General features: G+C 62.6%; 212 protein-coding genes, 5 tRNA genes and 3 pseudogenes (2 of these 220 cut by a window edge). 63 read left to right on the top strand and 157 right to left on the bottom strand.

The annotated features are described in order from the left end of the window. Window positions 1-1,965: the 3' portion of a nitrate reductase gene (locus CXQ81_RS11750; RefSeq protein WP_101337267.1), read on the top strand. 750 nt of this gene lie to the left of the window's left edge; the window shows 1,965 of its 2,715 coding nt (coding positions 751-2,715); its start codon lies off the left edge, out of view; the stop codon is at window positions 1,963-1,965. 10 nt (window positions 1,966-1,975) lie between these two features. Next, a complete protein-coding gene (gene cobA, locus CXQ81_RS11745) occupies window positions 1,976-2,737 on the top strand; it encodes a uroporphyrinogen-III C-methyltransferase (protein WP_101337266.1) in 762 nt (253 codons plus the stop codon). A gap of 77 nt (window positions 2,738-2,814) precedes the next feature. On the opposite strand, the gene CXQ81_RS11740 is transcribed toward cobA, so the two are convergent. From CXQ81_RS11740 to ppsA, 8 genes are all read right to left on the bottom strand, one after another. Next, window positions 2,815-3,801 (bottom strand): OmpA family protein, encoded by a 987-nt coding sequence (locus tag CXQ81_RS11740; RefSeq protein ID WP_007927525.1) that lies wholly within the window; start codon window positions 3,799-3,801, stop codon window positions 2,815-2,817. A gap of 107 nt (window positions 3,802-3,908) precedes the next feature. Further along, a complete protein-coding gene (sigX, locus tag CXQ81_RS11735; protein ID WP_009042922.1) occupies window positions 3,909-4,499 on the bottom strand; it encodes an RNA polymerase sigma factor SigX in 591 nt (196 codons plus the stop codon). An 88-nt stretch (window positions 4,500-4,587) separates the two neighbouring features. Then, window positions 4,588-5,412, bottom strand: coding sequence for a mechanosensitive ion channel domain-containing protein (locus CXQ81_RS11730; RefSeq protein ID WP_007927520.1), 825 nt, complete (start codon window positions 5,410-5,412; stop codon window positions 4,588-4,590). A 2-nt stretch (window positions 5,413-5,414) separates the two neighbouring features. Then, complete coding sequence (locus CXQ81_RS11725; protein WP_007927518.1) at window positions 5,415-5,660, bottom strand: hypothetical protein; 246 nt, start codon at window positions 5,658-5,660, stop codon at window positions 5,415-5,417. A gap of 63 nt (window positions 5,661-5,723) precedes the next feature. After that, complete coding sequence (locus tag CXQ81_RS11720) at window positions 5,724-6,719, bottom strand: zinc transporter ZntB (protein WP_009042920.1); 996 nt, start codon at window positions 6,717-6,719, stop codon at window positions 5,724-5,726. 25 nt (window positions 6,720-6,744) lie between these two features. Further along, on the bottom strand, window positions 6,745-7,236 hold the full coding sequence (gene rraA / locus CXQ81_RS11715) for a ribonuclease E activity regulator RraA (protein ID WP_101337265.1): 492 nt from the start codon (window positions 7,234-7,236) through the stop codon (window positions 6,745-6,747). Between the two features lie 248 nt (window positions 7,237-7,484). After that, window positions 7,485-8,474 carry an alpha/beta fold hydrolase gene (locus CXQ81_RS11710; RefSeq protein WP_101337264.1) on the bottom strand — a complete coding sequence of 330 codons (990 nt, stop codon included), beginning with the start codon at window positions 8,472-8,474 and terminating at the stop codon, window positions 7,485-7,487. A 100-nt stretch (window positions 8,475-8,574) separates the two neighbouring features. Beyond that, entirely contained in the window at window positions 8,575-10,950 is a 2,376-nt protein-coding gene (gene ppsA, locus CXQ81_RS11705; RefSeq protein ID WP_101337263.1) for a phosphoenolpyruvate synthase, read from the bottom strand. Window positions 10,951-11,124: 174 nt separating this feature from the next. Here ppsA and CXQ81_RS11700 point away from each other — a divergent pair, with 174 nt between their 5' ends. After that, on the top strand, window positions 11,125-11,943 hold the full coding sequence (locus tag CXQ81_RS11700) for a pyruvate, water dikinase regulatory protein (protein WP_007927505.1): 819 nt from the start codon (window positions 11,125-11,127) through the stop codon (window positions 11,941-11,943). A gap of 122 nt (window positions 11,944-12,065) precedes the next feature. Here CXQ81_RS11700 and prpD read toward each other — a convergent pair whose 3' ends face one another. The 6 genes from prpD to CXQ81_RS11670 all read right to left on the bottom strand — a co-directional run bounded on the left by prpD (window position 12,066) and on the right by CXQ81_RS11670 (window position 20,706). Next, window positions 12,066-13,550, bottom strand: a complete 1,485-nt coding sequence (gene prpD, locus CXQ81_RS11695) for a 2-methylcitrate dehydratase (RefSeq protein ID WP_101337262.1) — start codon at window positions 13,548-13,550, stop codon at window positions 12,066-12,068. A gap of 181 nt (window positions 13,551-13,731) precedes the next feature. Then, window positions 13,732-14,922 (bottom strand): 2-methylaconitate cis-trans isomerase PrpF, encoded by a 1,191-nt coding sequence (gene prpF, locus CXQ81_RS11690; protein WP_101337261.1) that lies wholly within the window; start codon window positions 14,920-14,922, stop codon window positions 13,732-13,734. 61 nt (window positions 14,923-14,983) lie between these two features. Further along, window positions 14,984-17,578 carry a Fe/S-dependent 2-methylisocitrate dehydratase AcnD gene (gene acnD / locus CXQ81_RS11685; protein ID WP_101337260.1) on the bottom strand — a complete coding sequence of 865 codons (2,595 nt, stop codon included), beginning with the start codon at window positions 17,576-17,578 and terminating at the stop codon, window positions 14,984-14,986. A gap of 188 nt (window positions 17,579-17,766) precedes the next feature. Continuing rightward, window positions 17,767-18,894, bottom strand: coding sequence for a 2-methylcitrate synthase (prpC, locus tag CXQ81_RS11680; protein ID WP_087088669.1), 1,128 nt, complete (start codon window positions 18,892-18,894; stop codon window positions 17,767-17,769). Window positions 18,895-19,090: 196 nt separating this feature from the next. Next, window positions 19,091-19,987, bottom strand: coding sequence for a methylisocitrate lyase (gene prpB / locus CXQ81_RS11675; RefSeq protein ID WP_007930643.1), 897 nt, complete (start codon window positions 19,985-19,987; stop codon window positions 19,091-19,093). Then, the gene (locus CXQ81_RS11670) at window positions 19,984-20,706 is read right to left on the bottom strand and encodes a GntR family transcriptional regulator (RefSeq protein WP_101337259.1); all 723 of its coding nucleotides are present in this window, start codon (window positions 20,704-20,706) and stop codon (window positions 19,984-19,986) included. The genes prpB and CXQ81_RS11670 overlap by 4 nt, the downstream gene beginning before the upstream one ends. A gap of 269 nt (window positions 20,707-20,975) precedes the next feature. Here CXQ81_RS11670 and CXQ81_RS11665 point away from each other — a divergent pair, with 269 nt between their 5' ends. The 4 genes from CXQ81_RS11665 to pabB all read left to right on the top strand — a co-directional run bounded on the left by CXQ81_RS11665 (window position 20,976) and on the right by pabB (window position 25,629). After that, on the top strand, window positions 20,976-21,518 hold the full coding sequence (locus CXQ81_RS11665) for an ATP-dependent zinc protease (protein WP_101337258.1): 543 nt from the start codon (window positions 20,976-20,978) through the stop codon (window positions 21,516-21,518). 5 nt (window positions 21,519-21,523) lie between these two features. Continuing rightward, window positions 21,524-23,056, top strand: coding sequence for an inactive transglutaminase family protein (locus CXQ81_RS11660; protein WP_101337257.1), 1,533 nt, complete (start codon window positions 21,524-21,526; stop codon window positions 23,054-23,056). Beyond that, window positions 23,056-24,042 carry an alpha-L-glutamate ligase-like protein gene (locus tag CXQ81_RS11655; RefSeq protein WP_101337256.1) on the top strand — a complete coding sequence of 329 codons (987 nt, stop codon included), beginning with the start codon at window positions 23,056-23,058 and terminating at the stop codon, window positions 24,040-24,042. The genes CXQ81_RS11660 and CXQ81_RS11655 overlap by 1 nt, the downstream gene beginning before the upstream one ends. A gap of 243 nt (window positions 24,043-24,285) precedes the next feature. Then, window positions 24,286-25,629: an aminodeoxychorismate synthase component I gene (pabB, locus tag CXQ81_RS11650; RefSeq protein WP_101337255.1), complete on the top strand. Its 1,344-nt coding sequence runs from the start codon at window positions 24,286-24,288 to the stop codon at window positions 25,627-25,629. A gap of 125 nt (window positions 25,630-25,754) precedes the next feature. Here the strand turns inward: pabB and thrH are convergent, their stop codons facing one another. Next, window positions 25,755-26,372 carry a bifunctional phosphoserine phosphatase/homoserine phosphotransferase ThrH gene (gene thrH, locus CXQ81_RS11645; RefSeq protein ID WP_101337254.1) on the bottom strand — a complete coding sequence of 206 codons (618 nt, stop codon included), beginning with the start codon at window positions 26,370-26,372 and terminating at the stop codon, window positions 25,755-25,757. 169 nt (window positions 26,373-26,541) lie between these two features. Here thrH and CXQ81_RS11640 point away from each other — a divergent pair, with 169 nt between their 5' ends. The 3 genes from CXQ81_RS11640 to CXQ81_RS11630 all read left to right on the top strand — a co-directional run bounded on the left by CXQ81_RS11640 (window position 26,542) and on the right by CXQ81_RS11630 (window position 30,139). Continuing rightward, complete coding sequence (locus tag CXQ81_RS11640) at window positions 26,542-27,276, top strand: phosphoadenylyl-sulfate reductase (protein WP_007930635.1); 735 nt, start codon at window positions 26,542-26,544, stop codon at window positions 27,274-27,276. A 531-nt stretch (window positions 27,277-27,807) separates the two neighbouring features. Beyond that, entirely contained in the window at window positions 27,808-29,355 is a 1,548-nt protein-coding gene (locus CXQ81_RS11635) for an NCS1 family nucleobase:cation symporter-1 (RefSeq protein WP_101337253.1), read from the top strand. A 55-nt stretch (window positions 29,356-29,410) separates the two neighbouring features. Next, window positions 29,411-30,139, top strand: coding sequence for an aspartate/glutamate racemase family protein (locus tag CXQ81_RS11630; RefSeq protein ID WP_009042904.1), 729 nt, complete (start codon window positions 29,411-29,413; stop codon window positions 30,137-30,139). A 58-nt stretch (window positions 30,140-30,197) separates the two neighbouring features. Here CXQ81_RS11630 and CXQ81_RS11625 read toward each other — a convergent pair whose 3' ends face one another. Next, entirely contained in the window at window positions 30,198-31,121 is a 924-nt protein-coding gene (locus CXQ81_RS11625) for a LysR family transcriptional regulator (protein ID WP_007930632.1), read from the bottom strand. 127 nt (window positions 31,122-31,248) lie between these two features. Here CXQ81_RS11625 and CXQ81_RS11620 point away from each other — a divergent pair, with 127 nt between their 5' ends. Beyond that, entirely contained in the window at window positions 31,249-31,995 is a 747-nt protein-coding gene (locus CXQ81_RS11620; protein WP_101337252.1) for a 3-oxoacyl-ACP reductase family protein, read from the top strand. Between the two features lie 158 nt (window positions 31,996-32,153). On the opposite strand, the gene CXQ81_RS11615 is transcribed toward CXQ81_RS11620, so the two are convergent. The 9 genes from CXQ81_RS11615 to CXQ81_RS11580 form a co-directional block, all read right to left on the bottom strand. Next, window positions 32,154-32,849, bottom strand: coding sequence for an HAD-IA family hydrolase (locus CXQ81_RS11615; protein WP_101337251.1), 696 nt, complete (start codon window positions 32,847-32,849; stop codon window positions 32,154-32,156). A 190-nt stretch (window positions 32,850-33,039) separates the two neighbouring features. Continuing rightward, entirely contained in the window at window positions 33,040-33,402 is a 363-nt protein-coding gene (locus tag CXQ81_RS11610) for a hypothetical protein (protein WP_101337250.1), read from the bottom strand. Beyond that, window positions 33,399-33,587 (bottom strand): hypothetical protein, encoded by a 189-nt coding sequence (locus CXQ81_RS11605; RefSeq protein WP_007923002.1) that lies wholly within the window; start codon window positions 33,585-33,587, stop codon window positions 33,399-33,401. The genes CXQ81_RS11610 and CXQ81_RS11605 overlap by 4 nt, the downstream gene beginning before the upstream one ends. A gap of 42 nt (window positions 33,588-33,629) precedes the next feature. Beyond that, on the bottom strand, window positions 33,630-33,788 hold the full coding sequence (locus tag CXQ81_RS31200) for a hypothetical protein (RefSeq protein ID WP_007923000.1): 159 nt from the start codon (window positions 33,786-33,788) through the stop codon (window positions 33,630-33,632). Between the two features lie 114 nt (window positions 33,789-33,902). After that, window positions 33,903-34,319 carry a hypothetical protein gene (locus tag CXQ81_RS11600; RefSeq protein ID WP_075118753.1) on the bottom strand — a complete coding sequence of 139 codons (417 nt, stop codon included), beginning with the start codon at window positions 34,317-34,319 and terminating at the stop codon, window positions 33,903-33,905. 351 nt (window positions 34,320-34,670) lie between these two features. Continuing rightward, on the bottom strand, window positions 34,671-34,859 hold the full coding sequence (locus CXQ81_RS11595; RefSeq protein ID WP_007922997.1) for a hypothetical protein: 189 nt from the start codon (window positions 34,857-34,859) through the stop codon (window positions 34,671-34,673). Window positions 34,860-35,083: 224 nt separating this feature from the next. Further along, window positions 35,084-35,551: a cupin domain-containing protein gene (locus tag CXQ81_RS11590; protein WP_223815873.1), complete on the bottom strand. Its 468-nt coding sequence runs from the start codon at window positions 35,549-35,551 to the stop codon at window positions 35,084-35,086. A gap of 42 nt (window positions 35,552-35,593) precedes the next feature. Next, window positions 35,594-35,878: a hypothetical protein gene (locus tag CXQ81_RS11585; RefSeq protein WP_053260242.1), complete on the bottom strand. Its 285-nt coding sequence runs from the start codon at window positions 35,876-35,878 to the stop codon at window positions 35,594-35,596. Between the two features lie 323 nt (window positions 35,879-36,201). Further along, window positions 36,202-36,291, bottom strand: a tRNA-Ser gene (locus CXQ81_RS11580). Between the two features lie 318 nt (window positions 36,292-36,609). Here CXQ81_RS11580 and CXQ81_RS11575 point away from each other — a divergent pair. From CXQ81_RS11575 to CXQ81_RS11565, 3 genes are all read left to right on the top strand, one after another. Beyond that, window positions 36,610-37,299 carry a crotonase/enoyl-CoA hydratase family protein gene (locus CXQ81_RS11575; protein ID WP_101337249.1) on the top strand — a complete coding sequence of 230 codons (690 nt, stop codon included), beginning with the start codon at window positions 36,610-36,612 and terminating at the stop codon, window positions 37,297-37,299. Between the two features lie 228 nt (window positions 37,300-37,527). Then, window positions 37,528-38,250: a 1-acyl-sn-glycerol-3-phosphate acyltransferase gene (locus tag CXQ81_RS11570; RefSeq protein WP_007928160.1), complete on the top strand. Its 723-nt coding sequence runs from the start codon at window positions 37,528-37,530 to the stop codon at window positions 38,248-38,250. A 131-nt stretch (window positions 38,251-38,381) separates the two neighbouring features. Continuing rightward, a complete protein-coding gene (locus CXQ81_RS11565) occupies window positions 38,382-39,353 on the top strand; it encodes a magnesium and cobalt transport protein CorA (RefSeq protein ID WP_101337248.1) in 972 nt (323 codons plus the stop codon). 80 nt (window positions 39,354-39,433) lie between these two features. Here CXQ81_RS11565 and CXQ81_RS11560 read toward each other — a convergent pair whose 3' ends face one another. The 3 genes from CXQ81_RS11560 to CXQ81_RS11550 form a co-directional block, all read right to left on the bottom strand. Continuing rightward, a complete protein-coding gene (locus tag CXQ81_RS11560; RefSeq protein ID WP_101337247.1) occupies window positions 39,434-40,162 on the bottom strand; it encodes an amidotransferase in 729 nt (242 codons plus the stop codon). 104 nt (window positions 40,163-40,266) lie between these two features. Beyond that, window positions 40,267-42,411, bottom strand: a complete 2,145-nt coding sequence (locus CXQ81_RS11555) for a 3-hydroxyacyl-CoA dehydrogenase NAD-binding domain-containing protein (RefSeq protein WP_101337246.1) — start codon at window positions 42,409-42,411, stop codon at window positions 40,267-40,269. 25 nt (window positions 42,412-42,436) lie between these two features. Next, window positions 42,437-43,642, bottom strand: coding sequence for an acetyl-CoA C-acetyltransferase (locus CXQ81_RS11550; RefSeq protein ID WP_101337245.1), 1,206 nt, complete (start codon window positions 43,640-43,642; stop codon window positions 42,437-42,439). A gap of 686 nt (window positions 43,643-44,328) precedes the next feature. On the opposite strand from CXQ81_RS11550, the gene CXQ81_RS11545 reads away from it, so the two are divergent. Continuing rightward, window positions 44,329-45,141 carry a cytochrome c gene (locus CXQ81_RS11545; protein ID WP_101337244.1) on the top strand — a complete coding sequence of 271 codons (813 nt, stop codon included), beginning with the start codon at window positions 44,329-44,331 and terminating at the stop codon, window positions 45,139-45,141. A gap of 404 nt (window positions 45,142-45,545) precedes the next feature. Here CXQ81_RS11545 and CXQ81_RS11540 read toward each other — a convergent pair whose 3' ends face one another. The 11 genes from CXQ81_RS11540 to CXQ81_RS11490 form a co-directional block, all read right to left on the bottom strand. Next, window positions 45,546-45,887 carry a ribonuclease E inhibitor RraB gene (locus CXQ81_RS11540; RefSeq protein WP_009042886.1) on the bottom strand — a complete coding sequence of 114 codons (342 nt, stop codon included), beginning with the start codon at window positions 45,885-45,887 and terminating at the stop codon, window positions 45,546-45,548. Window positions 45,888-46,109: 222 nt separating this feature from the next. Further along, entirely contained in the window at window positions 46,110-46,367 is a 258-nt protein-coding gene (locus tag CXQ81_RS11535; protein WP_007928144.1) for a hypothetical protein, read from the bottom strand. A gap of 113 nt (window positions 46,368-46,480) precedes the next feature. Beyond that, a complete protein-coding gene (locus tag CXQ81_RS11530; RefSeq protein ID WP_007928143.1) occupies window positions 46,481-47,089 on the bottom strand; it encodes an START domain-containing protein in 609 nt (202 codons plus the stop codon). A gap of 43 nt (window positions 47,090-47,132) precedes the next feature. After that, a complete protein-coding gene (locus tag CXQ81_RS11525) occupies window positions 47,133-47,387 on the bottom strand; it encodes a YkgJ family cysteine cluster protein (protein ID WP_009042884.1) in 255 nt (84 codons plus the stop codon). Between the two features lie 168 nt (window positions 47,388-47,555). After that, the gene (locus CXQ81_RS11520) at window positions 47,556-48,068 is read right to left on the bottom strand and encodes a translation initiation factor 2 (RefSeq protein WP_101337243.1); all 513 of its coding nucleotides are present in this window, start codon (window positions 48,066-48,068) and stop codon (window positions 47,556-47,558) included. Window positions 48,069-48,147: 79 nt separating this feature from the next. Beyond that, window positions 48,148-49,587: a PLP-dependent aminotransferase family protein gene (locus tag CXQ81_RS11515; RefSeq protein WP_007928140.1), complete on the bottom strand. Its 1,440-nt coding sequence runs from the start codon at window positions 49,585-49,587 to the stop codon at window positions 48,148-48,150. A gap of 202 nt (window positions 49,588-49,789) precedes the next feature. Next, the gene (locus CXQ81_RS11510; protein WP_101337242.1) at window positions 49,790-50,602 is read right to left on the bottom strand and encodes an OmpA family protein; all 813 of its coding nucleotides are present in this window, start codon (window positions 50,600-50,602) and stop codon (window positions 49,790-49,792) included. After that, window positions 50,599-50,955 (bottom strand): DUF4398 domain-containing protein, encoded by a 357-nt coding sequence (locus CXQ81_RS11505; protein WP_009042881.1) that lies wholly within the window; start codon window positions 50,953-50,955, stop codon window positions 50,599-50,601. The genes CXQ81_RS11510 and CXQ81_RS11505 overlap by 4 nt, the downstream gene beginning before the upstream one ends. Before the next feature lie 9 nt (window positions 50,956-50,964). After that, a complete protein-coding gene (locus tag CXQ81_RS11500; protein ID WP_101337241.1) occupies window positions 50,965-51,789 on the bottom strand; it encodes an ABC transporter substrate-binding protein in 825 nt (274 codons plus the stop codon). 82 nt (window positions 51,790-51,871) lie between these two features. Continuing rightward, window positions 51,872-52,801 (bottom strand): electron transfer flavoprotein subunit alpha/FixB family protein, encoded by a 930-nt coding sequence (locus CXQ81_RS11495; RefSeq protein WP_009042879.1) that lies wholly within the window; start codon window positions 52,799-52,801, stop codon window positions 51,872-51,874. Between the two features lie 2 nt (window positions 52,802-52,803). Next, window positions 52,804-53,553 carry an electron transfer flavoprotein subunit beta/FixA family protein gene (locus tag CXQ81_RS11490; protein ID WP_007928126.1) on the bottom strand — a complete coding sequence of 250 codons (750 nt, stop codon included), beginning with the start codon at window positions 53,551-53,553 and terminating at the stop codon, window positions 52,804-52,806. Between the two features lie 546 nt (window positions 53,554-54,099). Between CXQ81_RS11490 and CXQ81_RS11485 the strand changes: the two genes are divergently transcribed. After that, window positions 54,100-55,764 carry an electron transfer flavoprotein-ubiquinone oxidoreductase gene (locus CXQ81_RS11485; protein ID WP_062823162.1) on the top strand — a complete coding sequence of 555 codons (1,665 nt, stop codon included), beginning with the start codon at window positions 54,100-54,102 and terminating at the stop codon, window positions 55,762-55,764. Between the two features lie 174 nt (window positions 55,765-55,938). Here CXQ81_RS11485 and CXQ81_RS11480 read toward each other — a convergent pair whose 3' ends face one another. Then, complete coding sequence (locus CXQ81_RS11480; protein WP_101337240.1) at window positions 55,939-56,829, bottom strand: AraC family transcriptional regulator; 891 nt, start codon at window positions 56,827-56,829, stop codon at window positions 55,939-55,941. Window positions 56,830-57,009: 180 nt separating this feature from the next. Here CXQ81_RS11480 and CXQ81_RS11475 point away from each other — a divergent pair, with 180 nt between their 5' ends. Both CXQ81_RS11475 and CXQ81_RS11470 read left to right on the top strand, forming a co-directional pair. Further along, window positions 57,010-58,062 carry an NAD(P)-dependent alcohol dehydrogenase gene (locus tag CXQ81_RS11475; RefSeq protein ID WP_101337239.1) on the top strand — a complete coding sequence of 351 codons (1,053 nt, stop codon included), beginning with the start codon at window positions 57,010-57,012 and terminating at the stop codon, window positions 58,060-58,062. A gap of 123 nt (window positions 58,063-58,185) precedes the next feature. Beyond that, a pseudogene (locus CXQ81_RS11470) lies at window positions 58,186-58,391 on the top strand (short-chain dehydrogenase). Window positions 58,392-58,506: 115 nt separating this feature from the next. Here the strand turns inward: CXQ81_RS11470 and CXQ81_RS11465 are convergent. Next, complete coding sequence (locus tag CXQ81_RS11465) at window positions 58,507-58,986, bottom strand: GNAT family N-acetyltransferase (protein ID WP_007928100.1); 480 nt, start codon at window positions 58,984-58,986, stop codon at window positions 58,507-58,509. A 264-nt stretch (window positions 58,987-59,250) separates the two neighbouring features. Between CXQ81_RS11465 and CXQ81_RS11460 the strand changes: the two genes are divergently transcribed. After that, window positions 59,251-59,901 (top strand): HD domain-containing protein, encoded by a 651-nt coding sequence (locus tag CXQ81_RS11460; protein ID WP_101337238.1) that lies wholly within the window; start codon window positions 59,251-59,253, stop codon window positions 59,899-59,901. A gap of 47 nt (window positions 59,902-59,948) precedes the next feature. Here CXQ81_RS11460 and CXQ81_RS11455 read toward each other — a convergent pair whose 3' ends face one another. Then, the gene (locus CXQ81_RS11455; RefSeq protein ID WP_101337237.1) at window positions 59,949-60,929 is read right to left on the bottom strand and encodes a DUF3829 domain-containing protein; all 981 of its coding nucleotides are present in this window, start codon (window positions 60,927-60,929) and stop codon (window positions 59,949-59,951) included. 397 nt (window positions 60,930-61,326) lie between these two features. Here CXQ81_RS11455 and CXQ81_RS11450 point away from each other — a divergent pair, with 397 nt between their 5' ends. Then, complete coding sequence (locus tag CXQ81_RS11450; protein ID WP_053260217.1) at window positions 61,327-61,707, top strand: Rho termination factor N-terminal domain-containing protein; 381 nt, start codon at window positions 61,327-61,329, stop codon at window positions 61,705-61,707. A gap of 76 nt (window positions 61,708-61,783) precedes the next feature. Here the strand turns inward: CXQ81_RS11450 and CXQ81_RS11445 are convergent, their stop codons facing one another. The 8 genes from CXQ81_RS11445 to CXQ81_RS11410 all read right to left on the bottom strand — a co-directional run bounded on the left by CXQ81_RS11445 (window position 61,784) and on the right by CXQ81_RS11410 (window position 69,278). Then, complete coding sequence (locus CXQ81_RS11445) at window positions 61,784-62,716, bottom strand: PfkB family carbohydrate kinase (protein ID WP_101337236.1); 933 nt, start codon at window positions 62,714-62,716, stop codon at window positions 61,784-61,786. Further along, entirely contained in the window at window positions 62,709-64,175 is a 1,467-nt protein-coding gene (locus tag CXQ81_RS11440) for a cytosine permease (protein WP_101337235.1), read from the bottom strand. Before CXQ81_RS11440 ends, CXQ81_RS11445 begins: the two co-directional genes overlap by 8 nt. 155 nt (window positions 64,176-64,330) lie before the next feature. Further along, a complete protein-coding gene (locus CXQ81_RS11435; RefSeq protein WP_101337234.1) occupies window positions 64,331-65,329 on the bottom strand; it encodes an ADP-ribosylglycohydrolase family protein in 999 nt (332 codons plus the stop codon). Then, entirely contained in the window at window positions 65,326-66,039 is a 714-nt protein-coding gene (locus CXQ81_RS11430; RefSeq protein WP_007928081.1) for a GntR family transcriptional regulator, read from the bottom strand. Before CXQ81_RS11430 ends, CXQ81_RS11435 begins: the two co-directional genes overlap by 4 nt. Window positions 66,040-66,109: 70 nt before the next feature. Then, a complete protein-coding gene (locus CXQ81_RS11425; protein ID WP_085530238.1) occupies window positions 66,110-66,673 on the bottom strand; it encodes a DUF1285 domain-containing protein in 564 nt (187 codons plus the stop codon). A 21-nt stretch (window positions 66,674-66,694) separates the two neighbouring features. Continuing rightward, a complete protein-coding gene (locus CXQ81_RS11420; protein WP_007928079.1) occupies window positions 66,695-67,297 on the bottom strand; it encodes a DUF4823 domain-containing protein in 603 nt (200 codons plus the stop codon). 234 nt (window positions 67,298-67,531) lie between these two features. Next, on the bottom strand, window positions 67,532-68,500 hold the full coding sequence (locus tag CXQ81_RS11415; RefSeq protein WP_025804332.1) for a GTP 3',8-cyclase MoaA: 969 nt from the start codon (window positions 68,498-68,500) through the stop codon (window positions 67,532-67,534). 139 nt (window positions 68,501-68,639) lie between these two features. Beyond that, window positions 68,640-69,278 carry a TetR/AcrR family transcriptional regulator gene (locus CXQ81_RS11410; RefSeq protein ID WP_007928069.1) on the bottom strand — a complete coding sequence of 213 codons (639 nt, stop codon included), beginning with the start codon at window positions 69,276-69,278 and terminating at the stop codon, window positions 68,640-68,642. Window positions 69,279-69,356: 78 nt separating this feature from the next. Here CXQ81_RS11410 and CXQ81_RS11405 point away from each other — a divergent pair, with 78 nt between their 5' ends. Further along, a complete protein-coding gene (locus CXQ81_RS11405) occupies window positions 69,357-70,490 on the top strand; it encodes an aminotransferase class V-fold PLP-dependent enzyme (protein ID WP_007928066.1) in 1,134 nt (377 codons plus the stop codon). A 217-nt stretch (window positions 70,491-70,707) separates the two neighbouring features. Here CXQ81_RS11405 and CXQ81_RS11400 read toward each other — a convergent pair whose 3' ends face one another. From CXQ81_RS11400 to CXQ81_RS11345, 12 genes are all read right to left on the bottom strand, one after another. Further along, complete coding sequence (locus CXQ81_RS11400) at window positions 70,708-71,493, bottom strand: TatD family hydrolase (RefSeq protein WP_101337233.1); 786 nt, start codon at window positions 71,491-71,493, stop codon at window positions 70,708-70,710. A gap of 82 nt (window positions 71,494-71,575) precedes the next feature. Continuing rightward, window positions 71,576-72,562, bottom strand: a complete 987-nt coding sequence (locus CXQ81_RS11395; RefSeq protein ID WP_087088741.1) for a DNA polymerase III subunit delta' — start codon at window positions 72,560-72,562, stop codon at window positions 71,576-71,578. Beyond that, window positions 72,555-73,187, bottom strand: coding sequence for a dTMP kinase (tmk, locus tag CXQ81_RS11390; protein WP_101337232.1), 633 nt, complete (start codon window positions 73,185-73,187; stop codon window positions 72,555-72,557). The genes CXQ81_RS11395 and tmk overlap by 8 nt, the downstream gene beginning before the upstream one ends. Before the next feature lie 19 nt (window positions 73,188-73,206). Then, window positions 73,207-74,427 (bottom strand): endolytic transglycosylase MltG, encoded by a 1,221-nt coding sequence (gene mltG, locus CXQ81_RS11385; RefSeq protein ID WP_101337231.1) that lies wholly within the window; start codon window positions 74,425-74,427, stop codon window positions 73,207-73,209. 3 nt (window positions 74,428-74,430) lie between these two features. After that, the gene (pabC, locus tag CXQ81_RS11380; protein WP_101337230.1) at window positions 74,431-75,246 is read right to left on the bottom strand and encodes an aminodeoxychorismate lyase; all 816 of its coding nucleotides are present in this window, start codon (window positions 75,244-75,246) and stop codon (window positions 74,431-74,433) included. After that, complete coding sequence (gene fabF / locus CXQ81_RS11375) at window positions 75,246-76,490, bottom strand: beta-ketoacyl-ACP synthase II (RefSeq protein WP_092418124.1); 1,245 nt, start codon at window positions 76,488-76,490, stop codon at window positions 75,246-75,248. The genes pabC and fabF overlap by 1 nt, the downstream gene beginning before the upstream one ends. Before the next feature lie 110 nt (window positions 76,491-76,600). After that, complete coding sequence (acpP, locus tag CXQ81_RS11370; protein ID WP_003175607.1) at window positions 76,601-76,837, bottom strand: acyl carrier protein; 237 nt, start codon at window positions 76,835-76,837, stop codon at window positions 76,601-76,603. A 196-nt stretch (window positions 76,838-77,033) separates the two neighbouring features. Continuing rightward, window positions 77,034-77,774 (bottom strand): 3-oxoacyl-ACP reductase FabG, encoded by a 741-nt coding sequence (gene fabG, locus CXQ81_RS11365; RefSeq protein ID WP_007928054.1) that lies wholly within the window; start codon window positions 77,772-77,774, stop codon window positions 77,034-77,036. Between the two features lie 16 nt (window positions 77,775-77,790). Beyond that, complete coding sequence (fabD, locus tag CXQ81_RS11360; protein WP_009047834.1) at window positions 77,791-78,729, bottom strand: ACP S-malonyltransferase; 939 nt, start codon at window positions 78,727-78,729, stop codon at window positions 77,791-77,793. A 126-nt stretch (window positions 78,730-78,855) separates the two neighbouring features. Then, the gene (gene plsX, locus CXQ81_RS11355; protein ID WP_009042849.1) at window positions 78,856-79,866 is read right to left on the bottom strand and encodes a phosphate acyltransferase PlsX; all 1,011 of its coding nucleotides are present in this window, start codon (window positions 79,864-79,866) and stop codon (window positions 78,856-78,858) included. Between the two features lie 3 nt (window positions 79,867-79,869). Next, on the bottom strand, window positions 79,870-80,052 hold the full coding sequence (gene rpmF / locus CXQ81_RS11350) for a 50S ribosomal protein L32 (protein WP_003179396.1): 183 nt from the start codon (window positions 80,050-80,052) through the stop codon (window positions 79,870-79,872). A gap of 13 nt (window positions 80,053-80,065) precedes the next feature. After that, window positions 80,066-80,593: a YceD family protein gene (locus CXQ81_RS11345; protein ID WP_007928051.1), complete on the bottom strand. Its 528-nt coding sequence runs from the start codon at window positions 80,591-80,593 to the stop codon at window positions 80,066-80,068. Window positions 80,594-80,698: 105 nt separating this feature from the next. Here CXQ81_RS11345 and CXQ81_RS11340 point away from each other — a divergent pair, with 105 nt between their 5' ends. After that, on the top strand, window positions 80,699-81,277 hold the full coding sequence (locus CXQ81_RS11340) for a nucleoside triphosphate pyrophosphatase (RefSeq protein ID WP_101337229.1): 579 nt from the start codon (window positions 80,699-80,701) through the stop codon (window positions 81,275-81,277). A gap of 54 nt (window positions 81,278-81,331) precedes the next feature. Here the strand turns inward: CXQ81_RS11340 and sppA are convergent, their stop codons facing one another. The 3 genes from sppA to rluC are packed head-to-tail and all read right to left on the bottom strand — an operon-like array spanning window position 81,332 to window position 83,948. Further along, entirely contained in the window at window positions 81,332-82,321 is a 990-nt protein-coding gene (sppA, locus tag CXQ81_RS11335) for a signal peptide peptidase SppA (RefSeq protein WP_101337228.1), read from the bottom strand. A gap of 18 nt (window positions 82,322-82,339) precedes the next feature. Further along, on the bottom strand, window positions 82,340-83,002 hold the full coding sequence (locus CXQ81_RS11330; protein ID WP_101337227.1) for an HAD-IA family hydrolase: 663 nt from the start codon (window positions 83,000-83,002) through the stop codon (window positions 82,340-82,342). Beyond that, window positions 82,992-83,948: a 23S rRNA pseudouridine(955/2504/2580) synthase RluC gene (gene rluC / locus CXQ81_RS11325; RefSeq protein WP_101337226.1), complete on the bottom strand. Its 957-nt coding sequence runs from the start codon at window positions 83,946-83,948 to the stop codon at window positions 82,992-82,994. The genes CXQ81_RS11330 and rluC overlap by 11 nt, the downstream gene beginning before the upstream one ends. Window positions 83,949-84,664: 716 nt before the next feature. Here rluC and rne point away from each other — a divergent pair. Continuing rightward, window positions 84,665-87,871, top strand: coding sequence for a ribonuclease E (rne, locus tag CXQ81_RS11320; RefSeq protein ID WP_101337225.1), 3,207 nt, complete (start codon window positions 84,665-84,667; stop codon window positions 87,869-87,871). A 103-nt stretch (window positions 87,872-87,974) separates the two neighbouring features. Here rne and CXQ81_RS11315 read toward each other — a convergent pair whose 3' ends face one another. The 12 genes from CXQ81_RS11315 to CXQ81_RS11260 all read right to left on the bottom strand — a co-directional run bounded on the left by CXQ81_RS11315 (window position 87,975) and on the right by CXQ81_RS11260 (window position 99,447). Beyond that, window positions 87,975-88,568 (bottom strand): NTP transferase domain-containing protein, encoded by a 594-nt coding sequence (locus tag CXQ81_RS11315; RefSeq protein ID WP_101337224.1) that lies wholly within the window; start codon window positions 88,566-88,568, stop codon window positions 87,975-87,977. Beyond that, the gene (locus CXQ81_RS11310; RefSeq protein ID WP_101337223.1) at window positions 88,565-89,560 is read right to left on the bottom strand and encodes an XdhC family protein; all 996 of its coding nucleotides are present in this window, start codon (window positions 89,558-89,560) and stop codon (window positions 88,565-88,567) included. The genes CXQ81_RS11315 and CXQ81_RS11310 overlap by 4 nt, the downstream gene beginning before the upstream one ends. After that, complete coding sequence (locus tag CXQ81_RS11305; protein WP_101337222.1) at window positions 89,560-91,878, bottom strand: xanthine dehydrogenase family protein molybdopterin-binding subunit; 2,319 nt, start codon at window positions 91,876-91,878, stop codon at window positions 89,560-89,562. Before CXQ81_RS11305 ends, CXQ81_RS11310 begins: the two co-directional genes overlap by 1 nt. Then, on the bottom strand, window positions 91,875-92,345 hold the full coding sequence (locus tag CXQ81_RS11300; RefSeq protein WP_007931672.1) for a (2Fe-2S)-binding protein: 471 nt from the start codon (window positions 92,343-92,345) through the stop codon (window positions 91,875-91,877). Before CXQ81_RS11300 ends, CXQ81_RS11305 begins: the two co-directional genes overlap by 4 nt. Window positions 92,346-92,593: 248 nt before the next feature. Next, on the bottom strand, window positions 92,594-93,613 hold the full coding sequence (gene murB, locus CXQ81_RS11295; RefSeq protein ID WP_007931669.1) for a UDP-N-acetylmuramate dehydrogenase: 1,020 nt from the start codon (window positions 93,611-93,613) through the stop codon (window positions 92,594-92,596). Further along, on the bottom strand, window positions 93,610-94,074 hold the full coding sequence (locus tag CXQ81_RS11290; protein WP_007931667.1) for a low molecular weight protein-tyrosine-phosphatase: 465 nt from the start codon (window positions 94,072-94,074) through the stop codon (window positions 93,610-93,612). Before CXQ81_RS11290 ends, murB begins: the two co-directional genes overlap by 4 nt. After that, the gene (gene kdsB, locus CXQ81_RS11285; protein ID WP_007931665.1) at window positions 94,074-94,838 is read right to left on the bottom strand and encodes a 3-deoxy-manno-octulosonate cytidylyltransferase; all 765 of its coding nucleotides are present in this window, start codon (window positions 94,836-94,838) and stop codon (window positions 94,074-94,076) included. Before kdsB ends, CXQ81_RS11290 begins: the two co-directional genes overlap by 1 nt. Next, on the bottom strand, window positions 94,835-95,020 hold the full coding sequence (locus CXQ81_RS11280) for a Trm112 family protein (protein WP_007931663.1): 186 nt from the start codon (window positions 95,018-95,020) through the stop codon (window positions 94,835-94,837). The genes kdsB and CXQ81_RS11280 overlap by 4 nt, the downstream gene beginning before the upstream one ends. A gap of 22 nt (window positions 95,021-95,042) precedes the next feature. Continuing rightward, window positions 95,043-96,053, bottom strand: a complete 1,011-nt coding sequence (gene lpxK / locus CXQ81_RS11275; RefSeq protein ID WP_101337221.1) for a tetraacyldisaccharide 4'-kinase — start codon at window positions 96,051-96,053, stop codon at window positions 95,043-95,045. Next, window positions 96,053-96,481 (bottom strand): biopolymer transporter ExbD, encoded by a 429-nt coding sequence (locus CXQ81_RS11270; protein ID WP_007931660.1) that lies wholly within the window; start codon window positions 96,479-96,481, stop codon window positions 96,053-96,055. The genes lpxK and CXQ81_RS11270 overlap by 1 nt, the downstream gene beginning before the upstream one ends. Next, window positions 96,478-97,113, bottom strand: a complete 636-nt coding sequence (locus CXQ81_RS11265) for a MotA/TolQ/ExbB proton channel family protein (RefSeq protein WP_173679740.1) — start codon at window positions 97,111-97,113, stop codon at window positions 96,478-96,480. Before CXQ81_RS11265 ends, CXQ81_RS11270 begins: the two co-directional genes overlap by 4 nt. Window positions 97,114-97,215: 102 nt before the next feature. Beyond that, on the bottom strand, window positions 97,216-99,447 hold the full coding sequence (locus CXQ81_RS11260; RefSeq protein WP_101337219.1) for a DNA internalization-related competence protein ComEC/Rec2: 2,232 nt from the start codon (window positions 99,445-99,447) through the stop codon (window positions 97,216-97,218). 148 nt (window positions 99,448-99,595) lie between these two features. Here CXQ81_RS11260 and CXQ81_RS11255 point away from each other — a divergent pair, with 148 nt between their 5' ends. After that, on the top strand, window positions 99,596-100,111 hold the full coding sequence (locus tag CXQ81_RS11255; RefSeq protein ID WP_007931653.1) for a DUF2062 domain-containing protein: 516 nt from the start codon (window positions 99,596-99,598) through the stop codon (window positions 100,109-100,111). A gap of 48 nt (window positions 100,112-100,159) precedes the next feature. Here CXQ81_RS11255 and CXQ81_RS11250 read toward each other — a convergent pair whose 3' ends face one another. The 4 genes from CXQ81_RS11250 to CXQ81_RS11235 form a co-directional block, all read right to left on the bottom strand. After that, the gene (locus CXQ81_RS11250) at window positions 100,160-100,939 is read right to left on the bottom strand and encodes an ABC transporter permease (protein WP_007931651.1); all 780 of its coding nucleotides are present in this window, start codon (window positions 100,937-100,939) and stop codon (window positions 100,160-100,162) included. Beyond that, entirely contained in the window at window positions 100,936-101,868 is a 933-nt protein-coding gene (locus tag CXQ81_RS11245) for an ABC transporter ATP-binding protein (RefSeq protein WP_007931649.1), read from the bottom strand. Before CXQ81_RS11245 ends, CXQ81_RS11250 begins: the two co-directional genes overlap by 4 nt. A 132-nt stretch (window positions 101,869-102,000) precedes the next feature. After that, on the bottom strand, window positions 102,001-102,624 hold the full coding sequence (locus CXQ81_RS11240; protein WP_009042835.1) for a glutathione S-transferase family protein: 624 nt from the start codon (window positions 102,622-102,624) through the stop codon (window positions 102,001-102,003). A 42-nt stretch (window positions 102,625-102,666) separates the two neighbouring features. Next, a complete protein-coding gene (locus tag CXQ81_RS11235) occupies window positions 102,667-103,326 on the bottom strand; it encodes a transglutaminase family protein (RefSeq protein WP_007931646.1) in 660 nt (219 codons plus the stop codon). Window positions 103,327-103,571: 245 nt separating this feature from the next. Between CXQ81_RS11235 and CXQ81_RS11230 the strand changes: the two genes are divergently transcribed. Beyond that, a complete protein-coding gene (locus CXQ81_RS11230) occupies window positions 103,572-106,019 on the top strand; it encodes an acyl-CoA dehydrogenase (protein ID WP_101337218.1) in 2,448 nt (815 codons plus the stop codon). A gap of 84 nt (window positions 106,020-106,103) precedes the next feature. Then, entirely contained in the window at window positions 106,104-106,511 is a 408-nt protein-coding gene (locus tag CXQ81_RS11225; RefSeq protein WP_007931642.1) for a PA2817 family protein, read from the top strand. 72 nt (window positions 106,512-106,583) lie between these two features. Here the strand turns inward: CXQ81_RS11225 and CXQ81_RS11220 are convergent, their stop codons facing one another. Then, window positions 106,584-107,567 carry a LysR family transcriptional regulator gene (locus CXQ81_RS11220; RefSeq protein WP_101337217.1) on the bottom strand — a complete coding sequence of 328 codons (984 nt, stop codon included), beginning with the start codon at window positions 107,565-107,567 and terminating at the stop codon, window positions 106,584-106,586. Between the two features lie 91 nt (window positions 107,568-107,658). On the opposite strand from CXQ81_RS11220, the gene CXQ81_RS11215 reads away from it, so the two are divergent. The 3 genes from CXQ81_RS11215 (at window position 107,659) to CXQ81_RS11205 (ending at window position 109,797) form a co-directional block, all read left to right on the top strand. After that, a complete protein-coding gene (locus CXQ81_RS11215; RefSeq protein WP_007931638.1) occupies window positions 107,659-108,285 on the top strand; it encodes a hypothetical protein in 627 nt (208 codons plus the stop codon). A gap of 101 nt (window positions 108,286-108,386) precedes the next feature. Further along, a complete protein-coding gene (locus CXQ81_RS11210; protein WP_007931636.1) occupies window positions 108,387-109,157 on the top strand; it encodes a 2OG-Fe(II) oxygenase in 771 nt (256 codons plus the stop codon). Between the two features lies 1 nt (window position 109,158). After that, window positions 109,159-109,797, top strand: coding sequence for a LysE family translocator (locus tag CXQ81_RS11205; RefSeq protein ID WP_009042830.1), 639 nt, complete (start codon window positions 109,159-109,161; stop codon window positions 109,795-109,797). A 79-nt stretch (window positions 109,798-109,876) separates the two neighbouring features. Here CXQ81_RS11205 and CXQ81_RS11200 read toward each other — a convergent pair whose 3' ends face one another. The 4 genes from CXQ81_RS11200 to CXQ81_RS11185 form a co-directional block, all read right to left on the bottom strand. Further along, window positions 109,877-110,698, bottom strand: a complete 822-nt coding sequence (locus CXQ81_RS11200) for an alpha/beta hydrolase (protein WP_101337216.1) — start codon at window positions 110,696-110,698, stop codon at window positions 109,877-109,879. Window positions 110,699-111,149: 451 nt separating this feature from the next. Further along, window positions 111,150-114,026: an ATP-binding protein gene (locus CXQ81_RS11195; protein WP_101337215.1), complete on the bottom strand. Its 2,877-nt coding sequence runs from the start codon at window positions 114,024-114,026 to the stop codon at window positions 111,150-111,152. Between the two features lie 316 nt (window positions 114,027-114,342). Next, window positions 114,343-115,314 (bottom strand): fimbrial protein, encoded by a 972-nt coding sequence (locus tag CXQ81_RS11190; protein WP_101337214.1) that lies wholly within the window; start codon window positions 115,312-115,314, stop codon window positions 114,343-114,345. Between the two features lie 108 nt (window positions 115,315-115,422). Then, a complete protein-coding gene (locus CXQ81_RS11185) occupies window positions 115,423-116,139 on the bottom strand; it encodes a molecular chaperone (protein WP_101337213.1) in 717 nt (238 codons plus the stop codon). A gap of 1,077 nt (window positions 116,140-117,216) precedes the next feature. Between CXQ81_RS11185 and CXQ81_RS11180 the strand changes: the two genes are divergently transcribed. Further along, window positions 117,217-120,669 carry a GLUG motif-containing protein gene (locus CXQ81_RS11180; RefSeq protein ID WP_101337212.1) on the top strand — a complete coding sequence of 1,151 codons (3,453 nt, stop codon included), beginning with the start codon at window positions 117,217-117,219 and terminating at the stop codon, window positions 120,667-120,669. A gap of 131 nt (window positions 120,670-120,800) precedes the next feature. On the opposite strand, the gene CXQ81_RS11175 is transcribed toward CXQ81_RS11180, so the two are convergent. From CXQ81_RS11175 to CXQ81_RS11155, 5 genes are all read right to left on the bottom strand, one after another. Then, window positions 120,801-122,015, bottom strand: coding sequence for a sugar transporter (locus CXQ81_RS11175; RefSeq protein WP_101337211.1), 1,215 nt, complete (start codon window positions 122,013-122,015; stop codon window positions 120,801-120,803). 279 nt (window positions 122,016-122,294) lie between these two features. Further along, window positions 122,295-122,370: transfer RNA gene (locus tag CXQ81_RS11170), tRNA-Gly, on the bottom strand. A gap of 3 nt (window positions 122,371-122,373) precedes the next feature. Further along, window positions 122,374-122,449 (bottom strand) — tRNA-Glu (locus CXQ81_RS11165). Window positions 122,450-122,553: 104 nt separating this feature from the next. Continuing rightward, window positions 122,554-122,629: transfer RNA gene (locus CXQ81_RS11160), tRNA-Gly, on the bottom strand. A gap of 3 nt (window positions 122,630-122,632) precedes the next feature. After that, window positions 122,633-122,708, bottom strand: a tRNA-Glu gene (locus CXQ81_RS11155). A 365-nt stretch (window positions 122,709-123,073) separates the two neighbouring features. Between CXQ81_RS11155 and CXQ81_RS11150 the strand changes: the two genes are divergently transcribed. Then, a complete protein-coding gene (locus tag CXQ81_RS11150) occupies window positions 123,074-123,844 on the top strand; it encodes a hypothetical protein (RefSeq protein ID WP_007931618.1) in 771 nt (256 codons plus the stop codon). An 86-nt stretch (window positions 123,845-123,930) separates the two neighbouring features. On the opposite strand, the gene CXQ81_RS31735 is transcribed toward CXQ81_RS11150, so the two are convergent. From CXQ81_RS31735 to CXQ81_RS11140, 3 genes and pseudogenes are all read right to left on the bottom strand, one after another. Next, window positions 123,931-124,794: a methyl-accepting chemotaxis protein gene (locus tag CXQ81_RS31735; RefSeq protein WP_371860901.1), complete on the bottom strand. Its 864-nt coding sequence runs from the start codon at window positions 124,792-124,794 to the stop codon at window positions 123,931-123,933. Then, window positions 124,795-125,856, bottom strand: a pseudogene (locus CXQ81_RS31730) (HAMP domain-containing protein); the annotation flags it as partial. A gap of 246 nt (window positions 125,857-126,102) precedes the next feature. Continuing rightward, a complete protein-coding gene (locus CXQ81_RS11140) occupies window positions 126,103-126,864 on the bottom strand; it encodes an SDR family oxidoreductase (RefSeq protein ID WP_007931614.1) in 762 nt (253 codons plus the stop codon). A 233-nt stretch (window positions 126,865-127,097) separates the two neighbouring features. On the opposite strand from CXQ81_RS11140, the gene CXQ81_RS11135 reads away from it, so the two are divergent. Further along, window positions 127,098-128,102 carry an NADP-dependent oxidoreductase gene (locus tag CXQ81_RS11135; protein WP_101337209.1) on the top strand — a complete coding sequence of 335 codons (1,005 nt, stop codon included), beginning with the start codon at window positions 127,098-127,100 and terminating at the stop codon, window positions 128,100-128,102. Window positions 128,103-128,255: 153 nt separating this feature from the next. Here the strand turns inward: CXQ81_RS11135 and pyrF are convergent, their stop codons facing one another. After that, window positions 128,256-128,954 (bottom strand): orotidine-5'-phosphate decarboxylase, encoded by a 699-nt coding sequence (pyrF, locus tag CXQ81_RS11130; protein ID WP_007931610.1) that lies wholly within the window; start codon window positions 128,952-128,954, stop codon window positions 128,256-128,258. A 315-nt stretch (window positions 128,955-129,269) separates the two neighbouring features. Between pyrF and CXQ81_RS11125 the strand changes: the two genes are divergently transcribed. Further along, window positions 129,270-130,034, top strand: coding sequence for a response regulator (locus tag CXQ81_RS11125; RefSeq protein WP_007931608.1), 765 nt, complete (start codon window positions 129,270-129,272; stop codon window positions 130,032-130,034). Further along, window positions 130,034-131,071 carry an ATP-binding protein gene (locus tag CXQ81_RS11120; RefSeq protein WP_007931605.1) on the top strand — a complete coding sequence of 346 codons (1,038 nt, stop codon included), beginning with the start codon at window positions 130,034-130,036 and terminating at the stop codon, window positions 131,069-131,071. The genes CXQ81_RS11125 and CXQ81_RS11120 overlap by 1 nt, the downstream gene beginning before the upstream one ends. A 119-nt stretch (window positions 131,072-131,190) precedes the next feature. Here CXQ81_RS11120 and CXQ81_RS11115 read toward each other — a convergent pair whose 3' ends face one another. The 10 genes from CXQ81_RS11115 to CXQ81_RS11070 form a co-directional block, all read right to left on the bottom strand. Further along, on the bottom strand, window positions 131,191-132,246 hold the full coding sequence (locus tag CXQ81_RS11115) for an AI-2E family transporter (protein ID WP_053260176.1): 1,056 nt from the start codon (window positions 132,244-132,246) through the stop codon (window positions 131,191-131,193). An 82-nt stretch (window positions 132,247-132,328) separates the two neighbouring features. Then, complete coding sequence (locus tag CXQ81_RS11110) at window positions 132,329-133,135, bottom strand: DUF4892 domain-containing protein (RefSeq protein ID WP_173679741.1); 807 nt, start codon at window positions 133,133-133,135, stop codon at window positions 132,329-132,331. 8 nt (window positions 133,136-133,143) lie between these two features. Continuing rightward, window positions 133,144-133,803, bottom strand: coding sequence for a glutathione S-transferase family protein (locus CXQ81_RS11105; protein ID WP_007931599.1), 660 nt, complete (start codon window positions 133,801-133,803; stop codon window positions 133,144-133,146). A 50-nt stretch (window positions 133,804-133,853) separates the two neighbouring features. Then, entirely contained in the window at window positions 133,854-134,708 is an 855-nt protein-coding gene (locus tag CXQ81_RS11100; protein WP_101337207.1) for an alpha/beta hydrolase, read from the bottom strand. Beyond that, a complete protein-coding gene (locus CXQ81_RS11095) occupies window positions 134,705-135,511 on the bottom strand; it encodes an alpha/beta fold hydrolase (protein ID WP_053260173.1) in 807 nt (268 codons plus the stop codon). The genes CXQ81_RS11100 and CXQ81_RS11095 overlap by 4 nt, the downstream gene beginning before the upstream one ends. 114 nt (window positions 135,512-135,625) lie before the next feature. Further along, window positions 135,626-136,069, bottom strand: a complete 444-nt coding sequence (locus tag CXQ81_RS11090; protein ID WP_007931583.1) for a hotdog fold thioesterase — start codon at window positions 136,067-136,069, stop codon at window positions 135,626-135,628. A 30-nt stretch (window positions 136,070-136,099) separates the two neighbouring features. After that, the gene (locus tag CXQ81_RS11085; RefSeq protein ID WP_101337206.1) at window positions 136,100-137,767 is read right to left on the bottom strand and encodes an AMP-binding protein; all 1,668 of its coding nucleotides are present in this window, start codon (window positions 137,765-137,767) and stop codon (window positions 136,100-136,102) included. Between the two features lie 229 nt (window positions 137,768-137,996). After that, a complete protein-coding gene (gene sixA / locus CXQ81_RS11080) occupies window positions 137,997-138,446 on the bottom strand; it encodes a phosphohistidine phosphatase SixA (protein WP_101337205.1) in 450 nt (149 codons plus the stop codon). Continuing rightward, entirely contained in the window at window positions 138,443-138,790 is a 348-nt protein-coding gene (locus CXQ81_RS11075) for a DUF4389 domain-containing protein (protein ID WP_101337204.1), read from the bottom strand. The genes sixA and CXQ81_RS11075 overlap by 4 nt, the downstream gene beginning before the upstream one ends. An 18-nt stretch (window positions 138,791-138,808) precedes the next feature. Continuing rightward, the gene (locus tag CXQ81_RS11070) at window positions 138,809-139,834 is read right to left on the bottom strand and encodes an NAD(P)H-dependent glycerol-3-phosphate dehydrogenase (RefSeq protein WP_007931569.1); all 1,026 of its coding nucleotides are present in this window, start codon (window positions 139,832-139,834) and stop codon (window positions 138,809-138,811) included. Between the two features lie 193 nt (window positions 139,835-140,027). Here CXQ81_RS11070 and CXQ81_RS11065 point away from each other — a divergent pair, with 193 nt between their 5' ends. The 5 genes from CXQ81_RS11065 to fabB all read left to right on the top strand — a co-directional run bounded on the left by CXQ81_RS11065 (window position 140,028) and on the right by fabB (window position 146,976). Further along, complete coding sequence (locus CXQ81_RS11065; RefSeq protein ID WP_101337203.1) at window positions 140,028-142,151, top strand: TonB-dependent siderophore receptor; 2,124 nt, start codon at window positions 140,028-140,030, stop codon at window positions 142,149-142,151. Window position 142,152: 1 nt separating this feature from the next. Continuing rightward, complete coding sequence (locus tag CXQ81_RS11060) at window positions 142,153-143,082, top strand: ABC transporter substrate-binding protein (RefSeq protein WP_178081053.1); 930 nt, start codon at window positions 142,153-142,155, stop codon at window positions 143,080-143,082. Beyond that, window positions 143,079-144,980 carry an ATP-binding protein gene (locus CXQ81_RS11055; RefSeq protein WP_101337202.1) on the top strand — a complete coding sequence of 634 codons (1,902 nt, stop codon included), beginning with the start codon at window positions 143,079-143,081 and terminating at the stop codon, window positions 144,978-144,980. The genes CXQ81_RS11060 and CXQ81_RS11055 overlap by 4 nt, the downstream gene beginning before the upstream one ends. 248 nt (window positions 144,981-145,228) lie before the next feature. Next, window positions 145,229-145,744 carry a 3-hydroxyacyl-[acyl-carrier-protein] dehydratase FabA gene (fabA, locus tag CXQ81_RS11050; protein ID WP_007931558.1) on the top strand — a complete coding sequence of 172 codons (516 nt, stop codon included), beginning with the start codon at window positions 145,229-145,231 and terminating at the stop codon, window positions 145,742-145,744. Between the two features lie 11 nt (window positions 145,745-145,755). Further along, the gene (gene fabB, locus CXQ81_RS11045) at window positions 145,756-146,976 is read left to right on the top strand and encodes a beta-ketoacyl-ACP synthase I (RefSeq protein WP_101337201.1); all 1,221 of its coding nucleotides are present in this window, start codon (window positions 145,756-145,758) and stop codon (window positions 146,974-146,976) included. Window positions 146,977-147,060: 84 nt separating this feature from the next. On the opposite strand, the gene CXQ81_RS31725 is transcribed toward fabB, so the two are convergent. From CXQ81_RS31725 to CXQ81_RS11030, 4 genes and pseudogenes are all read right to left on the bottom strand, one after another. Then, complete coding sequence (locus CXQ81_RS31725) at window positions 147,061-147,924, bottom strand: methyl-accepting chemotaxis protein (RefSeq protein ID WP_371860900.1); 864 nt, start codon at window positions 147,922-147,924, stop codon at window positions 147,061-147,063. Further along, a pseudogene (locus tag CXQ81_RS31720) lies at window positions 147,916-148,686 on the bottom strand (MCP four helix bundle domain-containing protein); the annotation flags it as partial. The gene CXQ81_RS31725 and the pseudogene CXQ81_RS31720, both read right to left, overlap by 9 nt. Before the next feature lie 137 nt (window positions 148,687-148,823). Next, window positions 148,824-149,288, bottom strand: coding sequence for a DUF3859 domain-containing protein (locus tag CXQ81_RS11035; protein ID WP_007931553.1), 465 nt, complete (start codon window positions 149,286-149,288; stop codon window positions 148,824-148,826). Window positions 149,289-149,400: 112 nt separating this feature from the next. Further along, window positions 149,401-150,402: an amidohydrolase family protein gene (locus CXQ81_RS11030; RefSeq protein ID WP_007931552.1), complete on the bottom strand. Its 1,002-nt coding sequence runs from the start codon at window positions 150,400-150,402 to the stop codon at window positions 149,401-149,403. Between the two features lie 148 nt (window positions 150,403-150,550). Between CXQ81_RS11030 and CXQ81_RS11025 the strand changes: the two genes are divergently transcribed. From CXQ81_RS11025 to CXQ81_RS11010, 4 genes are all read left to right on the top strand, one after another. Further along, window positions 150,551-150,967 (top strand): OsmC family protein, encoded by a 417-nt coding sequence (locus tag CXQ81_RS11025; protein ID WP_007931549.1) that lies wholly within the window; start codon window positions 150,551-150,553, stop codon window positions 150,965-150,967. A gap of 62 nt (window positions 150,968-151,029) precedes the next feature. After that, complete coding sequence (locus CXQ81_RS11020; RefSeq protein WP_101337199.1) at window positions 151,030-151,917, top strand: pirin family protein; 888 nt, start codon at window positions 151,030-151,032, stop codon at window positions 151,915-151,917. 208 nt (window positions 151,918-152,125) lie between these two features. Further along, the gene (locus CXQ81_RS11015; RefSeq protein WP_101337198.1) at window positions 152,126-153,502 is read left to right on the top strand and encodes a pyridoxal-phosphate dependent enzyme; all 1,377 of its coding nucleotides are present in this window, start codon (window positions 152,126-152,128) and stop codon (window positions 153,500-153,502) included. Beyond that, window positions 153,499-154,677 (top strand): PLP-dependent aspartate aminotransferase family protein, encoded by a 1,179-nt coding sequence (locus CXQ81_RS11010; RefSeq protein WP_007931537.1) that lies wholly within the window; start codon window positions 153,499-153,501, stop codon window positions 154,675-154,677. The genes CXQ81_RS11015 and CXQ81_RS11010 overlap by 4 nt, the downstream gene beginning before the upstream one ends. A 93-nt stretch (window positions 154,678-154,770) precedes the next feature. Here the strand turns inward: CXQ81_RS11010 and CXQ81_RS11005 are convergent, their stop codons facing one another. The 4 genes from CXQ81_RS11005 to CXQ81_RS10990 all read right to left on the bottom strand — a co-directional run bounded on the left by CXQ81_RS11005 (window position 154,771) and on the right by CXQ81_RS10990 (window position 158,476). Further along, window positions 154,771-155,499 (bottom strand): dienelactone hydrolase family protein, encoded by a 729-nt coding sequence (locus tag CXQ81_RS11005; RefSeq protein ID WP_101337197.1) that lies wholly within the window; start codon window positions 155,497-155,499, stop codon window positions 154,771-154,773. A gap of 67 nt (window positions 155,500-155,566) precedes the next feature. After that, complete coding sequence (gene htpG / locus CXQ81_RS11000) at window positions 155,567-157,471, bottom strand: molecular chaperone HtpG (RefSeq protein ID WP_101339400.1); 1,905 nt, start codon at window positions 157,469-157,471, stop codon at window positions 155,567-155,569. A gap of 88 nt (window positions 157,472-157,559) precedes the next feature. Further along, window positions 157,560-158,012, bottom strand: a complete 453-nt coding sequence (locus CXQ81_RS10995; protein ID WP_101337196.1) for a PaaI family thioesterase — start codon at window positions 158,010-158,012, stop codon at window positions 157,560-157,562. Next, on the bottom strand, window positions 158,009-158,476 hold the full coding sequence (locus tag CXQ81_RS10990; RefSeq protein ID WP_101337195.1) for a PaaI family thioesterase: 468 nt from the start codon (window positions 158,474-158,476) through the stop codon (window positions 158,009-158,011). The genes CXQ81_RS10995 and CXQ81_RS10990 overlap by 4 nt, the downstream gene beginning before the upstream one ends. A gap of 158 nt (window positions 158,477-158,634) precedes the next feature. Between CXQ81_RS10990 and CXQ81_RS10985 the strand changes: the two genes are divergently transcribed. Next, the gene (locus CXQ81_RS10985) at window positions 158,635-158,886 is read left to right on the top strand and encodes a hypothetical protein (protein WP_007931529.1); all 252 of its coding nucleotides are present in this window, start codon (window positions 158,635-158,637) and stop codon (window positions 158,884-158,886) included. Between the two features lie 64 nt (window positions 158,887-158,950). Here CXQ81_RS10985 and CXQ81_RS10980 read toward each other — a convergent pair whose 3' ends face one another. The 12 genes from CXQ81_RS10980 to sdhC all read right to left on the bottom strand — a co-directional run bounded on the left by CXQ81_RS10980 (window position 158,951) and on the right by sdhC (window position 173,370). Continuing rightward, on the bottom strand, window positions 158,951-159,352 hold the full coding sequence (locus CXQ81_RS10980) for an MAPEG family protein (RefSeq protein WP_009042792.1): 402 nt from the start codon (window positions 159,350-159,352) through the stop codon (window positions 158,951-158,953). After that, the gene (locus CXQ81_RS10975; protein ID WP_007931525.1) at window positions 159,352-160,089 is read right to left on the bottom strand and encodes a DUF599 domain-containing protein; all 738 of its coding nucleotides are present in this window, start codon (window positions 160,087-160,089) and stop codon (window positions 159,352-159,354) included. Before CXQ81_RS10975 ends, CXQ81_RS10980 begins: the two co-directional genes overlap by 1 nt. Before the next feature lie 174 nt (window positions 160,090-160,263). After that, a complete protein-coding gene (brnQ, locus tag CXQ81_RS10970; RefSeq protein WP_007931515.1) occupies window positions 160,264-161,577 on the bottom strand; it encodes a branched-chain amino acid transport system II carrier protein in 1,314 nt (437 codons plus the stop codon). Window positions 161,578-161,936: 359 nt separating this feature from the next. Continuing rightward, window positions 161,937-162,818: a succinate--CoA ligase subunit alpha gene (gene sucD, locus CXQ81_RS10965; RefSeq protein WP_007931513.1), complete on the bottom strand. Its 882-nt coding sequence runs from the start codon at window positions 162,816-162,818 to the stop codon at window positions 161,937-161,939. Next, the gene (sucC, locus tag CXQ81_RS10960) at window positions 162,818-163,984 is read right to left on the bottom strand and encodes an ADP-forming succinate--CoA ligase subunit beta (RefSeq protein WP_007931510.1); all 1,167 of its coding nucleotides are present in this window, start codon (window positions 163,982-163,984) and stop codon (window positions 162,818-162,820) included. Before sucC ends, sucD begins: the two co-directional genes overlap by 1 nt. A 224-nt stretch (window positions 163,985-164,208) precedes the next feature. After that, complete coding sequence (lpdA, locus tag CXQ81_RS10955) at window positions 164,209-165,645, bottom strand: dihydrolipoyl dehydrogenase (RefSeq protein ID WP_007931507.1); 1,437 nt, start codon at window positions 165,643-165,645, stop codon at window positions 164,209-164,211. 112 nt (window positions 165,646-165,757) lie between these two features. After that, window positions 165,758-166,978, bottom strand: a complete 1,221-nt coding sequence (odhB, locus tag CXQ81_RS10950; RefSeq protein WP_009042789.1) for a 2-oxoglutarate dehydrogenase complex dihydrolipoyllysine-residue succinyltransferase — start codon at window positions 166,976-166,978, stop codon at window positions 165,758-165,760. A gap of 42 nt (window positions 166,979-167,020) precedes the next feature. Continuing rightward, entirely contained in the window at window positions 167,021-169,852 is a 2,832-nt protein-coding gene (locus CXQ81_RS10945; RefSeq protein WP_007931503.1) for a 2-oxoglutarate dehydrogenase E1 component, read from the bottom strand. Between the two features lie 276 nt (window positions 169,853-170,128). Beyond that, window positions 170,129-170,833, bottom strand: a complete 705-nt coding sequence (locus tag CXQ81_RS10940) for a succinate dehydrogenase iron-sulfur subunit (protein ID WP_101337194.1) — start codon at window positions 170,831-170,833, stop codon at window positions 170,129-170,131. Between the two features lie 12 nt (window positions 170,834-170,845). Then, complete coding sequence (gene sdhA, locus CXQ81_RS10935; RefSeq protein ID WP_007931499.1) at window positions 170,846-172,618, bottom strand: succinate dehydrogenase flavoprotein subunit; 1,773 nt, start codon at window positions 172,616-172,618, stop codon at window positions 170,846-170,848. A 3-nt stretch (window positions 172,619-172,621) separates the two neighbouring features. Then, window positions 172,622-172,990 carry a succinate dehydrogenase, hydrophobic membrane anchor protein gene (gene sdhD, locus CXQ81_RS10930; protein WP_007931497.1) on the bottom strand — a complete coding sequence of 123 codons (369 nt, stop codon included), beginning with the start codon at window positions 172,988-172,990 and terminating at the stop codon, window positions 172,622-172,624. Beyond that, window positions 172,984-173,370, bottom strand: a complete 387-nt coding sequence (gene sdhC, locus CXQ81_RS10925; RefSeq protein ID WP_169915034.1) for a succinate dehydrogenase, cytochrome b556 subunit — start codon at window positions 173,368-173,370, stop codon at window positions 172,984-172,986. Before sdhC ends, sdhD begins: the two co-directional genes overlap by 7 nt. Before the next feature lie 351 nt (window positions 173,371-173,721). On the opposite strand from sdhC, the gene gltA reads away from it, so the two are divergent. Beyond that, window positions 173,722-175,011, top strand: a complete 1,290-nt coding sequence (gene gltA, locus CXQ81_RS10920; RefSeq protein WP_007931493.1) for a citrate synthase — start codon at window positions 173,722-173,724, stop codon at window positions 175,009-175,011. A gap of 302 nt (window positions 175,012-175,313) precedes the next feature. Here gltA and CXQ81_RS10915 read toward each other — a convergent pair whose 3' ends face one another. From CXQ81_RS10915 to CXQ81_RS10900, 3 genes are all read right to left on the bottom strand, one after another. Beyond that, window positions 175,314-176,972, bottom strand: a complete 1,659-nt coding sequence (locus tag CXQ81_RS10915; protein WP_007931491.1) for a cation acetate symporter — start codon at window positions 176,970-176,972, stop codon at window positions 175,314-175,316. Continuing rightward, window positions 176,969-177,280: a DUF485 domain-containing protein gene (locus CXQ81_RS10910; RefSeq protein ID WP_009042787.1), complete on the bottom strand. Its 312-nt coding sequence runs from the start codon at window positions 177,278-177,280 to the stop codon at window positions 176,969-176,971. Before CXQ81_RS10910 ends, CXQ81_RS10915 begins: the two co-directional genes overlap by 4 nt. Window positions 177,281-177,737: 457 nt before the next feature. Next, on the bottom strand, window positions 177,738-178,589 hold the full coding sequence (locus CXQ81_RS10900; RefSeq protein ID WP_007931479.1) for a glycine betaine ABC transporter substrate-binding protein: 852 nt from the start codon (window positions 178,587-178,589) through the stop codon (window positions 177,738-177,740). A gap of 341 nt (window positions 178,590-178,930) precedes the next feature. On the opposite strand from CXQ81_RS10900, the gene CXQ81_RS10895 reads away from it, so the two are divergent. After that, complete coding sequence (locus tag CXQ81_RS10895) at window positions 178,931-180,484, top strand: beta (1-6) glucans synthase (RefSeq protein ID WP_101339399.1); 1,554 nt, start codon at window positions 178,931-178,933, stop codon at window positions 180,482-180,484. 89 nt (window positions 180,485-180,573) lie between these two features. Here the strand turns inward: CXQ81_RS10895 and CXQ81_RS10890 are convergent, their stop codons facing one another. Next, window positions 180,574-180,945 (bottom strand): hypothetical protein, encoded by a 372-nt coding sequence (locus CXQ81_RS10890; protein ID WP_009042785.1) that lies wholly within the window; start codon window positions 180,943-180,945, stop codon window positions 180,574-180,576. A gap of 241 nt (window positions 180,946-181,186) precedes the next feature. Between CXQ81_RS10890 and CXQ81_RS10885 the strand changes: the two genes are divergently transcribed. The 3 genes from CXQ81_RS10885 to CXQ81_RS10875 all read left to right on the top strand — a co-directional run bounded on the left by CXQ81_RS10885 (window position 181,187) and on the right by CXQ81_RS10875 (window position 185,450). Continuing rightward, the gene (locus CXQ81_RS10885; RefSeq protein WP_007931472.1) at window positions 181,187-182,485 is read left to right on the top strand and encodes a hypothetical protein; all 1,299 of its coding nucleotides are present in this window, start codon (window positions 181,187-181,189) and stop codon (window positions 182,483-182,485) included. Next, complete coding sequence (locus tag CXQ81_RS10880; RefSeq protein ID WP_101337192.1) at window positions 182,478-183,266, top strand: VacJ family lipoprotein; 789 nt, start codon at window positions 182,478-182,480, stop codon at window positions 183,264-183,266. Before CXQ81_RS10885 ends, CXQ81_RS10880 begins: the two co-directional genes overlap by 8 nt. Before the next feature lie 153 nt (window positions 183,267-183,419). After that, the gene (locus CXQ81_RS10875) at window positions 183,420-185,450 is read left to right on the top strand and encodes an FUSC family protein (RefSeq protein WP_101337191.1); all 2,031 of its coding nucleotides are present in this window, start codon (window positions 183,420-183,422) and stop codon (window positions 185,448-185,450) included. A 69-nt stretch (window positions 185,451-185,519) separates the two neighbouring features. On the opposite strand, the gene CXQ81_RS10870 is transcribed toward CXQ81_RS10875, so the two are convergent. The 10 genes from CXQ81_RS10870 to CXQ81_RS10830 all read right to left on the bottom strand — a co-directional run bounded on the left by CXQ81_RS10870 (window position 185,520) and on the right by CXQ81_RS10830 (window position 196,091). Then, window positions 185,520-186,125 (bottom strand): LysE family translocator, encoded by a 606-nt coding sequence (locus tag CXQ81_RS10870; RefSeq protein ID WP_007931467.1) that lies wholly within the window; start codon window positions 186,123-186,125, stop codon window positions 185,520-185,522. Between the two features lie 89 nt (window positions 186,126-186,214). Further along, window positions 186,215-186,844, bottom strand: coding sequence for a LysE family translocator (locus CXQ81_RS10865; protein WP_007931466.1), 630 nt, complete (start codon window positions 186,842-186,844; stop codon window positions 186,215-186,217). 81 nt (window positions 186,845-186,925) lie between these two features. Next, window positions 186,926-187,528 (bottom strand): formyltransferase family protein, encoded by a 603-nt coding sequence (locus CXQ81_RS10860; protein ID WP_007931465.1) that lies wholly within the window; start codon window positions 187,526-187,528, stop codon window positions 186,926-186,928. Between the two features lie 59 nt (window positions 187,529-187,587). Further along, the gene (locus CXQ81_RS10855; RefSeq protein WP_101337190.1) at window positions 187,588-188,910 is read right to left on the bottom strand and encodes an aspartate aminotransferase family protein; all 1,323 of its coding nucleotides are present in this window, start codon (window positions 188,908-188,910) and stop codon (window positions 187,588-187,590) included. Window positions 188,911-188,937: 27 nt separating this feature from the next. Continuing rightward, window positions 188,938-189,081 carry a hypothetical protein gene (locus CXQ81_RS31195; RefSeq protein WP_007931463.1) on the bottom strand — a complete coding sequence of 48 codons (144 nt, stop codon included), beginning with the start codon at window positions 189,079-189,081 and terminating at the stop codon, window positions 188,938-188,940. 34 nt (window positions 189,082-189,115) lie between these two features. Continuing rightward, on the bottom strand, window positions 189,116-190,957 hold the full coding sequence (locus CXQ81_RS10850; RefSeq protein ID WP_007931462.1) for a carbamoyltransferase: 1,842 nt from the start codon (window positions 190,955-190,957) through the stop codon (window positions 189,116-189,118). 65 nt (window positions 190,958-191,022) lie between these two features. After that, entirely contained in the window at window positions 191,023-191,649 is a 627-nt protein-coding gene (locus CXQ81_RS10845; protein ID WP_007931461.1) for a LysE family translocator, read from the bottom strand. Between the two features lie 14 nt (window positions 191,650-191,663). Further along, window positions 191,664-192,707, bottom strand: a complete 1,044-nt coding sequence (locus tag CXQ81_RS10840) for an inosamine-phosphate amidinotransferase (protein ID WP_007931460.1) — start codon at window positions 192,705-192,707, stop codon at window positions 191,664-191,666. A 16-nt stretch (window positions 192,708-192,723) separates the two neighbouring features. Continuing rightward, window positions 192,724-194,901: an iron-containing redox enzyme family protein gene (locus CXQ81_RS10835; protein WP_101337189.1), complete on the bottom strand. Its 2,178-nt coding sequence runs from the start codon at window positions 194,899-194,901 to the stop codon at window positions 192,724-192,726. Window positions 194,902-195,086: 185 nt separating this feature from the next. After that, window positions 195,087-196,091 (bottom strand): hypothetical protein, encoded by a 1,005-nt coding sequence (locus CXQ81_RS10830; protein ID WP_007931458.1) that lies wholly within the window; start codon window positions 196,089-196,091, stop codon window positions 195,087-195,089. Between the two features lie 265 nt (window positions 196,092-196,356). On the opposite strand from CXQ81_RS10830, the gene CXQ81_RS10825 reads away from it, so the two are divergent. Next, the gene (locus CXQ81_RS10825) at window positions 196,357-197,772 is read left to right on the top strand and encodes a PLP-dependent aminotransferase family protein (protein ID WP_007931457.1); all 1,416 of its coding nucleotides are present in this window, start codon (window positions 196,357-196,359) and stop codon (window positions 197,770-197,772) included. A 48-nt stretch (window positions 197,773-197,820) separates the two neighbouring features. Here CXQ81_RS10825 and CXQ81_RS10820 read toward each other — a convergent pair whose 3' ends face one another. Then, window positions 197,821-198,747, bottom strand: coding sequence for a DUF808 domain-containing protein (locus CXQ81_RS10820; RefSeq protein WP_101337188.1), 927 nt, complete (start codon window positions 198,745-198,747; stop codon window positions 197,821-197,823). A 135-nt stretch (window positions 198,748-198,882) separates the two neighbouring features. Between CXQ81_RS10820 and CXQ81_RS10815 the strand changes: the two genes are divergently transcribed. Continuing rightward, window positions 198,883-199,491 carry a TetR/AcrR family transcriptional regulator gene (locus tag CXQ81_RS10815; protein ID WP_007931453.1) on the top strand — a complete coding sequence of 203 codons (609 nt, stop codon included), beginning with the start codon at window positions 198,883-198,885 and terminating at the stop codon, window positions 199,489-199,491. Between the two features lie 128 nt (window positions 199,492-199,619). On the opposite strand, the gene CXQ81_RS10810 is transcribed toward CXQ81_RS10815, so the two are convergent. Next, window positions 199,620-200,060 (bottom strand): heme-binding protein, encoded by a 441-nt coding sequence (locus CXQ81_RS10810; RefSeq protein WP_101337187.1) that lies wholly within the window; start codon window positions 200,058-200,060, stop codon window positions 199,620-199,622. A gap of 264 nt (window positions 200,061-200,324) precedes the next feature. On the opposite strand from CXQ81_RS10810, the gene gcl reads away from it, so the two are divergent. The 8 genes from gcl (at window position 200,325) to CXQ81_RS10770 (ending at window position 209,905) form a co-directional block, all read left to right on the top strand. After that, complete coding sequence (gene gcl / locus CXQ81_RS10805) at window positions 200,325-202,100, top strand: glyoxylate carboligase (RefSeq protein WP_101337186.1); 1,776 nt, start codon at window positions 200,325-200,327, stop codon at window positions 202,098-202,100. A 136-nt stretch (window positions 202,101-202,236) separates the two neighbouring features. Further along, window positions 202,237-203,019, top strand: coding sequence for a hydroxypyruvate isomerase (gene hyi, locus CXQ81_RS10800; protein WP_007922097.1), 783 nt, complete (start codon window positions 202,237-202,239; stop codon window positions 203,017-203,019). Between the two features lie 89 nt (window positions 203,020-203,108). Continuing rightward, window positions 203,109-203,999, top strand: coding sequence for a 2-hydroxy-3-oxopropionate reductase (locus CXQ81_RS10795; RefSeq protein ID WP_007922096.1), 891 nt, complete (start codon window positions 203,109-203,111; stop codon window positions 203,997-203,999). Between the two features lie 172 nt (window positions 204,000-204,171). Further along, complete coding sequence (locus tag CXQ81_RS10790) at window positions 204,172-205,452, top strand: glycerate kinase (RefSeq protein ID WP_007922094.1); 1,281 nt, start codon at window positions 204,172-204,174, stop codon at window positions 205,450-205,452. Further along, window positions 205,442-206,857, top strand: a complete 1,416-nt coding sequence (gene pyk / locus CXQ81_RS10785; protein WP_101337185.1) for a pyruvate kinase — start codon at window positions 205,442-205,444, stop codon at window positions 206,855-206,857. Before CXQ81_RS10790 ends, pyk begins: the two co-directional genes overlap by 11 nt. Before the next feature lie 164 nt (window positions 206,858-207,021). After that, the gene (locus CXQ81_RS10780) at window positions 207,022-207,945 is read left to right on the top strand and encodes an urea transporter (protein WP_101337184.1); all 924 of its coding nucleotides are present in this window, start codon (window positions 207,022-207,024) and stop codon (window positions 207,943-207,945) included. A gap of 21 nt (window positions 207,946-207,966) precedes the next feature. Next, window positions 207,967-208,812 (top strand): ion transporter, encoded by an 846-nt coding sequence (locus tag CXQ81_RS10775; RefSeq protein WP_101337183.1) that lies wholly within the window; start codon window positions 207,967-207,969, stop codon window positions 208,810-208,812. Window positions 208,813-208,906: 94 nt separating this feature from the next. Then, window positions 208,907-209,905, top strand: coding sequence for a sulfate ABC transporter substrate-binding protein (locus CXQ81_RS10770; RefSeq protein ID WP_101337182.1), 999 nt, complete (start codon window positions 208,907-208,909; stop codon window positions 209,903-209,905). 54 nt (window positions 209,906-209,959) lie between these two features. Here the strand turns inward: CXQ81_RS10770 and CXQ81_RS10765 are convergent, their stop codons facing one another. Together CXQ81_RS10765 and CXQ81_RS10760 are read right to left on the bottom strand one after the other, a co-directional pair. Then, the gene (locus CXQ81_RS10765) at window positions 209,960-210,409 is read right to left on the bottom strand and encodes a RidA family protein (protein WP_007922073.1); all 450 of its coding nucleotides are present in this window, start codon (window positions 210,407-210,409) and stop codon (window positions 209,960-209,962) included. Between the two features lie 105 nt (window positions 210,410-210,514). Further along, window positions 210,515-211,144, bottom strand: a complete 630-nt coding sequence (locus CXQ81_RS10760; RefSeq protein ID WP_007922071.1) for a DUF5666 domain-containing protein — start codon at window positions 211,142-211,144, stop codon at window positions 210,515-210,517. A gap of 265 nt (window positions 211,145-211,409) precedes the next feature. Here CXQ81_RS10760 and CXQ81_RS10755 point away from each other — a divergent pair, with 265 nt between their 5' ends. Continuing rightward, on the top strand, window positions 211,410-212,618 hold the full coding sequence (locus tag CXQ81_RS10755) for an MFS transporter (protein WP_087088839.1): 1,209 nt from the start codon (window positions 211,410-211,412) through the stop codon (window positions 212,616-212,618). Window positions 212,619-212,626: 8 nt separating this feature from the next. Here the strand turns inward: CXQ81_RS10755 and CXQ81_RS10750 are convergent, their stop codons facing one another. From CXQ81_RS10750 to CXQ81_RS10740, 3 genes are all read right to left on the bottom strand, one after another. After that, a complete protein-coding gene (locus tag CXQ81_RS10750) occupies window positions 212,627-213,970 on the bottom strand; it encodes an MFS transporter (RefSeq protein ID WP_101337181.1) in 1,344 nt (447 codons plus the stop codon). 87 nt (window positions 213,971-214,057) lie between these two features. Further along, window positions 214,058-215,245 carry a M20 aminoacylase family protein gene (locus tag CXQ81_RS10745; protein ID WP_007922066.1) on the bottom strand — a complete coding sequence of 396 codons (1,188 nt, stop codon included), beginning with the start codon at window positions 215,243-215,245 and terminating at the stop codon, window positions 214,058-214,060. Window positions 215,246-215,323: 78 nt separating this feature from the next. Next, complete coding sequence (locus CXQ81_RS10740; RefSeq protein WP_087088845.1) at window positions 215,324-216,136, bottom strand: phytanoyl-CoA dioxygenase family protein; 813 nt, start codon at window positions 216,134-216,136, stop codon at window positions 215,324-215,326. Window positions 216,137-216,248: 112 nt separating this feature from the next. On the opposite strand from CXQ81_RS10740, the gene CXQ81_RS10735 reads away from it, so the two are divergent. Together CXQ81_RS10735 and CXQ81_RS10730 are read left to right on the top strand one after the other, a co-directional pair. Next, the gene (locus tag CXQ81_RS10735; RefSeq protein ID WP_007922060.1) at window positions 216,249-217,166 is read left to right on the top strand and encodes a LysR family transcriptional regulator; all 918 of its coding nucleotides are present in this window, start codon (window positions 216,249-216,251) and stop codon (window positions 217,164-217,166) included. Between the two features lie 62 nt (window positions 217,167-217,228). Then, window positions 217,229-218,128: a LysR family transcriptional regulator gene (locus CXQ81_RS10730; protein ID WP_101337180.1), complete on the top strand. Its 900-nt coding sequence runs from the start codon at window positions 217,229-217,231 to the stop codon at window positions 218,126-218,128. A gap of 6 nt (window positions 218,129-218,134) precedes the next feature. Here the strand turns inward: CXQ81_RS10730 and CXQ81_RS10725 are convergent, their stop codons facing one another. From CXQ81_RS10725 to ccmA, 11 genes are all read right to left on the bottom strand, one after another. After that, window positions 218,135-219,277: a hypothetical protein gene (locus tag CXQ81_RS10725; RefSeq protein ID WP_101337179.1), complete on the bottom strand. Its 1,143-nt coding sequence runs from the start codon at window positions 219,275-219,277 to the stop codon at window positions 218,135-218,137. A 128-nt stretch (window positions 219,278-219,405) separates the two neighbouring features. Then, window positions 219,406-219,807 carry a hypothetical protein gene (locus CXQ81_RS10720; RefSeq protein WP_007922056.1) on the bottom strand — a complete coding sequence of 134 codons (402 nt, stop codon included), beginning with the start codon at window positions 219,805-219,807 and terminating at the stop codon, window positions 219,406-219,408. 11 nt (window positions 219,808-219,818) lie between these two features. Further along, window positions 219,819-221,021, bottom strand: a complete 1,203-nt coding sequence (ccmI, locus tag CXQ81_RS10715) for a c-type cytochrome biogenesis protein CcmI (RefSeq protein WP_101337178.1) — start codon at window positions 221,019-221,021, stop codon at window positions 219,819-219,821. Beyond that, window positions 221,018-221,488 (bottom strand): cytochrome c-type biogenesis protein, encoded by a 471-nt coding sequence (locus CXQ81_RS10710; protein WP_053260137.1) that lies wholly within the window; start codon window positions 221,486-221,488, stop codon window positions 221,018-221,020. The genes ccmI and CXQ81_RS10710 overlap by 4 nt, the downstream gene beginning before the upstream one ends. Then, window positions 221,485-222,021 (bottom strand): DsbE family thiol:disulfide interchange protein, encoded by a 537-nt coding sequence (locus CXQ81_RS10705; protein WP_007922047.1) that lies wholly within the window; start codon window positions 222,019-222,021, stop codon window positions 221,485-221,487. Before CXQ81_RS10705 ends, CXQ81_RS10710 begins: the two co-directional genes overlap by 4 nt. Further along, window positions 222,018-224,006, bottom strand: a complete 1,989-nt coding sequence (locus tag CXQ81_RS10700) for a heme lyase CcmF/NrfE family subunit (RefSeq protein ID WP_101337177.1) — start codon at window positions 224,004-224,006, stop codon at window positions 222,018-222,020. Before CXQ81_RS10700 ends, CXQ81_RS10705 begins: the two co-directional genes overlap by 4 nt. Window positions 224,007-224,009: 3 nt before the next feature. After that, window positions 224,010-224,465, bottom strand: a complete 456-nt coding sequence (ccmE, locus tag CXQ81_RS10695) for a cytochrome c maturation protein CcmE (RefSeq protein WP_009047728.1) — start codon at window positions 224,463-224,465, stop codon at window positions 224,010-224,012. Next, entirely contained in the window at window positions 224,462-224,638 is a 177-nt protein-coding gene (gene ccmD / locus CXQ81_RS10690) for a heme exporter protein CcmD (RefSeq protein ID WP_007922041.1), read from the bottom strand. The genes ccmE and ccmD overlap by 4 nt, the downstream gene beginning before the upstream one ends. Further along, a complete protein-coding gene (locus CXQ81_RS10685) occupies window positions 224,635-225,390 on the bottom strand; it encodes a heme ABC transporter permease (RefSeq protein ID WP_007922035.1) in 756 nt (251 codons plus the stop codon). Before CXQ81_RS10685 ends, ccmD begins: the two co-directional genes overlap by 4 nt. Window positions 225,391-225,466: 76 nt before the next feature. Further along, entirely contained in the window at window positions 225,467-226,135 is a 669-nt protein-coding gene (gene ccmB, locus CXQ81_RS10680; protein WP_007922033.1) for a heme exporter protein CcmB, read from the bottom strand. Next, on the bottom strand, window positions 226,132-226,767 hold the full coding sequence (gene ccmA, locus CXQ81_RS10675) for a cytochrome c biogenesis heme-transporting ATPase CcmA (protein ID WP_007922031.1): 636 nt from the start codon (window positions 226,765-226,767) through the stop codon (window positions 226,132-226,134). Before ccmA ends, ccmB begins: the two co-directional genes overlap by 4 nt. 198 nt (window positions 226,768-226,965) lie before the next feature. Between ccmA and CXQ81_RS10670 the strand changes: the two genes are divergently transcribed. Beyond that, window positions 226,966-226,994, top strand: the start of a protein-coding gene (locus CXQ81_RS10670; RefSeq protein WP_101337176.1) for a flagellar hook-length control protein FliK. Its footprint extends 1,543 nt past the window's final position; the window shows 29 of its 1,572 coding nt (coding positions 1-29); its start codon is at window positions 226,966-226,968; the stop codon falls past the right edge of the window.

The raw sequence follows: 226,994 nt of genomic DNA, 5'->3' as shown, positions 1-226,994 counted from the left end.
GGCCTGGCCGAGCTGAAGAACCTGGTCCACGACTACACCCCGCATATGGTCGCGCAGCTGTGCGGCATCAGCGTCGAGCAACTGCGCCAGTGCGCCGAATGGGTCGGCACCTCGCCGAGCTTCCTGTCGCTGTGGTGCATGGGGCTGAACCAGTCCAGTGCCGGCAGCGCGAAAAACAGCGCACTGATCAACCTGCACCTGGCCACCGGGCAGATCGGCCGCCCCGGGGCCGGCCCTTTCTCGCTCACCGGCCAACCGAATGCCATGGGCGGCCGGGAAACCGGCAGCCTGTCGAACCTGCTGCCGGGGCACCGGGACGCCGCCAACCCGGAGCACCGGGCTGAAGTCGCGGCCTACTGGGGTGTCGAGCAATTGCCGGCCAACCCCGGCCTGAGCGCGATCGAGCTGTTCGAACAGCTGCGCGGCGGCAAGATCAAGGCGCTGTGGATCGCCTGCACCAACCCGGCGCAATCGCTGCCCGACCAGAACACGGTGCGAGAGGCTTTGCTGGCCTGCCCGTTCGTGGTCCTGCAGGAAGCCTTTCGCACCACCGAGACCGCGGCCTTTGCCGACCTGCTGCTGCCCGCCGCCAGCTGGGGCGAGAAGGAAGGCAGCGTGACCAACTCGGAACGGCGCATCTCCCATGTGCGCCGCGCCGTGGCCGCACCGGGCGAAGCACGTCCGGATTGGGCCATCACCCTGGACTTCGCCCGGCGCCTGGAACAGCGCCTGCGCCCGCAACAGCCCAGCCTGTTCGCCCTGGATACGCCTGCCCAGTTGTTCGATGAGTACAAACTGCTGACCCGCGGCCGTGACCTGGACCTTTCCGGCATCAGCCACGCGCTGATCGACCGTATCGGCCCGCAGCAATGGCCCTTCCCCGCCGGCGCCGAACAAGGGACGCCGCGGCTGTACGTCGACGGCCGCTTCCCGACCGCCAGCGGGCGGGCGCACTTCGTCAGCGACCCGTATCGCGCGGCCAAGGAACAGCGGGATGCGCGCTTCCCCCTGACCCTGATCACCGGCCGCCTGCGGGATCAATGGCACGGCATGAGCCGCACCGGCACCGCGGCCCAGCTGTTCGGGCACGTCAACGAGGCCGTCCTCAGCCTGCACCCGGACGAACTGCGCCGGCAGAACCTGCAAGCGGGTGACCTGGTCTCGCTGAAAAGCCGTCGCGGCAGCGTGATAGTCGCGGTAGCGGATGACGACAGCGTGCGCCCGGGCCAGGCTTTCCTGCCGATGCACTGGGGCGATCGGTTTCTCAAGGGCGGCGTCAATGCCGTGACTCAGCCGGCGTTCGATCCACTGTCCAAACAGCCGGAACTCAAGCACAGCGGTGTACGCCTGGAACCGGTCCAGTTGCCGTGGCAATTGTTCGCCCTGATCGAAGGCGACGTGCAGCGGCATTTCGAAGCCCTGCGCCTGCTCTGCGAAAGTTTCGCCTACGTCAGCCTGAGCCTGGCCGGCCGCGAACGCCCGGCCCTGCTGCTGCGGGTGGCCAACGCCGAGGCGCCGGCGGCGCAACTGCTCAAGGACATCGACCAGTTGCTGGGGCTCAACGCAGGCCCGGTGCTGGCCTATGACGATCCTCGGCGCTCCATCGGCAAGCGGGTACGCATCGAACAGGGGCGGATCACCGCCATTCGCCTGGCCGGTGAAACCCTCGCCCGGCACTGGCTGCAGAACCTGTGGCTGGAAGGCAAGGCCGATGAGCAACTGCGCCGCTGGCTGCTGGCGCCGATGAGCGCGCCGCCGGGGGCGGCCGGGCTCGTCTCGAGCGGCAAGACCTTGTGCAACTGCAAGAACGTCAGCCAGAGCGCGGTCTGTGCCGGGATCTCCCGCGGCCTGGACCTCGATGGCCTGAAACAGGAGCTGGGCTGCGGCACTCAATGCGGCTCCTGCGTCCCCGAAATCAAACGTCTGCTGGCCAGCTCGGCACAGCCCGTCGCAATCCCCCTGTGAGGAAACAAACATGAGCGCAAAAGTCTGGCTGGTGGGTGCGGGCCCTGGCGATCCTGAACTACTGACCCTCAAGGCCGTGCGTGCCCTGGGCGAGGCGGATGTGGTGCTGATCGACGATCTGGTGAATCCGACGGTGCTGGAGCACTGCCCCCGGGCACGGGTTATTGCCGTGGGTAAACGCGGAGGCTGTCGTTCGACACCCCAGGCGTTCATTCATCGGCTGATGCTGCGCTACGCCCGCCATGGTAAGTGTGTGGTACGCCTCAAGGGCGGCGATCCGTGCATCTTCGGCCGTGGCGGTGAAGAAGCGCAGTGGCTGCAGGAACGTGGCGTCGAGGTGGAACTGGTGAACGGCATCACGGCCGGCCTGGCGGGAGCTACCCAGTGCGGTATCCCGCTGACCCTGCGCGGTGTCGCCCGTGGCGTCACCCTGCTGACGGCCCATACCCAGGACGACAGCAGCCTGAACTGGCAAGCCCTGGCACAAAGCGGTACGACGCTGGTGATCTATATGGGGGTGGCAAAACTGGGCGAGATCCGTGAACAGCTGATCGCTGGCGGCCTGGCACCGCATACCCCGGTGGCCATGATTGAAAACGCGTCCCTGCCCGAGCAACGACTGTGTCGGAGCGATCTGTACGCCATGCAGGACGATGCCCATGCCTTCCAGCTGAAAAGCCCGGCCATCCTGGTCGTCGGCGAAGTGGCCGCTTGCGGTGCACAACTGCCCGCCCTTTCCGAAGCGGCCCTGGCGGCGGCATTCTCGGCCTGACTCCAGGCGCGTTCATCAAATCGCGGACAAAGAAAAACCCGGCCTAGGCCGGGTTTTTCAAAGCTGCAAGCTACAGATTACTGAGCTTGTTGAGCTTGTGCTTCAACCTGCGCTTCTACGCGACGGTTTACAGCGCGGCCAGCTTCAGTTGCGTTGTCAGCAACTGGGCGGGACTCACCGTAACCAACGGATTGAACGCGGCTCGACTCAACACCGTACTGGCTGGTCAGAACTTGCTTAACGGCGTTTGCACGACGCTCAGACAGTTTCTGGTTGTAAGCGTCAGGACCGACGGAGTCAGTGTGACCTTCAACAACGGTGGTGGTTTGTGGGTACTGCTTCATGAAGTCAGCGAGGTTCTTGATGTCAGCGTAGCTGTTAGGCTTAACGACCGACTTGTCGAAGTCGAACTTCACGTCCAGCTCAACACGAACAACTTCAGCAACCGGAGCTTCTGGTTCTGGAGTTGGCTCTGGAACTGGAGCAGGAGCTGGAGCAACCTTGCCAGCGTTGCCGCCGAAGTTCACACCCAGACCAACCAGAGCGGAGTAGTCCCACTTGCCGTTGTCCATTGCGTAGTCGGCTTCAACGCCGGCACGAGCGAACAGGTTGTCGGTGAAGTAGTACTTAACACCGGTACCGATGATAGCCAGGGTCGACTGGTCGCGACCGCTGTGGCCGTCAGCCAGGACGTTGGTACGGCTCTGGTGACCGAAACCACCGGAAACGTATGGACGCAGGGAGTCCACGCCAGCTTGACCGAAGTGGTAGGTAGCCAGCAGGCTGCCGGTGTCACCTTTGATCTTCTGGTTGCCAGTGCCGTCGTTCGAACGGGTGTGGTTGGTTTTGTCGTAGTTCAGGTCCAACGACAGGTCATCGGTCAGGAAGTAGCCGATACGAGCGCCTGGGTTGAAGCCGTCTTCGATGTGCTTAACGCTGTCGTTGTACTGTTTTTTGTAAAACAGTTCACCCTCGACCGCGCCTTGGCCTTGCGCCAGAACGCCGAACGAAGTCACGGCAACAATAGAACCAATGGCAATGCCCAAGGTGTTTTTCAGTTTCATCCGTTAAATCCCCATCTGGTGATTGTAAAGCAGTCCCACATACCGGGGGACAACTCGGCGGTAAGTCTATCAGAACTTACCTAGACGTAAGAGATATTTGCGCCGAACTAAGTTTCAGCAATGCCTGCAAATTTCTCACGCAATTTATCAAGCGCACGCTTGTACCGCATTTTCGTAGCACTCAACCCCATGTGCATGATGTCTGCAATCTCCTGGAACTCCAGTTCTGCGACGAATCGTAGCACCAGAATCTCCCGATCGATCGGGTTCACATGCACCAACCAGCGGTCAAGTCCGCCCTTTTCCTCAGGTTTCGGCGCCTTATCTTCAGACGCTTCCTCGAGGGGATCAAGACTTAACGCATCCATCAAGCGGCGTTTCCGCCGTTCTTTCCGATACTGCGTGATGCATTCGTTGTACGTGATGCTATAGAGCCATGTCTTGAACTTCGATTTCCCCTCGAAGTTCTTGAGGCCATACAGCACCTTCAACATCACCTCCTGACAGACATCGTCAGCATCACGATCGTTCCCTAAATAACGTGCACAAACGTTGAAGAGGGTTCGCTGATAGCGTCGCATCAACTCTTCATACGCACGCGTTACGTGAAACAGCTCCGTGTGCGAGCGCGCAACCAACTCCTCGTCAGAGAGCTCACGGGGGTCATAGCGCGTGGATAGCGATTGGGCTTTATTCAAAACGAGTCGGGCCGACAGTCAGGTCAATGTCCACCGCAGCCCAGACACGGGCATTTTGCGGCGGCATACATTAGCAGGGTTTGCCGGGTTAGCGGCTACTTACATGCTGCTCCAGCATGATCCGATTGGAGAGCGAGACCAGCTCGCCCTCATCGGTCAGCAGTGTAGTCTTAACCGTGCCGATCTCCTCGATCTGCCCTTCGACCTCGCCAACTCGCACTTGTTGCCCAACCTGATACAACTCACGCACATAGATTCCCGCAAGAATCTGACCGGCAATATCCCGGCTTCCCAACCCCATGGCCAAGGCAACAGCCAGACCAACGGTAATCAAAACGATCACGATCACATGGTTGAGCAGGTCGGTTTTGACCTCCAACTGACTGATCGCAACGGAAATACTGATGATGATCACCAGGCCCTGGGCGATTCGCCCCAGGCCACTGGCGTAATCCAGACCGACCCCTTCGGCCGCTCCGCGCACCAGCCCATTGGCCAATTGCGCCAGCAATACCCCCACCAACAGCACCAGCGCGGCCCCGAAAACCTTCGGTAAATACAACGCCAGCATGTCGAGCGTAGCCGAAACCCGCTCCAGGCCAAGGGATTCTGCAGCAGAAACCAGAAAAATCAGTAATACGAACCAATACACGATTTTACCGATCAAGGTAGAAATCGGCACTTGCAGACCCGCCCGGGACAGCAGTTTGGTCAAACCGGTACCGCCCATCAAACGGTCCAGGCCCAGTTTGGCGAGCAATTTGGAAAGCAGGGTATCAAGCAGTTTGGCAACCACAAAACCCAGCAGCAGCACGACCAGCGCGCCAAACAGATTGGGAATGAAGTTCGCTACCTTGGTCCACAACGCAGTCATCGCAGTGACGAGGCTCTGAGTCCAGAGATCAAGTTCCATATTCAATCAGCCTTATCAGCAGTGCGAGCAGTAGGTTTACGACGGGAAACCGGCGAGATATGGGCCGATCCGTTATTCAGAGCAATCATCAGCGCCGGCAACCAGCGGCCGAGCAGACTGAACAGATCGCCCGCCCCCACCTGCCGGTTGGCGGTTTTCAGGACGCGGCCCAGGCACGCATCGTCGTCCCGGGTGGACGGTGTGGCCTTGAGCATGTCACGCAACGACTGTTCAAACGGATCGTGCATACGCACCTCTCGATATGTCAGTGAAAGACGCGATCAAAATTCCCTGGGTCACATAGTTCATGATCAGACCCAGCGCAAACGTCGGAATAACCACCACTGTCCCAGCGCGACCAGCGCCATCAGCAGGCAGGCCACCAGAAACCCGTAGGGGCTGTTGGAAAGCGGAATGCCTCCCACATTGATCCCCAACAAACCGGCCAGAAAACTCATCGGCAGAAAGATTCCGGTGATGATCCCGAAGCGAAACATGATGCGGTTCATGCGCACGCTCAGGCGCCGGTCTTCGGCCTCCAGCACAAGCCCCACGCGCTCTCGGGTCAATTCGAGCTCTTCCAGGTAGCGGGTCAGGCTGTTGTTCAATTCGTTCCAGTAATCGCCATCGTCATCGGCGAACCAAGGCAGCCTGATGCGGCTGAGCTGACCGAAAATATCCCGCTGCGGAGCGAGGAAACGCTTGAGTCCGGCAGCCCGTCGACGAATCTGCAGAATGTTGCTGTGCTCGGGGGTATACCGTTCGTCGGCATCCAGTTTTTCTTCCTCGGCATCGACCACTTCCGACAGGTCGCTGACCAGGTCCTGCACTTTATGGGTCAGGTACTCAGCCATATAAAGGATGAGCTCGGAGGCGGTTTTCGGTCCCTTGCCTTCGCCCAGTTGCACCAGCAGCTCATCGGTCGCGCGCAATGGCCGCAGGCGCAGGGAGATCACTCGCTGGGCCGAACCGAAGATGCGTACCGAAACCATGTCCTCCGGCTCGGCGCCCGGGTTGAGGTTGATGCCGCGTAAAAACAGCAGGAACTCGGAGTCCGGCAGCGCCAACAGGCGCGGCCGGGTATTTTCTTCGAGTAAAAGGTCACAGCTGAACTCGCTCAGACCGCTGGATTTACGCAGCCAGGTCTGGGTTTGCGGATGGCTGCGATCCCAATGCAGCCAGAGGCTCTCATGGGCTTGCAGCTGCAAGTCGTCCAGTTCAGTTCGGGCAATCGCACGCGCACCACCTTTACCATCCAGCACCAGGGCATGTACCAGCCCCCATTGCGCGTTGTCTTCCTCGAACATCCTCATCCCTTGCTTGGTCGACTGCTTATTCGGGCATTTTCAGCGGGCTTGGCGAAACGATCACGCCATTGTTGTCGGCATAGACATATTCGCCCGGACGGAACGTCACCCCGGCAAACGTCACCACCACGTTGAGATCGCCAATGCCGCGCTTGTCGGTTTTCATCGGGTGACTGGCCAGCGCCTGAACGCCCAGGTCGGTTTGCGCGATGACATCGACATCACGGATGCAACCGTAGATCACCAGCCCTTCCCAACCGTTCTTCGCCGCCTTCTCGGCCAGCATATCGCCCAGCAGCGCACAGCGCAGGGACCCGCCACCGTCGACCACCAGCACCTTGCCGTGGCCCTTGAGCTCGACCTGTTCCTTGACCAGCGAGTTGTCTTCGAAGCATTTGATGGTCACGATTTCGCCGCCGAAGGAGTCGCGGCCACCGAAATTGCTGAACATCGGTTCAACCACCTGTACCAGATCCGGGTAGGTGTCGCACAGGTCGGGAGTGAGGTAATGATTCATCGAGAAACTCCTGTAATGGAAAGAACACGTCGCGGTGTCGGAATTCGCAGGGTTCATGCTGAGTGATACGAGGGCAGACGGAGAATGTTTAACATTTCAGCTAGCCCTCACCATACGCCAATTTCAGCAGGCTCGGCGGCACGAACAAGATGCTTGATCGGCGACCGAATATGACCAGAACCGCTCAACGCGTCATATCTTAGCCGCAAGCGCATCGGAACGAAATGCTCTTGTCAGAGCCTGACAACTCAACTCGCGGCAGCCAGTTCGGTGCCCGACGCCAACAACGGGCTCTGCTGATCCTTCAACCATCGCGCGACCAAAGGCCAGACTTCGGCCTGGGCCGCTTTGCTCACCAGCATCTCCACATGGCCGAAATTGCCGCTGAACCCTTGTTTGCGTCCCAGGCAGACAAACTGCTTATGCTCGGAACTCAACTGGTCAAACAGTTTGCGACAAGCCCAGGTCGGATCCTGATGATCCCCCGCCGCACTCACTGCCAATACCGGCAGCGAAACATCGGACAAGCCGGCCCACCAGTCCTTCTGCCCATCGCCGAAACGCCCGAACAGCCCGTACCAGCGCATGCCTTCCAGGGCCAGGCCAATGGGCTCGTCCTCGGGACCGCGCTTGAGTCGCGAGCCGGACAACTGGGCAAAACGCTTGAGAATGAAACGACCGCCCCACTCCACCGCCGGGATTTTCAATGGCCAATAGGTGCGGCTGACCTGACAGCCGAACAGCGCCGCCGACGCCACTGCCGGCTCTCCCAGGTACTGGCCGCCCAAGGCCGCCGCCAGGGTAATGCCACCCAGGGAATGACCAATCCAGTGCGGAACCTGGCCGCTTTGTTCCCGCACGAAGGCGCCAATGGCAGGCAGATCGTATTGCGCATAGTCGGCGACGCGATTCTTGCGGTAGTCGGCATTGCGTCGCGACAGGCCATGACCACGCATCTCGGGGATCCATACATCGAAGCCCATGCGCGCCAGATACGCGCCCAGGCCGATGCCCTTGGGCGAATACCAGAAACGCCGATTGGAGAAGCTGCCGTGCAGCAGGATCACTGGGACACCACGGGATTCGGGCTCATCCGCCATCCCCAGGCGGGTAACGGCCAGCTCGACCGTGGCGTCCGGGCTATTGCCGGGCTTCAGGCGGTAGACGTCTTCACTCAGGTCGCCTCGACGTTCGGCACTGATCAAGGCGACGGGAAACAGGTTGCTGCTGCTTTGCATAATGCTCTTGCACAAAAAAGGGCGGCTTCCAGATGGAGCCCGCCCTACTTGAATCTCAAAGCACTGGCCAGCCCGAAGGCTGGCCAGTGCTTCATTCCGCTTAGACCGCACCCTGCCCCTCGGCCAGGAAGAACCAGGTTTCCAGTACGGAATCCGGGTTCAGCGAGACGCTTTCGATGCCCTGCTCCATCAGCCACTTGGCCAGGTCCGGATGGTCGGACGGGCCCTGGCCGCAAATACCGATGTATTTGCCGGCCTTGTTGCAGGCGGCGATGGCGTTGGCCAGCAGCTTCTTGACCGCCGGATTACGCTCGTCGAACAGGTGCGCGATGATGCCCGAATCGCGGTCCAGGCCCAGGGTCAGCTGGGTCAGGTCGTTGGAGCCGATGGAGAAGCCGTCGAAGAACTCGAGGAACTCTTCGGCCAGGATCGCGTTGGAAGGCAGCTCGCACATCATGATCACGCGCAGGCCGTTCTCACCGCGCTTGAGGCCGTTTTCAGCCAGCAGATCCACCACCTGGCTGGCTTCGCCCAGGGTGCGGACGAACGGCACCATGATCTCGACGTTGGTCAGGCCCATGTCGTTACGCACGCGCTTGAGGGCGCGGCATTCGAGCTCGAAGCAGTCACGGAAGGCTTCGCTGATGTAACGCGAAGCACCGCGGAAGCCCAGCATCGGGTTTTCTTCTTCCGGCTCGTAGAGCTTGCCGCCGATCAGGTTGGCGTATTCGTTGGACTTGAAGTCCGACAGGCGCACGATGACCTTTTTCGGCCAGAAGGCCGCAGCCAGGGTGCTGATGCCTTCAACCAGCTTGTCGACGTAGAAACCGACCGGCTCGTTGTAACCGGCGATGCGCTTGTCGACGCTGTCCTTGATTTCATGGGGCAGGCCGGCGTAGTTCAGCAGTGCCTTGGGGTGCACGCCGATCATGCGGTTGATGATGAACTCCAGGCGGGCCAGGCCGACACCGGCGTTCGGCAGCTGGGCGAAGTCGAAGGCGCGGTCCGGGTTGCCGACATTCATCATGATCTTGAACGGCAGCTCCGGCATGGCGTCGACGGAGTTTTTCTTCACGTCGAAGCCCAGCTCGCCTTCGAAGATGAAACCGGTGTCGCCTTCAGCACAGGACACGGTCACGCCCTGGCCGTCTTTCAACAGTTCGGTGGCATTGCCGCAACCGACAACGGCCGGAATCCCCAGCTCGCGCGCAATGATCGCGGCGTGGCAGGTACGGCCGCCACGGTTGGTGACGATGGCGCTGGCGCGCTTCATCACCGGCTCCCAGTCCGGGTCGGTCATGTCGGATACCAGCACGTCGCCGGCCTGGACCTTGTCCATCTCCGACACGTCCTTGATGATCCGCACCTTGCCGGCGCCGATGCGCTGGCCGATGGCGCGACCTTCCACCAGCACGGTGCCGGTTTCCTTCAACAGGTAACGTTCCATGACGTTGGCCTGGGTGCGGCTCTTCACGGTTTCCGGACGGGCCTGGACGATGTACAGCTTGCCGTCGTCGCCGTCTTTGGCCCATTCGATGTCCATCGGGCACTTGTAGTGCTTTTCGATGATCATCGCCTGCTTGGCCAGCTCGCTGACTTCGGCGTCGGTCAGGCAGAAACGCGCGCGATCGGCCTTGTCGACGTCGACGGTCTTGACCGAGCGACCGGCCTTGGCTTCGTCGCCGTAGATCATCTTGATCGCCTTGCTGCCCAGGTTGCGGCGCAGGATGGCCGGGCGACCGGCTTGCAGGGTGCCTTTGTGGACGTAGAACTCGTCCGGGTTCACCGCACCTTGAACGACGGTTTCACCCAGGCCGTAGGCGCCGGTGATGAACACCACGTCACGGAAGCCCGACTCGGTATCGAGGGTGAACATCACGCCGGCGGTACCGGTTTCCGAACGCACCATGCGCTGCACGCCGGCAGACAGGGCGACCAGCTTGTGGTCGAAGCCCTGGTGCACGCGGTAGGAAATGGCACGGTCGTTGAACAGGGAAGCGAAGACTTCCTTGGCAGCGCGAATGACGTTCTCGACGCCACGGATATTGAGGAAGGTTTCCTGCTGGCCGGCGAAGGAAGCGTCCGGCAGGTCTTCGGCGGTGGCCGAGGAGCGCACGGCCACGGCCATGTCAGGGTTGCCCGCGGACAGCTTGGCGAACGCGGTGCGGATTTCGCTATTCAGTTGCTCGGGGAACTCGGCTTCCATGATCCATTGACGGATCTGCGCGCCGGTCTTGGCCAGGGCATTCACGTCATCGACGTCCAGGGCGTCGAGCGCGGCGTGGATCTGGTCGTTAAGACCGCTCAATTCGAGAAAATCACGATAGGCCTGGGCCGTCGTGGCAAAGCCTCCAGGGACGGATACACCGGCGCCTGCAAGGTTACTGATCATCTCGCCCAGGGATGCGTTCTTGCCCCCCACATGCTCTACATCATGGACGCCGAGCTTATCGAGGGAAACTACGTACTCTACCAAGGTGATCTCTCCACTAACTGTGTTGGAAAAGCTCAGAAGCCGGCTGCTCGGGGGAGCGCTTGCCAGCTGTATGGCCTGGACCTGGAAAATAAGTGAGAATGCGGGCCATTGGAGGCCGGCAAATCGCGCCTATCATATCCAAGATTCGTCACTAGCTTAAGGCCCAAGGTGCAAATGAAACGATCTGCTTTCTTTATCTCCGACGGTACCGGCATCACCGCTGAAACCCTCGGCCAGAGCCTCCTGGCGCAGTTCGAAAACATTACCTTCAGCAAAATCACGCGACCGTATATCGACAGCGTAGATAAAGCGCGGGCCATGGTACAACAAATCAACATCGCCGCCGAAAAGGACGGATTTCGCCCGATTATCTTCGACACCATCGTCAATCAGGACATCCGTGAGATCCTCGCGACGTCCAATGGTTTCATGATCGACATCTTCTCGACCTTCCTCGCCCCCCTGGAGCTGGAGTTGAGCGAGCACTCGTCGTACTCGGTCGGCAAGTCCCACTCCATTGGCGGCAACTCCAACTATATGGAGCGGATCGAGGCGGTGAACTTCGCCCTCGATAACGACGACGGCGCCCGCACCCACTACTACGACAAGGCCGACCTGATCCTGGTCGGCGTGTCGCGCTGCGGCAAGACCCCGACCTGCCTGTACATGGCCATGCAGTTCGGGATCCGCGCCGCCAACTACCCGCTGACCGAAGACGACATGGAACGCCTGCAACTGCCGACGGCCCTGCGCGCGCACCAGCACAAGCTGTTCGGCCTGACCATCGACCCCGACCGGCTCACCGCCATCCGCAACGAGCGCAAGCCCAACAGCCGTTATTCGAGCTACGCCCAGTGCGAGTTCGAAGTGCGCGAGGTGGAAAACCTGTTCCGCCGCGAGAACATTCCGCACATCAATTCCACCCATTTCTCGGTGGAAGAGATCTCGGCGAAGATCCTCGTGGAAAAAGGCGTCGAGCGGCGCTTCAAGTAGCGTTATCTGACCAATAGAAGGCTATCGCGAGCAATCGAGCGTCGACCGGCTGCTCCTGCATGGTTTACAAGATCTTGTAGGAGCGAGCTTGCTCGCGATCGGACCAACGGTCCGCCCTGCTCTCAAATCACCAACAGGTCCACGAACCGGTGCACCGCCGTGGCTTCCAGCTGCGCCTGGTCCTTGCACAGGGCAAAGATCTGCGCTGAACGCTGGGCCGTGAAGCGGGTGGCCAGGTTGGCCTTGAACTTGTCTTCCAGCAGCGCAATGCCTTCGGCGCGACGCCGGCGATGGCCAATCGGGTATTCCACCACCACCTGCTCGGTGCTCGAGCCATCCTTGAAAAACACCTGTAGCGCATTGGCGATGGAGCGCTTGTCGGCCTCCAGGTACTCGCGGGTGTAGCGCGGCTCTTCGACTATCTGCATCTTCTCGCGCAACTGATCGATGATCGGGTGGGCGGCATGGAAGCCGTCTTCATAGTGCTCGGCCACCAGGTTGCCGAACGCCAGCGGCACGGCGGTCATGTACTGGATGCAGTGGTCGCGGTCGGCGGCATTGGCCAGCGGGCCGACCTTGGAAATGATGCGGATCGCCGATTCGTGGGTGGTGATGACGATCCTGTCGATCTCGTGCAGGCGATTGCGCACCAGCGGGTGCAGGGTCACCGCCGCCTCGCAGGCGGTCTGCGCATGGAACTCGGCCGGGAAGCTGATCTTGAACAGCACGTTTTCCATCACATAGCTGCCGTACTGCTGCGACAGGCTGAAACGGCGCTGGTCTTCGGGCTTGAGCGCCAGGTCCTTGTTGGTGTGGCTGAACAGCACGTCGTAGAAGCCCCACTGCGGCGCACTCAGCACTCCCGGGATACCCATCTCGCCACGCAGGGCGATATCCGCCAGGCGCACGCCACGGCTGGTGGCATCGCCCGCCGCCCAGGATTTGCGCGAACCGGCGTTCGGCGCATGGCGATAGGTACGCAGCGCCTGGCCATCGACAAAGGCATGGGACAGCGCCGCCAGCAACTGCTCGCGGTTGGCCCCCATCAACTTGGCGGTGACCGCGGTCGAGGCGACTTTCACCAGCAAGACATGGTCGAGGCCGACCCGGTTGAAGGAGTTTTCCAGGGCAATCACCCCCTGGATCTCATGGGCCATGATCATGGCCTCGAGCACCGCGCGCATGGTCAGCGGCGCCTCGCCATTGGCCACGCGTTTTTGCGACAGGTGATCGGCCACGGCGAGGATGCCACCGAGGTTGTCGGAAGGATGGCCCCACTCGGCGGCGAGCCAGGTGTCGTTGTAATCCAGCCAACGGACAATGCAGCCGATATCCCAGGCCGCCTTGACCGGGTCCAGGCGCAAGCGGGTGCCCGGCACCCGCGCGCCAAACGGCACGACCGTGCCCTCCACTATCGGCCCCAGGTGCTTGGCGCACTCGGGAAAGCGCAGGGCCAGCAAGCCACAGCCGAGGGTGTCCATCAGGCAGTTGCGGGCGGTATCCAGAGCCTCGCGGGACTCGATCCGATAGTTCAGAACGTAGTCGGCGATGTCCTGCAGGACCTGGTCGTAATCGGGGCGTTCGTTCAGATCAACGTTGGCGCTCATGGGCAGTTCACTCCATCAAGGGTTGGGTTGCATCCTCAAGGTCAGGCTGATCGGGTTATTTTTTTATTCACCCCATTGTAGAAGCGAGCTTGCTCGCGATGACGGATGGACTGTCGAAATCGATGTCGACCGTGGTATCGCTATCGCGAGCAAGCTCGCTCCTACAGGGGCCGTTTATGATTTAGAACGCGTCGCCAGGCACACGTACCCAGCCTTCCATCAAGACCCGTGCGCTACGACTCATGATGGCCTTGGTCACGCTCCATTCGCCGTTGTCCTGCACGGCTTCGGCGCCGACGCGCAGAGTCCCCGACGGGTGGCCGAAACGCACCGCGCTGCGCTCTCCGCCGCCGGCCGCCAGGTTGACCAGGGTCCCGGGGATCGCCGCCGCCGTGCCAATGGCCACCGCGGCGGTGCCCATCATCGCGTGGTGCAGCTTGCCCATGGACAGCGCGCGTACCAGCAGATCGACATCCGCGGCCTGCACCGCCTTGCCGCTGGAAGCCTGGTAGCCCGCGGGCGGCGCGACAAAGGCGACCTTGGGCGTGTGCTGACGCTTGGCCGCTTCATCCAGATTCTGGATCAGCCCCATGCGCAGCGCGCCGTGGGCGCGGATGGTCTCGAACATCGCCAGCGCCTTGGGGTCGCCGTTGATATCGCCCTGCAGCTCGGTACCGCTGTAGCCGATGTCGCGGGCGTTGATGAAAATCGTCGGGATCCCGGCATTGATCATGGTGGCCTGGAAAGTCCCGACACCCGGCACCTCCAGGTCGTCCACCAGGTTGCCGGTGGGGAACATCGAACCGCCGGCGCCCTCTTCCTCGGCCGCTGGGTCAAGGAACTCCAACTGCACTTCGGCCGCCGGGAAAGTCACCCCGTCCAGCTCGAAATCGCCGGTTTCCTGGACCGCGCCGTTGGCCATCGGCACATGGGCGATGATGGTCTTGCCGATATTGGCCTGCCAGATGCGCACCACCGCCACGCCGTTCTGCGCAATGCGCTCGGCATCCACCAGGCCGCTGCTGATGGCGAAGGAACCGACCGCCGCCGACAGGTTGCCGCAGTTGCCGCTCCAGTCGACGAAAGGCTTGTCGATGGACACCTGGCCAAACAGGTAATCCACGTCGTGGCCGGGCTTGATGCTTTTCGACAGGATCACCGTCTTGCTGGTGCTGGACGTGGCGCCGCCCATGCCGTCGATCTGCTTGTCGTACGGGTCGGGGCTGCCGATCACCCGCAACAGCAAGGCATCGCGGGCCGCGCCCGGCAGCTGCGCCGCCTCGGGCAGGTCCTGCAGGCTGAAGAACACACCCTTGCTGGTGCCGCCCCGCATGTAGGTGGCGGGAATCTTGATTTGCGCTACGAAAGCCATGAGTTCTCGGTCCTGATAAAGACCGAGGGCGGCGCCTTGCGGCCCGCCCCCGGTACGTCACTTAACTGGCCACAGCCGATTCGAGGAAGTCCTGGGCAAAGCGCTGCAACACGCCGCCCGCTTCGTAGATCGACACCTCTTCGGCGGTGTCGAGCCGGCAGGTCACCGGCACCTCGACCCGCTCGCCGTTCTTGCGCTGGATCACCAGGGTCAGCGTGGCGCGCGGCTTGCGCTCGCCCACCACGTCGAAGGTTTCGGTGCCGTCGATGCCCAGGGTCTTGCGGTCGGTACCCGGTTTGAACTCCAGCGGCAGCACGCCCATGCCCACCAGGTTGGTGCGGTGGATGCGCTCGAAGCCTTCGGCGGCGATGGCTTCCACCCCGGCCAGGCGCACGCCCTTGGCCGCCCAGTCACGGGACGAACCCTGGCCGTAGTCGGCGCCGGCGATGATGATCAGCGGCTGCTTGCGCTGCATATAGGTCTCGATGGCTTCCCACATCCGGGTGACCTGGCCTTCCGGCTCGATCCGCGCCAGCGAACCCTGCTTGACCTTGCCGCCTTCCTGGACCATTTCGTTGAACAGTTTCGGGTTGGCGAAGGTCGCGCGTTGCGCGGTCAGGTGGTCGCCCCGGTGGGTCGCGTAAGAGTTGAAGTCCTCTTCCGGCAGGCCCATTTTCGCCAGGTACTCGCCGGCCGCGCTGTCGAGCATGATGGCGTTGGACGGCGACAGGTGATCGGTGGTGATGTTGTCCGGCAGCACCGCCAGCGGGCGCATGCCGGTCAGGCTGCGCGCCCCGGCCAGGGCGCCTTCCCAGTACGGCGGACGGCGGATGTAGGTGCTCATCTCACGCCAGTCGTACAACGGCTCGACCTTGGGCCCGGTGTCTTCGTGAATGGCGAACATCGGGATGTACACCTTGCGGAACTGCTCGGGTTTCACCGAAGCCTTGACCACCGCATCGATCTCTTCGTCGCTCGGCCAGATGTCCTTGAGGCGGATTTCCTTGCCGTTGGCGTCCAGGCCCAGCACGTCCTTCTCGATGTCGAAACGGATGGTCCCGGCAATCGCATAAGCCACCACCAGCGGCGGCGATGCGAGAAACGCCTGCTTGGCGTATGGATGGATACGCCCGTCGAAGTTGCGGTTGCCCGAAAGCACCGCGGTGGCATACAGGTCGCGGTCGATGATCTCTTTCTGGATCACCGGGTCCAGCGCGCCGGACATGCCGTTGCAGGTGGTGCAGGCAAAGGCCACGACGCCAAAGCCCAATTGCTCCAGTTCCTTGGTCAGGCCCGCTTCGTCCAGGTACATGGCGACGGTCTTGGAGCCCGGGGCCAGCGACGACTTGACCCAGGGTTTGCGGGTCAGGCCGAGCTTGTTGGCATTGCGCGCCAGCAGGCCGGCGGCGATCACGTTGCGCGGGTTGCTGGTGTTGGTGCAGCTGGTGATGGCCGCGATGATCACCGCGCCATCGGGCATTTGCCCCGGCACCTCTTCCCACTGGCCGGCGATGCCCTTGGCCGCCAGGTCGCTGGTCGCCACCCGGGCGTGGGGGTTGCTCGGGCCCGCCATGTTGCGCACCACCGAGGACAGGTCGAACTGCAAGCCACGCTCGTACTGCGCGTTCTTCAGGCTGTCGGCCCACAGGCCGGCCTGTTTGGCATAGTTCTCGACCAGTTGTACTTGCTCGTCTTCACGACCAGTGAGCTTGAGGTAGTCGATGGTCTGCTGGTCGATGTAGAACATCGCCGCGGTGGCGCCGTATTCCGGGGCCATGTTGGAGATGGTCGCGCGGTCGCCCAGGGTCAGCGCCGCGGCGCCCTCGCCGAAGAACTCCAGGTAGGCACCCACCACCTTCTGCTTGCGCAGGAACTCGGTCAGCGCCAGCACCATATCGGTGGCGGTGATGCCCGGTTGCAGCTTGCCGGTCAGCTCGACGCCAACGATTTCCGGCAGGCGCATCCAGGACGCCCGGCCGAGCATCACGCTTTCGGCTTCCAGGCCGCCGACGCCGATGGCGATCACGCCCAGGGCATCCACGTGCGGGGTGTGGCTGTCGGTGCCGACGCAGGTATCGGGGAAGGCTACGCCATCGCGCGCCTGGATCACCGGGGACATTTTCTCCAGGTTGATCTGGTGCATGATGCCGTTGCCCGGCGGGATCACGTCGACGTTCTTGAAGGCCTTCTTGGTCCAGTTGATGAAGTGGAAACGGTCTTCGTTGCGCCGGTCTTCCACGGCGCGGTTCTTGGCGAACGCATCCGGGTCGAAGCCGCCGCACTCCACCGCCAGCGAGTGGTCGACAATCAACTGGGTCGGCACCACCGGGTTGACCTGGGCCGGGTCGCCACCCTGGTCGGCGATGGCATCGCGCAGGCCGGCCAGGTCCACCAGGGCAGTCTGGCCAAGAATGTCGTGGCACACCACGCGGGCCGGAAACCACGGGAAGTCGAGGTCGCGCTTGCGCTCGATCAGTTGCTTCAGGGAAGCGGTCAGGGTCGCCGGATCGCAACGCCGCAGCAGGTTTTCCGCGAGCACGCGCGAGGTGTACGGCAGGCTGTCGTAGGCGCCGGGCTGGATGGCCTCGACAGCCGCGCGGGTGTCGAAGTAGTCCAGTCGGGTACCGGGTAACGGTTTACGAAATTCAGTGTTCATCGTCAGGACTCGGTCACGGTGATTGCAAAAGGTGGGGCTGGCACCGGCACTGAACCGCCCTCTGTAGGAGTGAAGCTTGCTCGCGAAGACGGAATGACATTCAACATCTATGTCGACCGTTACACCGCTATCGCGAGCAAGCTCGCTCCTACAGGGCTTTGGGTTCAGCCGGTGACGGCAGCCACCATTCAGCGACGTTCGATTGGCACGAACTTGCGCTGTTCAACGCCGACGTACTCGGCGCTTGGACGGATGATGCGGTTGTTGGCGCGCTGTTCGAACACATGGGCGGCCCAGCCGGTCAGGCGCGAGCAGACGAAAATCGGGGTGAACAGCTTGGTCGGGATGCCCATGAAGTGGTACGCCGAGGCATGGTAGAAGTCGGCGTTGGGGAACAGCTTCTTCTGCTCCCACATGGTCTTGTCGATGGCTTCGGAAACCGGGAACAACACCTTGTCGCCCACCTCGATGGCGAGCTTTTTCGACCAGCCCTTGATCACCTCGTTGCGCGGGTCGTTGTCTTTGTAGATCGCGTGGCCGAAGCCCATGATCTTGTCCTTGCGCTCGAGCATGCCGAGGGTGCCCTTGATCGCCTCTTCCGGCGAAGCAAAGCGCTCGATCATCTCCATCGCCGCCTCGTTGGCGCCGCCGTGCAGCGGGCCGCGCAGGGAACCGATGGCCGCGGTGACACAGGAGTACAAGTCCGACAGGGTCGAGGCACAGACCCGGGCAGTGAAGGTCGAGGCGTTGAATTCGTGTTCGGCGTAGAGGATCAGCGACACGTTCATCACCTTGGTGTGCAGCTCGCTCGGTTTCTTGCCGTGCAGCAGGTGCAGGAAGTGGCTGCCGATGCATGGCTCGTCGGTCACGCAATCGATGCGTTTGCCGTCGTGGCTGAAGCGGTACCAGTAGCACATGATCGCCGGGAAGGCGGCCAGCAGACGGTCGGTTTTGTCGCGCTGCTCGGAGAAATCCTGTTCCGGCTCGATATTGCCGAGGAACGAGCAACCGGTGCGCATCACATCCATCGGATGGGCGTCCGCCGGAATGCGTTCCAGCACTTCCTTGAGCGCCTGCGGCAGGTCGCGCAGCTTGCTCAGCTTCCGGGTGTAGGCGTCCAGTTGCGCCTGGGTCGGCAGCTCGCCGTACAGCAGCAGGTAGGCCACTTCCTCGAACTGCGCGTCAGCCGCCAGTTCGCGGACGTCGTAACCCCGGTAGGTCAGCCCGGCACCGGCCTGGCCCACGGTCGACAAGGCAGTCTGTCCGGCCACCTGGCCACGCAGGCCAGCGCCACTCAATACTTTTGCTTCGGCCATTGCTCTCTCCAATCTTGAATTTGTTAGGGAATCGGCAAATCGTCAAAACCAATACTGCTTTCTGTAGCCGCTGCCGCAGGCTGCGACAGGACCGAAGGTCCTCCTGCGTCGAGAGGCGCGCCGCGGCCGTGCCTGCCGATCGCAGCCTGCGGCAGCGGCTACAGGTTTTGCATCAGTAGTCGAACCGCGTTCGGGTTCAGCTTTTCTTCTGGGCGAACAGCGCATCGAGCTTCTGCTCGAAGGTGTGGTAGTCGATGCGGTCGTACAGCTCCATGCGGGTCTGCATGGTGTCGATCACGTTCTGCTGGGTACCGTCGCGACGGATCGCGGTGTAGACGTTTTCCGCCGCCTTGTTCATGGCGCGGAACGCCGACAGCGGGTACAGCACCAGGGAAACATCCACGGATTTCAGTTGCTCGGTGGTGTACAGCGGCGTGGCGCCGAACTCGGTGATGTTGGCCAGGATCGGCGCTTTCACCCGGCTGGCGAAGATCTTGTACATCTCCAGCTCAGTGATGGCTTCCGGGAACACCATGTCGGCGCCGGCTTCAATGCAGGCGGCGGCGCGATCCAGGGCCGACTCCAGCCCCTCCACCGCCAGGGCGTCGGTGCGGGCCATGATCACGAAGCTGTCGTCGGTGCGGGCATCCACCGCGGCCTTGATGCGGTCGACCATTTCCTGCTGGGAAACGATCTCCTTGTTCGGCCGGTGGCCGCAGCGCTTGGCGCCGACCTGGTCCTCGATATGAATCGCCGCCGCGCCGAACTTGATCATCGACTTGACGGTGCGCGCCACGTTGAACGCCGACGAACCGAAACCGGTGTCCACGTCCACCAGCAGCGGCAGGTCGCAGACGTCGGTGATGCGGCGCACGTCGGTCAATACGTCGTCCAGCCCGGTGATGCCCAGGTCCGGCACGCCGAGGGAGCCAGCCGCCACCCCGCCACCGGACAGGTAGATCGCCTTGAACCCGGCGCGCTTGGCCAGCAGCGCATGGTTGGCATTGATGGCGCCGACCACCTGCAACGGTCGTTCGCTGGCGACCGCATCGCGAAAGCGCTGGCCTGGAGTGCTCTTGTTGTTGGAACTCATGACTCACCTCGTGGAGTGGCTGTCTGCGGGGCGCCGTCCTGGTAATGACGGGCAATGTTGCGTTTGGAAGCGCCGATGTGACGGCGCATCAACAACTCGGCCAGTTCGCCGTCGCGATCGGCAATGGCATCGAGAATCCGGTGGTGCTCGGCGAACGCCTGGTGCGGGCGGTTGGGCGTGGCGGAAAACTGGATGCGGTACATGCGCACCAGTTGGTACAGCTCGCCACAGAGCATCTGCGTGAGGGTGCGGTTGCCCGCGCCCTGGATGATCCGGTAATGGAAGTCGAAATCGCCTTCCTGCTGGTAGTAGCCGAGCCCGGCCTGGAACGCCGCGTCGCGCTCGTGGGTATCGAGGACCCGGCGCAGCTCGTCGATTTCCTCGTTGGTCATGCGCTCGGCGGCCAGGCGGCAGGCCATGCCTTCCAGGGATTCGCGGATTTCATAGAGCTCGATCAGCTCGGCATGGCTCAGGGACACCACCCGCGCCCCGACATGGGGCACCCGCACCAGCAGGCGCTGGCCTTCCAGGCGGTGGATCGCCTCGCGCAAGGGGCCACGGCTGATGCCGTAGGTGCGCGCCAGTTCCGGCTCGGAAATCTTGCTGCCCGGGGCGATCTCGCCCTTGACGATGGCCGCCTGAATGCGTCTGAAGACGTTTTCGGACAAGGTTTCCGAATCGTCCTGCGTCACGGCGGGGGGATCGAGCTGATCCAGCATATTGTCGACACCTTGAAAATCAATGCGACAAAAACTAGCCAATACAACCGATGCAGTCAAAGGAAAAATCGATATTGTCGACAATCGTCTAATAACCCTTTGCACCAAACCGGCACAAAAGCCCCCGCCCCGCCGCTGGCGCCATAAAACCAGCATGCTAGAATGCCGCCCGCATTTGCCTGTCACATTAATAAGGCAGCACACGAGGGAGCTTGCGCAGCAATGCCAGTCGCCTTGAACTGAAGAACCCATGCAACGCACCAGGATCTATGAGACTCAAGGCCTTCTCCATACTGTTCTGCCTGCTCGGCGTGCCGGGCCTGAGTGCCGCCGCCGGCAAGACCGTTTACGGTCTGAATGAATACGCCAGACTGTCCGGGATCGACCTGGAAGTCGCCGCCAAGCTCGACACCGGCGCCAAGACCGCCTCTCTCAGCGCCCGCGATATCAAGCGCTTCAAGCGCAATGGCGAGTCCTGGGTACGCTTTTACCTGGCCATCGACGCCGCCCATTCCCACCCCATCGAACGTCCGCTGGCCCGCGTCAGCAAGATCAAGCGCCGCGCCGGCGACTACGACCCCGATGAGGAAAACAACAAGAAGTACACCGCGCGCCCGGTCATCGAGCTGGATATCTGCATGGGCGGTGCCCTGCGCAGCATAGAAGTGAACTTGACCGACCGCAGTGCATTCCAATACCCGCTCTTGATCGGTTCCGAAGCGCTCAAACGCTTCGATGCACTGGTCGACCCCAGTCTTAAATACGCTGCTGGCAAACCTGCCTGCGCCACCGACGCTCATACCGCAGAGTAATTCCAATGCGCTCTCTTACCCTCCATCTGAAAATCCTGATCGCCATCCTGGTGGTGCTGGGCATTTCGATCACGGCCTATCAGATTTTCGTGCTCGGCATCCCGGTGACCGAAGACGCCACCGACGACCTGTGGAACATCGACGCCAAGGTCGAGTTCGTCGCCAACGCCAAGGACCCGATCAAGATCCAGATGTTCGTGCCGCCCCTGAGCCGCGACTACGTCAGCCTGAACGAGAGCTTCATCTCCAATAACTACGGGGTGGCGGTGAACCGCGTCGACGGCAACCGCAAGGTGACCTGGTCGGCCCGCCGCGCCAAGGGCAACCAGACCCTCTATTACCGCCTGGTGCTGACCAAGCGCTACACCGCGGAAAAAGCCAAGATCAAGGGCCCGACCTTCCGCGACAGCATCGCCGTCGAAGGCCCGGAAAAGATCGCCGCCGAAGCCCTGCTCGCGCCGATCCGCCAGCATTCGGCCGACGTCGAGACCTTCATCAGCGAAGCCATCAAGCGGGTCAACAACACCAACGACGATAACGCCAAGATGCTCCTGGCGGGCGATCCGTCGCCGGCGAACAAAGCCAAGATCGTCGACCTGCTGCTGTCCATCGCCCACGTGCCGATGGAAAAGGTCCACACCATTCGCCTGGTGGCCGACCAGCCGCAGGCCCCGGAACTGTGGCTGCGCAGCTTCAACGGTACCGACTGGCTGTACTTCAACCCGGAAACCGGCGAACAGGGCCTGCCCAGCGACCGCCTGCTGTGGTGGATCGGTGACGACAACCTGATCACCGTCGATGGCGGCAAGAAAGCCACCGTCACCTTCAGCCTGAACAACAGCGAAATGAACGCCATTCGCCTGGCCAAGCTGACCGACGAGAACACCGACGCCAACTTCCTCGAATACTCGCTGTACGGCCTGCCGCTGCAGACCCAGCAGACCTTCATGATCATGGTGATGATCCCGATCGGCGTGCTGGTGATCCTGGTGCTGCGCAACCTGATCGGCCTGCAGACCCTGGGTACCTTCACCCCGGTGCTGATCGCCCTGGCCTTCCGCGAAACCCAGCTGGGCTTCGGTATCGTGCTGTTCACGGTGATCACCGCGCTCGGGCTGTCGCTCAGGTCCTACCTGGAACACCTGAAGCTGCAGATGCTGCCGCGGCTGTCGGTGGTGCTGACCTTCGTCGTGGTGCTGATCGCCGCCATCAGCCTGTTCAGCCACAAGCTCGGCCTGGAACGCGGCCTGTCGGTGGCCCTGTTCCCGATGGTGATCCTGACCATGACCATCGAACGCCTGTCGATCACCTGGGAAGAACGGGGCGCCGGCCATGCGATGAAAGTCGCCATCGGCACGCTGTTCGCCGCCTCCCTGGCGCACCTGATCATGAGCGTGCCGGAGCTGGTCTACTTCGTCTTCACCTTCCCGGCGATGCTGCTGATCCTGGTGGGCTTCATGCTGGCGATGGGTCGCTACCGCGGCTACCGCCTGACCGAGCTGATCCGTTTCAAAGCCTTCGTCAAGGCTGATTCATAATGTTCGGCCTGTGGAAGACCTGGAAGGCCCTGGAAGCCCGGGGCATCATGGGGATCAATCGGCGTAATGCGGACTACGTGCTCAAGTACAACAAGCGCAGCCTGTACCCGATCGTCGACGACAAGATCATCACCAAGGAACGCGCGATCGAGGCCGGCATCCATGTGCCGGAACTGTACGGCGTGATCTCCACCGAGAAGGAAATCGACAAGCTCGACGAGATCATCGGCGGGCGCAACGACTTCGTGATCAAGCCGGCGCAAGGCGCCGGCGGCGACGGCATCATCGTGATCGCCGACCGTTTCGAGGGTCGCTACCGCACGGTATCGGGCAAGATCATCAGTCATGAAGAAATCGAGCACCACATCTCCAGCATCCTCACCGGCCTCTATTCCCTGGGCGGCCACCGTGACCGGGCGCTGATCGAGTACCGGGTGACCCCGGACCAGATCTTCAAGAGCATCAGCTACGAAGGCGTACCGGACATCCGCATCATCGTGCTCATGGGCTACCCGGTGATGGCCATGCTGCGCCTGCCGACCCGCCAGTCCGGCGGCAAGGCCAACCTGCACCAGGGCGCCATCGGCGTCGGCGTCGACCTGGCCACCGGACTGACCCTGCGCGGCACCTGGCTGAACAACATCATCGCCAAGCACCCGGACACCACCAATGCGGTGGACGGCGTGCAACTGCCCTACTGGGACGGTTTCATGAAGCTGGCGGCCGGCTGCTACGAGCTGTGCGGCCTGGGCTACATCGGGGTGGACATGGTGCTGGACCAGGAAAAGGGCCCGTTGATCCTCGAGCTCAACGCCCGCCCCGGCCTGAACATCCAGATCGCCAACGACTGCGGCCTGACCCAGCGCACCCACGCGGTCGAAGCGCACCTGGCAGAGCTGAAAGCCCGCGGCATCAGCGAAACCGTCGAACAGCGCGTGCAGTTTGCCCAGGACCTGTTCGGCCATATCCCGGCGGTGGAAGGCTGATCCACAGCAACGGAAAACCCTGTAACCGCTGCCGCAGGCTGCGCCCGACCGCGAAGCGGGCGCCGCTTTCGACATCACCGAGGACCTTCGGTCCTTTCGCAGCCTTCGGCAGCGGCTACAGGGTATGCGGCGAGGCGGGCAATGCGTCGTAAACCGGGCAATCCCCGCCATCCCCACTAGGAGCAAATCCCTGAGGGGACTACAATCGCCAGCCGCGCTCCTCCGATGGCTGATCCGCCCCGCATGTCGACCTGCTCCGTACACCCGCTGCCCTATCGCACCAACCCCGCCGAGTATTTCGCGGCGATCCGCCATGCCCCTGGCGCCGTCCTGCTCGACAGCGGCCGGCCCAGTGCCGAACGCGGCCGCTATGACCTGCTCAGCGCCTGGCCACGGACGCAGTTGGCCGTCCTCAAGGACGAAAGCGGCGAAGATTTCCTGCAACGCCTGCGGCTCAACCTGGACCAATTGGGTCAGGCGGCGATCCCGGCGCCTTACCAGTTGCCTTTCGCCGGCGGGCTGATCGGCTACCTGAGCTACGACTTCGGACGCCATCTGGAACGCCTGCCCAGCCAGGCCCTGGATGACCTGCAACTGCCCGATGCGCGCTTCGGCCTCTACGACTGGGCGCTGATCAGCGACCATCAGCAGCGCACCAGCCAACTGGTGCTCCACCCCGCCCTCGCCGCCAGCGAACGCCAGCGCCTGATCGACCTGTTCGGCCAGGCGCCGGCCGGCGCCTACGACAGCTTCAAGCTCAGCGGGCCGATGCTGCCTGACCTCAGCGCCGCGCAGTACCAACAGGCGTTCGAGCGCATCCAGGGGTACATCCAGGCCGGTGACTGCTACCAGGTCAACTTCGCCCAGCGCTTTCGTGCGCCCTGCGCTGGCGATCCGTGGGTTGCCTACTGCGCGTTGCGCGCGGCCTGCCCGACGCCTTTTTCCGGGTTCCAGAGCCTGCCGGAAGGTGGCGCGGTGTTGAGCCTGTCGCCGGAGCGCTTCGTGCGGATCAGTGAGCGCCAGGTGGAAACCCGGCCGATCAAGGGCACCCGCCCACGCAGCCAGGATGCCGCCGAAGACGCGGCGAACGCCGCCGAACTGCTGGCCAGCCCCAAGGACCGCGCGGAAAACCTGATGATCGTCGACCTGCTGCGCAACGACCTGGGCCGCACCTGCCGCATCGGCTCGGTGCGGGTACCGGAGCTGTTCAGCCTGGAGAGTTACCCCAACGTGCATCACCTGGTGAGCAGCGTCACCGGCGAGCTGGCGGACGACAAGGACGCCCTGGACCTGATCGCCGGCAGCTTCCCCGGCGGCTCGATCACCGGCGCGCCGAAGATCCGCGCGATGCAGATCATTGACGAGCTGGAACCGACCCGGCGCGGGCTGTATTGCGGTTCGCTGCTGTACCTGGACGTGCGTGGCGAGATGGACAGCTCGATCGCCATCCGCAGCCTGCTGGTCAAGGATGGGCAAGTCTGCTGCTGGGGCGGTGGCGGGATTGTCGCGGACTCGGACTGGCAGGCCGAGTATCAGGAGTCCATCACCAAGGTGAAGGTCCTGCTGGAGACCTTGCAGGGCCTCTGATCTGTAGCCGCTGCCGCAGGCTGCGAACGGGCCGGGCCGCACTCGGAGTACGGCCGCGACGTACTCACTGGCGCCGAGGACCTGCGGTCCTATCGCAGCCTGCGGCAGCGGCTACAGCGATGCCTTTAGAGGTTCAACTCACGCTTCGACGCCTTGAGGAACTCCTGCTTCAGCTCGGCAAAGCTGTGCACCGCCGGGAACTGCGGAAACTCGCGAATCACGTTGTCCGGGGCATGGAACAGAATGCCGGCATCGGCCTCGCCGAGCATGCTGGTGTCGTTGTACGAATCCCCCGCCGCAATCACCCGGTAATACAGGCTCTTGAAGGCCAGCACCGACTGGCGCTTGGGGTCTTTCTGGCGCAGCTGGTAACCGGTCACTCGGCCGCTGTCGTCGGTGACCAGGCGGTGGCACAGCAGCGTGGGAAAGCCCAGCTGGCGCATCAGCGGCTGGGAAAACTCATAGAAGGTGTCGGACAGAATCACCACCTGGAAACGCTCGCGCAGCCAGTCGACGAACTCGATGGCGCCGTCCAGCGGCTTGAGGGTGGCGATCACTTCCTGAATGTCCGACAGCTTCAGGCCGTGCTCGTCGAGAATCCGCAGGCGCTGCTTCATCAGCACGTCGTAATCGGGGATATCCCGGGTGGTCGCCTTGAGGGATTCAATCCCGGTTTTTTCGGCAAAGGCGATCCAGATTTCCGGGACCAGTACACCTTCCAGGTCGAGACAGGCAATTTCCACAAGACACTCCCATTTGTATTGGTTATTCGAGCGAGCAAAAGGACTGCCGAACTCTAGCGATTCACCCTGGCCCACGCAACGCGAGGAGCGCGCCAGCCGGGGGCGGATTTTGTTACCATCGCCAGTATCTAGAGCGCTCAGCGCCACCGACCTGTAGGAAACCGCCCTGATGAGCCCATCGTTCAATGTCGCTGAACTCGCCGCGACCTATGCCCAAAAATCCGCCCAGGACATTCTCAAACTGGCGTTCGCCGAGTTCGGCGATGACCTGTGGATCTCTTTCAGTGGTGCCGAGGATGTGGTGCTGGTGGACATGGCCTGGAAGCTGAACAAGAACGTCAAGGTGTTCAGCCTCGACACCGGGCGCCTGCACCCGGAAACCTACCGCTTCATCGAGCAGGTACGCGAGCACTACAAGATCGACATCGAAGTGGTTTCGCCGGACCACGCCAAGCTCGAGCCCTTCGTCAAGGAGAAAGGCCTGTTCAGCTTCTACAAGGATGGCCACGGCGAGTGCTGCGGCATCCGCAAGATCGAGCCGCTGCGCCGCAAGCTGTCCACCGTCAGCGCCTGGGCCACCGGCCAGCGCCGCGACCAGAGCCCGGGTACCCGCAGCCAGGTGGCGGTACTGGAGATCGACAGCGCCTTCTCCACCCCGGAACGCACCCTGTACAAGTTCAACCCGCTGGCGCAGATGACCAGCGAAGAGATCTGGGGGTACATCCGCATGCTCGAGCTGCCGTACAACAGCCTGCACGAACGCGGCTTCATCAGCATCGGCTGCGAGCCTTGCACCCGCCCTGTGCTGCCGAACCAGCATGAGCGCGAAGGCCGCTGGTGGTGGGAAGAAGCCACGCAGAAGGAATGTGGCCTGCACGCCGGCAATATCATCAGCAAGGGCTAAAGCCCCAATTCCTCTTTCTTCTGTAGGAGCGAAGCTTGCTCGCGAGACGGTGTATCTGACACACCGCTTCGCTCCTACAGAAACCCCTCCTCCCGGTAAAAATCTTGTACACACAAGTGTCACCACAGGTGCCATTTTTGTGTGCACTTTATGCCTCTACGCCCCAAAAAGTTACACCCTCCTCCCTGGGCCATTCTCCACCGCGCTCCCCCCCTACCCCCTCGAAAAATAAATACCTGTTCGAACGGTCAATTTATAACTTCGTAATTTCAGTCATTTAGAAATTATTAAGAACAAAGCGAAATTATCGGTCGCTTGTTTAGATTGGGATCTGGCACGGAAGTGGCTTAAGTCGTTTCGCATCTTGTATACAACTTAAATAAAAAATACATACACTTTATATCCGCAAGCCGGGTTCCCGAATCCGCCTGCAGATGCCCAGAACCCAGTGATTCCCGGACTGCGCCGAAGACTGCCGAGCCTTGCGCTCAAGCACAGTCAGCGCGGGTCCGCGATCAGGAGCCTGCCGGAATGCGTACCAGTCCTTCCAATAACATCGCACTGGATTTGCCCTCCTCCCATACCCACGCCAACCTCGACCCCAGCATCGCCCACGGCACCGCTTCGCCGGTCGACCTCAGCCCGCGCCTGCACAATCGCGACCTGGCGCCGACCAAGGTCGAAGGCCGGCGCTGGGGTGGCTACAGCATCTTTGCCCTGTGGACCAATGACGTGCACAACATCGCCAATTACTCCTTCGCCATCGGCCTGTACGCCCTGGGCCTGGGCGGCTGGCAGATCCTCCTGTCCCTGGGGATCGGCGCGGCGCTGGTGTACTTCTTCATGAACCTGTCCGGCTACATGGGCCAGAAGACCGGCGTGCCCTTCCCGGTGATCAGCCGTATCAGCTTCGGCATCCATGGCGCGCAGATTCCGGCGCTGATCCGCGCGGTGATCGCCATCGCCTGGTTCGGTATCCAGACCTACCTGGCCTCGGTGGTGTTCCGGGTATTGCTCACGGCCATCCACCCCGGCTTCGCCGACTACGACCACAACTCGATCCTCGGCCTGTCGAGCCTGGGCTGGGTGTGTTTCGTGGCGATCTGGCTGGTGCAGTTGGCGATCCTCGCCTACGGCATGGAAATGGTCCGGCGCTATGAGGCCTTTGCCGGCCCGGTGATCCTGGTGACCGTTGCCGCCCTCGCCGCCTGGATGTACACCCAGGCCAACGCCAGCATCGCCTGGTCGATCCATGAGCCGCTGAGCGGTGGCGAGATGTGGCGCCAGATCTTCGCCGGCGGTGCGCTGTGGCTGGCGATCTACGGCACACTGGTGCTCAACTTCTGCGACTTCGCCCGCTCCTCGCCCTGCCGCCGGACCATCAAGATTGGCAATTTCTGGGGGCTGCCGGTGAACATCCTGGTGTTCGCAGCCATCACCGTATTGCTCTGCGGCGCGCAGTTCCAGATCAACGGCAAGATCATCGAAAGCCCGACCGAAATCATCGCCTCGATCCCCAACACCTTCTTTCTGGTGCTCGGTTGCCTGGCATTCCTGATCGTCACCGTGGCGGTGAACATCATGGCCAACTTCGTCGCCCCGGCCTTCGTGCTCAGCAACCTGGCGCCGAAATACCTGACCTTCCGCCGCGCCGGGCTGATCAGCGCGACCCTCGCGGTGCTGATCCTGCCGTGGAACCTCTACAACAGCCCGCTGGTGATCGTGTACTTCCTGTCCGGGCTCGGTGCCCTGCTGGGGCCGCTGTACGGGGTGATCATGGTCGACTACTGGCTGCTGCGCAAAGGCCGGATCAACGTGCCCGAACTGTACAGCGAGCACCCGCAAGGCGCGTATTTCTACAGCCATGGGGTCAACCTGCGGGCGGTGGCGGCATTCGTTCCCTCGGCGCTGATCGCCATCGTCCTGGCCCTGGTGCCGGGGTTTGCCAGCGTCTCGCCCTTCTCCTGGCTGATCGGCGCCGGCATTGCCGGTCTGCTGTACCTGATCGTCGCCAAACGCCAGCCCTACTATGCGGATGTCAGCGGCGAATCGATCGCCGTCGATAACGTCAGCCACTAACCTTGAACGGCCCGCCTGCGGCGGGCCCCGAATGCCTCAACGATAAGGACAGCCCATGCGAATTCTCGTGGTCAACGTCAACACCACCGACTCCATCACCCAGGCCATCGCCCGCCAGGCCCAGGCCGTGGCCGCGCCCGGCACCGAAATCATCGGCCTGACCCCACACTTCGGCGCCGACTCCATCGAAGGCAACTTCGAAAGCTACCTGGCCGCCATCGCCGTCATGGACCGCGTGTTGTCCTACGACCAGCCCTACGACGCGGTGATCCAGGCCGGTTATGGCGAGCACGGCCGCGAAGGCTTGCAGGAGCTGCTCAACGTGCCGGTGGTGGACATCACCGACGCCGGCGCCAGCACCGCGATGTTCCTCGGCCACGCCTATTCGGTGGTGACGACCCTGGATCGCACCGTGCCGCTGATCGAGGACCGCCTGAAACTCTCCGGCCTGTATGACCGCTGCGCCTCGGTTCGGGCCAGCGGGCTGGCGGTGCTGGAGCTGGAAGAAGACCCGGCGCGTGCCCTGGAAGCCATCGTGCGCCAGGCCGAACTGGCGGTCAGTGAAGACAAGGCCGAGGTGATCTGCCTGGGCTGTGGCGGCATGGCCGGCCTGGACGAACAGATCCGCCAGCGCACCGGCGTGCCGGTGGTGGACGGCGTGACCGCAGCGGTGACCATCGCCGAATCCCTGGTACGGCTGGGGCTGTCCACCTCCAAGGTGCGCACCTACGCCACGCCACGGCCAAAAACCATCATCGGCTGGCCAGGGCGCTTCGGGCGCTGAGCCTTCGCTTGTCGCGAGCAAGCCCGCCTCTATTAGGGAAGCGGGTTTGCGCGCCTCTTCAAACCGCGCTGAAGCGTTGCTCCAGGCCCTGCTCGGCGAACTGCTCGATCACGAAGTCGACGAAGGCCCGGGTCTTGCCCGGCAACAGTTTGTGCTCGGCGTAGTAGATCGAGATGTTGCCGTCGTCGACGTACCAGTCCGGCAATACCCGCACCAGGGTGCCGGCGCTCAAGTAACCGACGGCGAACGGCATGCTCACCAGGGCCACCCCCAGGCCCTGGGCGGCAGCGGCGCAGGCCGCTTCCGAATCGCTCATGGTCATCCGCGCCTTCAGGTTCAGCGGGCTTTGCTGCCGGGTGCGGCTGGTCAGGGCCCAGGAGCGCACCCGCCCGGTCTGTGGCGAGCGGATCAGGATGCCTTCGCAATATTGCAAGTCCTCGGGCTGCTCGACCGCCGCACAGCGCGCCAGATAGTCCGGCGAGGCCACCAGGATGCGGTGAGCCGGGGTCAGCCGTCGCGCCACCACCCCCTGGGGCAGCTCAAAGCCGCCGCCGATCGCCGCGTCGAAACCCTGGCCGATCAGGTCCACCTGACGGTTATCGAAATGCCAGTCCGGGCTGATCTCTGGGAAACGCCGCAGGAATTCGCCGAGCATGGGCACGATGTACAGCCGTCCGAACACCGTGCCCATGCTGACTTTCAGGGTGCCCGCCGGGCGCCCTTCGGCGCTGGCCAGGTTGGCCACAGCGTTCTGGATGGTGTACAGGCTGGCGCTGACCTCGCCAAGAAACAGTTTGCCGGCCTCGGTCAGGGTCAGGCTGCGGGTGCTGCGCTGAAACAGCCGGACCCCGAGCCGGGCCTCGAGCTTGGCCACGCTTTTACCCACCGCGGCGGGGGTCAGGCTCAAGCGTCGCGCGGCTTCGGCAAAGCTGCCGACTTCGGCGCTGCGCACAAAGCATTCGATGCTGCTGAAGGTTTCCATGGCGCCTCACTACAAACTTCTGGTTTACACAGACTAGAGCGATTCCTATCTACACAGCACCTAATTCGAGGTCGATACTCGACTCCAACCACAAGGCAGCCCGCCTTGGACTTTTTTGGAGAACGACATGACCACTCAATCTCTCAGCGGCAAAGTAGCCCTGGTTCAAGGCGGTTCCCGCGGCATTGGCGCGGCCATCGTGCAACGCCTGGCGGCCGAAGGCGCCGCTGTCGCCTTCACCTATGTCAGCTCCACCGCCAAGGCCGAAGCCTTGCAGGACAGCATCACCGCCGCTGGCGGCAAGGCCCTGGCGATCCTCGCCGACAGCGCCGATGCCGCAGCCATCAGCCAGGCGGTCGAGAGCACGGTCGAAACCTTTGGTCGCCTGGACATCCTGGTCAACAATGCCGGCGTCCTGGCTATCGGCCCGCTGGAAGACTTCAAGCTGGAAGACTTCGACCGGACCCTGGCCATCAACATCCGCAGCGTGTTCGTCGCCACCCAGGAAGCGGCCCGGCATATGGGCGAAGGCTCGCGCATCATCAACATCGGCAGCACCAACGCCGAACGCATGCCCTTTGCCGGCGGCGGCACCTATGCCATGAGCAAGTCGGCCCTGGTCGGCCTGACCAAAGGCCTGTCCCGCGACCTCGGCCCACGGGGCATCACCATCAACAATGTGCAACCCGGCCCGGTCGACACCGACATGAACCCGGCCCACGGCGATTTCGCCGAAAGCCTGATCCCGCTGATGGCCATCGGGCGCTATGGCCACGCGGAAGAAATCGCCAGCTTCGTGGCTTACCTGGCAGGCCCGGAAGCGGGTTACATCACCGGCGCCAGTCTGACGATCGACGGCGGCTTCAGCGCCTGATTCCTGCGCCCATGAAAAACGCCGGGCCACCCTCATCAGGTGGCCCGGCGTTTTTGTAGCCGCTGCCGCAGGTTGCGATCGACTCCACAGAAGGCGCCGCACTTGAGACCGCTGAAGCCCTGGCGGGCTTATCGCAGCCTGCGGCAGCGGCTACAGGTTCAGGACCACGCCAACTGAGGCAAACCACAGGCCGCCGGCTGGAACCCCTTCAGCGAACGCAGAATGGCATCGGCATGGGCGTACTTGGCGTCCGCCATCGCCGGATCGGGAATAGCAATCGCGGTCATCCCCGCCGCCTTCGCCGCGGTGACACCAAAGGGCGAATCCTCGAACACCAGGCAATCCTCGGGGGCAACGCCCAGGCGCCGTGCGGCGGTCAGGAAGATGTCCGGCGCCGGCTTGGCCGCGCCCACTTCCGGGTCGTCGGCGGTGACTATGGTGTCGAACAGCGCGAACCAGTCGCCGTGCAAGGTGGTTTTCTGGGCAAAAGACTGGCGCGAAGAACTGGTGCCCACGGCAATCGGCACGTTATTGGCCTTGAGGTGCTGCACCAGCTCCTGCGCGCCCGGCATCGCCAGCGCCCGGGGAAAGCGTTCGCGCATCAGTGGCTCGCGAATCACCAGGAACTCCTCGGGGGTGATCGGCAGGTCCAGGGCTTGCACCACGTAGCGGGCCAGGTCCGCGGCGCCACGGCCAATGATGTTCTGCTTGATCGTCCAATCAAAGGTGCGGCCATAACGATCGGCGATCAGCTGGGTCACCTCGGTGTAGATGCCTTCGGTGTCCAGCAGCAAACCGTCCATATCGAAAATCACGGCCTTGATCGGGCCCACATCATTCAACTGTGCATTCATCGCATCTGATCCGTTAACAAAAAACATCCCGGGGAGCGGCTCAGGTACGGCCAGTTTTTTGCCCGATTAAAGGGTTCAGCAGCATAGCCGCGGCGGATGACAGGGAGCAACCTCAGGCCAGCGCGCAGGCAGACAAAAGCCCGGACAGGTCGGGCTCACTGGTCTCGACATCATGAGTGAACAAAGCACGCTAGCGTCCTGCCCGTCCGCCGCCGCCTCCTGGCCCCCCGGTGCCACCGCCCGCGCTGCCGGTTCCACCACCGGCACCGCCACCGCCCATGATGGAACCATTGACGCCAGTGGAGCCCATGCCGCTGCCCTGACCGGAAGAGCCGCGCGACTTGTCGGCCCGTGAACGGCTGTCCGTGACACCTACACCATTCCCGCCCAGGGCTCCTGGTCGCAGCATGAGACCGTTGCCGGAACCGCCCTCGAACGACCGCAGCGAAGGATTGGCCGGGGCCCGTCCGTCAGCGGATTCTGCCAGGCTGGAGAAACAGAAAATCGACACCAGGGCGACCAGCACCAGGCTCAGCAGTTTTGCACGGCTCACGACGCGCCTCCCGGAGCGGTGCGCCGCTTGCCCCTGGCCGCCTTGCGCTGCGGCTCGGGTCGAGACAGCTCCTGCTCGGCGTTGGCATCCGGGAGGATCTGCTCGGGACTCAGCGCATCCGTGGGGGAAGGCAGCGGATATTCGGGCGTGTCATCCCGGTCGATTGGTTTCGGATCATGCTTCATAGGCACCTCACACCGCTCATGCCGGCGTGCTGGAAGCAGACTTCACGGGCCCTTTTCCTCCGACTCGTCTGCCTCATCGTCATCGCTCAGTGGGACCAGGGCGTCATCCATCAGCGAGCCTGGGTCTTCATTGCCCGGATCGTTGACCAGGGGCACGCCCGAGGAGTCGTCTTCTTTCTTGCCAGCAGTTTCCGGAGTCATGGCAAACCTCGTCGACACAATGTGTCCATCATTGAATTCGAGGGGCTGGAGCGATATTCGTTCCCATAAAAAAGCCCGGCACAAGGCCGGGCTTTTTTACACACTGCTGCAGAATCAATCGTGCTTGTGCTTGTGTTTATTCTTGTGCTTTTTGCCGCCGCCGGAGTGATGGCCATCGTCACCCATGCTGCTGCCCAAAGCGCCACCGGCCGCGCCGCCCAGGCCTGCGCCGATGGTCGAGCCAGTGCTGCCGCCCAGCTTGTTGCCGATCACCGAGCCACCGGCCGAACCCAGCCCGCCACCAATGGCCGCCTCGGTACGGCTGCCTTTACGGGCACCGACCGCGCTGCCGGCAGCGCCGCCAAGACCCGCACCCACCGCGGCGCCCGTGCTGCCGCCAATCTGTTGTCCCACCACATTGCCCAGCGCGCCACCCAAACCGCCGCCGACCGCAGCAGTGCCATCACCGGCGGCCATCGCACCTTGAGCAGCCAGAAGCCCCAAAACCAGAGCAGGCAGTGTTAAACGCATGATGTAAACCTCGAAAAAGATGCTGGAGAGTCATTCTATAGCGGTGTCTGACTAAAGCTGAGCGGCGACAGCAGAACGCTGTGATCCTTTTAGTCACAGTGTTGGACCGTTTTTGCGCAAAGAGTTTTCAGCCAGGCAAAAAAAAGCCCGCTGGGGAGACGGGCTAATAGGATTTGCTTTAACGGATGAGTCGAGCCTACGCAGTCGTTTGTGAATAAATTGTGAAAACCCCGCTACCCTGTGCAACGGATAAGACGAAAGGTCCAACTTCATTCAAATCAATCGCGGCGGCCCATTGTTCAGGTAACAAAAACCCCGCCCGGAAGCGGGGTCGTTCGGTATGTATGAAGGCTACCTTCTCTTAGGAAGCGCCGCTTTCGGGAAAAACTTTGTCTGGGTCACCCTGGGTAATGCACTGGCCCTGGTCTTGCCTACCGACGCCTTGGCCGGTGGCTCGCTGTCAAACGCTGCCTGACCGCAGCGCACCAGGTTGTTGATTGGGAACTCATCCCCGTTGTCCTCGATATAAGGATCGCTCATCTCCCTGCTCCCTCCAACAACCGGTCGATACCGGCAAGCACCTGACTGCCTAGAAAATATCGACCGTCACGGCGTTTCAGACTAGACGGTCATTTAAAGACTTGTAGTTCACGAGAGAAAAGACCGACGAATGGCCCAAGCTGGAGTTCTTCGTCCAAGGGTGTGGATCGTCGTTGAAAAAGGAGCTGATGGTGTGCATCAGCTCCTTTGCGACTGTGTTTCGCCTAGACCTTACGAGCGTAGTTGCTGGCCCCGAACCAGTCGACCACCACCACGGTTTCATCCCCCACCACCCAGGCGTCATGCCCCTTAGGCAGGGAGGTGATATCACCCGGCCCGGCGATGATTTCGGTGCCATCATCCATCAGGATCGCCAGCCTGCCGGCCACGTGATACTGAAAATGCGGTGCCTGGCAACTCGGTGTCTGCGCCAGCGGTTTAATGTCGTTCGACCAGCGCCAGCCCGGCTTGAACGTGAAGCGTCCCACTTCACACTGACCGATCTTCAGGATCTCTGCCTTGCCATTGGAAAACTCGCGGGTCTCATCCGGTTCGGAGAAGGATTTATGCTCGGTGACCTGTTCGTGCGTGGACATGATGGTGTTCTCGATTGAGTAGCTGCAAAGCCTGCCGACGCCGGCAATATCACCCCTCGCCCGCAGACAACCAGCATCGCCCCACTCGATGCGCATGACCATTCTAGACCTGAAAGCGTGGAGCGCCTGCGACAAACGCTAAACGTAAGGTTGCCCGCCAAACCCCCGAGGCAGACGCTGCAACCCGGCCATGGCCGTCAGCCGCTGGGTCCAGGCTGCACGCCAGTCGCTTGCCGCGTGCTCTGCCTTGGCTTTGCGCGCCGCCCGACGTGCCGCATTGCGCTGATTCTTACGGGCTTCCTTGAACACCTCGGTATTGCGGCAACTGCGGCATTTGACCCGCGCCGGCTCGGTGCTGGATATGAGATTGGAACCCTTGTGGCCGCAGGCCAGATGCCCGGCGACCTTGAAGTGAATGACCATTACGCGTCTCCTCGTAGCCAGTACGGGGCACAGAAAACCCCACGCTGATGCCCGCCTGATATCGGCGGAAAACCTCACCTTCAAGGTGACCTGACCGCCAGGTTTCGCAGGGGTAACAAAGCCAAAGACCACTCAAGTATCCAGCGTGATCGATACCTTGCTGGAGCAACTTTGGCTGTTGCGAACTCGTAATGATTTTGACCATCGCGGGGAAACGGCGTTCAGCAAAGAAGCCGCTCGCCCACTGCGGCGATTAAGCAGCCCCAGAAAGCACAAAACCCCTGATTTCTCGAGGAAATCAGGGGTTTTGCGTAGATCGAATATGGCGGTTGAGGAGGGATTCGAACCCTCGATACAGTTTCCTGTATACACACTTTCCAGGCGTGCTCCTTAAGCCACTCGGACACCCAACCGTGTCTCGTCAAACCGATTCAGTCTGTCGAGGCGCGCTAATGTAGTCGAAAGCTTTTCTGATGGCAAAGGTTTTTTTGAGAATTTTCATGCGCTTAAGACATTTCTTCGGATTGTGGTACTGCGCTGGCATCAGCGCCATGGCAAACCGGCCAATCTCTGGCCTGGCTGGCAGCTATATAGGAGGGCCGATCCGCGCCCCAGGTGGCCGGCTACGCTTGTCAGGCCAGAAAGGGCTGACTCACCAGTCAGTCACAGCGCTTTACCTGACCTGTGACCGTGGGTAACGTCTGCCCCACTTCAATACAAGGAATTGCGTCATGAGTGAGTTGATTTCTTACCACCTCGAAGACGGTATCGCGACCCTGACCTTGAGCAATGGCAAGGTCAATGCCATTTCCCCGGACGTGATTGCCGCCTTCAATGCCGCGCTGGACCAGGCCGTCACCGATCGCGCGGTGGTGATCATCACCGGGCAGCCCGGCATTCTGTCGGGCGGCTACGACCTGAAAGTGATGACCGCCGGCCCTAAAGAAGCCGTAAGCCTGGTGACCTCGGGTTCGACCCTGGCCCGTCGCCTGCTGTCGCACCCCTTCCCCGTCATCGTCGCCTGCCCTGGGCACGCCGTGGCCAAGGGCGCGTTCCTGCTGCTGTCCGCGGACTACCGCATCGGCGTCGAAGGCCCGTTCAGCATTGGCCTGAACGAAGTGCAGATCGGCATGACCATGCACCACGCCGGCATCGAGCTGGCCCGTGACCGCCTGCGCAAATCCGCACTGCACCGCTCGGTGATCAATGGCGAGATGTTCGACCCGCAAGGCGCGGTGGATGCCGGTTTCCTCGATAAGGTGGTGAGCGTCGAGGAGCTGCAAGACGCCGCCCTGGCCGCCGCGCGCCAGTTGAAGAAGATCAACATGACCGCCCACAAGAACACCAAACTGAAAGTGCGCAAGACGCTGCTGGAAGCCCTGGACAACGCGATCATCCTCGATCAGGAACACCTGGGCTGAAGCCTGGGCCCGCCGCCCACCAGCCCGACCTGCGCGTCGGGCTTTTTTATGCCCGCACCTTTATGCCCGCACCGCGAGAAAGACTGTGCGACGCTCTAGTTCGCCGCTGAGCAAAGAGTCGGAAACATGCGCTTAAACATCGGCCATCTTCTCCTTCTATACAGGTAATTGCCGAAAACAGTGCACATCCGTACACTGCGCCACCTTTTGTCCCCGGTGGGCCTGTAGATGCTGTATCTGTTTCGTATGTTATTGATGGGCCTGCATTTTGTTGCAGCGGGGATTCTCGGCGTAGTGCTGGGGCTATGCCGCCCGTTCAACCCGGATAACAGCCGCCTGTGCGCGCGCCTGTATGCCTTGCCGGCCATGTGCATCCTGCGCCTGCGGGTCAAGGCCGAAGTCGGGCCGCTGATGGACAAGCCCAAAAGCTGCGTGATCATCGCCAACCACCAGTCCAACTACGACCTGTTCGTGTTCGGCAACGTGGTGCCCCGGCGCACCGTGTGCATCGGTAAAAAGAGCCTGAAATGGGTGCCGCTGTTCGGCCAGTTGTTCTGGCTGGCGGGCAATGTGTTGATTGACCGTGGCAACGCGCACAAGGCGCGCCGCTCGATGCTGACCACTACCCACACCCTGCAACACAAGGACACCTCGATCTGGGTCTTCCCGGAAGGCACCCGCAACCTCGGCGAGGACCTGCTGCCGTTCAAGAAAGGCGCCTTCCAGATGGCCATCGCCGCCGGCGTGCCGATCGTCCCGGTGTGCGCCAGCAGCTACATCCGCCACATGCGTCTCAACCGCTGGCGCAGTGGCAGGATCCTGATCCGCTCGCTGCCGGCGATCCCCACCGCCGGGCTGAGCCTGGACGACATGCCGAGGCTGATCGAACAGTGTCGCGAACAGATGCGCGAGTGCATCGAGTCGATGGACCGCCAGCTACAGACCGCCTGAAAACAGCCCGCCGCGAGCGGGCTTTTTTATTGCCGGCGAACTCCGCCCAACAGGCTGACTCTGATCAGTCATGGGGCTAAGCTGCACGAAGTCTCACTCCTCATTTCGATAAGAAGAAGCGAACAGGAACCATGGGTAGAGTTGTTGCCGCCGCAGTCTACAGCGCGGGTAAAAAAGTCACTGACATCACCCTCGACGAAGGGGCGGCCTGGGCTGCCAAACCCGGGCACTTCGTCTGGATCGGCCTCGAAGAACCCAACGCCCAGGAACTGGCCAATCTGCAACGCCAGTTCAACCTGCACGAACTGGCCATCGAGGACGCCCTGGAAAAACACAGCCGGCCGAAACTCGAAACCTTCGGCGACGCGCTGTTTATCGTCACCTACTCCCCGGTGCGCGAAGCCGGCAAGCTGGAGTTCATCGAAACCCATATCTTTGCCGGCAATGGCTACATCATCACTGCCCGCAATGGCCACTCCAAATCCTATGGGTTCGTGCGTCAGCGCTGCGAGGCACGACCGCTGCTGCTGGAGCACGGCGAAGACTTCGTGCTCTACGCGCTACTGGATTTCGTCACCGAGAACTACCAGCCGGTCAGCGAAGCGATCCATGCCGAGATCGACGAACTGGAGCACAGCGTGCTGTGCAGTTCGCTCAACGAGGGGGATATCCAGCACCTCCACAGCCTGCGCCGCGATGTGCTGCGCCTGCGCCGTTATGTAGCGCCCATGGTGGAGATCAGCGAAGAGCTGCAGAAGCTCAGCTTCCCCTTTATCGACAAGAACATGCGCCCGTACTTTCGCGACGTGCAGATCCATGTCACCCGGCAGATGGAAGACCTGGCGACCTTGCGCGACATCGCCAGCCAGACCATCGAGATCGGCGTCCTGCTGGAGGCTTCGCGACAAAGCGTGGTGCAACGCAAGTTCGCCGCCTGGGCGGCGATCCTCGCGTTCCCGACCGCAGTGGCGGGGATCTACGGAATGAACTTCGACAACATGCCCGAGCTGAAGATGCACTACGGCTACTTCGGTGTGCTGGCGTTTCTGGTGCTGGGCTGTACGGGGTTGTGGGCGAGCTTCAAGCGCTCGGGGTGGCTCTGACAACGGAACCGGGCTGGACGCTCCTGCAAGGGCCTTGAGGCCGTTGTAGAAGCGAGCCGGCCAGCGATGCGGCTATGGATTCAAACCGATCCGGCCTGCGGCTTGTGCGCCACAAAACGCATCATCCACTCGGCAACGGTGCTGCCGTGATGATCCCGGTCCAGACTGGCGATGCCCTTTTGATAGACCTGTTCGCCCAGGTGCTGCTGGCGCAGGTCCAGCAAGGCTCGCGAATAGTCATGGATGAACTCCGGGTGGCCCTGGAAGCACAGCACCTGGTCATTGATGTGATAGGCGGCGAACGGGCAGAAATCGCTGGACGCGATCACCGTGGCGTTTTCCGGCAAGGCAGTCACCTGGTCCTGATGGCTGATCAACAGCGTCAACTCTTCCACCACCGGGCTCATCCACGGCGCCTTGGCCGCCAGCTTGTAGTTGTGGGTACCCACGCCCCAGCCCTGGGTCGCGCGTTCGCTCTTGCCGCCCAGCAGCAACGCCAGCAACTGATGGCCAAAGCAGATGCCCAGCAGTTTGTCGCCGCGCTGATAGCGCTCCAGCAGGTAGGTCTTGAGGGTTTGAATCCAAGGGTCGGTACCGAAGGAGTCGGCCTTGCTCCCCGTGACCAGGTAAGCGTCGAAGCTTTGGTCGTCGCTCGGGTAGTGGCCCTGCATCACGTTGTAGACGGTAAATTCGGCAGCGATGGGCTGCTGTGAAAACAGGCGCTGAAACATCTGCCCGTAACCCTGATATTGATCGACCAATTCTGGACGCAGGATGTCGGTTTCCAGAATGCAGATGCGTAGCGACATAAAAAATACCTGACACGTGATGGGAATAATGAACACCCCAGAGCCTGCCTTGAAACGCCCGATCAAGGCAAGCCCCGCGATGCATCACTTCAGTCCCTTCAGCCTCAGAACAACTGGCCCTTGGCGGCCTTCTCCAGCAGCAGCGCCGGCGGCGCGAAACGCTCGCCATATTGCTCGGCCAGGTACTGGGCCCGGGCGATAAAGTCCTTCAGGCCGTACTGGTTGATGAACTGCAAGGCCCCGCCAGTCCAGGCCGCGAAGCCGATACCGAAGATCGAGCCGATATTGGCATCGGCCGTCGAGCGCAATACGCCCTCCTCCACACAACGCACGGTTTCGATGGCCTGCACGAACAACAACCGATCGCGCACGTCCTGCGGCGAAATCTGCCCATCGGCTTTCTCGAAGCGGGTTTTCAGCTGCGGCCACAAGTGTTTCTGCGCCCCGGCCGGGTAGTCGTAGAAACCGCCGCCCGCGGCCTTGCCTGGGCGCTTGTATTCATTGAGCAGCAGGTCGATCACGGCGAAGGCCGGATGCTCCGGCAACGGCTTGCCTTCGGCCTGCAGGTCCTTGGCGGTCTGTTGGCGGATATGGCTCAGCAGGCTCAGGGAAACCTCGTCGCAGATCGCCAGCGGGCCGATCGGCATACCCGCCTTGCGCGCCTCGGTCTCGATCATCGGCGCGGCCACACCCTCACCGAGCATGGCGATACCTTCGTTGGTGAAAGTGCCGAACACCCGCGAAGTGAAAAAGCCGCGGCTGTCGTTGACCACGATCGGGGTCTTCTTGATCTGCTGGACGAAGTCGAAACCGCGCGCCAGGGTTTCGTCACTGGTCTGCTCGCCCTTGATGATTTCCACCAGGGGCATTTTTTCCACCGGGCTGAAGAAATGCAGGCCGATGAACTTGCCTTGATCCGGTACGGCCCTGGCCAGGCCGCTGATCGGCAAGGTCGAGGTGTTGGACGCAATCACCGCCTGTGCCCCCACCACCTGCTGCGCCGCCGCCGAGACCCTGGCCTTGAGCTCGCGATCCTCGAACACCGCCTCGATAATCAGGTCGCACCCGGCCAGGTCGGCGTCCTGCTCGGTGGTTCGGATCCGCGCCAGCGTGGCGTCACGCTGCTCGGCGCTCAATTGGCCACGGGCGACCTTCTTCTCCAGCAACGCCGCCGAATGGGCCTTGCCCTTCTCGGCCGCCGCCAGGCTGATGTCCTTGAGCACCACCTCGATGCCGGCCACAGCGCTGACATAGGCAATCCCGGCGCCCATCATCCCGGCACCGAGCACCCCGACCTTCCTGGTCACATAGGGCGCGAAGCCTTGGGGCCGGGAGCCACCGGCATTGATCTCGTTGAGCTGGAACCAGAAGGTGCCGATCATGTTTTTCGCCACCTGGCCGGTGGTCAGCTCGGTGAAATAGCGGGCTTCGATCAACTGCGCGGTATCGAAATCGACCTGGGCGCCCTCCACTGCCGCACAGAGAATTTTCTCCGGCGCCGGCAGGCAGCCCTGGGTCTTGCTGCGCAGAATCGACGGCGCGATGGCCAGCATCTGCGCGACTTTCGGGTGCGACGGCGTGCCCCCGGGGATCTGGTAGCCGGCCACGTCCCAGCGCTGCTTGGCCGCCGGGTTGGCGACAATCCACGCCCTGGCCTTGGCCAGCAGGTCGTCGCGGTCGCTGGCCAGTTGGTCGATCAGGCCGGCTTTCAGCGCCTGCTGCGGTCGGACCTTCTTGCCTTCCAGCAGATACGGCAGGGCTTTTTCCAGCCCCAGCAAACGCACCATGCGCACCACCCCGCCACCGCCCGGCAGCAGGCCGAGGGTCACTTCCGGCAGGCCGACCTGCAGCGACGAATCGTCCAGCGCCACCCGGTGATGGCAGGCCAGGCAGATCTCCCAGCCACCGCCCAGGGCCGCGCCGTTGATCGCCGCTACCACCGGCTTGCCCAGGGTCTCCAGGGCCCGCAGCTGGCCCTTGAGAGTCAGCACCATGTCATAGAAGGCCTGGGCTTCGGGCTTGCCGACCTTGATCAATTCATTGAGGTCGCCGCCGGCGAAGAAGGTCTTTTTCGCCGAAGTGACGATCACCCCGGCAATCGATTCCTGCTCGGCTTGCAGGCGGGCCACGCAGGCGGCCATGGCCTCGCGGTACACCGCGTTCATGGTGTTGGCGCTCTGGCCCGGCATGTCGATGGTCAGAACGACGATCTGGTCCTGGCCCTTTTCGTAACGGATGGCTTGGGTCATGAAAGTGTTTCCTTGAAGTCAGGGCTCAGAGGCGTTCGATGATGGTGGCGATACCCATGCCGCCACCAACGCAGAGGGTCGCCAGGCCGTAACGCTGGCGCCGTGCTTCCAGCTCGTCGAGCAAGGTGCCGAGGATCGCGCAGCCGGTGGCGCCCAGCGGGTGGCCCATGGCGATGGAGCCGCCATTGACGTTGACCTTGCCAGGGTCGATGGCCATGTCCTTGATGAACTTCAGTACCACCGAGGCGAAGGCCTCGTTGACCTCGAACAGGTCGATGTCCTCGACCCGCAGCCCGGCCTTGGCCAGCGCCTTGCGGGTGGCTGGCGCCGGCCCGGTGAGCATGATGGTCGGATCGGTGCCGGTGACCGCCGTGGCGACGATCCGCGCCCGCGGCTTGAGGCCCAGCGCCTGGCCCTTGGCTTCGGAACCGATCAGCATCAGCGCCGCGCCGTCGACTATCCCTGAGCTGTTGCCCGGGGTGTGCACGTGGTGGATGCGCTCGACATGGCTGTAGACCCGCAAGGCGGTGGCGTCGAAACCCATCTGGCCGATCATCTCGAAGCTGGGCTTGAGCTTGCCCAGGCCTTCGAGGGTGGAGTCGGCGCGTATGAACTCATCATGATCCAGCAGGACGATGCCGTTCTGGTCTTGCACCGGCACCAGGGACTTGCTGAAAGCCCCCGCCGCCCTGGCCCGCGCGGCCTTCTGCTGGGACTGCAGGGCAAAGGTATCGACATCCTCACGGCTGAAACCTTCCAGGGTGGCGATCAGGTCCGCGCCTATGCCTTGCGGGGTGAAATGGCTGTGCATATTGGTTTGCGGGTCGAGCACCCAGGCACCGCCGTCGCTGCCCATGGGCACCCGCGACATCGACTCGACACCGCCAACCACCACCAGGTCCTCGAAGCCGGAGCGCACTTTCATCGCGCCCAGGTTCACCGCCTCGAGGCCCGAGGCGCAAAAGCGGTTGATCTGCACTCCGGCCACGCTGACGTCCCAGTCGGCGACCAGCGCCGCGGTCTTGGCGATGTCGGCCCCCTGGTCGCCGATCGGCGTCACGCAGCCGAGCACGATGTCGTCGACCTGGCTGGTGTCGAGTTCGCTACGCCGCTGCAGGGCATCGAGCAGCCCGGCCAGCAGGTTCACCGGCTTGACGCTGTGCAAGGCGCCGTCGGCCTTGCCTTTGCCACGGGGGGTGCGTAATGCATCGAATATCAAAGCCTGGGTCATGACGTCCTCGAACCGCTGTGCAGATGAATGATGACAGGGCTCCCACTCTTGGCCCCGAGAGCCCCGGATTCAATGACCGATGCGCTCACTGACCTTGACGGTCACGCTCAGACGAACGGTAGTGAGCTAATGGATTCCGCCCGCCGCATAACGGAACTGTCTAGACAAAGGCCGGGCAAGAAGATGGCAATAAGCCTCATGCGTTTTTTAAAGCATTCGTCTATTAGCTGATATGAAATGGATCTAAGCCAAGGGTTACAAGGCCCCTAAGGTAGGAACTGTAGGCAGTGAATCGTTGCAGCCGGGTCTTGCCGGTGCACGCGTAAAAAAGGGACACATCGCCTGACCAGAGTGAAGCGGCAGGCATGCATTTGATGTTCAGGAATAACAACAAAAGGCATTCAGCCATGTTCAAGCATTCGAAAGTCCGTCAAGCGGGGCTCATTCTGTTCGCAACCACCTTGCTTCTGATTTTGCCGAATCTCACCAAAGTGATCGGCTAGAGGCGTGGCCATCCCGTCACGCAATTGCATCTTTGTGCTCCGGTTCGCTACCGAGGCAGGCGCTTGTGTGCCACTCTTTCTGACGCCGCGGCCACGCTGAATCAGGGTGTCGTCGCGCTTATCAGAAAACTGGAGACAGGCCGTACGCGCTGCTCTCCACCCCTGCGACGGAACAGCGATCAATTGAAATCTCTTATCCTCCTGTGCAGCGCCCTGCTGCTCACCACACCCGTGCATGCCGCGCAGCTGACCCTGGAACTGGGGGCCGGCAGTCGCACCTGGCAGACCGAAGAACTGCTCAAGCACCCTCAGGCCCGGACCGTCACCGTCAAGGATGACGTGTCGTACAAACGCGACATGAGTTACCGCGCGGTGCCGATCTCGGCCCTGCTCACCGACATCAAGGCTGATGACCATCTGCAGGCTGTCGCCCTGGACGGTTTCGCCGCCGAGTTGCCCGCCGCCCCCCTGCTCAACCAGGACGGCGCCCAGGCCTGGCTGGCCATCGAAGACCCGGCCAAGCCCTGGCCGCCCCTGGCTGAAGGCAAGCACAGCGCCGGGCCTTTTTACCTGGTGTGGACCAACCCGCAGGCCGGTCATATCAGCCCCGAGCAATGGCCGTTCGAAGTGGCGAGTATCAAGCGCCTGGCGCCGGTGGCCGAGCGTTTCCCGGTCCTGCGCCCGGACCCCAAACTGGCGGCCGGCGACCCGGTGAACCAGGGCTTCGCCCTGTTCCAGAAGAACTGCCTGGCTTGCCATCGCCTCAACGGCGCCGGCGACTCGCAGTTCGGCCCGGACCTGAATATCCCCTACAGCCCCACCGAGTATTTCGGTGCGGACTTCCTCAAGCGTTATATCCGTGACCCACAGAGCCTGCGCCGCTGGCCACAGGCGAAGATGCCGGCCTTCGCAAGCAGCGTATTGCCGGATGCCGAGCTGGAGTTGCTGGTGGGGTATCTGAAGCATATGGCGGGACGCAAGCAGCCTGGGCAATAAAGCTGGCTTGGGGAGGTGCTGTCCAGAATGCCATCGCAGGCAAGCCTCGTTCCTTACAGTCGGGCGTGCTCCCCGGCAAGCGCTCCATTGCAATGCAGTGGCTATCGACGGCATAGCCAGACTTGATTTCACCGCTTGGGCAAAACTGCGCAAAATTCGCTGCAGCAGCGCAGATGACTTCAGTACCACCACGGTGCGCAGTCGACGCCCCACCCTTCATGGCGCCAATGGCAGCCGGCCCCGGAATGTCCCCGACCGGTTTCCTCTCCTACCGGTCTTCCCTTTTGGCCACCCTCAGCGGGTGGCCTTTTTTTACCCGCTTTTTTGTAGGATCCCGGGGGCAGAAACGAAATCGGCCGACCCGAAGGTCAGCCGATGCTGAGTCTTGACGCTATTCATATGCACTAAACGAGTCGCCCTCGAACCTCCTGCTTCACGCCCCAACCTTCAATGATCCCGCCCAGGGGCGCGACCACCGCTTCAAAGTCCTGCTCGAAATCGCCGATGCCGCCGTAGGTGGCGTACATCACCTTGCTCAGCTCCAGGTACCAGGCGCCGTCATCGCGCACGCTGACCTGGGCATTCAAGGATTCACCGCGGAACTGCCCTGCCGCCCTGCGTGCCCGCTCCTCGTCCGGGAAAATGGCGTAGAACTCGATGGGATGGAATCGTGAAAAGTCGAAACCGCCTTCTTTCATGCGGCGCAGCACGCTGCTGCTGATGTCTTCTTGATAGGCTGTGCTCATGAAACGTCCTCCTCAAACCGATGGATAGACTTTCCGTACTCCCTTGCCTGTCACCGCACGGTGCAGGCTTGCGGCGAGAAGATCGCCGCCAGGAAACAAGCATGTAGCTGACAAGACCAGACCTTAGCGATTCATTCGCTGATCTCGAATGCAGAGTAGCGCCAAGACGCAGGCGCTGCCAAGGTCTGGGTTAAAGCTCGGTGGAGCTTTGCGCATTAAAGATTAAATCGGCGTAATGCTGAGGATTTGAATGCTGTTCTGATCTTTCAGGCTCTTGAGCGTAGGGTCGTCGGTGCGCCCTTCCAGATCGTTGAGGTCAAGCTCGGCCGGAACCGGCAGAAGCTTTGCGCGAATCAATTGTGCCGCCTCCTCCATGCTGGGCTGCTGCTCACAGTCGAACTGCTCGACTGACTGGACACCATGATCGTCAACGAAAGTGACTTGCCACTTTTGCATCAGTGCCTCCTTGATGAAGCCCATGGATGGACTCACAAGATGTCGACCCTGAAGAACCAAGGATCGTTCAAACCAAAGGCCCGGCGGTGCCATTAAAAAAGGCTGCCCTGGGGCAGCCTTTTCGCAACGATCGGCGCTTACGGTTTCTCGGCGCGCGCCTTCAATGCCTTGAGGGTGTTGAACGGCGCATCCACGACAAACTTGTTGGCCAGCCAGGACGGCACGCTGCCGCCCGGTTCGGTGTGCACCTGATAGGTCACTTCGACCTGGTCCGCGCCCTTGGGCACGAACTTCCAGAAGCCTTCGACCTGGGCGACACGCACGAAACCTTTCTCCTCGGGAAGGTAGGTCGGTACGCCTTCGAGCTTGCGGGTCAGGCTGCCATCGGCCGCTTCGCTGGTGGTGACGTGCAGCACCGAATCACGCGGCGTGACCGGCCATGGGGTGTTGAACTGGGTGTAGGTCCAGCTCTGCTCACCTTCGTGCTTGAGCAGTTTCTGCGACTTGCACTCGTGGATCCAGGCACAGGCGCCCGTCACGTCGTCCTGCAAAGCGCGCAGCTTGGCCACGCTGGTTTTCATGGTGGTCACGCCCCGGTAGGCCTTGTATTTGGAGCCGGCCACTTCACTCAAGGAGACCTTGATGCCGTCTTCATCCTTGGCCGTTTGCCAATCTTCGGCGTGGGCGGTTGCCGAGAGCAGAACGGTCAACCCACAGAGCACAGCAATTCGATGCAGCGAACCCATTGTCTTATTCCTTATTGTTGAAGTTCCGTTCATTTCAAACACTTCACGCCGCCGTCATTTGCTCCCACCAGCCCAACAAGCGGATAGCCTCTTCCCGGCTGTCGCCGCAGACTTCGACATCGGCCTGGAACGCACCACAGACGGCGGGCCGTTCGGGTTGGCCGAACAAACCGCACAGCAGTTCGACAGAAAGATGGATGCAACGTTCTCCGGCCGGTTTGCCATTGGGCATTCCAGGAATCGGGGTACTGATGGAAGGGGCAATGCAACAGGCGCCACAGCCTTCACGGCAGTTCATGACGACAAGCTCCTCGCGACGGGCAAAGTATTGAAATGACGCGGACTAGAGTAACCGCTAAAACAGCCGTTTGAAATTGGCCGCCCACTGGTTTTTATGCTCAGGCTCGCGTGACTGACCAGTCTCCGACAAAGCGTCAGGGCTGCGGGTCACAGTCAGGATGAGGGTTTACTGCTTGAACTCGAAATCCAGCGCCGCGCCTTCCACATCACGCCGTTCGTCATTGCGCAGCTGCAACTGCATTTCGTTGCTCAGCAGGCGGCCGTTGAGCTGGAACGGACTGTCGTCCTTGGGTTTCTCGCCGAACATCGGCGGCAGCAACGGGGTGCGCTTGGGCTGGTTGACCGAACCGATCGGCTGCAATTGCTTGACCATTTCCGGCGGCAGGCTCAGATCCACATTGGCCGAAGGCAAACGCGTCTTCACGATCTCACTGGCAGGCTTGGACTTGGAAGCGATCGGCGCGCGCCTTTTCTGTGCCTTGGCCTTGGGCTTGGCCTTGCTGGTCACTGCCGCCTTCTTTACCGGCGCGGCTTTCTTGGCTGCCGCGGTTTTCTGCGATTTATTCGCGGTGGCGCTTGCCGCGACCTTTTCCTGGGCCGGAGCCGCCAGAACGCTGGCCGTGCCGAAAGCACTCAATACACTGACCAATACCCAGGCAACAGGAAAAATCGCTTTCATAGAGAGACAACAGGATCGGCGGCAAAGAGCCATATGCTCGCCTGTTGACCGCGCGAAAACAAGCGCGGTAACCGATCCTTCAAAAACCGCCCGCAGCCTCCTGGCACAACTGGCTGGCCAACATGCCCAGGGTCATCAGTGCCCGTTCGGCCTCGCGATTCCATGGGGTACCGCAGTTGAGGCGAATGCAGTGGTTGAACTGCTCGGTATTACTGAAGATCAGCCCCGGCGCGATACTGATGCCCTGCTGCAATGCCCGGACATGCAATTCCTGGGTATTGACCCGCCCCGGCAGGCTGACCCACAGAATGAAACCGCCGTTCGGACGGGTAATCTGCGTGCCCTCCGGGAAGTACTGCTGCACCGCCAGCTGAAAGGCACTGAGGTTCTTGCGGTACTCCTGGCGGATGAAACGCAGATGCCGGTCGTAACCGCCGTTCTCCAGGTAGGCCGCGACGCCCATCTGGGTGACGCTGCAGGCCGAATGAGTGCTGAAGGTCTGCAAACGCTGGATTTCCTGCTGGAACTTGCCGGCAATCATCCAGCCGATGCGCACGCCGGGTGACAGGGTCTTGGAAAAGCTCGAGCAATAGATCACCCGATCCAGCCGGTCATAGGCTTTCAGCGCCTTGGTACGACCGACCTCGAACATCAGTTCGCCGTAGATGTCATCTTCGACCACCTGGATATCGAAATCCGAGGCCAGGCGCAGCAATTGTTTCTGCCGCTCTTCCGGCATGGTGCCGCCCAGTGGATTGCTCAGGCGCGTGGTCAGCACCAGGGCCTTGATCGACCACTGGTTGGCCGCCAGTTGCAGCGCTTCCAGGCTCATGCCGGTGGAAGGGTCGCTGGGAATCTCGATGACCTTGAGCCCCAGCAGGTCGGCCAGTTGCAGCAGGCCGTAGTAAGTCGGCGACTCCGCGGCGATCAGGTCGCCCGGGCGGGTCAGCACGCGCAACGACATCTGCAGAGCATCCACGCAGCCATGGGTGATCACCACTTCGGAGGGGTCGACCACCACGCCAGCGTCGCGCATGCGAATCGCCACCTGTCGGCGCAACGGCTCGAAGCCGGGGCTGAACATGTAGCTGAAGGCGCGCGGGCTGTGGAAACGGGTGACCTTGGCCAGTTGCTGGTGCAACGCCCGCACCGGCAAGTAATCGACGCTCGGCACCGCGGCGCCCAGCGGAAACACGCCTTCACGGCGCGACTCCACCAACACCTGATGAATGATGCTGCTGCGCGTCACCAGGCCCGGCCGTTCGACCCGGGCGATGTCCGGGGTCGGCGCGGTCAGCGCCGGGGTCTGGTGCACGTAATAGCCCGACTGCGGACGGGCGCGGATCAGCCCCTGGTCCTCGAGATTGGCGTAGGCCTGGAGCACCGTGGCATGGCTGACGTTGAGCTGGGAACTCATCTTGCGTACCGAGGGCACGCGTTCCCCGGGCTGGTACACACCACGACGGATATCTTCAGCCAGCTGCTGAGCGATACGTTGATAAAGCAAGAGATTGGTCATGACGCTGCACTCGATTTCACCGGCATTTTATTCTTGTGGATGACGATACCGGAACAGTTCATAAGTGTACTGGGACAGTTGCCACAATAGTCGACCGTACAGGGCAGTGTCAGCAAAAACTGTACTGTTTTGTGTGCCAATCGTCAGGCACAAAAAAACCCGGCTCCACGGGGGAAACCGGGTTGTCTTGAGCCGCCGCGGCTTAGCGCGCGGCGCCCAACTGGCCTTTCTCGTCGGAGAAGACAATTTCCACCCGACGGTTCTGCGCCCGCCCACGTTCCGAGGCATTGGCCTCGACCGGGTACTCATCGCCATAACCTTCGACCTGGACCCGTTTCTCCTCGACGCCCAGGTCGACCAGGATATCGGCCACGGCCTGGGCCCGGTCGCGGGACAGTTTCAGATTGCTCTGCTTATCGCCGGTGTTGTCCGTGTAGCCCTCGATCCGCACCACACGCTTGGGGTTCAGCTGGAGAAACTGCACGACCTTGAGCACAGTGCGGTTGGCCGAGCTCTTCAGCTCCGCTTCGCCGGTGTCGAACAACACATCGCCCAGGGTCATTACCAGCCCACGATCGGTCTGGGTCGTGGCCAGGTTGATGATCTGCTCTTCCAGCCACTTGCCCTGTTGCTGCACGCTCAGCAGCTTGGCCTCGCGCAGGGCCAGTTGCAGGCGCTGGCGTTCGAGTTCGAGCTTGGCCGCCTGCTCCTGGTTCAGCGCCTGGTTGGTGTGCTCGCGGGCGATTTCGCTGTAGCGCTGGCTGAGGTAGGCGTAGTGCACCACATCCGAACCGCTGCCCCAGTAGCTGGACAGGCGATCGGCCCGGGCCAGGGACTCACCGGCGCGGATCACATCCTTGGGTGCGATGCGCAGCACATTGGAATCTTCCTTGACCTTCTGGAAGTCCTCGCCGGCCTGTTCCAGCGCTGCTTCGCTGCGTTGCCCGGCACAGCCGTAGAGGCCGGTGCAGGCGATCAGCAGCACGCCACCCAATACTCGAGTCAGGCGATTCATTGGGCATCTCCCAACTGCTTGCGCAGACGAGTGATGCGGGTCTGGACGAGGTTCAGCTGTTCCTGGCTTTTCAGGGTCAGGACCCGCGCCTCGGCCAGGCGCGCATCCAGTTCCGCCTGCTCGGCACGCATGCGCGCGTGCTTGAACGACTCTTCCTGCATGTTGCGTTGGGCACGGGCGAATTTGTCCTCGGCCAGTTTCATTTCCGGCACATCCTCTGCCGTGGCTCCCACGGCCTTGGCCTGGGCCAGGGTTTGTTCGGTCAGGCGCATTTGTTCATTCGGCGCCGGATCGGCTGCGCAACCCGCCAGAGCCAGGACGGCCAGGGCAGCGAAAAGAGGTCGAATACTCACTAGAAATCCCTACTGTTTGGGGGTGCTGACAGGTTGCTGCAACTGTGCCTTCCAACGCTTGAGATTGCGCTGCAGCACGGCTTCCGTCAGACCGGACGCGGGCAATTCTGTCATCTTTTTCGCCAACTGTCCGCGCAACCATGGGTCGTTGCAGGCGGAGTTGTGCGAGATGGCCAGGAACAGGCCAGGTTTGTCGGCAGGCTGTGGGAATGCCAGCAGATCGTTGGCCATGCCCAGCGACTGGGCCAGGGCCATGCCGGCGTAGCGTCCGGCCAGTACGTACTCCACCTCCCCCAGCAACAGTTTCTGGAATGCCTGGGTCAGATTCGGCATGCGGGTCAGGCTCAATTGCTCCTTGGCGAAGGCCTCGAAGGGCGGCGTCAGGCGCGCCCTTTCCGACAATGCGCCGGTATGCCCATGCAGGTCCGACGGCTGGCTGTAGCTCAACGTCGAGCCCTTGCGGGTCCAGACCAGGAAATCGTTCTCCAGCAGCGGCGGATGAATGTAGTCCAGCGCTTCCAGCTCACTCACCGTCAGCGGCGCGTCGACCAGCATGTCCATGCGCCCGCTGCGCACTTCATCCAGGGCGGCAGAGCGTTTGCCGGCATACAACAACTCGACCTTGATCCCCAGTTCCTGCGCCACGTGTTGCAGCAGCTCGGCGCTGGCGCCAATCAGGTGGCTGGGGTCCTGCGGGTCGCGCCACAGATACGGCGGGGCATCCGGACTGCCGGTCACCACCAGGCGCTCGCATTTACCGGCGGCCATCGACGACAACGGCATCAGTGTCAGCCCCAGCAGCACTGACAGGCCACCCAGGCGGCGCAGATCCATGGCGAAATTCTCCCACTCAAATCCCAGACAATAAAAAAGCCCGGCCAAAAGACCGGGCTCTCTTATAAGTGAAGCCGCTGGATTAGACCAGCTTCTCCAGCTCTGGTACGGCTTCGAACAAGTCCGCCACCAGGCCGTAATCGGCCACCTGGAAGATCGGCGCTTCTTCGTCCTTGTTGATCGCAACGATCACCTTGGAGTCTTTCATACCGGCCAGGTGCTGGATCGCGCCGGAGATACCGACGGCGATGTACAGCTGTGGCGCAACGATCTTGCCGGTCTGGCCGACCTGCATGTCGTTGGGTACGAAACCTGCGTCGACCGCGGCGCGCGAAGCACCCACGGCAGCGCCCAGCTTGTCGGCCAGGGCGTACAGGTGTTTGAAGTTGTCGCCGTTCTGCATGCCGCGGCCGCCGGAAATGACGATCTTGGCAGCAGTCAGTTCAGGACGGTCGGACTTGGCCAGCTCTTCGCCGACGAAGCTCGACTTGCCTGCGTCATGAGCGGCAGCAACCGCTTCGACAGCGGCCGAACCGCCTTCGGCGGCAACCGGATCGAAACCGGTGGCGCGCACGGTGATGACCTTCACGGCGGCGTTCGATTGCACGGTAGCGATGGCGTTACCGGCATAGATCGGACGCTTGAAGGTGTCGGCGCTTTCTACCGAGATGATCTCGGAGATCTGGTCGACGTCCAGCTGCGCGGCAACGCGCGGCAGGATGTTTTTGCCGTTGGAAGTGGCGGCGGCCAGGATGTGGCTGTAGCCCTTGCCCAGCTCTGCAACCAGAGGGGCAACGTTTTCCGGCAGCTGATGCGCGTAGGCTGCGTTGTCGGCCGACAGGACTTTGCTCACGCCAGCGATTTTCGCGGCGGCCTCAGCCACAGCGCCAGCGCCCTGGCCAGCGACCAGGACGTGGATGTCGCCGCCAATTTTGGCAGCGGCGGCAACGGTGTTCAGGGTGGCCGGAGCCAGCACCTTGTTGTCGTGTTCAGCGATTACCAAGATAGTCATGATCAGATTACCTTCGCTTCGTTTTTCAGTTTCTCGACCAGTTCAGCGACCGACTTGACCTTGATACCCGCGCTGCGTGCAGCCGGCGCTTCGACTTTCAGGGTCTTGTTGGTAGAGGCGGTGGAAACGCCCAAAGCATCAGGAGTCAGCACTTCAAGCGGCTTCTTCTTGGCTTTCATGATGTTTGGCAGAGACGCGTAGCGCGGCTCGTTCAAACGCAGGTCGGTGGTGACGATCGCGGGCAGGTTCAGCGAAACGGTTTGCAGGCCGCCGTCGATTTCACGGGTCACGGCAACCTTGTCGCCCGACACTTCGACCTTGGAGGCGAAGGTGCCTTGAGCGTAACCGCTCAGGGCTGCCAGCATCTGGCCGGTCTGGTTGTTGTCGCTGTCGATGGCTTGCTTGCCAAGGATCACCAGTTGAGGCTGTTCCTTGTCGACCACGGCCTTGAGCAGCTTGGCCACGGCCAGGGAGTTCAGTTCATCAGCGGACTCGACGAGGATGGCACGATCGGCACCCAGCGCCAGGGCGGTACGCAGTTGCTCTTGAGCAGTAGCGGGACCGATGGAGACGACGACGATTTCAGTCGCTACGCCTTTTTCTTTCAGGCGTACGGCTTCTTCCACTGCGATTTCGCAGAAAGGGTTCATCGACATCTTGACGTTGGCGAGGTCGACGCCGGAATTGTCCGCCTTGACGCGAACCTTGACGTTGTAATCGACAACGCGTTTGACAGCTACAAGAACCTTCATGGATTCCTCGTTACTCTCCGGTGAAAAGAAAGTCGCCTAGGCGAACCTGGCGGTTGATGCTCATCGGGCACAAGGGCACCTCTAAAAACGCTGGCATGGACTCTTGCAACAGCAGACAGATGACCTTGCTCACGGGATGATGACCGTTCGTCAGTGGCGACTGATCGGTCATTCTTTATCGCGGCGTGTAAACTGCGCGTTGCGTCACCTTGTACTGCCTTCGCCCTGTCTTTAGAGGTGCTCTTGAAACCAACAGTCAGCCTACGGCGAGCGCAAAACCGACCGTATCTTGACCGGAACGCCTATTCTGGTCAATACGCCAAAATGGCCAGTCATAAGCCGCGCTTCTTTGATTTACATGGGCTGCAGCAAATTCAAACAAACGTTTGTATTGGACGCTAAGAGTGGTGTAGATATAATGCGCCGCCTAGAGAGAAAGGCGGGTCGTTCATTGTCCCCTCCCCTGTTTGGCGGAGAAAACCATCGATGCGACACCCAACCTCCAATTAGAAAAAAACCGTTGAGCCTTGAGTAGGAGATAGCCTAGTGGAACGCGAATACATGGAATTCGACGTGGTCATCGTCGGTGCCGGCCCCGCTGGCTTGTCCGCCGCCTGCCGACTGAAGCAGAAGGCCGCCGAAGCCGGTAAGGAAATCAGCGTCTGCGTGGTCGAGAAAGGCTCCGAAGTCGGTGCTCACATTCTTTCCGGCGCCGTGTTCGAACCGCGCGCCCTGAACGAGCTGTTCCCGGACTGGAAGGAACTCGGCGCCCCGCTGAACACCCCGGTCAAGCGCGATGACATCTATGTCCTGAAAAACGCCGACAGCGCGACCAAAGTTCCCGACTTCTTTGTGCCCAAGACCATGCACAACGAAGGCAACTACATCATCTCCCTGGGCAACCTGTGCCGCTGGCTGGCCCAGCAGGCCGAGAACCTGGGCGTGGAAATCTACCCGGGCTTCGCCGCCCAGGAAGCGCTGTTCGACGAGAACGGCGTGGTCCGCGGGATCATCACCGGCGACCTGGGTGTCGACCGCGAAGGCAATCCGAAGGAAGGCCTGTACACCCCCGGCATGGAACTGCGTGGCAAGTACACCCTGTTCGCCGAAGGCTGCCGTGGCCACATCGGCAAGCAACTGATCAAGCGCTTCAACCTGGACAGCGACGCCGACGCCCAGCACTACGGCATCGGCCTCAAGGAAATCTGGGAAATCGATCCGGCCAAGCATCAGCCAGGCCTGGTGGTCCACACCGCCGGCTGGCCGCTGGACATCATGGGCACCGAGAACACCGGCGGCTCCTTCCTTTATCATCTGGAAAACAACCAGGTGGTGGTCGGCCTGATCGTCGACCTGTCCTACAGCAACACCTACCTGTCGCCGTTCGACGAATTCCAGCGCCTCAAGCATCACCCGGTGCTCAAGCAGTACCTCGAAGGTGGCAAGCGCGTCAGCTACGGCGCGCGCGCCATCTGCAAAGGCGGCCTGAACTCGCTGCCAAAGATGGTGTTCAAGGGCGGCGCGCTGATCGGTTGCGACCTGGGCACCCTGAACTTCGCCAAGATCAAGGGCAGCCACACCGCCATGAAGTCCGGCATGCTCGCCGCTGACGCCGTGGCCGATGCGCTGTTCGCCGGTTCCGAAGGCGCCGACGAGCTGAACACCTATGTAGAAGCGTTCAAGTCCAGCTGGCTGTACGAAGAACTGTTCGCCAGCCGCAACTTCGGCCCGGCGATCCACAAGTACGGCGCCATCGTCGGCGGCGGTTTCAACTGGGTCGACCAGAACCTCTTCGGTGGCAAGCTGCCGTTCACCCTGCACGACACCAAGCCGGACTACGCCTGCCTGAAGCTGGCCGCGGACTGCAAGAAGATCGACTACCCGAAACCGGACGGCAAGCTCAGCTTCGACAAACTCAGCTCGGTGTTCATCTCGGGCACCAACCATGAAGAAGAACAGCCTTGCCACCTGAAGCTGACCGATCCGAGCATCCCGATCGGCAAGAACCTGCCGCTGTACGATGAGCCTGCTCAACGCTACTGCCCGGCCGGGGTGTATGAAGTGATCACCAAGGAAGACGGCGAGAAGCGCTTCCAGATCAACGCGCAGAACTGTGTGCACTGCAAGACCTGCGACATCAAGGACCCTGCGCAGAACATCACCTGGGTCGCGCCGGAAGGCGCGGGCGGTCCGACTTACCCGAACATGTAAGGCGTACGCTTGAAGAAAAAAGGCTCCCGAATGGGGGCCTTTTTTATTGCCGGCGCCACTGCCCTGCTTCTGTAGGAGCACAGCTCGCGTGCGATAAGGACTTGGCGATGTATCTGTCAGAACATCTCACCCTTCATCGCGGGCAAGCCTCGCTCCTCCAGACGAGCGCCCCCATCACGCTGCTCGCTCATCCCCCGGATTGCGCTCGAAGTAGCGCTTGTATTCACGGCTGAACTGCGAGGTGCTCTGGTAGCCCACCCGATGCGCCACCTGGGCCACGCCCAGCCCTTCTCCCAGCAGCAACTGCTGCGCCCTGAGCAAGCGCAGGCGCTTGAGGTACTGCACCGGCGACAGCAGCGTGCTGCGCTTGAAGTGCTCATGAAAGGTCGAGGTGCTCATGTTCGCGCAACGGGCCAGGGTCTCGACGTTCAGCGGCTCGGTGTAATGCTCGTGCAAGTGATTCAGCGAGGCGGAAATCCGCGCGAACTGCCCGTGCTGCTCCACCAGCGCGCGCAGCACATCGGCCTGCGGCCCGCGCAAGACGGTGAACATCAATTCGCGCAAGCGCGCCTGGCCCATCACCTTGCACTCCAGAGGATCGTGCAGGCAGCGCAGCAGGCGCTCCACGCAACCGCGCATCGTGTCGTCGAGCACCACCGAGGTCATCGACTCCGGGGTCTGCGCCTGGGCACTGCGCCCCGCGGCAACGCCCATCGCCAGCACCAGCTCGCCCAACAGCGCCCGGTCGATGGCGATGGACACCCCCAGCAACGGCGCATTGGGCATGGCGAAGGTCTCGCACTCGAAGGGCACCGACAGCGCCTGGATCAGGTAATGCCCAGCGCCGTACTCCAGGGTCCGCGGGCCCAGATACGCCAGCTTGCTGCCCTGGACGATGATCATCAGGCTCGGCTCGTAGATATGCGGGCCGCGGGCCACGTCGCAACTGGCTCGCAACACCTGGACCCCAGGCAGCCCCGTGGGAACGAAACCGTCGCGGGTCGCAAGAGGCTGGATCAGGGACACCAGGGTGGCATTGGCATCGAGATGGCGGGTCAACAACATGGGGAAAACTTCACGGGAAAAGGGATGAAAACATCATCGCAGGTCTGCACGCCAATGCCGCGCGCAAATGGCCGATGGCGGAGGAATAGGCATGACATGCCGAGGAATCGCCATGTTCGCGCCAGGGAGCGGCGCCGAGAATGGCCCGCCTCACCTGTCAGTGCTTTTGCGAGGTTCATCATGTACACAGCCATCGGTTACGCCGCCCAGTCCGCCACCACTCCCCTCGCCCCCATGAGTTTTCAGCGCCGCAGCCCGCGTCCCGACGACGTGGCCATCGAGATTCTCTACTGCGGCGTCTGCCACTCCGATATCCACCAGGCCCGCAATGAATGGGGCATCGCCGTGTACCCGCTGATGCCGGGCCACGAAATCGTCGGCAAGGTCACCGCCGTCGGCGCCCAAGTGACCAGGCACAAGGTGGGCGACCTGGTCGGCGTCGGCTGCATGGTCGACTCCTGCCGGCATTGCGAAGCCTGCGCCGCCAACCTGGAGCAATACTGCCTGGAAGGCCCGACCATGACCTACGCCACCCCGGACCGGGTCGACGGCAGCAACACCATGGGCGGGTACTCCGACAGCATCGTGGTCAACGAGCACTTTGTCGTGCGCATTCCCGAGAAACTCGACCTGGCCAGCGCCGCGCCGATCCTCTGCGCGGGCATCACCACCTACTCGCCGCTCAAGCATTACGGGGTGAAGGCCGGCGACAAGGTGGGCATTCTCGGCATGGGTGGCCTGGGCCACATGGGTATCAAGTTCGCCAAGGCCCTGGGCGCGCAAGTGACCCTGTTCACCCGTTCGGCGAGCAAGGCCGAGGAAGCCCGTCGCCAGGGTGCCGATCATGTGATCGTCTCCACCGATGCCGAGCAGATGAAGGCCGCGGCCGGCCGCTTCGACTTCCTGCTGGACACTATCCCGGTGCAACACGACCTCAACCCCTACCTGGATACCCTGCGTTTTGACGGCGTACACATCCTGGTCGGCCTGATCGAGCCGGTGGACCCGCCCGTGCACGCGGCCAAGCTGGTACTGGGCCGTCGCGTGCTGGCCGGCTCGCTGATCGGCGGCATCGCCGAAACCCAGGAAGTGCTGGATTTCTGCGCCGAGCACAACATCACCTGCGACATCGAAATGCTCGACATCCGCCAGATCAACGAGGCTTACGCGCGGATGATCGCCGGCGATGTGAAATACCGCTTCGTCATCGACATGGCGACCCTCAAGCAATAAACGCAGTCCCGTAGGAAGCTGCCCGCGATGGCGATGGACCTGGAAAAATGCCATCGCGGGCAAGCTTCGCGCCTATGGAAGCCTGAGTCGGCCGCCGAGTTCGGCGGAGATGCCAGCGGCGACCTGCTGATCGACAAAACCACCCCACTCGATGTCCTCCACGCCAACAGCGCCGCCCGTCTGCTGGCCGTCAACCAACTGCTGGAAAGCCTGTCGCGGCTAGACATGAAAGCCGCCGACAACACCGACTGCAACACCTGGCCAGCGCCATCCTGTTGCGCGACAGCTGCGATCTGCTGGATGTGATGGGCTGGCACCTGCAGGCCTGAGCCCTGGTCGAACGACGGCAGCCCTGAACTTGAGGGCTGCCTTGAGAATGGAGTGGACTGTCAGGATTGCTATCGCGAGCAAGCTCGCTCCTGCACGAAAGAAGCGCCGGGTAAATCAGCCCTGGGCGAACGCGCGCAGCACATCGCCATCCATGCGATACCTCACCCACTCTTCCTGGGGCTGGGCGCCCAGGGATTTGTAGAACTGGATCGCCGGTTCGTTCCACTCCAGCACGCTCCACTCGAAGCGCCCACAACCGTTGTCGCAGGCGATCCGCGCCAGGTGCCGCAGCAGCTGTTTGCCAGCGCCGCCGCCGCGTTGTGCGGGGGTGATGTAGAGGTCTTCCAGGTACAGGCAATTGCTGCCCAGCCAGGTGGAATAGCTGAAGAAAAACACCGCGAAGCCGATCGGCACGCCATCGCGCAGGCAGATCAGGCCGTGGGCCGTGGCGCCCTCGCTGAACAGGCTGCGCTCGATGTCGGCGACGCTGGCGATGACCTCATGGCGCGCACGTTCGTAATCGGCCAACTCCCTGATGAAGGCAAGGATTTGCGGTGCATCGCTGGGCACGGCTGGACGGATTTCGACGGACATCGGCGGGTCTCGGTTGGAAGGCAGGCGGCCATATTAGATCGACAGGGGAAGGACATGCACGGGTATTTCACAGGGATATGCCTGGAGGTCGTGGCGGGTGATTGTCCATGTCGGAATTGCCCGATACCTGTAGCCGCTGCCGCTGGCTGCGATCGGTCGCGAAGCGCACGGCACTTTTATCGGCGCCCGAAGGTCCCGCGGGCCTTATCGCAGCCTGCAGCAGCGGCTACAGTGTGCGCCTGTATTTTTTACTGCCTGGCTGAAATGACTTCCCACGCTTTTGCTCCCCTGCCCGATCTCGCCAACACCCTGCTGCCCCACGCGCTGGAGCCCGTCGACGATGGTGCCCACGACCTGTCGCACCTGCAGCGGGTGTGGGCCAATGCGCGGCGCATCGCCCGGGAAGACGGCGGCGATCTGCAAGTGCTGCTGGCCGCCACCCTGCTGCACGATTGCGTCGCCGTGGAAAAGAGCTCACCGCTGCGCGCCCAGGCCTCGCGCCTGTCAGCGGAAAAGGCCTCGGCCCTGCTGCACCGACTGGGCTGGCCCGAAGCGACGATCGCCGCGGTGGCCCACGCCATCGAAGCCCACAGTTTTTCCGCCGCAATCGAGGCTCGCACCCTGGAGGCGAAGATCCTGCAGGACGCCGACCGTCTCGACGCCCTGGGCGCTCTCGGCGTGGCCCGCACCTTCTATGTCGGCGGCCGGTTGAACCGAGCCTTCTACGATCCCCACGACCCGCACGCCGAACACCGCGACTACGACGACCTGAACTTCACCCTCGACCACTTCCACACCAAGCTGCTGCACCTGGCCGAGGGCTTCCAGACCGTGACCGGCGCGCGCCTGGCGCAGGTGCGCCATGCCCGCCTGAAGCGCTTCATGGACGAATTCATCGATGAGATCGGTGGCTGACTTACTCCACTGCTGGCTAATCCTGAAGCCTGCAAGATCACCACGACTCAGCAGGTCGGATGGTTGAAGCGATTGATCATGTTGCCGTAGGTGCGGTTGTAGCGGTTGGCCGAGCGGACGATGCTCGAACTCTGCATCTGTGCCGGCAGGTTCTTCATCGCGCCCTCGGGAGCGCGCTTGTACACCCCGTCCTTGACGTCGCGGACGATCGAACGCGACTGGCCGATGAACTCATTGATTTCCAGCATGCCGCCACCGCACGACTTGCCGCTCTGTGTGGCCTGGGCGCTGACCTTGCCATTCCAGCCCGCGGCCGCGTCGGCCACCAGTGCCAGGGACTTCTCGAAGGCTGCCAGGGCCTGCGGATCGTTCGGTTCGGCGAACAGCGTCTCGGCATCGGCGGTGTTGAGTTTGCCGTAGTAGATCAACCCGGCCCGGTAGTAGGCCGCGGTGTCTTTCGGCGCCTCATCGAATGCCTGCTTGGTCAGCGCCAGGTCACGCGCGCCCAGGCCGGCGTAGAAGTCCTGCTCCTTCTCGCTGACCGCAGTCAGGGCGGCCAGATAGGCCTGGCTCTGGCGACGGGCCAGGTCGCCGTTGTCGCTCAGGTAGCCCTTGGAAGTGGCGTAGGTCTGCAGTTCATGGCTCAACGGCGAGAGGGTTTTCAGCGCCGCGGAAAAGGCCTGGGCCGCCTGATCCACTTCCGGGATTGGCGTATCGATGGCTAGGGCGCCATCCAGGGCCCGGCTCAGGCGATCGATGAGGATATCGTTGCCGACGCTGAAAGCGGTGATCGGCGCCTTGCCCGTCAGGGCCGGCACCTCATACTGCTGGTAACGCTGGAGGAAGGTCTGGAAGGGTTCGCTGATGCTGTTCGCCGCACCGACGTACTGGTTGTATTTATCGATTTCCTGCTGCCGGGCATCGACCTGTGCCGCGGGCTGGCTGACCTTTTCACTCTTGTCACCACAACCGGCCAGCAGCACGCTGCCGCCCAACAGGGCCGCAGCCAAAAACATCCGGGTATTCATTGGTTCATTCCTTTAAAAACAGGCCACGACCACACCGCACGGCAGCGGCAGACCGGTGACGGGGTTGGATTTGCACAACAGGGGATTGATAGCGGGCGTACTGTGTCGATCAGCTGCCCCTGATCTGGGGCGCAAGAATCATCCATGAGCATCTCGCGAAAAGGCCTGACGACTCGTCAGACGCATCCATTTCCGGGGCAGGCATTGTGCGAGACTTCCCCCGCCCTGGCAAACCTTGGGCCGCCCAGGCCTGCCCCTCTTGCGCGAAATGCCGCGCTTCTGTGATAGCGATCACACCCTCTGGCAGGGTATCCAGAGCCCATCCGTCGATTCCCGGGCACTTATCGGCCTTTTTCCCGCCCCAACTTCAGGTACCCATTGCCAAAGGAGAGCCCTCATGCCTCGTGGAAGCAAAGCCAAATACACCGCCGAACAGAAGCGCAAGGCCGCGCATATCGAAGCCGGCTATGAAGCCAAGGGCGTGCCCAAGGACGAGGCCGAAGCGCGCGCCTGGGCCACGGTGAACAAGCAGTCCGGTGGAGGGGAACGGGCTGGCGGTTCCGGGCAACGCACACCGGCCTCGGAAAAAACCGCCGCGCGCCAGTCCTCGGCCAGGCGTGCCGTCGCCAGCCGTGAAGGACATGCCCGCAACAGCACGACGTCGCTGAGTACCCAGACGAAGGACAGCCTGCTGAAGGAGGCCCGAACGAAGAACATTCGCGGCCGCTCGACCATGAGCAAGCAGGAACTGATCGAGGCATTGCGCAAGGCGGGATAAACCATGGATCGCGAGCAGGCCTACTCCCGGCGGGAACGAGCTTGCTCGCGATCGCTCTCGTTCAGCCGGCAAACGCCTAGGCTCGGACGCTATCCCCATTGACCAGCGCATCCACCTCCGCAGCACCCGGCGCGGTGGCCGGCCCCCAGCGAGTCACCGCCAGGGCCGCCGCGGCGTTGGCCCGGCGCGCCGCCTGCACTGGCTCCAGCCCCTGCGCCAGCGCTGCGACGAAGACTCCGGCATGGGCATCGCCGGCGCCGTTGCTGTCCACCGCCCGGACCTTGAAGCCCGGCACATGGGCGCTATGGCCATGCTGGCTGACCCAGCAGCCCTGCGGCCCGTCCCTGACCACCAGCAACACCTCCTGCGACAGTTCGTCATGCAGGCGTCGCAGGGCTTCGGCGATGGTCGAGGTCCCGGCGAAGCGCAAGGCCTCGACGCTGTTGCTGGTCCAGATATCGATACGCGGCAGCAGCCGGCGCATGGCCGCGGAGTCCGGCGATTCCACCAGCGGGCCCGGATCGAACACCACCTGGATCCCCTGCGGCAAGGCCAGCAGCCAGTCCAGCAAAGCCTCGGCCTTGCCGACATGCAGCAGGCTGTAGCCGCTGACATAGACAAAGTCATCGGCCTGCACCGCGACACCGTCCAGGTCCTCAGCCGACAGCTGGCCTTCCACCCCGATATAGGAAATGAAGCTGCGTTCGGCCGTGGCTTCGGTCAGCGCCACGCACAGGCCGGTGTCCTCGGTGCGGCTGGCCTCGAGAGCGATCCGGATGCCCTCGGCGCGCATCGCCTCACGTGCCAGATCCCCGAAGCGGCCGTTGCCGTGTCGCCCCAGGTACAGCACCGGCAAGCCGTTTCGCTGGGCGGCAGCCATCACGTTGAAGCCGCCGCCGGCCTCGAAGCTGGCGGACTGCGCCAGCACATCGCCGCCGGAGCTCGGCAGGCGCTCCACGGACATCACCAGATCGACGATAACCTGGCCGGTGTGCAGCATTCTAGGCATTGGCATTCTCGACAAAAGCACCGCGGCGATCCCTGGCCCCGCCCAGCACGGCATACACGCCGCCGGCTACCAGGAAGGTGACGATCCAGCCCAGGCCGTTATGGCCCAGCCAGGAATCGGCCAGCGGCCCGGCGAACCAGACGTTCTCGGCGCTGGTGCCGATGGTGGTGAAGCTGAAACCCAGCACTATAGCCAGTGCCCAGGCACCGAAGGCCCGCCATTCGACACCGCCGCGATACCAGTAGGCGCTGCTCGGGCTGACGTCCAGCAGATCCTTGGGGCTGTAGTAATGACGGTGGATCAGGTCGACCACGAAGATCCCGACCCAGGCGGTTAGAGGCACCGCCAGCAAGGAAATGAAGGTAATGAACGGCCCATAGAAACTCTCGGCGATCAGCATGAAGTAGATGGAGCCGGCGAAGATCGCCACGATGTCCACCACCACCGCGTACACCCGCTTGACCTTGAGCCCCAGGGTCAGGGTGGTCAGGCCGGCCGAGTACACCGACAGGTTGTTCGACAGCAGCAGACCGCCGAAAGCGGTGATCAGGTACGGCACCGCCATCCAGGTCGGCAGCATGTCGCGAATCGCCACAATCGGGTCGGTGGCCGAGGCCAGGTCATCGTTGCCCACCGACAGCAGGCCACCCAGGGTAATCAGCAGCACCAGCGGAATGCCGGCACCGAAGGCCGCCGATGCCACCAGGCGCGAGGCCTTGACGCTGCTGTGCTGGTAACGCGACATGTCGGCACCGGTATTGGCCCAGCCGATACCGGTGCCCGCGGCCATGGTGCCGATACCGATGATCATCGCGCTCAACGGCGCCGGGGTGGCGTTGAACACCGCGCTCCAGTCGATGGTGGCGCAGAGGAAGCCGCCCACCAGCAGGTTCAGCGCGCCGAACACATAGGTGGCCCACTTCTGGATCACCAGCAAGGTGGCGTGGCCGAGGCCGGAGACGGCCAGGGTCAGCAGCACGAAAATGCCGATGAACAGCAGGGTCAGCAGCGGCGCACTCTTGGCTTCCACCGGCGAGCCGAACAGGATCGAACACAGCGACAGCAGGACGAAGGCAGCGGTAGTGGTGTTGACGGTTTCCCAGCCCACCCGCGACATCAGCGACACCAGGGTCGGGCCGATATTGCCGCGCACGCCGAAGATCGCCCGCGACAGCGTCAGGCTCGGCGCCCGCCCGCGACGCCCGGCGATGGAGATGATCCCCACCACCGCGAACGAACCGGCGGCGCCGAGGATGGCAACGATGATCGCCTGCCAGATCGACAGGCCACGAAAGGCCACCAGGGTCGCCCCCAGCGGCAAGCCGAGGATGCTGATATTGGCGGCGAACCAGACCCAGAACAGTTGCAGCGGATGGCCGTTGCACTCGCCTTCCGGCACCGGCTCGATGCCGCGGGTTTCCAGTTGCCCGGCGCTTTGCCCGGGGTTCGATGCACTCATGAAAAAGCTCCTGTTGCCCTTGTTGTGATTGTCGGCAATTTCGGAAGTCGATCAGACATCCCGGCACTCCTCGCCGTTTCCTGCTATCCATGGCAAAAATGCTTCAGCGACGGCTCGCGCACAGGTGGTGGGAACCTTGGCCATGCAGCCAGTCTTTAACGCAGGGCCAGCAGCCCCTGCACCAGCGGTTCGAGGTCCAGGTCGTTGACCTGTTTGATCTGCTCGATCAAGGCGGCCGGCCAGCACTCCATCCCCTGGCAGGCACCGAGCATCGCGCCGAGGATGGCGGCAATGGTATCGGTGTCGCCTCCAAGGCTCGCGGCCATGCACAGCGCCTCGAACGCCTGCAGCTCGCCGATGGCCACCTGATGCGCCAGGGCGAAGGACACCACCACCGATTCCTGGGACGCGACGGAGGTGCCGATCACGTCGTACAGCAGATCGGCCAGCAGCGCCTTGTCGCTTTCGACGCTGAGGGTGCGCGCCCAACTGATGCGCGTGGCGATACGGCCGCCAGCCACCCAGTGACCATGCCGCTCCGCTTCCAGGGCGATCTGCACACCGATCTGCAAGGCGTCACCCAGCGGCACGCCATTGATCCCGGCGGATACTACCGCCGCCACCGCCGCCGCGCTGGAGATACCCAGCGTGGTGTTATGGGTGACCTGGCAAGCTTCCACCACCGCGCGGATGAAGCCCTGGACATCGTCGACGTTCGCTGCGATGCCCACCGGGGTGATGCGCATCGCCGCGCCGTTGGTGGTGCCGTAGCGCCCGGCCTCTTCCGCGGTATGGCCGGCGAGGATCATCTCGATGGCGCGCTTGGTCGAGGGGCCCAAAAGGTCCTGGGAGCCCTTGGCCTGCATCGCCGCTTCCCACTCGATCAGGCTGCGGGCCAACGCCGCCGGTTCGATCCGGCCCTTGCCCGCGACCAGCAGGTCGCCGACCAGGATCGCCTGCTCGGTGTCGTCGGTGATCGAGCCCTTGGGCATGTTGGCGGCAATCGGCTGATCGGGGCCGGCGTCCTCCAGGCGATGGATGGCACCGAAACGCTGCTTGATCTGCTGTCGGCTCAAGGATTGGGTCGGCATGCCCAGGGCATCGCCCAGGGCCAGCCCGTAAAAGGCGCCCAGAGCGCGATCCAGCGGGATCATTTCTGCGCTCCGAATTCCAGGTGCAGGCGAAAGTGCAGCGGGTCGAGAAAACTCTCCACCTGTTCCATGAAACGCCCGCGGCGGTCATAGGTGGTCCGCAGGGCCTTGAGAAACACACTGCCGGCCGGACGTCCCAGCAGTCGTGCCTCTTCTTCACCCAGTGGCTCGGCGCCGATCCATTGATCGCCGCGCTCGCCGATATAGCCGTAGGCGGCCAGGGTAATGGTCAGGGAATCATCGATCAGCCCTACTCGCGGCAGGCTTTCCAGGCCTCCGGTGGCAGGCATCAGGGAACGTTCAAGGGAAACCACGGTGCCGTCGGTAGAGCGTCGGCGCCGGTCCAGGGCGATGAACTGGTCAGTGCCGAAGCGACTGAGCAGGTCGGGACGCTGCACCGCTTCCAGGCGCAGCAGCTCGGTGTTGATCAGCGCCCCGCTGTCCGCCAGGGCCTGGGCCCAGCCGTTTTGCTGGTCCAGCACCACACCGTCAAAGGTGACGATGGAGCCGACCCCGCTCTGGGTGGCGATGTAGTTGCGGCGTTTGAGTTCGGCCAGGGCCTCACGCAGGGTGCCACGACTCACCGAGAATTCCTGGGCCAACTGATGCTCGCCCGGCAGCAGGAAACCGTCCTCCATGAGGCCGCTTTCGATGCGTCGGATCAGTTCATCGACCACGCGTTTTTTCTTGTCAAATCGAACATGTCTAATCATGTACAAATTGATACCCGAAAGGGGATCTTCGTCGCAAGATATTTATTCGATCAACAAGAGGTTTCGCAGCTCAGGGCTCCAGGCCGATCGGGAAGAACACCCCGCCGCTCCAGACGCCCAGCCAGTTCTGACCGTCGATCGGACGGCTCACCGCCAGCTCCACCAGTTGGTAGAACACATTGCGGTGCACCAGCGCCTCCAGATTGCTGCGTACATGAACGTAAGGCGCCGGCTCCTGGGTCTGCGGGTCGATCACCACTCGCAGCGGATGCTCGCTGCCGGCGCTGACCTGCTCGTCGACGTTGGTGGTAAAGCGCAGGACCTGGGCCTCGCCTTCCCCTTCGACCTCCAGGGTGACGGCGACAAAAGGCGCGTCATCGACCTTGATGCCGACCTTTTCCACCGGGGTGATCAGGAAATAGTCGTCGCCGTCGCGGCGAATGATGGTGGAGAACAGCTTGACCATCGGTTTGCGGCCAATGGGGGTACCCAGGTAGTACCAGGTGCCGTCGCGGGCGATACGCATGTCGATATCGCCACAGAAGTCGGGGTTCCACAGGTGGACCGGCGGCAAGCCCTTCTGCGCCTTGGGAATCTGCGCCAACAGATCGTTGGCTTTGCCCGGACCACTCATGCTGCTCTCCTCGTGCTTGGCTTAATCGCTCAAGCCTAACAGGCTGCGGGCGTATTGTTCGAGCGGCGGGCCAAGCAGGTCTTCCGGCTTTTTGTCGTGGAACGTCAGTAAACCGCCACGACTGCGAATCCGCGCGGTGTCGATCAGATACTGGGTACTGGTCTCGATCAGCATGATCTGAATCACACCGTTGTCGATCCCCAGGCGATCCACGGCTTCCTGGTCGAACCATTCATCGGAGTTGCCGATGCGGTCGTCGGCCTTGGCGAAACGGGTGTACAGCAGGTAATGCGCACCCACCTCACGGGCCTCGGCCATGGCCTGGTCCAGACCTTCCGGCGCCCGGGCGCGGCGGACCATGGGGAAGTATTCGATAAAGCCCTTGAAGGCTTCCTCGGCCACCACGTTGGGGCGCGGGTAAGCGCTACCCGGCGGCGCAAAGGCGCCCTGGGCGATGAAAATGAACGAGTCCGGTTGAACGCGGAACGAGTTGGAGCGCTGGGTATTACTGTGATCGAGAAAACCCGCATCACTCATGTGATAGCGAACGCCCTCGCCCATATCGCTGACATTCATGCAGCCGCCGAGCCCCAAAAAAGCCAGCAGCAAAACCAGGCTACGCATCCTTCCCTCCAGAAGCCGGTGACGGAAAACCGGCGAATGGCCACGAGATGCAGCTTCCGCGCCAGCTCGGGCGCCTGTAGCCGCTGCCGCAGGCTGCGAATGGCTGCGCAGCAGCCACAAACCTGGTGAAGGCTATTGGCTGGAGAGAAATGGGGGCGTCTGGATTGGCGAGGGCTACGCCCTCGATCGCAGCCTGCGGCAGCGGCTACAGAGAGGCGGGATCAGGGAGAACGTTTAGCCGCCGATGATTTTCATCACCGTCGCACCACCGGAGAACGCCACATCCTGCTTGTCGCCCAAGGCTTTGACCAGCAGGCGCTGCAAGGCTGGCAGGGCCTGGTGGCGCGGTTTGTCCAGCAGATCGCCGACGTAATGCCGGTTACTCGACGACAGGCAACCGTGCAGCCAGCCGGTGGACGACAGCCGCAGGCGCGAGCAGGTCCGGCAGAACGGTACGCTTTCGTTGGCGATCACGCCGAAATGGCCCTGCCCCGGAATTTCATAGCGCACTGCGGTGGCGTCCACCGGCGCATCGGCCTGCAGGTATTCGTAGCGCTCGCCGATCAGGCTCAGCAGTTGCTGCAGGCTGACGAACTGCTGCAGGAAAGCGTTGGAATCGCTGGCCAGGTGGCCCATGCGCATCAGCTCAATAAAGCGCAGTTCATAGCCACGCTCCAGGCAGTAGTCGAGCAGCGGCATTACCTGGTCCAGGTTCTGCCCGCGCAGCGGCACCATATTGACCTTGATTTTCATGCCCGCCGCGCGAGCCTGGTCCATGCCGTCGAGCACAGTCGCCAGATCGCCGCCACGCGCAATGCTGCGGAAAGCCGAGGCGTCCAGGGTATCGAGGGAAACGTTGATGCGCCGGATACCGGCATCCACCAGCAACGGCAGCTTGCGTGCGAGCAATTGGCCATTGGTGGTCAGGCTGATGTCTTCCAGCCCCATTTGCCCCACCGCCGCCATGAAGGCTTCGAGTTTCGGACTGACCAGGGGCTCGCCGCCGGTGATCCGCAGGCGTTCGATGCCTGCGGCCTCGATCAGATAGGCCACGCCGCGCGCCATGGCCTCGGCCGACAACTCGTCCTGGGCAGCCACCAGCCGCTTGCCGTTGGGCACGCAGTAGGTACAGGCGTAGTTGCAGGCAGAAGTCAGGCTGATACGCAGATTGCGAAAACGCCTGCCTTGACGATCAACGATCATGGATGACTCCGGCGAAGGAAGAGTGAACCGACCAAAACCTGACTCAAAAATCAGGTTTTGGCAAGCCCCATGCCTGAGTATATTCCTGGGACACTGCGCCATATAGAAAAATCATGGCGCCATAAGGCCATTGAATGAATCAGCTGCCGGAGCTATCGGGGTCGCGCTTGCGCTTGTTGCCCATGCGCACGCCGATGTCCATCAGGAACTGGAAGAAGCCTTCCTGGTCTTCCAGCACGTTGCTCCAGAACGGCGAGTGATACAGCGCCACCGCGCCATGCACCAGCGCCCAGGCCGCGCAGTAGTGGAAGTAAGGCGGCACGTCTTCGAGCTTGCCTTCGCTGATGCGGCCCTTGATCAACAGGGTCAGGCGTTCGAAGTTGGAAGCACGGATCTTGTGCAGTTCCTCGACCATTTCCGGCACCTGGTTGCCCTTGACCACCTTCTCTTCCAGGCGATCGAACAGCCGGTAACGCTGTGGATCACGCATGCGGAATTCGAAGTAGGCCCGGGACAGGGCTTCCTTATCCTTGTCGACATCGGCAGAGTGCAGCAGCTCGTTCAGGTCGCGCTCATAATCGAGCATCAGGCGCAGATAAATCTCCGCCTTGGACTTGAAGTGCTTGTAGATGGTCCCTTTGCCGATACCAACGGCATCAGCGATCATCTCGACGGTGACGCTGTCTTCACCTTGATCGAGGAACAGCTTGAGCGCGGTATCGAGAATTTCTTGCTCACGGCGACGAAACTCACGGACCTTACGAGGTTCTTTCTGCATAAGAAAAGGTCTGTCGGGGTCAAAATCGAAGCCGCGTATTATGCCTAAATTGCGCCAAAATGCACGGATCATCCGACCATGACTATGTTTCTTGATGAATTTGTACAGGCCCCGGGCCTGCGTTATTTGAATCACGCAGCTGTCGCCCCCTGGCCAAATCGGGCCGCCGAAGCCGTGGCGCGCTTCGCCAAAGAGAACGTTTTGCTGGGCGCCCGGGATTATCCGGACTGGATGGCCCTTGAGCAACGCCTGCGCGAACGCCTGATGCGCCTGCTAAATGCACCGTCAACGGATGACATCGCGCTGGTCAAAAATACTTCGGAGGCGCTGTCATTCGTCGCCTTTGGTCTGCCTTGGGAACAAGGTGACCAGATCGTCATCAGCGACGAGGAATTCCCCTCCAACCGCGTCGTCTGGGAAGCCCTGGCCAGCCAGGGTGTGGAAGTGCTGCAGGTCGGCCTCAAGGGCGACGATCCGGAAGGCGCTCTGCTGGCCGCCTGCGGGCCGCGCACCCGGCTGATGGCGATCAGCGCGGTGCAGTTCGCCAGCGGCCTGCGCCTGGATCTGCAGCGCCTGGGCGCAGGCTGCAAACAACAGAACGTGCTGTTCTGCATCGACGCCATCCAGCAACTGGGCGCCCAACCCTTCGATGTCCAGGCCTATCAATGCGACTTCGCCATGGCCGACGGCCACAAATGGATGCTCGGGCCTGAAGGCCTCGGCGTGTTCTATTGCCGCAGCGAGCTGCGCGCGCAGCTCAAGCTCCATGAGTTCGGCTGGCACATGCTGGAACACATGGGCGATTACAGCCGCAGCGAATGGGAACCGGCCAAGAGCGCGCGGCGCTTCGAGTGCGGCAGCCCGAACATGCTCGGCGCCATGGCCCTGGAAGCAAGCCTGTCGTTATTGGAAGAAGTGGGCATGGAGCACGTGGCGACCTTGATCGCCGAACGGGTCCAGTGGCTCCAGGATGGCCTGAATGCTATCCCCGGCGTACGCCTGCACACCCCGCTCAACCCTGCCCGACGCGGCGGAATTTTCTCGTTCAGTATCGATGGCATCGATAATCAGGCAGTTCATGAGGCGCTGCAACAGCAGCAGGTGGTGTGTATTCCCCGTGGCCCAGGGGTTAGATTTTCACCGCATTTCTATACTGAAAAGCGCGTAATCGACGAAACTCTTGCCATCGTGGCTGATATCGCCCGGCAATGAGAACTCAAGCGAAGCGCTCGTATTCCAAATTTGTTTAAAAAACGAGCAAGGCCAACTGGACTGAATTCAATAGTGATCAATACTTGAAATGTCGGCGTGACATCTCCCCCAAGTGAAGCGCCGATGAAGGTACCAAGGGATGGCGTGCCTTTGTTTTACTCCTAATGGTCTTAACCCGGATTCACCCCCCAGAACCCGGGTTTTTTTTGCCTGCGATTCAGCCCTTGACGTGCGCCAGCGGGAACAGATGCTTGAAGTTCTCGGTGGTCTGTTCGGCAAAACGCTCGTAGGGCTCCCCACGCAGCATGGCCAGGAACTCGGCGACTTCACGCACGTACTGCGGCAGGTTGGGCTTGCCGCGATAAGGAATCGGCGCCAGGTACGGCGAATCGGTTTCCACCAGCAAACGGTCGGCCGGCACCTGGCGCGCCACGTCCCGCAGTGCATCGGCATTGCGGAAAGTGACAATCCCGGACAGGGAAATGTAGAAACCCAGGTCCAGCGCGGCCTTGGCCATGTCCCAGTCTTCGGTGAAGCAGTGCAGGACCCCGGCTTGCGGCAACGCCGCTTCACGCAGCAGGGTCAGGGTATCGGTGCGCGCGCCACGGGTGTGGACGATCACCGGCTTGCCGGTCTGCTGGGCGGCTTGCAGGTGCAGGCGGAAGGATTCCTGCTGCAACTGCGCGGCTTCCGGTTCGTAGTGGTAATCCAGGCCGGTCTCGCCGATGGCCACCACCCGCGGATGGTTCAGTTCCTGCAGCAGCCAGTCGAGGGCTGGTGCGGCGCCAGGCTGGACATCCAGGGGATGGACACCCACCGAGCAATCGACGTCGTCATAACGCTCAGCCAAAGCCTTGACGTCGGCCGCATTGTCGGCGCTGACGCCAATGCACAGGAAATGCCCGACACCGCGCTGACGAGCCGCGTCCAGGGCGGCATCCAGGGAGCCGTCATGAGCGGCGAGGTCGAGGCGATCGAGGTGACAATGGGAATCTACAAGCATAAGAAGCGACAACCACATTCGGTCAATGAACAGGCCGGCCCGAGCGGCAGCCGGCGATTCGGTTTGTTTCCAGGCGCCGCCGTCAGTTGCGGGCAGGCAGTGCGGCCCACTGCACCAGCAAGGCTTCGAGCAACAGCACCCGATTGAGGTTGGCCTTGTTCAACACCTTCTGGCGCTGCGCAAGGATCCAGTCCTGGATCTCCAGAACCTTGGCCTGGGAGGACTTCTGCGCGAGGTACTGCACCACTTTGCGCATATCGACCAATCCCAACCCCTCCTCGTCCTGCGTCAGCTGATAGCGCAGGATCAGGCTCGACCAGTCGCAGAACCAGTCGAACAGCAACAGCAAGGGTATTGCATTCCAGCCTTCGGCCAGCTGGGTCGGCGACTGTTGCTGCTTGAGCAACTTCTTCACCCCGTCGACCACCTGCGCCCGCTGCTCGCGCGCGCCCTGGGCCTGCAGGCTGACAGCCGCCAGGGGCGAACCGGCCGCCAGGGTCAACAGCTCGACCCGCTCCTCTTCCGAACAGTCCGGCAGGGCCTTGCTCAGCCATTGCAGGCTCATGGCCTCACTGGGCAGAGGACAGGCCTGCTGCACGCAGCGACTCTTGATGGTCGGCAACAAGCGGCTCGGCTGGTGGCTGACCAGCAGCAACACCGTATCGCCGGACGGCTCTTCGAGGCTTTTCAGCAGCGCGTTGGAAGCGTTGATGTTCATCGACTCCACCGGTTCGATCAGCACCACCTTGCGCCCGCCCAGTTGCGCGGTCTGCACCACGAAGCTGACCAGCTCGCGCACCTGGTCGACCTTGATCGCCTTGTCCGCTTCCTCCGGCTCCAGCACGTAGTTGTCCGGATGGCTGCCGGCCTGCAGCAGCAAGCACGACTTGCATTGCCCGCAGGCATCCAGTCCGGCCGGACGCTGGCACAGCAGACGCGCCATCAGGCGCTCGGCCAGCGCACGCTTGCCGATGCCCGCCGGGCCATGGAGCAGATAGGCGTGGGCATGCTGCGCTCGGCCCGCCAGCTGCTGCCAGAGTTCGTCCTGCCAGGGAAAGGCCTCAGCCACGGTGCAGCTCCAGCAATTTCGGCAACAGGGCGTCCAGTGCTTGCTGGACCTGGGACAGCGGCTGCGCCGCATCCACCAACAGGTAACGCGCCGGATCGGCTGCCGCGCGCTTCAGGTACGCCTGGCGTACCGCATCGAAGAATACCCGGCCTTCCAGCTCGAAACGGTCCAGACGGCCCCGGGCGCTGGCGCGGGCCAGACCCACTTCGACCGGCAGGTCGAACACCAGGGTCAGGTCGGGCCGCAGCTCACCCTGAACGAATTGCTCCAGGGTCGCGATGCGCTCAACGGACAAACCACGACCACCGCCCTGATAGGCGTAGGTGGAATCGGTAAAACGGTCGCACAACACCACCGCGCCACGGGCCAGTGCCGGACGAATCACCTCGGCCAGATGCTGGGCGCGCGCGGCGAACACCAGCAACAGCTCGGTATCGGGATTCATGACCTCGTCGCCGGGGGTCAGCAGCACCTCGCGGATCCGCTCGGCCAAGGGCGTACCGCCCGGCTCGCGAGTCAGTAACACCTCGATGCCTGAGGCGCGCAGGCGCTCGGCCAGGTATTCGCGGTTGGTGCTCTTACCCGCGCCTTCCGGGCCTTCCAGAGTAATAAACAAGCCAGTCACAGGCAGTCCTTAATCAAAGTCATTGCGGGCTTTTCGGCTCGGGCTCGACGGGAGTTTCGAGCGGTGCTTGCGGCGGTACTTCCGGGCTCACTTGGGGGGCCTCCTGAGAAGGCTCTTCAGGGGACTCCTGCGGAACCGCCTCGAGCGCCGTATCGGGTGACGCCGCCGGAGTCGACTCCGGAGCTTCGGAAGCCGCCGGGCTGCCCGCCGGTGCCGGGCTGGAACGATAATCGGCGCGACGCTTGAGCTGAAACTCGCGCACGGCATTGTTATGTGCATCCAGATCGTCGGAGAACACATGACTGCCATCGCCACGCGCCACGAAATACAGACTGCTGCCCGGCACCGGGTTGAGCGCGGCATGGATCGCCTCGCGACCGACCATGGCGATCGGCGTCGGCGGCAAGCCACTGATCACGTAGGTGTTGTAGGGGGTCGCTTCCTTCAGCAGGGCGCGGGTCAACTTACCGTTGTAACGCTCGCCCAGACCATAGATCACCGTCGGATCGGTTTGCAGCAACATACCCACCTGCATGCGGCGCACGAATACCCCGGCAATCTGTCCGCGCTCCTGGGGCACGCCGGTTTCCTTCTCCACCAGCGAGGCCATGATCAGCGCCTGATAGGGCTCGGTATAAGGCACATCGGCCGAGCGCTTGTTCCATTCCTTGGCCAGCACCTCGTCCAGGCGGCTGTAGGCTTTTTCCAGCAGCTCGACATCGGTCATCCCACGCACGAAACGGTAGGTATCGGGAAAGAACCGGCCTTCGGGGAAAACTCCGCCGTGACCGAGCTTTTCCATGACTTCACTGTCACTCAACCCATTCAGGGTCTGTTCGAGCTTGTCATGCCTGGCCAACGCCGCGCGCACCTGACGGAAGGTCCAGCCTTCCACCAGGGTCAGGCTGTACTGCACCACTTCACCACGCTGCCAGACCCCGATCAGGCCTTGCGCGGTCATCCCTGGGGTCATGCGGTATTCGCCGCTGTGCAGTGGCTGTCCTTCCATGTTGAAGCGCCAGTACAGGCGCAGCCAGAACGCGTCCTTGAGAACGCCATTGGCTTCCATACGGTTGAAGGTACCGCCTGGCGTCGAGCCAGCCGGCACGTCGAGCAATTGCTCTTGGGTCAGGTTGAGAGGCTGCTCCAGCGCCGAGTTCAACTTCCAGGCCGAGGCGCCCAGCGCCAGACCTGCCAGAACCAGTCCGGTCTCCAGCAGAAGCAATAGTTTACGTCTCACAAATCAGGCATCCAGTAGCGTGCGGGCAATGCGTTGCAGTTTACGGGTGAGCGGTCCGGCCGACCAGCGCAGCGCGCCACAGGCAAGCACCGGCCAAATGCCATAGACACTGTTGCAGACAAAGACTTCGTCGGCCTGTTGCAACTGTTCGAGACTGATGTCGGCGATTTCCGTGGGGATAGCCAACGACGCGGCCTGAAACAATATTTCAGCGCGCATCACTCCGGCGACCCCGCAACGACTCAGATCGGCCGTGAACAAGGCACCGTCGCGCACCAGGAACAGATTGCTGAACACGCCCTCGATCACCCGCCCGGAAACGTCGAGCATCAAGCCTTCGGCATGCTCGCTGTCCTGCCACTCGGAACGGGCAAGAACCTGCTCCAGTCGGTTGAGGTGCTTGAGGCCGGCGAGCAAGGGCTGCTCGGACAGGCGGGTGGCGCAAGGGAACAGTCGAACCCCCTGCTCGGCATGCGCCGCCGGGTAAGCGGCCGGCGCATTGCCCTGGAAGATTCGCCGCGGCTGCGCCCGCGGGTCGGCGGCATAACCGCGCTGGCTGTCACCCCGGGTGAGGATCAGCTTGAGCACGCCCTCCCCCAGCAGCGAGGCGTAGGCGGTGAGCTCGCTGCGGATCAACGCTTGATCGGCAGCGATGGCCAGGCGCGAACAGCCCTCGGCCAGGCGCAGCAAATGCCGCTCCAGCAACAAGGGCTGGCCCGCCCTTACCGCGATGGTCTCGAACAGGCCATCGCCATAAGCCAGGCCGCGGTCCTTGAGCGACAGAACGTCAGCCGGCTGACCGTCGACCCAGCAGTCCATCAGCCGGCGAACCGGCGGAACACCAGGGAGCCGTTGGTACCGCCGAACCCGAAGGAGTTGGACAGCACCACGTCGATGTCCATGTTGCGCGCGGTGTGTGGCACGAAATCCAGGTCGCAACCTTCGTCCGGCTCATCGAGGTTGATGGTCGGCGGCGCTGCCTGGCTGTTGATCGCCAGCACGCTGAAGATGGCCTCGATGGCACCCGCGGCACCCAGCAGATGGCCGGTCATGGACTTGGTGGAGCTGATCGCCAGCTTGTAGGCGTGATCGCCGAACACAGTCTTGATCGCCTCGGCTTCCGCCAGGTCACCGGCAGGTGTCGAAGTACCGTGGGCATTGATGTACTGCACCTGCTCGACGTTCAGCTTGGCGTCACGCAGCGCATTGGCAATGCAACGCGCCGCACCGGCGCCATCGGCGGGTGGCGAAGTCATGTGGTAGGCATCGCCGCTCATACCAAAACCGATCAGTTCGGCATAGATGGTCGCGCCACGGGCCTTGGCATGCTCCAGCTCTTCGAGCACCAGCGCGCCGGCACCGTCGGACAGCACGAAGCCATCACGGCCCTTGTCCCAAGGACGGCTGGCACGGGTTGGCTCGTCATTGCGGGTCGACAGCGCGCGGGATGCGCCAAAGCCACCCATGCCCAGGCCGCAGGCGGCCATTTCAGCGCCACCGGCGATCATCACGTCGGCTTCGCCGAAGGCAATATTGCGGGCCGCCATGCCAATGCAGTGGGTACCTGTGGTGCAGGCCGTGGAAATGGCGTAGTTCGGCCCCTGGGCACCCAGATGGATGGACAGGAATCCGGAAATCATATTGATGATCGAGCCAGGCACGAAGAATGGAGAGATTCGACGCGGGCCGGAATCATGCAGCGTGCGGCTGGTTTCCTCGATATTGGTCAAACCGCCAATACCCGACCCCATGGCAACGCCGATTCGCTCGCGGTTGGCATCGGTCACTTCCAGGCCAGCATTACGCACTGCCTGAAAACCGGCCGCCAAGCCGTATTGAATGAACAGGTCGAGCTTGCGGGCCTCTTTGACCGACAGGTATTCCTCGACATTGAAGCCCTTTACCGAGCCGCCAAAACGGGTGGAATAGGCAGAAAGGTCGGTGTGTTCGATCAGACCAATGCCACTGCGGCCAGCCAGAATGCCCTGCCAGCTGCTCGGAACATCCGTACCCAGTGGCGACAACATACCCATACCGGTGACTACGACGCGTCTACGCGACACAGCACTCTCCTTTTTCTAATGACGACACTTTGCATCAGGCCTAAAGAAAAAACCGCACGCCGTAACGGCAGTGCGGTTTTTCCATGACAGCAAAAGACGACTAAATACGATTAAGCCTGGTGGCTGGTAACGTAGTCGATAGCTGCTTGAACGGTAGTGATCTTTTCAGCTTCTTCGTCAGGGATTTCGGTCTCGAATTCCTCTTCCAGAGCCATCACCAGCTCAACGGTGTCAAGGGAGTCGGCACCCAGGTCTTCAACGAAGGAAGCGGTGTTAACAACTTCTTCTTCTTTAACGCCCAGTTGCTCAGCAACGATTTTCTTGACGCGCTCTTCGATGGTGCTCATACCTTGTTTTCACTCCTAATGGACAAATTCAGGCAGCTGGCCAGTGGGTAAGTGTATAGAAAGGCTTTTCAGCTTTTCAACTGAAAGCTTCACTCCTCAAACCCTTTGGCCACCTGCCTATAAATTGATTGCAGCTTTATAACGGATTTTAGACAGCTCGTATGACATTTTTTTGAAGCAATCCGTCACATTTAACTCACATGTACATCCCGCCGTTCACCGGGATTGTAGCCCCGGTCACGTATGCCGCACCGTCGGATGCAAGAAAAGCGACCACTTGCGCGATCTCTTGAGCCTGCCCCAGACGACCCAGCGGAATTTGTGTTTGCAGCGCTTCACGCTGCGCTTCAGGCAAGTCGCGGGTCATGTCGGTATCGATGAAACCCGGAGTCACCGAGTTCACGGTAATCGACCGCGAGCCAACCTCACGCGCCAGAGCACGGCTGAAACCTTCCAGACCCGCCTTGGCGGTGGCGTAGTTTACTTGGCCAGCGTTGCCCATGGCACCCACCACCGAACCAATACTGATGATTCGACCCCAGCGAGCCTTGGTCATGCCGCGCAGAACGCCTTTGGACAGGCGATACAGACTGTTCAGGTTGGTATCGATCACGTCGTACCACTCGTCGTCTTTCATGCGCATCATCAGGTTGTCACGGGTAATACCGGCGTTGTTCACCAGGATCGCCGGTGCGCCGAACTGCTCCTGAATGCTGGCCAGTACGGCAGCAACGGACTCGTCACTGGTGACATTGAGCTCAAGGCCTGCGCCCTGAATGCCGTTTTCCTTCAAGGTGGCAGCAATACCCTCGGCCCCCGAAGCGGAAGTTGCGGTACCCACAACGATCGCGCCCAGGCGACCCAGCTCAAGCGCGATGGCCTGGCCAATACCGCGGCTGGCGCCGGTAACCAATGCAACTTTACCTTGCAGACTCATGCAGGCTTCTCCTAATTCAGACCAACGCTGCGCGAGCGGCAGCGAAGGCATCTGGGGTGTTCAGGTTAGAGGTCGATACGCCTTCGGCGCAGCGCTTGTTGAGACCCGCCAGGACCTTGCCCGGACCACACTCGACCAACTGGGTGGCGCCCTTGGCGGCCAGGGTCTGCACCGACTCCACCCAACGCACCGGCTTGTACAACTGCTCCAACAGGTCGCGCTTGAGGGTTTCGAGATCCGGCGCCACATCGGCGCTGACGTTCTGTACCAACGGAATCTGTGGCGCCTGCCAGTTGATGGCGGCAATCGACTCGGCGAAACGCTCGGCAGCCGGACGCATCAGCTCGCAGTGTGATGGCACGCTGACAGGCAATGGCATGGCGCGCTTGGCGCCACGTGCCTTGCAACCCTCGATGGCGCGCTCGACAGCGGCCTTGGCGCCGGCGATCACCACCTGGCCCGGGGAGTTGAAATTGACCGCACTGACTACTTCGCCTTGTGCGGCTTCGGCACAAGCGGCCAGCACATCGGCATCTTCCAGGCCGAGAATCGCCGCCATGCCGCCCTGCCCTGCAGGAACAGCTTCTTGCATCAACTGACCGCGACGCTCTACCAGCTTCACGGCTTCGCCCAGAGTCAGGCTGCCAGCGGCAACCAGCGCGCTGTATTCACCCAGGCTATGGCCGGCAACGAATGCCGGGCGCGCCCCGCCTTCCGCCAGCCACAGACGCCACAGGGCGATAGAGGCAGTCAGAATGGCCGGCTGGGTTTTGTCGGTTTGATTGAGCAGCTCTTCGGGACCCTCTTGGGTCAAGGCCCAGAGATCGTAGCCCAGAGCATCGGAAGCTTCTTTGAAGGTTTCGAGGATCAACGGGTACTGTGCGCCCAACTCGGCCAACATGCCGAGGGACTGCGAGCCCTGTCCTGGAAAGACGAATGCGAGGGATGCAGACATGTAACAAGCCCCTAATGATCTTGTCGTCGGAGAATTGACGCCGCACCGTGGTGGACGCAAGAAACTGACAGTTGGATGGCCAATTGAACTGAGCGGTCACATTTAAGCATTTCCGAGTGCAAACGCCTAAAGCAACAGATCTTCGAGCCGCCCATGCAGGCGCTCCGGGAGGTTTTCCTGGATCTCGATCAACGCCCGTTGAATCGCACTCTGGAAACCCTGAACCCCTGCCGAACCGTGGCTTTTCACGACTATTCCCTGCAAGCCGAGAAAACTCGCGCCATTGTGTCGCGCCGGCGCCAGATCGGCCTGCAGACGCCGCATCAGCGGCAGCGCCAGAGCACCGACCACACGGGAAACCGCGTTTTGCTTGAACAGGGATTCGATGCGCGCGGCAATCATGGTCGCCAGCCCCTCGCTGGACTTGAGCAGGATGTTGCCGACAAAACCGTCGCACACCACCACGTCCGCCTCGCCGCGATACAACCCGTCGCCCTCGACAAAACCGATGTAATTCAGACCCCGGGCATTCTGCAGCAGGCTAGCTGCCAGCTTGACCTGCTGATTGCCCTTGATGTCTTCAGTACCGATATTGAGCAACGCCACTCGCGGACGAACGACCCCCAGCGTCTCGGCTGCCACCGACCCCATGACCGCGAACTGGAACAGGTGCTCAGCGCTGCAATCGACGTTTGCCCCCAGATCCAGCAGTTGGCAATAGCCGCGCTGGGTTGGAATAGCCGCCACCATCGCCGGACGATCGATGCCCGGAAGGGTTTTCAACACATAACGCGACAACGCCATCAGCGCACCGGTATTGCCGGCGCTGACACAGGCCTGGGCCTTGCCATCACGCAGCAGCTCTAACGCCACCCGCATGGAGGAGTCCGGCTTGCCACGCAGAGCCTGGGAAGGTTTTTCATCCATGCCAATGACTTCTGCGGCGGGCACAACCGTCAGGCGCGCGCGATCCACAGCCGAATGACCGGAAATCAGTTCTTCTAGAAGGAAAGGTTGACCGACAAGGGCCAGGTGCAGCGAGGGGGTGGCAGACAGGCAAGCAAGGCTGGCCTGAACAATGCTGCGGGGACCGAAGTCCCCGCCCATTGCGTCAATCGCGATGACTTGAGCGGACAAGGATTACTCGTCAGCGCCCTTATCGATCACTTTACGACCACGGTATACGCCTTCTGGCGATACGTGGTGACGCAGGTGAACTTCACCAGTGGTCTTTTCTACGGACAGGGTGCTAGCCTCGAGAGCGTCGTGCGAACGACGCATGTCACGGGCAGAGCGGGATTTTTTGTTCTGCTGAACAGCCATAATTGATTAACTCCTAAACGTTTGGGTCACGCTTTAACTGCGCCAATACACTGAACGGGTTGGACCGCGTTACCTCGTCCTCGCTCGGTTCGGGCTCATCGAGACCCGCCGGCTGCTGGCATTCTTCCGGATGATGAGCAGGCACGATGGGCAAGGCGAGCAAAAGCTCCTCCTCGATCAAAGCCTGCAGATCCAAAGGATCTTCGCCCAGTTCCAGCACGTCATAACCTTTCGGCAACGACTGGGTATTCGCACCCTCCTTCACCACAGCGTAACTGCATTCGCTGTGGATCGGCAGGGTGACCAGCTCAAGACAACGCTGGCAAACCATTTTGACTTCAGTGTCGATAAAGCTGTGGATCACCACAGATTTACGTTCATCTCGTTCAAAAACGAATTTAGCCTGCACCGTACCGACATCGTCGGAAAGCGGGTCGCAGAGTCTCTTCAAATCGGCCAGCAGCAGTTCACCTTGAAGGGTGGTGCCACGGTCAGCCAATTTGCGCGGGTCAACGTGAGGTGGAATCGGGTCATTCAACATAGGCGCAGCATTATAGGGATGCCCCCGGCCATGTCAAAGGAAATTCAGCCCTGTCCGTCACTTGCAAGCCCCGCTAGAATTCGCGGCCAGCCTCAGGAGATGCGCATGCTGCCTTTATTACTTGCCTCAAGCTCGGCCTACCGGCGCGAATTGCTCACTCGCCTGCGCCTGCCATTTACCTGCAGCTCTCCAGATATCGACGAAAGCCACCGCCCCGGGGAATCCGCCAGCGGCCTGGTCAAGCGCCTCGCCGAAGAGAAAGCCCGAGCACTGGCCATCACCCACCCGGGACACTTGATCATTGGCTCGGACCAGGTTGCAGTGCTCGGCGAGCGCATCATCGGCAAGCCCCACACGTTCGAAAAGGCGCGCGAGCAATTGCTCGCCGCCAGCGGCGCCAGCGTGACCTTTCTCACCGGCCTGGCGCTGCTCAACAGCAAGAGCGGCCACTGCCAGGTCGACTGCATACCCTTCACCGTGCATATGCGCGAGCTGAGCCCTGCCCGCATCGAACGCTACCTGCACGCCGAACAGCCTTATGACTGTGCCGGCAGCTTCAAGGCCGAGGGCCTGGGCATCAGCCTGTTCCGCAGCACCGAGGGCAGCGACGGCAGCAGCCTGATCGGCCTGCCGCTGATCCGCCTGGTAGACATGCTGCTCGCCGAAAGCGTGGAAATCCCCTGACCACCCACACTAAAAAAGCCGGCCATAGGGCCGGCTTTTTTTAAAACAGCGCAATCAACGCAGTGTCGGCCCCTGAAAGCCCATCCACATGGCCAGATGCTCGGCAACACTGGCACCCAGCTTTTTCGAGAAGCGATCGAAAGGCGATTCCTGCACGGTGAAATCCACCAACTCCTTCTCGCCGACCACATCCCGGGCAACCGAACTGGCACTCCCCAGCCCATCGATCAAGCCCAGTTGCAGCGCCTGCTCGCCGGACCAGACCAGACCGGAGAACAGCTCCGGATGATCCTTGTCCTTGAGACGCTCGCCACGCCCCTGCTTGACGCTGGCGATGAACTGGCGATGAGTGGTATCCAGCACGCCCTGCCAGAACTGGGTTTCCTCGGGCTTCTGCGGCTGGAACGGGTCCAGGAACGACTTGTGCTCACCCGAGGTGTAGGTACGACGCTCCACACCCAGCTTCTCCATGGTGCCGACGAAACCATAACCGGCCGCCGTGACCCCGATGGAACCGACCAGGCTCGCCTTGTCGGCATAGATCTGATCGGCGGCGCTGGCAATGTAGTAGGCGCCGGAAGCCCCCAGATCGGAAATCACTGCATACACCTTGATATCCGGATGCAATCCACGCAGGCGACGGATTTCGTCATAGACATAACCCGACTGCACCGGGCTACCGCCAGGACTGTTGATACGCAGCACAATGCCTTTGACCTTCGAGTCCTCGAAAGCCGCACGCAAGCCGGTCACGATGTTGTCGGCGCTCGCCGACTCCTTGTCCGCGATCACGCCCGTCACCTCGATCAACGCCGTGTAACCGGCCCCGCGGGTGGCGGTTTTTTCCATATCCATCAACGGCGTAAACAGCACCAGGGCCACAAGCAGATAAACAAAGGTCAGGAGCTTGAAGAAAATCCCCCAGCGCCGCGAACGCCGCTGCTCTTGCACACCGGCCAGCAGGGTCTTTTCCAGCAGCTTCCAGCTCTTGTCGTCAGCACTGTCGGCAGCCGATTTACTCGGCGCTTTCCATTCGTCGCTCATGCTTTTACCCCAAAAGACTCAATTGCCCCGCCGGCCGAGCCAGGCATGCAATTGAGGAAAACTATCGATAGACAGGCGCGGCTCGTAAGCCTGCAAGACTTCCAGCGATTGCGCGCCATAACTGACCGCAACCGATGCCATGCCTGCGTTACGCGCCATCAGCAGGTCGAAAGAGGAATCCCCCACCATCAACGCCTGCTCGGGGCGCACCTCGCAATGCGCCAGGATCTGCTCGAGCATCAACGGATGAGGCTTGCTCGCGGTTTCGTCGGCAGCGCGGGTGATGTCGAAATAATCTTCCCAGCCATGCGCCTTCAACACCCGATCCAGGCCACGCCGCGCCTTACCGGTCGCTACCGCCAGATGATATCCCTCGCGCCGGAAAGCTTCGAGAGACTGCACCACCCCGGCGAACAACGGAGAAGGCTCGGCCTCGAGAGCGATGTAGTGATTGGCATAGTGCTGGCGAAAATCTACCAGCTCGGCATCACTGATGTGCGGATACAGCGTGCGGATCGCCTCCGGCAATCCCAGGCCGATAATGCCCTTGACCGCAAAATCGTCGCACCGGGCAAACCCCGAACGATCGGAAGCCACATGCATGGCCTCGACTATCCGACCAATGGAGTCTGCCAGGGTGCCGTCCCAGTCGAAGATCAGCAGTTTGTAGTCAGGGTGCACTCAGGCGCTCCACGGTCTTGGCCCACATTTCATCCACCGGCGCCTGCAATTTCAGCTCGCCGCCATCGGGCAACGGCACGGTCAGCATGTAGGCATGCAGAAACAGGCGCTTACCGCCCAGGTCACGGATTTCCTTGGTGAAATCGTCATCGCCATACTTGCTGTCGCCGGCAATGCAATGCCCGGCATGCAGGGTATGCACACGGATCTGGTGAGTACGACCGGTCACCGGCTTGGCTTCGACCATGGTGGCGAAGTCACCGAAGCGGCGCAGCACCTTGAACACGGTCAAGGCCTCCTTGCCCTCTTCGTTCACTTCGACCATGCGCTCGCCGGAACGCAGGTTGCTCTTGAGCAGCGGCGCACGGACCTGCTTGATCGAGGTCGCCCAGTTGCCGCGCACCAGCGCCATGTAGCGTTTGTCGACACCATCGCCGCGCAAGGCTTCATGCAAATGACGCAGCATGCTGCGTTTCTTGGCAATCATCAGCAGGCCGGAAGTATCGCGGTCGAGGCGATGGACCAGCTCCAGCTCCTTGGCGTCCGGGCGCAACTGACGAAAGGCTTCGATCACCCCGAAATTCAGGCCGCTGCCGCCATGCACAGCGATGCCGGCGGGCTTGTTGATCACGATCAGGGCTTTGTCTTCATAGACAATCGAAGCCTCCAGGCGCTGCAACAAACCCTGCGCCACGGGCACGGGTTCGTCACGCTCCGGCACGCGCACCGGCGGCACGCGCACGATATCGCCCGCCTGCAGCTTGTATTCGGGCTTGATCCGGCCCTTGTTCACCCGCACTTCGCCTTTGCGCAAAATGCGGTAAATCAAGGTCTTGGGCACGCCTTTGAGCCGAGCGAGGAGGAAATTGTCGATTCGTTGGCCGGCATATTCCGGCGAGACCTCAAGCAGTTGAACGCCTGGGGTCGAGGGGGCATTAGTCGTCATGGCGCAAATGATAACAATTTTTTATGGAATTGAAGCACTTAATGATTACTGCTATAGTCGCGAACGCCGCCAAAAGCGGCCTGGACAGCGGACAAACGGCCAACAGCCGGCCCTGACCAACGCAATTCACCAGGATGCGAGGCCGTCCTACGGGGCTTTCGCTACGAACGGTGGAGTTTTGCAGTTGTAACAAGCGCAGGTGACATGAGGCCTGAAGCACGCCGAAAAGCAGAGTTTCCACTCGCCTTTCGAGCAAATATTCACGGCCAGTTCACAAAGTGCAGTCAGCTACGAACGAACCCGAGCGAGCGCTTCGGAAACACCGCCTAAATTAGCCATGATGCGTGAGCTCCCCTTTCGGAGCTCACGGTAAATGCCAACCCGCTGCGGATTCTGCGCGCGGCAGCACCCGAATTATCAGGGATACGTGTAGGGTGGAGATGCACAACCGTCGGACTGTGTAGCATTAGGCTTTATCAAGACGCTTCATCTCGTCCACAGTCGCCGGTTGATTCCTCCTCCTGATTGAGCTTTTGCTTAAGAGGTGCCTTTTGTCACCCCAGCAAGCAGGACGCGTGAGTCGCGAGTTCGCCCCAACTGGTCGGATTTCGCTAGACACTGGAGCGGCCAACCGCTCCTGACGCACCTGACACCGACCGTGAGAAGTCGTGTGTGCCGAACGCCGTTTCCGGCAGCCCGGAAACCGACGGTACTACATGAAAAGAATGCTGATTAACGCAACTCAACCCGAAGAGTTGCGTGTTGCACTGGTAGATGGCCAACGCCTCTACGACCTGGACATCGAATCCGGTGCACGCGAGCAGAAGAAGGCCAACATCTATAAAGGCCGTATCACTCGCATCGAACCAAGCCTCGAGGCTGCCTTTGTCGATTTCGGCTCTGAGCGCCACGGCTTCCTGCCCCTCAAAGAAATCTCCCGCGAATACTTCAAGAAAGCTCCCGAAGGCCGCGTCAATATCAAGGACGTCCTGAGCGAAGGCCAGGAAGTCATCGTTCAGGTCGAAAAAGAAGAACGTGGCAACAAGGGCGCAGCCCTGACCACCTTCATCAGCCTGGCCGGTCGTTACCTGGTGCTGATGCCGAACAACCCGCGTGCCGGTGGCATCTCCCGTCGCATCGAAGGCGAAGAGCGCAACGAACTGCGCGAAGCCTTGAACGGCCTGGTCGCCCCTGCCGACATGGGCCTGATCGTTCGCACTGCCGGCCTGGGCCGCAGCAGCGAAGAAATGCAGTGGGACCTCGACTACTTGCTGCAACTCTGGACCGCCATCAAAGAAGCCTCGCTGGACCGCGCAGCGCCTTTCCTGATCTACCAGGAAAGCAACGTGATCATCCGCGCCATCCGTGATTACCTGCGCCAGGACATCGGCGAAGTGCTGATCGACAGCGTTGAAGCCCAGGACGAAGCCCTGACCTTCATCCGCCAGGTGATGCCGCAGTACGCCAGCAAGATCAAGCTGTACGAAGACAGCGTTCCGCTATTCAACCGTTTCCAGATCGAAAGCCAGATCGAAACCGCCTTCCAGCGCGTCGTCGAACTGCCTTCCGGCGGCTCCATCGTTATCGATCCGACCGAAGCCCTGGTGTCCATCGACATCAACTCGGCGCGCGCCACCAAAGGCAGCGACATCGAGGAAACCGCCCTGCAGACCAACCTGGAAGCAGCGGAAGAAATCGCTCGCCAGTTGCGCCTGCGTGACATCGGCGGCCTGATCGTCATCGACTTCATCGACATGACCCCGGCCAAGAACCAGCGCGCCGTGGAAGAGAAAGTCCGCGAATGCCTGGAAGCCGACCGCGCTCGCGTCCAGGTCGGTCGCATCTCGCGCTTCGGCCTGCTGGAAATGTCCCGCCAGCGCCTGCGTCCATCCCTCGGCGAAAGCAGCGGCATCGTCTGCCCACGCTGCAACGGCACCGGCATCATCCGCGACGTCGAATCGCTGTCGCTGGCGATCCTGCGCCTGATCGAAGAAGAAGCCCTGAAAGACCGCACCGCCGAAGTTCGCGCCCAAGTGCCGATTCCGGTTGCTGCCTTCCTGCTCAACGAAAAACGCAACTCGATCACCAAGATCGAACTGCGCACCCGTGCTCGTATCGTCATTCTGCCGAACGACCATCTCGAAACGCCGCACTTCGAAGTCCAGCGTCTGCGTGATGACAGCCCGGAAGCCGGCATCAACCAGTCCAGCTACGAAATCGCCGCTGCCGCTGCCGAAGCCGAAGAAGTCCAGCCAGCCGCCGCGACCCGCACCCTGGTTCGCCAGGAAGCCGCCGTCAAGACCGCTCCAGCCCGCGCCAATGCACCGGTTCCAACCGAAGTGGCCGCCGCCCCGGTTGCCGCTCCGGCCGCCGTTGCCGAGCCAAGCCTGTTCAAGGGTCTGGTGAAATCCCTGGTCAGCCTGTTCGCCACCAAGGAAGAGCCAGCCGCTCCGGTCGTGGTTGAAAAACCAGCCACCGAGCGTCCTGCGCGCAACGAAGAACGCCGCAACGGTCGTCAGCAGAGCCGCAATCGCAACGGTCGCCGCGACGAAGAGCGCAAGCCACGCGAAGAACGCGCCCCTCGTGAAGAGCGCGCACCACGCGAAGCCCGCGAAGAGCGTCAGCCACGCGAAGTCCGAGAGGCTCGCGAGGAAGTCCAGGCCACCGCTCGCGAAGAGCGCGCGCCACGTCCGCCACGGGAAGAGCGTCAACCACGCCCACCACGTGAAGACCGCAAGCCACGCGGCGAGCGCGAAGAACGCGTGCGTGAACTGCGCGAACCGCTGGACGCTGCTCCTGCCGCTGCCGCCGAAGAACGCCCGGCTCGTCAGCCACGCGAAGAGCGTCAACCGCGCCCACCGCGTGAAGAGCGCCAACCTCGCGCCGAACAGGCCGCTGCCGTAGCTGAAGAAGAGCTGCTGCCGAACGAAGAGCAACTGCAGGAAGACGGTCAGGAGAACGCCGAGGGCGATCGCCCACGCCGCCGCTCCCGTGGCCAGCGTCGTCGCAGCAACCGTCGTGAGCGTCAGCGTGACGCCAACGGCAATGTGATCGAAGGTTCGGAAGAAAACAGCGAAGAGCCAAGCAGCGCCGATCTGGCCGCAGGCCTGGCGGTAACTGCTGCCGTTGCCAGCACCGTGATCAGCGCCCCGGCCGAAGCCCAGGCTCACGAGCAGGCCGAACGTGCCACCGCTGCCGTCCAGGAAGCTGCACCGACCGTCGAAGCACCGGTCGTCGAGGCCACCACTGCGGTAGAGATTCCAGCAGCACCGGCTGTTGAAGTCGCCCAGGTTCGTGAAGAACAGCACGAAGAACAGGCTGCACAACCTGCAATTGTTGCAGAACAACCTGCAGTCGTTGCCGAGCCAGTGGTCGAAGCGCCAGTCGCCGAAGCACCAGCGGCAGAGCCAGCCCAGGAAGCGCCTCGTACCTTCGAGCGTGCCGCCGGGGCGATCGTTGCCGAAGCGCCTGCGCCAGTCGCAGAAGTTGTGGCTGAAGCAGTCGTGGCTGCTGAACCTGTAGTTGCCGAGCCTGTGGCTGCCGCACCGGCAGCGCCGGTCGAGGCACCTGTCGCCGAAGTGGCTGCACCGGTTGTCGAGGCCGCTCCGGCCAGCGCCCTGACCAGCACCGGTCGCGCGCCAAACGACCCGCGTGAAGTGCGTCGTCGCAAGCGCGAAGCCGAGCGTCTGCAGAAGGAAGCCGAACTGGCTGCCGCTGCTGCCGCTGAAGCTCCGGTAGAAGCCGTAGTGGCCGCCGAGCCTGCGCCGGTGGTTGCCGAGGCGGTCGAGGCAGCTCCTGCTGCCGAACTGGCCATCGAGCAACCTGCGCCTGCCGCCGACGAAGCCCCGCGCTCCGTCGAAGAAGTGGTAGAGCACAAGCCCAAGGCCCAGGAAGAAGAGCACGAGCCTAAACCCCTCGTCTGATTCCTAGCCCGATAAAAAGCCCCGCCTGGTCACCCAGGCGGGGCTTTTTCATGCCTGCAATTCTTCGATCAACATCTTCGCCGCGAAAGCGAGCCCAGCGATCTCAACCGGTAAAAACCAACGCCTGCGGCGTATCCACATCCCACAACACGCCTGCATCCGTCAGTTCCACCTCGACGACCTGCCCCACGGCAAACAGCGGCCTGGCTCCTCGATCCCCGGTCAGGCCCTGCAACGCCTGCCCAAAGGCCGCGCCAAAAGCCACCGGGTGACCATAGGTCCCCTTATAAACAGGCACCCGGATCATTTGCTCGCTCAGCCCTTGCAGCACGCTCTCGATACTCGACGGCAGGATAAAGGGCATGTCCCCCAGCACCACCAGCCAGCCACTGGCATCGGCGCGGGCTGCGACGGCCGCCGCGAGGCTGTCGCCCATGCCCGGCGAATCCAGAAGCACCACCTGGCAGCCATAGGCTTCAGCCAAGGCAATCACCTCGGTTCGGTCCGGCGTTGTCACCATGACTCTACGGGTCAGCAGTTCGGGCAAACTCCTCAGGACCTGCTCGACTACCGGCCTGATCACCGCGTCTCGTCCCAGGCATGGAGCCAGCAACTTGTCTTGCCCGCCCCCCGCCGCCTGCCGATAACGACTGCCCTGCCCCGCGGCCAGGATGACCGCGCACAGCGACTCGCTCACGCACTCACCTGCGCAGTGACTTGAGGCGGCTTTTTCTGCAACAGGTCGATGCCGTTCTTGATGGCGACGATCTCCGACATCACCGACAGGGCAATCTCCGCCGGTGTATGACTGCCGATATGCAGGCCGATGGGCCCGTGCAAGCGTTCGATGGCCTGCGGCTCCAGCCCCAGCTGGGCCAGATTCTCCCGACGCTTCTGACTATTGATCCGAGAGCCCAGCGCCCCGACGTAAAACGCCCGGGAATTGAGCGCGGTCAACAGCGCCATGTCATCCAGCCGGGGGTCATGGGTCAGCGCGACAATGGCCGTACGCTCGTCGGTCTCGATATTCAGCACCGCATCGTCCGGCATTCCCGGCACAAAACGCCCGTGCTGCTCTTCCCAACCGTAGACAAACTCCTTGCGCGGATCGCAGATCAGTACTTCGAAGTCCAGCAGCCGCGCCATTTCCGCCACATACCGCGACAACTGCCCGGCGCCGATCAGCAACAGCCGCCAGCGCGGGCCATAGATCGCCCGCAGGGTGGTGTCATCGAAGCTCAGCACGTCGGTTTTGCTGGCCGGCTTTAGCAGTACTTCACCGCTGCTCAGGTTCAACTCCCGGGCGACGATTTCATGCGCCTCGCAACGAGCCAGCAGTTCCGCGACCCAGCCCGGATCGCCAACCCGCTCCTCGGTCAGGCGCAAGGTGCCGCCGCACGGCAGGCCAAAACGCGCGGCCTCCTCGCGGGTCACGCCATAGGTCACCAGTTGCACCGGCGGCCCGTCCAGAGGCAGGCGTCCATCGTGCAAACGGGCGATCAGGTCGTCCTCGATACAACCGCCCGAGACCGAGCCGATCACCATGCCGTCTTCGCGCAAAGCCAGCATGGCCCCCGGTGGCCGCGGCGCGCTACCCCAGGTCTGGACCACGCTGTACAAGGTCACGCGCTGCCCCGCGCGACGCCATTCCAGCACGCTGCGCAGGACATTCAGATCAACGCTGTCCATCAGGCCTTGCCCGCCTGTTGCCAGCCCTGCAGCTGGTAACGCACTGGCAGGTTGCGAATGCGCTTGCCGGTGGCGGCAAAGATCGCGTTACACAGGGCCGGCGCGATCGGCGGCACGCCCGGCTCACCGACACCGCCCAGCGGCACATCGCCTGGTGGCGTCACCAGGTGCACGGCGACTTCCTTCGGCGCCAAGGACATGCGCGCCACTTCATACATATGGAAGTTGTCCTGCTGGACCTTGCCGTCCTTGAAGCTGATCTCGCCCACCACCGCATTGCCCAGGCCCATCACACAGGCGCCCTCGAACTGCGAGCGGATACGCTCGGGATTGATCTGCGGACCGCAGTCCACGGCGATATCGGCCTTGTGCACGATCAAGGTGCCATCATCCTTGACCTCGACCTCGATCACCGCCGCCACGTAAGTGACGAAGCTGTAATGCACCGCCAGCCCCAGGCCGCGGCCCTTGGGCAGGCTGCGGCCCCAGCCCGCCGCCTTGGCCGCGGTCTCCAGCACGCCACGCATACGGGCGGTGTCGATCGGGTAACGCTCCGGCGACTCACCGTAGTTCCACTCTTCGCTCAAGGTCCGTGGATCGATCCGGCGATCCGGCCCGAGCAGTTTGAGCTGGTACTTCAACGGGTCCTGGCCCGCCTTATGGGCCAGTTCGTCGACAAAGCTCTGGATGGCGAAACCGTGGGGGATGTTCGACACCGAGCGATACCAGCCAACCCGGGTATGCGCAGCGGCCTCGGGGTTTTCCAGGCGCACGTTGGGAATCGCATAGGCCAGGTTGGTAAAGCCCATGCCCAGTTCGAAGGCGGCCTCATGGTTCATGCCCGGGGCGAACAGCGCGGTGATGCTCGGCGCCACGGTGCGGTGCAGCCAGCCGGACGGCATGCCGTCCTTGTTCAGGCTGGCCTTGAGGTATTCCGCCGACACGGTGTGGAAGTAGGAGTTGTGAATGTCGTCTTCGCGGGTCCATTGCACCCGCACGGCCTTGCCCGGCACTTCCTTGGCGAGAATCGCCGCCTCGAGGATGAAGTCGGGCTTGGATTTACGCCCGAAGCCACCGCCGAGCAAGGTGATGTTGACCGTCACCTTGTCGAAGGGAATGCCCAGGCGCTCGGCAATACGTTCGCGGGTCACCTGTGGCGCCTGGCTCGGAGCCCAGGCTTCGCACTGGCCGTCCTTGAAGCGCGCCACGGCGACCATCGGTTCCATCGGCGCCTGCGCCAGGTGCGGCAGGTAGTAGGAGGCCTCCAGGCTGCTGTCGGCGCTGCCCATGGCGTCGTCGATATTGCCGGTGCTGCGTACTACCTTGCCGGGCTTGAGCGCCGCGGCTTCCAGTTCCTTGCGGTAGGCAATCGAGTCGTAGCCGGCGTTGACGCCATCGTCCCACTCGATCTTCAACGCATCACGGCCCTTGATCGCCGCCCAGGTATTGCTGGCGATCACCGCCACGCCGCCCAGCGGCTGAAACTCGGAAGGCAGCGGGCGACTGTCGATCTGCACCACCTTGATCACGCCCGGCACCTTCAGCGCCGCGCCGCCATCGAAGGATTTGACCTTGCCGCCATAGACCCGTGGGCGCGCAACCGTCGCGAAGAGCATGCCGTCGAAATGCACGTCGGCGCCGTAGACCGCCTGGCCATTGACGATGTCCGCACCGTCGATGGCGCGGGTGCCCTCCTTGCCGATGTAGCGGAATTCGCTGGGTTGCTTCAGACGCAGGCTGTCGCGGGCCGGCACCGCCAGGGCGCTCGCCGCGGCAGCCAGGGCACCGTAGCCCAGTTCACGGCCGCTCGGCTGGTGGACCACTTTATGCAACTGCGCCCGGCACTCGGCCAGCGGGACTTTCCACTGCTCGGCCGCCGCCTGCTCGAGCATGGTCCGCGCCGCCGCACCGCAGCGCCGCATCGGCCCGTACCAATGGCGCATGCTGCGCGAACCGTCGGTGTCCTGGTTACCGAACAGCGCCTCGTCGCCCGGCGCCTGCCTGACCTTCACCAAGGCCCAGTCGGCCTCCAGTTCATCAGCGACCACCATGCTCAGGCTGGTACGCACGCCCTGGCCCATTTCCGAACGGTTGCAGAGCACGGTCACACTGCCATCGGCGGCGATGCTCACGTACACCTTGGGGTCATCGACCCAACCGTTGGGCATGCCGTCGGCACCGAACTTCTTCTCTTCGGCGAAAGCGTCCTGCCAGCCCCAGCTGGCCGCCAGCACCAGTGCGCCGGTAGCTCCGACGCCTTTGAGAAAACCGCGGCGGCTGAGGTTGCTCAGGGCAAAATCATTCGGCAGCTGGCTCATGCCTTGGCCTCCTTCAGGTGGGTGGAGGCCTGGCGGATCGCCGTCTTGATCCGGTTGTAGGTGCCACAGCGGCAGATGTTGCCGACCATGGCGGCCTCGATCTGTTCGTCGCTGGGGTTGGGGTTGACCTTGAGCAAGGCAGTGGCCGACATGATCTGCCCGCCCTGGCAGTAGCCGCACTGGGCCACCGCGCTGTCCAGCCAGGCCTGCTGCACGACTTTGCCGACCGGGTCGCTGTGCAGGTTGTCGATGGTGCTGACATTCTGCCCGACCACCGAGCCGATCGGCGTGATGCAACTGCGCGCCGGGGAGCCGTCGATATGGATGGTGCATGCGCCGCACAGGCCCATGCCGCAACCGAACTTGGTGCCGTTGTAGCCCGCCACGTCGCGGATAGCCCAGAGCAGCGGCATGTCCTCGGTGACATCCAGTGGGTGATCTTGACCGTTGAGTTTCAGGGTAATCATGGGCACGCCCGCATATTTTCCGTTTATGGGGTCGAGCAATCTGCCGTTGAGTACAACGACTTGCAGGAGCAGATCGACTCAGGCTAATGGGCTCTCTTATGAAGACGGGGAGTCTTCACCGGGCCTTTGGGGGTACAAATAGTTGCATTGTTAGCAGGCTAAGTTAAGCCGCAATTAACAAAAAAGCCTTGCAGGGTGTGAACCCGTGCAAGGCTTTGCTGGCGCGTCTTGAGCTTAGCTCAACAGGCTCAATAGAGATTGGGCTCCATCTCCAGCTGAACATGGAAGCGCTCGGCAATATCCTGCTGGATCCTTCGTGCCAGGCTTAACAGCTGCAAGCCCGTGGCACCGCCATAGTTGACCAGCACCAGCGACTGCAAACGATGCACCCCGGCATCGCCATCGCGGAAGCCCTTCCAGCCCGCCTGTTCGATCAACCAGCCAGCGGCCAGCTTCACCTGCCCGTCCGCCTGTGGATAACCCACCAGCCCCGCATGCCGCTGCCTGATCTCGGCCGCCAGCGCAGCGGACACCACCGGGTTCTTGAAGAAACTGCCGGCATTGCCCAGTACCGCCGGGTCCGGCAGTTTTTCGCTGCGGATGCTGCAAATGGCGCGACTGACATCGCTGGCCGTCGGCTGCTCGATGCCCTGCTCGCTCAAGCGCTGGCGCACCGGGCCATATTCCAGATGCAGATGCTCGCTGCGGGCCAGGGCAAAACGCACCCGCAGAATCAGCCAGCGGCCGGCCTCTTGCTTGAACAGGCTGTCGCGGTAGGCGAACTGACATTCCTCCAGGCTGAAATCGCGCAACTCGCCGCTCTGCCGATCCAGTGCGGTGAGGCCGGCGAACACATCCTTGATCTCAACCCCGTAGGCACCGATGTTCTGCATCGGTGCGGCGCCCACAGTCCCCGGAATCAGGCTGAGGTTTTCCAGGCCGGACAAGCCCTGTTGCAAGGTCCACTGCACGAAGGGATGCCAGGTTTCACCCGCTTCGGCTTCGACTACTACCTGCTGGCCATCGTCGCTCAGCAGACGAATACCGCGGGTACTCATGCGCAAGACCAGCGCTGGAATATCCGCGGTCAGCAGCAGGTTGCTGCCGCCGCCAATCACCAGCAGCGGCAGTCGATGCTGCGCCGAACAGGCCAGCGCCTCACGCACGTCAGCGTCGCTGTGGGCCTCGGCGAACAGCTGCGCGCGCACATCGACGCCGAAGGTGTTGAAAGGCTTGAGGGAAACCTGGGACTGCAGATGCAAGCTCATAGCCGCCCCTTCAGCTCGATCACCAGCCGGTCGCTGGCGTACTCGATCAGGTCCAGCACCTGCTCGAAACCTTGTTCACCGTCGTAGTAAGGATCCGGCACTTCGTCCACCGCCGCCTCGTAGCGGCGCAGGAACAGGTCCAGCTCGGCCTTGCCCTGGGCCGGCTGCAGCGCCTTGAGGTTGCGCAGGTTGCTCTCGTCCATGGCCAGGATCAGGTCGTAGCGAGCAAAGTCCGCGCTGCTGACTTGCTGCGCGCGCTGGGCCGACAGGTCGTAGCCGCGCAACAGCGCCGCGCGCTGGCTGCGCTTGTCCGGCGCCTTGCCGATGTGCCATTCGCCGGTCCCCGCGGACGCGACTTCGACCCGGTCGGCCAGCCCCGCTTCACGTAACTTGTGGCGCAGTACGCCCTCCGCCGTCGGCGAACGGCAGATATTGCCCAGGCAGACAAACAGAACCCGCATCAGGCCTCCAGCAGGCGACGAACGCGCTCAAGGTCTTCGGCGGTATCGACACCACCAGGCGGGGCTTCCAGGGCATCAGCGACATGGATACGCACGCCGTGCCACAAGGCCCGCAACTGCTCCAGCGACTCGGTGTTCTCCAGCCAGCACGGACCCCAGCTGACGAAGTCATGCAGGAAGCCGGCGCGGTAGGCATAGATGCCGATATGGCGGCGATAAGGCACGCCTTCCGGTAGCAGGTCGCGATTCTTCGCAAAGGCGTCGCGCGCCCACGGCAAGGTGGCGCGGCTGAAGGTCAGCGCCAGACCATTGATGTCGCTGACCACCTTGACCACGTTCGGGTTGAACAGGGTCTCGACGTCCTCGATCGGCTCGGCCAGGGTGGCCATGCTCGCTTCAGTGTGGGCGGCCAGGTTGGCGGCCACCTGGTCGATCACCGCCGGCGGGATCAACGGCTCGTCGCCCTGGACATTGACCACGATGGCATCCGCGGCCAGGCCCAGCTGGCTGGCGACTTCCGCCAGGCGATCGGTCCCGGAGTTGTGGTCCTCGCGGGTCAACACCGCTTCGGCGCCGAAGCCCTGGCAGGCTTCGACGATTCGCGCGTCGTCAGTCGCTACCACCACACGCTGGGCGGCGCTCTTGCAGGCCTGTTCCCAGACGTGCTGGATCATCGGCTTGCCGGCGATCATCTGCAGCGGTTTACCCGGCAGGCGGGTGGAGGCGAATCGGGCTGGAATGACAACGGTAAAGGCTGTGGTCATTTATCCAGGCGCTCGTCGGTGCTGAGGGTGCGGGCTTCGCTTTCCAGCATGACCGGGATGCCATCACGAATCGGATAGGCCAGGCCGGCGCCCTTGCTGATCAGCTCGGTCTTGTCGGCGCTGAGCTTGAGCGGTCCCTTGCAGATCGGGCAAGCGAGGATATCGAGCAATTTGGTGTCCATGAGAATTCCCTGGATAGAAGCGTTAAGGCAGAAGACGAGCGGGCAACAGGCGCATCAGCTGCGTATCGAACCAGGCCACGAAGGCCGGGGATGGCACAGCATCCACCGCCAGGTACCACCAGTCGGGAGCCGCGAAGGCACGGCACTTCACCGCATCCTTTTCGGTCATGACCAGCGGTAACGACGGAGTGAAACTCAGCGCCTGCGCGCTGTATTCGGCGTGGTCGGCGAAAGCATGCGGGACAGGCTGCCAGTGTAGCGTTTCAAGGGTAGTGAAGAAACGTTGCGGATTGCCGATACCGGCTACCGCATGCAATGCCTGCCCCGGCGCGAAGTGCTCAAGCCCGCGGCGCTCGCCGCTTTGCAGATTGACCAGGGCGGTGGGCACCAGGCGAAAGGCGAAGCCATCCTCGCGATCGTCGCTGGCGCCGTTGTAGAGCACTGCGTCGACGCTTTGCAGGCGCTCGACCGGCTCGCGCAGCGGCCCGGCCGGCAGGCAACGCCGATTGCCCAGCCCGCGCGCGGCGTCGATCAGCACCAGTTCGAGGTCGCGGGCCATGCGGTAATGCTGCATGCCGTCGTCGGAGAGAATCAGGTCCAGCGGCTCGGCGGCCAGCAGGGCTCGCACGGCGCGACTGCGATCGGGGTCGATCATCAGCGGCACGCCGCTGCGCTGGACGATCAGCAAAGGCTCGTCGCCGGCGACTGCGGCGCTCTGCTCGGCGGCGACCCGCCATGGCCACTGCGGCGGCTTGGCGCCGTAACCACGGCTGACCACGCCGACCCGCAGCCCGCTGCGCTGGCAATGCTCGATCAGCCACAGGATCAGCGGCGTCTTGCCGGTACCGCCCACGGTGATATTGCCGACCACCACCAGCGGCACCGGCGGCTGGTAAACATTGCCCTCACCGGCCAGGAAGCGTTCGCGCTTGCGCACCACCACCCGGCGATAGAGCCACTCCAGGGGCTGCAGCAGTTTCAGCGCGGGATGGCCGTTGTACCAGGCAGCGAGCAAGCGATCGGACATGGCCATCAGGGTGCTGGCGCCGCCTCGACGGTGGTCATGCGCAGATGGCTGAAACCGAGCTTGCCGGCGGCGTCCATCGCGGTAATGACGGCCTGGTGCTGGGCCTTGCCGTCGGCACTGATGGACAGCGGCAGGTTGGTGTCGCCCGCCGACTCCTTCTGCAAGGCTTCGATCAGGCTGGCCAGGTCGCTCTTGGGCAGCACCTGGTTGTTCACCGAAAACACCCCGTCGGCGCTGATGGCGATATCCAGTTGTTTGGTCTGCTGGTCTTCGGCCGGCGAGCCGCTGACGGCCTCCGGCAACTCGACGCGCAACTGGGTTTCCCGGGTAAAGGTGGTGGTCACGACGAAAAACAGCAGCAGGATAAACACCACATCGATCAACGACGCGAGGTTGATATCGATGGTTTCCCGTGGCTTGCGGCGGAATTTCACGCTTTGCCCTCGGCCAGATCGACGTCGCGGTCACCCTGCACCACTTCGACCAGTTTGATGGCTTCCTGCTCCATGCCAACCACCAGCTCATCGACCCGGCGTTGCAGGAAACGGTGGAAGAACACTGCCGGAATACCGACCATCAGGCCGGACGCGGTGGTGATCAGCGCCTTGGAGATACCACCGGCCAGCACCGCGGCATTGGTGGTCATCCCCGAGCCCATGAACGAGCTGAAAATATCGATCATGCCCAGCACCGTACCCAGCAAGCCCAGCAGCGGGGCCATGGCGGCGATGGTGCCGAGGGCATTGAGGTAGCGCTCCAGTTCGTGGATGACCCGGGCGGCGGCTTCCTCGATGCACTCTTTCATGACCTCGCGGCCATGCTTGGAGTTGGCCAGGCCGGCGGCCAGGATCTCGCCCAGGGGCGAATGGGCGCGCAGCTCCTTGAGCTTGTCCTTGTTCAGCTGTTTGTCCTTGATCCAGCGCCACACCTGGCCCAGCAGATGAGGCGGGGTAACGCGGCTGGCCCGCAGGGTCCACAGACGCTCGGCAATGATGCCGACCGCGACAATGGAACTCAGAATGATCGGCAACATCATCCAGCCGCCGGATTTGACCAATTCCCACACAGTGACAGTCCCCTCGAAAAAGTGCGCCACTCTAACATAGGGGCCGAATGCACCGAAGAACCTGATGTCGCATGCCTTCAGGCTTTAATAACTCACGGTTATTTAAGGAGATAGTGGCCATTTGCGCCAAAAGCGCCGCTGCGCCCGCAGGCTCGTCGGTTCGGTGTAAGTGCCCAGCATCAGCCGCAGCGCTCCCTGCTCCGCACTGTCGTAAATGGCGGTCCCTTGCTGGCGATAACGTTCGACGACCTGCGGGTGCGGATGACCAAACCCATTGCCGTGCCCACGGGAGATCAGCACCGCCGAAGGCGCAAGGGCCTTGAGCAGGACCGCGGACGACGAGCTGCGGCTGCCGTGGTGCGGCGCCTGCAACCAGTGGGTCTCGACGGCCAGCGGGGTATCCAGCAAGGCGCGTTCGGCCAGGGCATCGATATCCCCCGTCAGCAGTAAACGCTCGCCCTGGGCCTCGACCTGCATCACGCAGGACTTCTGGTTACCGTTCTGCGCACCCGCCCATTGCCACAGGGAAAAACGCACCCCGTCCCATTGCCACTGCTCGCCGCTGGCGCAAGGCTCTGCCGGTAAATAGGCCGGCAAACCCTCGGGATCGCCGCTGACCAGCCTGGCCACCGGCAAGCCTCGCTGAATGGCCTCGGCGCCACCGGCATGATCGGCATCGGCGTGGCTGAGCAGCATCAGGTCGAGGCGCGCGACGCCCAGCTTGCGCAAAGACGGCAGCACCACCCGCGCGCCCAGGTCGGAGTCCCCCAAACGCGGACCGGCGTCATACAGCATCGCGTGCTCGCGAGTCCGTACCAGCACCGCCAGGCCCTGCCCGACATCCAGTTGCCAGACTTCCGCCTCGCCATATGGCAGCGTGTTTTTCGGCGGGAACACCACCAACAGCAGCATCGGCCAGCCCAAGGGACGCAGCGGCACGCCCGCAGGCAGCAACAGCAGCAAGGCTCCCAGCGCGCTGATGCTCCAGGCCCAGAGCGGTATGGCCGGCGCTACCCACGTCGGCCACTGGGCAGCCAGCAGGGTCAGGCCGCGGAACAGCAGGTCCAGCAAGCCACCGGCCAGCCAGAGCAAACCTTCGCCCAGGTAAGGCACCGCCAGCAACAAGGTGCCGAGCAACGCCGGCGGCAGCACCAGCAGGCTGATCCAGGGTTCCGCCAGCAGATTGGCCAGCGGCCCGCTGAGACTGATGGGCAACCCCAGCGCCAGCAGCACCGGGCACAGGCCGATGGCGATCAACCATTGAATACGGGTCCAGGACTGCCACCAGCGCCAGCCCCCCAGGCGCCCGCCAAAGATCAGGATCAGCACCGCCACCGCGGTAAAGGACAGCCAGAAGCCTGGCTGCAGGCTGGCCAGCGGCTCGAACAACAGCACCGCATTCAATGCCAGCAAGAACGGCCACCAGGCGCCCAGGTGGCGAAAGCGCAGGCGCCAGATCAGCACCAGGGCCACCATCACACAGGCACGGCGCACCGGCACATCGAACCCCGCCAGCAACCCGTACCCCAGGGCCGAGGCGAATGCCAGCCCGCAGGCCCAGGGCAGCCAGGGCCAGCGTCCGGGCCACAGGCCGTAGCGGGCCAGCCCCGCCACCAGGGCGTACATCACTGCGGCCAGCAAGCTGATGTGCTGCCCGGAAATCACCATCAGGTGCACGGTCCCGGTGTCTTGCAAGACACGCCAGTCTTCCTGGCTCAACCCCGAACCGTCGCCCAGTACCAGGGCCGCCAGGCCGCCGGCGCGCCCGTGGGCATCGACTTGCAGCAAGCGCTGGCGAATGCGCGCACGCCAACTCTCCCGGGTGGCGGCCAGCAATTGCCCATCCTTGACCGTACCCGTGGCGCCGATGCGCTGGGCCAGCAGCCAGGCCTCGTGATCGAAGGCCTGCAGATTGACCAGGCCGGCAGGTCGCTTGAGCTTCACCGCCAGGCGCCAGCGTTCGCCGCTGTGCACCGACGGCCCGCCATACCAGGCCAGACGCAGGCGTTGCGGGATCCGGCCGCGCCGCGCCCGCCCGTCTTCCAGCTCGAAACGCACCAGCCCCTCGGCCTGCTGCGGCAGCCCCACCACTCGACCTTCGAGCCAGCGAGTTTGCCCGTCGAGCGGTTCCGCCAAACGATCATCCAGCGCCCATTGCGCGCTGATGCAGGCCCACGCCAGGCCCAACAGAAAAAGGGCCAATGGATAGGTGCGAAACGGCAACAGCATCAAGGCCACTACCGGTAGCACTGCCAGCCATCCGATCGCTGGTAGCGCCGGCAAAAAGCGCAGGCACAAAAGCCCCGCCGCCAACGCCAGCATCCCTGTGCGCATAAGCCCGTCCTTGAGCAGTTTTTGAGTGTTGTCACTCCTTGGCTTAGCTCAGCGGACCGGGCGCCGGCTTTATCATTTGTCACAAAGTCTGAATGGGCGCCTTCTAGAATCCGGGCATACTTGCCGCTTGAACTGACCGAGAAGCCTTATGCCCCGGCGCCTATTCAAACGTTACATGCCAGATCCGACCAGCATCAGGGAACACAAGTCCTTACGCTTTCTTGGCACGTTGCTGCATGACCCCAACCTCTGGCACCTCAACCGGCACTCCGTGGCGCGCGCCATGGCGGTCGGCCTGTTCGCGGCCTTTATGCCGATCCCGGCGCAAATGCTGCTGGCAGCCGTGCTGGCCATTTCCGTGCGCGGCAACATGCCGATTGCCGTGAGCCTGGTCTGGCTGACCAATCCGATCACCATGCCACCGGTGTTCTTCTGTACCTATCAGATCGGTGCCTGGTTGATGAACGTACCCGCCCGGACCCTGCCCGACGAGCTGACCTGGGAATGGATCAGCGGCGAACTCTCGACCCTCTGGCAACCCTTCCTGCTGGGCTCGCTGGTGGCTGGCCTGGTGCTGGGCGCCCTCGCCTATTGCCTGACCATGCTGTACTGGCGCTGGTGGGTCAGCCGGCAATGGCGCCGCCGCAAGCAGAGCCGACTGTAGAAACGCAAACGGCCTCCCGAGGGAGGCCGTTGTTGTTTCTGCGCGGGCTTACTGGCGCATGCCGCGACCACTGACCAGCAGGCGGGCACAACCGAAGTACAGGACCACGGTCGCCACCAGCATGAAGGTAATAGCCACGCTGATCTGGATGTCGGAAACCCCGAGGATGCCGAAACGGAAGGCGTTGACCATATGCAGCACCGGGTTGGCCAGCGACACCGTCTGCCAGAACGGTGGCAGCAGGGTGATGGAGTAGAACACCCCGCCCAGGTAGGTCAGCGGGGTCAGCACGAAGGTCGGGATGATCGAAATATCGTCGAAGTTGCGCGCGAACACCGCATTGATAAAGCCCAACAGGGAAAAGATCGTCGCGGTGAGGACCACCACCAGCAAGGTGATGCCCAGGTGATGCACCTGCAGGTGGGTGAAGAACAACGATAGCAGGGTCACGATCACCCCCACCGCCAACCCCCGCAGGACACCGCCCAGGGTGTAGCCGATAAGGATGGTGTGCGGCGACACCGGCGACACCATCAACTCCTCGATGGAGCGCTGGAACTTGCTGCCGAAGAAACTCGAGACCACGTTGCCGTAGGAGTTGGTGATCACCGACATCATGATCAGGCCCGGCACGATGTACTCCATGTAGGTGAAACCACCCATGTCGCCGATCTGCCGGCCGATCAGGTTACCGAAGATCACGAAGTACAGAACCATGGTGATCGCCGGCGGCAGCAGGGTCTGCGGCCAGATCCGGGTAAAACGCCGGACTTCGCGATAGACGATAGTATTCAGCGCGACAAGGTTGGGCCGTAGCTCGGAACTCATACCGCCACCTTCGACAGGTTTTTCTCCACCAGGGACACGAACAGCTCCTCAAGGCGATTGGTTTTGTTACGCAAGCTCAGCACTTCGATGTTCTGCTGGGCCAACTGGCTGAACAACGCGGTGATGCCCACGGCTTTGTCGACCTGGACTTCCAGGGTGTGGCTGTCCAGCAGCTTGCTTGGATAACCGATCAGTTGCGGCGCCACCTTCAGGTCGGTCTTCAGGTCGAGCAGGAAGGTTTCCACATGCAGCTGGCTCAGCAGCTGGCGCATGCTGGTGTTCTCGACGATGGTGCCGTGGTCGATGATGCCGATATTGCGGCACAGCTGCTCAGCCTCCTCCAGGTAATGGGTGGTGAGGATGATGGTGATGCCTTTCTGGTTCAGCTCGGTGAGGAAGGTCCACATCGAACGGCGCAGCTCGATGTCCACGCCAGCAGTCGGTTCGTCGAGGATCAACAGGCGCGGTTCGTGCACCAGGGCGCGGGCAATCATCAGGCGGCGCTTCATGCCGCCGGACAGCGAGCGCGACGGCACATCGCGCTTGTCCCACAAGCCGAGCTGGGTCAGGTACTGCTCGGCCCGCTCCTTGGCGACCTTGGTCGGGATACCGTAGTAACCGGCCTGAGTCACCACGATGTCGAAGGTTTTCTCGAACTGGTTGAAGTTGAATTCCTGTGGCACCACGCCGATGCAGCGCTTGAGCGCGGCGGGCTCGCGGTCCAGGTCATGGCCGAAGACATTCACCGTGCCGCTGGTCTTGTTCACCAGGGTCGAGAGGATGCCGATGGTGGTGGATTTGCCGGCACCGTTAGGGCCGAGCAAGGCGAAGAAGTCACCTTCGGCGACATCCAGATCGATACCACTCAGGGCCTGGAAACCGTTGCCGTAGGTTTTGGTTAGCTGCCGGATGGACAGAGCGGAACTCATATCGGATTTACGCACCAAGAAGGGAGAACATTATAAGTAAGGGCGGACCGCCTGCATTGCAACGGCGCCGGATACACCCAATGGTGCTTGCCGACGCCGCACAAGTACAGTCACCCGTATTGATAGTCAGTATTAAGTCAACGCAGTCATCACCGCCTTGCGGTAGGCCGGACGCTGTTGCAGGCGGGCGTACCAGGCTTGCAGATTAGACAATTGCGGGCGCTCGATGGGCATTTCGAACCAGGCATAAATGAAGCTGCCCAGAGGGATATCGCCGATGCCGATTTCCTCGCCGGACAGGTAGGGATGTTCGGCCAGGGCCTGGTCGACCACGGCCAGCAGTTCGCCGCAGCTGTTCAGCGCGGCATTGATCTTGTCCCAGTCCTGCTGCTGTGCCGGCGTGCGCAGCACACCCCAGAACAGGTGCCGGAAGGGTTCGGCGAAGGTCGAGGTGGTCCAGTCCATCCACTTCTCGGCCGAAGCCCGCGCCTGTACATCGCTCGGGTACCAGGCCGTGCCGGCGGCATGGCGCGCGGCGAGATAACGCACGATGGTGTTGGACTCCCACAGTACAAAGCCGTCGTCCTCGATCAGCGGAATCCGCCCATTGGGATTCATCGCCCGATATTCCGGGGTATCCACCACACCGAAGGCACCACCGGCATCCACCGCCTCGTAGGTCAGCCCGAGCTCTTCGGCGCACCACAATGCTTTCCTGACATTCGACGAGTTTTTCCGACCCCAGATCTTCAGCATGACCGCTCCTCAGTGATGAATGCCGAGGCAGTCTACGCCGGATCAGACCTGACTCAAATCACTCTGCATGTCGCCCAGCAGCAACGGCATCTGCTCGGCGAACAGATGCGGATAACACTTCTCCAGGTGTTTGAAGAAGAAGGTCTCGGGGACGTCGGCGAATTGTCCGTGGTCCAGCACGTATTCCATCATCTGCTCGCCCTGGCGATTGAACGGGTGGAACACGCTGTCATGACGGCCATCGAATTCCAGTGGCGCTACATCGTACATCTCGCAGAGTTTCCGGTTGAACGCCGGCGTGGCCTTGACCCAGCGTCCTTGCAGGTACAGCTCGGTATAGCCATGCATGGCAAACACATCACTGCGCAGCAACTCCAGCAAACGCGGGGTCGACAAGTGATTGCGCACGTCCGCCAGGCCGATCCGCGCGGCGATCCCGCAATGCCGCGCGCAGCCGGCAAGTAGGGTGGCCTTGGGCACGCAGTAACTTTCGCCGGTAGCCAGGGCATGGCTGCCACGCAGGGTCTCGGGGTCGCGACTGAAGGTGTAGGGGTTGTAGCGCACGGCCTCGCGCACCGCGTAATAGAGGTTCACAGCCTGCTCCAACGGATCGCTGCTGGCGCCACGATGAGTTTCCGCGAACTCCACCACCGCGGGGTGGTCACTATCGATGAAGCGGCTGGGACTCAGGTACTCGTGCATGGGGATGATCTCCGAGTGAAGTCCCGAGTCTAACGACGGCCTCATCCCAGCGATAACGACGTTTCGGCCAAATATCAGAGGCTGCCGCTTCGAGCCTGACAAGATCGACACGCTGCTGACCCGATGCCTGACGTCTGCGTCCGCTTCTTCTTACCGCTGCAAGCGCACTGCCCTGTCACCCCTTTTGTCGGATGCCGACTAAGCTCTGTGGGTGATTTTGCCCCTGGTTTCACGGAGGATTAAATATGCTGTTGTTGTGGATACTGGTTCTGCTGGTCGGTATTGCCTACCTGGCCCACCGCCGCATTGCGCCCCTGCCCGCCCTGGGTGTGGTGGCCGTCTACCTGCTGGCCATGGGCGCCTTCAGCCGTGCACCGGGCTGGCTGCTGCTGATCTTCTGGGTACTGCTGGCCGCGGTGGCGGCGCCCTTGCTACTGCCCGACCTGCGCCGCAAGTACTTCAGCGCCCCGCTGTTCAGCTGGTTCCAGAAAGTCCTGCCGCCGATGTCGCAAACCGAACGCGACGCCATCGATGCCGGCACGGTCTGGTGGGACGGTGAACTGTTCAGCGGCCGTCCGGACTGGGACAAGCTGCTGGCCTACCCGAAAGCGCAACTGAGCGAAGAGGAACAGGCCTTCATCGACGGCCCCACCGAAGAGCTGTGCGCCATGGTCAGCGACTGGCAGATCGGCCAGTCCATGGACCTGCCGCCCGCCGCCTGGGAGCACATCAAGCAACACGGTTTCTTTGCCCTGATCATCCCCAAGGAGTTCGGTGGCAAGGGGTTCTCCGCCTATGCCCACTCACAGGTGGCGATGAAACTGGCGACCCGCAGCGGCGACCTGGCGTCCACCGTGATGGTCCCCAACTCCCTCGGCCCGGCCGAGCTGCTGCTGCATTACGGCACCGACGAACAGCGTAACCACTACCTGCCGCGGCTGGCCCGTGGCGACGATATCCCCTGTTTCGCCCTCACCGGCCCGCTGGCCGGTTCCGACGCCGGCGCCATGCCCGATACCGGGGTGATCTGCAAAGGCCAGTGGCAAGGCGAGGAAACCCTCGGCCTGCGCCTGAACTGGGAAAAGCGCTACATCACCCTGGGCCCGGTCGCCACCCTCCTCGGCCTGGCCTTCAAGGCCTACGACCCGGACCATCTGCTGGGTGACGATGAAGACCTGGGGATCAGCCTGGCGCTGATTCCGACCGACACCCCCGGCGTGGAAATCGGCCGTCGCCACCTGCCGCTCGGCGCTGCCTTCATGAACGGTCCGAACTCCGGCAAGGACGTGTTCATTCCCCTGGACTTCCTTATCGGCGGCCAGGAAATGCTCGGCAAGGGCTGGATGATGCTGATGAACTGCCTGTCGGTCGGCCGCTCCATTTCCCTGCCGGCCGTCGGCACTGGCGCGGCCAAGTTCACCAGCCTGGTGACCGGCCAATATGCCCAGGTACGTGAGCAGTTCAATGTCCCGCTCAATGCCTTCGAAGGCATCCAGGAAGCCCTGGCCCGCATCGGCGGCAACGCCTGGCTGATGAACAGCGCGCGCATGCTCACGGCCAATGCCGTCGACCTGGGGGAAAAGCCCTCGGTGCTGTCGGCGATTCTCAAGTACCACCTGACCGAGCGCGGTCGCGAATGCATCGGCCACGCGATGGATGTGCACGGCGGCAAGGCCATCATCATGGGCCCGAACAACTACCTGGGCCGCAGTTGGCAAGGCGCGCCGATCTTCATCACCGTGGAAGGCGCGAACATTCTCTCGCGCAACCTGATGATCTTCGGCCAGGGCGCCATTCGCTGCCATCCGTTCGTGCTCAAGGAAATGGCCCTGGCCGGTCGCGAAGACCACGATCAGGCGCTGGTCGAATTCGACGGCCTGCTGCTCAAGCACATCGGTTTTGCCGTGGGCAACGCGGCCAGCACCCTGGTGCTGAACCTGGGCCTGGGGCACTTCGAACAGGCGCCGGGGGACAAGCTCAGCCAAGGTTATTTCCGCGCCCTCAACCGCCAGGCCGCGGCCTTCGCCATGCTGGCCGACCTGAGCATGATGTTGCTGGGCGGCGAGCTGAAGCGTCGCGAACGCCTGTCGGCACGCCTCGGCGATGTGCTCAGCCACATGTACCTCGCCTCCGCCGCACTCAAGCGCTACCACGACCTGGATTCGCCGGAGCATCTGCAGCCGCTGTTCACCTGGGCTATGGAAGAAAGCCTCGGCCAGTCGGAACGAGCCCTGGACGAACTGCTCGAGAACTTCCCTAACCGGGTGCTGGGTTGCCTGCTGCGGGTGGTGGTATTCCCGTTCGGCCGCCGTCACAAAGGCCCGTCCGACCAGTTGGACGCCGAGGTCGCCGCGATCATCGGCCGGGCCAAGGGCGACCCGACCCTGGAAGAGCTGCTGGCCGGCTGCTACCGCCCACAATCGGCGCAGGACCCGGTCGGCGCCCTGCAACACGCCTTCGACTCGTTGAACGCCAGTCACCCGCTGCAGAAAAAACTGCACGAGGCGCTGAAAAGTGGCCAGGTCAAACCGGTGGCCGGCGAACATGCCATCGACGCCGCGCTGGAGGCCGGCGTGTTGCAACCGGTGGAAGCCCAGACCCTGCGCGAGGCTGAAGCCGCCCGCCGCAAAGTCATCGATGTCGATGACTTCGCCAAGGAAGAGCTGACCCTGAGCGAAGGGAAAACCCGCTAAGGCGCAGGACCGTCAGGCGGATTATGAAACCGGGCGCAGGAGCTATATACTCCCGCGCCCGTTTTGCTGTTGAGGACTCATGTCATGTCCAACGTCGTCGCCGATCATCTCGTCCTGCTCGACCATTTGCGCAGTATCCTGGTCGCCGTGGGTGAAGCCGAGCAGGTTCCCGAAGAAAGCCATGCCTTGTTCCTGGAACGCTTCGACGAACTGCGCGCCTCGCTGCCGATCGACCCGATCGAAAGCCAGTACCTGGGCCAGGATCTGCTGTGCCAGGTGATGCAGCGTTATCCACAGGTCGCCCATCTGGTACCGCGCGACCTGCTGTGGTTCTTCGCTGGGGATTGCCTGCACTACATGCCCGACGAGGAAATCGACCTGTACCAGGCGCTCGAAGAGCGTCGCTACGAAGCCGAGCAGAATGATGAACCGTTCGACTGGAACCAGGAAAAGCAGCTGCTGGCGCTCTCCGCCCAGGACAGCAAGCACTGAGTCCGGCCCGGACACTACAAAGGCCCGCACGGTTGAACCGGCGGGCCTTTTTTCTACCCATGAGCGGCTGGCTCAACCCGCTCCATCGCCTTCGGGCTGTTCGTAGCCTTTCGCCTCCTGCTTGCCCTGCCGGCTCAAGGTCGGCTCCTTGGCCAGGCACTCCACCAGGTAATCGATGAATACCCGCAGCTTCGGCGGCAGGTAACGGGTTGGCGAATGCAACAGCCAGGCACCGCCATGGTAGGAAGCGAGAAACGTCCAGTCCGGTAGAACCTGCACCAGCAAGCCCTGCTCCAGGGCATGCCGCGCGGTGAAGTACGGCAAGCTGCCGATGCCGATATGCTCCAGCACCGCCCCCAGCCGTACCCCGGTGTGATTGGCCGCATAACGCCCACGCACGCCAACCGTCACCGACTTGCTGCCCTTCTTGAACTTCCAGCGCGCATCGCTGGGGGTTTCACCCAGGTAAATGCAACTGTGGTTGAGCAGATCCTGGGGATGGCTGGGCGTCCCGTGCTCGGCCAGGTACTGCGGCGTGGCGCACAGCATATGATCGATGGTCAGCAACTGGCGCCCGACCAGCCCCGCCGGCGGCCGATCGGTGATGCGGATGGCCAGGTCCACGTTGTCGTCGATCAGGTCGATGTTGCGATCTTCCAATAACAACTCGACATCGACCTTGGGGTAACGCCGCAGAAACTCGGGCATGTACGGATGCACGACAAAACGCCCCACGGCCTTGGGCACGCTGACCCGCACCAGCCCTTCGGCCTCGTGGGTGAACTGACCGCTGATTTCCATCACCGACTTGGCGGCGCTGACCATTTCGCTGCAGCGCTTGAGCACCTCCTCGCCCCCTTCGCTCAAGCGCAACTTGCGCGTGGTGCGTTGCAGCAAGCGAGTCGCCAGCGCCTTCTCCAGACGGGAAATGCTGCGACTCACCGCCGAGGGTGACGAACCCAACTGGCGGGCGGCTTCGGAGAAGCTGCCGACCTCGACGACCTTGACGAAAATCGCCATTTCGCCCAGCAGCGGAAGGGGGAGATTTATGCTCACAGCACAACAGTCCTTTGAGGTTTGAACGGATTATCACGCAATTCCGCCGCGCCATATAATTAAAAAAGGTATTTTAATAAGGGCACGGAATATGACGCTTCGCCTCTTTTTTCATAATGATGAACTCAAGGCCAACGTTGAAGTGCTCGAATGCACCCCGCAGGACAACGAATTCGCGGTGATCCTGCGTGCCACGATCTTTCATCCCCAAGGCGGCGGCCAACCCTGCGACACCGGCTGGATCGGCGAAAGCCAGGTGTTGCGCGTGGTCCAGGAACCCGAGCGAATCATTCATTACGTCAGCCAGCCGGTGCAACCGGGCATGGTCCAGGTCCAGGTCGATGAACAGCGCCGCCAGTTCAATACCCGCATGCACTCGGCCGGGCACCTGATCGGTCATTTCGGCGAAACCCGCGGCTGGGTCCCGGTCAAGGCCCATCACTGGCCTGGTGAGGGCCGCGTGTCCTTCAAGCCCGGGGACAGCCCGCAGGAACTCGACGTCGACAGCCTGCAGAGTGGCATCGATCACTGGATTGCCGCCGACCTGCCGCGCCTGGTCTCGCTGCGTGAAGGCTCGCGGGAAATCGGTTTCGGCGAGCTTCCCGCCTATGGCTGCGGGGGGACCCATGTGAAGCGCCTGAAGGAATTGGGCAACGTCACTATCGCCTCCCTCTCGCAGAAGAAAGGAATGCTTTCGGTTCACTACCACGTGGACTGATTCATCGGCGGTGTCGCCTTGCACATCACGCGACGCATCGCCTGACACAGGGGAAACCCGCGTGCGCGGGTTCGACGATTATCGGATAGAGGGATCTGCAGATGATGCTTGACGTCGAGCGTCTCGATGAGACGTGCATAAAGAAACTGGCCCAGGAACAAGTGCTCGCCCTGCGCATCAAGAATTTCCTGCCGCACACCCAGGCGATCCAGCTGGGTGACAAGATTCTCGCTCCCGGCTTCGAGGGCTACATCAACGCCCCCAGCATCGGGCGGATCGGCATGGCGTTTTATGAGGCGGAAAACCAGCCGCTGCTGATCGAAGACTATTTCGAACGCGCCACCGCCAACATCGCCGAACTGCGCACGCGTTGCGCGCCCTATGCGTCTCCCGTCGACACCCTGCGCTGCATGCTCGACGAGTCCTGGCCGGCCGGCGCCCACCTGGAAAACCTGTACGGGCGCAAGATGTACGTTGGCCTGTCGCGGGTGGTGAAACCCGGGGTGTGCTTCCTTGCCCATCACGACATTTTCGCCAAGGACGCCCCCGACAGCTTCCAGGCCCACAGCCTGGAGGCGCAGTTCGCCTGCAACCTCTACCTGAACATGCCTGACGCGGGTGGCGCCCTGCAGATGTGGAATCACGATATTTCCCCGGACCAGTTCGACGACATGCGCGGCGACAGCTACGGCATCGAGCCCGCCTTGCTCGGCACACCCTCGCTGGAGATCCGCCCGGAGCCCGGAGATTTCATCATGTTCAACTCAAGGCGCATGCACGCAGTCACCCCGGGGGTGGCCAACCCGCGCCTGAGCCTTTCCTTTTTTGTCGGCTATCGCGGCAGCTCGTCCCCCCTGACCTTCTGGAGTTGAAATGCTTTCCAACTATCTAGGCGAATTCCTGGCCCTGGCGACCATCCACTTTCTCGCCGTGGTGGCTCCCGGGCCTGACTTTGCCGTGACCATCCGCCAGAGCGTGCGCTTTGGCCGGGTGGTCGGGCTGTGCACGGCCATCGGCATCGGCGCGGGGATTTCCGTGCATGTGCTGTACACCCTGCTGGGGGTCGGTGCGCTGATGCATACCACGCCATGGCTGCTGAACGTGGCCAAGGTGGTAGGCGGCGCCTACATTCTTTATCTCGGGGTCAGCCTGTTGCGCAGCAAACCCAAGACATCGATCGAGGGCAGCGACACGAACAACGATCAGGTGCAGCGGCAGACCTTGCCCAAGGCCTTCATGACCGGTTTCCTGACCAACGCCACCAACCCCAAGGCCACGCTGTTCTTCCTGGCGATTTTCACCACGGTGATCAGCGCCACCACGCCCCTCAAGGTGCAGGCGCTCTACGGTGTATGGATGTGTTGTGTGAACGCGCTGTGGTTCGTGATCGTCGCGCTGTTCTTTTCCAGCCCGCGGGTGCGCTTGCTGTTCATGCGCATGGGCCACTGGTTCGAGCGAACCATGGGAGTGATCCTGATTCTGTTCGCCGGGCGCCTGATCCTGTCGATGTAAGCCGCATCCCAACGCCTTGCTCAAGCGAGCCGCCAGCAACTGGCGGCTCGACACAGGCTTGCTAAGTTCCGATCCCCGATCAGTTGGCGGATGACAAGGCCTGAAGCAAGATTCCCTGCGGTTTTGCCATTTCGTCCAGTACTGAAAAGTGCGTGCAGCCCGGCACGTGAATCAGCTGCACAGACTCTCCCCGGGCCAACGCCTGCTTGGCGTACTCATCAGACTGGCGGACCAGTTCCGACAGTTCGTCGGCACCTACCGCCACCCATGTATGGGCGCCCTTGCCGATATGGTGCAGCGGGCTATAGGCATTGATCTCCGCTTCCGAGAGACTCAGTTTCTGGTTGAGCCACGACAGGCTTATGGGTTCCAGGTCGACCAATGCGCTGATCGCCAGGACATCGGTCACCCATGGGTGCGAACGGAACTGGATCGCCAGGTGGCCTCCTGCCGAGTGCCCGCTCAGGACCACCTTGTGCCCCGCAATACCCAGGTGATCAACGTCGGCCTGAAGATGCTCGAGCAGGCTGCCAATTTCGCTGACGATCTGTGTCATCGAGGCTTGCGGCGCGAGCGTATATTCGGCCAGGACGACGTTGAACCCCGCAGCCAGGGGACCGGCGGCGATGAAGGCGAAATCTTCCTTGCTGCAATTCTGCCAATACCCGCCATGGATGAAGATGAACGTCGGGGCGTCGGCTTTGCCACAGGGCAACCAGTCATAACGCTGCCTGGAGCCGGTGCCGTAAGGCAGATCGAGCCGGCCGGCCACAGAGGCGTAGAAACTGGCGCTACGCGCCTGCAGGGCTGCGTAGATACCGGGGAAATCCGGCACTGCCTCAGTGTTGTTATACGCCGCATCGAGCTGGGCTTGATTCATGTCGCGATAGAGAATGGTCATGGTCATCTCCGATGGAAGGAATGTTTAAAAGGCTTGGTCAGCGGCCTGCGGTTGGTGCGGACGTGTCCGTCATCGGGCAGGAAGGTTTCAGGGGAGCGGCTTCGCTGTCCACGGCTGCTCTCTGTGAGAGGAATGCCACGCGTGGTTGGGGACTGTAGGCAGGGTGGTGGGCGGAACGCGGCTCGAATGCGCTAAAGAGTGAGTGGAGCCCAGGTCAGACGTAAATCAGCCGAATCTTAAATTTCTCTAGGATTTATCTTGCCATGGCCGCCCTGGGTGAACGGCGCAACGGCATATCAACTTGAAGCGGGGAGATACTCAGGCGGGGGCCATGCAGGCCAGCGCGATGTTGGGAAAGCCGGCGCTGAGTGCGTCCGGCCCGCTCAGTCAGCACCGCGATTATCCAGGATGGGGTGCTCGGAATACTGTCCTGATGACCGGTTCGCCGCGCTCAAGCCCGTGCAGGGGCTCGTTGAGTATTCTCCAGGGCCTGCCTCAGCACCTGCTGGGTCAGGGGCTTGAACACCACCTCATCCATCCCGGCGGCCAGGCAGCGCTGGATTTCCGCGTCCTCGGCACTGGCGGTCGCCCCCAGGATCCAGCAGCGCCGGCGCCCCTTCTCGCGCTCCATCTGGCGGATGCGCACGGTCAAGTCATAGCCGCCCAGACGTGGCATCTGGCTGTCGGTGATCAACACATCGTACTCGGCGGCCAGCCAGGCTTCCCACGCCGCCTGCCCATCCTCGACCAGCGTCACGCGATGCCCCAGAACCAGCAATTGCTCTTCCAGCGTCAACCGGCTGAACGCATTGTCCTCAGCAACGAGGATATTCAGCGAAAGCGGCTCCGTGCTCGCCTGCGGTACTTCTGCCGCGGCTTCGGCAGGCGCCTCGGCCAGAGGCAGTTGCAGGGTCACGCTGAAGCAGGAGCCTATATCCGGTTCACTGCTCAAGACGATAGTGCCGCCCATGAGTTCGACCAGCCGCCGGGTGATATTCAGCCCCAGCCCACTGCCAAAGGTTTGCCCGGCCTGAGCCGAACTGACCTGGGAGAATGGCTGGAACAATCTGGCCTGGTCCTGCTCCGAGATGCCGATACCGCTGTCGATGACCTCCAGCAACAGGTGCAGATGTTCTGCCTCCCGGCTGCCCGAGGCATGCAGCGTCACCCGGCCGCGCTCGGTGAACTTGATGGCATTGCTCAGCAGGTTGAACAGCACCTGTTTCAAATGCAGCGGGTCGATCAGCACCCATTGCTCCATGTCGCCGGTGAAGCGCATCTCGAACGCCAGCTGCTTCTGCCGCGCCATGCCGACCACCAGGGGCGCGATCGCTTCGATCTGGGCCTTGAGCAGCACGGCCTCGGGCGCCGAGTCGATCATCCCCGACTCGATCCGGTTCAGGTCGAGCACATTGCCGAGCAACAGCAGCAGACCCTGTGCCGCCTCCTGAGCGACGGCCAGCGACGCCAGGTCCAGCTCGCCCCGTTCGGCCTTCTGCTGCACCACTTCCTGCAGGCCGATGATGGCGTTCAGCGGGGTACGGATCTCATGGCTCATGGTGGACAAAAAGATGCTCTTGGCCTCGTTGGCCGCTTCGGCCTTCTCCCGCGCCAGCGCCAGCTCACCTTCGGCCTGGCGAGTCTTGCGCACCTGCCGGGTCAGGTAGAACCCCCAGATCAGCGACAACAGGACCAGCAAGCCGAAGACACCGCCAAGCCGGAGGATATTACTGCGATGATCCCGCCAGAAATGGCTGCCCAAGGTGGAAATACGCGGCTCCCACTGTTCCACGATGTCCGCCACTTCCTCCGGGGTGATCGCCACCTGGGCCTTCTCCAGGATGCTGCGCAGTTCTTCCTGCCCCTTCAGCACCCCAAGGCTGACCGGGCGGGAGAACTCGTCGAGAATGCCGATTACGCGCAAGCGGTTGTTGAAACGCTGGGCGGACAGGAAACGACCGGTGTAGTCACTGCCAATGAACGCGTCGCTACGCCCGTCGTCGACACTGCGCATGGCCTCCAGAAAGTTGGGATAGATCTGTAAGCGGATATCCGGATAGTTCTGCTGGATGATCTGATTGACGAAATAACCCGGGACGCTGGCCAGGCGCTTGCCTTGCAGGTCATTCAGGCTGTGGAAAGAACTGCCCTGGGTACGGGCTGCCTTGGGTCCGGCCATCAGTACCACCGAGCTCCTCAGATAAGGAAGAAGGATATCCATATAGGCCTCGGTGTCGGTGTCGGCAGACGTAACCGAGGTCATCAGGGTCTTGCCCTCGGTTATCTGCGCGTTCATCTCGGCATAATTCTGCGCGCGGACAGGGCGGAACGTCAGGCCGCTGCGCTGGCTGAGCAACTTGAGATAGTCGGGGCCGATACCCCGCACCTGCCCACTGTTGTCCAATTGTCCCAAGGCGCCGAGAGAGTCATGGACAGTCACCGGGATTTCCGGATGGGCGGTCAGCCAACGGTTCTCGGCGGGCGTCAGCGTCACGCGTTGCTGGGTCAGGCGCAGGCTGCTCCCCGCACTCCAATTGCGCAGAATACTTTCGCTATGGCGTGAGCGAATGGTCGGAAGGGCTCGTTCGATCACGGCATGCAGGCGAGTATCGGAGGCGCGCACCAGGAAGCCGAAACCACGGCTTTCCACCGGCGCGAAGTTTTCGATGTGCAGGTCCAGCAGGTAGTTGATGTTGATCAGATAGTGGGCCGATACCGCATCATCGATCACCCCATCGACCTCTCCCAGGCTCAACGCCTCGAGCGCGCGCAGCGGCGAGGCGAATGGCAGGATCTGGCTGTACGGATAAACCGCGGAGACCTTTTCCTCGACACGGTAGCCGGCAAACACCCCCAGCCGGGTGCCGGGTGCCTGTGGGTCGTAAGGATGGCGTTCGGCTGTCACCAGCACCGGTTGGTTCGGTTCATAGGCCTGGGTCAGTAGCAGACCGTTATCCTCGGCATCCATCGCGGAGCCACCGCCGACCAGGTCAATCTCACCATTGTGCAGCGCGTCCAGCGCCGCCTGCCTGGAAGGGAATTGACGGACCTTGGGGGGGATCTCGAACAACAGGGCGAGGTAATCCGCGGTGATGCCCTGGAAACGATTGACGTCAAGCATGCCCAGCGGCGGATAGTCGGGCAATGCCACTCCGATCGTGAGTGGGCCTCTGCTTGCCAGCCACTGCCGGTCTACTTCACTCAGCCATGGCCGGCTGGTCACTGCCACCCTTGAGACGAGGGAAATATCGGGTTCCTGTGCGACCAGGGCGGGTGACAGAACAAGTAACAGGCAGAGAGCGACCATCCGACAACACGCTGGAATCATGGAATACCTTCCTTTGATCGAACCCCGGCAACCTGCGCAAATGGGCCGTTGTCCCACGAGCAACAGCGTCACCCTCTTATGGAGAGTGCCGCTTTGATCTGTGGCAATGGGGGATGGATCAAGAGTGATCCGTCGGTATTCTAGCCGGGCGCCGGCGGTTGTGACATCGAGCGGCGAAAGCCTTTCTCGACTATGCGCGCCCTTGTGCTCTGATGGACTCGGGAAGGCTGGACAGCAACTGGCTCGCGATAGCCATCCGATCGGGGCAGGCAACAGGTCGTCGAGCAGAAGAATATGTGCCCGCCACCGATGACGATCAGTTGTAGTTGAGAACGAAGCTCATGGTCGCATCGCCCTTGCCCGGTTTTATCTCGCCACCTGTCGGAACGTATTTGGCACTGCCGGAGAACCGGTAAATGGAGCCCTCCGCCACCTCTCTATTCCAATCGAGGGCGACGGACCTGGCAATATCGAACGGCAACTTGACGCCCTTGTTATTGACCAGGGAAATACCCACCCCCGACGCGACACCCGCCTGGCCCAGCTTGGAAAGCTTGAGCATGCCATCGGCCTGGGAGCTACCTTCGAAGTAGACTTTTACCGGAACCTTTGTATTAGGTTTCAAACCATCACAACGGACATCGAAGTTGAACGGCACCTCTCTGACGCTACCCTTGGCAATATTTTCGATGGTCTGTTTACCCATCGGTACATTGACCGCCGCCCCTACCGATTCGCATCCGGCGAAAAACACATCGTTGACCAGTTCGGTACCGCCTTGTGATCTGACCACAAGGGATCTGTCTCCCATTTGCCAGTTCACCTTGAGGTCCATCGGAACATTACCTGAGGCTACGGCGCGATTGGTACGAACGAATATCACATCGATGAACTTGGGAAGGATCGCTGATGAGCTTGAGCCAACAGAATAAGAGTATGGAGCACACCAAGTGTCGTCGTTAAAACTAAGCGCCAGGCAGAATTTAACACCGACGCCTTTAATACCGGTTTCATAGACCTTGGGCAGTGCCGATGGCGTAAACGCGGTATCTACTGTAATAGAAACATCAGTTTTACTGGAACAACTTGCCAGCCCACTCCAGAGGCTCGTTCTGTATGTTGCAAGTACCTGCCCAACGGGAGCAGCCTTGATGATCATTTTAGAGGGAAGAATCATATCCATTGTGAGTTGCGCTGGAGGATAGCCGGTCCAGGTGCAAGTAACTGCAAGTACATCCCGGGCACACAGGCTGGATAAAAATATCAAGATAAACATTATCTTGCGCACATATAGAGTTCCTTCCCAGGCCACATTAAGTGCCCAGATACACATCGATGATGACCCAAAAGAAGTAGCGAGAAAGTTCTCGTCGCCACTAATAAAAGACGCCAAGCCTCAGCTAGAGATAACACCGTCGTATTTGAGGATTCCACCGAAATCGCCAATGACTTCGAATTCAACCTTGAGGTCGTTAGCCTGGACGCCGCTCGGCAGTTCCGCCATCTCGACCCGGGAAGTCGCGGCCGGCGCGACCATATCGATCGGTGCGGTGAAACTCTTGCTTCCCATCCGCAACGTGATCGCGGCAAAAGACAAATGGAAAGCCGACGGGTTGGCCACTTCCAGATAGGGTTTGCCGTCTTTGGCAAGCAGGCGCCACTTCAGTTGCTGGGGGGCCTCCGCGACCTTGCCCGGTAGCCCGGCCGGCCGGTAGAACAGCTTGAGGCGCTGCTGCACGGCGATTTGCAGGGTGTTTTCCTCCCGGGACTTTTGCGGAATCTCCCGCACGTTCAGCCAGTACACCGACTCCTTGTCGGTCGGCAGGCCCTTGCCGCTGTAGAGGATGCGCAACACCTGCTGCTGTTCGCCAGCCAGGCGCTTGAGCACCGGGGTGATGGCGAAAGGCACATCCTCGCTCTTGTCGGCCGACTCGATCCAGGCCTGGAACATCAAGTCCTCGGTCGCGCTGTTCTTGATCACCAGGGACGCTTCCTTGCTCGGCGCCGCAAGCACCACACGGGTGTTTTCCAGGTTGATGCCAGCCTGGGAACAAGCAGGCAAAAACAGGGCGAAGCTGGCCAGAATCAATCCGGCGATGACTGGAGTCTTCACGGTAAATTCTCTACCTCGGTATGCGTCGAAGGGCGGCCCCCCCGTTGTTACGCGCCATGCAAAAACATCGATGGACTCGACGAAGCGAACCGTGCGGGTATTCGTGACGTTCGAGAAAGTCAGGAGGCGGGAAAACTACATTAGATAGGCGTCGTAATCAGTAGGACGATTCCTAAAAGGAACAAAATGCTCACTCACTATGCGAAAGCCGAAAAGAGCGAACAGAATAAGCAATCATCCTCAGAGCCCATATTGATGGATACCTATCTGCGCATCAGTGCTTTCTAAAAACAAGTGTTTTCGATCCATAAGCTCCAGATCGAAGGTATTTCTATTAGCCCTGACATTCAAAATTTCATGCCGTCATGGATCTGATATTTCCCGACATGAATGAAGTATCAACCCTGTCGGCTTACATCCTGATTTTAACTTAGAAACCCCTCTCACAGAACAAAAGCACCGCAACCCGAACTGCCCAGGCTCGACGATCGAGAAGGCCTGCCAGGCAGGCCTAAAGCCCTGGCCCGCTGATTGTGAGATGCCTCCCAAAGCGGAGAAAGCAGCGGTTCCCCCAGGGAATCGCGCTCCTGATTCTGCCACGCCATCGGGCATCAGGCTGCAAGGACTTCAATATGACGAGCGCAATAGCTTGCCCTCTTACTTCAACTAGGAAAGAGCCGTATACCAGTTAAGAAAGTTCTGGTTTTTTATTTTATTTCCTTTTGTTAATTAATAGACCCCTCTGAGCAACCAGGCATTTACATGCAAATAACTCCAGCCTCAACGCTGGCGCGTACAGGCTCGCAATCAACTCTCCCGCGAAATCAGATAATCCTTCGAAACAGTCGAATAGCCACTTTTTAGACGTTATGTAGCAGGTCTCATCTGACAAAAAAACTCATGGGTCTCCCTTGCTTGGAAGCCCATGAAATCAAGCGCGGCTTGAGACAAACAACTTCCCTCCCGCATGGAGGAAATGGCGCCCCGGCTTTGCGTGATCGCCTTGGCGCCTGCCCCGCATCCGTTGTACCCGTTCTGCTGGGGGGATCAGCAGAGTATTCATATAGAGGACGCACCATGAACAAAAGCTATGCACTGATCTGGAACCAGGCCACTGGTTGCTGGAACGTCGCCAGCGAAGGAACCCGGCGCCGAGGCAAATCCAGTCGCCTCAAGGCCGTGATCGCCGCCGGCTTCTCGCTGCTGGGCCTGCTGGCCCAGGCTCCGGCCTTTGCCTTGCCGAACGGAGCGGCGATAGTCGCGGGCGACGCCGGCCTCCATACCACGGTCGACGGCAAACACATGACCATCGACCAACAGAGCAACAAACTGATCACCAACTGGAACGAGTTCAGCGTCGCTGGCGACGAAAGCGTCAGCTTCCACCAGCCCGGTAGCCAATCGATCGCCCTCAACCGGGTACTCGGCACCAATGGCAGCGATATCCAGGGCCGTATCAATGCCAACGGCAAAGTGTTCCTGATCAACCCCAATGGCGTGGTCTTCGGCAAGTCCGCCCAGGTCAACGTCGGCGGCCTGGTGGCCTCCACCCAGAACATCAGTGACAAGGATTTCCTCGACGGTACTTACCGCTTTACCGGGAACTCCAGCTCTGCCGTGAGCAACGCCGGCCAGATCACCGCCAACGAGGGCGGCAGCGTCGCGTTGCTAGGTGCCCAGGTCAGCAACAGCGGGGTAATCCAGGCGCAGATGGGCAGTGTCGCACTGGGCGCGGGCAAGGACTTCAGCGTCAACTTCGACGGCAACGGCCTGCTCAACCTGCAGGTGAACGGTGCCGCGGTGGATGCCCTGGTGCAGAACGGTGGCCTGCTCAAGGCCGACGGCGGCCAGGTGTTGATGACCGCCAGCAGCGCCAGCAGCCTGCTGAAAAACGTGGTGAGCAACCAGGGCGTGATCGAGGCCAAGACCTTGCAGAACAAGGCCGGCAAGATTGTCCTGGACGGTGGCGACAACGGCATCGTCCAGGTGGCCGGACGCCAGGACGCCAGCGCCCTGGGCGGCCAGGGCAACGGTGGCGTGGTGGAAAACCGCGGCGCCCGGGTCGAGGTCCAACTGGCTGCGCAAGTGGATACGCACGCCGACCAGGGCACCACCGGCACCTGGAAGATCAGCACGGACGAGGTGAGTGTTTCCAAGGCAGAGAACGGCACGCGTGGCGGCAATACCGGCCCTACCCTGCACGCCGATACCCTGGCCCAGAACCTGGCCCGGACCAATGTCGAACTGAACAGCAAGGGCAACCTGTCGGTCAACAAGGCGCTGTCCTGGAACAGCGGCAACAAGCTCGGCCTGACCGCCGAGCGCGGCGACATCCAGGTGAACGCGGCATTGAGCGCCACCGGCAACGGCGCGGCCCTGGCCCTGAATGCCGCGCAGGGAGGCATTCGCCTGAATGACGATGTCGCGCTGACCGGAACGGGAGCGAGCCTGGAGCTGAACTCCAAAAACGGCCACAGCCTCAAGGATGACAAGAGCGTCACCCTCTCCGGTGCGGATGCCCGCTTCAGCGCCAACGGCGAGTCCTACCAGGTGGTGCAGAACCTGAAGCAGTTGCGCGATATCGAAAACAACATGAATGGCCGCTATGTACTGGGTAACCGGATCACCGGCCAAGGCAGCTTCAGGACACTTGGCGAAGGTCGCTCCTTCACCGGCAAGCTCGATGGCCTGGGCAATACCATCAGCGACCTGTCGCTCTATAGCAGCACCGCCTTTGTCGGGCTGTTCGGTACCAACCTGGGGCAGATCAGCAACCTGAACCTCGAACGCATTTCAGCCAGTGGTGCTTATTCCACCTACTACAACACCCAGGTCGGCACCCTGGCCGCGGTGAACATGGGTAGCATCCGCAACGTCAAGGCCAAGGACGTGCGGGTGACCGGAGCCTCTCATCTGAACTCGCTGGGTGGCCTGGTCGCGCTCAACCTGAACGGCGACATCGCCAACTCCTCGGCCAGCGGCCTGGTGATCGGCAACCAGTACACCTTTGCAATGGGTGGCCTGGTGGGCGAAAACGTCTCCAGCGCAGGTGGCGTGGCAAAAATCACCAATAGCCATGCCAATATCGCCCTCAGGGGGCAGATGAATTCTGGCTCCAGAGGCGCGGGTGGATTGGTGGGTTCGAACCGCGGAGTCATCGCCAATGCCTCCAGCACCGGCACGATCGACCTCGCCGGCGCCAACCTGAACATCGGTGGCCTGGCCGGCGAAAATACTGGCGATGGCAGCATCAGCAACTCCCGCTCCAGCACCAATGTCTCGGGTAGCCGGGCTGGTCGGATCGGTGGCCTGGTCGGCTCCAACCAGGGTTCGCTGGCCAACTCTCACGCCAGCGGCGACGTAACCGGCAATGGCACGGAAGCGATCGGCGGCCTGGTTGGCAAGAATCAGGGTGGCTCGATTGCCAACAGCTCTGCCAGCAACAACGTGTCCGACCTGTACAGCAAAAATGTGGGCGGCCTGATTGGCCATAACCAGGGCGGCCGCGTCGATAACGCGTTGTTCTCCGGCGCGGTGAAAGGCGGCAGGAATGCCAATATCGGCGGCCTGATCGGCACGAACCAGAATGGCTCGATCAGCAACAGCTCGGCCAAAGGCAATGTGTCCGGTCTGTACGGTAGCAATGTGGGTGGCCTGATTGGCTACAACCAGAACAGCCGTATCGATAATGTAACGGTGGCCGGCACGGTGAAAGGCGATAGCAAGGCCAATATCGGCGGGCTGATCGGCTACAACGAAAAGTCCTCCATCGCCAACGCGTCCTCCACCTCCCTGTCCGTTACCGGCGGCAATGACGCCCTTATCGGTGGCCTCGTCGGCTATAGCCTGAACAGCAATATCGCCAACTCATCGGTATCTGCCACAGTGACCGCCGGCAACGGCAGCCAGAGCGGTGGTCTGGTCGGTTACAGCAAAAATACCGATATCACCAACGCCTCGGCAGCCGTCCTGGTGACCGCCGGCGACAATAGCCAGGTCGGCGGCCTGGTGGGCCACAGCCAGGATGGCCGTATCATCAACGCCTCCGCATCCGGCACGGTGAGCAGCGGCAACAATAGCCAGGTTGGTGGCCTGGTCGGTTACAACCAAGACAGCAACATCACCAACGCCTCGACATCCGCCACGGTGAACGGCGGTGACGATAGCCAGGTCGGCGGCCTGGTTGGCAGACAGCAGGGCAAGGTCGCCAACTCCTCCGCCAAAGGTTCGGTCAACGGCGGTCGCTATAGCAGTGTGGGTGGCTTGGCCGGGATGAATGAAGGGGAGATCAGCAACTCCAAAACCACCAGTAACGTCAGCGGCGGTTACGGCGCGCGCCTGGGCGGGCTGGCGGGGATGAACTTCGGTACGCTGCGCCTGTCATCGGCAGGCGGCAAGATCGATGGTTCCCACGCCTCCGGACAGTTCTACGGTGGCCTGGTCGGCATCAACTTCAATTCGGACCAGCAATCCAGCAACAGCGTCTTTGGTGAAGCGACCAAGGTGCCGCAGGTTGGCCTGCAGTTCTGAGAGCTGAAGCTCTGCCCCCCGTCATAGGGAGGCAGGGCTTGTTGTCTGAGTGAAAAAAAGGGGGCAATGATTCAGCCGAATCATTGCCCCCTCTTTTTGCCTGGCGCCTCTCGGCGCCCTATTCCAGAGCTCTATTTCTCTGTCACGACCTCAGCACCGTCGGCGCCCGAAGCGCTGGACCGGGTCAGGCGGTAGATGGATGCGCAGTAGAGCAGCAGCGCCAAGGTCGCCAGCAAGCCGCCGGCCAAGCCGATATAGGCGAACCCGAGCTGGCCCCCTACCCAGCTGCCAAGCAGCGCGCCGCCACCGATGCCGATATTGTAGATCCCCGAAAACAGCGCCATTGCCACATCGGTAGCGTCCGGAGCGAGCACCAGGACCCTGGACTGCAGTGCCAGCCCGAAGCCCATGATCGCCATCCCCCAGATCAGGCTGAGCCCGCCCAGATACGAGACTTCACCGCTCAACGGCAACAGCAATGCCAGGCACAGAATGAGCAACGCCACCGTCACCAGCAGAAAGCGCTGCGGGCTATAGCGGTGAAACCTGCTGAACAACAGCGAGCCGAAGATACCGGCGCCACCGAACAGCAGCAGGATGAGGGTCACCACATCGCCACTCAAGCCGGCCACCACCTTGATGAAGGGCTCGATGTAGCTATAAGCCGTGAACTGCGCGGTGACCACCAGGGCCGTCAGCACATAGAGCGCCATCAGCGCAGGCCGCTTGAACAGCACCGGCAGGCTTCTGAGAGACCCCGAGTTCTGACTGGGCAACAACGGCAGGCTCCTGGCCAGCCAGAACACCAGCGCGGTAGCCAGGCCAGCAATCACGATAAAGGTGGTCCGCCAGCCCATGGCCTCGCCCAGCAACCTGCCGAGGGGAATACCCAGCACCATCGCCAAGGAAGTACCGGTGGCCAGCAAGCCCAGGGCCTGGACCTGTTTTCCCGGTGGTGCCAGACGCACCGCCAGGGACGCGGTAATGGACCAGAACAGCGCATGGGACAAGGCCACACCGACCCGGCTCAGCAACAGCATGCCGAAACTCGTGGCCAGCCCCGACAGGATGTGACTGGCGATAAACATCCCGAACAGCACGAGCAACAGCTTGCGTCGCTCGACGTTGCGCGTCAGCAACATGACCGGCAGCGAAGTCAGGGACACTATCCAGGCATAGAGAGTGAGCATCAGACCGACCCGGGCCGTCGACAGGTCGAAGCTGCTGCCGATCGAACTCAATAGCCCGACGGGGACGAACTCCGTGGTGTTGAACACAAAGGCCGCCAACGTCAGTGCGATGACCGCCCGCCAATTACCCTTAGTTGTCGCCACGGAGATACTCATTTAAAGGTGCACCACTCTATCGATGGTCAATCAGGCCCAGACCTTCGCAAACCCTGTGCCAAACGCCTACTCACAAAGACTGAGCGCACGGTCAGGAGCATGCAGGCGCCGAACAGGATCTGCGCCAGCGTACAGGACAAGGGGAAAGCAGCGTCATCCCGCACTACAGAGGAGCAATGGACCGAAACGCGGCCACTGCCGACGGAAACGAAAAAAGGGTCCCGAATGGGACCCTTTTTCGATGAGCTACAGACCTTTGATAATCTGTAGCTCTATGTTTGGAGCGGGAAACGAGACTCGAACTCGCGACCCCGACCTTGGCAAGGTCGTGCTCTACCAACTGAGCTATTCCCGCAAATGGCGTCCCCTAGGGGACTCGAACCCCTGTTACCGCCGTGAAAGGGCGGTGTCCTAGGCCACTAGACGAAGGGGACACGCTACCCGGAACACATGGTGTGTGTTTCGGTGTCCAGATCCGCCTCCGAAGACTTGGTTCTGGTTTCACTCAGCCCCGCCCGAAAGCAGTGCTGTTTAAAATTGGAGCGGGAAACGAGACTCGAACTCGCGACCCCGACCTTGGCAAGGTCGTGCTCTACCAACTGAGCTATTCCCGCAAATGGCGTCCCCTAGGGGACTCGAACCCCTGTTACCGCCGTGAAAGGGCGGTGTCCTAGGCCACTAGACGAAGGGGACACGCTACAACATTCACTCCCTGCCGCGTTTCGCTGTGTGCTTTACGCTGCAAGTGGCGCGCATTCTATGGATGGATTGGAGGGTCGTCAACCCCCTGATATAAATTTATTTAAATCAATGACTTCGGGGTGGTTTGCGAGCCCTTTCGGGCATTTGTGCAGCCTGTGCCTTGACGCCTATATTCTGACACTCGACAAGACGCTATAGTCCACATCCTTAGGTGATGGCAATATGAAACCAGCCAGACATTTCCTATATAAGCAGAGAATCGGCCTGTTTCTGCTCGTCGACCTGCGCTAGGCGCCCCAAGGCTAAGTCACTACACTCGCCACTCGTACGCGAACCCCAGAAAGAGGTCTTACACGGTGACACCACTCATGATCACCCTGCTAGTAGTAGCCGGGATCGTAATATTGATCGCCATTGGCTACATGAACCATGTGGTGGAAAACAATAAACTGGAAAAGGCCCGTACCAAGGTCGAACTCAATGACCGCCTGCGCCGCTGCGGCGAAATCACCGAGACCTTCCCCGGCCAGTTCATGTCGCCAGGGCTCAAGCTGCTGATGACCCGCCTGGAGCTCAACGTCGTTCAGCGTCTGTTGAACCTGAACAAGTCCGATGCCGCGCTCAAGGCGCGTATCGCCGAGTTGAACGCGCTGGTCGGCCAGGGCGAATCGATTCCGGTCAACAACCCGCCCTGCCCGATCCAGACCGAAGCCAAGGCCAAGGACGTGCGCTTTCTTCTGGAAGCCCTGCATGGCCAGGTGACTCGCGCCGCCCAGGACGGCTTCCTGCCGACCAACGAAGCCAAGCACTGGATCCGGGAAATCCGCCACATCCTGGTGCTGCTGCACATCGAGTTCTTCAACAACCTCGGCCAGTACGCCCTGCAGCAGGAACAACCCGGCCAGGCGCGCCTGGCGTTCGAGCGCGGTGTGCAATACCTGCGCAAGCAGCCGGATCCGGCGGTCTATCGGGAACAACTGGAGTACCTGGAAAAACTCCTGGCCCGCTCCAACGCGATGGTGCTGACCAACACCCAGCCGGTCGAAGGCGAGGTCAACCAATTGACCGAAGGCCTGAAGGTCGTCGAAGCCGACGCCGACTGGAAGAAGAAAGCCATTTACGACTGACCGGCAACAGCCGCGCGAGCAATACGCGCGGCACGGCCTACAGGCTGCGCCCCTGGCGGCGCAGCCTGTAGCAAGCATCAGCGGCATTACAACCGGAAATGCCCGACCATCCCCTTCAACTCCGCCCCCAACTGCGCCAGCTCGATGCTCGACGCCGCATTGCCCTGCATGGCCAGTGACGACTGATCGGCGCTGGCGCGGATGCTGGTGACGCTGCGGTTGATCTCTTCGGCGACCGAGCTTTGTTGCTCGGCGGCCGCGGCGATCTGCTGGTTCATCTGCTGAATCAGCGACACCGCCGTGGCAATGCTGCCCAGCGCGCTTTCGGTCTGCAGCGCATCGCTGACCGCCAGCTTGACCAGTTCGCCGCTGCTCTGGATCTGCTGCACCGAGGACTGCGCCGCCGAACGCAGGGCACTGACCAGGCGTTCGATCTCTTCAGTGGATTGCTGGGTGCGCTTGGCCAGGGCCCGCACTTCGTCGGCCACCACCGCGAAGCCCCTGCCCTGCTCGCCGGCACGCGCCGCTTCGATGGCCGCGTTAAGCGCCAACAGGTTGGTCTGCTCGGCGACACTCTTGATCACGCTGAGCACGGTGCCGATGTTCTGGATCTCGGCGCTGAGGCTTTCAATGCTGGAGCTGGCGCTGGTGGCCGAATCCGCCAGCTGTTCGATGCGCTGCATACTCTGGCGCACCACCTGCTGGCCACTTTCCACCTTGTCGTCGGCGGTCTGCGCCGCCTGCGCGGCTTCTTCGGCGTTGCGCGCGACGTCGTGCACGGTGGCGGTCATCTGGTTCATCGCAGTCGCCACCTGCTCGGTTTCTTCCTTCTGGCTGCTGACTTCCAGATTGGTCTGTTCGGTCACCGCCGACAGCGACTGGGCCGAGCTGGCCAACTGTTCGATGCCTGCCTGCAGGCCGCTGACAATACCGCTCAGGCCGCTGCCCATCTGTTGCATCGCCAGCATCAGCTGGCCGATTTCGTCCCGGCGCGTCACCTCCACCGTCGCGCTCAGGTCACCGGCGGCGATCTGCTGCGCCACGCGCATCACGCTGCGCAGCGGAGTGACGATCAAGCGGGTAATGATCCAGGCCGCCAACACGCCCACCAGCAACGCCAGGGCCGAAGACGCGACGATCAACAGCGAGTTCTTTTTCAGCTCCGCCTGCATCGACTGATCCTGCGCACCGTACGCCTGGTCGACCCGCTCCATCACCTGCGCGGCGCGCTCGTGCAGTTGCTGATAGACCTTTTTCTCCTGCGCCAGCAAGCCGGTGTATTCGGCGAGCTTCTCGCTGAAACCACCGATATGCCCGACCACTTCGTTGAGCACCGTCTGATAACCGGCGTCCTTGACCAGGGTCTTGAGCTGCTCGGCCTGGGCCAGGGCCTGGTCGGCCTGTTCGATCTTGCCCTGCTCGACCTCTTCCTCGCCCTTGCGGCTCTGGTCCAGGCGCACCCGGGCTTCGTTCATGGCTTGCAGCATCAAGCGCGAAACCTGACTGACCTGATTGGCCTGCTCGACGAACTCGCTGCCCTCCTTGCCGGCGGACTCCTTGAGGCTATAGGTGCCGTCATCAGCCAGACCGGCCTGCAGCACGTCGAGGTTGTTGGCCACGCTGGACACTGACCAACTGGCCATTTCCAGCGCCAGGTCCTTGGCCTGGGTCAGCTCGACGAACTCATCGAAGGCCTTGCGGTAAGCCCCCAGCGCCTGCTCGACATCGGTCATCACCGGCACATTCGCCGCCGAACGCTCCTTGAGCTGCGCCGCCAGAGCCAGCAGGCCATCGACGCCTTCGCGCAAGGCGTCCGCGGTTTTGGCGTCGCCGTGCAAGGCATAGTTCTGTTCGAGCAGGCGGACCTTGAGCAAGCCGCTGTTGAGTGACGACATCTGCTTGAGGCCATCGAAACGCTGGCTGATGGTCTGCAGGGACCAGACGCCGATGGCGGCTACCAGCGCCGTCAGCAGCAGCACCAGTGTGAAGCCGACACCCAGTTTTTTCGCCATGCCGAGGTTGGCAAAACGTCCGTTCGTGGCCGAATTCATTGCGCTCAGTCCCCTTCCAGTCCCCAATGGCAACAGGGCCATTGTCCAGTTTTGCAGGTTCGCAACGGGCTGCACTGGAGCACAAGTCTCTGGCGTCGGAATAATGGCAAAAAGCTACGTTCAGGTCGTTTTCAGAATGGTCGAGGTCGATCCGGTACAACCCAGGCAACGCTTGGTCACCAGGGCCGTCCCTAAGACAGGCGAGCGTCAGATGGCGGTGGCACCACCGTCGACCGCCAGCGCATGGCCGGTGGTGAAGGCCGCGCCGTCGCTGCACAGATACAGCACCGCGCTGGCGATTTCCTCGACCTTGCCGATCCGCCCGACCGGGTGCATGGCCGCGGCGAATTCGGCTTTCTTCGGATCGGCCTCGTAGGCACGGCGGAACATATCGGTGTCGATCACCGCCGGGCACACCGCGTTAACCCGGATTTTCTTCTTCGCATACTCGATGGCCGCCGACTTGGTCAGGCCGATCACCGCATGCTTGGAGGCGGCATAGATGCTCATCTTCGGCGCCGCGCCGAGGCCGGCCACCGACGCCGTGTTGACGATGGCCCCGCCGCCCTGGGCGAGCATCAGCGGCAACTGGTGCTTCATGCACAGCCAGACGCCCTTGACGTTGACTCCCATGATCGCGTCGAACTCATCCAGGGTGCCGTCCGCCAGCTTGCCCTTCTCGATTTCGATCCCGGCATTGTTGAAGGCATAGTCGAGACGGCCGTAGCTGCTCACCACCTGGGCCATCAGGTTCTGCACATCCGCCTCGTCGGTAACGTTGCAGCGCACGAACAGTGCCTCGCCACCGGCGGCGCGAATCAATTGCACCGTACCCTCGCCACCGGCGACGTCGAGGTCGGCCGCCACCACTTTCAGCCCCTGCGTGGCGAACGCCAGGGCCGTGGCCCGGCCAATACCCGCCGCTGCGCCGGTGACCAAAACGACCTGGCCGGAAAACGTCATGCTCATGGTGATGCCCTCGATGGAATGCATGGATCGGATTCGCCCAGTCTAGGCACAGGCAACGAGCACGCGGCAGCACTATCAGAGGGCCGGTTGCCCACTTATCCGCAATGGTGATGAAGGCTGCCATACCACCATCACGCCTCTGGATCGCCCCCTATTCGCTACAGCGGCAAACCTTGCGGCATCAGGGCTGAAGGTCTATCAACTAGGGTTCCATCGATCCTCGAGTGCCTGCCATGACCACCCAGACCAATCGCCAGTTTCTGCTCGCCAAACGCCCGGTGGGCGCGGCAACCCGCGAAACCTTTACCTACCAGCAGGTTCCCGTCGGCGAACCGGCGGCCGGGCAGATCCTGGTGAAGAATGAGTACCTGTCCCTCGACCCGGCCATGCGCGGCTGGATGAACGAAGGCAAGTCCTACATCCCGCCAGTGGGCATCGGTGAAGTGATGCGCGCCCTGGGCGTGGGCCAGGTGATCGCCTCGAACAACCCCGGCTTCGCCGTCGGCGACTACGTCAATGGCGCCCTGGGCGTGCAGGACTATTTCCTCGGCGAGCCGCGCGGCTTCTATAAGGTCGATCCGAAACTGGCGCCGCTGCCGCGCTACCTGTCGGCCCTGGGCATGACCGGCATGACCGCCTATTTCGCCCTGCTGGACGTCGGTGCGCCAAAAGCCGGTGAAACCGTGGTGCTGTCGGGCGCGGCCGGCGCGGTGGGCAGCATTGCCGGGCAGATCGCCAAGATCAAAGGCTGCCGGGTGGTCGGCATCGCCGGCGGCCAGGACAAATGCAAGTTCCTGATCGACGAACTGGGCTTCGACGGGGCCATCGACTACAAGAGCGAAGACGTCCATGCCGGCCTCAAGCGCGAATGCCCGAAAGGCGTCGACGTGTATTTCGATAACGTCGGCGGCGACATCCTCGATGCGGTGCTCAGTCGCCTGAACTTCAAGGCCCGGGTGGTGATCTGCGGCGCCATCAGCCAGTACAACAACAAGGAGGCGGTCAAGGGACCGGCCAACTACCTGTCGTTGCTGGTCAATCGTGCGCGCATGGAAGGTTTTGTGGTGATGGACTATGCGGCCCAGTTCGCCGCCGCCGGGCAGGAAATGGCCGGCTGGATGGCCAAGGGGCAGCTCAAGAGCAAGGAGGATATCGTCGAAGGCCTGGAGACCTTCCCGGAAACGCTGATGAAGCTGTTCAGCGGCGAGAACTTCGGCAAGCTGGTGCTGAAGGTTTGAACGTGGCTCTTTGAATCAGGCTGTCTGTACGATCGTTTCGCGAGCAAGCTCGCTCCTACAAGGGCCTATGCACTCTCTGTAGGAGCGAGCTTGCTCGCGATAGCGCGAAGCGCGCTTGCACTATCGCCGACAGCCAGCACTCCGCTGCCGGATTCAGGCCAGCTCGGCCACCACGGCCGCCAGGGCCTTGGCCGGATCCGCCGCCTGACTGATCGGACGGCCGATCACCAGATAGTCGGAACCGGCATCCAGCGCCTGGCGCGGGGTGAGGATGCGCCGCTGGTCGTCCTGGGCGCTGCCCGCCGGACGGATCCCCGGGGTCACCAGTTGCAGCGACGGGTGCGCGGCCTTCAGCGCCTGGGCTTCCAGGGCCGAACAGACCAGGCCGTCCATGCCGGCCTTTTCCGCCAGGGCGGCCAGACGCAGCACCTGCTCCTGCGGTTCGATATCCAGGCCGATGCCGGCCAGGTCTTCACGCTCCATGCTGGTCAGCACGGTCACGCCGATCAGCAGCGGTTTCGGGCCGCTGCGCTGGTCCAGCACTTCGCGGCAGGCCGCCATCATGCGCAAGCCGCCGGAGCAGTGCACATTGACCATCCATACGCCCATCTCCGCGGCGGCCTTGACGGCCATCGCGGTGGTGTTGGGGATGTCATGGAATTTCAGGTCGAGGAAGACTTCAAAACCCTTGTCTCGCAGGGTGCCGACGATTTCCGAAGCACAACTGGTGAACAGTTCCTTGCCGACTTTGACCCGGCACAGCTTGGGGTCCAGCTGATCAGCCAGTTTCAGTGCGGCGTCACGGGTGGGAAAGTCCAGGGCGACGATGATAGGAGTCTGGCAAGCGGACATGAAGGGGCTCTCAGGCAAGTCGAAATCGGCGCGGATTGTAGCGCAAGCGACGACGCTCCGGGACCCGATGATCGGTAATTCATCGCCAACGGCAGCTTGCGTATCGATAAAACCGTGCAAATGCCCGACCCTGGCGGTAATTGTGTCGAGCCCGATACACTCCCGACACGCCGGCAACAACCCGCCCGGCTACCCTCGCCAGCCGCAACACTCCCGAACAGCACTTCCAGCCCCAGGGCCGGACGCCTATGCTGAAGCCACCACCTCGCCGCCCATCTTTGTGGTTGGCAGCCTACCTGGCAGACGATCGCACGCATGCACAACATTCCAGCTCCCCTCAATGACGATCAGAAAGCACCTGGCACGGGTGACGACAAGCGCTGGAACACCCGGGCGCTGATCGTCGACGACGATGTACCGATCCGCGAACTGCTGATCGACTACCTGGCCCGCTTCAATATCCACGCCACCGGCGTGACCGACGGCGCGGCGATGCGCCAGGCCTTGCAGGCGGAACACTTCGACGTGGTGGTGCTCGACCTGATGCTGCCCGGCGAGGATGGCCTGTCCCTGTGCCGCTGGCTGCGCACCGAGTCGGACATCCCGATCCTGATGCTCACCGCCCGCTGCGAACCCACCGACCGGATCATCGGCCTGGAACTGGGGGCCGACGACTACATGGCCAAGCCCTTCGAGCCCCGGGAACTGGTGGCGCGGATCCAGACCATCCTGCGCCGGGTCCGCGACGACCGCACCGAGCAGCGGGCCAATATCCGCTTCGACAACTGGCGCCTGAACAGCGTGCTGCGCCAGTTGATCTCCGCCGACGGTCTTGTCGTACCGCTGTCCAACGCCGAATTCCGCCTGCTCTGGGTGTTCATCGAACGCCCGCGCCGGGTCCTGAGCCGCGAACAGTTGCTGGACGCCGCCCGTGGCCGCTCCATCGAAGCCTTTGATCGCAGTATCGACCTGCTGGTCTCGCGCCTGCGGCAGAAGCTTGGCGACGACCCGAAATCGCCGCAGTTGATCAAGACCGTGCGCGGCGAAGGCTACCTGTTCGACGCCCGAGACATCGGCTGATGCGTGGGCGCTTCGATACGCTGTTCGGCCGCCTGTTCGGGGTGCTGCTGATCGCGATCGTGCTCGCCCACCTGCTCGCCTTCTTCTGGTTCCGTCTCTACGGCCCGCCTCCGCGCCCGCCGGCCAGCGAATTCAGCGGCCAGCCACAGCCCGGCGGCGGGCGTTTCGAGCCGCGGCCACCACGTCCCTGGTTCGGCGGCCCGATCGTGCCGCTGACCTTCCAGTTCATCTCGCTGATCATCGCCGCCTGGTACGGCGCCAAGCTGTTGACCCGGCCGATCCAGCGCCTGAGCGATGCCGCCGAGCGCCTCAGCGAAGACCTCGACAGCCCGCCACTGGACGAGTCCGGCCCACGGGAAGCGCGGCAGGCGGCCCACACCTTCAACCTGATGCAACGGCGCATCCAGGAGCAGGTCAAGCAACGCGGGCGCATGCTCGGCGCGGTCTCCCACGACCTGCGCACGCCGCTGTCGCGCCTCAAGTTGCGCCTGGAACAGATCGCAGACAACAAGCTGCAGGGCCAGATGCGCCAGGACCTCGACGACATGATCAGCATGCTCGACGCGACCCTGAGCTACCTGCACGAACAGCGCACCAGCGAGGCCCTGCAGTGGATGGATGTGCAGGCGCTGGTGGAATCGCTCTGTGAAAACGCCCAGGACCAGGGCGCCGACGTGCAGACCGACGGCCATTGCGCGCCCCTGCAGGTGCAGCCGATGGCGTTGCGTTCCTGCCTGAACAACCTGCTGGACAACGCCCTGCGCTATGCCGGGCATGCCCGCATCAGCCTGCAGGACAGCCGCGAGCAGGTGCTGATCCGGGTCATCGACCATGGCCCGGGCATCGCCGAAGACCAGCGCGAAGCCGTGTTCGAACCCTTCTACCGGCTGGAAGGCTCGCGCAACCGCAATTCCGGCGGCGTCGGCCTGGGCATGACCATCGCCCGCGAGGCCGCCGAACGCCTGGGCGGGCAACTGCACCTGGAAGAAACCCCCGGTGGCGGCCTGACCACCGTGGTGCGCCTGCCCCGCGTCTGAGTCGCCCGTGTACCGGGCGGTACCCGGCTCCCGTCCACGAACCTTGCCCCCGGCGGCGTTAACGTCGCCGCCTGATCATCAGCCACCACCGTACCGCTGTAGCCGCTGCCGAGCAGCGGCTACAGGCGCTTGTCTTCGCCCCGCGCCTGGCTCGCGCTCCAGTCGGTCAACAGGCTGTAGGCCACGGCCAGCAGGGTCGGGCCGATGAACAGGCCGATGAAGCCGAACGCGATCAGCCCGCCGAAGACCCCGAGCAGCACGATCACCAGCGGCAGGTTGCCGCCGCGGCTGATCAGGTAGGGCTTGAGCACGTTGTCGACGCCACTGATGATGAAGGTGCCCCAGATACCGAGGAACACCGCCATCCCGTATTCGCCCTTCCAGGCCAGCCAGGCGGTGGCCGGAATCCATACCAACGGTGGGCCCATGGGAATCAGGCTGAGCAGGAAGGTGACGATCCCCAGCACCAGCGCACCCGGCACGCCGGCGATCAGGAACCCGATCAGGGCCAGGACTGCCTGGGCCGCGGCGGTGCCGATCACACCGTTGACCACCCGCTGCACCGTACCGGCCACCAGCTCGATGTAGTAGCCGGCGCGGTCGCCGATCAGGCGCTCCAGCAGCCCGTGGACGAACGCCGCCAGGCGCGGCCCGTCGCGATAGAAGAAAAATACGAAGACGATGCTCAGGGTCAGCTCGAGGATCCCGCCACCGATCTGCGCGCTGCGGGCCAGCAGCCAGTTGCCGACCTGCCCCAGGTAGGGCTTGATCGCCAGCATCATCGCCGCGCCCTGCTGGTCGATGCTGTTCCACAGCCCCACCAGCCGTTCACCGACGAAGGGCACGCCGGCCAGCCAGCTCGGCGCTGCGGGCAGGCCATCGACCTGCACATCCTTGATAAAGGCGGTGGCGTCACGCACATGGTCGGCCAGGTTGAAGCCGAGCCAGACCAGCGGCGCCGCCACCAGCAGCATCCAGCCCAGGGTCAGCACGGCCGCAGCCAGGGCCTCGCGGCCATTGAGCCAGCGGGTCAGCAAGCGCATCAGCGGCCAGCTGGCAAACGCCAGGACCGCCCCCCAGAACAACGCGGACCAGAACGGCGCCATGACCCAGAAGCTGGCGCCGAACAGCACCAGAAGCAGGATCTGCACCAACAGGCGATCATTATTGAGCATTTGGGATCTCGAGAAAGGTCAACTCACCAAGCGTAGGCGAACGGTGGATGCCCGTTCGCCCAAGCCCGTTCAATGCAGCGGTTCAGCGCAGCAGCTCAAGACGCAAACCAGGCGCCTCGCGGCTGCCGCTTTCCATGCGTGCCGCACGCACGCCCTGGCCGATCAGGGCCTGGCGCCAGGCTTCGGCATTCGGCCCGGAAACACTGACCCGCAAGGTGGTATCGAGGTTCAACCCGCGCGACAGCAAGGTCAGCCAGGTCGGCTGGGGCTCGCCGCCGAGCTTGGGCAGGTCCAGCTCGCCGGTGTCCTTGAGCTGGCGCAACAGGGTGGCCGAGGTCGGCAACAACTCGCCCAGGGGGGTGCTGGCGTCGAATTGCTCGACATGCAGGTACGCCCGGCGGTTGCCGCGGGTAATGCTGTACAGGGCCACCAGCGAATTGTCGTTGGGCGCGGCCAGGCGCAACAGCAGGTACGCCTGCTGGGCATCGGCGCCATACAGCTTGGCGTTGCCGAACACCTCGTTGGCCCACAGGCTGCTTTCCCCGCAATCGCGGGCCTGGCACCAGAACAACAGTTCGGCGCCCTGCCCCTGCAAGGCTTCGCGGGCGGCGGTAAAGGCCGCGGTCGAGGAATGTTCCGGCGGCAACTCGTAGGTCACCGAAGTCGTGGTGCCACGAGCGCCGACCTGGCCATCGAAACGCAGCTGGCCGCTGATCTTGCGGATCGAGCCCATGGGGTAGATCCGCTCCATCTCGGCCGCCGGACGATAGTCGACGATCTGCGCGTCAGGCATGCGCGGCACGATCGGCAAGTCATGGCTGCCGGGCAAATCGGCGGCGAACAGCAAGGGGCTGACAGCGGACAACAGCAGGACACTGAATAAACGCATGGGTGCTCTCATCGGATCAGCATGGCCTGGGCGCCCTTGATGACACTGGCGTCATCCGTGCGTTGCGGGACCAGCAGCCCGCGCTGCACCGCCGGCCGCGCCTCGAGGGTCGCCATCCAGCGTTGCAGGGCCGCCAGGCCGTCCACCGAAACCCCGGACCATTCATGGCCGCGCACCCAGGGAAAGGTGGCGATATCGGCAATGCTGTAGTCGCCGGCAAGGAACTCGACCTCCTGCAAGCGGCTGTCGAGCACCTCGTACAGGCGCCGGGTTTCATGCTGGTAACGATCGATGGCGCCCTGGAGCTTTTCCGGAAAATAACGGAAGAACACGTTGGCCTGGCCCTGCATCGGACCGATGCCGCCCATCTGGAACATCAGCCACTGGATCACCCGGGAACGGCCCTGGGGATCGCTGGGCAGCAGTTGCCCGCTGAGTTCAGCCAGGTAGATGAGAATCGCGCCGGACTCGAACACCGCGAAATCACCGTTGGCGCGGTCGACAATCGCCGGAATCCGGCCATTGGGATTGATCTTGAGAAAGCCTGGAGCCTTTTGTTCCTTCTTGTCGAAACTCAGGGCATGCACCGTATAAGGCAGGCCGAGTTCCTCGAGCACGATAGAGACCTTGTGGCCATTCGGGGTCGCAGCGGTATAGAGATCTATCATGGTTGTCTCCCATTTCAACCCGCCCAGCCTCGACAGTTGCCCGCTGCAAGTCAAGAAACGGCGAAAAACCTATTGAAACAGTCTGCAACAAGGGTGGCACCGTCTTCGTCGTTCAAGTGCAGGTGATGGCCTCCGGGCAGCTGTTCCCGGCTGAAGGGTAGCCGCTCCAGCAAGCCTGTGTGCTTGGCCAGCATGCCGTCGGCCGCCACCACCAGGTGGGCCGGACAGGCCAGGCGCTGGACGAACGTCAGGGCCTGCTCCTGGGTCAGGCGCAGCGGCGAAGCCAGGGTCAGGCGGCTGTCGCTGCGCCAGGTGTAGCCCCCCGGGACCGGCATCAGGCCGCGTTGCGCGAGCAGTTCGGCGGCTTCGCGGCTGACCGCGACCATGCCCTTCATCCGCGCCTCGATGGCGCGGTCCAGGGTGGCGTAGACCGGCTTGCGCTTGTCCCGCAGGTCCAGCTGGGCCTGCAGGGCCATGCCCATGCGCTCGGCGGCGTTTTCCCCGCTGGCGGTCGGCGGAATCACCCCATCGATCAGCGCCAGGTGGCTCACCCGCTCGGGCAACGAGCCGGCCAGCACCAGCGAGACGATCGCCCCCAGGGAATGCCCGAGCAGGCCAAAGCGTTTCCAGCCCAGTTGCTCGGCGACCTGCAACACGTCATACACGTAATCCCAGAGCGCATAGCTGGAGCCCAGGGGGCGGTGTCCGGAATGGCCATGCCCGGCCATGTCCAGGGCGACGATGCGCAAGCCACGCAGCCGGGGCGCCAGCCGCGCAAAGCTGTTGGCGTTGTCCAGCCAGCCGTGCAAGGCAATGACCGGCAGGCCGTCCTCGGGGCCGAACAGGTGCGCCGCCAGCTCGATATGCGGCAGGCTCAGGCGGACTTCTTCCACCGCGACGCTCATGCGCAGCTCCGTTCGGCGCGGGCCTGCCAGCGGCTGAAGAGTTTTTTCAGCAGGGCCGCAGTGTCCTGCGGGCGCTCCAGCGGGAACATGTGCCCGCCCGGCATGCTCAGGGACTCACCATGGGGCATGCGCCCGACACTGCTGGCGTGGTGCTTCATCACCACCCGGCTCTGGCGCCCGCGCACTACCGCCAGCGGCACCTTCAACTGCCGGGGGCGGCCCGGGCTGGTGTGCGGCACGCCGCGATAGATACTGATCTCGGTGGCCGGGTCGAAACGCAACCGCAAACGGCCGTCGACCTGATGCAGGCCATGTTGCAGGTAGGCGTCGAAACACTCGGGGTCGAAGCCGCGGAACAGGGTCTTGCCGGCAAAATACTTGCGCGCCGACTCCAGGTCGCTGAACTCCTCGCGGCGGCCCAGGGTCCGGCCGGCGGGAGTCAGGCGATCGATGAAACCGAACCGTTTGGCTGCGCGAATCACCCATTGATCGGCACGGGTCAGCACCGGCGAATCGAGCATCACCACCCCGCGATACAGCTCCGGACAACGCAGCGCCGCATGCAGATGCAGGACGCCGCCGAAGGAATGGCCGACACCCCACACCGGCTCGGCCTGCTGTTGCAGATGGTGGATCAGTTCGTCCACCAGGTTCAGCCAGTTGTCGTCCGCCGGAAAGCGCGGATCGTGGGCGTGCTGCTGCAAATGCGCCACCTGATATTCGGGTGCCAGGGCGGCGAACAACTTGCCATAGGTACCCGAGGGAAATCCGTTGGCGTGAGTGAAAAACACCTGTTGCGACATACCGGCTAACTCATGAACAAAAAACGATGGCTGATTGTCCGCATGCCATTACCCGGCGGCAATGACAGTAACGGTCAAGAATGATGACACTCCGCTTCAGCCTATGGGTACCACTCAACGTGCCGGCGGCGTCTGCCCCAGCGGCACTACGGCCATGGTCAGGCGCGATACGCAGCTGGCCTTGCCTTCGTCGCTGCAGAGGCGAATATCCCAGACATGGGTGGTACGCCCGATATGAATCGCCCTGGCCACCGCCGTCACCCGGCCGGAACGCAGACCGCGCAAATGGTTGGCATTGATCTCCAGGCCCACGCAGTAGAACTTGCTGGCGTCGATGCACAGGTAGCTGGCCATGGAGCCGACCGTTTCCGCCAGCACCACCGAGGCGCCGCCGTGCAGCAGGCCATAGGGTTGATGGGTGCGATGGTCGATCACCATGCTCGCGGTCAGGGATTCGTCGTCGAAGGACTCGAAGCGGATGTCCAGCACCTCACCGATGGTGTTTTTCTGGATCGCGTTCAGTTGCTCGATGTTCGGGGTGGTACGCCATAGGCTCATCACTGCATCCTTTAGGGAGGTTATCCGCGCTCAATCCTGCCACAGCACCGCTTCGGAACGCTCGCTCCACTCTTTGAAGCGCTCGCCGTAGGCGGCTTCGATGACATTGCGCTTGATCTTCAGGGTCGGGGTCAGAAAGCCGTTTTCCACCGCCCAACTGTCCTTCACCACCACCAGGCGGTGCAAGCGCTCATGTTTGTCGAGCGCGCCATTGACCTCGTCAAGCAGGCTTTCCAGGCTCGCATGCAGGCCACCACGGGCGTTGCCTGCGGCGTCCTGCAAACCGGCCGCGGACAACACGCACAAGCCCAGCGGCGCACTCAGGCCATCGCCGACCACGCACACCTGCTCGATCCGCGAATGCACCGCCAGGCGGTTCTCGATCGGCGCCGGGGCCACGTACTTGCCCTTGCTGGTCTTGAAGATCTCCTTGAGCCGCCCGGTCAGGCGCAGATTGCCCTCGGCGTCCTGCTCGCCCTTGTCGCCGGTGCGCAGGAAACCATCCGCGGTGACGGTTTCCGCGGTCTTCTGCGGGTCCTTGAAGTAGCCGAGCATGGTCGCCCCGCTACGCACCTGGACCTCTCCGGCCTCGTCGATCCGCACCTCGACGTCCGGGCAGGGCCGGCCGATCCAGCCGGGTACATGCTGGCCGCTACGGCCAATATGGGAATAACCGCAACTTTCGGTCATGCCGTACACCTCCAGCACGTCGAGGCCCAGGCGCTGGTACCAGTCCAGCAGGGTCTGCGGCACCGGCGCGGCGCCGGACAAGGCGACCCGCAGGGCGTCCAGCCCCAGCCCGGCCAGCACCTTGTGCCCGATCCGCTTGCCGATGAAAGGCAGGCCCAGCAGGAACTCCAGGCGCTTGGCCGGGACCTTGCTGTACACGCCCATCTGGAACTTGGTCCAGATCCGCGGCACGCCGAACAGCGCCGTGGGCCGCGCCCGCTGCAAGTCGGTGAGAAAGGTCTCCAGGCTCTCGGCGAAGAACACCGTCTGCCCGGTATAGATCGCCGCCATCTCGACGAACATGCGCTCGGCCACATGGCACAGCGGCAGGTAGGACAGCAGCCGGTCCGTCGGCCCGAGGCCGAACAGCTGGGTGCCGCGTGAAGCCGCGAAACCCAGGGTGCCGAAGCTGTGCATCACGCCCTTGGGCAGGCCGGTGGTGCCCGAGGTGTAGATGATGGTCGCCAGTTGCTTGGCGGCGGGGTTGGGGTCGTCCTGGATCGGCGAGCACTGCTGCAACTCGTCCCAAGTGAAGTCGAAGCGGCCTTCGGGACAGATCGGCAGGCTGATGGTGGGCAGCCCGGGCTTCACGCCGGGGGCCATCGCCGGCCAGTCGTCGAGCTTGCCGATGAACACCAGGGCCGACTCGGAATGCTCCAGCACCTGGGCCACCGAATCGGCAGTCAGGTTGGGATACAGGGGCACGGAAACGTGACCGGCCATCCAGATCGCCAGGTCGGCGATGATCCAGTGGGCGCAGTTCTTGGAAATGATCGCGACATGACTGCCCGGCGGCAGCTCGCGGGCGCGCAGCCAGTGGGCGGCGCAGCGGGCCTGGTGGCCGACGTCGGCCCAGGTCAGTTCTTCGACCCGGCCACCACCCAGGGGCTGGACCAGGAAACGTTGGCGGGGATGACGAGCTTCGCGCTCGTAGAACACTTCCAGCGGCAAACGAAAAGCAGCAGACATGCGACTCGCTCCTTTGTTTTTGTTCTGATCGTGAGGCTAGCCAACCAAGCACTTGCTCGGGCGACTATTCCACGCACAAAGGAACGCTGCAAGTTAAGAAATGTAGCGAAAAGAACAGATCGTGGTAGGAGCGAGGCTTGCCGCGATGAAGGCGGACGCGCTGCTTCGGACAGTCCGCGCCGCTTCCTTCGCGGGCAAGCCTCGCTCCCACGAGTTCAAGGGCTCTGGCTCAGGGATTCCTGATGCTGTTGAGGGTCATCAGGCCGGCCAGAGGCCAGTCGCCTTCGAGTTCCGCCAGGCCCGCGGTGTGCATCGGCTGGGGATTGCGCAGATGACCGTGCTGCAGAAAGCCGATCAGGTTGCCCACCAGCGGCTGGTGGCTGACCAGCAGCACGTTGTCCGCCGAGTCGAGCTGGGCGACCACCGACAGTGGGTTGTTGTCCGGTGTCAGCCAGGACACGGTGCGGATTTCCGCTTCGAAGCCCAGGGCTTCGCGTACCAGCTTCGCCGTCTGCTGCGCCCGCGCATAAGGGCTGGCGACGATCGCGCTGAGCGGCTGGCCGATCAGGTGCGCGGCGCTGCGCAGCGCCTCCTCGCGGCCATGCTCGGTCAGGTTGCGCTCGGCGTCGCTGCGCGCGTGAGGCTCGGCTTCACCGTGACGCAACACCCAGAGCTTCACAGCTTGGGCTCCTCGTCACGCACCGGATGGGGCGCCGGTGGCACCACATGCGGCGCTTCACCTTCAGGGGCCTGCGGGGCCGGCCAGTCGGCGAACGGCCAAGGCTTCTGGTCGGTATGGAAACTGCCGAAACGACCGATCTGCGCCAGGAACTGGCTCAGGCTGTCGCCGAAGTTCATCAAGCTGGCGCTCGGCGAGCCGTAGATCAGCCGGTAGATCAGTTGCACCAGCACCAGCGCGCCAAGGATGAATTGCGCCACTTGCCAGACCAGCACGAACACCAGCATCCACAGCACACGCAGCAGGATGGATTCGTACTTGGCTTCGGAATTCGTATCGTTCATGTCTCGCTCCTGTCCTGCTCAGTTGAAACCACTGGTGGAGATAAAATCGACATCGGTTTTCGGCTCGCCGCGCATCAGCAGCTCGATGACCTGGTTCAGCGTGCGCCCCTCAAACAGGATGGCATGTAATCCGGCCACCAGCGGCATATATACGCCCACTTCCTGCGCCTTGACCTTGAGCACCTTGAGGGTGTTCACGCCTTCGGCCACCTCGCCGAGCCGGTCCACCGCCTCTTCCAGGCTCAGGCCTTCGCCCAGGGCAAAACCGACCTGGTAGTTGCGGCTCTTGGGCGACGAGCAGGTGACGATCAGGTCACCGACCCCCGCCAGGCCGAGGAAGGTCATCGGGTTGGCGCCCTGGCTGACGGCGAAACGGGTCATTTCCGCCAGCGCCCGGGTAATCAGCATGCTCTTGGTGTTTTCCCCCATGCCCAAGGCCACAGCCATGCCGGCAATGATCGCGTAGACGTTCTTCAACGCCCCGCCCAGCTCGACGCCGAAGCGGTCGGCGCTGGCATAGACGCGGAAGGTCCGGCCATGCAGGGCCGCCTGCACACGCTGGCAGAGTTCTTCGTCTTCACTGGCAACCACGGTGGCGGTCAAGGCGTGCTCGGCCACTTCACGGGCCAGGTTCGGCCCGGACAGCACGCCGATCCGCGCTTGCGGGGCGATGTCTTCGAGGATTTCGCTCATCAGCTTGAAGGTCTGTGCTTCGATGCCCTTGGTCAGGCTGACCAGCAGCTTGCCGGCGAGCAACTGCGCATGGGGCGCCAGCACCGAGCGCAGGGCGCTGGAGGGCAAGGCGACAAAACACAGGTCACTGTCGTTCAGGGTGGCCAACAGATCGGTCACCGGCTCCACCGCCGGATGAATCTTGATGCCTTTGAGGTAACGCGGATTTTCGCGATGAATGCGAATGGCCTCCGCCTGCTCCGGGTCACGCATCCACTGCCGCACCCGATGACCGTTCTCGGCCAGCAGATTGGCCACGGCGGTACCAAAGCTTCCGCCTCCCAGGACCGCGATAGGGCGCTGTTCAGTCATATGCAATCCGTCAATCCATACAGTGGCGATGGCGGCATTATACGGGGCGCCCCTGCGGCGGCCAGCCCTGTGAACAATTAGGCACAAATGCCGGGAAAACACCGATTAGGACGGGAATGTCGGGGTTATCGACTGGAAAACCCGGTCATCTCGGTTAACATGCGCGGCAATTACTCGTTATCAAGGCTGTGCCGTGTATCCTGGCCCTCCCCTCTCCCGCCCATCCCTGTTGCTGGCGCTGCTTTGCAGCACCCCGGTGCTGGCCGACGATCTGTTCCTGGACAGCCAGCCGCTGCCGGAAATCCTCACCGCCACCCGTCTGAAACAATCCCCCGCGGCCGTGCCCGGCAGCATGACCGTGCTCGACAGCGAACTGATCAACGCCAGCGGCGCCCGCGATATCAGCGAGCTGCTGCGCCTGGTGCCGGGGATGATGGTCGGCAATATCAGCGGCAACCAGGCCGCGGTGAACTATCACGGCACCAATGCCAGCGAAGCGCGCCGCATGCAGGTGCTGATCGATGGGCGCTCGGTGTACCGGGCAGGCCTGGCCACCGTGGACTGGAGCGACATCCCGGTGGCCATGGAGGACATCGAGCGCATCGAGGTATTTCGCGGCCCCAATACCGTCAGTTACGGCGCCAACGCGCTGATGGCGGTGATCAACATCATCACCCGCTCGCCCGCCAACAGCCACGGCACGCGGGTCAAGGTCACCCGCGGCCAGCGCGGTATCAGCGACTGGTACGCCAGCCAGGGCACCGGCTGGGACAGCGGCGACCTGCGCCTGTCGCTGTCCGGGCAGGAGGACGACGGCTTCGACAGCGATCGCAACGGCACCGACTACCGCGATAGCCGGCGCTTGAACCGCTTCAGCCTGTCGGTCAGCCAGATGCTCGACGAGCGGCAGAGCATCGACTGGCAACTCAGCGCCAAGGAAGGCAGCAACCAGCGCCCCTATACCTACCGGCCGGTGTTCTCCGGCATCACTTCAGCCGGCTATAACTCCGACGTGATCGCCAAGGACTATGCCGGCTCGCTGCGCTGGAACCTCGACATCAACCCGGAGCACAGCCTTTATATACAAGGCTCGGCCCAGCACTGGGACCGCCAGCAGAACTGGCGCGCCTGTGACGCCGAAGTGTCGTTCAGCCCGGAACTGACCCGCCTCTGGCAGCTCAACCCGAACTACGCCGAACTGCTGGCCCGGCACATGGACAACTTCACTGGCTCCGGCGCCCCTCCAGGCACCGCGGCCGAACAGGCCCTGGCGAACCAGGTACTGACGCAATGGAAGGACGGCGCCAAACGCACGGTCTGCGGGGATATTGACCAGAGCGCCCGCGAATCGCGCTATGACCTCGAACTGCAGGACACCCTGAGCCTGTCCGATGGCGTGCGCCTGGTCAGCGGCCTGAACTATCGCTACGACCGCGCCGACTCGCAAACCTATTTCAACGGCACCCTCGACGACAGCACCTGGCGCGCCTTCGGCCAGCTGGAATGGCGCGCCACCGAACACTGGCTGTTGCAGGGCGGCGCCATGTTCGAGGACTCGCAACTGAGCGGCAGCTCGCTGACCCCGCGGGTGGCGGTCAACTATCTGATCAACCCGCGCCACGGCCTGCGGGCGGTGTATTCGGAAGCGATCCGCTCGCCGGACATGTTCGAGAACAACGTCAACTGGAGCTACCGGGTCACCAAGCTGAGCCCCACCGCCTACGGCCAGCCCAGCGCCCAGTACTTCGTCAAGACCCGCGGCCCGGGCAACCTCGACCAGGAACGCATGCGCTCACGGGAACTGGGCTACAACGGCTTTTTCGCCGATCTCGGGCTGAACCTCGATGTGAAGCTGTTCTACGACGAAATCAGCGGGATGATCAGCGAGCCGCTGCGCAACAACCAGTACATCGCCAGTAACAGCAACAGCTCACGCTTCGCCGGCACTGAAACCCAATTGGACTGGCGCCTGAACCCGGCGGACCGGCTGCGCCTGACGTACGCCTATGTCGACGCCGAAGCCAGCAACCCGCTGGACGAGCAATTGACCGCGCGCCACAGCGGCTCGGCGGGCTGGTTGCGCGACTGGGGCCAGGGCTGGTCCAGCGCACTCTTCTACTATGGTTCCAGCGCGCTCAACGGGTATCGCTTCGAACGGGTCGATACCCGCGTCGCCAAGCGTATCCCCTTGGGCAAGGGCAGCCTGGAGCTGGCCGGCGTGCTCCAGCAACGGCTCGACGACGAGCCCACTACCTTTGTCGACAACAACTATGACTCGCACCACGTCCTCTACTTCAGTGCGGAGTTGACGTTCTAGCATGAGCCACCGTCAGTCAGGGATGACGCCTGCCTTGAGCCGATTCCGGGTTCGCCTGCTGCTGTTCTGTTGCCTCTGGGGTGCATTCCCCGCATGGGCGGCCCAGGTGTTGCTGACTGGCGCCGAAGACAGCACCGGTGTGCGGGCCTTCGCCCAGGCACTGGCGCAACAGCGGCCACAGGACGAAGTGCGCTTCGAACTCCTGGCCAACCTGCCTGCCCCCGGTCAATTGCCAGTGGGCACCCGGCTGATCCTGCTCGACCCGGCCAGCCTGGAGTGGCGCCAGAAAGATACCCAGGGCCCGGCCACGCTGGTGCTGCGCATCGGCCGGATCCAGGCTCAGCAGCGCCTGGGGACAACGTCTTCGCCCCGGCTGAGCCTGTTATGGAGCGACCCACCGCTGGCTCGGCAATTGCGGCTGATCCGCAAGATCCTGCCCCAGGCCCGGCGGATCGGCGTGCTCTACGGCGCCGACAGCGAATTCCTGCTCAAGGAGCTGCACCAGGCCGCCCATCCCCTGGGGCTGGAAATCGTCGCCGAGCGCTGGGACGACACCAATGACAGCCGTCCGCTGCAAAGCCTGCTGAAAAGCAGCGACGTCCTGCTGGGGCTGGACGATCCGCAGCTGTACAACCCGAAAACCGCGAAGAACCTGTTATTGAGCAGCTATGCCCGGCAACTGGCGCTGATCGGCCCCAATGCCGGCTTCGTCAAGGCCGGCAGCCTGGCCAGCACCTACAGCGACCAGGAAGACTGGCTGCAGGTGCTCGACGATTTGCTGGACCGGCCCACGACCCACTGGCCGCGTACCCTGTATCCACAACCGTTCAAGGTGTTGAGCAACCCGCAAGTGGCACGCTCCCTGGGTGTCGAACCGATTGACGAGCAATCGGTGGCGACCCAGCTGGCCGAAGGAGAAAAACGCCCATGACCTTCCGTCGCCGTTGGGACATCAGTACCCGCACCCAGATCATCTGCCTCGGCCCGGCTCTGCTGCTGACCCTGCTGCTGATCAGCTTCTTTACCTTCGTACGGATCCAGGATCTGCGCCAGGAGCTGAACCACACCGGCCAGTTGATCGCCAACCAGCTGGCGCCGGCCACCGAATACGGGGTGATCTCGGGCAACAGCGAAGGCCTCGAGAGCCTGCTCAAGGCCACCTTGGCCACGCCCCATGTGCGCTTTCTCGAAGTCCAGGACAGCCGCAACAAGATCCTGGTGTACGTCGAGCAGCCTTCGGAGACCCACAACCGCTCACAGCAGGTCGAAGTGTTCCAGGCCCCGGTGCGCCTGCAACGCATCCAGCTCAGCAACGACTTGTTCCAGGACGACCCGAGCGCCAGCGTGAGCCCCAGCGAGGACTACCTGGGGCGGGTGATCGTCGGCATGTCCAACGACGCCTTCAGCCAGCGCCAGCAGGAGATTCTGTTCAAGGCCGGCATCCTCGCGCTGTTCGCCCTGCTGTTCACCTTCCTCCTGGCCCGCCGCCTGGCGGCCAGCCTGTCGCAGCCGATCAGCGCCATGGGCACCGCGGTCAAGGCCATTCAACAGGGTGACTTCAAGACTCCGCTGCCGATCGTCGACGACGCCGAGCTGGGCGATCTTTCGCGGCATATCAACAACCTGGCCGCCGGCCTCGAGCAGGCCAGCCGCGAGCAGCACCAGGCCATGGCCCAGTTGATCCAGACCCGCGAAGAAGCGGAGCGGGCCAACAACGCCAAGTCGGATTTCCTGGCGATGATGAGCCATGAACTGCGCACGCCCATGAACGGCGTGCTGGGCATGCTGCAACTGCTCGAAACCACCGAAATGACCGATGAACAGCACGAATACGCGGCGCTAGCCTCCGAGTCCACCGAGCACCTGCTCAAGGTGATCAACGACATCCTCGACTTCTCGCGCATCGAGCGCTCGGCCCTGGAGCTGGAGCACATCCCGTTCAACCTCGCCGAACTGATCAGCAGCTCGGCCCAGGCCTTCCAGCACAGCGCCGCGCAACGCGGGCTGGACCTGCAACTGCGACTGCCGCCCGGCATGGAGTCGCTGCAGGTCAAAGGCGACCCGACGCGCATCCGGCAGATCCTGGTGAACCTGATCGGCAACGCCTTGAAGTTCACCGAGCAAGGCAGCGTCACCGTCGAGCCGCAATGGCAGGCCCTGGACCACGAGCTGCTGTGGTTCACCTGCAGCGTGCGCGACAGCGGGATTGGCATCAGCACCGAAAGCCTGGAACTGATGTTCAACGCCTTCCAGCAGGCCGACAGTTCGATTTCCCGGCGTTATGGCGGCACCGGCCTGGGGCTGCCGATCGCCCGCACCCTGGCCGAACGCATGGGCGGCACCCTGCGCGCCCAGAGCGAGGAAGGCAGCGGCTCGGTGTTCACCCTGGAGATCCCGCTGGCGCTGTACCAGCAAAGCTTGCCGGTGCTGGCGCCACGGGTGCACAGCGGGCATGCCCATGGCGAAGGACGCAACGTACTGCTGGTGGAAGACAACCCGGTCAACCAGACCGTGATCCAGGCCATGCTGCGCAGCCTGGGCTTCACGGTCAGCATCGCCACCGATGGCGCCCAGGCCATTCGCAGCGCCGAGAGCCTGATCTTCGAGGCGATCCTGATGGATTGCCGGCTGCCGCTGATCGACGGCTACGAGGCCACCCGGCAGATCCGCCAACTGCCCGGATGCGCCGATCTGCCGATCATCGCCTTGACCGCCAACGCCTTGCAGGGCGACCGCGAAGCGTGTTTGTCGGCGGGAATGAACGATTACCTGGCCAAGCCGTTCAAACGCACGGATCTGCAGCAAATTCTCCAACGCTGGGTGCAGTAGCGGCCACTTATCGACCATCTGCGACTGGCGTGGCGGGCGAAAGTGCGGCAGTCTTAGGCACCCGAACAGGCCCCTCACAGGGCCTGTATAATAATTTCAGTGCACAAGTGTACATTCATGTCCCTTGTGCTGTGACTTTCACCACAACGCAATAGTCTATGAGTAGGCTGCCGGCTCGAGGCATGAACGCTTCGATCGGCCGGGAAGATTTGCCCCACCCTGCCGCATGGGACTATTGAGGAGCTCGCATGACCAAACAAAACGCCTTTACTCGGGAAGATCTGCTGCGCTGCAGTCGCGGTGAGCTGTTCGGCCCAGGTAACGCGCAACTGCCCGCCCCGAACATGCTGATGGTGGATCGCATCACTCATATCAGCCAAGAGGGCGGCAAGTACGGCAAAGGTGAATTGGTCGCCGAGCTGGATATCACCCCTGACCTGTGGTTCTTCGCCTGCCACTTCGAAGGCGATCCGGTGATGCCGGGCTGCCTGGGCCTTGACGCCATGTGGCAACTGGTCGGTTTCTTCCTGGGCTGGCAAGGCCTGCCGGGCCGCGGTCGCGCCCTGGGCTCGGGCGAAGTGAAGTTCTTTGGCCAGGTGCTGCCGACCGCCAAGAAAGTCACCTATAACATTCATATCAAGCGCGTCCTCAAGGGCAAGCTGAACATGGCCATCGCCGATGGTTCGGTCAGCGTCGACGGCCGCGAAATCTACACCGCCGAAGGCCTCCGGGTCGGCGTTTTCACCTCCACTGACAACTTCTAAGGGTTATCCGCATGCGCCGCGTCGTTATCACTGGTCTGGGCATCGTTTCGTGCCTGGGCAATGACAAAGAGACCGTCTCCGCTAACCTGCGTGCAAGTCGCCCTGGCATCCGCTTCAACCCGGAATATGCCGAAATGGGTCTGCGTAGCCAGGTTTCCGGCTCCATTGACCTCAATCTCGAAGAGCTGATCGATCGCAAGATCTATCGCTTCGTCGGCCACGCGGCGGCTTACGCCTACCTGGCCATGAAAGACGCCATCGCCGACTCCGGCCTGACCGAAGAGCAGGTTTCCAACCCGCGTACCGGCCTGATCGCTGGCTCTGGCGGCGCCTCTACCCTGAACCAGATGGAAGCACTGGACATCCTGCGCGAGAAAGGCGTCAAGCGCGTCGGCCCATACCGCGTGACGCGGACCATGAGCAGCACCGTTTCCGCATGCCTGGCCACGCCGTTCAAGATCAAGGGCCTGAACTACTCCATCGCTTCCGCCTGTGCCACCAGTGCTCACTGCATCGGTACCGCCATGGAACAGATCCAGATGGGCAAGCAGGACATCGTGTTCGCCGGCGGCGGTGAAGAAGAACATTGGAGCCAGTCGTTCCTGTTCGACGCCATGGGCGCCCTGTCCAGCAAGCGCAATGACACCCCGGAACAAGCCTCCCGCGCCTACGATGCCGACCGTGACGGCTTCGTCATCGCCGGCGGTGGCGGCATGGTGGTGGTCGAGGAGCTGGAACACGCCCTGGCCCGTGGCGCGAAGATCTACGCCGAAATCGTTGGCTACGGCGCGACGTCCGACGGCTACGACATGGTGGCGCCAAGCGGCGAAGGTGCAATCCGTTGCATGCAGATGGCCATGTCCACTGTCGACGCACCGATCGACTACCTGAACACCCACGGCACCTCGACTCCGGTCGGCGACGTCGCGGAAATGAAAGGCGTGCGTGAAGTGTTCGGCGACAAGGCTCCAGCCATCAGCTCCACCAAGAGCCTGTCGGGTCACTCCCTGGGCGCCGCCGGCGTTCACGAAGCGATCTACTGCCTGCTGATGATGGAAGGCAACTTCATGGCCGGTTCGGCCAACATCGACGAGCTGGATCCGGAAGTAGCCGACATGCCGATCCTGACCAAGACTCGCGAAGACACCACCATCAACACCGTGATGAGCAACAGCTTCGGCTTCGGCGGCACCAACGCCACCCTGGTCCTGAAGCGCTGGCAGGGCAAGTAAGCCCCGCCTTTGCCACATGAAAAACGCCCCGACTGGTTCGGGGCGTTTTTTATTGGGCGGCTGTTTTCCCCCGCGTAAAAGCACTTACACCGAGAAACGCGCCACCAGGGTGTTCAGGTCCACCGCCAGCCGTGACAGCTCCTGGCTCGCGGCGCTGGTCTGGTTGGCCCCGGCCGAGGTCTGCATGGCCAGGTCGCGGATGTTCATCAGGTTGCGATCCACCTCCCTGGCCACCGCCGCCTGCTCCTCCGAGGCGCTGGCGATCACCGTGTTGCGCTCGTTGATCAGGGTGATCGCCCCGGCGATTTCCTCCAGCGCCGTCCCCGCCGCCTTGGCCAGCTCCAGGGTCGAGCGGGCCCGACTGTTGCTCTGCTGCATGGAGCTGACAGCCTGCTCGGTGCCCAGCTGAATGCCGCCGATCATCTGCTCGATCTCCTGGGTCGATTGCTGGGTGCGATGCGCCAGCGCCCGCACCTCGTCCGCCACCACCGCGAACCCGCGACCGGCATCCCCGGCCCGCGCCGCCTCGATGGCGGCATTCAGGGCCAGCAGATTGGTCTGTTCGGCCACCGAACGAATCACATCCAGCACCTTGCTGATGCCATACACCTTCTGCGCCAGCTCTTCGACCTGGGAGGCGTTGGCAGTCACGTCGTCGGCCAGGGACTCGATGGACTGTACCGTCTGGCGCACCTGCTCACGCCCATGCTGGGCAATCAGGTCGGACTGGCGGGAGGCTTCGGACGTTGCCACGGCATTGCTGGCCACCTCCTCCACCGCAGCGGTCATCTGGTTCACCGCAGTCGCCGCCTGTTCGATTTCCTGGCTCTGCTGGTGCAGGCCGCGGGTGGCGTCCTCGGTCACGCAACTGAGTTCCTCCGAAGCGGAAGCCAGCTGGCTGGAAGAGTCGGAAATACGCCGGATGGTCTCCCGCAGGCTGTGCTGCATGGCCTTGAGCGCCTGCAGCAGGCGCGCCGGCTCATCCTTGCCACTGATGCGAATGTCCTCAGTCAGGTCGCCACCGGCCACCACCTCGGCCACGTTCAGCGATTGCGCGAGCGGCAGTACGATGCTGCGGGTAAGCAACAGGGCCAGGACAATGGTCATCAGGCCAGCCACCACGACCATTACGACCACCCAGACCTTGGCGTTGCTGAACACCGCCCTGGCCAGCTCGGTGGCCAGGTTGGCGTTGTGCCGGTTGAGGGCCACCAGCTCGTTGAGGGTGCCCGCCAGCTCATCGGCCAGTTGGCTCATCTCGCCATTGACCACCGCGACCGCATCCTCGACACGCCCCTGTTGCGACAGCGCCATTACCTGGTTCTGATGCTCGAGGTAGCGCTTCTCGGCGGCCTTGTAGCGATCGAACAGCACACGCTCTTCCGGCAGCACAATCAGCGCGTTATAGCGCTCCTGGGCCACCGTCATGCCGCGCTTGATCTCATTGAGTTTGCTTTCGTTCTGCGCCAGGGCCTGGGGGCTGCGGTTGACCAGCAAGCGCAGGGTCAGCGCACGGACCCGCAGCAGGTCCTGATTCATTTCGCCCACCGACATCACACTGGGTAGCCAGTTGTTGTCGACCTCGTCGGACTGCGCGCGCATGTTCGACATCTGCAACAGGGCGAACGCCCCCAGGCCGAACACCATCAACGCCAGCAGGCCGAAGCCCAGGCCCGCGCGCGGTGCAATGTTGAGACTCCTGATGCTCATTCTCCGGTTCCTTCCAAAAGCGCTGCATTCGCCATACAGCGGGCTGCTGTTGAAGGTATCGGGTCACGGAAAATTTGCTTAAGACGAAAACGTGATATCAAAACGCCCAAGCACTCCGATGCCTGGGCGTAAACGATTCAGCGTACGGTAAAACGCTGCTGGACCAACAAACGGTCGCCCTGGAACACCATGAAACGCCACTCGCCTGGGATCACCTCATGACTCTCGGTGAACTCATAGGCCATGATGTCCTGCGGCGCGCCCGGCACCAGTTTCTGGGTCACTTCGAGCTTGTCGTGACGCTGGCCATCCGGGGTACGGATGCCCGGCGTGAAATACAACAGGGTCAGCGGCACATCCTCGGCCACCTTGCCGGCCAACTGATAACGCAGGCCGAACTTAGTGCCCAGCCGCGCGGGCACGATCTCGGTCTGCTCGATGTTTTCGTTGCTGCGCCGCAGCACCCGCTCACCCGACTGCAACGCGGCCTTCGGCCCCTCGAACACACCATATTCCACCGGTCCTTCGACACGGACTTCAGCACTGGCAAGGCCACTGAGCATCATCAGCGCCGCCAATGCGCTTAAACGGGTGAGGTGCATATCGCGCTCCTTGATTGAGATGGCGCGAGCCTATGACGCAGGCATGACAGGCTGATGACAAACCTGCATCACCAGCACCTTGGCAACGCCCACGAACCGGAGCCACCCAGGATCAACGTGCGCGCGGCAGCACGGCGAGGAAGTTGTCCCGGGCCACCTTGCGCGCCACGGCCTCCGGCAAGGCATCGAGGAAGGGATCGAAGCCGCGCATTTCCCGCCCCAGCTTGTTGAAACGCCCGACAACGTCCGAACCCAGCATGAAGCGCTCGGGAAAGCGCTCCACCAGCTTCAGCCACTGCGCCCGAGGCACGCCCTGCTCATCCAGCAGATATGGCCTGAGCACGCTCCAGGACAGGTCGATGTAGAGGTTGGGATAAGACTCGAGCATCCGCGCCAGGGTCGGCAGGAGAAATTCCAGCTGCACCTGATGCCGGTGGATCTCCATGCTGGTGCCCGCGTGGGCCCAGATAAAGCGCGTGTGGGGATGATTGCGCAGCGGCTCTTCGATTTCCGCCAGGTACAGCGGGTTCTTCTCGCGCTTGGAGGTGATGTTGGAATGCAGCATCACCGGCAGGTCGTTTTCCGCCGCCAGGTGATAGATCCGCGTCATCGCCTCGTTATTGGCCCGCGGTGTATCGCCGGAGGTCAGCGCGGTCAGGTCGTCGTGGCGGGTGAACACTTCGCCGATGCCCTGCCACAGCCCCGGATTGAGGTCGAGCATGCGCTGGATATGGGCGTCGGAGTTCTTGTCGTTGGGGTTGAAGCCGGACAGGAACGGATGAAAATGCTGGCGCTGCTCGGGCGTCAGGCGGTTCACCGCGGCAGCGACAATCACATCGGTGGCGCTGTACCAGTAGGCATCGGCGTCGTCGCCGGCGTAGTAGCGCGGCCGCTTGGGTTCGTCTTCATGCCATTTCTTGGCCACCGGGATACCGGAAATCATCACATGCTCGATGCGATTGTCGGCCATGGCCTTGAGCAGCTTGTCCATGCCCGCCGACTCCTGGAAGAAGTCGACGTAATGCAAGTGAGCATCGCTGTAGGCGTAGTCGCGGGCCTGGACCCAGGCGCTCGGCAGCAGCAACAGCAAGGTGCTCAGGTAGATCCAGTGCATGGGCGGGCTCCCGTCGGTTGACGCTGGGTAGACCCTGCCCCGCAGGTGACGGTTCAGAAAAAGGGGAACGCACGGCAAGCGTAATGCTCTATAACTGCACCACCTTTCAACGTCTGTTCCGACTGCTCACCACTGCCCGAGGTCCGCCATGACTATCACCGTCAACACCGAGTCCAGCGAAGGTTTCCGCCACAGCATCCAGATCGATGACCATCAATTGTTCGCCGACCTGCCCAAGACCCTGGGCGGCGAAGGCTCCGCGCCGGAACCCCACGACTTTTTCGATGCCGCCCTGGGTGCCTGCAAGGCCCTGACCCTCAAGCTGTATGCGCAGAAAAAAGAGATTCCGCTCACCGGCGTCACGGTCGAGGTCAAGCACGACAACAGCCAGGAGCAGAAAGGCAAATATGCGCTGCACGTCAAGCTGACCCTCAAGGGCGTGCTCACCGACGCCCAGCGTGAAGAACTGCATCGCGTCGCCGACCGCTGCCCGGTGCACAAGCTGATGACCACCGCCGAGGTGAGCATCGAGACCCACCTCTCCGAAGGCGCCTTCAGCCAATAGCGCCAAGGGTTGCACAAGCGGGTTATGCTCCCGGGCATAACCCGATCAGCCTGGAATGCACCATGAACACACCGCTCGTGATTCGCCCTCGCGCCGAGGACGTCGAAGGCCAACCCATCCTGCGTCCGCTGCCCTCGGCCCAATGCCGCAGCGTCGGGCCCTTCGTGTTTTTCGATCACATGCTGCAAACCCGCTACCCCGCGGGCAAGGGCATGAATATCCGCCAGCATCCGCATATCGGCCTGTCGACCCTGACCTACCTGTTCCAGGGGCAGATCCAGCACAAGGACAGCCTCGGCTCCGATCAGGTGGTGAACCCGGGGGATGTCAGCTGGATGACCGCCGGCAGCGCCATCGCCCACGTCGAGCGTACCCCGCAGGCGCTGATCGACAGCGACTTCAGCATGCACGGCCTGCAAGTCTGGCTGGCTTCGCCCAAGGCCCATGAACAAGGCCCGGGGCACTACAGCCATCACCCGGCCGCGACCCTGCCGGTCAGCGACAACCTCGGGGTCAAGATCCGCATGATCGCCGGCAGCGGTTTCTGCCTGGAATCGCCGGTGCCAGTGCTCTCCCCGACCCTGTATGCCGAAATACAGCTACAGACCGCGACCACCCTGCTGATCCCCGCCGAACATGAAGAGCGCGCCCTGTACGTGCTCGAAGGCGACGCCCAACTGGATGGCGAGCCCGTCGAACCGCACTCGCTGGTGATCCTGCCGGCCGGAACCACACCCACCCTGTTCGCCGACAGTGATTGCCATGCCGTGCTGTTCGGCGGCGCGCCGCTGGATGGTCCACGACGGATCAACTGGAACTTCGTCTCCAGCGACCCGGCCCGTATCGATGAAGCCCGCCAGCGCTGGGCTGCTGGCGATTGGCCGACGGTGCCGGGAGAAAGCGAACGAATCGAACTGCCCAAGGGCAAAGGCTCGCCGTCACCCCTGTAGCGCCGGGCGCTCGGTGATCCGGACAGGTCAAGCGCCGGGCCAGGCTTCCCCCGCCGCCTGGTTGCGCAACCAGGTACCGGCCGGCGCGAGCGGTTGCGGGTAGCCGGATCCCGGCCTATGGTCCAAGCGATGCATTGCCTGCGACCGGCGCGCGATGATTCGCCGTGGGTCGCCCATCCAGCGCAGCTTTGCGTAGCGAGGTGACGACATGCCGAACGACTCCCGTCCCGCCGTACTCGAACTGATCGGCAACACGCCGCTGGTGCGTGTCAGCCGTTTCGATACCGGCCCCTGTACGCTGTTTCTCAAGCTTGAATCGCAAAACCCCGGTGGCTCGATCAAGGACCGCATCGGCCTGGCGATGATCGATGCCGCCGAGCGCGATGGCCGCCTGCGACCCGGTGGCACCATAGTCGAAGCCACCGCCGGCAACACCGGCCTCGGCCTGGCCCTGGTCGGCCGCGCCAAGGGTTATCGAGTGGTCCTGGTGGTGCCGGACAAGATGTCCACCGAGAAAGTCCTGCATCTCAAGGCGATGGGCGCCGAAGTGCACATCACCCGCTCCGATGTCGGCAAGGGCCACCCTGACTACTACCAGGATATGGCCGCGCGACTGACCAAGGAGATTCCCGACGCGTTCTTCGCCGATCAGTTCAACAACCCGGCCAACCCGCTGGCCCACGAATGCAGCACCGCGCCGGAAATCTGGGCGCAGACCCAGCATGACGTGGACGCCATCGTGGTCGGCGTCGGCTCGGCCGGCACCCTGACCGGCCTGACCCGGTTCTTCCGCCGGGTGCAGCCGGACCTGGCCATGGTCCTGGCCGATCCGGTCGGCTCGGTGATGGCCGAATACAGCCGCAGCGGCGCCCTCGGCACGCCCGGTTCCTGGGCGGTGGAAGGCATCGGCGAAGACTTCATTCCGTCCATCGCCGACCTTTCCAGCGTGCGCAAGGCCTATTCCATCAGCGACGAGGAAAGTTTCGAGCACGCCCGCCAGTTGCTGCGCGCCGAGGGTATTCTCGGTGGCTCTTCGACCGGTACCCTGCTGGCCGCGGCTCTGCGCTACTGCCGCGAGCAGACTGAGCCGAAGCGGGTGGTCAGCTTCGTCTGCGACACCGGCACCCGCTACCTGTCGAAGATCTACAACGACCAATGGATGAACGACCAGGGCCTGCTGCAACGCAAAGGCTACGGTGACCTGCGCGACCTGATCGCGCGGCGCTTCGAGGACGGCCGGGTAATCAGCGTGGGGCCGGACGATACCCTGCTCACCGCCTTCCAGCGCATGCGCCTGGCCGACGTCTCGCAACTGCCGGTGCTGGTGGACGGGCAGCGGCTGGTCGGGGTGATCGACGAGTCGGACATCCTGCTGGGCGTGCACGAAGATGCTTCACACTTTCGCAAGACCGTGGCCAGCGCCATGACCGATCAGCTGGAAACCCTGCCTCCCGGCGCCAGCCTGGCCGAACTGGAGGCGGAACTCGACCGTGGCTTAGTGGCGATCATCGCCGACGCTTCGGGCTTCCACGGCTTGATTACCCGGGTCGACATGCTCAACCACTTACGGAGATCACTGCCATGAGCCAACAGGATGAAAGCGGCGCGCCACGCGCCTTCGCCACCCGGGTAATCCATGCGGGGCAAACGCCGGACCCTTCCACCGGGGCGCTGATGCCGCCGATCTATGCCAACTCCACCTATGCCCAGCAAAGCCCCGGGGTGCACAAGGGGCTCGACTACGGGCGCTCGCACAACCCCACGCGCTGGGCCCTGGAGCGCTGCGTGGCGGACCTCGAGGGCGGCACCCAGGCCTTCGCCTTCGCCTCCGGGCTGGCAACGATTTCCACCGTGCTCGAACTGCTCGACGCGGGCGCGCATATCGTTTCCGGCAATGACTTGTACGGCGGGACGTTCCGTCTCTTCGACAAGGTGCGCCAACGCAGCGCCGGCCATCGCTTCAGCTTCGTCGACCTGACCGATCTGTCGGCTTTCGAAGCGGCGCTGCAGGACGACACCCGGATGGTCATGGTCGAGACCCCGAGCAACCCCTTGCTGCGCCTCACCGATCTCGCCGCCATCGCGCGCATCTGCCGGGCGCGGGGCATCATCTGCGTCGCCGACAACACCTTTGCCAGCCCGTGGATCCAGCGTCCGCTGGAGCTGGGCTTCGATATCGTGCTGCACTCGACGACCAAGTACCTCAACGGCCATTCCGACGTAATCGGCGGTATCGCGGTGGTCGGGCAGAACCCCGACCTGGTCGAGCGCCTGGGCTTCCTGCAGAACGCCGTGGGAGCGATCGCCGGGCCGTTCGACGCCTTCCTCACCCTGCGCGGGGTAAAGACCCTGGCGCTGCGCATGGAACGCCACTGCAGCAACGCCCTGGAGCTGGCGCAATGGCTGGAACGCCAGCCACAGGTGGCGCGGGTCTACTACCCGGGCCTGCCGTCCCACCCGCAGCACGCACTGGCACGGCGGCAGATGCACGGTTTCGGCGGGATGATTTCCCTCGACCTGGACTGCGACCTGGCCGGCGCCAGGCGTTTTCTCGAGAGCGTGCGGATCTTCGCCCTGGCCGAGAGCCTGGGCGGTGTGGAAAGCCTGATCGAGCACCCGGCGATCATGACCCACGCCAGCATTCCCGCAGACACCCGGGCGCAGCTCGGCATCGGCGACGGGCTGGTGCGTTTGTCCGTGGGGGTCGAGGATGTGGAGGATCTGCGCGCCGACCTGGCCCAGGCACTGACGCGGATCTGAATGGCCGACAGGCACAAAAAAGCCCGCCTGGCGTACAAGGCGGCTCACTGAGAGCCGCATTGCATCGCCAAGCGGGCTTGTCGTTCCCGGGGCTCAGCCCTTGAACACTTCATCCAGCAGGTTGTGCATCGAGGTGAAGGCGCGACGGGCGGTCTTGGCGTCGTACATCATCTTGCCCGGCACATTGGCGTGCGGATCGGTGAAGGAATGCACCGCGCCGCCGTAACTCAGCAGTTGCCAATCCACCCCCGCGGCGTTCATTTCCTCTTCGAAGGCCGGCAATTGCTCTTTCGGCACCAGCGGGTCGGAAGCGCCGTGCAGCACCAGCACCGAACCCTTGATGTTCCGGGCGTCGGCCGGATTCGGCGTATCCAGGGTGCCGTGGAAAGACACCGCGGCTTTCAGCGGCGCGCCGCTGCGCGCCAGCTCCAGGGAGCAGCAGCCGCCAAAGCAGAAGCCGAAGGTGGCCAGCCGGGCCTTGTCCACCGCCGCTTCCTGCTGACTCTGCAGCGCCTCGAAGGCCGCCTGCATGCGCTTGCGTAGCAAGGCCCGGTCATTCTTCAGCGGCATCATGGCGGCACCCGCCTCGTCGCCGTTGCTCGGGCGGACCTGTTGCCCGTACAGGTCGGCGATCAGCACCACATACCCCTTGGCGGCGACCGCCTCGGCGATCTTCTCGGCACCGGCGCCGACACCCATCCAGTTCGGCGCCATCAACAGCCCCGGACGCGGGCCCTGCTGGCTGGCATCGAACGCCAGGCGGCTTTCATAGGATTGACCATCAATCTGGTAGACCAGGGAACGAACAGTGACTTGGCTCATTTCAGACTCCTGATTCAAAAACACCGGAATGAAAAAACCCGCCGAAGCGGGTTTTTATACAACGCAGTTAAACCGACAGTTCAACCAGCAGCTTGTTCAGACGACGCACATAGGCGGCCGGGTCTTTCAAGCTGTCGCCGGCCGCCAGGGCCGCCTGATCGAAGAGGATGTGCGACAGGTCGCCGAAGCGCTCGTCGCTCTGCTCGCCGTCGAGTTTCTCGATCAACGGGTGAGCCGGGTTGAATTCGAAGATCGGCTTGGAATCCGGCACCTTCTGCCCGCTGGCCTCGAGGATCTGGCGCATCTGCAGGCCCAGGTCCTGCTCGCCGATCGCCAGGATCGCCGGGGAGTCGGTCAAGCGGTGGGAAACCCGCACTTCGCTGACGGTATCGCCCAGGGCGGTCTTGATCCGCTCCACCAGGCCTTCCTTGCTCTTGGCGACTTCTTGCGCGGCCTTCTTGTCCTCTTCCGAGTCCAGGTTGCCCAGGTCCAGGTCACCACGCGCCACGTCGACAAAGCTCTTGCCGTCAAAGTCGCTCAGGTAGCTCATCAGCCACTCGTCGATGCGGTCGGTCAGCAGCAGCACTTCGATGCCTTTCTTGCGGAAGACTTCCAGGTGCGGGCTGTTCTTGACCTGCGCGTAGGTTTCGCCGGTGAGGTAGTAGATCTTTTCCTGGCCTTCCTTGGCGCGTGCCAGGTACTCGGCCAGGGAAACATTCTGCTCGCCGTCGTCGCCCTGGGTGGAGGCGAAGCGCAGCAGGCCGGCGATCTTTTCCTTGTTGGCGAAGTCTTCGGCCGGGCCCTCCTTCATCACCTGGCCGAAGTTTTTCCAGAAGCCCTTGTATTGCTCAGGCTCGTTCTTCGCCAGTTTTTCCAGCATGTCCAGCACGCGCTTGGTCAGCGCCGACTTCATGGAGTCGATGATCGGGTCTTTCTGCAGGATTTCCCGCGACACGTTCAGCGACAGGTCGTTGGAGTCGACCACGCCCTTGATGAAGCGCAGGTACAGCGGCAGGAAGGATTCTGCCTGGTCCATCACGAACACGCGCTGCACGTACAGCTTCAGGCCTTTCGGCGCTTCACGCTGGTACAGGTCGAATGGCGCACGGGCCGGCACATACAGCAGCGAGCTGTATTCCAGCTTGCCTTCGACCTTGTTGTGGCTCCAGCTCAGCGGGTTCTCGAAATCATGGGCGATGTGCTTGTAGAACTCCTGGTATTCCTCATCCTTGATCTCGGTACGCGGACGGGTCCACAGGGCACTGGCACGGTTGACGGTTTCCCATTCCTGCGCAGGCTTCTCTTCACCCTCGACGGCGGCAGCCTCTTTCGGCAGCTCGATCGGCAGGGCGATATGGTCGGAGTACTTCTTGATGATGTTGCGCAGGCGCCAGCCGTCGGCGAACTCGTCTTCGCCAGACTTCAGGTGCAGGACGATGCGGGTACCGCGGTCGGCCTTGTCGATGGTCGCGACTTCGAACTCGCCTTCGCCCTTGGAGGACCAATGCACGCCTTCGCTGGCGTCAAGGCCGGCGCGGCGGCTGAAGACATCGACCTTGTCGGCGACGATGAAGGCGGAATAGAAGCCCACGCCGAACTGACCGATCAGGTGCGAATCCTTCTTCTGGTCGCCGGTGAGGTTTTTCATGAAATCGGCGGTGCCGGACTTGGCGATGGTCCCCAGGTGGGTGATCACATCGTCCCGGCTCATGCCGATGCCGTTGTCTTCGAGGGTGACGGTCTTGGCCTCCTTGTCGAAGCTCACACGGATTTTCAGCTCCGCGCCACCTTCCAGCAACTCAGGCTTGGACAGGGCTTCGAAGCGCAATTTGTCGACAGCGTCAGAGGCGTTCGAGATCAGTTCGCGAAGGAAGATTTCCTTGTTGGAATACAGCGAATGGATCATGAGGTGCAGCAGTTGCTTTACCTCGGTCTGGAAGCCCAGGGTTTCCTTTTGAGTTTCCACACTCATGGTCATCAAACTCCAATCAGATGGCATAAGCCGCGCCCGGAGGGCTTACGGCGGGATGTCCACAGAGTTGGGGGCTATACCTGAGATTTCAAGACCCTGGACTTTCTTCGAGCTTGAAATGTGCGCGGGCGGTGGCAATCGGCTCCTCCGCGCTGCTCTGCCAGGCGGTGATGGCCACGTTCGCCACCCGCCGTCCCTGGCGGCAGACCTGGCATCGGGCATAGGTATCGCGAAATTGCCCGGCACGCAGGTAATCGAGGGAAAAGTCGATGATCTTCGGCACGCCCGGCGAGCCGGTGCCAATCAACAGATGCAGGGCCGCGGCCAGCTCCATGAATCCGGCGATCACCCCACCGTGCAGGGCCGGCAGCAACGGGTTGCCGATATTGTCGCGGTTGGCGGGCAGGCGAAACAGCAACTCATCGCCCTGCCGCGAACACTCGATGCCGATCAGTCTGGCGTAGGGAATCAATTGCAGCAGCGCGGCATAATCGCCTTGCTGGTGGGCATGCAGCACTTGCCTCTGGAAATCGTCGCTCATAGCTGCTCACCCTTGATGGCGCCGGCAAAACCTTTGCTGCCCTTGCCCATGCGCATGAAGGTGCCCACCACATGGGCAACAGGGTGCTCGGGGTCGTCCTGATAGGCAAAACCACGGGTGAAAATCACATCGGTGGTCACCCGGTAGCACTGGGCAAAGCCATACACGCTCTTGCCTGGCTGCGCCGGGTGCATGTAATCGATGCGCAGGTCCAGGGTCGGGCAGACCTCGAACTCCGGCAGGACGCACAAGGTCGCCATGCCACAGGCGGTGTCCATCAACGAGGTCAGCGCACCACCGTGGATCACTCCGGTCTCGGGGTTGCCGACTATCTGCGGGCTGTAAGGCAACATCAGGGTGATGCCGTCTTTTGAGGCGCTGTGCACGCTCATGGCCAATACCTGGCAATGGCGCAACGCCGACAAAAATCGCGTCGCACGCTCAAAAACAGGGTTTTGCTCCATAAGGAAATTCTCTAGTTGGTGTCAAAACCGCTCGGTTAACGCGGCAGGTAAAAGTTCCATATTGCTGGCACTTTATATATCTTTAACTTTCAAGGAACTTAACCTGTAGAGCCATGCTCGAAAGGCCAGAAGATATCTTCAATAAGGAGAAACACCCCATGCGTAAGACTTTAGCTATTGCCCTGATGCTGACCGCTTCCCTCGGTCTCGCTGCCTGCGATAAAAAATCCGAGGACAAAGCTCAAGATGCCAACCAACATGCTGAGCAAGCTCAACAGAAAATGAATGAAGCTCAGGATAAAGTGAACGAAGCTGCAAAAGAAAACGCCGAAGCAGCCAAAGATCAGGTTGAATCGAGCAAAGCAGCGGCTGAAGAAGCTGCCAAGGAAGCCGCTCCTAAAACCAACTAATCCGGTTTTAGTGCAGCAAAAAGAAAGCCCGCCTAGTGCGGGCTTTACTTTGTCTGCAATAACGCTAAGCCAACAGGCTGCGAAAAGTCGGACTAAGCATCAGCAGCAATGAGCAGAGCAGACCGATAAACCAGACCAGACTGCGCTGCCAGGCAAGATCCGCCCAATAGCAAAGCAGATAGATAACCCGCGTAATGACGAAGACAATCGCCAGGCCGTCGATCAGCCAGCCCTGAGTCTGGGTGGTATGGGCCATCAGGACCCCGACCGCGAATAACATGAAGGCTTCGAAACTGTTCTGGTGCGCCGCCACTGCCCGGGCACCGAACCCTGTGAGTTGTGTCTGTTGCTGGCGTGGCAGGTGATTGTCGTAACCGCCCTGCTCTTTCATCGCTCTGGCTACTGGTATGCGCGCCACGTAAATCAACAGCGCGCTGATAAACACACACCAAAACGCAATACTCATCAGGCTATCTCCTTGTTCGCCTCGGGCAATGGTGCCTCTGTAGGGGTATAGACCATCACGTCCAACACGTCGGAATGAAACTCCCGGCGGTACAGCACCAGCACCACGCCCGCGCTCATCAACATAAACAGCCAGGGGCTGACGAACCAGGCCAGCATGCTCATGCCGAAGTAATAGGAGCGCAGACCGAAGTTGAACTGGTTGGCGGCCATGGAAATCACCCGCGCGGCCCGCATTGCAAAGGCTTTTCGCTCCTGTTCGGAAACATGCCGCTCACCGATCATCGGTGCCGAACCCACGAGAATGGCCGCGAAGTTGTACTGGCGCATGCACCAACTGAAGGTGAAAAAGGCATAGACGAACACCAGGGCCAGGCACAGCAGCTTGATCTCCGACATGCCCTGGGAGGCTTGCTGCACCATGGGAATGTCGGCCAGCAGCGACACCGCACGCTCGGAAGCGCCAAGCACGGTGAGGATACCGGCGAGGATAATCAGGGTGCTGGAAGCAAAGAACGAGGCATTGCGCTCCAGGTTGCCGATCACGCTGGCGTCGGCAATGCGGTTATCGCGCAGCAGCATGCGGCGCATCCAGTCTTCCCGGTACAAATGCAGCACGCTGGCCAGGCACGCGGTGTCGCGGCCCTTCCACGTGGCGTAGCGGGTGTAGCCGCCCCAGCAGATGACAAACCAGAGGGCGGCGATGAGATGGATCAGGTTGGCTTCGACGAACGACATGCAGGTTCCCGGATAGGCGTTGGCAGAGTGCGGATACAACTGGCACTGCTTCGACGTTGATCGAGGAAAAAAGACACCATTGGCCGCCCATAAAAAATGCCCCGTATCGCGGGATACGGGGCATTTTCATGGCTACTCGGTGCCCGCTTGTGACAGGCCCCGGCAGATAGCGGTTTAGGCCAGCGCTTCGCTGCGCTTGCCCAGCAGGCGGTCGCAGGCTACCGCGACCACCAGGGTCATGACCGAAGGCACCAGCCACGCCAGGCCCTGCTCGCTCAGCGGCAGGTGCATCAACTGGGTTGGCATCCAGTCCGCCAGGCCGGCGCCCTTGAGGGCGTCGATCAGGCCGAACAGGAAGGACACCAGCATTACCGGACCGACGATGCGGCCTTGCTCATGCCAGAAGTCCTTGCAGAAGCTCAGGGCCACCAGGGCGATGCACGGTGGGTAGATCGCGGTCAGCACCGGGATGGAGAAGGCGATCAGCTTGGTCAGGCCCAGGTTGGACACCAGCAGCGAGAACGCCGCCAGGATGATCACCAGGGTCTTGTACGACAGCGGCAGTACGCGGCTGAAGTACTCCGCGCAAGCGCAGGTCAAACCGACCGCGGTCACCAGGCAGGCCAGGGAAATCAGCACGGCGAGGAAGCCGCTGCCCAGGGAGCCGAAGGTGTGTTGCACATAAGCGTGCAGCACTGCCGCGCCATTGGTGGCTCCGGCCGCGACTTCATGGCTGCCCGAACCCAGGCGGAACAGGCTGACATACACCAGCGCCAGGCCGATACCGGCAATCAGCCCGGCGATGATCGCGTAACGGGTGATCAGGCGTGGCGACTCGACACCGCGGGAACGGATGGCGTTGACGATGACGATACCGAACACCAGCGCGCCCAGGGTATCCATGGTCAGGTAACCATTGATGAAGCCTTGGGAGAACGGCGCCGCGACGTATTCGGGCGTCGCAACACCGATATCACCGGCCGGCAAGGCGAACGCGGCGATGCCCAGTACGGCCAGGGCGATGATCTTCAGCGGCGCGAGGAAACGCCCAACGGTATCCAGCAGGCGTCCCGGGTAGAGAGAGATGAAAAACACCAGCAGGAAATACACCGAGCTATAGAGGAACAGCGCCAGCGGGCTTTCGCCGGTCAGGGGCGCCAGGCCTACTTCGAAGGACACGGTCGCGGTACGCGGCGTCGCGAACAACGGGCCGACCGCCAGGTAGCAGACCGCCGCCAGCAGGCCACCGGCGATCTTGCCGATCGGGCTGCTTAGCGCGTCCATCGCCCCACCGACCTTGGCCAGCGCAATGACAGTCACCACCGGAAGCCCCACAGCGGTGATCAGAAAGCCCAGCGCCGCGATCCAGACGTTAGGTCCGGACTGCAAGCCGACGATAGGCGGGAAGATGATATTGCCGGCCCCGACGAACAGGGCAAAGGTCATAAAACCCAGTGCCAGAATGTCCTGGCCTTTCAACACTTTCATTAAGGAAATACCACACTACTGAATCGGAATTTAGAGAGGGATTTCCCTTATGGGTGAGGGAAATGCTGTCGGTCCGTATAGGACTGACCCGTTTAGCGCGCGGCTTCCTTGTGGGACGCAGACGCAAAAGAGGCGGCTAGACTACCGAATTTGTAAGACAAACGCACTGTTAGAGGGCGAACTGTCCGATCAGCGACATTTGCGTGTCGCGTTTACGTATCAAAAGCAGCTGCAAGGTACAAGTTTCAAGCGACAAGCTTCTCTTGCAGCTTGTCGCTTGAGGCTTTGCAACTGCTCTTAACGAACAAAGGCCACCCGAAGGTGGCCTTTGTTGGTGGAGCGTCAGCTAAGCGCGAGGCTTACTTGACAGCCCAGCCAGTCAGCTCGGCCAGGGCCTTGCCGATGTCTGCCAGCGAACGCACGGTTTTCACGCCTGCGTCTTGCAGAGCAGCGAATTTCTCGTCTGCAGTGCCTTTGCCGCCAGAGATGATTGCGCCAGCATGGCCCATGCGCTTGCCCGGAGGAGCAGTCACACCAGCGATGTAGGAAACAACCGGCTTGGTCACATTAGCCTTGATGTAGGCAGCCGCTTCTTCTTCAGCCGAACCGCCGATCTCACCGATCATCACGATCGCTTCGGTCTTCGGGTCTTCCTGGAACAACTTCAGGATGTCGATGAAGTTGGAGCCTGGGATCGGGTCACCACCGATGCCGACGCAGGTGGACTGACCGAAACCGGCGTCAGTGGTCTGCTTCACGGCTTCGTAAGTCAGGGTGCCGGAACGGGAAACGATACCGACCTTGCCTGGCAAGTGAATGTGACCTGGCATGATGCCGATCTTGCATTCGCCTGGAGTGATCACGCCTGGGCAGTTAGGGCCGATCAGGGTAACACCCAGCTCGTCGCACTTAACTTTAGCGTCCAGCATGTCCAGGGTAGGAATGCCTTCGGTGATGCAGACGATCAGCTTGATGCCGCCGAAAGCCGCTTCCAGGATGGAGTCCTTGCAGAAAGGAGCTGGAACGTAGATCACGCTGGCGGTGGCGCCAGTGGCAGCTACAGCGTCTTTCACGGTGTTGAAGACAGGCAGGCCCAGGTGCTCGGTGCCGCCTTTGCCCGGAGTTACGCCGCCAACCATCTTGGTGCCGTATTCGATGGCTTGCTGGGTGTGGAAACTACCTTGCGAACCGGTAATACCCTGGCAGATAACTTTGGTGTCTTTATTGATCAGGACGCTCATTATTTGCCCTCCGCAGCTTTGACAACTTGTTGAGCAGCGTCGGTCAGGCTGGTAGCAGCGATGATGTTCAAGCCGCTTTCTGCCAGTACTTTAGCGCCCAGTTCAGCGTTGTTGCCTTCAAGGCGAACAACAACCGGGATTTTCACGCCGACTTCTTTCACTGCACCGATGATGCCTTCGGCAATCATGTCGCAACGAACGATGCCGCCGAAGATGTTGACCAGTACTGCAGCGACGTTGGTGTCGGACAGGATGATCTTGAAGGCTTCGGTCACGCGCTCTTTGGTAGCACCACCACCTACGTCGAGGAAGTTGGCTGGCTTGCCGCCGTGCAGGTTGACGATGTCCATGGTACCCATGGCCAGGCCGGCACCGTTGACCATGCAGCCGATGTTGCCTTCCAGCGCTACGTAGTTCAGTTCGAACTTGGCAGCGTGCGCTTCGCGCGGATCGTCCTGGGACGGATCGTGGAAAGTCTTCAGCTTAGGCTGACGGTACATGGCGTTGGCGTCGATGTTGATCTTCGCGTCCAGGCAGTGCAGATCGCCATCAGCCTTGATCACCAGCGGGTTCACTTCCAGCAGTGCCAGATCGTGGTCCTGGAACAGTTTGGCCAGGCCTACGAAGATCTTGGCGAACTGAGTGACTTGCTTGCCTTCCAGGCCCAGCTGGAAAGCCAGCTCGCGACCCTGGAATGGCTGAGCGCCAACCAGTGGATCGATAGTGGCTTTCAGAATTTTTTCTGGAGTGTCGTGAGCGATTTTCTCGATGTCCACGCCACCTTCGGTGGAAGCCATGAACACGATGCGACGGCTCGAACGGTCGACGACAGCGCCCAGGTACAGCTCTTTAGCGATATCAGTGCACGATTCAACCAGGATCTTGGTGACTGGCTGGCCATTGGCGTCAGTCTGGTAAGTCACCAGACGCTTGCCCAACCACTGTTGAGCGAATGCTTTAGCGTCTTCTTTGCTGCGAACCAGCTTTACGCCGCCCGCTTTACCGCGACCACCGGCGTGAACCTGGGCTTTGACAACCCACTCGGAGCCGCCGATCTTGTCGCAAGCTTCTGCTGCTTCTTCCGGGGTGTCTACCGCGTAGCCTTTGGATACTGGCAGGCCGTATTCAGCGAACAGCTGCTTACCCTGATACTCGTGAAGATTCATGCTTTTTACCGTCTTCGTTAGGTACTGCGCATTCGGCGCTGCGCTCTTGATGAGTGCCGCGCCACCTGTGACCGCTCCTCACCGGACTCCCCTGCCCCGCATCCGCAGCCTGGGCTGCGGCACAGTGCATGAAGATTCCCGTGAGGTCGAGTCCAGCGGACGTTCCGCGGTGAGTCTTGCTCGCAAGGCTCACGACGGGCAATCCGCCGTGGTTTCTTATTGTCTTAACGCTTTTTGCGGTTGGCGATGTGGATGGCGCCGCCATTCACTGCCAGTGCTGCTTCGTGCAGGGCTTCGGACAGGGTCGGATGGGAGAAAACCATCATGCCCAGGTCTTCGGCGCTGGTGCCGAATTCCATGCCGATCGCACCTTGCTGAACCAGTTCTGCCGCGCTTGGGCCGATCACGTGAACGCCCAGTACACGGTCAGTCTTGGCATCAGCGATGACTTTTACGAAACCGCCGGTGTCGTTGGCTGCCATGGCACGGCCGCTGGCTGCGAACGGGAAGGTGCCGACGTTAACTTCAACGCCTTCAGCTTTCAAGGCCTGCTCGGTCTTGCCGACCCACGCGATTTCCGGGTGAGTATAAATAACCGAAGGGATCAGGTCATAGTTCATCTGAGCCTTGTGGCCCTTGATGCGCTCGACGACCATGATGCCCTCTTCCGAGGCCTTGTGAGCCAGCATCATGCCGCGAACCACGTCGCCGATCGCGTAAACGCCCGGTACGGTGGTAGCGCAGTGATCGTCAACGTGCACGAAACCGCGCTCGTCGAGGGTCACGCCGCAATCGGCAGCCAGCAGATCAGTGGTCACTGGACGGCGACCAACGGCTACGATCAGCTTGTCGAAAGTGATGTTCTGTTCGCCGTTGGCATCGGTGTAGGTCACGACCACTTCTTCGCCGTTGACCTTGGAGCCGGTGACGCGAGCGCCCAGCTTGATGTCCAGACCCTGTTTGGTCAGGGTTTTCAGCGCTTCCTTGGAGACGGCGGTGTCGGCAGCCATCAGGAAGGTGTCCAGGGCTTCCAGGACGGTCACTTCAGCGCCCAGACGGGACCATACCGAACCCAGCTCCAGACCGATCACGCCAGCGCCGATCACGCCCAGGCGTTTTGGTACGGATTGGAATTCCAGGGCGCCGGTAGAGTCGACGATCACTTTCTGATCGACCGGAGCCGGTGGAATGTCGATTGGACGGGAGCCCGGCGCCAGGATGACGTTCTCGGCTTCGATCACTTCCACCGAGCCGTCAGGCTTGGTGACTTCGACTTTCTTGCCGGCCAGCAGTTTGCCGTGGCCCTGGATGGAGGTCACGCCGTTGGCCTTGAACAGGGTGGCAACACCGCTGGTCAGGTTTTTCACGATATTGGCCTTGCGGCCGACCATCGCAGGCACGTCCATGGACACGCCAGCGTGGCTGATACCGTGGATCGCGAAACCGTCTTGGGCTTCGTGGAATTTCCAGGAGCTGTCCAGCAGCGCCTTGGAAGGGATGCAGCCGACGTTCAGGCAAGTACCGCCGAGGGCCAGCTTGCCCTCCTTGTCGGTATATTTCTCGATGCAGGCAGTCGTGAGGCCGAGTTGCGCAGCTTTAATGGCAGCTACATAGCCGCCAGGGCCTGCGCCAATCACTACCACGTCGAATTTCTGAGTCATGTGTCATTCCTTCTCGAATCAAACCGGACGGCCTCTTGTGGAGGCCGTCGTGGGACGAAGCTGTTCGTTTCGGCGAAAGGCCGATCATCGCTGATCGGCCCATGCTACGAAATCAGATATCCAGCAGCAGACGAGCCGGGTCTTCCAGCAGGTTCTTGATGGTAACCAGGAAGGTCACTGCTTCTTTGCCGTCGATCAAACGGTGATCGTAGGACAGAGCCAGGTACATCATCGGACGGATAACCACCTGACCGTTGATCGCCATAGGGCGCTGCAGAATGTTGTGCATGCCCAGGATCGCCGCTTGTGGCGGGTTGACGATCGGAGTCGACATCATCGAACCGAAAGTACCACCGTTGGTGATGGTGAAAGTACCGCCGGTCATCTCTTCCATCGACAGTTTGCCGTCACGGGCTTTCTTGCCGAAGGTGGCGATGCCGCCTTCGATTTCAGCCAGGCTCATCAGTTCGGCGTTACGCAGAACCGGAACCACCAGGCCGCGGTCGCTGGACACGGCAACACCGATGTCGGCGTAACCGTGGTAAACGATGTCGGAGCCGTCGATCGAGGCGTTGACCGCAGGGAAACGCTTCAGCGCTTCGGTAGCAGCCTTGACGAAGAACGACATGAAGCCCAGGCGTACGCCGTTGTGGGACTTCTCGAACAGATCCTTGTACTTCGAACGCAGGGCCATGACTTCGGTCATGTCGACTTCGTTGAAAGTGGTCAGCATCGCCATGTTCGACTGGGCTTCGACCAGGCGCTCGGCAACCTTGGCACGCAGGCGGGTCATCGGAACACGCTTCTCGACGCGGTCGCCAGCAGCGAATACCGGAGCAGCAGCGGCAGGAGCAGCGGCCTTGGCAGGTGCGGCAGCCGGAGCGGCTTTCTTGGCGGCAACGGCCGCAACCACGTCTTCCTTGGTCACGCGACCGCCTTTGCCGGTACCGGCAACGGAAGCGATGTTGATGCCGTTCTCTTCAGCCAGCTTGCGCGCGGCAGGAGCAGCGATTGGATCGTCTTCGCCTTCAGCGGCAGGCGCTGCGGCCTGGGCGGCAGCCGGTGCGGCAGCGGCTGGAGCAGCAGCGGCGGCAGCGCCTTCGGCGATGGAGCCCAGGACTTCGTCGGACAGAACGGTGTCACCTTCGTTCTTGACGATAGCGCCCAGCACGCCGTCAGCGGTGGCCAGAACTTCCAGCACGACCTTGTCGGTTTCGATGTCGACGATCAGCTCGTCGCGCTTGACGGCGTCGCCCGGTTTTTTGTGCCAGGTGGCAACGGTGCCATCGGCAACCGATTCCGGGAAAGTGGGGGCTTTGATCTCGATAGCCATTATCTGTGGTTCCTTAAATTCGGTTTCAGGTGCGCGAAGGCGTTAAACAGTGAAAGCATCTTGCAGCAGTTTTTCCTGCTGCTCGGCGTGCATCGACGCGTAACCGCATGCAGGTGCAGCAGAGGCTTCACGGCCCGCGTACTCGAGTACGAGCGACTTGTCGTGATTGCCAACGATGCGGCGCATGTGGTGCTGGCTGCAGTACCAGGCACCCTGGTTCATCGGCTCTTCCTGACACCAAACGACATGCTTGAGGTTGGTGTACGGAGCCAGGACTTCGTTCAAGTCGTCCTCAGGGAATGGGTACAGCTGCTCGATACGCACGACGGCGATGTCGTCGCGGCCTTCGGCACGGCGTTTTTCCAGCAGGTCGTAGTAGACCTTGCCGCTGCACAGAATCAGACGATTCACGTCTTTTGGATCCTGGGCATCGATTTCCGGAATAACGGTCTGGAACGAACCTTCCGCCAGATCTTCCAGGGTCGAGATGGCCAGTTTGTGACGCAGCAGCGACTTCGGAGTCAGAACCACCAGCGGCTTGCGCAGCGGGCGAATCACCTGACGACGCAGCAGGTGGTAGATCTGGGCCGGGGTGGTCGGCATGCAGACCTGGATGTTGTGCTCTGCGCACAGCTGCAGGTAACGCTCCAGGCGAGCCGAAGAGTGCTCCGGACCCTGACCTTCATAACCGTGCGGCAGCAGCATGGTCAGGCCGCAGAGACGGCCCCACTTGTGCTCGCCACTGGTGATGAACTGGTCGATCACCACCTGGGCACCGTTGGCGAAGTCGCCGAACTGGGCTTCCCAGATCACCAGCGCGTTTGGCGTGGTGGTCGAGTAACCGTATTCGAACGCCAGTACGGCTTCTTCGGACAGGAACGAATCGTACAGATCGAAACGTGGCTGGCCGTCGTACAGGTGCTGCAGCGGAATGTAGGTGCTGGCGTCTTTCTGGTTGTGCAAGACCGCATGACGGTGCGAGAACGTACCGCGGCCGATGTCCTGGCCGGTCATGCGAATCGGGTGACCTTCGAACGCCAGGGTCGCGTATGCCATGGTTTCGGCATAACCCCAGTTGATCGGCAGGCCGCCGGCTTGCATCTTCTGACGGTCTTCGTAGATCTTCGCGACCTGGCGCTGAACCACGAAACCTTCCGGCAGTTCCAGCAGCTTGGCGGACAGTTCCTGCAGGGTCTTCAGATCGAAGGTGGTGTCGTGACGCGCAGTCCAGGCGTGGCCCAGATATGGACGCCAGTCCACGAACAGCTCTTTGTTCGGCTCTTTGACCAGGCTCTTCACTACGTGCAGGCCGTTGTCCAGCGCGTTGCGGTATTCGTCGACTTTCGCCTGAACACGCTCGGCGTCGAGCACGCTTGCCTGGACCAGACGATCGGCATACAGCTCACGGGTGGTGCGCTGCTTGGCGATCTGCTGGTACATCAGAGGCTGGGTGCCGCTTGGCTCGTCCGCTTCGTTGTGGCCGCGACGACGGTAGCAGACCAGGTCGATCACCACATCGCGCTTGTACTGCATGCGGTAGTCGATGGCCAGCTGGGTCACGAACAGTACGGCTTCCGGATCGTCACCATTCACATGGAGGATCGGCGCCTGGATCATTTTCGCGACATCGGTGGCGTACTCGGTGGAGCGCGAGTCCAGCGGGTTGCTGATGGTGAAACCGACCTGGTTGTTGATCACGATGTGCACGGTGCCGCCGGTCTTGAAACCGCGGGTCTGCGACATCTGGAAGGTTTCCATCACCACGCCCTGGCCTGCGAAAGCAGCGTCACCGTGGATCGAGATTGGCAGAACCTTGTCACCGGTCTGGTCGTTGCGGCGATCCTGACGGGCGCGCACCGAACCCTCGACCACTGGCGAAACGATCTCCAGGTGGGACGGGTTGAAGGCCATGGCCAGGTGAACTTCACCGCCGGTGGTCATCACGTTGGACGAGAAGCCCTGGTGGTATTTCACGTCACCGGAGCCCAGTTCGACCTTCTTCTTGCCTTCGAACTCGTCGAACAGCTCGCGCGGGTTCTTGCCGAAGGTGTTGACCAGGACGTTGAGGCGACCACGGTGGGCCATGCCGATCACGACTTCCTTGGTCCCGTAGGAACCGGAACGCTGGATCAGCTCGTCGAGCATCGGGATCAGGCTTTCGCCGCCTTCCAGGCCGAAACGCTTGGTGCCCGGGTACTTGGTGCCCAGGTATTTCTCGAGGCCTTCAGCTGCGGTGACGCGCTCGAGCAGATGACCCTTGATATCCGTGGAATAGGTCGGACGGCCGCGTACGCTTTCCAGACGCTGCTGGAACCACTGGCGCTGCTCGGAATCGGTGATGTGCGTAAATTCAGCGCCGATGGTGCGGCAATATGTCTGCTGCAACGCTTCGTGAATTTCGCGTAGGCTCGCTTCCTCTTTGCCGATGAACAGGTCGCCGGCACGGAAGGTCGTATCAAGATCGGCATTGGTCAAGCCGTAATGATTGATTGACAGGTCTGCAGGTGCAGGACGCTGCCACAGCCCCAGCGGGTCCAGCTGGGCTGCCTGGTGGCCACGCATACGGTAGGCCTGGATCAATCGCAGCACTTCAACTTGCTTCTTCTCGTGCTCGCTGCTCACGCTACCGGCGGATACCGGCTGGGCGCGGCGCTGGTTCTTTGCCAGCAACACGAAATGATCGCGGATTGTCGAGTGCGAAACATCGATGGCAGTGCTGCCGTCGGTAGGCAACTTCTGGAAGTAAGTGCGCCACTCTTCTGGCACAGCGTTAGGGTCGTGCAGGTAGAGCTCGTAGAGCTCTTCCACATAGGCAGCGTTACTACCGGATAGGTAGGCGCTGTTCCACATGCGCTGCATCACGCTTTCTTGCATGCTTGGTCACCCTCGGTTAGGGGAACACCACCGGCGAAGACACCGAGCAAACTTGCAAAAGTCCGAGTGCAGCGACCAAAACAAGCCACTTAGGATCACGCTGATAGTCCGGGTACCAGCCCGGATGCCCCTGCTTGTCTCATTTCTTCAAAATACGAGCGGCAACTTTGTGAGCTGCTGCTCAGCTTAAAACTACGGCGCCGGTTGAAGCCTGCGCCGTAGCCTCTACGGGTACAGCGGTCCTGCCTTTACAACAACTGGGTTACAGCAGCTGAATCACACGCCGCTCGAGAGCAGCATGTTACGTATGTGACCGATGGCCTTAGTCGGGTTCAGGCCTTTCGGACAAACGTTGACGCAGTTCATGATGCCGCGGCAGCGGAATACGCTGAACGGATCATCCAGCGAAGCCAGGCGCTCGGACGTCTTGGTGTCGCGGCTGTCTGCCAGGAAGCGATAGGCTTGCAGCAGGGCAGCTGGACCCAGGAACTTGTCCGGGTTCCACCAGAAGGACGGGCAGGAAGTCGAGCAGCAAGCGCACAGGATGCACTCGTACAGACCATCGAGCTTTTCGCGCTCTTCAGGGGACTGCAGACGTTCGATGGCCGGAGCCGGCGTGTCGTTCTGCAGGAATGGCTTCACCTTCTCGTATTGCTTGTAGAAGATGCTCATATCGACGACCAGGTCACGAATAACCGGCAAACCTGGCAGCGGACGAACAACCAGCTTGTTGTTCTTCACCACGGCAGACAGCGGCGTGATGCAGGCCAGGCCGTTCTTGCCGTTGATGTTCATGCCGTCGGAACCGCAAACGCCTTCACGGCAGGAGCGACGATAGGAGAAACCTTCGTCCTGCTCTTTGATCAGCGCCAGTACGTCCAGCACCATCAGATCCTTGCCACCGATGTCGACCTGGAAAACCTGGGTTTTCGGCGCGGAGTCGGTGTCAGGGTTGTAACGATAAACTTCGACTTGCAACATATCGATCACCCTTTAGTAAGTCCGGACTTTTGGTTCAAAAGTCGGAACAGTCTTCGGCGAGAAGTTAACGGCACGCTTGGCAACGCGCTTCTCACCCGGGAAGTACAGGGTGTGGCACAGCCAGTTTTCGTCGTCGCGGTCTTCGAAGTCTTCACGGGCGTGGGCGCCGCGGGACTCTTTACGCACTTCGGCAGCGATGGCAGTGGCTTCGGCCACTTCCAGCAGGTTCTGCAGTTCCAGTGCTTCGATACGTGCTGTGTTGAACGCCTGCGACTTGTCGTTGATCTTGACGTTGGCGATGCGGGTACGCAGCTCGGCCAGCTGGGCGATGCCCTTCTGCATGTATTCGCCGGTGCGGAATACGCCGAAGTAGTTCTGCATGCAGCTTTGCAGCTCGCGACGCAGGGTCGCCACGTCTTCGCCGTCGGTACGCTCGTTGAGGGCGGACAGACGTGCCAGGGCCGCATTGATGTCGGCGTCGGTGGCGTCGTCGTATTCGATACCGTCGGTCAGCGCTTTTTCCAGGTGCAGGCCGGCAGCGCGGCCGAATACCACCAGGTCGAGCAGCGAGTTGCCGCCCAGACGGTTGGCACCGTGAACCGATACGCAAGCCACTTCACCCACTGCGAACAGGCCAGGGATGATTTCGTCGTTGCCTTCGGCGTTCTGGGTGATCGCCTGACCATGAATGTTGGTGGCAACGCCGCCCATCATATAGTGGCAAGTCGGAACAACCGGAACCGGAGCAACCACCGGGTCAACGTGTGCGAAAGTCTTGGACAGTTCGCAGATACCTGGCAGACGGCTGTGCAATACTTCCTCGCCCAGGTGGTCGAGCTTGAGCATCACGTGGTCGCCATTCGGACCGCAACCGTTGCCGGCGATGATTTCTTTCACCATCGAACGGGCAACAACGTCACGACCGGCAAGGTCCTTGGCGTTCGGAGCATAACGCTCCATGAAACGCTCGCCATGCTTGTTGATCAGGTAACCGCCTTCACCACGGCAACCTTCGGTAACCAGTACACCGGCGCCGGCGATGCCGGTCGGGTGGAACTGCCACATTTCGATGTCTTGTACCGGCACGCCGGCACGCAGCGCCATGCCGACACCGTCACCGGTGTTGATCAGGGCGTTGGTGGTGGATGCGTAGATACGCCCTGCACCGCCGGTCGCCAATACGGTGGCTTTCGCGCGGATGTAGGTGGTTTCGCCGGTTTCGATGCAGATCGCGATCACACCGACGAACGCGCCGTCCTGGTTCTTCACCAGGTCAACAGCGTAGTACTCGTTCAGGAAGGTGGTGCCGGCTTTCAGGTTGCCCTGATAAAGGGTGTGCAGCAGCGCGTGACCGGTACGGTCGGAAGCCGCGCAGGTACGGGCAGCCTGGCCGCCTTTACCGTAGTCCTTGGACTGGCCGCCGAAAGGACGCTGGTAGATACGACCGGTTTCGGTGCGGGAGAACGGCAGACCCATGTGGTCCAGCTCGAAAACCGCGGCCGGGCCTTCCTGACACATGTATTCGATAGCATCCTGGTCACCGATATAGTCGGAACCCTTGACGGTATCGTACATGTGCCAGCGCCAGTCATCGTTCGGGTCGGCCGACGCGATGGCGCAGGTGATGCCGCCCTGGGCCGACACAGTGTGCGAGCGGGTCGGGAACACCTTGGTGATCACTGCAGTCTTGTGGCCGCCCTGGGCCAGCTGCAATGCGGCACGCATGCCGGCACCGCCGCCACCAATGATGATGGCGTCGAAAGAAATCGTTGGAATGTTAGCCATGAATCAGATACCCCAGAGAATCTGCACACCCCAGACGAAGTAGGCGAACATTGCAACGCCGCATACTGCCTGGAAAAGGAAACGTACTGCAGTCGCCGACTTGCCCAGCGCCATCGGCGTCAGGTAGTCGGTCGAAATGGTCCACATGCCGACCCAGGCGTGAGCGCCCAGAGCAACCATGGCCAGCAGGCTGAAGATACGCATCCAGTTGTTGGAGAACAGTGCGTGCCATTGCTCGTAGCCAAGGCCCGGGTTCGCAACGAGGTATCCGATCAGGAAGATGAAATAAGCCGCGAGAACGACCGCAGACACACGTTGTGCCATCCAGTCATAGAGGCCCGAACGCGACAGGTTCGTGACGTTAGTTACCATATCCAAACTCCTGCCAGAACGATTACCACCACGGATACGGCGATAACGATTTTAGAGCCCAGCTTGCCGCCTTCCAGCGTCTCACCGATGCCCATATCCATGATCAAATGGCGCACACCGGCAACCAAGTGATACAGCAAGGCGGACAGGATGCCCCAAATCACTAGCTTGGCTAGCGGACTGGTCAGACACGCTTTCACCTCGCCGAAGCCTTCCTCGGAGCTGAGCGACTTGTCCAATGCATAAAGCATGATGGCAAGGCTCACAAAGAGGATGACACCGGAAATACGGTGAAGGATGGACGTGTAAGCAGTGACTGGGAGTTTGATGGTCCTTAGGTCTAGGTTTACAGGTCGTTGGCTATTCACGGCTTTTTTCACACTGAAGAGCCCCTAACAATCAGGGCAAAGTTGTTGGGGAGTGCACTGGTCAGGTACCCACCACCCAGGGAGTGACGACCCCCATCAAACCGGGCCCGAAAGCCCATGGCGGTCGGTGGCCGAGTATAGACAGTTAGGCTACTAATGACAACGCAATCACCTTCCCCTAATAGCTCATTGCGTTAGGCGGATAAAAGGCGTAAATGGCGGGGAATTTCGAGGAAAAAGTCCGGTTAAAGCCTTCTGGGGCAAGACTTTAGGCAAATTGACATTCGGATTTATCTCACTATAGTGGTGCGGGCCCTGCGTGGGGGGTCTGTCTGATGATTTCAAGCATAAATAGGAGGCCACATGGCTGACAAAAAAGCGCAGTTGATCATCGAGGGCGCAGCCCCCGTCGAGCTGCCCATTTTAACCGGCACCGTTGGTCCCGATGTAATCGATGTTCGGGGCTTGACGGCCACGGGCCGCTTCACCTTTGACCCGGGTTTCATGTCGACCGCCTCCTGCGAGTCGAAAATCACCTATATCGACGGCGACAACGGCATTCTGTTGCACCGCGGCTACCCGATCGAACAGCTGGCTGAAAAGTCGGACTACCTGGAAACCTGCTACCTGCTGCTCAACGGCGAATTGCCGACCGCAGAACAGAAGGCCCAGTTCGTCGGCAACGTGAAGAACCACACCATGGTTCACGAGCAGTTGAAGACCTTCTTCAACGGCTTCCGTCGCGACGCCCACCCGATGGCGGTCATGTGCGGCGTAGTCGGCGCCCTCTCGGCCTTCTACCACGACTCCCTGGACATCAATAACCCGCAGCATCGCGAAATTTCCGCGATCCGCCTGGTTGCCAAGATGCCGACCCTGGCCGCGATGGTTTACAAGTACTCCATGGGCCAACCCATGATGTACCCGCGCAACGACCTGTCATACGCGGAAAACTTCCTGCACATGATGTTCAACACCCCGTGCGAGATCAAACCGATCAGCCCGGTGCTGGCCAAGGCAATGGACCGGATCTTCATCCTCCATGCCGACCACGAGCAGAACGCATCGACCTCCACCGTACGCCTGGCGGGCTCCTCGGGCGCCAACCCGTTCGCCTGTATCGCTGCCGGTATCGCTGCACTCTGGGGCCCGGCTCACGGCGGCGCCAACGAAGCCGTACTGACCATGCTCGACGAAATTGGCGATGTATCGAACATCGACAAGTTCATCGCCAAGGCCAAGGACAAGAACGATCCGTTCAAGCTGATGGGCTTCGGTCACCGCGTCTACAAGAACCGCGACCCGCGCGCCACCGTCATGAAGCAGACCTGCGACGAAGTGTTGAAGGAACTGGGCATCACCAACGATCCGCAACTCGAACTGGCCATGCGCCTGGAAGAGATCGCCCTGACCGACCCGTACTTCATCGAGCGCTCGCTGTACCCGAACGTCGACTTCTACTCGGGGATCATCCTCAAGGCCATCGGCATTCCGACCAGCATGTTCACCGTGATCTTCGCCCTGGCGCGTACCGTCGGCTGGATCTCGCACTGGAAAGAAATGCTCTCCAGCCCTTACAAGATCGGCCGTCCTCGCCAGCTGTACACCGGCTACGAGTCGCGCGACATCACCAAGCTGGAAGACCGCAAGTAAGACCTGTTGCCTTGCGCTAACGTCTTGACTGCAGCGGATACGGCCTCTTTATAGAGGCCGTATTTGTTTGTGCCCCCCTCCCCCGCCATTTCCCTGTAGCTGCCTGCATTCGGCCGCACAGCGGATGTGGAATGCCAACTCCACATCACTCTCACGCTGAACGAGCTTGCGAGCGCTGCGCACTCGATCGCAGGCTGCGCCAGCGGCTACAAAGGGCGACGCCAATAAATAATGCCCCTGTCTCTCGACAGGGGCACTGGTTTGCAACTCAGCTTATATATAGAAGCCGATACACAGGGGCCTTAGTGCGATACCGCCCCGCTGGCTCCCAGGCCGGTCTGCGAGCGTACGAACTGCGGGAAGAACAGCGCCCGCTCATTGTCAGCCGCAGTGGACTTGTCGGTGATGGAGAAGAACCAGATCCCGATAAAGGCAATGATCATCGAGAACAGCGCCGGGTACTCGTAAGGGAAGATGGCTTTTTCATGCCCCATGATCTGCACCCAGATGGTCGGGCCGAGGACCATCAGGCCAACGGCGCTGACCAGGCCCAGCCAGCCACCAATCATGGCGCCGCGGGTGGTGAGCTTCTTCCAGTACATGGAAAGCAGCAGTACCGGGAAGTTGCAGCTCGCCGCGATGGAGAACGCCAAGCCGACCATGAACGCGATGTTCTGGCTCTCGAACAGGATGCCCAGGGCAATCGCCAGCACACCCAGGCACACGGTGGTGATCTTCGAGACGCGGATCTCATCCTTCTCGTTGGCCTTGCCCTTCTTGATCACGCTGGCGTACAGGTCATGGGAAACCGCCGAGGCACCGGCCAGGGTCAGGCCAGCCACCACCGCCAGGATAGTGGCGAAGGCCACCGCCGAGATGAAGCCGAGGAACACGCTGCCGCCCACGGCATTGGCCAGGTGCACCGCCGCCATGTTATTGCCGCCGAGCAGAGCGCCCGCCGCGTCCTTGAACGCCGGGTTGGTGCTGACCAGGAGGATCGCGCCAAAACCGATGATGAAGGTCAGGATGTAGAAGTAGCCGATGAAGCCGGTGGCATACAGCACGCTCTTGCGCGCTTCCTTGGCGTCGCTCACGGTGAAGAAGCGCATCAGGATGTGCGGCAGGCCCGCGGTACCGAACATCAGCGCCAGGCCCAGGGAGAACGCCGAGATCGGATCCTTCACCAGGCCGCCCGGGCTCATGATCGCTTCACCTTTGGGGTGAACCTTGGTGGCTTCGGAGAACAGCATGTTGAAGTCGAAGTTGACATGCTTCATGACCATCAACGCCATGAACGAGGCACCGGACAGCAGCAGGACCGCCTTGATGATCTGTACCCAGGTGGTCGCCAGCATGCCGCCGAACAGCACGTACAGCACCATCAGGATACCCACCAGGATCACCGCCACATGGTAATCGAGGCCGAACAGCAGCTGGATCAGCTTGCCGGCACCGACCATTTGCGCGATCAGGTAGAACGCCACCACCACCAGCGAGCCGCAGGCCGACAGCGAGCGGATCTGGGTTTGCCCGAGGCGATAGGACGCCACGTCGGCAAAGGTGTACTTGCCCAGGTTGCGCAGGCGCTCGGCGATCAGGAACAGAATGATCGGCCAGCCCACCAGGAAGCCGATCGAATAGATCAGGCCATCGTAGCCGGAGGTGAACACCAGGGCGGAAATCCCCAGGAAGGACGCCGCCGACATGTAGTCACCGGCAATCGCCAGGCCGTTCTGGAAACCGGTGATTTTGCCCCCCGCGGCATAGTAGTCGGCCGCCGACTTGTTGCGCTTGGAGGCCCAGTAGGTAATGCACAGGGTGGCTCCGACGAACAGCACGAACATGATGATCGCAGAGACATTGAGGGGTTGTTTATGCACTTCGCCGGTCAGGGCGTCGGCCGCCCAGAGACTGGGAGCAAAGGCCGCGACGCTAAAAAAAGCCAATAGACGCCGGATCATTGCTGAGCCTCCTTGAGAATCGCATTGTTCAGGTCGTCGAATTCGCCATTGGCGCGTCGCACGTAGATACCGGTCAGGACAAAGGCCGCGACAATCAACCCGACACCAATGGGAATGCCCCAGGTGATGGATGATTCAGGACTGAGTTTTGCCCCCAGCACATGGGGTCCGTAGGCAATCAGCAGGATGAAGCCCGAATAAAGCCCGAGCATGATCGCCGACAGTATCCAGGCGAATCGTTCGCGCTTGCTGACCAGCTCCTTGAAACGCGAGCTGTTTTGAATCGAGAGGTAAATGCTGTCGTTCATTGTTTTTATCCTCGCAGCACAGATTTTAGTTGGAACCGAGGGTCTGTTGGCGCTTGGTGACGACCGCGACGGCGGCCCACTGGGTGCAGGGCAAGGCAAGAGGAACGCAGTTTGGTTGTTCCAAATAAGTTCCGAGTAACGCCGCCCTGCGCCCAGTGGGCCCCGTCCCTTCGGGTTGCGTGCCAACTTGCGCGAGGCTGCGTTGCGGGATTTGCCAAGGGAACAACCATTGGCGGCATCCCGCGCCTTGCCTCGCACAAGTTGGCCCAGCAACGCGGTTCGTCACCAAGCGTCAACAGACCCTCAGCCACTCTATGCAGCTCTGGAGCCGGTTCCAGACGACCTTAGTATTAGAACGACAGTACCCCTGACACGGGCTTTTGCGCCGGGCAAAACAAAAGGCCGCCGGGTGCGAACACCCGGCGGCCTCGAGACCTGCGAGCTAGACGCTTCCCGGTCAGTTAGCGGTCCACTCGGCAACGCGCTCAGGGTGCTTGGCCACCCAGTCCTTGGCCGCCGCTTCCGGCTTGGCGCCCTCTTGAATAGCCAGCATCACCTCGCCGATTTCATCCTTGGAGGCCCACTGGAACTTCTTCAGGAAAGCCGCAACCTCCGGCGCCTTCTTCTCCAGGCCTTTGCTACCGATGCTGTTGACGGTTTCAGCGGCGCCGTAAACGCCTTTCGGATCGTCCAGGAAGCGCAGCTTCCACTTGGCGAACATCCAGTGCGGCACCCAGCCGGTGACCGCGATGGATTCGTTCTTCTCTTCGGCGCGGGTCAACTCGGCAATCATTGCCGCGCCCGAGCTGGCTTGCAGTTTGTAGTCCAGACCGTAGTCCTTGATGGCCTGGTCGGTCTTGAGCATCACGCCCGAGCCGGCATCGATACCGACGATCTTGTTCTTGAAGGTGGTGTCACCCTTCAGGTCGGCAATGCTCTTGGCCTTGACGTACTCCGGCACGATCAGGCCGATTTTCGCGTCCTTGAAGTTGGGACCGTAGTCGACCACCTTGTCCTTGTTCTTGGTCCAGTACTCGCCGTGGGTCACCGGCAGCCAGGCCGACAGCATGGCGTCCAGCTTGCCGGTGGCCACGCCCTGCCACATGATCCCGGTCGCCACGGCCTGCAACTTCACGTCATAACCGAGTTTCTGCTTGATCACCTCAGACGCTACATAGGTGGTCGCCACGCTGTCCGACCAACCGTCGACATAGCCGATGCTCAGGGTTTTGCTATCGGCGCTGGCCAGGGTTGAACTGATCGCAAGTACCAGACCGGCACCTGCGCCTAAGAGTCGTCGCATCTTCATCGTTACTTCCCCGAAAGTGCTGCGCCCGACGGATGCCGAGCCGCGTCAACCTGTTGTTATGGTGCACAGCGCCCTCATCACGCCCCACCAACTTGCTCGAACATCAGCGCGATTGCCCTATGAGAGCTCTGACGCGTCGATCATCAACCTGACGCCAAAGGCGACCTGCTCTGACTGCGACCTCAAAACATTCAGCAACGACACCAGTTCGCCAGTAATCAGGGCATGCCCAAAACAGTCGCCCAATCCCGCCCGAACTTTGCATGGCAAAATCATGCAGGCCACCTGGGCAGCGGCAAATCCGGGTAAGATGCCCCGCTTTGTTTCCTGACGGCCTGACCATGCCCTCGATTGCCCGCTTCCCGCTCCTGCCCTATCTATTCGCCTGCCTGCTGGGAGTCTTCGCGCTCTGCGGTTTCTGGTACGGCCTCGGCCAGCCGGTGGTGCTGCCGGATGTCGCCAGCGCCAGCCACAAGCTGCAATGCGCGTCCTACACGCCGTTCGACAAGGACCAGTCGCCCTTCGACCAGCCGTTCAAACTGCGCCCGGAGCGCATGGACGCCGACCTGGCGCTGCTGGCGACCCGCTTCGAGTGCATCCGCACCTACTCCATGACCGGCCTCGAAGCCCTGCCGGACCTGGCGCGCAAGCACGGCCTGAAACTGATGATCGGCGCCTGGGTAAACAGCAACCCGGTGGACAGCGAAAAAGAGGTCGACCTGCTGATCGCCTCGGCCAATGCCAACCCGGACGTGGTGAGCTCGGTGATCGTCGGCAACGAAGCCCTGTTGCGCAAGGAAGTCACCGGCCCGCAACTGGCCAGGCTGATCAACAAGGTCAAGGCCCACGTCAAGCAGCCGGTCACTTACGCGGACGTCTGGGAGTTCTGGCTCAAGCACCCGGAAATCGCGCCGGCGGTGGACTTCCTGACCATCCACCTGCTGCCCTACTGGGAAGACGATCCGTCCAACATCGATGCCGCACTGAACCATGTGGCGCAGGTGCGCCAGGTGTTCGGCAACAAGTTCGCGCCCAAGGACGTGATGATCGGCGAGACCGGCTGGCCCAGCGAAGGCCGCCAGCGTGAAACCGCCCTGCCGAGCCGGGTCAACGAGGCCAAGTTCATCCGTGGTTTTGTGGTCATGGCCGAACAGAATGGCTGGCATTACAACCTGATCGAAGCCTTCGACCAGCCGTGGAAGCGCGCCAGCGAAGGTGCGGTCGGCGGTTACTGGGGGCTGTTCGATGCCGATCGCCAGGACAAGGGCGTACTCGCCGGGCCGGTGTCGAACCTGCCTTACTGGCCATTGTGGCTGGGCGTGGGCGGGGCGATCTTCGTTGCCACGCTGATCCTCGGTGGCCGGGTCCGCGGTACTCGCGCGGCGCTTACCCTGCCACTGCTCGGCGCCCTGGCTGCCTGTTCCATCGGCGCCTGGGGCGAGCTGGCGCGGGTCACCAGCCGCTTTGCCGGGGAATGGTTCTGGGCGGGCCTGCTGCTGGCCCTGAACCTGCTGGTGCTGGCCCACGCGGCACTGAGCCTGAGCACCCGCGCCGGCTGGCGCCAACGTATGTTCAATCGCCTGGAAAAGCATGCGGGCTGGCTGCTCGCCGGCGCCGGTTTCGCCGCCGCGGTGATGATGCTGGAGCTGGTGTTCGACCCGCGTTATCGCAGCTTCCCCAGCGCCGCCCTGCTCCTGCCGGCCCTGGTCTACCTGTGCCGCCCGGTGCGGGTGCCGCGTCGCGAAATCGCCCTGCTGACCTTTATCGTCGGTGCCGGCATCGCTCCCCAGCTGTATCGCGAAGGCCTGGAAAACCAGCAGGCCTGGGGTTGGGCCCTGGTCAGCGTGCTGATGGTCGCCGCCCTGTGGCGCAGCTTGCGGGCTCGCAAAGCCTGATGCCCGTAGGAGCGAGGCTTGCCCGCGATGGCAGCACCGCGGTGTAGCAGCAATACCGCGCCATCGTTCATCGCGAGCAAGCTTCGCTCCTACGCCACCGCGCGAGGCGCTCGCACCAGCCGCAAGGCGCCGATCACGATGGCAAACACCGCCAGACTGGTGTTGTAGAGCGCCAACGCCGGAAAGCCGAACAGCAGCGCCAGCACCGCCAGGCCCCAGCCGGAACGGCCCGGCACCACGAAGGCGATCAGGGACGCCGCCAGCGCCGCCCAGCCCATGACCTTGAAGTGGATCAGCAACCCCAGGCTGGAACGCGCCTGGCACTCCCAGCGGCTGGCCTCGTCGACACAGACGCCGACCCATCGAGCGTCCTCCATGAAGCCGTAGCGCACGCCATAACTGGCGGCCAGCCACAACGGCAGGACAACAAGCAGCAGAATCAGGGGAAGACGGCGGGACATGAAGCACTCCGATAAGCGAAAACGGCGCCCAGCATAATCGCCCGAGGCCGGTAAGCAAGCTTGTTACACAGATAACTGTTGAGCAAACAGCGGCAAAGTGTATCGTCTGGCAACTATTACCGCCGATCCGGCTTTGCGCTGCCTTGATCGTTTTTTGTGCCGTGCCATGGCACTTCGGCAGCAACCCGGTGGTCATAGCCTGCGAACTTCACCCGGCACCTTCCTCTACAGGGATTTAGTCATGCTCCGTTCCTTGCGCTTCGCTGCCCTGTTTGGCGGCCTTATTTCGAGTGCGTCCGCGCTCGCGGTCGACATCGATGCCGCCAGCTATGGCTACCCCTTGACCAATCCGTTCGAGGCGACCATTGCCACCACTCCGCCGGACCTGCGTCCGAAGCTGCCGAGTGACGACGACATCAATCAGGCGGACCGCAGCCTGACCTTGCGCCCCGAGCGCGAGTTCATCCTGCCGGACAACTTCTGGGCCGTGAAGAAGCTCACCTACCGCATCGCCGAGCAGGATCATGCCGCGCCGCTGATCTTCCTCATCGCCGGCACCGGCGCGCGCTATGACAGCAGCCTCAACGAGTACCTGAAGAAGCTCTATTACCAGGCCGGCTACCATGTGGTGCAGCTGTCCTCGCCCACCAGCTTCGACTTCATCAGCGCCGCCTCGCGGTTCGCCACCCCCGGCGTGACCAAGGAAGACGCCGAAGACCTCTACCGTGTGATGCAGGCAGTGCGCGCGCAGAACCCGAAACTGCCGGTCACCGACTTCTACCTCACCGGCTACAGCCTCGGCGCCCTGGATGCGGCCTTCGTCAGCAAGCTGGACGAAACCCGACGCAGCTTCAACTTCAAGAAAGTCCTGCTGCTCAACCCGCCGGTCAACCTCTATACCTCCATCACCAACCTCGACAAGCTGGTGCAGACCGAGGTCAAGGGCATCAATAACACCACCACCTTCTACGAGCTGGTACTGAACAAGCTGACCCGCTACTTCCAGCAGAAGGGCTACATCGACCTCAACGATGCCCTGCTCTACGACTTCCAGCAGTCCAAGCAGCACCTGAGCAACGAGCAGATGGCGATGCTGATCGGCACCTCGTTCCGCTTCTCCGCCGCCGATATCGCGTTCACCTCGGACCTGATCAACCGCCGCGGCCTGATCACCCCGCCCAAGTACCCGATCAGCGAAGGCACCAACCTCACGCCGTTCCTCAAGCGCGCCCTGCAATGCGACTTCGACTGCTACCTCACCGAGCAGGTGATTCCGATGTGGCGCGCCCGCACCGACGGCGGCAGCGTGCTGCAACTGATCGACCAGGTGAGCCTGTACGCGCTCAAGGATTACCTGCAGGACAGCCCGAAAATCGCCGTGATGCACAACGCCGACGACGTGATCCTCGGCCCGGGCGACCTGGGGTTCCTGCGCAAGACCTTTGGCGACCGGCTGACGGTCTACCCCCATGGCGGCCATTGCGGCAACCTCAACTACCGCGTCAACAGCGACGCCATGCTGGAGTTCTTCCGTGGCTAAACATTTCCTGCTCATCGCTGCGTTGTTCTGCGCAGGCTATGCCAATGCCGACAACAGCAAGGCCGCGACACCCGTGGTCGCAGACGGGGACGGCTTCACCCAGCCGCTCAAGCGACTCAAGTTCAACCCGGGCCTGGACCAGCGCGAGTTCGAGCGCTCGACCCTCAACGCGCTGAACGTCTACGACCCGCTGGAGTCGTGGAACCGTCGGGTGTACCACTTCAACTACCGCTTCGATCAGTGGGTGTTCCTGCCGGTGGTCGACGGTTACCGCTACATCACCCCGAGCTTCCTGCGCACCGGTGTGAGCAACTTCTTCAACAACCTGGGCGACGTGCCGAACCTGGTCAACAGCCTGCTGCAGTTCAAGGGCCAGCGCTCGCTGAACACCACCGCCCGCCTGCTGGTCAACACCACCCTCGGTATCGGCGGTCTCTGGGACCCGGCCACCCGCATGGGCCTGCCACGCCAGAGCGAAGACTTCGGCCAGACCCTGGGCTTCTACGGCGTGCCGGGCGGCGCCTATTTCGTCCTGCCGATCCTCGGGCCCTCGAACCTTCGCGACACCGCCGGATTGGCCGTGGATTACACCACCGAGTCGGCGATCAACTTCCTCAACGTGTCCGAGGTCAGTTCGAATCACCCGGAACTCTGGGTCCTGCGCGCTATCGACAAGCGTTATCAGACCAGCTTCCGCTATGGCCAGCTGGACTCGCCGTTCGAATACGAGAAAGTCCGCTACGTCTACACCGAATCGCGCAAGCTGCAAATCGCCGAGTGATCCCTCCAGGGCCCTGCCATCCGCGCAGGGCCCTTTTCTTCGCCCTCCCCTCACCACCTGTACCTTCTCCGGCCCCGGAAAAATCCTCATTGGAATTTTCCAGGCAAGTAGATACGATGCTAATCATTAGCTAGCTATCTATGTGCCTTGCAAATGAAAAGCCTCGCCCTGCGAATCCCCGATTTCTGGCTGGCCGTCCTGGCTCCCAGCCGCAACGACCTGCTGTTCGCCATCAGGAACATGATCGCCGGGGTCATTGCCTTGTACCTGGCCTTTCGCTTCAACCTCGAGCAGCCGCAATGGGCCCTGACCACGGTATTCATCGTCAGCCAGCCCAGCAGCGGCATGGTCCTGGCCAAGGGCGCCTTCCGCCTGCTCGGCACCTTTAGCGGGGCCGTGGCCTCGATCGTGCTGATCGGCCTGTTCGGCCAGGCGCCCCTGCTGTTTCTGCTGGCGATGGCGCTGTGGCTGGCCTTCTGCACCACCGGTGCCTCGCTGCTGCGCAATCACGCCTCCTACGGCTTCGTACTGGCCGGCTACACCGCAGCGATCGTCGCCCTGCCCGCCACCGCACATCCGCTGCTGGTGTTCGACCAGGCCGTGGCCCGCTGTTCGGAAATCAGCCTGGGGATCATCTGCGCGGCGATCGCCAGCACCGTGCTCTGGCCACGCCGGGTCGAACAGGCGTTGGCCACCCAGGGCAAGCTCGCGTGGCAAGCCGGCATGCGCGCCGCGGCCTCCGAACTGATCGGCCAGGACCAGCGCAAGGGGCTGCTGGAAGCCCTCGGCAAGCTGGTGGCGGTCGATGCCCAGCGCGATCACGCCTGGTTCGAAGGCCCCCAGGGACGGCGACGTTCACAGGCCCTGCGGGTGCTCAGTCGCGACTTGCTGAGCCTGCTGCGTGCGGCCCGTGGCGTGGCCCGCCAGCGGCTGATGCTCGACAGCGCGGCGAATGCCAGCGTGGCTCCCCTGATCGAACAGCTGGCCACGGCCCTGGAACACAGCCACGAGCAAGACATCGCCCAACTGTCCTCACGCCTTCAAGAGGCGCTGCAGGACCGCAGCTTGCCTCAGGACGCGCATCTGTGCCTGATGCAACTGGCACAAGTGCCGGTGCTGCTCGAACGCAGTGCGCAAACCCTGCAGGCCGTCGAGCAAGCCCGAGTGCCCGATGGCGCGCCTGGCGCCCTGTCCTGGCACCGCGATATCGAGCAAGGCATTCTCGGCGGCCTGCGCAGCGCCCTGGCGTTTCTCGCCGTGGCCGGCTTCTGGGTGCTCTCGGCCTGGCCCTCAGGCCTGGGCGCGGTATCGATCTGCGGGGTGGTGCTGAGCCTGTTCGCCGGCCGGGAAAACCCTTCCGCCTCCAGCCTCAACTTTCTCAAGGGCATCGCCCTGTCGGTGCCGGTCGCCGGCTTCGTCGGCCTGGGATTGCTGCCCGGTTGGGACGGTTTCCCGCTGTTGTGCGTGGGCCTGGGGGTGCCGCTGTTTTGCGCCTCGCTGTGCATGAGCAAGCCGCGGATGGCGCCGATCGCCTCGGCGTTCTGCATCTTTTTCATCAACAACGTCGGCCCCGGCAACCTGATGACCTACGACCTGGCCAACTTCCTCAACAAGGCCATGGCCACCCTGGTCGGCGTCGGCGTCGCGGTCCTGGTGTTCCGCCTGGTCAGCCTCAACCCCGGCGAACATCACTATCGGCGGATGTTCCGCGCCTCGCTGTTCGACCTGGCGCAACTCACCTCGCGCCCGCTGGAGCAAGCCGAGAGCTGGTTCGGCGGGCGCATGGCCGACCGCCTGATCCGCCTGGCGCGCTATTCCGAAAGCCTGCCCCAGGAACGCCGCCAGCACTGGGACAACGGCCTGCTCGGGCTCGACCTGGGCGACGAACTGCTGCAACTGCGCGCCAGCCTGGGCGCGGCGACCGGCGCCCTGGCCGTGGAACGCGGGCACTACCTGCAAAGCATCGCCACGCTGCTCAAGTCAGGCGGTCCGACGCCGCACCGCAGCGATCGACTGGACACTCCGACCGTCGCCCTGCTCAAGGCCCTGGAACAGGCGCCGCAACTGCCGGAACAGGATCTGGAAATGGCCAGGGCGGCGCTGCTGCAACTGCAATTCACCTGGCACAAATGGTGCCGCCTGACTCGCCACGAACCCGGCGTGGCGGCGGTTGCCCAGGGGTAATGAGCGGGCAAAAAAAACCGCCACGCGCCGGTGGCGGCGGGTGGCGGCATAACGCCCTGGGAAAGCCCCTCAGGCTTGCAGCAACGGGAACAGCGAAATCACCAGCAGCAACGCCATGCCGTAGTTGAACAGGCGCAGCCAGCGCGGATCGCGCAGGACGTTGCGCAGCACGCTGCCGAACCCGGCCCAGACCCCGACGCTCGGAGCGTTGATCAAGGCAAACAGGCTGGCGATCACTACCACGTTGAAAAAGTAACCCTGCAACGGCGTGTAGGTGCTGATGGCCCCCAGCGCCATGACCCAGGCCTTGGGGTTGACCCACTGGAACGCCGCGGCGCCCCAGAACCCCAGCGGCCGGCCCTTGCCGTCGACTTCCTGGGACACCGGCCCGGAACGGGCGATGTTCCAGGCCAGATACAGCAGATAGGCCGCACCGACGTAGCGCAGCACCTTGTACAGCACCGGGTAGGCCTCGAACACCGCGCCCAGGCCCAGGCCCACGGCCAGCACCAGCACCAGGAACCCCGAACTGATCCCGAGGATATGCGGCACCGTGCGGCGGAATCCGAAATTCACGCCCGAAGCCAGCAGCATGGCGTTATTCGGTCCGGGGGTTACCGAGGTGACAAAGGCAAACAAGGCGAAAGCCAACAACAAGTCGATCGACAACGGCATACAGTCATCCTGAGAAGTACATGCTCCGAACAGAGCCCTGAGTCATTGTTTTCGCCCCGGCGATCGCCACGGGCGAGGCTTATCCACGCTTACAGCAAGGACCCGATGAAACCTGCGGCGACCATCGCGTAGAACGCGCCGCAGACCAGGCCGAAAGCCTTGCGCGTGCGGACGAAAAACGGCTCCGCCGAACGCGCGGAAAAGGCCAGGGCATAGGCGCAGAAAATCACGAAACCGGCGACCGCACAGCTGCCCACCAGCACGAAGCTGGCCCAGGACGGCGCCGTGGCGCTGAGGCCGACGGTGGTCACGGTGAACCAGGTCAGGGCCGCCTTGGGGTTGGTCAGGTGGATGCCCAGCCCTTGCAGGTAGAACCCCAGCGTGCGGCTCTGTTTGGCCCGGGCGCGGTTGAGGTTGACCGCGCTCGAGCTCAGGGCACCGCGGATGGATTTGTAGGCCAGCCACAACAGATAGCAGGCGCCGAGGATCTTCAGCCAGACCAGCACCTGGGTGTTGGACATCAGCAAGGCCGAGACGCCCGCGGCCGTCATCGCGCCCCAGCACAACGAACCGGAAATGACCCCGGCCGCCAGCGCCAACCCCGGGGTACGCCCGTAGCTGAGCGAGGTGTTGGCAATCGCCAGGTTACCCGGGCCAGGGCTGGCGGTTCCGATGACATAAACGGCCATAGCAGCACCAAAGCTCGATAAATCAAACATTTGACGGTCTCTCGTAGAAGTCGCGGGAGCAGGGTTTACCAACCGGGGATGCCGCCCCGCGCGGGCCGGCATCCATCCTCGCTACTTGAAGCAGCGATGATCGGGTTCTTCGGCCCGGATCTTTTCCATCCAGGGCTTGAGTTCGGATTGCTTGTACAGCCGCTCGCCCCAGCGCTCGGGCGAAACCGGCAGCGGACGGCCTTGCAGGATGTAGTCGGTCAACAGATGGATGAACTGCTGCAGGCAATAGGCGCCGACATGCAGGCGCAGCGAAGACGCGGTTTCCGCCGGGGCGATATTGAAACGCGCAACATGGATGATGTCGCCGCTGTCCACCGAGGGCGCCAGGTGATGGCAGGTCGAGCCGTAGGTTTCATCCTGGTAGTAGATCGCGTAGTGCTGGCTGCCCAGGCCGCGGTACTTGGGCGGCGCCGGGTGCAGGTTGATTGCGCCCTTGCGGGCCCGCTGATAGATGCTCGGCGGGAAGATGAAGTCGCCACGATAGGAAATGATCCAGTCGCCTTCCCAGTCTTCCAGGTGATACGGATAGGGGTCGCCCGGGTCCCAACAGAACACTTCCAGGTTGGAAAAAACCGTCTTGGCGAATTCAACGCCGTGATCGCACCAGTCCATGGTGCACACCGACAATAGAACTTTGTCCTTGCATGGTTCGATGGTCTGCATAGTCTTTTCCACTATTGGCTGTTGGTACATTTCGAAAACACCCCCGGTCCGCCCTCCCGCTAACCCTGCTGGCAGGCCTCGACCACCGCCGTGAAGCGCTCGACCATTTCGGCGATTTCCGCTTCGCTGGAGATGAACGGCGGCGCGAACAGCACGTGGTTACCGTGAACACCGTCGGCGGTTCCGCTGCCCGGATAAATCAGCAGCCCTTGTTCCAGCGCCTGCGCCTTGAGGCTCGCGGCGTAACGGCCGCCACCGCGATAGGGCTCGCGGGTATTCCGGTCCTGAACGAACTCCACGCCGACGAACAGCCCACGCCCGCGCACATCGCCGACATGCTCGAAGCGCGCCAGGCACTCGCGCAGGCCGTGGCGCAGTTGCTCGCCGCGCAGGCGCACGGCCTGCAGCAGGTTCTCGTCCTCGATGACCCGCTGCACCTCCAGCGCAACGGCGCAGGCCAGCGGGTGGTTGACGTGGGTCTGGCCGTTGCCCAGTACCCCGGAGTTGCCCGCCATGGCCTCATGCACCTGGCTGCTGACCAGCAACGCCGAGATCGGCTGGTAACCGGCCGCCAGGCCTTTGCCGACCGCGACCATGTCCGGCACGATGCCGTCGTCCTCGTAGGCGAAGAACCTGCCGGTACGGCCCATGCCGGCCATCACCTCGTCGAGGATCAGCAGCACGTCGTGGCGCTCGCACACCGCCTTGATCTTGCGGAAGTACCCCGGCACCGGCGGCACCGCGCCATTGGTGGAGCCGACCACGGTCTCGGCGAAAAACGCCGCGACCCTGTCGCTGCCCAGCGACCTGATTTTTTCGTCCAGCTCCAGCGCCAGGCGCGTCCCGTACTGCTCGTCGCTTTCATCGGTCCCCTGATGGCGATAGGCATAACAGGGCGAGACGAATTCGGCGGCTCCCAGCAACGGCTCGAAGACCCCGCGACGCTGCAGGTTGCCGGATATCGACAAGGTCCCCAGGGTGCTGCCGTGGTAGCTCTGCTGCCGCGAGATAAAGATCGATTTGCCCGGCAGCCCGCGCTCGCACTGATACTGGTAGGCAATTTTCATCGCCAGCTCCATGACCTCGGAGCCGCCGGAGAGAAACTGCGCCTTGGCCAACCCGCCGGAGGCCCCCACCAGCAGGTCCGCCAACTCCTCGGCGGCGGCTGTGGTGAAGCTGCCGGCGTGGGCCCAACTGAGTTTTTTCGCCTGCTGCTCGATGGCCGCGGCGATCCGTGGGTGTCCATGTCCCAGGCTGGAAACGGCCACCCCGCCGCACGTGTCGAGGTAGCGTTTGCCCGAGGCATCCTCAAGCCAGACCCCAGCACCATTGACGGCGAGAATCGGTGAGGCATTCAAGTTCTTGTAGATGACCGTTGACATGGATCCGAGCCCTTGCAGTTATGCGGCCTAACGGGTGTTTTCCGGGTGGTCCCACGCCGTCGAGCCTTGATGGAAACGCTGGCTGAAGCGCGAGGAATTGAATATCCGGCGCGCCCAGCCGATCGGTAGCAACACCACAGCGAACATCAACAACGAAAGCAACCTGAGCATGGCCTTGTCTCCTGAATAAAAAGTGAGTGAGCGATCAGTCCAGCGGGATCTCGTTGCGCCAGTCGACCTCTTCGACGAACTCCGGCTGGGTCGTGCGCTCGAGAATGAAGTTGCCCAGTACCAGCACATCCATCTCGGTGCGCATGAAGCAGGCGTAGGCTTCTTCCGGCTTGCACACGATCGGCTCGCCGCGCACGTTGAACGAGGTGTTGACCAGTACCGAGCAGCCGGTGCGCTTCTTGAAACTGCGCAGCAGATGGGTGAACGGCGCGTTGTTTTCTTCGGTCACTGTCTGCACCCGCGCCGACAGGTCGACGTGGGTCACCGCCGGCAGTTGCGAACGGATCGAGTTGATGCTGCCCAGGCCACGCTCAGGGCCACCCGGCTTGCGCGATTCCTCGGTCTTGATCGAGTCGGTGACCTGCGAAACCATCAACATGTACGGACTCTTCTCGCAGATGTCGAAGTAGACCTGGGCGTCCTCGTCCAGCACCGCCGGGGCAAAGGGCCGGAAGGATTCGCGGTACTTGATCTTCAGGTTCATGGTGCGCTGCATCTCGGGATTGCGTGGATCGCCGAGGATCGAGCGCGCGCCCAGGGCTCGCGGGCCGAACTCCATGCGTCCCTGGAACCAGCCGACCACGGCGCCGTCGGCCAGGTGCCGCGCGGTTTCGTCATACAGCTCGGCACCCTCGAAGCGCCGGTATGGATACTGGTTGGCGTCGAGAAACGCCTGGATCTCTTCATCGCCAAAGCCCGGCCCCAACAGGCTGCCGCTCATGGCGTCGAGCTTCTTGCTGCCCAGGTGCGGGCGCCCGGTGCGCTTGACCGAATAATCCATGGCCGCCCCCAGGGCACAACCGGCGTCGCCGGCCGCGGGTTGAATCCAGATCGCGTCGAAACGTCCGGAACGGCTGAGCACGCCGTTGGCCACGCAGTTGAGCGCCACGCCACCGGCCAGGCACAGGTTGCGGTAACCGGTCTGCCGCACGGCCGCGGTGGCCAGCCCCAGCACCACTTCCTCGGTCACCTGCTGTACCGAGGCCGCCAGGTCGCATTCGCGCTGGGTGATCGGGCTCTCCGGCTTGCGCACCGGACCGCCGAACAACTCCTCGAATGCCTCGCCGACCATGCGCTCACCACGCAGGTACTCGAAGTACTTCATGTTCAGGGTGAAGGAGCCGTCGGCGCGGATGTTGATCAATTCCTTGCGGATCTTGTCGGCATAGATCGGCCGGCCGTAAGGCGCCAGGCCCATGAGCTTGTACTCGCCGGAGTCGACCTTGAAGCCGCAGTAATAGGTGAACGCCGAGTAGAACAGGCCGACCGAGTGCGGATAGGAAATCGAGTTCATCAGGTCGAGCTTGGAACCGTCGCCCTTCCAGATCGTGGTCGAATGCCATTCGCCGATGCCGTCGATGCACAGCACCGCCGCCTGCTCGAACGGCGACGGGAAAAACGCCGCCGCGGCATGGGAACGGTGGTGCTGCGAGGCGATGGTGAGCGGACCGGTACCACGCCCCAGTTCCTCGAGCTTCTCGTCGATGAACTTGAGCACATTGAGCTTCCAGCGGATCCATTCCGGCATGGTGCTGATGAAGGTGCGCGCGCCGCTGATACCGCCACTGGCGAAGGAGGAAATCATCCGCGAGAACTTTTCCTGCGGGTCTTCGTAGTAGACCACGGCGGTCAGCTCATCGAGGCCGATACCCTCGGCGTCCAGGCAGTACTTGATGGCATTGGCCGGAAACGCCGCGTCGTGCCGCACCCGCGTGAAGCGCTCTTCCTGGGCCGCCGCCACCGGCACCCCGTCCTTCACCAACGCTGCTGCGCTGTCGTGATAGAACGCCGAAATCCCTAATACGTAAGTAGCCATTTAAACGCTCATCCTCATAGCTTCATGCCAATCCATGGAAATTCCCTGTGTCTGTGCACAGTCCGTCATCCGTGCAACCAACTTGAGACCGGCAGGCTTTTTAATGCCGGAATCAACGACACCACCAACAACACACTCATTGAAATATTGAACAGCCGCAGCCGGTTCGGCTCGCTGAGAAAGCGCCGCAAATAACGTCCGAACAGCACCCAGACCATCGAGCAGGGCGAGCCGAAGAGAAAGAAGATCAAGGCGATCAGCAGGATCTGCGCACTGTAGGAACCGACCGGTGTGGTGTAGGCCAGGACCGCGCCCACCGCCATGATCCAGGCCTTGGGGTTGACCCACTGGAACAGCGCGGCGCCGGTGAAGCCCAGCGGGCGCCCGCCCTGGTCATCGAGATCGACCGTGGGCGCCGTGGCGATCCGATAGGCCAGGTACAGCATGTACAGGGCACCGACCACCTGCAGGATGTCGTGCAGGCTGGGATAACGATGGAATACCGCGCCGGCGCCGAGTCCCACCGCGATCAGCATCAGCGGAAAGCCGATGTTGATGCCCGCAACGTGGCGCAGGGTGCGGCTGATGCCGAAGTTGACCCCGGAGGACATCAGCATCACGTTGTTCGGCCCCGGCGTCACGCAGGTGGAAATCGCGAACAGGATGACGGCGTAGTAGTCCAGATTCTGCATGCCCCAGGCTCCGCTCAACGATAGTCTTCAAGGGTGCCGCGGCGACGAATGTCGACCGACACGCAATGGAAGCCGCCACTGAGGCTGCGGGCATGGCGCATTTTCAACGGCGCCACATCGATACCGTGTTTTTCCAGGGCGCGAATCAGCGGCACCTGCTGGTCGTTGATCACCGCCAGCGCCGGGTTGACCATGATGAAGTTCATGCCCTGCCAGATCGATGCGCGCGGGTAGGACCAGCAATAGCCGGTGTCGACCATTTCCGGCGCCCAGATGATGTCCCAGTTCTTGAACAGCGCCGGTACCTGGTCCTTGCGGATCCGCTCCGGACACAGCACCACCAGCCCCGGGCGGACCACGGTGATGGTGGTATCCAGGTGCGTGCCGTCGTACACGCCGCTCACCGGGTGCACCCGGTAACGCTCGCCCAGCACCCGCTGCAACCACTGGCAGCCCAATTCGTTGCCGCTGCGGGAAACCAGATAGAGGATGTCCTCGCCGATGCGGATTACGTTGGCGGCGTCGAAGATCGGCTCGTCATTGGCAATGATCGAGCCGTCCTTGGGGTTGATCCGGTAGGTGCTGTCCAGCAGCTGCGGCTTGGGCGCGGAGATCCAGTTGGAGCCGCTGGCAAAGTATTCGGCCAGGTGCCGGCGATAGGCGAACGGTTCCAGGTAACGGCTGCGCAGTGCCATCGGCGCCTCGATGATGGTCTGGCCGATGGGCAGCAGCACATCCCGCGGGCAGTAGTTGTATTCGCCATCGGTTTTCCAGGCTGGGGTGCCGAATACCGCGCGATGATCAGTGACGTCCGGGCGCCGCACTATGACCCCGTGGGAACGCAGAAAGGCGGCAAAGGCGTCCAGGTCCTCGCTGGCCTCCTCGATGACCTGCTGCGGATAGGGGCCGGATGGAATCTCCTCGATGTAATCGTGCTGCTCGCTGTAGTCCAGGGCGAACAGCCCGCGATCAGGCCGCGGCACCTGTGCGCCCTGGGCGACACCGACGATCATTTCTTCCAGCGGATCCCACTCGTTGTGCACATTGACCAGAGACATGGACACTCCTTGATGTTCAGGCCGTTACGCCCACCGGCACGGCAGGGACAATAGGTTCGTGATGAAACAGCGCCTGGTCCTCGCCCCGCGTCTTGCTCCGGGGCAGCACCGCACCCGCGGAGCCGATACCCAGGCGCCGCAACCAGGACGTCAGGCGGTCCGGCTGCGGTGCCAGGGACTCGTAGCCGACGCGGACCCGCTGCCAGTGCTCTGCCAGCTCCGCCGGCTTCGACGCGGCGGCCTGGCGCATGTAAGCGTCGATGGCGTCCACCGCCCAGGCCGAATGCCCGGTGGAGACGTTATCGATGGTGTTGTGCAGGTCGACGAACGCGGTGCTGAAGCCGTAGTGCCTGAGGAAGCGCCGGGCCGAGCGATAGCTGCCGCCCACCCCCGACAGCTCCATCGCCAGGTTCATGCCGAGGATTTCCGGCATGAAGGTCACCGGCAACTTGCCCAGGCACAGCCAGTAGACCGGCAAGCGGAACGACGCCTCGCGCAGCCGCTCATCCTCGGCGAACTCGCGGGCACCGGTGGGCGCCAGCTCCAGCCCCATCTGGCGCAGGCCGTCGCGGTAGATTTTCGGATGGTTCAACGCATAGGAGCCGTTACCCAGCTCATCCCAATAGGTCTGGAACAGCGCGTAACCGACATGGGACGAGGCCAGCGTCAGGTCGGTAAAACCCTGGAGCCAGGCGCCGTCGATCAGGGTCAGCGGTGCCAGTTGCAGGGTGGAGTCGACGATTTCTTCGCGCGACGGCATGGCCGCCGGGTCGCTTTCTTCGAACTCCTGGCCGTGGCGGTCGTGCTTGTCCAGCAACCATTCGCGCAAGACGCCGACATTCCAGGCTTCAGGCAAAGTGCGTTCGGAGCTTTGCAGCGAGCGCCGCGACTGTTCCAGCCAACGGGTCACATAAGCCTGGGCAAAAGCCTGGGTGCGCGGCGCCAGCGCCCTGCCCTGCAAGACGAAATAGGCCTCGCGCAAGCTCTTGGGCCACTGGCCCTGCTCTTGAGTGTCCTCGCCCAGCACCTGCCGAACCGCTGCATTGCAAGGGGTTGGCGCTGGTACTTCGGCAGCTTCCGCACGCTGGATCGGGCCGGACAGGCCATCGATCCACTTGCGGATGACGCTCAGGTCAGCCTCGCTGAAAATCCGGAACATGCGCCCGTTCGGCGCAACCAGTGTATTGACCAGCAGGCTCTTCTCGGCATTGCCCGGCACGATCAGGCGGCTGCGCGAAAGCATTTCCAGCAGCGGCACGGGGTCGACCTGGGCCTCACGCAGCCACTGCGCCAGGCTGCGGCCTTCCATCTTGTAATCCTGGTGATAGACCGCGCCGGCCCGGGCCATGCGCTGGATCATCTTGCCCATCAGGCGCTCGGGCGATACCGCGTCCCGGCAGTGCGCCAGCAATCGTTCGTTGAAGGTTTTCAGGGCCGCGAACAACCATTGGGCGCCCGCCTCCAGTTGCAGGCGGCGAAGGCTGCCCTGGCTGGCGACCTGCTCGCAGACCCACTGGGAGACTTCCAGCGCCGAACTGTCGCCCGCGCTTTCATCCAGCTGGTTCAGGTCGAGCCGGCGGACATCCAGTTGCTGCGCATCCAGCACCGACCACCATGGGCTCAGCCCCAGGGCACGCCAGGCATAATCGATGCCGCACAGGGTGTCGCCAAAGGCATCGCTGCGGCGGCTGACCGCTTGCAGCAATGCAGGTAATTCGAACAGTTCGTCAGGCAAGTCGGGGAGCGTGGAAAGTTCGAACGGCGAAACCGCATAGGCGGTCAGCCCCGACTGTACCAACAGCGATTTGAAGTGATCGGCGCGCGATGCCAGCGGCCGCCCGACGCCCACGTCGTGGGCCAGCAACTCCATGAGCTTGAGCTGCGCGCTGTCCTCGAAGACACCGGGGGCGCTCATGCCTTGCAACCAGCAGCCCAATACCGAGGCCAGTGGCGCCGAGTGCGCCAGCAGCGCCTCGGCGAATTCCCGTCGGTTGCCCAGTTCCGCGGCCTGGCTGGCCAGTTCGCGGTAAGCCCGGGCCTGCTCGTCACGCCAGTGCTCGATCTGTACCCGCAACTCGGCCAGGCCACCCGCACCGGCTTCACCCGGTGCGGCCAGGCCCATCAGTCGCCGAATACTGACATCCCCCAGAAAGCTCTCGGGATTGCTGACTGATCGATAAAACTGGCGCCACATACTGTTTACTTCCCTTCCAGGTTGGAGACCAAGGCAATCCATTGCCGGCCCTCAGTCATCGGCAAGCAATGACGTCGGGTGTCGAGATCAGAACATCGGGTAGATCGAAGAGTCCGGCTTCTTCTTTTTCTTCTTGCCGAACAGGCGTTGGAACAAGCTCTTGATGTAACTCATGGCAGACTCCTTTAAAGAACATCGAGGATGATTTTCGAGACGAAATCGTTCCCCTGGTCGGTGAAGTGAATACGGTCGACGAACAACCACTGTTCAGGCCGCAGGGCCTCGGACAGCAGCGGTGTAATGTTCACGAAACGCACGCCCATCTTCTGTGCGCCTTCGCGCAGGCGGGCGGCATAGGCCTCGCAGACGCTGGGCTGCAGGATGTCGCCATAGACCTCGCTGAAACTGCCGGCGCGATCCAGCTCGGCGAACAGCTGTTCTTCCTCGTCGCAACCCTTTTCCCGGACCCAGCCGGCCAGCGGCTGCAGAATGAAGGTCAGCTTGGCGCCCATGTCGGCCGCCAGTGCGCGCCAGGTATCCAGATGACGCAGGGTCAGGTCGGCGGCGTAGTCGATCTGCTCTTCCATGGTCGGTGGCGGCTCGGGCGTCGGCTCTTCCTGTTCCTTGCCGAGCAAGGCGCGGAACATGCCGCGCTTGGGGGCCTGAGTCTCCGGACGCATGGCGTCGAAGAACTGATTGCAGTTGAAGAAAGCGCCGTGTTCGCCACGGCTGCTGTGTGGCTGGCGGGCCAGCCCCAGGTTGTTGAACCCGGAAAACAGCACGATCTCGTCGACCTTGGGCAGCAAATGACGATAAAGGGTGAAAAGCGTCAGCTCCTGGGTCGAGTTGAAGCTGCGTCCGCCGAAGTTGATCCAGGGTTTGCTGTCCGGATCGTTCTCGGCCAGGCGCGAAGGCAGTGTCCAGGCATCCGAGCTGGCACCGATGCCAAACACGGTCGAGCTGCCGGCCAGCACCCGCACGCTCTTGGCGTGGCGGCTGTTGACCACCGAATACTGTATGCCCAGCAACTCCGAATAGCGGAAGCCCGAGGCATCTGTATTGACCACCTCCGAACGGTGGTCGGTAGGATGGAAGTACATCAAATAAGGCAGCCAGCGAACCTCACCACCGTCGGTGAATTTCTGCTCGTACTCAGCCATCTGCGGAGTCAGTTTGATCCTTGCCGTCATTACCCTGCTCTTCCTTGAGAAGTCATCGTCTAAAGTAGCCTGAGGGGGAAGCCCGTTCGGGGGGACTCTGAATTGCGCCGCAACTGTATTTAAGAACAACCAGTACAGCGCGATGCGGGCCATCTTCCCAAAGGCAACCACTGTCTTATAGGTACACGCCGGATGATTTTTCTCAGTACAGATTGCCTTTTCGCCCTGAAAAATTTTCAAAAAAAGTGAAATCTGTAACTTTTTATACGACAGATGAGTCGCTACAGTCCCCCGCATGACTCGATACCTGAATCTCGCCGAATACATCAGCAGCCGCATTGAGCAGGGGTTATACGGACCGGGGGAGCGTCTGCCTTCGGTGCGGGCCCTGAGCCTCGAGCACGGCGTCAGCCTCACCACCGTGCAACAGGCCTATCGGGTTCTGGAAAGCTCGGGACTGGCTATTCCCAAGCCCAAGTCGGGCTATTTCGTCCCAGCCGGCCGGCGCTTGCCGGAGCTGCCAAAGATGGGACGGCCGTCGTTGCGGCCTGTGGATATCTCCCAGTGGGACCTGGTGCAGGAGCTGATGCGCCAGGAGCAGAACGCCAATGCCATTCAACTGGGTTGCGGCATGCCCGACACCACCGCGCCGACCCTCAAGCCGCTGCTGACCGCCCTGGCGCGGATCAGCCGGCGCAGCGACAGCCCTAGCCTGCAATACAACCACCTGCAAGGTGTGCTGAGCCTGCGCGAGCAGATTGCCCGCCTCGGCGTCGATTCCGGTTGCCGCCTGACGCCTGCGGAAATCGTCGTCACCAGCGGCTGCCAGGAAGCCCTGTCCATCGCCATCCGCGCCCTGTGCGAACCCGGCGACATCGTGGCCATCGCCTCCCCCTGCTTCCACGGCATCATCCAGTTGCTCAAGGCCGCCGGCCTCAAGGCCCTGGAGATTCCCACCGACCCGGTCACCGGCATCAGCCTGGAAGCCATGGAAATGGCCCTGGAACAATGGCCGATCAAGGCCATCCAGCTCACGCCCAATTGCAACAACCCGCTGGGCTACATCATGCCGGACGATCGCAAGCGCGCGATGATCCGCCTGGCCCAGCGCTACGACGTGCCGATCATCGAAGACGATATCTATGGCGACCTGGCGTTCCGCTACCCGCGGCCGCGCACACTGAAGTCATTCGACGACGACGGGCGCGTGCTGCTGTGCAGTTCGTTCTCGAAAACCCTGGCGCCAGGACTGAGGATCGGCTGGATCGCCCCGGGACGTTACCTGCCGCAAGTGCTGCACATGAAATACGTCGGCTCCGGCACCACCGCTACCCAGCCACAGCTGGCGGTGGCCGAATTCATTGCCAAGGGTCACTACCTGCCGCACCTGCGGCGGATGCGCAAACAGTACCAGCGCCATCGCGACCTGATGACCGAGTGGGTCAGCCGCTATCTGCCGGAAGGCACCCGGGTCAGCAAACCCCAGGGCGGGTTCACCTTGTGGGTGGAGCTGCCGGACGAGTTCGACACCTACACCCTGAACCGGCTGCTGGAAGCCGAGGACATCCAGATCGCCAACGGCAATATCTTTTCCGCGGCCGGCAAGTACCGCAATTGCCTCAGGCTGAACTTTGCCGGCGTGCCCAACCGCAAGATCGAACAGGCGATCAACAAGATCGGCCTGGCGGTCGCGCAACTGCTCCCCGCCTGACACCCCTCGCACCTGCCCCTCGCCACCGCGGCGAGGGGCAGGTGCGAATCAGGCCCTGGCCGCGCGCCACAGCTTGCCGCCCAGCGACACCACGACCAGTACCGCGGCGCCGGCGATGATGCCGGCCACGGCATTGAGCAGCGTCGGCATGATCAGCGAAAACCCGCCAACCGCCTCGGCCGTGTGCGCGGTGACAGTCTCGATCCAGTGATGCGCCGCCGGCACGCCATGGGTCAGGATGCCGCCGCCGACCATGAACATGGCCGCGGTGCCGATCACCGAGAGGCTTTTCATCATGTAGGGCGCCGCGCGCAGGATCGCGCCACCGATGCTTTTCGCCACCTGGCCCGGCTTCTGCGTCAGCCACAGGCCAAGGTCGTCGAGCTTGACGATGCCGCCCACCAGGCCATACACGCCGACGGTCATGACGATGGCGATGCCCGAAAGCACCACCACCTGCTGCATCAACGGTGCGTCGGCGACGGTGCCCAGGGTAATGGCGATGATCTCGGCCGAGAGAATGAAGTCGGTACGGATCGCGCCCTTGATCTTGGTCTTCTCGAAGGCCACCAGATCGGTGGCCGGGTCCGCCACGGCTTCGATCAGTTGCTGGTGCTCGGCCTGATCCTCGGCCTTGCTGTGGAGAAACTTGTGGGCGAGCTTTTCAAAGCCCTCGAAGCACAGATAGGCACCGCCGAGCATCAGCAGCGGTATCACCAGCCAGGGCGCGAAGGCACTGATGGCCAGTGCCGCGGGTACCAGGATCAGCTTGTTCAGGAACGAGCCCTTGGCCACCGCCCAGACCACCGGCAACTCACGCTCGGCGCGCACCCCGGAGACCTGCTGGGCATTGAGCGCGAGGTCGTCCCCCAGCACCCCGGCGGTCTTCTTCGCCGCCATCTTGGTCATCAGCGCCACGTCGTCGAGTACCGCGGCAATATCGTCGATCAGCACCAGCAAACTGCTTCCGGCCATGGATCAGGGTTCCTTGAGGTGATAAATGCTGCGAAGCATAACGCGCAACGAGGGCCGCCGGGGCATTCTTGAGCCTCGCGCAAGGCCGGTGCTACCATGCGCAACCGCCCGAACAGGCAAGGAATCACCTGGTTTATGAGCACCATCCGCGAGCGCAACAAAGAACTGATCCTGCGTGCCGCCAGTGAAGAGTTTGCCGACAAAGGCTTCGCTGCGACCAAAACCAGCGATATCGCGGCCAAAGCAGGATTGCCCAAACCCAACGTCTACTACTACTTCAAATCCAAGGAAAACCTCTACCGCGAGGTCCTGGAAAGCATCATCGAGCCGATCCTCCAGGCTTCGACCCCGTTCAACGCCGACGGCGTGCCCAGTGAAGTGCTGAGCGGCTACATCCGCTCGAAGATTCGCATCTCCCGCGACCTGCCCTTCGCCTCCAAGGTGTTCGCCAGCGAGATCATGCACGGCGCTCCGCACCTGAGCCCGGACCAGGTCGAACAACTCAACGCCCAGGCCAAGCACAACATCGATTGCATCCAGACCTGGATCGATCGTGGCCAGATCGCGCCCATCGACCCGCACCACCTGATGTTCAGCATCTGGGCCGCGACCCAGACCTACGCCGACTTCGACTGGCAGATCTCGGTGGTGACCGGCAAGGCCAAGCTGGACGAGTCCGATTACGAAGCCGCCGCCCAGACCATCATCCGCCTGGTGCTCAAGGGCTGCGAAACGGACAAGTAAGCCAGCCCTTGTAGCCGCTGCCGCAGGCTGCGATAAGGCCGAAGGCCTTCAGCGATCTTCAGATCTTGCGCACCCGTTGTGTGCGATCGCAGCCTGCGGCAGCGGCTACACGGCTACACGGCTACAGATCAGGCGCTCACGCCCGCATCCGCCTGCAAGCCCTGCGCCTCGATGGCGCTGATCGCGCATTGCTCGTCGATGTCCGAGGTGTCGCCGCTGATGCCGATCGCCCCCACCACCGCCCCCTGCCGATCACGAATCAATACCCCACCCGGTGCCGGCACCACGCTGCCCTGCCCCAGGCTGTTGAGCGCGGCAATGAACGCCGGCCGCTGCTGCGCATCCAGCGCCAGCAGGCGCGAGCCCTTGCCCAGGGCGATCGCGCCCCAGGCCTTGCCGATGGCGATCTGTGGCCGCAGCAAGCTGGCCCCGTCTTCGCGCTGCAAGGTCACCAGATGCCCGCCGGCGTCGAGTACCGCGATGGTCAAGGGTGCCGCGCTGATCTCGCGGCCGAAGGCCAGGGCCTTGCCGGCCAGGCTGACTGCAACGTTCAAGGTTAAAGCGCTCATGGGTGCCGTCCTTATTTTGTTATTGGGAAAAATCCGGGAGTTCCGATAAGAAGATCGATACAACAAATAGAACACAACAAATTTTGTTTTTGTATACAATAATTTTCGTAAATCCCTGCTTCCGACGAAAAGCCGCCTGTTTACCGGCACCGGACGAACGCACCCCAGCGCTAGAGAAAATGGATTGACCTGCGACGCTCGCCGTGAATACACTCTGCGCAAAGCCACTTGTATACAATTACAAAACGTAAGAGGCACAAAACCATGAGCAAAATGAGAGCAATCGAAGCCGCCGTTCTGGTGATGCGCCGTGAAGGGGTCGATACCGCCTTTGGCATCCCGGGTGCCGCCATCAACCCGCTGTACTCCGCCCTGCAAAAGGTCGGCGGCATCGATCACGTCCTCGCTCGCCACGTCGAAGGCGCCTCGCACATGGCCGAGGGTTACACCCGCACCAAGGCCGGCAATATCGGCGTGTGCATCGGTACTTCCGGCCCTGCCGGCACCGACATGGTCACCGGCCTGTACAGCGCCTCGGCCGACTCGATCCCGATTCTCTGCATCACCGGCCAGGCCCCGCGTGCCCGCCTGCACAAGGAAGACTTCCAGGCCGTCGACATCACCAGCATCGTCAAGCCGGTGACCAAGTGGGCGACCACCGTCCTGGAACCCGGCCAGGTGCCCTACGCCTTCCAGAAAGCCTTTTATGAAATGCGCTCCGGCCGCCCCGGCCCGGTGCTGATCGACCTGCCGTTCGACGTGCAGATGGCCGAGATCGAATTCGACATCGACGCCTACCAGCCGCTGCCGCTAGCCAAGCCTTCGGCGACCCGGGTCCAGGTCGAAAAAGCCCTGGCCCTGCTGGATCAGGCCGAGCGTCCGCTGCTGGTCGCCGGTGGCGGCATCATCAATGCCGATGCCAGTGAGCTACTGGTGGAGTTCGCCGAGCTGACCGGCATCCCGGTCATTCCGACCCTGATGGGCTGGGGCAGCATCCCCGACGATCACCCGCAGATGGTCGGCATGGTCGGCCTGCAGACCTCCCACCGCTACGGCAACGCCACCCTGCTCAAGTCTGATGTGGTCCTGGGCATCGGCAACCGCTGGGCCAACCGCCACACCGGTTCGGTGGACGTCTACACCGAGGGCCGCAAATTCATCCACGTGGACATCGAGCCGACCCAGATCGGCCGGGTGTTCACCCCGGACCTGGGCATCGTCTCCGACGCCAGCTCGGCGCTGACCGTGTTCATCGAAGTCGCTCGCGAATGGCAGGCCGCCGGCAAGCTGAAGAACCGCAATGCCTGGCTGCAGGATTGCCAGCAGCGCAAATCGAGCCTGCAACGCAAGACCCACTTCGACAACGTGCCGGTCAAGCCACAGCGCGTGTATGAAGAGATGAACCAGGTGTTCGGCAAGGACACCTGCTACGTCAGCACCATCGGCCTGTCGCAGATTGCCGGCGCGCAGTTCCTGCACGTGTACAAGCCACGCCACTGGATCAACTGCGGCCAGGCCGGCCCGCTGGGCTGGACCATTCCGGCGGCGCTGGGGGTGGTCAAGGCCGATCCATCGCGCAAAGTAGTGGCGCTGTCCGGCGACTACGACTTCCAGTTCATGATCGAAGAACTGGCCGTGGGCGCGCAGTTCAAGCTGCCATACATCCATGTGGTGGTGAACAACTCCTACCTGGGCCTGATCCGCCAGGCACAGCGCGGTTTCGACATGGACTACTGCGTGCAGCTGTCCTTCGACAACCTCAATGCCCCGGAACTCAACGGCTATGGCGTGGACCACGTCGCGGTCGCCGAGGGCCTGGGTTGCAAGGCGCTGCGGGTATTCGAGCCGTCGGGCATCCAGCCGGCCCTGCGCCAGGCCCAGGAAATGCTCGAACAGTTCAAGGTGCCGGTGATCGTCGAGATCATCCTGGAGCGTGTCACCAACATCTCCATGGGCACCGAAATCAACGCGGTCAACGAATTCGAAGACCTGGCGCTGGTCGGCAACGACGCCCCGACCGCGATTTCCCTGCTCGACTGACCCCCTATGTAGCCGCTGCCGAAGGCTGCGATCGCATCCGCAGGATGCGCAAGATCTCAGGATCGTCGAAGGACTTCGGCCTTATCGCAGCCTGCGGCAGCGGCTACAGGGATTGATACCTCTACAGGAGACCACCATGCCGCGTTTTGCCGCCAACCTGTCCATGCTGTTCACCGAACAGGACTTCCTCGCCCGCTTCAAGGCCGCCGCCGAGGCTGGCTTCAGTGGTGTCGAATACCTGTTCCCCTACGAATTCAGCTCCGCCGAGATCAAGGCGCAACTCGACGCCCACGGCCTGACCCAAGTGCTGTTCAACCTTCCCGCGGGCGATTGGGTGAAAGGCGAGCGCGGCATCGCCTGCCTGCCGGACCGGGTCGAAGAGTTCCGCGCCGGGGTCGACCTGGCCATCGCCTACGCCCAGGTGCTGGGCAACACCCAGATCAACTGCCTGGCTGGCATTCGTCCGCAAGGTTTCGACGATGCCACGGTGGAAAAGACCTTCGTCGCCAACCTCAAGTACGCCGCCGAAAAACTCCAGGCCGCGGGCATCAAGCTGGTGATGGAAGCGATCAACACCCGCGACATCCCGGGCTTCTACCTGAACAACACGGCCCAGGCCCTGTCGATTCGCGAACAGGTCGGCAGCAGCAACCTGTACCTGCAATACGACATCTACCACATGCAAATCATGGAGGGCGATCTGGCCCGGACCCTGTCCGGGCACCTGGACGCGATCAACCATGTCCAGCTGGCGGACAACCCGGGGCGTCACGAACCGGGGACCGGCGAGATCAACTACCGCTTCCTGTTCGGGCACCTGGACAAGATCGGCTACCAGGGCTGGGTCGGCTGCGAATACAAGCCGCTGACCACCACCGAGGCGGGCCTGGGCTGGCTCAAGAGCCACAACGCAATCTGATCGGCAACCGCGTCATCGTTTATCGCTGTAGGAGCGAGCTTGCTCGCTCCTACAGAGGGCGTGCTACCTAACAAAAAGAGGATTTTCTCATGGCTAAAATCGGATTCATCGGCACCGGCATCATGGGCCACCCAATGGCCTCCAACCTGCAGAAAGCCGGTCACAGTCTGTTCCTGTCCCAGCACCACGACGCGGCCCCGGCCGACCTGGTCGCCGCCGGCGCAGTCGCCCTGGCCAGCCCCAGGGAAGTGGCCCAGGAAGCCGAGTTCATCATCGTCATGGTCCCGGATACCCCGCAGGTCGACGACGTGCTGTTCCGCGCCGACGGCGTGGCGGCGGGCGTCGGCCCGGGCAAGGTGGTGATCGACATGAGCTCGATCTCGCCGACCGCGACCAAGGCCTTTGCCGCCAGGATCAACGAGAAAGGCGCGCAGTACCTGGATGCCCCGGTATCCGGCGGTGAAGTCGGCGCCAAGGCGGCGACCCTGAGCATCATGGTCGGCGGCGACAGCCAGGCCTTCGAGCGCGCCCTGCCGCTGTTCCAGGCCATGGGCAAGAACATCACCCTGGTCGGCGGCAACGGCGACGGCCAGACCGCCAAGGTGGCGAACCAGATCATCGTCGCCCTGAACATCCAGGCGGTGGCCGAGGCCCTGCTGTTCGCCGCGAAAAACGGCGCCGATCCGGCCAAGGTGCGCGAGGCGCTGATGGGTGGCTTCGCCTCCTCGAAGATCCTCGAGGTGCACGGCGAGCGCATGATCAAGGGCACCTTCGACCCGGGCTTCCGTATCAGCCTGCACCAGAAGGACCTGAACCTGGCCCTGCAAGGCGCCAAGGAGCTGAACATCAACCTGCCGAACACCGCCAACGCCCAGCAAGTGTTCAGCACCTGCGCGGCCATCGGCGGCAGCAACTGGGACCACTCGGCGCTGATCAAGGGCCTGGAACACATGGCCAACTTCTCGATCCGCGACCAGTAAGAGAACGCCAGGAAATCCCCTGTAGCCGCTGCCGAAGGCTGCGATCGCCTGCGCAGCAGGCGTGCACTTGCACATCGCAGGAAGGTTCTTCGAACCTTATCGCAGCCTTCGGCAGCGGCTACAGGCTGCGTTACAGCCACACCTCGAATAACAAGAAATCCGGGAGCCCGCCATGTCGGTCGATCCGCAACAATTCCTCCGTGAGCTGTTCGCCACAGCCATCGACGCCGCCCACCCGCAGCACGTCCTCGAAGCCCACTTGCCCAGCGACCGCAGCGGCCGGGTGATCGTCATCGGTGCCGGCAAGGCCGCCGCGGCCATGGCCCAGGTGGTCGAACGCTGCTGGTTGGGTGAAGTCAGCGGGCTGGTCGTCACCCGCTACGGCCACGGCGCGCCCTGCGAAAAAATCGAAGTGGTCGAAGCCGCCCATCCGGTGCCCGATGCCGCCGGCCTGGCCGTGGCCAAGCGCGTGCTGGAGCTGGTCAGCGACCTCTCGGAACAGGACCGGGTGATCTTCCTCCTGTCCGGCGGCGGTTCCGCCCTGCTGGCCCTGCCCGCCGCGGGCATCAGCCTGGCGGACAAGCAGTCGATCAACAAAGCCCTGCTCAAGTCCGGCGCCACCATCGGCGAGATGAACTGTGTGCGCAAACACCTCTCGGCGATCAAGGGCGGCCGCCTGGCCAAGGCCTGCTGGCCGGCCACCGTCTACACCTACGCGATTTCCGATGTACCGGGCGACCTGGCCACGGTCATCGCTTCCGGCCCCACCGTGGCCGACCCCAGCACCTCGGCCGAGGCCCTGGCGATCCTCAAGCGCTATGCCATCGAGGTCCCGGCGGCGGTGCGCACCTGGCTGCAAAGCCCGGAGTCGGAAACCGTCAAGCCCGGCGACCCGAGCCTGGCCCGCAGTCACTTCCAGCTGATCGCCCGGCCGCAGCAGTCGCTGGAGGCCGCCGCGGTGAAAGCCCGCCAGGCCGGTTTCAGCCCGCTGATCCTCGGCGACCTGGAAGGCGAGTCCCGCGAGGTGGCCAAGGTCCACGCCGGCATCGCCCGCCAGGTGGTGCTGCATGGCCAGCCGCTGGCGGCGCCCTGCGTGATCCTGTCCGGCGGCGAAACCACGGTCACCGTGCGCGGCAATGGCCGCGGCGGGCGTAATGCCGAGTTCCTCCTGAGCCTCACCGACAGCCTCAAGGGCCTGCCCGGCGTCTACGCCCTGGCGGGCGATACCGACGGCATCGACGGCTCCGAAGACAACGCTGGCGCGATCATGGCCCCGGACAGCCATGCCCGCGCCGCCGCCCTGGGCCTGAGTGCCAGCGACGAGCTGGACAACAACAACGGCTATGGCTACTTCGCGGCCCTGGATGGGTTGATCGTCACCGAGCCGACCCGCACCAACGTCAACGACTTCCGCGCCATCCTGATCCTCGAGAGCCCAAAACATGACGCCTGACAAAAAGGTCAAAATCCTCGCCACCCTCGGCCCGGCCATCGACGGCATCGACGATATCCGCGAGCTGGTGCAGGCCGGGGTGAATATCTTTCGCCTCAATTTCAGCCACGGTGACCACGCCGATCACGCCCAGCGTTACCAGTGGATCCGCGAAGTCGAAAAACAGCTGAACTACCCGCTGGGCATCCTCATGGACCTGCAAGGCCCGAAACTGCGGGTCGGCACGTTCGCCGAAGGCAAGGTCCAGCTGCACCGCGGCCAGGCCCTGCGCCTGGACCTGGACAGCACCCCGGGCGACCAGCGCCGGGTCAACCTGCCCCACCCGGAAATCCTCAAAGCCCTGGAGCCGGGCATGGACCTGCTGCTGGACGATGGCAAGCTGCGCCTGCGGGTCACCGCCAAGCACGCCGACGCCATCGACACCACGGTGCTCAACGGCGGCGAGCTGTCGGACCGCAAGGGCGTCAACGTCCCACAGGCGCTGCTCGACCTCAGCCCGCTGACCGCCAAGGATCGTCGCGACCTGGAATTCGGCCTGGAACTAGGGGTGGACTGGGTCGCCCTGTCGTTCGTGCAGCGCCCCGAGGACATTCGCGAAGCCCGCGCGCTGATCGGCGACAAGGCGTTCCTGATGGCCAAGATCGAGAAACCCTCGGCGGTCACCCAACTGCGCGAGATCGCCGAACTGAGCGACGCGATCATGGTGGCCCGTGGCGACCTGGGCGTCGAAGTGCCGGCCGAAAGCGTGCCGCAGATCCAGAAGAACATCATCGGCACCTGCCGCCAGCTGGGTAAACCGGTGGTGGTGGCCACGCAGATGCTCGAATCCATGCGCTTCTCCCCCGCCCCGACCCGGGCCGAGGTCACGGACGTGGCCAACGCGGTGGCCGAAGGCGCCGACGCGGTGATGCTCTCGGCGGAAACCGCCTCCGGCGAATACCCACTGGAAGCGGTGCAGATGATGAGCAAGATCATCCGCCAGGTGGAAAGCGGCCCGGACTACCAGGCCCAGCTCGACGTCAGCCGGCCCCAGGCCGAAGCCACGGTGTCCGATGCCATCAGCTGCGCGATCCGCCGCATCAGCAGCATCCTGCCAGTGGCGGTGCTGGTGAACTACAGCGAGTCCGGCAGCTCCAGCCTGCGCGCGGCCCGGGAACGGCCGACGGTGCCGATCCTCAACCTGACGCCGAACCTGTCCACCGCGCGGCGCCTGACGGTGGCCTGGGGCGTGCACTCGGTGGTCAACGACCGCCTGCGCCAGGTCGACGAGGTCTGCTCCACCGCCCTGGAGATCGCCCAGGCGCAAGGCATGGCCAAACGTGGCGACACCCTGTTAATCACCGCCGGCGTGCCGTTCGGCCAGCCGGGCTCGACCAACTCGCTGCGCATCGAAACCCTGATCTGAGCATGTAGCCGCTGCCGAGCCTGCGAGGCTGCGCTCGAAAACGCAGTCTTCGCCAGGCCCGAGCACTGGACTTGCCTGTGGAACACGGCATTGCCTGATTGACGGCCGCTACGCGCCCGATCGCAGCCTCGCTGCGCTCGGCTGCGGCTACAAGAGCCACCCTCATGCCTTCAGAACACTTCAACGCGCACTGCCCCGACTGGGCCACCGCCCTGCTCAACGGCTTCAGCCAGATCTTCCTCCAGCGCCATCCGCTGTGCGGCCTGCTGTGCATGCTGGCCATCCTGCTGAGCGCTCCGGCGTTGCTCGGTGGCGCGCTGCTGGGCGGCGTGGCCGGGCTGCTCACCGCGCAGCGCCGGGGCTATGCCAAGGCCGACCGGCAAGCCGGGCTGTTCAGCTACAACGGGGTCCTGCTCGGCCTGCTCCTGAGCCTGCGCTTCGACTGGTCGGTGCTGCTGCCACCGCTGATCATCGCCTGCGGCGGCGTCAGTGCGATCCTCACCCGGCAATGGCTCAAACGCGCCCGCGATCAATATTGCCTACCGGCCTACACCGCGCCCTTCGTCGGCCTCGGCTGGTTGCTGCTGGGCCTGGCCGCGCCACTGCCTGCGGGTGCTGACGCGCCCTGGGTCGAGCCCGATGCGCTGGCGCTGCTGCAGGTACTGATCCAGGGGCTTGGCCAGGTGATGTTCCTCGAGCATCCGCTGGCCGGGGTGCTGATCGCCCTGGGGTTGCTGCTGGCTGATCGCCGGGCGGCCGCCTGGGCGCTGTTCGGTTCGGCGGCGGGCCTGGGCTTCGCCCTGCTGCAGCAGGGCCACGCCGGCGCCCTGCCGGGCCTTGGCGGCTACAACTGTGCCCTGGTCGCCCTGGCCCTGAGCCAGGACCGCCGCCGATCCTGGTTGGCCCTGCCGGGAATGCTCCTGGCGCTGCTGCTCGCCCCGGGCTTCGCCGCGCTGGGCCTGCCCGTTCTCACCGCACCCTTTATCCTCGCCTGCTGGCTGGTTCGCGCCGCGCTGCGGGTGCTGCGCCAGGCCGCCGTGGACAGCACGCCTTGCGCTACCGGGGCCAATCCCCCTAGGCTTCGCTGACCTTCGATTCAGGCGAACAACATGGACAGCAACACGGACAACAACCGGCACTGGCGCGAGCGTCTCTACATCATGATTTTCCAGACCGACACCGTGGCCGGTCGACGCTTCGACAGCACCCTGTTGCTGATCATCCTCGCCAGCCTGGTGATCGTGATCCTCGACAGCATCGACGAGGTGCATCAGAACTACGCCAATGTGCTGGCCTATATCGAATGGGGTTTTACCCTGATCTTCGCCATCGAATACGGCCTGCGCCTGTATTGCTCGCCCAAGCCGTTGCGCTACGCCTTCAGTTTCTACGGCTTGGTGGACCTGCTGGCCATCGTGCCGGGGATCCTCGCCCTGTATTACAGCGACGCCCAGTACCTGCTGATCATCCGGGTGATCCGCATGCTGCGCATCTTCCGCGTGCTCAAGCTCAGCCCGTATCTCAAGCAGGCCAACTACCTGATGTCGGCGCTGCGCGGCAGCAAGCAGAAAATCATCGTGTTCCTGCTCAGCGTATCGACCCTGGTCACGGTGTTCGGCACCCTGATGTATGTGGTCGAGGGGCCCGAGCACGGGTTCACCAGCATCCCCAAGGGCATCTACTGGGCCATCGTCACCCTGACCACCGTGGGTTTTGGCGACATCGTGCCGAAGACGCCGCTGGGCCAGGTGATTTCATCGATGGTGATGATCACCGGTTACTCGATCATCGCCGTGCCCACCGGGATCTTCACCGCGGAACTGGCCAATGCCCTGCGCGGCGAACAGCTCAAGCACGACTGCCCGGTGTGCAGGAAGAACGACCATGAGCACGGCGCCGCGTTCTGCTCGCGGTGTGGCAATGCGTTGTTCCCGAAAGTGGTTCAGGAAAACTGAATAAGCAAAGCACTTTTTAATCTTTAAAGAGATATACCGCCCCGGCTATAGTCGGCGGCAAATTGCCTTCACTCTCTAATAAAAGGAATGTGCAGTGAAAAAACTCGTTAGCGCCTCTCTCCTGGCCGCCGGCCTGGCACTGGGCAGCGCCGCCCAGGCCGCTCCGACCCTGCTCAACGTTTCCTATGACGTGATGCGAGACTTCTACAAGGACTACAACACTGCCTTCCAGAAGCACTGGCAGGCCGAGCACAACGAGAACATCACCCTGCAGATGTCCTTCGGCGGTTCCAGCAAACAGGCGCGCTCGGTGATCGACGGCCTGCCGGCCGACGTCATCACCATGAACATGGCCACCGACATCAACGCCCTGGCGGACAACGGCAAGCTGGTGCCGGACAACTGGGTGACCCGCCTGCCGAACAACAGCGCGCCCTTCACCTCGGCCACCGTGTTCATCGTGCGCAAGGGCAACCCCAAGGCCCTGAAAGACTGGCCGGACCTGCTCAAGGATGGCGTGCAGGTGATAGTGCCGAACCCCAAGACTTCGGGTAACGGCCGCTACACCTACCTGTCGGCCTGGGGTTATGTGCTGAAGAACGGCGGCGACGAGAACAAGGCCAAGGACTTCGTCGGCAAGCTGTTCAAGCAGGCACCGGTGCTCGACACCGGCGGCCGCGCCGCGACCACCACCTTCATGACCAACCAGATCGGCGACGTGCTGGTGACCTTCGAGAACGAAGCGGAAATGATCGCCCGCGAATTCGGCCGCGATCAGTTCGAAGTCATCTACCCGAGCGTCTCCGCCGAAGCCGAGCCGCCGGTGTCGGTGGTCGACAAAGTGGTCGACAAGAAAGGCTCGCGCGCCGCGGCCGAGGAGTACCTGAAGTACCTGTGGTCGCCGCAAGGCCAGGAAATCGCCGCCAACAACTACCTGCGCCCACGGGACCCGAAAGTCCTGGCCAAGTACACCGACCGTTTCCCGAAAGTCGACTTCCTCTCGGTGGAAAAAACCTTCGGCGACTGGCGCACCGTGCAGAAGACCCACTTCAACGATGGCGGGGTCTTCGACCAGATCTACGGCGGCAAATAACGCCCCCGGCCCATGAAAAAAGCGACCCTCGGGTCGCTTTTTTATTGCTCGCGCCTAAAGCCCGGCGGCTACATCGACCAGGGCGGCGCCCCGAACCTCGTGCAGCTCAGGCAACATCGCCTCCGCCTCGATCTCGATCAGCCACTCGGGCAAGGACAGGCCGCTGACGATGATCCACGAGGACGCCGGCGGCTGCTGGGGGAAACGCTGCAACAGCACCTGGCTGATCTGTTCCTGCTGGTCGCGGGCTGCCTCGGCAATGTAGATCCGCAGCATGACCACGTGACTCAGGTCGCCGCCCGCCGCCGCCAGGACCCGGGCGATATTGTCGAAACTCTGCTCGGTCTGCTCGCGCAGCCCCGGGCCGACGCAGACCTCGCGCTCATCGACACCCACCTGGCCGGACAGCAGCAGGCGCCGCCCACCGCGCACCTCCACGGCCTGGCTGAAACCGTACTGCAGGGAATTGAAGACACTGGGCGGATTGAAGACTGATGTGTGCATGGGACCTCCGCTGCGATAGACGACCGCAAACCCTAAACCAAGCCCCTGCACAAGACCATCCGAAACCAGGCCGTTGAAATACCTGGCAACGTAACCGCCAGCCAGCTACATCGGCGGCGTCACCCCATCCTTGCCGGCGGAGATCGATTGCGCGGTGAGCGTGCCGTCCGCGCTCTGGGAGACGAACATCACCACCTTGACCCCGGCCTTGAGCAGGCTGCGGTCACCCGGCACCAGGTTGACGATGGGCACATCGTCCGGCACCAGGATCGTCTGCTGGCCGCCCTTGTAGTTGACGGTCAGGGTCCGGCCGTTGCTCACCACCAGGTCGCCGACGCGGCCATTGGTCATGCTGCTGCCCTTGACCAGATCGAAAGGCCGATGACCGTCGCCGGTGCCGGCCATCTGCGGTGGAAACACATGGACCTCCAGCGCCTTGAGGCTGCCATCGGCCTGCGGCACGGCGGCCGAACCTATGTAGCTGCCGGGCTTGATGTCCTCGATATTGGCCAGGGTCACGGCGCGGACCTGGGTCTGTGGTGTGAGGTTGATGGTGACGTTCTCGCCACTGTTGACGTGCACCCGCACCGCGTCGCCGGCGATGCTGGTGATTTCCCCGCGCACGCCGATGCGCATGCCCGGCGCGTCCTGGGCCTGGGCCAGGCCGGCCAGCAGCAGTGCGCCGAGGGTGATCGCTTGGGCGCCGCCGAGCAGGCGGCGAAGACACAGATTCATGGGACGGGCTTCCTGTGATGAAAGGTGGCACAGAGGTCTAAACGAAAGCACTCCAGTGTCCGCGGAACAATGAGCGAGCTATGGAACTGAATGTAAGTAAATGTATCATCGCAACGCGATCCCGGTCGTCGTCTGCCGCTCTCGGCCGGCCCCGCCAGGCATTTATTCCTCCCGGGCATGAATGCTATCGCTCGTCAGCTTCTACCGCGTCACGGGCCAGCCCCTTAGCCTCGCCCGCATCCTTTTCGCTGCAACGAGAATCGCCATGACTTCCACGACCCAGGGGCTGCCCGCCGCCACCACGACCATGACCCGCGGCATGGTGCTGCTGTTCGCCTTCTGCTGCGGCGCCATCGTCGCCAACATCTACTATGCCCAGCCGATCATCGAGCTGATCGCCCCGGACATCGGCCTGAGCAGCACCATGGCCAGCCTGATCGTGTCCCTGACCCAGATCGGCTACGCCCTGGGCCTGTTCTTCCTGGTGCCCCTGGGCGACCTGCTGGAAAACCGCCGGCTGATGATCCTCACCAGCCTGGTGGCCATCGCCAGCCTGCTGGGCGCCGGGTTCACCGAGCAACCCAACGCCTTTCTGCTGGTCTCGCTGCTGATCGGCTTCAGCTCGGTGTCGGTACAGATCCTGATTCCCCTGGCCGCGCACCTGACGCCGGAGGAATCCCGTGGCCGGGTGGTCGGCGGCATCATGGGCGGCCTGCTGCTGGGCATCCTGCTGGCACGCCCGGTGTCCAGCGTGGTGGCCGACCTGTTCGGCTGGCGCGCAATGTTTATCGCCGCCGCCGTGCTGATGGCCGCCATCAGCCTGGTCCTGCTGCTGACCGTGCCCAAGCGCCAGCCTGCCCACAGCGCCACCTACGGCCAGTTGCTGGGTTCGTTGGGCACCCTGCTGCGCCAGCAACCGGTGCTGCGCCAGCGGGCGTTTTACCAGGCCTGTATGTTCGCCACCTTCAGCCTGTTCTGGACCGCGGTGCCGCTGGAGCTGGCGCGCAACCACGGCCTGTCGCAAAGCCAGATCGCCCTGTTCGCCCTGGTCGGAGCCATCGGCGCCATCGCCGCGCCCATCAGCGGACGCCTGGCGGATGCCGGCCACACCCGTGTCGCCTCGTTGCTGGCCATGCTGTTCGCCGCCTTGAGCTTCCTGCCGGCCTTTGTCCACCCGGCCTACAGCGTCATCGGCCTGGCAGTGACCGGCGTGGTCCTGGATTTCTGCGTACAGATGAACATGGTCCTCGGCCAGCGCGCGGTCTACGCGCTGGATGCCCATAGCCGTGGCCGCCTCAACGCGCTGTACATGACCAGCATCTTCATCGGCGGCGCGGTCGGCTCGTCGATTGCCAGCGCGGTGTACGAACACGCCGGCTGGCTGGGCATAGTCGGCGTCGGCAGCGCCTTGCCGTTGCTGGCCCTGCTGCGTTTCCTGGGCACTTCGCAGAAGGCGCTGCCTGTCACGGCCTGAGCCCGGGCTCAAGCCACAGCCTGATCGATGTCCTCACCGGTGCGGTCGCGAATCCACAGCAACACCAGGGTGGACAAGGCGACCGTCGCCATCATGTACCAGGCCGGCGCCAGCGCCTGCTCAGTCACCTGCAGCAGCCAGGTGACAAAAAACTGGGCGAAGCCGCCAAACACCGAGACCCCGATACCGTAGGCCGCCGCCATGCCGGTGGTGCGCACCGACTTGGGGAACATCTCCGGCAACATGGTGATGCCCGGCACCGTCTGCAGGGTCAGCAACACCGAGAGCAGGCCGATGATCAGCAGCAGGTTGAACAGGCTGGGGGCGGCGATCAGCCACTGGAAACACGGCACTATCACCAGCAGAGTCAGCAGGCGCGAGCAGAAAATCACCCGCTTGCGCCCACAGCGATCGGCCAGCCAGCCCACCAGCGGCGACAACACAAAACAGACCGCCCCCACCACCACGCTGGCCAGCAGGCTGGAGGTGGTCGGCAGGCCCAGCACCCTGGCGGCATAGGCCGGCATGTAAAAGGCGATGATCTGGGTCGAGACCATGGCCCCGAGCATCAGCAGCACGCTTTTGCCCAATGCCCGCTTGTGCTGGCCGAACAGCTCGCGCAGCGGACTGCTGCGGGCCGCATGTTCCCTGGCCTGCTGGCTGTGGGCAGTCGACAGCCCGAGCACCAGGGTGTCTTCCAGGTGGCGACGGATGTACCAGCCCACCGGGGCGGTGAGCATGCCGATGAAAAACGGCACCCGCCAACCCCACTCGCTCATCGCCTGTTGATCCAGCCCCGCCACCAGCGCCGCAACCATGATCGCGCCGAGGAAGATCCCCAGCGACTGGCTGCCGAACTGCCAACTGGCATAAAAACCCCGTTGCGATGCGGGGGCGTGTTCCACCAGCAGGGTGGTCGCCGCCCCCACTTCGCCACCGGCGGCAAAACCCTGGATCAGTCGCGCCAGCGCCATGATCAGGGGCGCGGCCATGCCGATCTGGCCATAGGTCGGGGTCAAGGCCATCAGGCCGCAGCCCAGGCCCATCAGGAACAGGGTCAGGGTCATCGCCGAGCGACGGCCGAAGCGGTCGGAGTAGGAACCGATCAGCAGCGCGCCGACCGGGCGCATCAGGAAACCCACGCCAAAGGTCGCGGTGGTCAGCAGCAACTGCCCGTAAGCGGACGCCGCAGGGAAAAACAGCGGCCCGATAAACAGCATCAGAAAGCTGAACACCGTGAAATCGAAAAACTCCAGGGCGTTACCGATAGTGGTACCGACAATCACTCGCCGACGGGAAACACACAGATTCGTCGCCGCAACCGGCGCGAAGGATTCGGAAACAACGGCCATGACATTCTCCTTGCAGACAAGGGCTACGCACCCACGACCGGCCGGGCCCGAACAGGTCCGGCCGGAGCGATCACCAGAGGCTGCGGGTCAGTCGACCGGCTCGAGAAAGGCACTCACCAGCTTCACCCAGTAGCTGGCGCCGTAAGGCAGGCAGGCGTCATTGAAGTCATAGGCCGGGTTATGCAACAGGCAGCCGCCCGCCGTCCCTTCGCCGTTGCCCATGATCAGGTAGCTGCCGGGACAGGCTTGCAGCATGAAAGAGAAATCCTCGCTGCAGGTCATCGGCTGCATATCGGCGACCAGCCCCTCCTCGCCCAGCCACTCCAGGGCCACCGCCCGCGCCAGGGCGGTTTCCCGCGGGTGGTTGTAGAGCACCGGGAACGCGTTGGCGCTGACCGTAACCTCGGCAGTCGCGCCGAATGCCTGGGCCTGGGCGTGGGCCAGCGCCTCGATGCGCTGTAGCAACAGCTCACGGGTCGTCTCTTTCAATGCCCTGACCGTCACCGCCAGCTCGACGCGAGTGGGAACCACCGACGAACTGCTGCCGCCGTGAATCGCCCCGACCCCGACCACGCCCATTTCCAGGGGCGGCAGGTTGCGCGCCACCACGGTCTGCAACGCCATGACCAGCGAGGCCGCGGCGACTATCGGGTCGACCGTGTCCTGGGGCATGGCGCCGTGACCGCCACGGCCGTTGATGCCAATCGTCACGGTGTCGGCCGAGGCCATGAACGGCCCGGGGAGAAAACCGAACTTACCCACCGGCAACCCCGGCCAATTGTGCATGGCAAAGACCGCATCGCAGGGAAACAGCTGAAACAGCCCATCCTCGATCATCTTCCGCGCGCCCACATGCCCTTCCTCGGCGGGCTGGAAGATCAGGCGCACGGTGCCATCGAAGTCGATGCTCTGGGCCAGGCACTGGCCGGCGGCCAGCAGCATCGCGGTGTGCCCGTCATGGCCACAGGCATGCATCTTGCCGTCATGCCGGCTGGCGTAGGGCAAGCCGCTGGTTTCCAGGATCGGCAAGGCGTCCATGTCCGCGCGCAGGCCGATGACCCGGTTGCCCCGGCCCTTGCGCAACGACGCCACGACGCCGGTGCCGGCCAGCCCGTGGTGAACCTCATAACCCCAGCCGCGCAGCTTGTCGGCGACCAGGCGGCTGGTTTCGAACTCCTCGTAGCTCAGTTCAGGATGGGCGTGCAGATGCTGGCGCAGCGCAACCATGGGCGTCGTCAGCTCGCGTATCTCAGGCAGGATCGTTGGGCTCGGCATGGGTTTCTCCTCAGCAGTGATAGATGGCCTGATCGTCGGCTGAGACGCTGTCAGGCTCTTGTAGGTCTTTCAGGCAGATCAGGCTGGCGGCCAGATCTGTGGGAACCAGTCCTGGCGCAGGCGCTGACCTGCTTGCATACCGTGGTCAGGGTACGGCGGCGAGGTCCTGCCAGGGCGCTCGGCATAACGCACGTCCTCGCCCAGCCAGCGCAGCGACAGCACGCGCCGGCGGGCCTGGCTGAGATTGCCGCGTGCGCCGTGCACGGTGCGGAAGTCGAACAGCACCGCGTCCCCCGGCTCCATCTGCCACTCCAGCACCTGCATGCCGGGTTCGACATCCGGGTCCGGCACCGGCCGATAGCGGCTGACATCCTCGTAAAAGCTGCTGTCGTCCTTCCAGCGCAGCGGCAGCACCCATTGCGGCCAGAGGTGGGAGCCGGCGATCAGGCGCAAGGTCGCCTCGCGCACCGGGTCCACCGGGATCCACAGGCTGACGGTCTGCTCGCCATCGAGAAAGTAATAGGGAATGTCCTGGTGCCAGGGTGTCGGCTTCTGGGTGCCCGGCTCCTTGACCAGTACATGATCGTGAAAGAACTGCGCACTGGGCGACTGCATCACCGCTGCCGCAATCGCCGCCGCGGGCGACTCACGGACCATGGCGACGAATTCGGGAATGCGCTCCCAGTTGCAGTAATCGTCGAAAAACCCACCCGGCTCGCCGGCCGCCACCACGTTGGTGGCATAGGGGCCCGGCTCGCGCTGGTTACGCTCGATACCTGCGGCGATCGACCCGACCCAGTCCTTGAACACACCACGTAGACAAATGGCGCCATCGCGTTGAAAAGCTGCGATATCCGCCGCTGATACCAAAGGGCTGACTGACCTGTTCATAGGGGCTCCTGCGTGACGGCCGCCATGATCGCGGCGACCACGGCCAGACTATTGCCCCAGGCTCATCCAAAAATAAAATAATATGATCCGATCTGGCTCCTCGGAATTTCTTATGAAGATCAGTCTGCGCCACCTGCGCTGCGCCCTGGCGGTCACCCGCCACGGCAACATCACTCAGGCCGCCGAGCATCTGAACGTATCGCAGCCGGCGGTCTCCGCCGCCCTCAGCGAACTGGAAGGACACCTGGGGCAAGTGCTGTTCATTCGCCAGCGCGGACAGGGAGTGACGCTGACGCCGTTCGGCCGCCTGGCGATGGACAAGGCCCAGCAGATAGTGGCCGGCGTGCATGAGCTGGAACGCCTGGCGGACCACGACGACACCTTGTCCGGCGAACTGATGCTGGCCTGCTTCGAGGACCTGGCGCCCTATTGCCTGCCGCAGCTGTTGCGCGGCCTCAAGGAACGCCACCCGGCGATCGAGGTGACGATTCGCGAATACGGCTTCGACCAGATCGGCAAGCAATTGAGCAACGGCAGCCTGGACGCCGCGCTGAGCTATGACCTGGGCTTGCCGGATGGGGTACAGAGCACAGTGCTGTGCGAACTGTCGGCCCATGCGCTATTGCCGGCCGAGCACCCCCTGGCCGGTCACCGCGAGGTCAGCCTGCGCCAGCTCTGCGATTACCCCCTGGTGCTGACCGAACAGGCCTACAGCTGGCAGCATTTCCTCGACCTGTTCCGCTTCCATGGCTTGCAGCCGCAAAACTTCAGCAAGACCTATTCTTTCGAACTGCAGCGCGGGCTGGTGGCCAACGGCTTTGGCGTGGCCGTGGCCTATACCCGGCCTTTCGGCGACCACAGCTATGACGGGCGGCCGCTGGCGATCCGGCCGATTGCCGAACCGCTGCCGCTGCAACGCATCGTGCTCGCCCAGTCCCGGGCCCGCAGCCATTCGCCGCTGGTCAACGCCCTGCGGGAACAGGCCCGGCAATGGTTCGGCGAAAGCCCGGGGTTTGGCTGGCACCCATAAGCGGCGCCGCGGCTCGACGGCGTTCCACACAACACTCGATCGTTCACACACAAGGAGTCCCAATGGACCGGCTGGCAGCCATGCAAACCTTCGTTCATGTGGTGGAAAGCGGGTCCTTTTCCGCCGCCGCCCGACTTCTGGATATCGGCCAGCCGGCCGTATCGAAAACCATCGCCCAGCTGGAGGCGCGGCTGGCGGTGCGGCTGTTGCTGCGCTCGACCCGCGGCCTGACGCCCACCGAGGCCGGCATGGCGTTTTTCGAGCGCGCCAGGCGGGCCCTCGAAGAGGCCGACGAAGCCGATTTCGCGGCGCGCGGAGCCGGTACGGGGCTGCGCGGCACGCTGCGAGTCTGCGCCGCGGTGACCTTCGCCCGCCTGCACATCGTGCCGCACCTGGGGACCTTTCTCGAACACCACCCCGAGCTCGACATCGACGTGGTGCTGGATGACCGCAATATCAATCTGGTGGAGGCCGGCATCGACGTCGCCCTGCGCATGGGCCCCTTGAGCGACTCCGGGCTGACCGCGCGGCGGATCGGCGAATGCCGGCGCGTGGTATTGGCCACCCCGGACTACTTCGCCCGCCACGGCGAACCCGCCTGCCCCGCCGACCTGAGCAAGCACCAGGCGATCGTCTACAGCCTCGGCGGCGGTGCCCACTGGCGCTTCGAACGGGGCGACGAACAGCAATCGGTGACGGTCCGCGGGCGGATTCGCGTCAGCGCCGCGGAGGGGTTGCGCGAGTCGGTGCTGGGCCATCAGGGGCTGACCATGGCCTCGCAATGGATGTTCGCCCCCGAGCTGGCCAGTGGCACGGTGCGCGAAGTGATGTCGGACTGGACGCTGCCCCGCCAGGAGCTATGGGCGGTGTTCCCTACCGGGCGGCTGACCAGCGCCAAGGCCCGGGCCTTCGTCGACTTTGTCCAGCAACTGCTGGCGCGCCCGGATGCCACTCAAGGTTGAGCGACGTCAGATTCGCCCACGTATCAGCACTTCGACCTTGGCCGCCTCGCCCCAGCGTTGGACCCGTTCGATCAGCGAAGGGTCGGTTTCGCCCACCAGATACAAGGTTTCGATCGATTGGGCAGCCGCCCACTCGACAAACCCGCACTGCTCGAAGGTGTCGATAGCCGCCAGCTGGAACTCGTTTTCGTAGAAGCCGGGCACCACGGCGACCTGGGCATCGACGGCACTGACTTCAGGCAGGAACGGACAGGCCAGGTGCACCACGTCCCACTTCGCCACACGCCAGTTGCGCAGCGCTTCGTCGAAGCGGCTGCGGGCGCCGCGGACAAACCCCAGGCCGTCGATCACCATGCGCCGGTTGATGATCATCCACACTTTGCGTTTGCGCGGGGCCTTGAGCAGCACCTCGCCGGTGACCTTCGAGGCGCGCAGGGCCAGGGCGAACACCAGCAATACTGGAACGAAGTAGCGATAAACCGTCTCCGTCTCGGTGGCGCGGGTCAGCTCATACAGCCTGGAAACCTCACCCCGGACCTTACGCTGGTCGCCCAGGGTTTCATCGAGGCGGCCGAGCCAGGCCAATATGGGCGGCGCCGAATACCGGGCGCGAAGCTCATCCAGCGCCTGGACCACCGTCCCCACCGAGAGCGCCGTCAGCCGCCCCTGCGCCGTTCTCTCTAGCGTGGCAAAACGCTGACAGAGCTCGCTCACCTGCGCGGCATCGGCGGCGCTATAGAGAGTCGCGGCGGCACGGCAATGATCCGGGCCCAGCAGATCGTCGATCTCGGCCTTGAGGCGCCTCTGGGTCGCGGCTTCATGGGATTCGGCCAGCCGATAGTCGCTCTGGAACCATTCGGTCCTGACGCTCTGGGTCTCGCTGATCAGGGCCAGCGAAGCCAGCAGCAGCCAGCCATAGTCCACGCGCTTCCAGCCGATCTCGCCCAGGGGAAAGACCGAGATGAAGCTCCAGCAGAAGAAGTAGTAGAGGAAGATGAACAGCACCAGCAAATACACCGGTGCCAGGGAGAAGTAGATCAGCTGCGGCACTTCGACATCGGCGAAGCCATGCAGGGCGAGCAACACAGCGACAACACAGAGCCAGAAGGCCATGGGCGCGAAATAGGGTTTGTTCAGGCTTTTCTTCATCGGGCGCTCGGATGGCGATACTCAGGAACACCCCGGGGTATCGGCCATCCAACCGACCGCTTGAACCGGACTCGCCCGCGGTCCGCTCAGTGGTCGCCGCTTACGGGGAGGCGCTTATTGAGAGCCGCTTACTGGAACTGGCGCCCCAGGCCCGACGGCACACCGTGGATATCGGTTTCTTCCCATGGCCCGTCGGGGCTGATGGAACGGCTCCAGCCGTTGTTCCAGCGGTAGTAGGTGCGCTGGCGGTAGAAGGTGTTGGTCTGGTTATCCAGCACATAGACGCCCAGGCGCGGATCCCAGTGGCTGTTGCCGCCCGGTGGCGGCGCGAAGCTCGCGGAAGTGCGCGGCAACGGCTTGGCCGGCTTGATCGGCGTGGCGGGTTTGCTCGGGGTGCCGGGCGTCGGCTTGGTAGTGGGTTGCGCAGGCGGAATCGGTGGCAACGTCTCGGGCGGCGTCGGCTGCTGGACCGCACAGGCGCTCAACCCCAGGACCAGTGTTAACAGGGTGATGCGGGCAATGGCGGTCATGGCGGCTTCTCTTATTTATCCGGGCTGTCGATGGTCAGTTGTTGCGGCGCGGTGGTGCTGCTGGCCAGGGGCTTGCTGCGACCGACCCACTCGCCGGCAGTCGGTTGGCCGGCGCGGGAAATGCGTGCAACCAGTTGGACTTCCGGGAAGTTCGACAGTTTCAACTGCGGCATCATCGCGTCGGCATCCCCCAGTTCCACCGTCACCGGCAGGTCGGCCACGGTCAGGCGCTTGGCCGCCAGCGGCGCCGGCGGCCCGGAAGTGGCGCGGGCAAAGATGAACACGCTGTCGCCCGGCTGTACCTTGGCTTTCAGCTCGGCGGCCAGGTCGACACGCACCTTGAGCAGCGCAGCAGCCTTGGGCGCAGGCGCCTGGGCCACTTTGCCGCCGCTGGCCAGCAGCTTCTCGGTGGCCCGGTCGATACCGCCCTGCAGCGCGGCGCGCGAGTTGTCGTCCGCCGGCAATTGCGCCAGCAGGCGGTTCCAGTAATCGATGGCCGCTTGATAACGCTCGCCTTCGAAGGCGGCGATTCCCAGCAGGCCGAGGCTGGTGACTTCCTTCGGGTCGGCCTTCAGCGCTTCGTCGGTCAGGGCCTGGACCTTGTCCGACCACCGCTTGCCGTCGGCGAAATACTGCGCCTGGGCCCACTGGCCGAGCAGTTCTGGCTGGCGCCCGGCCAGGGCCACGGTGCGCTCGAAGATCTTCGCCGCGTCCGCCGGGCGGTCCTGGGCCATGTAGGTACGGCCGAGGAAGTACAGGCCCTCGGCGGAATCCGGCTGGGCGGCGACCGCGCGCTCGAGGCGGCGGGTCATCTCTTCCATGGATTGCGGGGCCTGGGCGAATTCACGGGTCAGCTCGACCTTGTCGCTGGCGCCGAAATGCAGGTACAGGCCCAGGCCCAATAGCGGCACCAGCAGCGCCGCTAGCAACGGCAGCGGCTTGCCCAGGCGCGATACCCCAGCCAGTTCCGCGCCCTCGGTGTCGGCCAGCAGTTCGCGCGCGGCTTCGGCGCGGCCGCTGTCCATCTGCTCGGCGCTGAGCACGCCTTCGGCCTGCTGGCCTTGCAGCTCGGCCACGCGTTCTTGATAAAGCGCCACGTTCAGCGCGGTACGATCCTCTTCACGCTGGGCGCGACGGCCGCGTAGAACCGGGATCAGCAGAAAACTCAGGGCTACCAGGAGCAGCAGGCCTGCGGCGAGCCAGAAATCAATCATTCGCGGTCTTTATCCAACAGTTGGTCGAGGCGCTGACGCTCCTCGGCGGAAAGTGTGCTCGGGCTGTCGCTGCGCTGCACGCGCCGACGCCGGACGATCACGGCGATGATCACCACGCCCCCCAACAGCAGGCCGGCGGGGCCGAACCAGAGCAAGGCGGTCTTGCCGGTCAGGGCCGGCTTGTAGCGCACGAAGTCGCCATAGCGGTCGACCATGAAATCGATGATCTGCTGGTTGTCCTTGCCTTCGCCGAGCATGCGGAAGATCTCCTTGCGCAAGTCCGCGGCGATCGGCGCATTGGAGTCGGCGATGTCCTGGTTCTGGCACTTGGGGCAACGCAGCTCTTTGGTCAACTCGCGAAAGCGCTCGCGCTCGGCGTCGTTGGCGAATTCGTAGGTATCGATCGCGGCGTGGGCCACGCCAGCGATACTCAGGCCCAGGACGGCCGCGGCCAGCCAACGCTTCATGGCTTGGCCTCGTCGGCCAGGGCCTGATACTTGGCGGCCAGCTTCTCGCGCCACACCGTTTCGTCGATCACCCCGACGTATTTGTCGCGGATGATGCCCTTGGCGTCGATGAAGAAGGTTTCCGGCGCGCCGTACACCCCGAGGTTCAGGCCCAGGGTGCCCTCCTCGTCGCGAATATCCAGCTGGTAAGGGTTGTGGAATTCGACCAGCCACTTCAGGGCGTCGGCGTTGACGTCCTTGTAGTTGACGCCGTAGATGGTCACGCCCTGCTGCGCCAGCTTGTTCAGCACCGGGTGCTCGACCCGGCAGGAAATGCACCAGGTGCCCCAGACGTTGACCAGCGCCGGCTTGCCCAGCAGGTCGGCGCGGGTCAGGGTCTTGTCACCCTGCACCGACGGCAGGGAAAACTCCGGGAACGGCTTGCCGATCATCGCCGACGGCAGCTCGGCCGGGTCCAGGTACAACCCGCGGTACAGGAACACCGCCACCAGCAGGAACAGCGCCAGCGGCAACAACATTATCCAGCGTCTCATGCAGTGGCTCCTGTCATGCCCAGGGCTTCGCGCACCCGGGTTTTCACCTTGACCCGGTAACGCCGGTCGAGGGCCGCCAGCAGGCCGCCGAAACCGGTGAGCAGGCCGCCGAACCAGATCCAGCGCACGAACGGCTTGACGTGCACCCGCACGGCCCAGGCGCCATCGCCCAGCGGCTCGCCGAGGGCGACGTAGAGGTCACGGGTGAAACCGGCGTCGATGCCGGCCTCGGTCATCACCGAGTTCTGTACCGTGTAGAGGCGTTTTTCCGGGTGCAGCACAGCAACTTCCTTGCCGTCGCGGACCACCCGCACCGTGCCCTTGTCGGAGGTGAAGTTGGGGCCTTCGAAATGCTTGGCGCCCTCGAAGACGAAGTGATAACCGGCCAGGTCCATGGACTCGCCCGGCTCCAGGCGCAGGTCGCGCTCGGCGCTGTTCTGGCTCGACAGCACCACGCCCAGGGCGCAGACCGCGATGCCCAGGTGCGCCAGTTGCATGCCCCAGTAGCTGCGGGTCAGGCCCGGCAGGCCCTTGACCAGGCCTTTGTGGCGGGTCTTGTCGAAGATGTCGCGGACCCCGGCGAGCAACACCCAGGCCGCCAGCATGAAGGTCGCCAGCACTGCCCAGTTGAAGTCGCCGTAGACGATACCGGCCACCACCGCCAGTGCGGCGCTGCCCAGCAGCACCGGGGTCAGCATGCTTACCAGCCATTTCACCGGGGTGTCTTTCCAACGCACCACCACGCCCACCGCCATCACCACCATCAGCAGCGCCATCAGTGGAATGAACAGCGCATTGAAGTACGGCGGGCCGACCGACAGCTTGGCCCCGGTCAGGGCGTCCAGTACCAGCGGGTACAGGGTGCCCAGCAGGATCATCGAGGCCGCCACCACCAGCACCAGGTTGTTGCCCAGCAGCAGGGTTTCCCGCGACCACAGGTTGAAGCCGACCTGACTCTTGACCACCGGCGCGCGCAGGGCGAACAGGGTCAGCGAACCGCCGACCACGAACAGCAGGAAGATCAGGATGAACACGCCGCGCTCGGGGTCCGAGGCGAAGGCGTGGACCGAGGTCAGCACCCCGGAACGCACCAGGAAGGTCCCCAGCAGGCTCAGGGAGAACGCGGCGATGGCCAGCAGCACGGTCCAGCTCTTGAACACGCCGCGCTTTTCGGTGACCGCCAGCGAATGGATCAACGCGGTGCCCACCAGCCACGGCATGAACGAGGCATTTTCCACCGGGTCCCAGAACCACCAGCCACCCCAGCCGAGTTCGTAGTAGGCCCACCAGGAGCCGAGGGTGATACCGATGCCGAGGAATGCCCAGGCGACTATGGTCCAGGGCCGCGACCAGCGCGCCCAGGCCGCGTCCAGGCGACCGCCAAGCAAGGCTGCGATGGCGAAGGCGAAAGCCACGGAGAAACCGACATAGCCCATGTAGAGCATCGGCGGGTGCACGATCAGGCCGATGTCCTGCAGCAGCGGGTTGAGGTCGCGGCCGTCGCCGGGCACCTGCGGCAGAATCCGCGCGAAGGGGTTGGAGGTGACGATCAGGAACAGCAGGAAGCCGGTGCTGATCATGCCCATCACCGCCAGCACCCGCGCCAGCATCACTTGCGGCAACTGTCGGGAGAACACCGACACGGCGAAGGTCCAGCCCCCGAGGATCAGCGCCCAGAGCAGCAACGAGCCCTCGTGGGCGCCCCATACCGCGCTGAACTTGTAGTACCAGGGCAAGGCGCTGTTGGAGTTGCTGGCGACATAGGCCACCGAGAAATCGTCGACCATGAAGGCATAGGTCAGGCAGCCGAAGGCGAAGGTCAGAAAGGCGAACTGCCCCCAGGCCGCGGGCTGCGCCAGGCCCATCCACAGACGGTCGCCACGCCAGGCGCCGAGCAGCGGCACCACGGCCTGGACCAGGGCAAAACACAGGGCCAGGATCATCGCCAGATGGCCGAACTCGGGAATGAAGATTGCGGATGTCATCGCTCAGCCCTCCTTGGCCGGAGCCGGCGCCATTTGCCCACTGTCTTTCAGGGCCTTGGTCACTTCCGGCGGCATGTACTTCTCGTCGTGCTTGGCCAGCACTTCGTCGGCCACCACCACGCCGTCGGCGTTGAGCTTGCCCAGGGCGACGATGCCCTGCCCTTCGCGGAACAGATCCGGGAGGATGCCGCGGTAGGTGATGGTCACGGCCTTGTTGAAGTCGGTGACCACGAAGCGCACGTCCAGCGAGTCCGCCGAGCGTTGCAGCGAGCCCATCTGCACCATGCCGCCGGCGCGGATCCGCGTGTCATGGGGGGCTTCGCCGTTGGCGATCTGGGTCGGGGTGTAGAACAGATTGATGTTCTGTTGCAGGGCGCTCAGCGCCAGACCGACGGCAACGCCCACGCCGCCCAGCACACCGAGGATGATCAACAGACGCTTTTTACGCAGCGGATTCACTGATTGTTCTCCCGGCGCAGACGACGCGCCTCTTGTTGCAGGTAACGCTTGCGGGCCAGCAACGGCACCGCCACGTTGAGGATCAGCACCACCAGGCAGATGCCGTAGGCTGACCAGACATACAGGCCATGATGGCCCATGGCGAGAAAGTCGGCGAAGGACGAAAAACTCATGATGCCGCCTCCAGGCTGTTCTGCACTTCGGCCCTGACCCAGCTGGCGCGGGCTTCGCGCTTGAGCACTTCGAGACGCATGCGCAGCAACAGCACGGCGCCGAAGAAACAATAGAAGCCCAGCACGGTCAGCAACAGCGGCAGCCACATCTCGACGGGCATCGCCGGCTTTTCGGTGAGGGTGAAGGTCGCGCCCTGGTGCAGGGTGTTCCACCACTCCACCGAGTATTTGATGATCGGGATGTTGATCACCCCGACGATGGCCAGCACCGCGCAGGCCTTGGCCGCACTGTCGCGATTGCTGATGGCGTTGCCCAGGGCGATCAGGCCGAAGTACAGGAACAGCAGGATCAGCATGGAGGTCAGGCGCGCGTCCCAGACCCACCACGAGCCCCAGGTCGGCTTGCCCCAGATGGCCCCGGTGACCAGCGCCACGGCGGTCATCCAGGCACCGATGGGCGCCGCGCATTGCAGGGCGACGTCGGCCAGTTTCATCTTCCACACCAGGCCCACCACCCCGCACACCGCCAGCATCACGTAGATGGACTGGGCCAGCATGGCGGCGGGAACGTGGATGTAGATGATGCGAAAGCTGTTGCCTTGCTGATAGTCCGGCGGCGCGAAGGCCAGGCCCCAAACGACGCCGACGGTGATCAGCAGCAAGGCTGCGATGCTCAGCCAGGGCAACAGCTTGCTGCTGATGCCGTAAAACCACTTGGGCGAGCCGAGCTTATGAAACCAGGTCCAGTTCATACTGTTTCCATCACGGGTGCCGCGCGTTGTCACGCACAGCCAGGGTCTTTACTGATCAAAATTTGATCAGACCTCATTATTCGCCGACGCTGATCTTCAGGCCAGCCGCTATTGCAAAAGGTGTCAGCGTTACTGCCAGGGCGGTCAGGCTCCCAAGCCACAGCAGGTAACCGGTCGCCGGCATGCCCTGCAAGGCCGCCTGCAAGGCGCCGCTGCCGAGAATCAATACCGGGATGTACAAAGGCAGGATCAGCAGCGCCAGCAACAGGCCGCCACGCTTGAGTCCTACCGTCAACGCCGCGCCCACCGCTCCCAGCAGACTGAGCACCGGAGTGCCCAACAGAAGGGACAGCAACAGCACCGGCAGACAGGCTGTGGGCAGACCGAGCATCAGTGCCAACAGGGGCGCAAGCAATACCAGTGCCAGGCCGGAAAAGGCCCAGTGTGCCAGCACCTTGGCCAGAACCAGAAGAGGCAGGGGGTGCGGCGAAAGGACCCACTGCTCCAGGGATCCGTCCTCGAAATCACTGCGAAAAAGCCCGTCCAGCGAGAGCAAAACCGATAATAAGGCCGCTACCCAGACTAGCCCTGGAGACAAGGTTTGCAACAATTGTGTCTCAGGTCCCACCGCCAACGGGAACAGTGAGACAACGATGGCGAAAAACACCAGCGGGTTGGCCAGTTCGGCGGGACGGCGGAACAGCAGCCGGGATTCGCGGGCAACCAGCAGTCCGAAAACACTCATACGGCCCAATGCCCCAGATCGATGTCGCGATAGCCGGCCGGCAGGCGGCTCAGTGTGTGGTGGGTGGTGAGGATCACCATGCCGCCGCGTTCGCAGTGGCCGGCCAGGTGTTCTTCCAGTTGCGCCACGCCCTGTTTGTCCAGGGCGGTGAAGGGTTCGTCGAGAATCCACAGCGGCGGGCTGTCCAGGTACAACCGGGCCAGCGCCACCCGGCGCTGCTGGCCGGCGGACAGGGTATGACAGGGCACATCCTCGAAACCGCGCAGGCCGACCGCCGCCAGGGCCTGCCAGATCGCCTCGCGATCGGCGGGCTGATGCAGGGCGCAGAGCCAGCTGAGGTTTTCCTCGGGGGTCAACAGGTCCTTGATCCCCGCCGCATGGCCGATCCACAACAGGTTGCGCGCCAGCTCCGCGCGCTGGGCGTTGAGCGGCTGGCCGTTGAGCAGCACCTGGCCGCTGGTCGGCTGCATCAGCCCTGCCAGCAGGCGCAACAGGCTGGTCTTGCCGCTGCCGTTGGGACCGCTGATCTGCAACATGTCGCCGCTGGCCAGACGCAGTTCGAGCTTTTCGAAGAGCAGCCGCAGGTCGCGCTCACAGGCAAGCGCTACGGCTTCTAGAAGAGGACTGGTCAAATGATCGCGGGCCTTTACGGTTCAAGTCGGCGGTGGAGCAGCCGTTAAAGAGATGCAGAATAAACGCATCGGCGGCCTGTTCCAGAGAGCTGCGTCAAACTTTTGCGATGTTTTCGCCACGCTCCCCGAAGACGGGCGGCATTATACATGCGATGCCCTACTCTCAAGAGGGCTTATTTCTCCACAGGTTGTGTCCAGATGACAGGCGAAATCACCCTTCCTCCGCT

It is taken from the genome of Pseudomonas sp. 09C 129 (genome assembly GCF_002843625.1).
In the GTDB taxonomy this organism is placed as follows: domain Bacteria; phylum Pseudomonadota; class Gammaproteobacteria; order Pseudomonadales; family Pseudomonadaceae; genus Aquipseudomonas; species Aquipseudomonas chlororaphis.
Note: the sequence above shows the minus strand (reverse complement) of the source record. Positions and strands in the feature narration are given on the sequence as shown.

Excerpts from the sequence above, each read along its gene's own strand:
- cobA (WP_101337266.1), top strand. The coding sequence starts at position 1,976 with ATGAGCGCAAAAGTCTGGCTGGTGGGTGCGGGCCCTGGCGATCCTGAA.
- CXQ81_RS11740 (WP_007927525.1), bottom strand. The coding sequence starts at position 3,801 with ATGAAACTGAAAAACACCTTGGGCATTGCCATTGGTTCTATTGTTGCC.
- CXQ81_RS11730 (WP_007927520.1), bottom strand. The coding sequence starts at position 5,412 with ATGGAACTTGATCTCTGGACTCAGAGCCTCGTCACTGCGATGACTGCG.
- CXQ81_RS11725 (WP_007927518.1), bottom strand. The coding sequence starts at position 5,660 with ATGCACGATCCGTTTGAACAGTCGTTGCGTGACATGCTCAAGGCCACA.
- CXQ81_RS11720 (WP_009042920.1), bottom strand. The coding sequence starts at position 6,719 with ATGTTCGAGGAAGACAACGCGCAATGGGGGCTGGTACATGCCCTGGTG.
- rraA (WP_101337265.1), bottom strand. The coding sequence starts at position 7,236 with ATGAATCATTACCTCACTCCCGACCTGTGCGACACCTACCCGGATCTG.
- CXQ81_RS11710 (WP_101337264.1), bottom strand. The coding sequence starts at position 8,474 with ATGCAAAGCAGCAGCAACCTGTTTCCCGTCGCCTTGATCAGTGCCGAA.
- CXQ81_RS11700 (WP_007927505.1), top strand. The coding sequence starts at position 11,125 with ATGAAACGATCTGCTTTCTTTATCTCCGACGGTACCGGCATCACCGCT.
- prpD (WP_101337262.1), bottom strand. The coding sequence starts at position 13,550 with ATGAGCGCCAACGTTGATCTGAACGAACGCCCCGATTACGACCAGGTC.
- prpF (WP_101337261.1), bottom strand. The coding sequence starts at position 14,922 with ATGGCTTTCGTAGCGCAAATCAAGATTCCCGCCACCTACATGCGGGGC.
- acnD (WP_101337260.1), bottom strand. The coding sequence starts at position 17,578 with ATGAACACTGAATTTCGTAAACCGTTACCCGGTACCCGACTGGACTAC.
- prpC (WP_087088669.1), bottom strand. The coding sequence starts at position 18,894 with ATGGCCGAAGCAAAAGTATTGAGTGGCGCTGGCCTGCGTGGCCAGGTG.
- prpB (WP_007930643.1), bottom strand. The coding sequence starts at position 19,987 with ATGAGTTCCAACAACAAGAGCACTCCAGGCCAGCGCTTTCGCGATGCG.
- CXQ81_RS11670 (WP_101337259.1), bottom strand. The coding sequence starts at position 20,706 with ATGCTGGATCAGCTCGATCCCCCCGCCGTGACGCAGGACGATTCGGAA.
- CXQ81_RS11665 (WP_101337258.1), top strand. The coding sequence starts at position 20,976 with ATGAGACTCAAGGCCTTCTCCATACTGTTCTGCCTGCTCGGCGTGCCG.
- CXQ81_RS11660 (WP_101337257.1), top strand. The coding sequence starts at position 21,524 with ATGCGCTCTCTTACCCTCCATCTGAAAATCCTGATCGCCATCCTGGTG.
- CXQ81_RS11655 (WP_101337256.1), top strand. The coding sequence starts at position 23,056 with ATGTTCGGCCTGTGGAAGACCTGGAAGGCCCTGGAAGCCCGGGGCATC.
- pabB (WP_101337255.1), top strand. The coding sequence starts at position 24,286 with ATGTCGACCTGCTCCGTACACCCGCTGCCCTATCGCACCAACCCCGCC.
- CXQ81_RS11640 (WP_007930635.1), top strand. The coding sequence starts at position 26,542 with ATGAGCCCATCGTTCAATGTCGCTGAACTCGCCGCGACCTATGCCCAA.
- CXQ81_RS11635 (WP_101337253.1), top strand. The coding sequence starts at position 27,808 with ATGCGTACCAGTCCTTCCAATAACATCGCACTGGATTTGCCCTCCTCC.
- CXQ81_RS11630 (WP_009042904.1), top strand. The coding sequence starts at position 29,411 with ATGCGAATTCTCGTGGTCAACGTCAACACCACCGACTCCATCACCCAG.
- CXQ81_RS11625 (WP_007930632.1), bottom strand. The coding sequence starts at position 31,121 with ATGGAAACCTTCAGCAGCATCGAATGCTTTGTGCGCAGCGCCGAAGTC.
- CXQ81_RS11620 (WP_101337252.1), top strand. The coding sequence starts at position 31,249 with ATGACCACTCAATCTCTCAGCGGCAAAGTAGCCCTGGTTCAAGGCGGT.
- CXQ81_RS11615 (WP_101337251.1), bottom strand. The coding sequence starts at position 32,849 with ATGAATGCACAGTTGAATGATGTGGGCCCGATCAAGGCCGTGATTTTC.
- CXQ81_RS11605 (WP_007923002.1), bottom strand. The coding sequence starts at position 33,587 with ATGAAGCATGATCCGAAACCAATCGACCGGGATGACACGCCCGAATAT.
- CXQ81_RS31200 (WP_007923000.1), bottom strand. The coding sequence starts at position 33,788 with ATGACTCCGGAAACTGCTGGCAAGAAAGAAGACGACTCCTCGGGCGTG.
- CXQ81_RS11600 (WP_075118753.1), bottom strand. The coding sequence starts at position 34,319 with ATGCGTTTAACACTGCCTGCTCTGGTTTTGGGGCTTCTGGCTGCTCAA.
- CXQ81_RS11595 (WP_007922997.1), bottom strand. The coding sequence starts at position 34,859 with ATGAGCGATCCTTATATCGAGGACAACGGGGATGAGTTCCCAATCAAC.
- CXQ81_RS11590 (WP_223815873.1), bottom strand. The coding sequence starts at position 35,551 with ATGCGCATCGAGTGGGGCGATGCTGGTTGTCTGCGGGCGAGGGGTGAT.
- CXQ81_RS11585 (WP_053260242.1), bottom strand. The coding sequence starts at position 35,878 with ATGGTCATTCACTTCAAGGTCGCCGGGCATCTGGCCTGCGGCCACAAG.
- CXQ81_RS11575 (WP_101337249.1), top strand. The coding sequence starts at position 36,610 with ATGAGTGAGTTGATTTCTTACCACCTCGAAGACGGTATCGCGACCCTG.
- CXQ81_RS11570 (WP_007928160.1), top strand. The coding sequence starts at position 37,528 with ATGCTGTATCTGTTTCGTATGTTATTGATGGGCCTGCATTTTGTTGCA.
- CXQ81_RS11565 (WP_101337248.1), top strand. The coding sequence starts at position 38,382 with ATGGGTAGAGTTGTTGCCGCCGCAGTCTACAGCGCGGGTAAAAAAGTC.
- CXQ81_RS11560 (WP_101337247.1), bottom strand. The coding sequence starts at position 40,162 with ATGTCGCTACGCATCTGCATTCTGGAAACCGACATCCTGCGTCCAGAA.
- CXQ81_RS11555 (WP_101337246.1), bottom strand. The coding sequence starts at position 42,411 with ATGACCCAAGCCATCCGTTACGAAAAGGGCCAGGACCAGATCGTCGTT.
- CXQ81_RS11550 (WP_101337245.1), bottom strand. The coding sequence starts at position 43,642 with ATGACCCAGGCTTTGATATTCGATGCATTACGCACCCCCCGTGGCAAA.
- CXQ81_RS11540 (WP_009042886.1), bottom strand. The coding sequence starts at position 45,887 with ATGAGCACAGCCTATCAAGAAGACATCAGCAGCAGCGTGCTGCGCCGC.
- CXQ81_RS11535 (WP_007928144.1), bottom strand. The coding sequence starts at position 46,367 with ATGGGCTTCATCAAGGAGGCACTGATGCAAAAGTGGCAAGTCACTTTC.
- CXQ81_RS11530 (WP_007928143.1), bottom strand. The coding sequence starts at position 47,089 with ATGGGTTCGCTGCATCGAATTGCTGTGCTCTGTGGGTTGACCGTTCTG.
- CXQ81_RS11525 (WP_009042884.1), bottom strand. The coding sequence starts at position 47,387 with ATGAACTGCCGTGAAGGCTGTGGCGCCTGTTGCATTGCCCCTTCCATC.
- CXQ81_RS11520 (WP_101337243.1), bottom strand. The coding sequence starts at position 48,068 with ATGAAAGCGATTTTTCCTGTTGCCTGGGTATTGGTCAGTGTATTGAGT.
- CXQ81_RS11515 (WP_007928140.1), bottom strand. The coding sequence starts at position 49,587 with ATGACCAATCTCTTGCTTTATCAACGTATCGCTCAGCAGCTGGCTGAA.
- CXQ81_RS11510 (WP_101337242.1), bottom strand. The coding sequence starts at position 50,602 with ATGAATCGCCTGACTCGAGTATTGGGTGGCGTGCTGCTGATCGCCTGC.
- CXQ81_RS11500 (WP_101337241.1), bottom strand. The coding sequence starts at position 51,789 with ATGGATCTGCGCCGCCTGGGTGGCCTGTCAGTGCTGCTGGGGCTGACA.
- CXQ81_RS11495 (WP_009042879.1), bottom strand. The coding sequence starts at position 52,801 with ATGACTATCTTGGTAATCGCTGAACACGACAACAAGGTGCTGGCTCCG.
- CXQ81_RS11490 (WP_007928126.1), bottom strand. The coding sequence starts at position 53,553 with ATGAAGGTTCTTGTAGCTGTCAAACGCGTTGTCGATTACAACGTCAAG.
- CXQ81_RS11480 (WP_101337240.1), bottom strand. The coding sequence starts at position 56,829 with ATGTTGTTGACCCGCCATCTCGATGCCAATGCCACCCTGGTGTCCCTG.
- CXQ81_RS11475 (WP_101337239.1), top strand. The coding sequence starts at position 57,010 with ATGTACACAGCCATCGGTTACGCCGCCCAGTCCGCCACCACTCCCCTC.
- CXQ81_RS11465 (WP_007928100.1), bottom strand. The coding sequence starts at position 58,986 with ATGTCCGTCGAAATCCGTCCAGCCGTGCCCAGCGATGCACCGCAAATC.
- CXQ81_RS11460 (WP_101337238.1), top strand. The coding sequence starts at position 59,251 with ATGACTTCCCACGCTTTTGCTCCCCTGCCCGATCTCGCCAACACCCTG.
- CXQ81_RS11455 (WP_101337237.1), bottom strand. The coding sequence starts at position 60,929 with ATGAATACCCGGATGTTTTTGGCTGCGGCCCTGTTGGGCGGCAGCGTG.
- CXQ81_RS11450 (WP_053260217.1), top strand. The coding sequence starts at position 61,327 with ATGCCTCGTGGAAGCAAAGCCAAATACACCGCCGAACAGAAGCGCAAG.
- CXQ81_RS11445 (WP_101337236.1), bottom strand. The coding sequence starts at position 62,716 with ATGCCTAGAATGCTGCACACCGGCCAGGTTATCGTCGATCTGGTGATG.
- CXQ81_RS11440 (WP_101337235.1), bottom strand. The coding sequence starts at position 64,175 with ATGAGTGCATCGAACCCCGGGCAAAGCGCCGGGCAACTGGAAACCCGC.
- CXQ81_RS11435 (WP_101337234.1), bottom strand. The coding sequence starts at position 65,329 with ATGATCCCGCTGGATCGCGCTCTGGGCGCCTTTTACGGGCTGGCCCTG.
- CXQ81_RS11430 (WP_007928081.1), bottom strand. The coding sequence starts at position 66,039 with ATGATTAGACATGTTCGATTTGACAAGAAAAAACGCGTGGTCGATGAA.
- CXQ81_RS11425 (WP_085530238.1), bottom strand. The coding sequence starts at position 66,673 with ATGAGTGGTCCGGGCAAAGCCAACGATCTGTTGGCGCAGATTCCCAAG.
- CXQ81_RS11420 (WP_007928079.1), bottom strand. The coding sequence starts at position 67,297 with ATGCGTAGCCTGGTTTTGCTGCTGGCTTTTTTGGGGCTCGGCGGCTGC.
- CXQ81_RS11415 (WP_025804332.1), bottom strand. The coding sequence starts at position 68,500 with ATGATCGTTGATCGTCAAGGCAGGCGTTTTCGCAATCTGCGTATCAGC.
- CXQ81_RS11410 (WP_007928069.1), bottom strand. The coding sequence starts at position 69,278 with ATGCAGAAAGAACCTCGTAAGGTCCGTGAGTTTCGTCGCCGTGAGCAA.
- CXQ81_RS11405 (WP_007928066.1), top strand. The coding sequence starts at position 69,357 with ATGACTATGTTTCTTGATGAATTTGTACAGGCCCCGGGCCTGCGTTAT.
- CXQ81_RS11400 (WP_101337233.1), bottom strand. The coding sequence starts at position 71,493 with ATGCTTGTAGATTCCCATTGTCACCTCGATCGCCTCGACCTCGCCGCT.
- pabC (WP_101337230.1), bottom strand. The coding sequence starts at position 75,246 with ATGGACTGCTGGGTCGACGGTCAGCCGGCTGACGTTCTGTCGCTCAAG.
- acpP (WP_003175607.1), bottom strand. The coding sequence starts at position 76,837 with ATGAGCACCATCGAAGAGCGCGTCAAGAAAATCGTTGCTGAGCAACTG.
- fabG (WP_007928054.1), bottom strand. The coding sequence starts at position 77,774 with ATGAGTCTGCAAGGTAAAGTTGCATTGGTTACCGGCGCCAGCCGCGGT.
- fabD (WP_009047834.1), bottom strand. The coding sequence starts at position 78,729 with ATGTCTGCATCCCTCGCATTCGTCTTTCCAGGACAGGGCTCGCAGTCC.
- rpmF (WP_003179396.1), bottom strand. The coding sequence starts at position 80,052 with ATGGCTGTTCAGCAGAACAAAAAATCCCGCTCTGCCCGTGACATGCGT.
- CXQ81_RS11345 (WP_007928051.1), bottom strand. The coding sequence starts at position 80,593 with ATGTTGAATGACCCGATTCCACCTCACGTTGACCCGCGCAAATTGGCT.
- CXQ81_RS11340 (WP_101337229.1), top strand. The coding sequence starts at position 80,699 with ATGCTGCCTTTATTACTTGCCTCAAGCTCGGCCTACCGGCGCGAATTG.
- sppA (WP_101337228.1), bottom strand. The coding sequence starts at position 82,321 with ATGAGCGACGAATGGAAAGCGCCGAGTAAATCGGCTGCCGACAGTGCT.
- rluC (WP_101337226.1), bottom strand. The coding sequence starts at position 83,948 with ATGACGACTAATGCCCCCTCGACCCCAGGCGTTCAACTGCTTGAGGTC.
- rne (WP_101337225.1), top strand. The coding sequence starts at position 84,665 with ATGAAAAGAATGCTGATTAACGCAACTCAACCCGAAGAGTTGCGTGTT.
- CXQ81_RS11310 (WP_101337223.1), bottom strand. The coding sequence starts at position 89,560 with ATGGACAGCGTTGATCTGAATGTCCTGCGCAGCGTGCTGGAATGGCGT.
- CXQ81_RS11305 (WP_101337222.1), bottom strand. The coding sequence starts at position 91,878 with ATGAGCCAGCTGCCGAATGATTTTGCCCTGAGCAACCTCAGCCGCCGC.
- CXQ81_RS11300 (WP_007931672.1), bottom strand. The coding sequence starts at position 92,345 with ATGATTACCCTGAAACTCAACGGTCAAGATCACCCACTGGATGTCACC.
- murB (WP_007931669.1), bottom strand. The coding sequence starts at position 93,613 with ATGAGCTTGCATCTGCAGTCCCAGGTTTCCCTCAAGCCTTTCAACACC.
- CXQ81_RS11290 (WP_007931667.1), bottom strand. The coding sequence starts at position 94,074 with ATGCGGGTTCTGTTTGTCTGCCTGGGCAATATCTGCCGTTCGCCGACG.
- kdsB (WP_007931665.1), bottom strand. The coding sequence starts at position 94,838 with ATGACCACAGCCTTTACCGTTGTCATTCCAGCCCGATTCGCCTCCACC.
- CXQ81_RS11280 (WP_007931663.1), bottom strand. The coding sequence starts at position 95,020 with ATGGACACCAAATTGCTCGATATCCTCGCTTGCCCGATCTGCAAGGGA.
- lpxK (WP_101337221.1), bottom strand. The coding sequence starts at position 96,053 with ATGGCCATGTCCGATCGCTTGCTCGCTGCCTGGTACAACGGCCATCCC.
- CXQ81_RS11260 (WP_101337219.1), bottom strand. The coding sequence starts at position 99,447 with ATGCGCACAGGGATGCTGGCGTTGGCGGCGGGGCTTTTGTGCCTGCGC.
- CXQ81_RS11255 (WP_007931653.1), top strand. The coding sequence starts at position 99,596 with ATGCCCCGGCGCCTATTCAAACGTTACATGCCAGATCCGACCAGCATC.
- CXQ81_RS11250 (WP_007931651.1), bottom strand. The coding sequence starts at position 100,939 with ATGAGTTCCGAGCTACGGCCCAACCTTGTCGCGCTGAATACTATCGTC.
- CXQ81_RS11245 (WP_007931649.1), bottom strand. The coding sequence starts at position 101,868 with ATGAGTTCCGCTCTGTCCATCCGGCAGCTAACCAAAACCTACGGCAAC.
- CXQ81_RS11240 (WP_009042835.1), bottom strand. The coding sequence starts at position 102,624 with ATGCTGAAGATCTGGGGTCGGAAAAACTCGTCGAATGTCAGGAAAGCA.
- CXQ81_RS11235 (WP_007931646.1), bottom strand. The coding sequence starts at position 103,326 with ATGCACGAGTACCTGAGTCCCAGCCGCTTCATCGATAGTGACCACCCC.
- CXQ81_RS11230 (WP_101337218.1), top strand. The coding sequence starts at position 103,572 with ATGCTGTTGTTGTGGATACTGGTTCTGCTGGTCGGTATTGCCTACCTG.
- CXQ81_RS11225 (WP_007931642.1), top strand. The coding sequence starts at position 106,104 with ATGTCCAACGTCGTCGCCGATCATCTCGTCCTGCTCGACCATTTGCGC.
- CXQ81_RS11215 (WP_007931638.1), top strand. The coding sequence starts at position 107,659 with ATGACGCTTCGCCTCTTTTTTCATAATGATGAACTCAAGGCCAACGTT.
- CXQ81_RS11210 (WP_007931636.1), top strand. The coding sequence starts at position 108,387 with ATGATGCTTGACGTCGAGCGTCTCGATGAGACGTGCATAAAGAAACTG.
- CXQ81_RS11205 (WP_009042830.1), top strand. The coding sequence starts at position 109,159 with ATGCTTTCCAACTATCTAGGCGAATTCCTGGCCCTGGCGACCATCCAC.
- CXQ81_RS11200 (WP_101337216.1), bottom strand. The coding sequence starts at position 110,698 with ATGACCATTCTCTATCGCGACATGAATCAAGCCCAGCTCGATGCGGCG.
- CXQ81_RS11195 (WP_101337215.1), bottom strand. The coding sequence starts at position 114,026 with ATGATTCCAGCGTGTTGTCGGATGGTCGCTCTCTGCCTGTTACTTGTT.
- CXQ81_RS11180 (WP_101337212.1), top strand. The coding sequence starts at position 117,217 with ATGAACAAAAGCTATGCACTGATCTGGAACCAGGCCACTGGTTGCTGG.
- CXQ81_RS11175 (WP_101337211.1), bottom strand. The coding sequence starts at position 122,015 with ATGAGTATCTCCGTGGCGACAACTAAGGGTAATTGGCGGGCGGTCATC.
- CXQ81_RS31735 (WP_371860901.1), bottom strand. The coding sequence starts at position 124,794 with ATGGGCAGCGGCCTGAGCGGTATTGTCAGCGGCCTGCAGGCAGGCATC.
- CXQ81_RS11140 (WP_007931614.1), bottom strand. The coding sequence starts at position 126,864 with ATGAGCATGACGTTTTCCGGCCAGGTCGTTTTGGTCACCGGCGCAGCG.
- CXQ81_RS11135 (WP_101337209.1), top strand. The coding sequence starts at position 127,098 with ATGACCACCCAGACCAATCGCCAGTTTCTGCTCGCCAAACGCCCGGTG.
- pyrF (WP_007931610.1), bottom strand. The coding sequence starts at position 128,954 with ATGTCCGCTTGCCAGACTCCTATCATCGTCGCCCTGGACTTTCCCACC.
- CXQ81_RS11125 (WP_007931608.1), top strand. The coding sequence starts at position 129,270 with ATGCACAACATTCCAGCTCCCCTCAATGACGATCAGAAAGCACCTGGC.
- CXQ81_RS11120 (WP_007931605.1), top strand. The coding sequence starts at position 130,034 with ATGCGTGGGCGCTTCGATACGCTGTTCGGCCGCCTGTTCGGGGTGCTG.
- CXQ81_RS11115 (WP_053260176.1), bottom strand. The coding sequence starts at position 132,246 with ATGCTCAATAATGATCGCCTGTTGGTGCAGATCCTGCTTCTGGTGCTG.
- CXQ81_RS11110 (WP_173679741.1), bottom strand. The coding sequence starts at position 133,135 with ATGCGTTTATTCAGTGTCCTGCTGTTGTCCGCTGTCAGCCCCTTGCTG.
- CXQ81_RS11105 (WP_007931599.1), bottom strand. The coding sequence starts at position 133,803 with ATGATAGATCTCTATACCGCTGCGACCCCGAATGGCCACAAGGTCTCT.
- CXQ81_RS11100 (WP_101337207.1), bottom strand. The coding sequence starts at position 134,708 with ATGAGCGTCGCGGTGGAAGAAGTCCGCCTGAGCCTGCCGCATATCGAG.
- CXQ81_RS11095 (WP_053260173.1), bottom strand. The coding sequence starts at position 135,511 with ATGTCGCAACAGGTGTTTTTCACTCACGCCAACGGATTTCCCTCGGGT.
- CXQ81_RS11090 (WP_007931583.1), bottom strand. The coding sequence starts at position 136,069 with ATGAGCCTATGGCGTACCACCCCGAACATCGAGCAACTGAACGCGATC.
- CXQ81_RS11085 (WP_101337206.1), bottom strand. The coding sequence starts at position 137,767 with ATGTCTGCTGCTTTTCGTTTGCCGCTGGAAGTGTTCTACGAGCGCGAA.
- CXQ81_RS11075 (WP_101337204.1), bottom strand. The coding sequence starts at position 138,790 with ATGAACGATACGAATTCCGAAGCCAAGTACGAATCCATCCTGCTGCGT.
- CXQ81_RS11070 (WP_007931569.1), bottom strand. The coding sequence starts at position 139,834 with ATGACTGAACAGCGCCCTATCGCGGTCCTGGGAGGCGGAAGCTTTGGT.
- CXQ81_RS11060 (WP_178081053.1), top strand. The coding sequence starts at position 142,153 with ATGAGCCACCGTCAGTCAGGGATGACGCCTGCCTTGAGCCGATTCCGG.
- CXQ81_RS11055 (WP_101337202.1), top strand. The coding sequence starts at position 143,079 with ATGACCTTCCGTCGCCGTTGGGACATCAGTACCCGCACCCAGATCATC.
- fabA (WP_007931558.1), top strand. The coding sequence starts at position 145,229 with ATGACCAAACAAAACGCCTTTACTCGGGAAGATCTGCTGCGCTGCAGT.
- fabB (WP_101337201.1), top strand. The coding sequence starts at position 145,756 with ATGCGCCGCGTCGTTATCACTGGTCTGGGCATCGTTTCGTGCCTGGGC.
- CXQ81_RS31725 (WP_371860900.1), bottom strand. The coding sequence starts at position 147,924 with ATGCAGCACAGCCTGCGGGAGACCATCCGGCGTATTTCCGACTCTTCC.
- CXQ81_RS11035 (WP_007931553.1), bottom strand. The coding sequence starts at position 149,288 with ATGCACCTCACCCGTTTAAGCGCATTGGCGGCGCTGATGATGCTCAGT.
- CXQ81_RS11030 (WP_007931552.1), bottom strand. The coding sequence starts at position 150,402 with ATGCACTGGATCTACCTGAGCACCTTGCTGTTGCTGCTGCCGAGCGCC.
- CXQ81_RS11025 (WP_007931549.1), top strand. The coding sequence starts at position 150,551 with ATGACTATCACCGTCAACACCGAGTCCAGCGAAGGTTTCCGCCACAGC.
- CXQ81_RS11020 (WP_101337199.1), top strand. The coding sequence starts at position 151,030 with ATGAACACACCGCTCGTGATTCGCCCTCGCGCCGAGGACGTCGAAGGC.
- CXQ81_RS11015 (WP_101337198.1), top strand. The coding sequence starts at position 152,126 with ATGCCGAACGACTCCCGTCCCGCCGTACTCGAACTGATCGGCAACACG.
- CXQ81_RS11010 (WP_007931537.1), top strand. The coding sequence starts at position 153,499 with ATGAGCCAACAGGATGAAAGCGGCGCGCCACGCGCCTTCGCCACCCGG.
- CXQ81_RS11005 (WP_101337197.1), bottom strand. The coding sequence starts at position 155,499 with ATGAGCCAAGTCACTGTTCGTTCCCTGGTCTACCAGATTGATGGTCAA.
- htpG (WP_101339400.1), bottom strand. The coding sequence starts at position 157,471 with ATGAGTGTGGAAACTCAAAAGGAAACCCTGGGCTTCCAGACCGAGGTA.
- CXQ81_RS10995 (WP_101337196.1), bottom strand. The coding sequence starts at position 158,012 with ATGAGCGACGATTTCCAGAGGCAAGTGCTGCATGCCCACCAGCAAGGC.
- CXQ81_RS10990 (WP_101337195.1), bottom strand. The coding sequence starts at position 158,476 with ATGGAGCAAAACCCTGTTTTTGAGCGTGCGACGCGATTTTTGTCGGCG.
- CXQ81_RS10985 (WP_007931529.1), top strand. The coding sequence starts at position 158,635 with ATGCGTAAGACTTTAGCTATTGCCCTGATGCTGACCGCTTCCCTCGGT.
- CXQ81_RS10980 (WP_009042792.1), bottom strand. The coding sequence starts at position 159,352 with ATGAGTATTGCGTTTTGGTGTGTGTTTATCAGCGCGCTGTTGATTTAC.
- CXQ81_RS10975 (WP_007931525.1), bottom strand. The coding sequence starts at position 160,089 with ATGTCGTTCGTCGAAGCCAACCTGATCCATCTCATCGCCGCCCTCTGG.
- brnQ (WP_007931515.1), bottom strand. The coding sequence starts at position 161,577 with ATGAAAGTGTTGAAAGGCCAGGACATTCTGGCACTGGGTTTTATGACC.
- sucD (WP_007931513.1), bottom strand. The coding sequence starts at position 162,818 with ATGAGCGTCCTGATCAATAAAGACACCAAAGTTATCTGCCAGGGTATT.
- sucC (WP_007931510.1), bottom strand. The coding sequence starts at position 163,984 with ATGAATCTTCACGAGTATCAGGGTAAGCAGCTGTTCGCTGAATACGGC.
- lpdA (WP_007931507.1), bottom strand. The coding sequence starts at position 165,645 with ATGACTCAGAAATTCGACGTGGTAGTGATTGGCGCAGGCCCTGGCGGC.
- odhB (WP_009042789.1), bottom strand. The coding sequence starts at position 166,978 with ATGGCTATCGAGATCAAAGCCCCCACTTTCCCGGAATCGGTTGCCGAT.
- CXQ81_RS10945 (WP_007931503.1), bottom strand. The coding sequence starts at position 169,852 with ATGCAAGAAAGCGTGATGCAGCGCATGTGGAACAGCGCCTACCTATCC.
- CXQ81_RS10940 (WP_101337194.1), bottom strand. The coding sequence starts at position 170,833 with ATGTTGCAAGTCGAAGTTTATCGTTACAACCCTGACACCGACTCCGCG.
- sdhA (WP_007931499.1), bottom strand. The coding sequence starts at position 172,618 with ATGGCTAACATTCCAACGATTTCTTTCGACGCCATCATCATTGGTGGC.
- sdhD (WP_007931497.1), bottom strand. The coding sequence starts at position 172,990 with ATGGTAACTAACGTCACGAACCTGTCGCGTTCGGGCCTCTATGACTGG.
- gltA (WP_007931493.1), top strand. The coding sequence starts at position 173,722 with ATGGCTGACAAAAAAGCGCAGTTGATCATCGAGGGCGCAGCCCCCGTC.
- CXQ81_RS10915 (WP_007931491.1), bottom strand. The coding sequence starts at position 176,972 with ATGATCCGGCGTCTATTGGCTTTTTTTAGCGTCGCGGCCTTTGCTCCC.
- CXQ81_RS10910 (WP_009042787.1), bottom strand. The coding sequence starts at position 177,280 with ATGAACGACAGCATTTACCTCTCGATTCAAAACAGCTCGCGTTTCAAG.
- CXQ81_RS10900 (WP_007931479.1), bottom strand. The coding sequence starts at position 178,589 with ATGAAGATGCGACGACTCTTAGGCGCAGGTGCCGGTCTGGTACTTGCG.
- CXQ81_RS10895 (WP_101339399.1), top strand. The coding sequence starts at position 178,931 with ATGCCCTCGATTGCCCGCTTCCCGCTCCTGCCCTATCTATTCGCCTGC.
- CXQ81_RS10890 (WP_009042785.1), bottom strand. The coding sequence starts at position 180,945 with ATGTCCCGCCGTCTTCCCCTGATTCTGCTGCTTGTTGTCCTGCCGTTG.
- CXQ81_RS10885 (WP_007931472.1), top strand. The coding sequence starts at position 181,187 with ATGCTCCGTTCCTTGCGCTTCGCTGCCCTGTTTGGCGGCCTTATTTCG.
- CXQ81_RS10875 (WP_101337191.1), top strand. The coding sequence starts at position 183,420 with ATGAAAAGCCTCGCCCTGCGAATCCCCGATTTCTGGCTGGCCGTCCTG.
- CXQ81_RS10870 (WP_007931467.1), bottom strand. The coding sequence starts at position 186,125 with ATGCCGTTGTCGATCGACTTGTTGTTGGCTTTCGCCTTGTTTGCCTTT.
- CXQ81_RS10865 (WP_007931466.1), bottom strand. The coding sequence starts at position 186,844 with ATGTTTGATTTATCGAGCTTTGGTGCTGCTATGGCCGTTTATGTCATC.
- CXQ81_RS10860 (WP_007931465.1), bottom strand. The coding sequence starts at position 187,528 with ATGCAGACCATCGAACCATGCAAGGACAAAGTTCTATTGTCGGTGTGC.
- CXQ81_RS10855 (WP_101337190.1), bottom strand. The coding sequence starts at position 188,910 with ATGTCAACGGTCATCTACAAGAACTTGAATGCCTCACCGATTCTCGCC.
- CXQ81_RS31195 (WP_007931463.1), bottom strand. The coding sequence starts at position 189,081 with ATGCTCAGGTTGCTTTCGTTGTTGATGTTCGCTGTGGTGTTGCTACCG.
- CXQ81_RS10850 (WP_007931462.1), bottom strand. The coding sequence starts at position 190,957 with ATGGCTACTTACGTATTAGGGATTTCGGCGTTCTATCACGACAGCGCA.
- CXQ81_RS10845 (WP_007931461.1), bottom strand. The coding sequence starts at position 191,649 with ATGCAGAATCTGGACTACTACGCCGTCATCCTGTTCGCGATTTCCACC.
- CXQ81_RS10840 (WP_007931460.1), bottom strand. The coding sequence starts at position 192,707 with ATGTCTCTGGTCAATGTGCACAACGAGTGGGATCCGCTGGAAGAAATG.
- CXQ81_RS10835 (WP_101337189.1), bottom strand. The coding sequence starts at position 194,901 with ATGTGGCGCCAGTTTTATCGATCAGTCAGCAATCCCGAGAGCTTTCTG.
- CXQ81_RS10830 (WP_007931458.1), bottom strand. The coding sequence starts at position 196,091 with ATGACGGCAAGGATCAAACTGACTCCGCAGATGGCTGAGTACGAGCAG.
- CXQ81_RS10825 (WP_007931457.1), top strand. The coding sequence starts at position 196,357 with ATGACTCGATACCTGAATCTCGCCGAATACATCAGCAGCCGCATTGAG.
- CXQ81_RS10820 (WP_101337188.1), bottom strand. The coding sequence starts at position 198,747 with ATGGCCGGAAGCAGTTTGCTGGTGCTGATCGACGATATTGCCGCGGTA.
- CXQ81_RS10815 (WP_007931453.1), top strand. The coding sequence starts at position 198,883 with ATGAGCACCATCCGCGAGCGCAACAAAGAACTGATCCTGCGTGCCGCC.
- CXQ81_RS10810 (WP_101337187.1), bottom strand. The coding sequence starts at position 200,060 with ATGAGCGCTTTAACCTTGAACGTTGCAGTCAGCCTGGCCGGCAAGGCC.
- gcl (WP_101337186.1), top strand. The coding sequence starts at position 200,325 with ATGAGCAAAATGAGAGCAATCGAAGCCGCCGTTCTGGTGATGCGCCGT.
- hyi (WP_007922097.1), top strand. The coding sequence starts at position 202,237 with ATGCCGCGTTTTGCCGCCAACCTGTCCATGCTGTTCACCGAACAGGAC.
- CXQ81_RS10795 (WP_007922096.1), top strand. The coding sequence starts at position 203,109 with ATGGCTAAAATCGGATTCATCGGCACCGGCATCATGGGCCACCCAATG.
- CXQ81_RS10790 (WP_007922094.1), top strand. The coding sequence starts at position 204,172 with ATGTCGGTCGATCCGCAACAATTCCTCCGTGAGCTGTTCGCCACAGCC.
- pyk (WP_101337185.1), top strand. The coding sequence starts at position 205,442 with ATGACGCCTGACAAAAAGGTCAAAATCCTCGCCACCCTCGGCCCGGCC.
- CXQ81_RS10780 (WP_101337184.1), top strand. The coding sequence starts at position 207,022 with ATGCCTTCAGAACACTTCAACGCGCACTGCCCCGACTGGGCCACCGCC.
- CXQ81_RS10775 (WP_101337183.1), top strand. The coding sequence starts at position 207,967 with ATGGACAGCAACACGGACAACAACCGGCACTGGCGCGAGCGTCTCTAC.
- CXQ81_RS10765 (WP_007922073.1), bottom strand. The coding sequence starts at position 210,409 with ATGCACACATCAGTCTTCAATCCGCCCAGTGTCTTCAATTCCCTGCAG.
- CXQ81_RS10760 (WP_007922071.1), bottom strand. The coding sequence starts at position 211,144 with ATGAATCTGTGTCTTCGCCGCCTGCTCGGCGGCGCCCAAGCGATCACC.
- CXQ81_RS10755 (WP_087088839.1), top strand. The coding sequence starts at position 211,410 with ATGACTTCCACGACCCAGGGGCTGCCCGCCGCCACCACGACCATGACC.
- CXQ81_RS10750 (WP_101337181.1), bottom strand. The coding sequence starts at position 213,970 with ATGGCCGTTGTTTCCGAATCCTTCGCGCCGGTTGCGGCGACGAATCTG.
- CXQ81_RS10745 (WP_007922066.1), bottom strand. The coding sequence starts at position 215,245 with ATGCCGAGCCCAACGATCCTGCCTGAGATACGCGAGCTGACGACGCCC.
- CXQ81_RS10740 (WP_087088845.1), bottom strand. The coding sequence starts at position 216,136 with ATGAACAGGTCAGTCAGCCCTTTGGTATCAGCGGCGGATATCGCAGCT.
- CXQ81_RS10735 (WP_007922060.1), top strand. The coding sequence starts at position 216,249 with ATGAAGATCAGTCTGCGCCACCTGCGCTGCGCCCTGGCGGTCACCCGC.
- CXQ81_RS10730 (WP_101337180.1), top strand. The coding sequence starts at position 217,229 with ATGGACCGGCTGGCAGCCATGCAAACCTTCGTTCATGTGGTGGAAAGC.
- CXQ81_RS10725 (WP_101337179.1), bottom strand. The coding sequence starts at position 219,277 with ATGAAGAAAAGCCTGAACAAACCCTATTTCGCGCCCATGGCCTTCTGG.
- CXQ81_RS10720 (WP_007922056.1), bottom strand. The coding sequence starts at position 219,807 with ATGACCGCCATTGCCCGCATCACCCTGTTAACACTGGTCCTGGGGTTG.
- ccmI (WP_101337178.1), bottom strand. The coding sequence starts at position 221,021 with ATGATTGATTTCTGGCTCGCCGCAGGCCTGCTGCTCCTGGTAGCCCTG.
- CXQ81_RS10710 (WP_053260137.1), bottom strand. The coding sequence starts at position 221,488 with ATGAAGCGTTGGCTGGCCGCGGCCGTCCTGGGCCTGAGTATCGCTGGC.
- CXQ81_RS10705 (WP_007922047.1), bottom strand. The coding sequence starts at position 222,021 with ATGAGACGCTGGATAATGTTGTTGCCGCTGGCGCTGTTCCTGCTGGTG.
- CXQ81_RS10700 (WP_101337177.1), bottom strand. The coding sequence starts at position 224,006 with ATGACATCCGCAATCTTCATTCCCGAGTTCGGCCATCTGGCGATGATC.
- ccmD (WP_007922041.1), bottom strand. The coding sequence starts at position 224,638 with ATGAGTTTTTCGTCCTTCGCCGACTTTCTCGCCATGGGCCATCATGGC.
- CXQ81_RS10685 (WP_007922035.1), bottom strand. The coding sequence starts at position 225,390 with ATGAACTGGACCTGGTTTCATAAGCTCGGCTCGCCCAAGTGGTTTTAC.
- ccmB (WP_007922033.1), bottom strand. The coding sequence starts at position 226,135 with ATGAGTGTTTTCGGACTGCTGGTTGCCCGCGAATCCCGGCTGCTGTTC.